Here is a 230,686-nt window from a genome sequence, read left to right as displayed (position 1 = left end):
TTGACAAAACACCCGTTGCACTTGTGTCATGCAGCTCGGCATTGTCTAACCACACTATGTTGTCTTTGTGTAAGTTGAGGGGGCGCTCGCCGTTGTCGAAATGCTCACTAGATGGTTGTACTAGGTAAGGGCCAGAATCTATTTCTAAGTAAATTAAATTAGCGCTGCCGTTTGCTGCAGTGGTGTGATTTTCACCAGCAGGTTGCGTCCAAAACGAACCAGCAGGCATCCACATTTTTTCAGCGCTTGGGTCGTCATTGTGCATAGCGCCTTCAATCACAATACCGCGATAGGTAATGTTGTGAATATGCGGTGGAGACTCAAAGCCTTTATTAAAACGTACTAGCATACCGGTTGCCGTATCTTTAGTACGATCGCCCCAAAGATCTGCTGCACCTGGGCTTTTATCGCCACGAAGCGGGTTTAGGTAACCCCATTCAATATCGTCTGCTGCCACTACCTTAGATGCTGTCTGGGCTGCAAACGCTGCTGTGCCGGTCAACGTTGTAGAAAGTACCATAGCGCTTGAAAATACAAGTGCGAGTGTTGTTGCTTTAACTGTGAATTTCATTTTTTAACCCTTTAACTTAATTGCTTGCGTGTATTTTATGAGCTGACAGGCAGTGGATAAATGGACAAATAGCGAATACACTTTCGCTAAAACGTGGATAATAAATAGGGTGGGTAGGTTTATTGTCTCTGTTTTCGCTATAATAAATCGAATCTGATTAAAGTTTATGCCCTCGAACTGACACGGCGATAGTCACATTTTACCAAGCGCTAGCGAATGAAAAAGAAGATGTTATGAAGATAGAAGACCTGCAAGTATTACTCAAGGTAGCCGAACTGCATTCAATTACGGCAGCGGCCAATCAACTAGACATCAGCTCTTCTGCCGCAAGCGTCGCGCTAAAGCGCATAGAGCAACAGCTTGGCACTCAGCTATTTGTGCGAACCACCCGCAAAATTCGGTTATCCCCAGAAGGGGAACGTTTTCTGCCCTTATGTCAGCAAGCGATAGATTTGCTGCAGCAAGGTGTTATGCGTATCAGCGAAAAGCAGCAAGATATTAATGGCGAAGTGAAAATGGCCATGTCTTCTGAGATGGGCCGCAACTTAATGCGGGTTTTGTTGAACGATATTATGAATGAGCATGAAGACGTGTCGCTGAGGTTGCAGGTAAGTGACAGCCGAGTCGACTTCTATCGCGACGGGGTAGACGTTGCGCTGCGAGCCATGACGAAAAGCGCGGTGCAAGAACTTAATATGTATGGGTTCAAAATTTGTAATATTCCACACTTTATCTGCGCATCTCCCAGCTATATAGAAAAGCATGGTGAGCCTACCACTCCTGAAGAATTAGCCAATCATAATGCATTGCTTTACAAATTATACGAGCTAACCCACGACGGTTGGGATCTCTATAGAGGTGAAGACAAAGATAAAGTGAAAGTGAAAAGTAACCGCGCAGTGAATGACGGCGACATTGTGCGCCGATGGTGTGTGGACGGCGTGGGAATAGCGAAAAAATCTGTTATCGATATTGCAGAAGATTTACTTGCCGGGCGACTTCAGCGAGTCATGCCGGCTTATCACATTCCCCTAACTGAAATGTGGCTGGTATTGCCTAGCAGGCAGCTTATTACTCCAGCTATACGTCTCATTCGCGATGAACTAAAAGTGAAAATTAGTGAGCTACGAAATACGCTGATTGAAAGAGATTTAATAAGCGAAGATGAATGGCCAACATCTACATAAAACCTCAACTATAAACTGTTGTGTAAATTAAGTTGAACTTAAAGCTGTGTTTATTTACCATGCGCGCCTGATAATGAAAGTGATTATCATTTGCGATTAACAACATGGATACATAATGCACATAAACTTTACACACACGACTAAAGTTAGCGCGGCAACTGCGCTATTCTCTATTTTTTACACCACGGCTATATCAGCACAAACTACAGAATCAACGGAAAAGGGCTCGCTAGAAAACAGCGAAAATGCCGTTGTTCAAGAGCAAAAAATGGTTGATGAAAATCTAGATGTTATTACCGTGTACGGTCGCCATAATCGATTAATTCTAGAATCAGGCACTGCAACAAAATCAAACATGAGTTTGATGGAAACTCCAGCGGCAGTCGTGTTGGTAGATGGAACTTTGTTAAAAGAACAGGGTGTTGACACTCTACAAGAAAGTATTCGCAATATTAGTGGCTTAACGCAAGATGGTAATAACTACGGGGTGGGTGATAACCTTGCGATACGTGGCTTAGGGGTTAACTATACCTACGATGGAATCTATGCAGGTGCTGATTTTGGCAATAGCTACAACCCCACACGTTCAATGACTAACGTTGAGAGCATTGAAGTACTAAAGGGCCCTGCAACAGGCCTTTACGGTATGGGTGAAGCTGGCGGTATTATTAACCTTATTGAGAAGAAGCCGCAATTTGAAGAGCGGTACGAAATACAGGCAGCGGTAGGTAGCTGGGATAGTTACTCGTTAATGTTTGATGCAACAAACGCTATTAATGACTCTTTGGCCTATCGTGTGGTAGCTAATCACGAACAATCAGACGGTTATCGTGGTCTTAGCGATGAACGTAGCGAGTTATATACGTCGTTACGATATGACTACTCTCCAGACAACAAGTTTTTAATCTCCGCAGCATATATTGACGATGCTATTCAGATTGATTCTATCGGTCATCCGGTTCGCCTGCTCGATTTAACCTTATTAGACGCCGAAGCTGGAAGCATTACCGCAGCAGATCTAGTGAATGGCGATGCGGATAGTGGTGGCCTGCAGCTAACTGATGATCAAATAGCTGAACTAGCGGCCTCGCTAACCTCTACCGATGGTGTACAACCATACGACTTAGGTGATACCAGCCTAATTTCACCAATTTCAGAGCCAAACCAAGGTAAAGAGTTTCGAGTAAAACTTCGCCAAGATATTAACTTGAGCGATAGTTGGACGCTTACCCAACAATTACAATATCGCACGTATGAAACTGATTACATTCGTCAAACCAGTGCTTATAACTATGTGTATACAGATCGTACCGACATCATAAACTTAGAGCCTCGTGCGCCATTGGTCATTGATGATGTGCTGTATCCTTATGCTGCGCGCAGACAAGAATATCGTAATGTTGTAGCCGATGAAAAAGTGTGGCAGTACTTTATTGATGTGACCAATACGTGGTCGGCTGGCGGTGTAGAAGGTGAGCACTTATTTAGTGCGAACTATGAAGATCACGAAATGTCTTATGCACAGTGGTCTATCTGGGATGCCGATGATACTCGAAGCGATGCAGTGCCGTACATTTTAGATATTCGTAATCCTAACTGGCCTACAGGCTCGTTTGATGACTACAACCCTTCATTACGTAGTAAATATGAAAAGGATGTATCAAGCTGGGGCGTAAGTTTCCAAGAAGTGCTTTATTTCAATGAGTACTTTACTGGGCGTTTCGGCGGTGCTTATGGCGCCGTTAAACAAACTTACTTAAACCAATTCAGCGATGGTAATCCAGAGTACGATGCTGATGATGATGGTTTTACCTATAACTTAGGCCTTACTTACAAAGTAACACCTAATATTTCTACATTTATTAACCACTCTAAAGGCAGAACTGCATACAGTGTCTTAGGTTCATTGAGTGAAGAAAATAACCGCCCTGATTCAGAATCAATTTCATGGGATTTAGGGCTACGTTTTACCGCTTTGTCTGAACAGTTACTTGGTTCAATTGTTGTCTTTGATACCGCTAGAACTAACCTGCAGTACACCAACCCATTGTACGAAGATAACATTGACGATCCGGCATATAATATTGATGTTCCAGAGTTTTATTACGATGAACAAGAACGTACTACGGGTGTTGAAGTTGATATTAACTTCGATATTAATGAGCAATGGGCATTAAATACCAACGCAACGTACCAAGAACCTGTTACCGAACCTGGTGATTTTGCAAGCAGCACAGACGAAGAGCAAACTAAAGGTATTGCGGAAAAAACGGCGAGTGCATGGTTAACCTATAGTCATGTATTCAGTGCTTTGCCAGCGCCAGTGAAATTCAGTGTAGGTGTGTCTTATGAAGATGAACGTACTATTTCTGCATCAGCATTCGGTATCGACTACGCCTTCGTGGATTCATACACAGTGTGGGATGCTGCCATTAGCTACGTATCAAATGATTGGGACATTCAGCTTAACATCAAAAACCTTGATAATACCGACTATTATAGTAGTGCAATGTACCTTGGTGGTCTTCCAGGAGAAGAGCGAAACGCTAAGCTAACCGTAGCTTATCGTTTTTAATCCAAGGAATACTAAGTAATAACAGGTAATAACCAAGTTTGAATAAAAACGTAGCTATTACACTGCGTAGCATAGCCGCCATTATTGGCGGCTATGTGCTATCCGCACTCTCATCAATTTACTTAACCTACGGGTTGGTAAAATTAACGTATATAAGCGAAGGCGTAGCAGTGTTATCCGCTAGCATGCTGAGTTACATAGTATTTTTCGCTTTTTTCATTGCCAGCTTCACGGTTTCCAACATTGCAAAATGGTTGATTAGCTCAATCTTATTGATTGCAGTGGCAGTGCTATTTTTACCCTTGGTAGACGTATTGTGAAAACGACATTTAGAAAATCAATGATTTGGCTTCACACTTACCTTGGCATAATAACCGGGTGGTTGCTGTTCGTTATTTTCGTTACGGGAACCCTTAGCTATTTTACCCCTGAAATTAGTTATTGGATGATGCCAGAGCGACAAGTTATCGCGGGAGATTCGCAGCAACAAAACCAAGTGTATGCACAGGGACAGCGCTACCAATTAGAGAAATCGATAGACTACTTAGAAGCGCACGCAACAAATACCAATTCATGGCGAATTTACTTACCTACGCCACGTGATCATCATTGGTATGTTCAGTGGAGTGAAGGCAAAACGCGCCATTTAGTAAGTTTTAATAAAGATGCAATACCAATAGAGACAGCCACAGATACCAAAGGCGGGATATTTTTCAGAACATTCCATTACACCTTACAACTAAGAGGATACGGCGGGCGCTATATTGCTGGGGTCGCTGCCATGGCGATGCTGCTTGCGCTTTTCACCGGAATATATACCCACAGACGTTTTTTCAAAGACTTCTTCACTTTAAGAAAGGGTAAGCTAACAAAGTGGACAACTGATTTTCATGCATTAATAGGCATTGTAACGCTGCCTTTCTGCCTAATGATTTGTATTAGCGCTATTATGATTTACGCCATTATGTACATGCCATTTTCAGCAAATATGCATTTTGAGAAGGGCGAGCGAGGCGTTAACAAAGTTATTATTCCATCCTTGCCCACGCTCAGTAGTAGCGTGGAGGCGCTAAATACAGACGGAGAAAGTAAAAGCGTCGCTTATCCCGCTATCCTCACTAATTTAAAAAAGCATTGGAAAGAGCCCAACGCGATTAAGCGCATTACAGTTGAAGCGCCATTTAAGGAAAATAGCCGATTTATTGTAGAGCGTACCAAAAGCCTTTCGGTATCGAATCGTAGCGAGCGGTTGGTGTATGAAAGCTACACCGCAGCGCCATTAGAAGGCTACGCCGATGAAAGTGCACCAGCCACCTTCAGGCGAATAATGTATGGGTTACATCAAGCTAACTTTGCCACCATTGGTTTGCGGTGGTTGCTGTTTGGTTTAGGTGCACTGGGTAGCGCGCTAATTGCAACAGGGCTAATAATTTGGGTTAACAAGCGTAGAACTGCCTATTTAACTGCTAACTCTCTTCGAGATGACTCTTCCTTATCTTTACGTATTATGGAAAAGGGTAATATTGCTGCAATAATGGGGATTGCTATTGCCACATCAGTTTTCTTTTTGGCGAATAGACTATTACCTGCAGACATGATTAACCGTGCAAGTATGGAAGTGAATGCTTTTTTCATTGCATGGATATGTAGTGTAGGGCATGCCATTATTCGGCCAAGTCACAATGCTTGGTATGAGCAAACATGTGTTGCCGCCTTAAGTTATATAGCGTTAGCCGTAGTCTCGGTTAGTATACCTGTTGAACGTGCCCTCGATGCCGTTGCTACTTGGGATATCACTTATCTAAGCTTTATTGTTGTATTCGCATTATGTGGTGTGGGCTTTATGGCACTAGCTCGCGGGTTAAAGGTTCGCTTAGTACGCACGTCAAACGGATATGTTCCACACACCAAGTCTGCAGACGTACCGAACATAAAAGCGAGAAAACGATAATGGTGACAGTATTTATATTAGTAATATTGGGCATTGCGTTACTTGCGCTAGCAAGCGATAAACATTTCAAGCAAGTGGCAAGCATATTCAATCGCAAGCGAAGGGCATTTGTTCACACTGCAACACGTGTAAGTGGATGGCTATTAACGGGCGGTTCGTTAATAGCGGCAGTTTATGCGCCACTGCCTTTATCGATATCATTGGTTTGGTGGTTTACCTTAATAAGCTGCGCTATTTTTTTAGTGGCACTTATCATTAATAAGAGTAATTAATGCCAGCAATGCATTGCATCAGCGACTCAAAATAGCCCGTTAATATTTCTTCTCTAAAAATGTTGTCACACTTTTGCCACTCGGCGTGACTATACATAAAAGAGGAGTTAAACCATGAAAACCTTAAATGTAACCACGCTAATTTGTGCTGCCTTGTTGGCAGTTAATTCACTTAAAATAAATGCAGAAGATGAGCAAGCGGTAGCCATTCAACCTGTTACTGTTTACGAACAAACTACGCCCTCAGCATCTGGTATCGCCAATAACATCGTTATTACCGACCACGCAACTAAAGCTAAAGAACTAAACGTGTTATTTATACCAGGTTTAATGTCTAACGCTTCAGTTTGGTCAGATTTATCCCAAGGGCTTGGTAATTATTATAAAGATGGATATCGAAGCCACTTTGCTCAAGTAGCAGGGTTTGCAAACAACAAAGTCTATCCAAATAACCGATTATCCAAAATTACTGCTGCGCTAGTATCTTATATTGAAGATAACAACCTGAATAATGTAATAGTTATTGGCCATAGTATGGGCGGTCACATAGCTTATCAATTGGCCCTTGCGCTGCCAGATAGAGTAAGTAAGGTGGTATCAGTAGATGGCTTACCGTTTATTACGCCTATTTTTACCCGAAGCAATCAGGTAACTGCAGCGCAGGCACAGCCTTATGCGAACAAGTTGAAATCGCAATACGCCAATATGGATAGTGCCGAATTAACTGCCTACACTCGCAAAGGCGTTAACATTCAGGCAACCAGTGAATTAAATCAAACGAAAGTGCTGTCTATGGCATCAGGTTCGCACCCCGAAACAGTGGGGCAAATAATGGCTGACCTAATGACATCAGATTTGCGCTCGGCTATAACTACTAGTAATACGCCTATACTGTTTCTTGGCGCTAGTGGAGGCTTCAATAGCGACGATAATAAAGAGATGGTAGAGCGCTTATACGCAGAACAATTTGCTGAAGCAAGCCAAGCAAGTGTAATAATGAATACCCAATCTCGTCATTTTATTATGTTCGACAATTTGCCTTGGTTATTGCAACAGACAACACAGTTTTTAGGAAAGGAGTAAGCGCATGGACGTGTATTCTTCAGATGTCATTGCCGCACAAAGTGGTGATCTTAAAGCTTTCGAACGCTTAATAAATGCCAGCAAAAATACGGTCACTGCAATTGCTCTAGGCATTGTAAAAGATATAGATGCTAGCGAAGACGTAGCGCAAAAAGTATTTATTAATTGTTGGCAAAACCTAGCTACCTTAACCAACCCTAAAAGTTTTATGCCTTGGGTACGCCAAGTGGCCCGTTACATGGCCATTAATTACCTGCGAGACAACAAAGTTTCACAATCGATAAAAGGTGATGAGGGCGAAAGTATTCTGGAAAGTTTCTGCAAAAGTGGCGATACGCTGGAAGCTAGCGTGTCAGATGAGCAAACGAAGAAAATAGTTGCAGCCCTTATTGATGAACTGCCATCAGATAGCAGAGAAGTGGTGTTGTTATATTATCGAGAGCAATGCTCTACAAAACATGTGGCGCAATTACTCGACATTTCTGATGCTGCAGTAAGACAAAAGCTTTCCCGGGCACGCGCCATGCTTAAAACCTTAACACTGGATAAATTCAGCCGCGTTATTATTGCTACAACGCCAGCGGTTACATTTACTTCAATGACATTATCATTGCTAGCTGGCCCTAAACCCGCCGCAGCGGCGGTAACTGCAGGGGCTACAGGAAGTGCATCTAAAGGCGGCGTACTTAACAGTATTTGGAGTAAAGTGGTGTGGGTATTAAGTGGCGCTATGTTAGGTGCGCTTGTTGCCATGGTGGCGGTAATTGCTTCACATAAATTGGCTGAACGCCACATGAGGCATGAGTCTAACAAGAAAAAGCTTAAGCGAGTGCGTAATTACACCCTAGTGTGGATTTTTGTTTGGGGTGTTTTATTCGCAGCCTCTTATGAATTTTCTACTGGGTTTATAGCACCGCTATTAACCTACTGCGGGTTTGGTGCAGGTATCGCTATTTTAACAAAGCGCGCTCATCAAATTATTTACTCGCCATCACAGAAACTAAGTACGGCACCTTCTGATATAGAGTGTGAATTGCATGAAAAGCGCGAACAGCATGGTAAGTTCAACCAGAATAAGAGTACAGACGTTCAAGATGAAAACTCAGTGAATGTTACTAACGTTCTCGGGCTTTACGGTGGTCTTATTCTTGGTTTTATAGGTTTAATCGCAGGGCTAATTAATAGTGGGCGATTAGTACTAGGTTAGTCAGCTTCTCGCACTTCTAAGGCTTCTATGTTGATAATAGTAGAGCGGTTTAACGTTATTTTAAATCGCTGAACTTGCTGCTGCTTTTGTTTGTTGGTATGCATTAGTACCACGTTTATTTGATAGCGACGCTCAACAGCTTGTTTGGTAATTTTGTTATTTTCTAGCGAATACAGCCTACCTTCGCCTTTTTTAAGAAAACGAACAAAGGGAGTTAGATTAAAGTAGATACGCTGTTGTATTTCATCGTAACCCGGCAAGAAGCTTTTCGCATTCACGCGAATGTCGCTACGAAAATGAAGCAACTGGGCTGCTTGCTTGTTTTGCTGTCTTCGGGTTTGATACAACCTATCAACCTGCTTGGGCAAATCTCTATTGCGAATGTATTCAAGCCAAATGGTTTGAGTGGCAATTCTGCTTTTGTTTACACTGTGGCTATAAATAATCTTCCACTTCGGTAGGCCTTTTTGAATACGCCGCCAAATTACCCGAGTAATGTCTTCTTTAAATATTTCCCTAAGCCCGTAAATAACACCAAGAATTCCCACGAAGGCCACAGTCACTTCGGTAAAATTAGTGCGAGCGTTTAGTACCAACACCATCACCGCAGCCATAATTACCGCGGTTACCGTACCCTTAACTAACCGGTTTAAATAGGTATTTAGGCTTTTCGTTTTCTTTTGAAATACCACGCCGTATTCAATTAAACGCTGTAGTAGTCGCATTTTGTTAGTAATGCGGTTTGGATCGTCTAACGTAATCTGCGAGTTATATTGGTTATCTGCGCGGTACTGATTTTCGCGTTTACAAAAGTCGAGAAGAAATTTGCGTTCACTGGAATAGTCACTACTTTTCGGGGCAGAAGAGAGCAACTTTAAAAACGACTGCTCTACCTGCCAACTTAAATAATTATCAGCATTCTCAAAATATGCCCGTAACTTTTCATCAGAAGGGGTGTAGCGCCTAAGCTTTTTCAATAGGTCTGAGGTTTGCTCTGCTAGCACAATGGCTTGCGGGTAAAACGATTTGCTATCTTTAATCTTTAGCGTTTGTTTTACATCGGTGTCGAGTGCAGTACGGATTTGATACGAGTACAAGTTTAAATTTAGTCGGTAGTCACTTTGCTCGCCTTTTTTCTGACTAATAAAGCGGCTACGCACCAAGGGAACATGCAACTGATCTGAATAATAGGCACTGTGGTTTTGAATACTGTGGTGAAAGTACTGTTCTTCGGTAAGTGTCTTCGAACTAATACCCATTTCATCAGGCAGTGAAAAAAACAGGTCGAGACGCTGATGATCGCTAGGTAACAGCTGATAATCGACTCTTAAAGACAGGTTTTCATCTTGCGTGAGTTTAATCTTGTGCACTTAGGTAATTATCGCCTTATTCATCACAGTGTTACCGCTTCTTACGAAAGTATGCACTAGTTTGGTTTTGTTACGAACAATACTACGGATTATATCGCTTTTATAGGGCGCTATTATACTTTGAAGTCATTCGAGGGAAACAATTCTGTCTATCTAATTAAGCAATAAACGCTGATTTCCACAAGTTTATTTGGTTGTTTTATAATCTACTCATAGGTTAGTGCTTAGTGGAAGAAATTGTTCGTGTTCTATCTAATCAGCAATTCTAAAAAGCGAATGTTCTAACTGATTGCTACACCCACCCTTCGAAACTGTACATAAATAAAACTAAATCAAAAGAATTAGGCTAATAAAAAAGCAATATGTACGCATTTTAACCCCCCTGTTTAGGTTAAAACAAAGCCTCTTAGATTTAGCTCAAATGATTTTTAAAAAAAATCAGCCTTTGTCAACGTTGAATTATTAGTGTTATTACCTTAGTATTTATTTTTATTGAACGATCAATTAATAAAAAATACACATTTCTCAGATAGAGTTGAATATCTTCTCTAGTCTTCAATACTGAATGGAACCGTTTCTTGAATTGAAATTTCGACAATTAAAGTTTCGATGATTAAAGATTCGATTGGCAGTTATATAAGGTTTTCTAGTATTTGTAGACTGCGGTGAAAACGCTATCTGTGAACGTTTTGAGCATAAATAATGGATTCAAGACCTTAATCAAACGGTATGTGTGTTATTCGAGCGATCAGGCATTGCGTAAAGTAGTAAGCATGCCTGACGAAGTAAATTTGAACAATGTTAGCGAGTTCTAATCTGCTGACAGTTATCAAAATAGGTTTTAATGTGACAACACCGGTTTATCAAAATTTTATTCATGGCCAATTCATTGCCAATAAAAGCGGCGAAACATTTGCGGTTAAAAACCCCGCTACCGACGATGTCATTTATCACGTAGAAGTGGCTGATGAGACGGTGCAAAAAGCGGCAATAGCTAGCGCAAAAGAAGGTTTTGCTACGTGGTCTGCTATGACACCGGTAGAACGCAGTCGTGTTTTATCAAAAGCGGTAGCACTACTACGCGAACGTAACGATGAACTGGCTAAAATTGAAGTGCTAGATACCGGTAAGCCTTGGCAAGAAGCCGAGTGTGTTGATGTTGTAACCGGTGCTGATGTTATTGAGTACTTTGCTGGCCTGGCTCCTACGCAAGTAGGCCAACAGCAGATGGTAGGCGAAGACTTCTACTACACACGCAAAGAGCCACTTGGTATTTGTGCAGGTATTGGCGCATGGAACTATCCATTACAAATTGCGTGTTGGAAATCTGGCCCTGCATTGGCCGCAGGCAACGCATTAATATTTAAACCTTCAGAAGAAACACCGTTAGGTGCCATTAAACTGGCTGAAATCTTCTTTGAAGCGGGCGTACCAGCGGGCGTGTTTAATGTTGTACAAGGTGCAGCAGAAGTAGGCCAATGGTTGACCCAAAACCCTGATATTGAAAAAGTGTCTTTTACTGGCGAAGTCGGCACAGGCAAAAAGGTAGTGGCTAGCGCAGCAGGTTCGTTGAAAGATGTAACTATGGAACTTGGCGGTAAATCACCATTGTTGGTGTTTGACGATGCCGACGTATCGCAAGCGGTTAGCGCTGCTATGCTGGGTAACTTTTATACCCAAGGTGAAGTTTGCACAAACTGCACACGAGTGTACGTACATAAATCTGTATACCAAGCGTTTATAGACGAACTTAAAACCCGTACTGAAGAAAACATAATTGCAGGCGACCCGCTCGACCCTAACGTAAATTTAGGCGCACTTATTTCTCAAAATCACCAAGACCTAGTGATGAGCTACATAAACAAAGGTGTAGAAGAGGGGGCGACTGTACTAACAGGCGGTACAACACTAAGCCCAGAATCTGCGCCAAACGGCTACTTTGTAGCACCTACCGTGTTTACCGATTGCACCGACGACATGACTATTGTTAAGGAAGAAATCTTTGGCCCAGTCATGAGTGTATTGGTGTTTGAAGATGAAGCCGATGTTATTCAGCGTGCAAACAATACCCATTTAGGCTTGGCTGCAGGCGTATTTACCAAAGATATTAAACGGGCACACCGTGTTATCCATAAGCTGCAAGCGGGTATTTGTTGGATAAACAGCTATGGTAATTCACCGGCTGAAATGCCTGTGGGTGGCTATAAGCAATCGGGCATTGGCCGTGAAAATGGTATTGAAACGCTAGATCACTACACACAAACCAAATCAGTATATGTGGGCATGACCGACATCGAGAGTCCGTTTTAATGAGTAAGCAAGCATATGATTACATCATAGTAGGTGCTGGCTCTGCAGGGTGTGTGTTAGCTAACCGACTATCAGAAGACGCAAATAATAACGTGCTCTTGCTAGAAACCGGCGGCAGCGATAAAAGCATTTTCATTAAAATGCCCACGGCATTGTCTATTCCCATGAATAGCGACAAATATGCATGGCAGTTTCACACCGAAGAAGAGCCGTTTCTAGATAACCGTAAAATGCATTGCCCACGAGGTAAGGTATTGGGTGGTTCCTCATCTATAAACGGTATGGTGTATGTTCGCGGCCATGCAAAAGATTTCGATGAGTGGGAAGAACACGGCGCACAAGGCTGGAACTACCAAGCTTGTTTACCTTATTTTCAAAAAGCCGAGTCTTTTTATTTAGGTAAAGATGACTACCGTGGTGGAAAGGGCCCATTAGGGGTTAATAATGGTAACGAAATGGCCAACCCTTTATACACCGCCTTTATTGAAGCGGGTCAAGAAGCGGGTTATGCCGCAACAGCCGACTATAACGCTGCTCAGCAAGAAGGTTTCGGCCCCATGCACATGACCGTAAAAGACGGTGTGCGTAGTTCAGCTAGTCGCGAATATTTAGACCCGGTTAAATCCCGTAAAAACCTTACATTAGTTACTGGTGCACTGGCTGAAAAAGTGTTGCTTGAAGGCAAAAAAGCAGTAGGTGTGCAGTACAGCGTAAACGGCAAACGCATTACAGCAACAGCCAATAAAGAAGTGGTGCTAAGCGCTGGTTCTATTGGCTCGCCGCATTTATTACAGCTTTCTGGTATTGGCGACAGCGACACCCTTAAAGCGGCAGGCGTTGACGTTAAGCACCATTTGCCAGGGGTAGGGCAGAACCTTCAAGATCACTTGGAATTCTACTTCCAGTACAAGTGCAAACAGCCCATTACGCTGAATGGCAAATTAGGGCTGATTTCAAAAGGCCTTATTGGTGCGCGCTGGATGTTTACTCGCAAAGGATTAGGCGCCACCAACCATTTTGAATCTTGTGCGTTTATTCGCTCGAAGCCAGGTGTTGAATGGCCTGATATTCAATATCACTTCTTACCAGCAGCTATGCGTTACGACGGGCGCAGTGCCTTTGATGGCCATGGTTTTCAGGTGCATGTTGGTCACAACAAGCCTAAAAGCCGCGGTGCCGTTACCATAAAAACGGCTAACCCTACCGACGCACCCAAAATTCAGTTCAATTACTTGCAGCATCAAGATGACATTGAAGGCTTTCGTGCCTGCGTGCGCTTAACCCGTGAAATCATTGAACAAAGCGCGTTTGATGATTACCGAGAAGATGAAATTCAACCGGGTAAGCATATTCAAACCGATGAAGAAATTGACGCCTTTGTGCGTCAAGCGGTTGAAAGCGCTTATCACCCGTCTTGCTCGTGCAAGATGGGTGAAGATGCCATGGCAGTAGTGAACTCCAGTACGCAAGTGCATGGTATTGAGAGCTTACGTGTGGTGGATTCTTCAATTTTCCCAACAGTGCCTAACGGTAACTTAAACGCGCCGACCATTATGGTGGCCGAAAAAGCGGCTGATTTAATACTGGGCAAGCCTGCGCTAGCACATTCATCGGTAAGCGTTGCTACATCTGCTAATTGGGAAACAGTTCAGCGCAATTCAACCATTTAACCTGAACGGCTTACACGTACCCAAGAGGCATTTTTGGGTACGCATGAAAAGTATAACAACAGGAAGAAAGATGAAGTTTTATCGATTTTTTTGGGGAGCTAGTAATGACCTTATGGCTTAATGCTGGGATCATTTTCACCCTATTGGCCATTGTGGTTATTCTCGCTAAATGGGGAAATGTGAAATGTATCGGTGTAACACCGGTGAGACTTTTCACCTTCATTGCTATCCTGTTTACCTCAGGCCTAGACGTTGGCCTAATCATGTTTCCGCTTACCGAGTTCGGTGGCTATGAGAATTTAACAGCGAACCCTGAATACGCCTTTACTAACCCTATTGCGATTGAGTTTGGTTATTGGGGCTTCCTAATATGGGGCTTTTACTTTCTTACCTGTTTTTATTTTTGCGTGGTAGAGCCTAAGGTTAAGTTTTTCGAAATACCTTTGGTTAAATTCATAAACAACGTGGTCATTATTGGCACTTGTGCATTTACCGCATTTCTACTGCTATCGAATTTACCGTGGTACTTACCGGCTATAGGCGATGGTGAGTCCATCATACCTACTTTCTATTTCATCGTGTTTGCGGCTATCTGCTTTGCTGTTTACTCCAGTACCGACATTAAGTATGTGCGGTTACTGAGCATTTCTACCACATGGTTGTTTATCGCGTTAATTGGCTTTATGTGGGCAGGGGCGTTCTTGGGAAGTGACAGCCAAATTGCTGCATTTACACATAATTTAGAGCTGATAGGCAGTTACTTTGGAAACATTGAACACTTTGTATTGCCGCTAAACGACTATCACGAGTTTTACTTATTTTGGTGGTTCGCGTGGAGCATCATGATTGGGCAGTTTACCTCGCGTTTTGTGGGTGGATTACGCACCTATCAAGTGCTAGGCGCCATGCTGATATTTCCTTCAATACCTATTGCTGTGTGGTTCAGTGTTATTTATCAATATCACGAGGCGGGTATACCTACCACAGGTTTGAAAAATTTTGCGATGGCTTTCGTGGGGATCGTGTTCGTTATTAATTCCCTAGATTCGCTTATTCGCTTGTATACAGACAATCTCAATTTAACGGTAAAGCGCTTCGGTAAATTGAAATACATTGCCATGAATGTCGCCATGCTTTCCTTGCTGACACTGCTTTTCAAATTAGAGTTTTTACAAATTCAGTGGGTAGGTGCATTAGTCATCGGCCTGTTTTTCAGCTGCGCATTCTTCATGCTGTACCGAAAACCGAAAACGGTAAGAAATATCGATAGTTCTCCTAAAGATAACGAAATCGATTTTACAAAAATAGATTCAGGGCCGTAAGAGCCTCAAATAAAAACATCACTATCAATTTAATAACAGAAAATAAAACACAACACACAACGGGAGTTTTATGAACACTTATGTGCCAAAAAAACGAAGTTTTATAACTTTGTCTGTACTTGCAGCGATGTCATTAACGTCAATGCATGCACTTGCTCAAGAAGCTGATGCGCAAGCCGCTGAAGAAGACAAAGATGTTGAATCAATATTAGTGACTGGGCGTAACGTTTCATACGCCAACAGTGCAACGTCAACTGAAATGAAAAAGCAACAGACCCCGATGACTAGTGCATTGGCGCTTATCGACAATTTGCCAGGTGTATTGGTAACTGAAGGCGACCCATTTGGTTCTGATGAATGGTCTACTACGATTTCAATTCGTGGTTTTCAGGTTAACCTAGACTCTCAGCAAATCGGGATGACCGTTGATGGCATCGCCAACGGTAACTCGAATTACGGTGGTGGTACTAAAGCCAGCCGTTATATTGATACCGAAAACTTACGTGGTACTGTGGTTTCTCAAGGTACCGCTGATATCAGTTCTCGTTCGAATGAAGCGCTAGGCGGTACGATGGATTTCACAACCATCATGCCTGCACTAGACGAGCAACTAACAGTAAGCACTACGTTTGCAGAATACAACGGTAGTAAAGTTTATGTTCGTTACGATACCGGTGAGATTGCCCCAGATACGTTTGCATGGCTTTCATTATCTACACAGCAAAATGATGATTACATGGATGGGTCGATTACCAATACCCGTGACCATTTAGAAGGTAAAATCATTAGCACAGTAGGTGAAGTAGATCTCACCGGTTATGTGAGTTACGACGATGCACAAGAATACACTTATCAGCGTGTTTATGGATTAGCACAGTATGCTCAAAACCCTGATTGGGATGGATTAACGGAAAGTTGGTCTGGCATTCCATATCAAGATCAGGTTTATCGTGGAGGATGGGTTACCGAGCGCGAGAACTTCTTCACCTACCTAAAAGCCGATTTCTCAGTGGGAAGTATCGATTTTAGTACTAACGTTTATTATCACGAAAACGAAGGTACCGGTAAGTGGAACCCATACTATATTGCTGATGTAACCGACGATGGCGCAGGTAATGCAAACTCTGAATTAGACTCATCTTCTACCGCTTATGGCGGTGCTTCACAAGGTTTAATTTACTTTGTAAATAGTGCTGGCGAAGCCTTATCACCGGTTGATGGCTGTGTAAGCTCAATCAGTTCACCTTATGGTGGTGGCGGTGCTGAAGTTGATCCAAATTGCTACGAGCAAGGCGCTCTTGCAGTAAGCTCTAATCGGCACACACATTACAACAAGAAGCGTTACGGCATAAACGGTGATTTTGTTTGGCATACAACTATTGCCGATATGGACAACGTAGTTCGTGGTGGTTTTTGGTACGAAGATTATCAGCGTGACGAATACCGCGACTGGCACAAAACCATTGATGCTTCAACTAGCGCTCGTTATGAGAACACCCCTTATTGGGTTCAGTACGACCGAGAGTTTCCGGTTGAAACACTGATGTACTATGTTGAAAACGAACTTGATGCAGGGTTCGCTAAAATTCGTTTAGGGGCAAAACAGTTTAATGTTGATGTGTCTAAAGAAGACCAATTTACCCCTGAAAATAACTTAGACATATCGTCTGACTCTGATGTACTTATTTCAGCTGGTTTCGTTGCACCTTTACCGGTTGACGGTTTAGAGCTTTTCGGTGGATATGCAGAGAACTTTGCAGCCGTTAAAGATGCTGTATTAGAACGTGACGATACTGATATCAGTACGGTAGAGCCAGAAACCGCAGACAATATCGATTTCGGTTTACGTTATTCAACGCCAGGGTTTAATGCAAGCTTAACGTATTACACGATTGAATTTGAAAACCGCATCACCTTTGTAAGTAACGAAGACGTGAATGGTATCGATTTCTTAGAATCTGCTGCAGGCGGCTACATCAATGACGGTGGTATTGAATCTGATGGTATTGAAGCATCAATTGATTACAGCATTACCGATTCACTAGGCATATATGTTTCTTATACTAAAAATGACTCAACTTACACTGATGAAGGCGTAAGCGGTAATACCGTAATAGGTTCACCAGAAGACATGGCTGTGGTTAGTTTTGATTACACCAAAGGTGATTTCTACGCTGGCTTTAGCACAAAATATGTAGGTGAGCGTTTCTTAGACCAAGCTAATACGCAAGAAACTGACTCTTACATTGTTAGTGACCTGTATTTAGGTAAAACGGCTTACGACATCGGCGGCAGCATTGACAGCGTAGAGCTAAGCTTTACGGTAAACAATGTGTTCGATGAAGATTACCTTGGTTCTATTGCGGCAAACGCTGGATGGATTGGTGCTCCCCGCATCGCTTCTTTCAACGTGCGCGTTGCGATGTAATTAGCCATAGAAAAAGCGTTAGCAATAGCGCTTTGTAATACAAAATAATAAGGCCGCAGCCAGGCTTACTGGCAGCGGCTTTATTTTGAAATGCTATCGCCTTTTTGCGCAGCTATACGTTATTTTTATGCGTTATTTCTATCTTTTTTTACGCTATTCACTCAAGCGACTTGTATTACCACATAAGGTGTTTCTATGAAGTTTTCGACGCTTAGCCCTGCATTATTGGGTATTTCATTACTGGTATCGGGTAGTCTTTTATCACATGCAAGTCATGCCTCGGTTAGTATCACAAAAGGTAAAACGGCCATTCCACACGGAAATGCCACCGCTGATAAAGATTTAACCATTCAAAACGATAAATTAGCATTTGCAATTGCAGTAGACTCCGCACCGCCGTGGGGCGTAGCAAGAGGGTGTATTGTTGATATTGCTAATGTGAAAGAGGATGGCACCCTAAGTAACGACCGTGTGGCTTTTGCCGATTTCATACCAAATAACTGGTCGAGCTGGCCCAACACCTACACCAAAATTGATATTCTTAAAGACACCGCCAAAGAAGCTGCGGTTAATATTAAAAGAGACTTCGGCGAAACTGAAGTAAGTACCACTTACCGCCTTTTTGAGGGCTCAGACCTTATTCGTGTTGAAACCACCATGACCAATAAGGGCGATAGCGATTTAGCATTGCTTTCAGGCTATACGTTATGGCCAGATTCAGGGTATAAATTTGCCGTACCAAGTGAGAAAAGCAAAACCACTGATGCCATGGAAGAAAGCCATGCCAGCGGTGACACTCATGCAACTGAAACTCAAGTAACTGAAACTCAAGCAAATAAAGTTTGGCTGGCAGACCGCTTTGTAGGTTACGGCGAAGATTGGGCAATTGCATTACATGCTCCGTACATGACTGAAGTAAAAAACCAATCGCGAGATCTCTACACCAACACTGTTTTAGAACCCGCGCAAAGTGTTAGTTTTACAGGTGACTACCAAGTACTTCCTCGCGGTAATTTAGCACCAGTAGTTAACGCTGAAATTAAACGCAAAAACCTTGATAAAGGCACGCTTCTAGGAAGGGTAACCACGCCAGATGGTAATGCCGTTGAAAAAGCTACCATAGTGGTGCTGAAAGATGATGTTCCTTACATGTGGGCTTTAGGCAATGAAAGTGAAACTAGCGAATACAGCTTCAATTTGCCTGTAGGCAACTATGAAATATATGCCACAGGAAAACGCCATTCAGACAGTAAAACTCACCAAGTAACGATTCAAAAAGACGTTGTCCAAACCCTCTCGTTTGATGAACTTAATGCGCCAGGAGAAGTTAGTTTCAATGTTTCAGATATCAAAACTAAAGGCGCAATAGACGCCAAGATTATTATCGAGAAAGGTAACCAGCCCCTTATTGAATACTTGGGCTCGCGTACCTTCTTTACAGAGCTTAATGAACAAGGACTAGCGACCTTCGCCTTAGCACCAGGTGATTACTTATTTAGCGTTTCTTATGGCGCAGGTTTTAATGCAAAGATGGATTTAAAGTCAGTTACCGTAAAAGCGAATACCACAACCAATATTGCCAGTGCTATTGACGTTGAGACGTATCCAACACAACACGGTTGGTATGCAGGCGATTTGCACCATCATGCAAACGTACTTGAAGGTTCTACATCACCTAATTATTTAGTGCGCTCACAATTAGCGGCTGGTTTGAACGTATTGTTTGTAAGCGACCACGATTCCACAAAAAACAATGACTACATTCAAACGTTGGCAGATAAGCGTGGCGTGCCCTTTATACCTTCCATAGAAGTGTCGCCTTCTTGGGGCCACTTTAATGCCTTTCCGATAGATAGCGGTGCACAGCTCAGGGTAGACCCAGGTGTAGATGATATTCATGCCATTATTGCAGATATTCGACGCATGGGAGCAACTGTTATTGCATCCAACCACCCCTACATTCCTTACGGCTATTTGAGTAGCCTAGAGAAGGGAACAGCGCCAGGTGGCTTTAATCCTAATATCGATTTATTTGAATTAAACGCGGCAGTTAATAATGAGCCGACCATCAACAAAGCGCATCAATTTTGGAACGAAGGTTTACCGTATTATTTCACCGCAGGGTCGGACACCCATGATGTGTGGAATCAAGAAAGTGGCTTGAACAGGTTGTTCGTTTACACGGGCGGCAAACCCAATGCAAAAGCCTTCGCGCAAGCAGCAAAAGATGGCCATTCTTATGTATCTTACGGCCCAGTCATTTACCCTAAGAACGTAATGTTTGGCGATACAATGAAGCTTGCCAAGGCACAAACGCAAACCATTAGTTTCGATTTGGTGGCGGTAAATGGCCTAAAGTCTGTACGATTAATTGGTAGTGATAGCACAGCCACAACTACCGCAACCAATAAGCAAAGAGCCGTGAACAGCGTAGTGCTTGAAAATAAAACGCTTACTGGGGATCACGAATCCGTTAGCTTTGAAGTTCCACAAGCCTCTGGCTGGGTAGCGTTAGTGGTAGAAGATAACGAAGACCGCAAAGCCTATACCAATCCTATTTGGCTTGAGTTGGTTGATGAGAGCCAATTTTAATTGATAGTGAAAATGGGGTAGGAAATTGGGTCAGAGTACATTATAGAAAAATGTACTCTGACCCCTTTATTTGTTAACTAGTAGCAAGGCTGGGATTGCGATTACGCAGTTGTAAATAACTAAGCGCCCACATAATAAAGCCACCAAAGAACAACATAGCTGATACGTAGCCAGTTTCATTGAAACTAGCGCCTGATGCCAACAAAGCGCCGCCTAACATCGGGCCAATGGCATTTGCCGTATTAAATGCGCATTGCACTAAAGCGCCTATCATTGCATGCCCCGTGGGTGAAACATCTAACAACATCGACTGAATAACGGCGGCTAAGCCAACACTTGCGCCAAGTAGAAACACAGTAAGGTAAAGCCACCAAATATTACTTGCAGCAAATACATACATGAGAGATACGCCAACGCTGCACAACAGCGCAATACCAGTGGTGCGAATAGGTGACTTATCAGCAAGTTTACTAATAAACCAATTACCGATAGTGGTACCAATACCGAACATCATCATGGCAACCGAAATGGTTACCTCAGGTGAGTTGGTTACGTTTAATATGGTATCGGCAAGGTAGGTATAAATACAAAACACACCCCCAAAGCCAACAAATATGATGCCTGAAATTGACCATACGAGTTTGTTCTTAAGTACGCCAAACTCTTCTCGTAAGTTCGATGGGGTAGTGATTGGACTGCTTGGTACCAAGAAATAGATGAGTACAATAGTAACAAGTGCAAGTACCGCCACTAGCGCCATACACACTCGCCAACTCATGTTTTGCCCAATTAGCGTTGCCATGGGCACACCCACAATAGTGGCGATGGTTAATCCAGCAAACACCATCGACATGTAACTGGCACGCTTACCAGCAGGGGCCATACTCGCGGCAATCAATAACGCGGTTCCAAAGTAAGCGCCGTGGGGCAAACCAGACAACACGCGATAAAATACCAACTCAGGCAAGCTGGAAGCGATAGCACTTAAGCCATTAGCTATACACATCATTGCTGCAAAGATGATTAGCGAAGTGCGCCTGTTGGTCTTGTTGGTAAGTAACATAAATGACGGTGCGCCAATGACTACACCTATTGCATAACCGCTTATTACATTGCCGGCCATAGATGGCGTAACATCGAAACTTTCAGCGATTAAAGGCAACATCGACATAGATGAAAACTCTGTGAGCCCTAACACAAACGTGCCAAGCGCCATCACTAAAATAGGCCAAACTACGGCGCTTCGGTTTGAAGGTGATGCAGACATAAATACCTTATAGATTTGATGGCGACCAATTATGTGAAGTATGCAGGCCCATCAATAACAAATACGTTTTGAAAAATTGTGCAATATAAATAGGCAGCGAATCTACGCTAACCTTCTGTATGGCAACTTGATAAAAATTTGGTGTAGAGGAATATTTTGAATCAAAGTGGGCCTAATTAACAAAACGAAAACAGGCAGCAACATTGAGTTTTTTATTATGCGGCAATTATACGCGACTAATGCATCATATTTCTATTGCTAGCACCACAGATAGCCTAGTTTTAAAGCTCAAATGACAGGTTTACTTTTTTGTTTACCCATAAAATGCAAAAAGCCCCTAAAAAGGGGCTTGATACGAATTGGTGGAGCTGGCGGGATTTGAACCCGCGTCCAGAAAATGTCTACCTTTGGTACTACATGCTTAGTTTGTCTTTTCTTTAACTACTTTAGACCCCGACAAACAGGGTTCTTGGTAGCTGTCCCGATACTATTTCGCGGTTCAACCTCAGGAGAGTTTCCCTCGCTAGTTTGCTTGGATGACCTTCCGAATCCACGCTAGCAAACAAAGCTGTGGTGGAAGGGCCTATACCGGTTATTAAGCGGCTAGTGCGTAGTTTTCGTCGTTTGCGACTATTTGTATGCGGCTTTTTTAAGAGGCCAGCCGCACCTCTGCATGCACCTCCGGCTTCCAAGATCCTGTCGAATCCTAATCAGCCCCGAGTGTGAAAACGCAGTATAACATAACTTGCTTGCGGTTAAATGATTTCTTTATATTTTGCTTTCAAAAGATGCATTTATCGTCAATAAGCATTAAAGTGTACCGGCTTAAAATTACAATTGATGTGCCAATGCCTTCTGACTCAATAATTTATACTCCTTATACCTTACCTTGCGGGGTAGTGGTACGTAATCGCCTTGTAAAAGCAGCGATGGAAGAGAACATGTCGAGTGCTGGCAGTCTACCTGGCAGTGCGCTGTACACCCTTTATCGATATTGGGCGCATGGTAACTTGGGCATGGTCATTACGGGTAACGTGATGGTCGATCGTGAATCGATGACGGGCCCGGGCGGCGTTGTGCTAGACAAAGATTCCCCCTTAGAACCTTTCGAGCGCTGGGCTAAAATTATCAAATCAAATGGCGCGCTGGCGGTGATGCAAATTAATCACCCTGGTCGTCAGGTATTTAAAGCTATGCAGGGCAAAGCAATTGCGCCTTCTGCGATACCACTTGATATGGGGAAACACTCAAAATTGTTTGCCGTACCCAAAGAAATGACCTGCCAAGACATTCACGATGTGTGCAAACGCTTTGTTGAAACCGCAGTGCAAGCTCAAAAAGCTGGGTTTGATGGCGTTGAAATTCATGCGGCGCACGGGTATTTACTCACGCAGTTTTTATCGCCGCTAACTAATCAGCGACAAGACGAGTGGGGCGGTTCTATTATTAACCGTGCCCGTTTGCTAATTAATATTGTTAGCCAAATTCGTGCGGTATGCCCAAGTGGCTTTATTGTTATGGTTAAACTGAATTCTGCTGATTTTCAGCGCAACGGATTCAGTTTTGATGATGCCTGTGAAGTAGTACGCCGTTTAGAAGCGTTAGGTGTTGATGTAGTGGAATTGTCTGGTGGCAGTTACGAAGCACCTGCTATGCAAGGGCAAACCCGAGACGATACTACCCTTGCACGTGAAGCCTACTTCTTGGAATTTGCGCACACCCTTGAAACTAAAACTGATATTCCGTTAATGACAACGGGCGGAATTAAGCGAGCTGAAGTGGCTGAAAAAGTGATTCAGCAAGGTTGTTCATTGGTGGGGTTAGCCAGTGCGTTGGCTATTACACCTGATTTAGCCAAGAAGTGGCAGCAAGAATGGCGTTATTCCGGTGTTATTCCGCATTGTACGTGGAAAGATAAATCGTTAGCTAGCTTGGCAAACATGGCTATGGTACGCCGTCAGCTTAGGCGTTTAGGTAATAACTTAACCACCTTACGTTCGCCTTCGCCATTGTGGAGTTTGGTTCTTGATATGATGCACCGCAAATCGATGACCAAGCGTGACGTTAATGCTAAAAACGGCAGTGTACAACTTACAAGTCAGTCAAGTAACAGCGTTAGCACTAGTAGTACAGATAGCGTAAATGACGTTGGCGTGCAGCAGCCCAAAAGCCAGTCCAGAAGATAAGGGCTAGCTAAAAGTAAAACACAGCGTTAAACGCTGTGTTTCATCATTCTTTCTTTCTGACGTTGCCAGTCTTGATCTTTTAGCGAGTCTCGTTTGTCTCGCTCATGCTTACCTTTGGCAAGATTGATTTCTAACTTAACCCAGCATTTCTTCCAATACATGGCAGTGGCCACAATAGAGTAACCTTGTCGGTCTCTTGCGCCCATAAGTCGGTCTAGTTCGCGCTTTTTCAATAATAATTTACGCGCACGTTCGGGTTCACACACAACGTGAGTAGAGGCTTGGTTTAACGGGCTAATGCGACAACCTACCAAATAAGCTTCGGCATTCTGAATAATCACGTAGCAATCGGAAATGTTAACCTTACCGGAGCGAATACTTTTAATTTCCCAGCCTTGAAGCTGAATACCTGCTTCAAATTTGTCCTCTAAGAAATAGTCATGACGCGCTTTTTTGTTTTGCGCGATAGTACCTGTGGTGTTTTTGTTGGCTTTATTCTTTTTCATGCTCGCTATTATACTGATTGCTGTATGAATGTCTGTATACCCATCACAATATTTATTAGTTCATTTACTAATATTTAGTGTTCACTCTAGCGCTCACCCAATAACGCGAGGGTATTGTATCCTTACATAACGATGTGGGGGCGAAACGGAAAAAGCGAAGATGAGAGAAGGGTTTTTTCTGTGGTATTTTTTCTATGATATAATGCGCCTTTCGATATTTATATAGTGAAGTACATGGCGAGTATACAACGCAGTGCATTGGTAGCACACAGCGCCCAGGCTATGTTCGACTTGGTAAACGATGTTGCGGCCTATCCGCAGTTTCTACCAGGTTGTCGAGACAGCAAGGTTCTAGAAGCATCTGGCGAAAATATGAAAGCCTCATTGCTAGTGGCAAAAGCAGGTATTAAACAATGGTTCACTACCCATAACGAACTTGAACCAGGTAAGCGTATTGACATGCAGCTAGTCGATGGGCCGTTTCGCTATTTAACCGGCGGATGGACATTTTCTGCGTTATCAGACGAAGCGTGTAAAATAGAGCTAAATCTTGAGTTTGAATTTACCAATAAGTTAGTAGAAATGGCATTTGGTAAAATCTTCAACAATTTGGCAGCCAATATGGTTGTTGCGTTTACTGAGCGTGCTAGGAGTGTTTACGCGTGAGTGAAGGCTTAATGCAGATTGAAGTGGCTTATGCACTTCCTACTAAGCAATCTTTGGTAGATGTGGCGATAAAAGAAGGCGCAACCGTAGAAGAAGTAATTCAAGCGTCGAATCTACTTAATGAATACCCAGATATCGATTTATCTAGCACGAAGGTGGGCATATGGAGCAGGGTAGTTAAGTTACGCGATACTGTAAAAGATGGCGACAGGATAGAGATTTATCGCCCGCTTATTGCCGACCCGAAAGAAATAAGAAAACGCCGTGCCGAGAAAGCCAAAGAAGAAGGCCGCGCTGATAAAGTCACTGGTGGCCGGGTAAACCCTTTGAAGGCTGCTGATAAACAAGCTGACAAGCAATCTGATTAGAGCCCTGATTTGTGCGCTAATTTTAAACGCTAATTTACACTATGACCTAATGTTAGATTAAAACCCATCAAATAAACGCTTCGCACTTTCGCAAAAAGCTTTTATAAGTACAAAAAACAGCCAGCATAAGCTGGCTGTTTTGTTTTTTCTAGTTTCGTTTTGTCGTAAGCACTGCGTAAGCCAGTTAACTCAAACAGTATTCACTTCGCTCTAGTTAGGTTTTTCCGAAATACTACCAAGCTCAAGAAACGGCGATGCATCAATATCTTCTGCATCCATCATGCTCGCAATTCGCTGAACGGTAGCAACCATCTGGCTTTGCTCCCATTCTTTTAGCTGCGAAAAGCGCTCCACGAAGTGTTCTTGTAGTGGGCGAGGGGCATTAACCACTGCCACTTTTCCCTTTTCTGTAAGGAACACGCCTACTTTACGCTTATCTTGCGTACTACGGATACGGGTTGCTAAATCTCTGCCTTCAAGGCGATCAAGTATGTTGGTAATGGTAGCAGGGCTTAGGTTTATGTTTTCAGCGATTTCTCGCACCATAATACTAGGCTTTTCCTGAATATTTTGCATTACCAACAATTGTGGGCCTGTAAGCCCAACATGCTTGCTCAACTGTTTGCTGCGCAAATCTACAGCGCGGATCACGCGCCGTAGTGCAACCAACAATTCTTCTTCTTTTCGCATTTTATTCCTAATAAATCTGCAACCCTAACCCGGCTAATTAAGCAAATGGATAAAGTGTTGATGCTTTTGAAACTGATCAATCACGTCATTAATCACTGAGATTTTCGACCATCCCATAATGTCGTAGTTCTGACCACCTTCACTTAAATGAACTTCTGCGCGATAGTACGTGGGCTTCTCGCCTTCGTCTACCTCTTGTAGCTCACTTGGGCCAAATTCTGGCTGATGAGTCGCCGTGGGGTACACTGCGTATACAAAATCAGGGTCGCTACCCATGGTTACCGTTAGCATAAGTGCTTCTTCGGTTTCATCAATCAAAATCTCAAATTGCTGAGTTTCAAACTCTTTACCTACTTCCGACATGGCAGGCTTAACAATTTTTTGCATGTAGCGTTTAACGGCATTTTCATCTGGGAAGGTTACGATGTTCTCTAATCGGTCTTTCCAGTTCTTATCACCATCATTATGCTGCGGTGTACCGGCCAGCACTTGTAGGCTTTCACGCTTATACGCTTCTACCCGTAGTGCTTTCAACAGCCCTGCAATCGCTATAAGCAATACTATTGCGAAGGGTAGCGCCGAAGCAATGGTCATGGTTTGAAGTGCCCCCAAACCACCAGCATAAAGCAGAACTGCACTTACCACACCAACACCAACGGCCCAGTAAATTCGCTGCCACAATGGCGTGTCGTTTCTACCGTGCGAACACAGCATGTCTACTACCATAGCGCCGGAATCGCACGATGTTACGAAGAACACTATCACCATTATGACGGCAATAAAGCTTAATATCGACGAGAATGGGAACTGCTCTAAGAACACGAATAGGGCGACTGCACTATCCTCGTTGACCATGGTGGCTAATATATCCTTACCATGCACTAATACTTGGTCGATGGCACCATTACCAAATACAGTCATCCAGAAAAGCGTAAACGCAGATGGGATAAGTAATACACCCATGATGAACTCACGAATGCTACGGCCATAAGAGATGCGGGCAATGAACAAGCCTACAAACGGTGCCCATGCTAGCCACCAGCCCCAATAGAAGATGGTCCAGCCACCAATCCAATCGGTTTTGTCATAAGCGAATAAGTTGAAGGTATTTCTAACTAAGTCAGATAGGTAAGCTCCCGTATTTTGCATGTAGGCTTGAAGCAAAAATACTGTTGGCCCTAATACTAAAACAATAAGAAGCAGTAAAATGGCTAAAACCATATTGGTTTCAGACAGGATACGAATACCTTTATCTAACCCCGTCGCAACCGAAATAACCGCTAAGCCAATTACGCCAGCCATTATTAAGATTTGTACGGTGGTATTTGAAGGTAAGCCGAATAAGTAATTGAAGCCGGCATTAACTTGTGATGCACCTAACCCTAGTGATGTTGAAACACCAAATACGGTAGAAGTAACGGCAAAAATATCGACAACATGGCCTGGCCAACCGTAAATTTTGTCGCCAATTAAGGGGTAAAGTGCTGAACGCAGTGTTAACGGCAGGTTCTGTCGATACGCAAAATAGGCCAATATTAATGCCACCACAGCATAAATTGCCCAAGCATGAACCCCCCAGTGGAAAAAGGTGGTTTTCATGGCTTCGCGCACAGCATCAATACTTTCAGCTTGCGCCGTCGGTGGTGCTAAAAAGTGCATTAGAGGCTCGGCAACGCCAAAAAACATAAGTCCAATACCCATACCGGCAGCAAACAGCATAGATAACCAAGTAGTGAACTTAAATTCTGGTACGGCGTGGTCGGGGCCTAGCTTAATTTCGCCATAGCGGGACATGCCTAGATAAACCACAAATAACAGTACGATTGCCACCGTAAGTACATAGAACCAACTGCCATTTGTCACAATGACGGCTTGAATGGTTTTGAAAAGTGAATCCGCGGTTTCAGGCAAGGCTGCTGCAAAAATGAGCAGGCAGGCTATAATTATGGAAGACGTGTAAAACACGGGCTTATTTAAAGGTGATGTGTTCTCAGTTTCGCTCACGCTAGTACTAGTCCTTTCTCTTTTCTGTCGAATTAGAGTTGTTACGGTGAAATATACCGCAAGGAACAACTTTTATAAACTTTGATTATAATTATTAGAACTGATTCTTTAATTGAATGGTGTGTTTATAATTCCACGTTATAAATAGAGGGAAAACTAAAGTATAAGTGACTAAATAATCGTTAGAGTAGAAATTAATCTTCGTTTATGGGTTAATAGATATGATATTTTTGATAAGTGTTTTAAGTAAACACAGTTCAAAGAATAAAAAATCACCTAATAGGGAAAACACACATTATGCGTAAAACTCAGCTTAGCTGTGCAATTGTTGCTGCATTGGCATCTACACCGTTGCTCGCTCAAGAATCTGAAGCGCCAGCGAAACTTGAAACTATAGAAGTTACAGCCACTAAACGCGCCGAATCTATCCAAGACGTACCTGTCGCCGTTACCGCACTTAATGGTAAAGCACTCGAAAATTTAGGCATTGATAACTTTCAAGACTACGTTGAATTCCTACCAAACGTAGTGTTTCAGGGTACAGGCCCGGGCCAAAACGAAATATATATTCGTGGCGCGGCAACTACCCAATCAAACATCATGTTGTCTTCAGTTCAAGCATTACAACCTTCTGTTGCTTTCTATGTAGATGAACAGCCTGTATCAATGGCCGGTCGTAACCTAGACGTGTACGCTACTGACGTTGCCCGTGTTGAAGTATTACCTGGGCCACAAGGTACTTTGTTCGGTGCTAGCTCACAGGCAGGCACAATTCGTTTGATCACGAATAAACCCGACCTAAACAGTTTTGGTGCTGGTTTTGATACCAACATTGGTTTCACCAAGGGCGGTGAAATGAGTAACTCGGTAACGGCTTACTTCAATATGCCGCTTACCGACAAGCTTGGTTTCCGTGTTGCCGCTTATAACGATAAGCAAGGCGGCTGGATTGATAACGTGATGAACGTTCCAGGTGAAGGTGGTTACATTGGTAGTGCGGTAGTTATCGACCGTATCTCTGGTGGCCCACTTGCTGACCCTGTTGCTATGGATCAAAACCGCGTAACTAGCCCTGGCGTTAACTCAAACGAAGAAGCGTCTGTTGTATCGCCGCAAAACGATGCGTTAGTAGAAGATGACTTCAACGATGCAATCTACACGGGTGCACGTTTCGGTCTACTGTATGAATTCAACGATGACTGGGATTTGTTGGTTCAGCACACCCAGCAAACATTAGATACTGAAGGTGTATTTGCTTACGACCCAACTCTTGAAGGCGAAAGCTCAGCGCTTCGTTTCGCTCAAGAAGAAAACAAAGACGAGTTTGGCTTAACAACGTGGACATTAGAAGGTCGTTTAGAAAAACTAGACCTTGTGTACACAGGTGGTTATTTAGATCGTGAAATTGATACACTAGCAGATTACACGGGTTACACGAATGGTGGTGCTTTCGCAGCTTACTATGTGTGTAATCACTATGAATCAGGTGTTGAAGCTGAAGATCAGCGTTGTTTAGATCCAACCAAATACTTTAAAGAAGACACCACCACAACCCGTTCAACTCACGAGCTGCGTTTTGTGACTACCATGGATACACCGTGGCGTGTAACCGCTGGTTTGTTCTATGACGATCAAGAAGTGGCAACAGTAGGGCAGTTTAAAATTGCCAATACTGACGGCGAGCTAACCCAATACGGTTTTAACAACCTACAAAGAACATTAGTAGGTACCGACGGTATTAATAGCGACGGCGGTCCATTCCCATCAGAAATTAGCTTTGTTAACGATATTACTCATACCGTTGAACAAGTTGCTGTGTTCGGTCAGTTTGAGTACGACATTACCGATTCACTAACGGCAAGTGTTGGCGCACGTTGGTATCAAATTGATGATAAGTACACAGGCTCTACTACAACCGTAGACGTAACTCGTCGAGTACAAGCATTTGGTTCACTAGACCCAGATGAGCTAGCTGCCGTTGGCCTAGACCCTGATGCAGTAAGTGCTGCTATCGCCAGTGGTCAGCTAGAAACTGACTTATTGGGAAGCGATGGTGTACTAACCGTTGACGATACCATCTTCAAATTCTCACTTGATTGGAAAGTGAACGACGACGTTCTATTGTTTGCTAACTACTCTGAAGGCTTCCGTCCGCCGGTAACTAACCGTGTTGGTGGTGGTTTAGCGAAAAACCAAAGTGGCGCGTTTGAAGGTTTCCGTATTCCGGTATACTCAACAACAGATACCCTTGATAACTACGAGTTAGGCGTTAAAGGTGACTTCTTAGACGGCATTTTACGTGTAAACGCTACGGCGTATTACTCTGAAATTACTGACTTACAAACGTCACGTTTCGACCCAACTAACATCTCTTTCTTAGTATTTACCGACAATGTAGGTGATGCAGAGATTCAAGGTTTAGATGCTGACATTACTTGGTTAGCTACAGACGACCTAGTAATTAACGCTGCGTTTAGCTTACTAAGTACTGAATTGACTAGCGTGAACTCAGAACTTGAAGGCATTGCAGCGGGTGTAGGCTCTGAACTACCTTACTCTGCAGGCTTCTCTGGTAACATTAACGCACGTTACTTTTTCGAATTAGAAGGCGACAAGCGTGGTTACGTGAATGGCTCTATAAGCTACACCGGCGATCGTTACGCTGGTATGGTAATGGATGCCTACGTAATGGAAGATGCAACGCAGCTTATTTACGGCACAGGTTCTGGCCTTAAAATTGAGAAGCATGCTGACGTTTACGAAGGCGTAACTTATACCGACTCTAACGGTGACGTATTTGAAGGCGGCCGTTATGTACAAGAGTCATACATGCTGGCTAATTTAGCCGTTGGTGTAACTAACGATGTATGGAAAGCCGAGCTTTATGTCGATAACGTGTTTGATGAAAGCGCGATATTAAATATTGATACTCAGCAGTTTACACCTAAGGTAGTAACGAATCGCCCACGTACAATTGGCGTGCGCTTTTCTTACGATTACTACTAAACACAAGTTGTGTAATCTGACTTTGGTGTAATTTGAACTTCATGTAATATGTTACACCTACCTAAAACGGCATGCCTTAGGGGATGCCGTTTTTTTATGTTTTTAGGCATGCTGTATTTATGAATTCACAAGAACAACAAACCCTTACTGCACTAAAACAAAGTTTAATGCAGTCTAATCATCAGCATGTTATTGCGCAAAGTAAGCAGTTTCTGAATGCTAAACCCAGCGAAGACGCTACCCGCGAAGCCATGTATGTAATGGCAGTGGCGTACCGACTTGCCGGAGAGATTAAAAGCGCAATAAGTACACTGTTGCATCTTGTCGAGATATTTCCTGATTACGGCAGAGGCTTTCAAGAGTTGGGCTATTGTTATGCACGCAATGCCGGCCATAACGATGCTGCCAATGCTTTTTACCAAGCTACACGGTTTAATCCCGCACTTGTTGCCGCATGGCAGCAGTTAGAGGCCGTATACAAGCGAGACAATCAACCTCAAGCTTTGGCACTCGCACAACAACACATTAGTTTCCTGCAAAGTCTGCCCAAACCATTACTTGGCGCACATGACTTAATGCACGAAGGCCAGTTGCGTAAAGCAGAACAGGTATGCCGTCAGTTTTTAGCCAAAAACAAGCATCACCCTGAAGCCATGATGCTATTGGCAGAATTAGGTGTGCAGTTAAAGGTATATCATGATGCCGAGTTTCTATTAGAAAGCTGTGTTGCGCTTTACCCCGACAATGATAAAGCCCAAGCGGCTTACCAAGGGTTACTGGCAAAACTGGGCAAATTCCCGCAGGCGGCAAAAGTGGCGCGAGCGCGCTTAGCACAACAACCAGAAAGCTTTTCCATAAAAGTAAGCTTGGCCCATGCGCTAGTGGGTGTTGGTGAATTGGACGAAGCCATTGGTATTTATCAAAGTTTACTTGCCGATAAGCAAGATCGCCCCGCACTGTGGGTTGCGCTAGGCCATGCATTAAAGGCCAAAGGCGATGTGAAAGAGGCAATTGCTTCTTACGAAAAAGCCGCCGTGTTCGCCCCTGATTTTGGCGACGCGTACTGGAGCTTAGCTAATACGAAAACCTATCGTTTTGATGATAACGCTTTGGCGGCAATGCAGAAGCAAGAAGCGTTAGATACTACAAAGCTAGACGATAGAATTCACCTTTGTTTTGCGTTAGGCAAAGGCTTTGAAGATGCCAAGCAGCCTCACAAAGCATTTGAGTATTATAACAAGGGCAACACCTTGAAAAAGCGTACTCATCGCTTTGATATTGCTCGCACCGAAGCGGCGCTTGAAGCGCAAGCATCGGCTTGTGATGCAGAATTAATGAGTGAGTTCAGCGGCTGTGATGCGCCAGATCCTATTTTTATTGTTGGATTGCCACGCGCGGGTTCAACCTTGCTAGAGCAAATTTTGGCTTCCCATTCCATGGTGGATGGCACTATGGAACTACACGATATTTTAGGCATTGCGTCTAGCTTAAGTAATCAGAAGAAAGCGTACCCGTACAATCTTGCCGATTTATCTGATGAAGCGTGCATTGCCCTTGGCGAGAAATACATGGCGCAAACCCAAGCTTACCGTCAATCTGCGCCTTTCTTTATTGATAAAATGCCCAATAACTTTGTGCATATTGGGTTTATAAAGCGTATTTTGCCAAACGCAAAGATTATCGATGCTAGGCGAGACCCCATGGATTGCTGCTTTAGTGGCTTTAAACAGTTATTTGGGGAAGGTCAGGAGTTTAGCTACTCCTTAGATGATATTGGCCGTTATTATTGCGCTTATGAAAAGCTAATGGACCACTGGCATTCTGTATTGCCCGATCACATTCTAACCGTGCAGCACGAAGATGTGCTTGATGATTTAGAAGGGCAAGTACATCGCATTCTTGATTTTTGCGGACTGCCATTTGAACCTGCTTGTTTGTCGTTCTATGAAACCAAACGGGTAATTAAAACTCCCAGTTCGGAACAAGTACGCCAGCCTATATATAAAACCGGTATGCAGCAGTGGAAGCCTTTTGAAGGCTACTTAGATGAACTTAAGCTAGCATTAACTAAACGAAGCGACATGTCTTAGGAACGTTTATGTCTTTAAAAAATAGCTTCACATTGATGGCTCAATACAATCAGTGGATGAATGAGTCTGTTTATTCAGCGGCATCGCAATTGAGTCCAGCCGAATTGAGTGAAGATGTGGGGGCTTTTTTTGGATCTATCTTAGGCACGCTTAACCACATATTGGTTGCCGATATTATCTGGCTTCAACGATTTGCACAGCATCCTGATAGGTTCAGCGAGCTAAGCGTCGTGATGGCAATGCCGCTTCCTAAAAAGCTAGATGAAACCCTTTTTGACGATATAGCGTTACTACGCGATCAAAGAGTGAAAGTAGATGAGGCTATTTTGGCCTTCGCTAATGCCTTATCAAGTGAAGTGCTTACCACTGACTTGCCATTTCAAAATACTGCGGGCATGCCACATACGAAAAATTTCGGTCAACTTATACAACACCTATTTAACCATCAAACACATCACCGCGGGCAAATTACTACGTTACTTTCTCAACGTGGTGTAGATGTGGGGGCTACCGATTTGCTGGAGCTAATACCTGCGTTATAGTTTCTGCTATCAATTTCGCACTAACATCGACTGCATTAAGTGACCCCCAATTCAACAGTATTAAATGGAATTAGTAGTATATGAAAATTTTGTCTCTCGCCATCTTATCTTTAGCGTGTTGCTCTTGTGCCACTGTGAAAACAATTTCTCCTGACAACAACCATGTTCAAATTGAACATCAAGGCAAGAAAAGCTACTGCGAAGAAATTCCTCGTGTATACAGTGGGTTCTCATACAATGTATGTTTGTTAAACGGTGAACCAAGCCGCCGGGAAAATATCGGTTCTACGGTTGGGAAAGTCCCTTTCTTTGTTATTGATGCGGCGTTTTCTATTGTGGCAGACACGATTGTTATTCCTTACACGGCGGTCCAGCAAATTGATAAAGGCAATATTGAGGTCAACTAAGCTGGAAGTTTCATTATATTTTTAATACTTCTACCGTTAACGTAAAGATATGCATGTCTGTGTAAAGGTGATTGTAAAATTACAATTGCTTTCGCTATGTTAGAGGTCACAAGAGTTTAAAGGGAATTTTGTTATGAATATCAACGCTACATGGATAGGGCAAATCATTTTCGTATTAGCTTTGCTGATGGCTGCACTGGGCTATTACTTAGGCAAGCGAAAAACCCAATCACCTATTCTTACCTCTGTGGTGGCGTTCTTTACGGCGCTCATACCACCTATAGCACTTGTTTTCCTAATTGCTTTAGTGCTCAAAAATGATGTGAAAACGTCAGAAACATAATTTTGAGTTAACTAGATAGAAACCCACAACATATCCCGTTACACCTTAGCCTTTGTTAGTATGGCTTTTATTGTCTAATCTGGTATTGAGTTTATAGGTGTGGGGTGACTGATTCTAATTCACCCTGAGCATCTATAAGCAGCTTAATAACCCTTACATACACTAAGGAAAGACAATGGAAGAAGTTATCGTAGGAGAAGTAGCCAAAGGCCTTTTTAGGGTAATCGGCTACCTCGTTATGGAATTCTTTTTTTGGACTATTTGCTATTGGATAGGTTGGCCTATTTGCAGGGCAGTGACCTTTGGTGCATATCCAAAACAAAATAATGTCAGTGAAGAGGGAAGTTTTGGTGGCAGTAGTAGTAATCAGCACAGCGGGGCCTGGTGTGCGTTGGTCGGTCTAGCCGTGGTTGTTTCAGTTTTCTTCTTTGTTATAACTCACTTTTAATAGCCAGCGTTTACGATAGTTAGCGTTAATTACATCTTTATTAGTAAATAACCTGCGACATTGAACAGGTTACATGCAATGCTCTAGGCATTAGAACAATTACCTATCAGAGCTATTATGAATTTAGATAAGTCGACAAAACGCATCGCCAAAAGAGTTAAGAAAGGGTTTCAAGGTTACCCGCAAATTACGTTAACCTATTACGGCGAAACGCCAGAGTGTGCCAATGAAGTCGTAATGGGTTTTATTGCCGACGAAGGTGTAGCACCTCAAGAGCAAAAATTCGCAAGCACAACCGATGCAAGAACCGATGAAACTATTCAAACTACACTATTGAAGGTTATTGAACGGGCAGACGCCAAAACGGTTACCGAAACAGAAGGTGTGCTTACCCCGAAATAGGCCCGAAATAAGCTTGAACCACTAGCGCTTTAGTGTCGTGTTTTAAATTTCAGAGTGAAGAAAAACAATAGCAAGTAGCAGGTAAACGAAAACCAATAGGGTAGGGCCGCGTCGATTGAATAGAGGTAAGAGCCTAATAATGGCCCTACTGCAAAACCTAGTGGCGGACAGGCGCCAGCAATGCCTGCTACTGCGCCTTGTTCATCGGAAGCGACGGCAATCGATACCCCTGCCATGAATCCCGGCCCCGCTATTCCTAATCCCAAACCCAATACACACATTGCAAACATGAACTGTGTTTTAGTTTCACCCATCGCCAATATTGCAAACGCCAACATCATAATAGGCATTGAAAGCCTAAGTAATGTAAAAGGGCGTAGCTTTAAGCGGGGAATAACGAGCATTTGGACGAACAATGCGGATGCCGCTGAAATCATTAAACTAAAACCGACAACTTTCGCGGTATCGGTACTGTTAAGTGAAAAGATATCTTGAAAACGAAAAGCAATGGTTTGCTGAACAATGGCAAAGCCCATGAAAAGTAATACGCCCGCGAGTATGAGTGGGAATATTCGAGGGTCGGTGTATTTCAGTTTTTGGGATGTAGAGGTGTGAGTAGTATTTGGCAATACTGGTAAGGAAAAAATAGCTAAAACAGCAACTGCTACAGTAACGCCCACCGAGAAATACAGTGGCATTAACAAGCTGATACTGGCTAGTAGGCCACCTATGGCTGGCCCCAAGATAGAGCCAATATTGGTAGCTGCACCTAGGGCACCCATACCCTTTACTCGCTCTTCTACCGTAGTAACATCTGCCATATAGGCGCTGGCAGAGGGTGACACCGCTGCCATCACGGTGGCATTTGCTACACGGGTAATGATGAGCAGTATTAGTGCTGCAAGAGGGACAAGAAGCCCTAGCAGAGCTGCCTGAAACACACCAGCAAACACTAAGGTGCCAGAGGAGTAGCCAAATAGCCCAATCAGTAACACTTTTCGTCTTCCCCAACGATCGCTAGCACGCCCCCATAAGGGGCTAACTAAAAATAATGTTAGGGAAGAGCAAGAAATAATAGCCCCAATCTGTACTTCTATTAAGCCAATTTCTCGGCCTAATGGTGCCAGTATGGCAAACAGCACGGTTTGGGCAAATCCTATGGCCGCAGCCGCTAAAAGCAGTGTATTTTTAGCTAACTTATTAGACGGCGTTGGCTGTGTCATAGGTATACTTATTTTGAACGCATGGTGTACGTAATAATCCGGTAAAAATTACTACGACAATGACGCTAGCGCTTTACCAGAGAACTGTTCCAGTTCATCAAGTTGGTTGTTCTTAATTTTGTTTGCCCAGTTAGGATCTTGTAACAACGCACGTCCTACAGCAACTAAATCAAACTCACCTTTGTCTAATCGCTCAATCAAATCATCGATAGCGCGGGTGTTTGAACCTTGACCTGTAAACGCACCAAAGAAATCTTCATTAAGGCCAACAGATCCCACTGTAATGGTAGGCTTTCCGGTAAGTTTTTTCGTCCAACCGGCTAGGTTTAAATCACTACCTTCAAACTCATTTTCCCAGTAACGGCGCTGTGAACAGTGGAAAATATCGACGCCTGCATCGCTAAGAGGCGCTAGGAATTCTTCAAGCAGTTGAGGTGTTTCTGCTAAACGTGCAGTGTAATCTTGTTGTTTCCACTGTGAATAACGAAACACAATGGGGAAATCAGGCGATGTTGCAGCGCGGATTGCTTTAATAATTTCAACTGCAAAACGGCTACGGTTCGCCATGCTACCGCCCCATTCATCGGTACGTTCGTTAGTGCCGCTCCAGAAAAATTGGTCAATAAGATAACCGTGGGCGCCATGAATCTCTATACCATCAAACCCGATGCGTTTTGCATCTGATGCCGCTGTCGCGAAAGCACTGATCACCGATTCAATATGTTGTTGTGTCATCGGCTCTGCGCCTTGCTTGCCTGGTTTAAACAAACCCGAAGGACCAGCACTTGGTAGTTCAGGGAACGGTGCTTTTTCAGCAACACGTGCCATACCCACATGCCATAGCTGAGGCATAATTTTACCACCAACACTATGCACGGCTTTTACGGTTTCTTCCCAGCCAGCTAGCGCTTTGTCTCCATGAAATACAGGAATACGATGGCTCATATTAGCTACCGGGTCGTTTACCGTAGTACCTTCCGTAATGATTAAACCAGTACCCCCTTCAGCCCGGCGGCGATAATAATCGGCAACATCTGATGTTGGCACGCCCTCAGGAGAAAACTCACGGGTCATTGGTGCCATTACAATTCTATTGTCTACAGATAACCCTTTATTGTTAAAAGGGGTAAATAGTGATTGGGTCTTGGTGGTCATGGGTAATTTTATTCCATATTAATGCGTGTGAATGGCATTTAAAGTTCGAATGGCTAGAAACGCACATCAACACACGCAGCAAAAATTTCAGCGAAATTAAAAATTTAAGGCCTTCATTCTTAATTAGCCCTATCCCACTTAATGGGTATGTTTCGCAAATTTACAAATGAGGCATTTGTAAAAAGGACATAGTATTACCGTGAGGTATAGAGTCAATTTACCAATTTGAATGGTCATACCAGTGGTTTCAGACATGCATTGTTTTAAATAGATGAAAAAAATATCACCCCGTCTTGAACGGTGATTCGTTAAGTAAGAAAACGGGAGATAATAATGAACACATTTTCACAAGCAAACCCATTTATATCCACTAGTTTTAAGCCAATTGGCTACATAGTGTTGAGCATACTTATTACCTTTGCTCTATTTGCCATAATGGCGAAGCTAATAGAAAACAATCAGGTTGGGGTTAAGGTAACCGAGTATCAAACTGTAGGGCCAGTAGTTCTTAGTATTGATGATCCTAAGGTTATTGTACGTACGCCAATCAAGCCGATGGAAAAGCCTGTAGCTCAACCCCCTATGGAAATACCAAAAGCGGACCCTACGCCCAATGATTCAAATCCAACATTTTCGTTTAAACCACAGTTCACTACCACTAAAGTGAATATAAACCCTAACTTTCAGAGTGGGAAAGGGGATATGCAGGCTTCTCCACAATTTCGCGTAGATCCTGCGTTCCCTCCTGAGGCAATGAGAGACGGTATAGAAGGGTGGGTGAAGTTAGGTTTTACCGTAGCATCAAATGGGACTGTGCAAGACATTCATATTATTGAAGCTGAGCCTAAACGGGTATTTGATCGCGCCGCACGCCGGGCATTATCTAAATGGAAATATAAGCCAAAAATGGAAAATGGTGTGCCAGTCGCTCAACATGATATGTTTGTATTATTAGAGTTTCGTTTTGATGAATCCTAGCAGTAGCCCGGCAAGACTGTCAGCAAAGATTGTCAGCAAAGATTGTCAGCCTGATCGCCGGTAAAGGCCGTTACGAAAAGATTGTCAGCCTGCTCGTCAGCAAAGATTGTCAACAATGACTGCCCGTATTTTGGGGCGCTGTTGATAGATTCTGCTTTTATATAGCAGCGACATATGGATAGAGCGTGTTTTTAGGTAACAACATGTTGTCGTTACGGTTGCCTTGTAGGCAATAGCGCTTAGAAAACGTCGTATTTTCAATAGGGGGGCATGCGTATGAGTTATGCAGGGGCAGGGCTGCTTATATCGGTAAAGGATTGGTTTAGTTCGCCTTCTAGCGCCGAAAGTTTGATGGATAGATATGTGCGCACAGGAGAACAAAAAGCGCTATCTGCTTTATATGATCAGCACAGCAATGCGCTTTATTATTATTTACTGGTCATGAGCAATGCAGACATGGCGGCAGATATCACCCAAAAAACGTGGGTTAAAGTTATTGAAAAAAAGCATTTATATCGACATGAAGGTAAGTTTTTGGGCTGGCTATTTACTCTTGGTCGTAACACCTTGTTAGATGAATTCAGAAAACAATATCGTCAAGACAGCCACAGCAATCAAATTGATAGTTTGGTTGCAGATGAAAGCGCGCTAGACGGTACACCCGATTTTCACCAGTTATTAAGGCAGCTTCCGTTTGAGCAAAAAGAAGCGTTTTCGCTACAGCAAGAAGGGTTCAGTATTCATGAGATAGGGACAATATGTGATGTACCCCATGAAACAGTAAAAACTCGCCTTCGTTATGCTAGAGAAAAGCTTAAAAAAGCGTTGGAGACACAATCATGAATGACGAAAATGAGCAATTTCGCCACGCGTATCAGCAAAGTAAAAGTCAGTATAAGGTGCCAAGCCGCATTAAACGTAGTGTGTTGAATAACGCGAGTGGTCATTCATATTCGCACTTTTGGCAAAAACTAGGCGTATGGCATAAAGAGTGGTTTGCTTTTACCGCCGCCGCATTTGTGTTGGTTTTATTAATAGGCATATACGATTTTAAAAGCCAAGTTAACGAGGGTTTTGACGTAGCAGACAATGGGCTTGTAGGCAACGAAGCTCTAAATAACAAAGCTAAAGGCATCAGCTTAAACACTACAAAGTTCGGACCAATAGAAGTAACGCTTGAAGTTCATGGCTTTAAGGATGAAATTGCCAACGTACAGGTTGCCGATTACAGCAAAAAATATACTGCTTACAGCCGAGCCTACGAGCAACAATTAGCGACGTTTAAAGCGGTAAGCACTCGGGTAGCTACACTCACAAATGTAGATAATCAGTGGACGTTAGTTGACTGTACCTCAAAACGCATCACGCTTTCTGACAGTCTTGTAGCAAGTATGCGAGAACACCAGAGAATTGCGACTGGTATTGAAATTGGCGATCAAGTTGCACTAGCGTTTAATCAAAACGGTTTTATATTGAATATAACGCGTTCAACGATCCCTAAAATGTGCTGATAACACAGCAAACCTAAGCGGTTATTGTTTGATGAATAACCGCCTACGATGCTTGTTTTTACTTTATTTTAGTTAAATTTAATGGGTAACCGCTTAGCAAAAATTTTATTAGAAACACTAAAAATAGTGTTTCTAATCGCAACTATTTACCTAAATCGTGAGCTCTAAATGCATTTGGCAGTAAGTCACCTATTGTGGTTTCATGGGTTTCACCCGATTTAGTAACCATCACCACAGGGGTATCGTCTGGGGCAAATTCTGCAATTTTCTGGCGACAACCACCGCAGGGGAAACAAAACTCATCATTTTGACTTGCCACTACAATAGAATGAATACGTTTATGCCCATGACTAACCATATTTCCAATGGCGCTGGCTTCGGCGCATTGGCTAAGAGGATAAGCGGCACTTTCAACGTTGCAGCCAGCAAAAATATCACCAGAGTCGGTAAGGACAGCTGCACCTACTTTAAAATTTGAATAGGGTGAGTGAGAGTGTTGTTGAACTTGTTGTGCTTGTTCTATCAGTTTTTTTATCTTTTTATTATCCATAACTACCTACATTCTCCCGACTTATAACTTTACTTTTTACACTAAATGCGAGAAGGTTGGCGGCATATAAAGCCGCTTACACATCTGTAACGCGGGATGTTTTTTCCTACTTAAGAATGCTTTTTTACCATGCGTCGAAACGTTAGTCTCATCTTTTTTTTCATAGTTGTCGGTATTTTAGGCGGTTGTGCTCAAACTCCAGAAGTTTCTAGCCAACCACAAATGGGTAATTTGCTGCTTGCAGAGCCTGCGCCGGTTAATCCTCGCTCTGAAATGGCTATTGCCCGTTACAACCAAATTTTAGGTAGCAGTGCCTTGTCTGATGAAGACAAAGCAGAGCTACACCTGCAACGTGGAATGCTGTACGACAGTGTTGGACTAGGCGGGTTAGCGCAATTTGATTACAGTCAGGCGATTAATCTTAAGCCCGATTTTGCAGAAGCCTATAACTCTATGGGTATCCATTACATTCAGCAAAACGACTTTATTCAAGCTTACGACTCATTCGATTCTACCCTAGAGATTAATCCCGAATACGACTTTGCCTTTTTAAACCGTGGTATTGCTTTGTATTATGGCGGTCGCTCTGAACTGGCCATCGAAGATTTAGGCATGTTCTTACAAAAAGACAATTCTGACCCTTTCCGAGCGCTGTGGGCCTATTTTGCTCACTACGATTTGTCGCCAGAAGAAGGGCAAGCGTACTTAGCTGCTATTCGCCCAGAATTGAACAACGAACATTGGGCAACCACGCTTACCGATTTATTTTTAGGTGTGGTAGATGAAAATGCGGTACTGAATTCATTACTTGATGGTGTTAAAAGTCAAAAAGCATTAACCGACAGATTGTGCGAAGCGTATTTCTATTTAGGCAAGTACCACAGTCAAGATGGAAATAACGGCATTGCGTCTAATTATTTCAAGTTAGCCCTTAGCACTAACGTTTTTGACTATGTAGAACATCGTTATGCTCGTATGGAGCTTAACCGACTTCGTCAAAGCTCTACAGACGCTGAAGAGTAACAGCGCCTAAACAATGCGTGGATTAACACTAGCGATAATAGCGCTGCTGCTAATAGCGGGCGACAGCGGCCGTTATGCGCAGCAATTGGTACGCAATGCAACTAGTGCTATACACGCTTACGATGACTCTCTTTCTACTCAGTCGCAGGCATCCGAGCCAGCAACGCCTGAAATCGCTGACTCTGAGCCAGCTACGTCTAATAGAACTGAGCCAGCCACTTCTGAACAAGCTACTTCTGACCAAGCAACTTCTGCTCAAGGCACCTCTGTGCCAGAGTCCACTGATACTTCTGACAACGCCCCAACCTCATCAAACGTTTCCAAACCCATCAAAGACAGCGTGTATGCGATGCTGTGGCTTGCGGCTCAAAATGAACAAGGTCAAAGCGACAATTTAGCGAATGAACAAGCACAATCGCTGCTAGTTGAACTTGCAAGTGAAAACCATGCCAATTATTGGCTAGAACAACTTGCTTCAATCAATAACGCTGACGCCGCTTGGGCCTTATATCAATTACTGGGCGAAGAGGCCGCTTCCGACCGATTAATTCGCCTAGCCGCCCTTGGGAATGTTGCCGAGGCTCAGTTAGCTTTTGCGATGGCAACTGAAAATCCTGACAAACGCGAAAAGTGGTTAATTAGAGCAGCCGAGCAGGGTTATATGCCAGCGCAAGCCGCATTAGCTGATTGGTATTTGCTTCACGCTCAACCAGGTTTGGCCAAACCATGGCTTGAAAAAACTGCCATGCAAGATATGCAAAGTGCATTTAAATACGGCAGATTGCTGTGGGATGAAAACAATCGCGAAGATGCGAAAAGCTATATTCTGCGTGCAGCGAAAGAAGGCCACAAATTAGCGCAACAACTATCGTCGGTGATAAATCGCTATACCCCCACCACGTCATCCCGCGTGGCTAACTACAATTGGCAATCAAAGCCTGTGTGCTATCAGCGCATTCAGCTTGTGGCCACCTCCTTAGCCACTATTGCCCGTGCCGATAGATTGTACAAAGATTACCTGAACGATGAGCGACTCAGCGAACTTCCGCTTTGTATTGCGCCGCCTATCTGGCTAGAAAATAACGTACTTGATTGCCATGCTAATTTTAATGGCCAAGGTAACCTTGCTTGTAATGTGAAGCCCCTCGCCCCACTGGTAGAAACACGGAATATTACTCATGCTATTGTGGTGTCAGAGCAAGGTAAAGCCAATGTTCAAAACGGTGTTATGTACCTAGATATTAGTGATTCGTATACCGTGATGGTGCATGAGTTGGCGCATTTTGCCGGTTTTATTGATGAATATGCATTGTCGAGAAACGCTGCAAGGCGTTACTGTTCTAATGAAGGCATAAGTACCTTTGCTCCACCGAACTTAACCATGGATGGCGCTATTGCTTATCATCCTCAAAATACGGTAAATCGTTGGGAGACAAAGGCGAAAAATGAATTTTTACCGCTGCGGGTTGGTTTTGCTAAAACCTGTGGCGAGATTAATGTCACTAGTTACAAGCCTAGTCGAGTGATCACCTTTATGGAACATCACGATAGCGGTGTTATCCCAGACTTGTATTTATCTTTATGGCAAGACCAATTAGCCAATCCTAACGCGCAGCGCCCCATTTCGATGAACTTGTTTCAAGCTTTTCATCAAAACGGTGAAACGAACCAAGCGGGGCAATGGCTTGCGGCTTACGAAAACCACAAAGCCAGTATTGATTTAAACGCCACGGCAACATCCGCTGAGGATGCAGCTGATACTAATACGGATACTGATTCAGAGGCCGAACCTGCTAGCACTGTTGAGACAGATTCCGATGACTAAAGCGTTAAGTTCTATTGCTTTATATCAAGTCACGAGGCCAATTAAAGCTTAGCTAAGGCTTGGCTTCGCAATTCACTTACCCACATAGAGGTAGCACCACAAATAGCTACCGGCATCACGATGAAGTTCACTACCGGAATAAGCGAAAAGATATTTACCATAACGCCGAACGACATACATTTACCTTTATGTTGTGAAAGGTGGTTTTGCATGCGCTTAAAGTTAATCTTATGGTTGTCGTATGGGTAATCGCAGTATTGTATTGCCATCATCCAAGCGGAAAACAGGAACCACAAAATTTGCCCAAATACAGGTACAAATATAAACAATAGTAGAAAACCAATGGCTCTAGGAATGTACCAAAACAGTTTTGTGAACTCTCGGCCTAAGGTACGAGGAATGTCTTTAACTAGGTCGAGTAATCCATCGTCACCCATGTCTTGCCCTGTTAAATGGCGCTCTACTTTTTCTGATAGTACACCGTTAAAGGGGGCGGCAATCCAATTGGCCAAAGTACCAAAAATTAGGGCGAAGATCAGCAATACACTTATTACTGCTAATGGCCATAAAAAGAAACTGATCGCAGTTTTAATCCAACCCAGCCATTCAGGCACCATATCAATCACATAGTTAATGCCATATTCAATTTGGCCGAATAAAAAGTAAAAAGCGGTGGAAAAAAGTAGAATGTTGATAGCTAAAGGTACAAACACAAAGCGTTTAAGGCCTTTAGTTTTAATTAATGAAAACCCTTCAAAAAAATAATGTATACCACTTCGCGAACTCATCATTACTCCATTATTCGGTTTTACTGAGACTTTTTGACATGAACAGTATACGTAACACCATAACGCAAGCGAAATGGTAATTGTTACAAGCTGTTAGATTTGATAAAGTTCATCACATAATAACAATCATAAAAATGTGCTTTCTATGCACTTAGCCAATACGCTAAATATTTCTTTTATAACGCTTAACCCCAATGCGCGGGGCATCTTTTGTTATGCACCTATAGTGCGTAAGGTGTAATTGTGCGTTTAAAAAAGATTAAATTAGCGGGCTTTAAGTCCTTTGTCGACCCCACCACTATTCCTTTTCCCAGTGAGATGACAGCGGTTGTCGGACCCAATGGGTGCGGTAAATCCAACGTAATTGATGCCGTGCGCTGGGTGTTAGGAGAGAGTTCGGCTAAGAACTTGCGTGGCGATGCCATGACAGACGTTATCTTCAATGGTTCTACCGCACGTAAACCCGTAGGTCAATGCAGTGTTGAATTGGTGTTTGATAACAGTGCAGGGCGTATTGGCGGTGAATACGCTACCTATAGTGAGCTATCGGTAAGACGATTAGTTACCCGAGATGCCCAATCTACTTATTTTCTTAACGGCACTAAGTGTCGACGCCGTGATGTTACCGATCTATTTCTAGGTACCGGATTAGGGCCGCGCTCATACGCTATTATCGAACAGGGTATGATTTCACGGCTCATTGAATCTAAGCCTCACGAATTGCGGGTGTTCATTGAAGAAGCGGCCGGCATTTCTAAATACAAAGAGCGCAGACGAGAAACTGAAAACCGTATTCGTCACACTCAAGACAATTTAGACCGCTTAAATGATGTGCGTGATGAACTTGGTCAGCAACTTGAGAAGCTACAGCGTCAAGCGGCGGCGGCTACTCGTTATAAAGCATTGCGTGAAAAAGTTCGTGAGCTTAAAGGTGAACTCGCGGGCCTTCGTTTCCTAAAAAATAACGAACAAATTGAACGCCTACAGCTTGGGTTGAAAGGTCATCAGCAAGCGCTTGATGCGTTAGTGGCGCAGCAGCAGGGCGACGAAGCGGGCATGCTCACCTATAAAGAGCAATTGGCGCAACATAAACAAGCCGCCGATGATGTACAGCAGCAGCTATTTACCACCAGTAATGCCATTACTCGCATTGAACAAAACGAATTGCATAGCCAGCAGCGCAAACAGCAAATTGAAGCTGAGCTTGTTACCCTTAACGAGCAAACAAACCTATTGAAAGTGGGCTTAGAGGAAGCGACTCAAGCGTTGACTACATCTAAATCGGGCTTAGATTCCTTATTGCCAGAGCAAGAAATAAATGATGAAGCGTTGGCGCAAGCCAAAGAGATGTTTGATAACGCAGAACAAGACTTACGTGATTTCAGTGCTCAAAGCCGCGAGCACGAACAGATTTATCACCGCTTGAAGCAAGAAGTGCAAACTTGTCATAGTCAAATTCAGTCCACAATGAATATGCAACTTCGTACTACGCAGCGCATCAATGAACTTAACGATGAGTTGAATCAGCTAGATACAGAAGACACCAGTGAGCATATCCTATTATTAACGGCGCAAATTGACGAAGCCGAAGTGCAGGTTAATGAAGCGCTAGCGCAAAGCAACAATACCGCGGCAAAGGTAGTAAGTTGCCAGCAGGTGCTTGCACAAGCAGAGGCGAACCACCGAAAGTTAGAGGGCGAACGTCAATCTCTACAGTCTACCATTGCCGCATTATCTGCATTACAAGATGATGCTGCTACCAGTAACACCGATGTGCATAGCGATTTACAGTTATTGTGGCAGCAGCTAAACGTACCCGAACATTTAAACGACTGTGTAGAAACCGTGTTGCGGTATTGGCATCAACCTTATGTTGCGGGTTCGCTTAATATAAAAGAACTGGTCAGTCACATTACGATGTTGCCAATGGGCGGGCGAGTATTTTCTCAATCAGCGCTTACCGACATAAAACAACCTCATACTTTGGCAGCAGCCTTACCTAATAGTCGTGTGCCCAATGCGTTTAATCAGATTTTATTATGTGAAACTAATACAGACGCGTTAGCCAAGGTTGGCTCCCTTGGTGAGGGCCAAACCGCACTTTCTTATGAAGGGCTATGGTGCGGGATTGACTGGGTGGTGCGAGGCGGTGAAGTTGAAAACAGTGTACTTCATAGAGCATCTAGGCTTGCTGAACTGCAGGAAAGCTTAAACCGAATTGAAGGCGGCATAGGGCTAGCCGAAGCAAAAGTAGAGGAAGCTAAAGCGCTAGTTAGCCAGGTTACTGAAGAAAGTGAAAATCAAAAGCTTACCTATGAGAATGTAAAAAATACTTTGGTACAGCATACTAATGCTATGTCTGTTTTGATGATGCAAAACGAACAATTGACAGCGCGTAGTACAAAATTACAAGACGAGCTAGGCAAGCAAAATGGCCTATTGAGCAAAGAAGACGCGCAGCTTGTTACACTCTCTGGGCAGCTTGAAATTCATGAAGCTCAGCTCTCGGAGTACGAAGAGCGGGTTAACGATGCACAAAACAACCGAGAGCAGTTCGACAATAAAGTGGCTCAACTTCGCAGCAAGGTCGAATCGTTAACCCATCAAGCACATGAGATGGCGTTAAAAGTTCAGCAATTGGAAAGTCATCAAAATTTATATGCTCAACAGGTAACGCGTAACCAGCAGCAGTTGACAGATTATCAATTAAGGCGAGATACGCTGAATAAAGAGTTAACAGACTTGTCAGCGCCACAGGCCGTTCAAAAAGTGCAGTTGCAAGAACTGCTTACGCAAAAAAATGAGTTAGAGAGTAAGCGTTCTGAGTATCAATCTAAGCAGGATGATATAGAGCAATTACTGCGTGAGTCAGAAAAAGGTCAGCAAGCGCTGGCTAAAGATATTCAAGAACGCACGGGTAATATCGAAAAGCTGAATATTGATATTGAAGGGTTTAAAGTGCGTGCTTCCGCTATTTTGGAGCAACTCGAAGACAGTAAACAGTCACTTAAATCTATTCTTGAAACTATGCCGGACGGCGCTGATGAAACCAAATGGCAGCAAGATCTCGAAAACACGCAAGCAAGTTTATCCCGATTAGGTGCAGTGAACTTGGCGGCGGTAGAAGAATACGAAACTCAATCGGAACGAAAGTTACACTTAGACACTCAATATAACGATTTAACCGATGCGTTAGAAACATTACAAAGCGCAATACGTAAAATAGATAAAGAAACCCGTACCCGTTTTTCTACTACGTTTGAGCAAGTGAACCAAGATTTGAAAACCCTGTTTCCGAAAGTCTTTGGTGGGGGCTCTGCGTATTTAGCCTTAACTGACGATGACTTACTGGAAACTGGGGTGACTATCATGGCACGACCACCTGGTAAGAAAAATAGTACAATTCACCTTTTAAGCGGTGGAGAAAAAGCGTTAACCGCTTTATCATTGGTATTTGCGATATTCAGGCTTAATCCAGCGCCTTTTTGTTTGCTGGATGAAGTAGATGCACCGTTAGATGATGCGAATGTTGGGCGTTTTTGTAACTTGGTTTCAGAAATGTCGCAAACGGTGCAGTTTATTTATATCACCCACAATAAGATTGCAATGGAAATGGCAAGTCATTTAACCGGTGTTACCATGGCCGAACCTGGTGTATCTAGAATGGTAGCGGTTGATGTTGACGAAGCGATGGCTTTTGCAGAAGCATAACAAAGGGCGACGAAGCTAAAATGGAAGATGAATTACGTCTAGCACTATTGTTTGCAGGTACCTGCTTTATAATTGCAGTGCTTGCACACGGTATTTGGAAAATTCGCAAAAACACTAAGCCGAGCAGTAAGCCTCGACTTGAACCTAGGCAGTGGGCAGATACCGGCGACGATGCATCCCACGACAGTGAATCGGGAACACGATCACATTCTGAAGGGTTTGACGAATTAGGTATTGGCCAAGTGCGAGTGGTTAGCTCAGGTAGTGACGAGCGAAATCAATCAAATAGCGTTAGTGTTAGCGACGAACAACATGCTGTTGATGAGTATAATAACGACAGTAGTAGCCATCATAGTCAAGCGTCGACAGGCTCTTCCAAAGCGAAAAGTTTTTATGGTAGCGATGATAGCGCTGGCAGCAGACGGCCTGAGCAGACATCTCATGATGGCAGCAAGGTTTCTGGTAGTGTTTCATCGCCAGACGAAGCAGATGATGATTTTGCAACAGTGTCTGACGACAATGATAACGCTAGCAACTCAAACGCAGCCACAGAAGATAAGTCATCAGAAAAAAGCGCACCTAAAGAGAAGGTAGCCGACAAACCTAAGCTCTATGGTTCAGTGGTTTCTAATCCAAAACCACATTTACAAGGCGCTGCTGCCGCGTCTAGCGAAGATGAAAGTTTCAGTGCTAACGCTTTCCCAGAACCTCCAGGCTTTCTATTGCGAGAAAGCGACGATGAGCCCTCAGTCCAAAGTAATGCAGCCAGCACCGACAGCAGAGAAAATAGCGCACCTCAAGGTAGTAATAACAGCCAATCTGCTTCAAGCGAGCATAAATCGCCTGAAGTAGATGATTTCAGTTTAGATTCTCCGGACACACAACCTTCGGTAAGTGAAACTTCTGAAGGAAACGTGGGCACGGAAGGTGCGAAAGGTGCGGAAATCCTTAGTGCAAGTGGATTAGGCGAACAAGCAAAACGCTTTATGAAAGGCAAACGCAGCAAACCTATTTCTCGCAAGCGCCAAGAGCCAAAACTTGGCGACGATCAAATGCGCATTGATTTTGACGACAATGTAGCGAGTGCTGCGAATACGGCTAACAACACAGAGGAAAGAGCTAACAGCCAAGCAGGCGGCGCTAGTGCGTCTGAAAGCCAGTCACAAAACGCCGATGCTACGCAGCAAGTTGACCAAGAAGTTCTAGTGCTAAACGTAAAAGCACCAGAGGACGGCCCTATAGCTGGAGCGGCCTTGTTACCCATGTTACTTACTTTGGGTTTCAAATTTGGTGACCAGGACATTTTTCATCGCCATGTAAATTCAAACGGCAAAGGTCCGGTGTTATTCAGCCTAGCCAACATGTTTAAGCCTGGTATTTTTGACATTGATAACCTTGAGACGTTTAACACTCAAGGCGTATCATTGTTCATGATTTTGCCCATTGAAGGCGATCCGCATCAAGTTTTCAACATGATGCACAATGCTGCTAGAAAGTTGGCTGACGAATTTGGTGGTCAAGTGCTTGATGGGCGTCGCAGTGTGTTAACCAAGCAAGGGCTACAGCAGTACATGGAGAAAATACGAGAGTTTGAACGCAAACGTATGATCACTCGTCAGTAACAAACCTTTTCTATAATTTGCAAATAGGGCCTGACTTTTTAGCGGCCCTTTTTTATTTGGTCATGCTACCATTAGGGCAGTGGTTTTTCGTTGTTTAGCTTCACCCATTTACATTATGTAAAGGCGCAGCCTCTGTGTAAGTAACTCAACACAAAACAAGTCAATGCAAAACAAAAACAGTGCAACGAACCAAACATAACAGCCATTTTCTTTAAAATTACATGCAAGTATCATCATGTCAGACACGTTAGAACAAGCAAAAGCCCGCGCCGAATCACTTCGAGGGCAAATAAACGAATACAACTATCAATATTATGTGCTCGATGCCCCAACCGTGCCCGATGCGCAATACGATAGAGATATGCAAGAGCTCATTAGTATTGAGAAGCAATATCCTGAATTGCAGAGTGTGAGTTCGCCAAGTCAAAAAGTAGGGGGCTCTGCACTTTCTGCCTTCGAACAAGTTACTCATGAAGTGCCAATGTTATCTTTAGATAACGCGTTTGATGATGTGTCGTTACTGGCGTTTGAAAAACGTATTTATGACCGCCTGAAAGATAATAAAGAACTGGCCTTCAGCTGTGAGCCAAAACTAGATGGCTTAGCGGTAAGTATTTTGTATGAAAACGGCGAAATGGTGCGCGCTGCCACGAGGGGGGATGGCCAAGTAGGCGAGAACATCACCACCAATGTACGTACTATTGCCAACGTACCGCTTAAATTACGCGGCGAAGACTACCCATCTCGACTGGAAGTTCGCGGCGAAGTTTTCATGCCTAAAAAAGGCTTTGAAGCGCTTAATGATTTTCAGCGCGCTAATGACGGCAAAGTTTTTGCCAACCCGCGTAACGCAGCGGCGGGAAGCCTTAGGCAGCTTGATTCAAAAGTGACCGCGAAACGCCCGTTAATGTTTTACGCTTATTCTCTTGGCGTAGTTACCCCTGATGATTTTGAATTACCAAGCCGCCATAGTGCGCGTTTGGCACAATTAGGTGATTGGGGCATTCCTTTATGCCCAGATATCGATACGGCTGATGGCGGCAAAGGCTGCTTAGACTACTACCAGCGCATACTAACCCTTCGTGACGACTTACCTTACGATATTGATGGCGTAGTGTTTAAAGTAGACGATATTAGTGTTCAACAAACATTAGGCTTTGTTGCGCGAGCACCACGCTGGGCGATTGCACAGAAGTTTCCTGCTCAAGAAGAAATCACTAAGCTTTTAGATGTAGAATTTCAAGTTGGGCGCACTGGCGCAATGGGTGTCACCATGGACAAAATTGTTTCAAATAGATTTGTTCAAATACTCAAGTTACATTATTTAATTAATGTCTTCACAAAAGATCTCAACGATACCCTTACATCGTTTTTCCAAACGGATATTTATCAGCCATCATTAGGGTATAACAATACCACCTTAGTTGTTCGTTTAAATGGAGGGCTTTGATATGCTGAATATTGACTTTACCAAAGAACAATTGGAAATATTGAATGACATAGGTGAAGAATTTAAGCCAGAAAAATTAGTATCGTTGTTCTCTCGGTCAGACTTAAATACTGAAGAGTTAGTATTTATTCTAAAAGCATCCAACGCCCTTTATCGGGCGGGTAGTCCGATTCTGTCAGATAAGCAATATGATATATACATTTCATTATTGCGAGATCAAAATCATCTTCATCCATACCTTAACACTGTTGAGCCAGAGCCTTTAATTGAGTCTAAAACAGTCGAACTTCCAGAAAGAATGTTGTCAACGGAAAAAGCATATTCACTTCAAGATATCGAGAAGTGGGTAAAGAGAATACAAAAAGCAGCTCAAGAGACGAATGTACCTGAAGAAGAGATTGATATTAGGGTGACACCTAAACTCGATGGTTATGCAGCCTTTGATGACGGTGATACTCTATATACCAGAGGGGATGGTTATAGAGGACAAGATGTAACAAGAGCATTTAAACGCGGATTGAAGGTAGCCAACTCCGGAGAGCGTGGTTTGGGGCCCGGTGAAATAGTCATTAAAAAAAGTTATTTCACTGAGGTACTCAGTAGTTATTTTGAAAATTCTAGAAATATCCAAGCCGCTATTATAGCTGAAAAGAAGGTTGATAACAGAATCCAGAAGGCTATAAAAGATGGCGCATGTGTATTTTATCCCTTCGCTCTTCTTAAAAATAATACAGTCAAAATTTCGGTGTTGATGGATGAGTTTGAATCAATCGTTGAGGGTATTTGGAGTTCGGTAGACTTTGATGTGGATGGTGTAATTTTAGAGACTACAAATGAGACTATTAAAAAGTATATGGGCGCGACAAGACGTAACCATAGGTGGCAAATAGCATTTAAAGTAAATGAAGAATCTGCAAATGTCGAAGTAGTTAGGGTTATACCACAAACATCAAGAACTGGAAGGATAGCACCTGTAGCCGAACTTGTGCCAACGAAATTAAGTGGAGTCACTATAAGCAGAGTGACAGTTCACCATTACAACATGGTCAAAACAAATGGCGTTGGAGCTGGCGCTATAATTAGGTTGGTGAGAAGTGGTTTAGTAATTCCCAAAATTGAAGAGGTCTTAACGAAGGTTGCACCTGATATTCCTGATTCATGCCCCAGTTGCGGATCTCATTTGTTGTGGGAATCAGATAATTTAATTTGTCCTAATAAAATAGACTGCCCCGCGCAAACTGAAAACACCTTAGTTCATTTTTTCAAAACTCTTGGTAATAATGATGGGTTTGGGTCTAAGACGATTGAAAAGCTGACCAGCTTTGGAGTTAAATATATCCATGAAATATATGGCTTAGAAGTTGACGATTTCTTAAGGATTGGCTTTGGTGAGAAGACGGCGATAAATTTATTTAATCAACTCCAAGCGAGCAGAAGTATTGAGATTGAAGACTGGCGATTCCTATCTGCGTTTGGGGTTAGCCGGTTAGGTTCAGGGAATTGCGAAAAACTTCTAGAACATCATTCATTAGTTAGTTTATTTGAACTCACAGTTTCTGACATGATCCAAATTGATGGATTCGCTGAAATTAGCGCTGAGGCTATTAAAGAGGGTTTAGAAAATATAAGGGAAGAATTTTTTAAGGTTTATGATTTAGGCTTTGCATTAAGACCAACAGCTATAGAAAATACTGAAAAATTGTCATCACCGATATCTGGAGCAATAATCGTTTTTACAGGCACTATGATTGAAGGTTCCCGATCAGATATGGAAAAGAAGGCTAAAGTCCTAGGCGCAAAAGTTGGAAAATCGGTAACTTCAAAGACAACTTATCTTGTGACAGGCGATAAAGTTGGCGAAACTAAAATTAACGCAGCAAAAGACAAAGGAGTAAAAGTTTTGTCAGAGCAGCAGTATCTTGACTTTATTAGGTAAAGCTCCTTTATTGATTTGGCGAAATGGGTAACACGGTTGTAAGAATACACGATAATTAAAATAGGTTTTCCCGTTAGTCAGACCAATAAATAATCTAACGACAAATCGGGCTCATGTAATGCAGCATGTTCAAAATAATTTTCATTTATTTTATTAATATTTGAACATGCTCTAATTAACATGTTCATAAGTCTTAATTTAATTCATATTGCGACCTCAATAAATAGCCCGATAAATTAGCAATTTTCCAAACATGATTACCCGTCGTCATCATCTTATTTTTAAGTATCGCTAAACTCGATAATAAAAACCGTCTTACTTTCATCTGATTCGACGTACATATCGGCTCCATTGATTTTCATCACAGATTTAGCAATAGTCAATCCAAGGCCTGTACCTTGCCCATCTCTTTGTCGAGATGGGTCAACTCGATAGAAACGATTGAACAATTTGGGAATATGCTGAGGCTCAATTTTCTCCCCGTTATTTAACACCATTATTTTCTGCTTTTTTCCTTTGGACTCCGTTTTGATCTCTACCGTACTATTACTAGGAGCGTGTCTAATCGCATTTGAAATCAGATTTCCTATTGCCTGTCGGAACATGGTTTTATCGCATTGAATAGTAAGGGCGGATGCGGTGACTTGGATGTTTATATGCTTTTCGTCAGCGAGTAAATTAAAGTAATCGAGTAGGCTTGATATTTCCTGTTGAATATCTAAAGGTTCAATTGATGGCTTGATAAGACCGTGCTCGGTTTTAGCTAATAGCAGCATATCACTTACCATTTTCGTCATACGCTCATATTCTTCTAAATTCGAATAAAGTATTTCAGCATATTCGTCATTTGACCGAGCTTGTCCCAACATCACTTGGGTTTGGGTAGTTAAGCTAGTTATTGGGGTTCGTAATTCATGCGCGATATCGGCTGAGAAGTGGGATAGTTTTTCAAATCCATCCTCAAGCCGCTCAATCATGGTATTGAAAGAACTTACTAGAGTGATTAATTCTTCCGGTACCACATCTGGGTTTAGTCGTATATCAAGATTATCGGCGGTGATGGTTTCAATTTTTCGCGTAAGCTTTCTTAATGGTGATAGGCTTCTGTAAATCGCAAAACGCGCAGCTAAGACTGTAATAATGCCCGAACAAATAATGATGCCAATAATCGATTTCAAAAGGCTGTTCATAAATGTCATATGAAATTCCATGTTTGAAGCAACGATGATGGTATAGCTAGTATCATGCGTATTAAAACCTAATTTAATGGCTCTATGCATATGGTTTTCATCGCTAAATAACAGCATGTCTGCGGGATTAATTGATGTGTATGTTTTGGCTGTTTTAGGAAAGAAAGAAAAGTCGGCTCCTTCGCTTGAAAATATTGTATCTCCTTCGGCATCCTCAACATAATAGTACACACCATGATGTCCTGAAACCGCCTGAAATAAAAGCTTACTGGGTTGTACTGACTGATTATGTGACTTTTCGAGCTTTAACTTAATGGCATGAAACACCTCATCAAGCTCATCGGCATCTTGTTCTTGAAAATGATCTTCGATGGAGGTGACTACGAGTGTGCCCATAACGCCCAAACACACAAAGATAGCTATTCCCACAAATACCATTGTTCGAAAGGAAATTGAATACGGCTTTTGCCTTTTAATTTTGCTCTTCATCAGTTGTTAACTTGTATCCCATACCACGAACCGTTTGAATCAATTTAGGGGAAAATGCATCATCAATTTTAGCTCTTAAGCGGCGTATCGCTACATCGATGACGTTTGTATCGCTGTCGAAATTAATATCCCATACTTGAGACGCAATCAAGGAGCGAGGAAGCACCTCTCCTTGTCTTCTGACCATGAGTTCTAAAAGCGAAAACTCTTTTGTTGTCAAGTTAATGGATTGGCCAGCGCGTTTTACAACACGAGACGGGATGTCCATTTGTAAGTCTGCGACTTGTAGCAGGTTGGCAGCTACTGTATTTCCTCTTCGAAAAAGGGTTCTGACTCTAGCCAACAATTCTGCAAAAGCAAAAGGCTTGACTAGATAATCGTCAGCGCCCAGCTCTAGACCCTTTACTCTGTCATTTACACTATCTCTCGCTGTCAAAAACAATACCGGCGTTTGATTGCCAGATTGACGTAATGACTCTAAAATCCGCCAACCATTAATATCTGGGAGCATGACGTCTAATATTATTAGATTAAACTCGCCTGTCATCGCTTTATGATGACCGTCTAAACCATTGCGCACGAGTTCAATGACAAATCCAGACTCTGTTAGTCCTTGCTTTATATAGTCACCGATTTTCTTTTCATCCTCGACTACCAAAATTTTCATAGTTCACTCACGTCATGTTTAATGCGATTTCGGTACTTAGTGTTGCTAAATGTTTAACAAGTGGGTGTTCGAGATTGGATGTTGCAACTCGGGCCAACAAAACGTACCTCACTCACAAGCAATATATTCCAATGCATAAAAATAACCAACGATTGCTCTGACTAGATTACTACATTGTAATGAGCAGGTAATCGCACTGCCATGTTGCTTAACTATACTCTTCAACTGGAACTATATTTAGAATACCTTATCAAAGGTATTTCAAGAATAGTAAAGTCGTATTAGATTATTCATTAAGGGTCGGTGTGGTCAGTAAATGCATTAAAACTGTTTTGCTTATAATATTTTTAAGCACTCAAGTTGCAGATTCGTTTGCGATGTCCAGCCCTGGCTGCGACATGCAAAACGATATGCATGAGCAACACCTTATGGATAACGACCATAATTCATCACAAAATAGCCATGAGACGAGTCAGATGGACGCGGATTGCTGTGGCGACGGGTGTGCTTGTCCACTAGGCATTGTGTCCATCGCGATGCTCGTGAATTTTGACATTTTAACTCCAATCGACTTCAAATCCCTTAAGCCCAACACTTTTATCACGGATGCAGATGATGCTGTCCTTGGTCGCTTGCAACGTCCCCCAAAACGCTCTTTAGCCTAACTCCAAAAATTTGGCGAAGCTCGTCAAAATTCCAATATCGAACGCCGCCCAATGAAGGCTGTGGCCGACATTTAAATTGTTAGAAAGAGAAATCAAATGAAGCCAATAAAATTGCTTTTTACTAAATTAGTGCTGCTTATTTCAGTGACTATCGTCGTTGCATGCACAAATGAATCAGTTACTACTGAACAAAACAAGACCAATTCCCAAGATATTGAGCCAAGTTTAAAGTTGGACGTTTTTAAACGCGAGTCGTGTGGATGTTGTCAGGGATGGATTGATCATGCTGAATCTCAAGGCATCCAAACCGATGTAGATGATATTGTTTTTCTCACTACTAAAAAACAAGATCTCGGAATCGAGCCAATGTACCGCTCCTGCCATACATCGGTGTCAACTGAAGGGTATGTTTTCGAAGGTCATATACCCGTCAAATTTATTGTTAAATACTTAGATAATGTTCCGCAAGGCACAATCGGCCTCTCGGTGCCGGGTATGCCTGTTGGCAGTCCAGGAATGGAGAACGGCGATCAATTCAGACCATATCAAGTGTTATTGCTCAAAGATGACGGTACAGCAGAGGTTTTTGCAGAGGTGAATTCGTATGAGGAGCAATTCTGATGAGTGCTTTTAAAGGCCTTGCATGCCTAATTTTGCTTGTTACAACAAGTAGTCAAATATCAGCAGAACAAAAGACCCCCCTTACTTTGCAGCAGGCTGTTGCCCAAGCTATTCAAAAGGACCCGTGGTTGGAAGGTAGCCAATATCGGGAAAACGCAACTATTTCTTCAAGTATCGCCGCAGATACTTTGCCTGATCCAGTTGTGTCATTAGGGTTGGCAAACGTCCCTACTGATGGTTTCGCATTCGACCAAGAGCCTATGACTCAAGTTAAAGCTGGCATTTCACAGATGTTTCCTCGTGGAGAAAGCTTGAGTATTAGACGCAAGCAACTCGAAGAATTGGCAACGCAGCATCCATTTATGCGATTGGACAGAATAGCCAAAACACAAGTTGCCGTTTCTATGAAGTGGTTAGACGTTTATCTAGCGCAGCAAAGCATTTCGCTAATTGAGAAAGACAGATCTTTGTTTGAACAACTCAGTGAAATTGCAGAAGCGAATTACTCCTCTGCCGTCGGTAAAGTCAGGCAACAAGATATTATCCGAGCGCAGTTGGAACTAGCGCGACTTGAAGACAGACTCACAAAGCTATCTTCTCAAAAAGAAAGAGCCTCGGCCGAACTTTTAGAATGGTTGACCGGCGGCGATTCAGGCGCGTTCAATAACTCGGTAAATGTTGCCTCTCTTGAACTACCAAAAACGTTGCCAGAAATTGAAGGAATAGAGAACGCCTACTACAAGATATTAAAAGCTAATAATCAACAAATGTTGGCAAATATACTCATCTCGCATCCTCTAATAAGAGCTGTTGAAAGCCGAATAAAGTCTAGTCAGACTGGCATTAAACTAGCGAAACAACAATACAAGCCGCAATGGGGAGTAAATGCCAGTTATGCATATCGAGCAGATGACCAAATGGACAGAAGCCGAGCAGATTTTCTTTCAATCGGCGTTAGCTTTGACCTCCCTTTGTTTACAGAAAATAAACAAGATAAAGAAGTAAGCGCCGCCGTTAACGAATCAGAAGCAATTAAAACTGAAAAACGATTAGTGCTTAGAGGCATGCTTGCTCAAATGCAATCCATTTTTGCAGCAAGAGAACGGCTGTTGGAGAGACAGACCTTATATCGCACGAATATTCTCCAGCAATCAAGCGAACAAGCCGAAGCCTCGTTAACAGCTTATACCAATGATGACGGTGATTTTGCTGAAGTTGTGAGAGCTAGGATTGCTGATCTAAATGCTCGTATTGACGCATTAGAAATCGAAGTCGAACTACTTAAAACAAACATTCAACTAAATTACTTTTTTTCTGAGCAGAGTCTTAAAGCTGTATCTGAATTTGGAGCAAACCAATGAAAACTGTTAACGCAATCGCTATAGGCGTGATAGCAGGCGCTGTAATGACAGCTCTTACCTACTCAATATTACCAAGCTCAAATGACTCACATGATAGTGCGGCGGATGCTGGAGAAAAGCAGCCTTTGTATTGGGTTGCGCCAATGGATCCAAACTATAGAAGAGATGAGCCTGGGAAGTCCCCTATGGGCATGGATTTAGTACCTGTTTACGAAGATGAACAAGGCGCTGGCGATAGCCCAGGTACGGTGAAGATTTCGCCAACTGTAGTGAACAATCTAGGTGTGCGTACTGCTAAAGTGGAAAAGCGGTCTTTGCACGTACCTATAAAAACAGTAGGTTATATCCAATATAATGAGGACACACTCGTTCATATTCACCCAAGGGTAGAGGGTTGGATAGATGAGCTATACGTAAAAGCAGCGGGCGAATATGTCAAAAAGGGCGAGCCACTATACGCGCTTTATTCTCCCGAACTTGTAAATGCTCAAGAAGAATATCTTATTGCCTTAAAACGCTCAAATAAGGAGCTGATAGAGGCTTCAAAAACAAGGTTAAAAGCGCTGCAAATGCCAGAATCTGAGATTCAATCGCTTATCTCAACTGGTAAAGTTCAGCAAACAATAACCTTCTATGCACCCCAAACTGGCTTTGTTGATAACTTGAATGTGCGTCAAGGGTTTTACGTAAAGCCAGGACTGACAATTTTATCAATTGGTGCCTTGGATAAAGTTTGGGTCGATGCTGAGGTGTTTGAGCGACAGTCTGCTCAAATTCAAGAGGGTTTGCCTGTGACTATGACTTTAGAATATCTCCCAGGTAAAAAGTGGACAGGAGAGGTTGATTATATCTATCCAACCCTAGATGAAACGACTAGGACGCTTAAAGTCAGACTGAGATTTACCAATGATGATTATGCACTAAAACCTAACATGTTCGCTCAGGTAACGATCCATTCCGATTTAACAGGTGAGAATTTACTCGTGCCCTCTGAGGCGGTAATTAGAACTGGTAGCCAAGATAGAGTGGTTTTAGCACTTGGAGACGGTAAGTTTAAGTCGGTGTCAGTAGAAGTAGGACAGGTAGTTGATGAATATACAGAGATCTTATCAGGCTTGAGACTCAACGACAAAATCGTTACGTCAGCACAATTCTTACTCGATTCAGAAAGCAGCATTAGTTCTGATTTCAAAAGGATGGAGGAGCCTGAAGCGACTGCGCAGTCGGTATATACCGAGGCGACCGTAAACAGTGTGATGACAGATCATAGAATGATAAATGTTGATCATGGCGCTATTGAAGAGTGGGAATGGCCGAGCATGACAATGGATTTCACCGTTGCCGAAAGCGTCGACATTAATGAGTTGAAAGCCGGCATGTCACTTCATATGGAAATCACTAAAACTGACTCTGGAAGTTTCGAAGTAACCACCGTTCATATCATGGATTCGATGAATGACATGGATAGCTCTGAGGAGAGCACTGATTCAGGTCATGACGCAATGCACAGTATGGAAGAGCCTATTATGTCGGTTTGGACAGAGGCAACCATAAATAACGTGATGATGGAGAGCAGAAAAATCAACGTTGATCACGGTCCTATTGATGAGTGGGAATGGCCGAGTATGACAATGGATTTCGATGTTGCCGATAGCGTTGCTATTGAAGAATTGAAAGCCGGTATGTCACTGCACATGGAAATTGTCAAAACCGACTCTGGAAGTTTTGAAGTGGCAACTGTCCACATCATGGGCTCGATGACAGACATGAACGATACCCAAGACATGGATCATTCTAATCATTCAGACCATCAAGGAGCTCATCAATGATAGCTGCCATAATTAGATGGTCGGTCAATAACCGATTTTTTGTTCTACTGGCTACGCTTATTCTCGTGGGTGGTGGGTTGTTTGCCATTAAAAACACGCCGGTTGATGCATTACCCGATTTGTCGGACGTACAGGTAATTATAAAAACTAGTTATCCAGGACAAGCGCCTCAAGTGGTAGAAGATCAAGTTACCTATCCTTTGACTACCGCAATGCTGTCAGTGCCCGGGGCACAAACAGTGAGAGGATATTCGTTTTTTGGCGATTCTTATGTCTACATCATCTTTGATGACGACACCGACTTGTACTGGGCGCGTAGTCGAGTGCTTGAATATTTATCGCAAGTTGCTCCTAATCTACCCGAAAACGCAAGACCACAATTGGGGCCAGATGCTACCGGCGTGGGTTGGGTTTATCTCTATGCACTTGTTGATAAAACGGGACAAAACGATATCAGCCAACTACGAAGCTTACAGGATTGGTTCCTTAAGTATGAGCTTCAAACGGTGCCAGGCGTTTCTGAAGTTTCAGCTATTGGAGGCATGGTAAAGCAATATCAAGTGCAGGTCGATCCGGAGAAGTTGCGAGCATATGGCATTCCGCTTTCTCACATTCAAACGGCGATTAAGCGCGGCAATCAGGAAGTAGGCGCATCGGTCATCGAAATGGCTGAAGCTGAATACATGGTCCGTGCCACAGGTTACATAGAGAGTAAAAGGGATATTGAGCTCATTCCTTTGGGTGTAAACGAAAATGGAACGCCGCTTTTGGTAAAAGACATTGCTGATGTTCGTCTTGGTCCACAGATGCGAAGGGGGGTAGCTGAGTTAAACGGTGAAGGGGAAACCGTTGGCGGTGTCGTTGTTATGCGCTTTGGTGAAAATGCGCAAAAAACGATTGACGGCGTCAAAGCAAAACTTGAAGACCTTAAAAAAGGCTTACCCGATGGGGTCGAAATTGTCACGGTTTACGATCGCTCTGCACTAATAGAAAGAGCGGTAGACAACCTTGCATCGAAATTAGTGGAAGAGTTTATCGTCGTTGCACTGGTGTGTATTGCATTCTTGTTTCATGTACGTTCGTCACTTGTTGCGATCATTAGTATTCCAGTAGGGATTATCACAGCAATTATCGTGATGTACATGCAAGGTATTAATGCCAACATCATGTCATTGGGTGGAATTGCTATTGCTATTGGTGCGATGAGCGACGGGGCGATTGTGATGATTGAGAATATGCATAAACACATGGAGCGCACCCCCTTAACCAAAGAGAATAGATGGCAAATAGTTGTGGATTCAGCATCTGAGGTGGGCCCTGCATTGTTTTTCAGTCTTCTAATTATAACAGTCAGTTTTGTGCCTGTGTTTACGCTTGAGGCACAAGAGGGGCGCATGTTTTCACCGCTTGCTTTTACCAAAACCTATGCAATGGCAGCCTCAGCAGCTCTTGCAATTACGCTTGTGCCCGTTCTTATGGGATATTTTGTGCGCGGTAAAATACTTGCTGAAAGCAAAAATCCAGTCAATCGTTTCTTAACTTTTTTGTACATGCCGACGCTTAGAACTGTTCTGCGTTTCCCTAAGGTAACGATGTTAGCTGCGGCTTTAGTACTAGCGATAGGTTTGTGGCCTGTGAACAAGATTGGCAGCGAGTTTATCCCACCTTTGGATGAGGGGGATTTGATGTACATGCCAACAACCTATGCGGGTATATCGATTGGCAAAGCCCGAGAGTTGTTGCAACAAACCAATAAGCTGATCAAAACGGTCCCAGAAGTCGAAACCGTGTTTGGGAAAGTAGGTCGCGCTGATACCGCAACCGATCCGGCTCCTTTAACGATGATAGAAACCTTCATTCAATTAAAACCTAAAGAGGAGTGGCGAGAAGGCTTAACAACTGATGATTTAATAAAGGAGTTTGACTCAGTGGTCAAATTGCCGGGCCTAACGAATGCTTGGGTAATGCCAATTAAGACTAGAATTGACATGTTGGCAACAGGTATAAAGACGCCCGTTGGTATTAAAATTGGTGGCCCTGATCTCAAGGAAATTCAGAAAATCGGACAGCAAATTGAAACCATACTTTCCGATGTTAACGGCACTGCCTCTGTTTATTCTGAGCGTGTCGCAGGAGGACGTTATGTCAAAGTAGATATTCAGCGCGAAAAGGCAGCACGATATGGTCTAAACATCGCTGACGTCCAACAAGTTGTCTCAAGTGCTATCGGCGGGATGAATGTGACTCAGAGTGTTGAAGGTTTAGAGCGTTACCCTGTAAATGTTCGTTATCCTCAGTCTTATCGTTCATCGCCTGAGTCCTTATCTTTATTACCTATCGTTACACCACAGGGTAAACGAATTGCTTTGGCCGATGTGGCGGATGCGTATATTGAAGATGGTCCTCCAGGTATTAAAAGTGAAAATGCACGGCTTAATGGCTGGGTGTATGTGGATATCGATGGTGTAGATATTGGTTCCTATGTGGTTTCAGCCCAAAAAGCAGTGAGCGAGCAATTAGTCTTACCGGCAGGTTATTCGGTGAACTGGTCTGGACAATATGAGTATATGTTGCGGGCTAAAGAGAAATTAACCTATGTGGTTCCTTTGACCATAGCTATCATCGTTATTCTACTGTATCTCAATTTTCGCAACTTCATCGAAGTAGCGATCATTATGGGGACTTTACCACTGTCTATGGTGGGAAGTATCTGGCTGATGTACATAGAGGGTTTTAACTTTTCAGTTGCCGTCGGCGTCGGCTTCATTGCACTTGCAGGTGTTGCCGTAGAAATTGGCGTAATTATGCTTGTTTACTTAAATCAGGAGTATCAAGCCTTAATCGAAAAATGTAAATCTGAGGGCGTCAAACCCACCATAAACATGTTAACTGAAGCGGTTATTCATGGCTCTGGATTACGTGTCCGACCGGTTATGATGACCACAGCGACCATAATATTTGGCTTATTACCCGTACTTTACGGCTCAGGCACTGGGTCTGAAGTCATGAGTCGTATTGCTGCTCCGATGGTTGGTGGCATGGTTAGCGCTTTACTACTGACCTTGTTGGTTTTACCCGCAATTTATTTTCTGTGGAAGAGAAGGCAAATTCAACACTTGCTGGATACTTTCTGATGCTAGCTTCAAGCAAGGAACGACATTTCATAAGAGGACTATTGACATGTAGTAGCGTGGCGAACTTTTTCGCCCGCGACTATGCGTCCGTGACATTCGGCCTATCACCAACGATTCACTTTTTACGACAACAAACAAGAACAACTACATTATTTAAACAAACTATCTATTAAGGAAATAATATGAAATCAATAATCATCGCACTTTTCGTTTTAAGTCTGAGCTTAAGCATACAAGCATATGCTCATACATCGTTGGCCTCATCAATGCCGAAAGACAATGCTATGTTGATGGAAAGTCCAGACAACCTGGATCTCAATTTTGCAGATGATGTGCGTCTTGTTGACTTAAAGGTTAAAAGTAAAAAAGGTGAGCTTGTGGATGTTGGCTTTGAACCTTCGATGGACGCAAACAAAAACTATAGTTTCAGCTTACCTTTGCTTGCTGTGGATACTTACGTAGTCTCATGGACCATTATGGGAGATGACGGTCATAAAATGAAGGGACAGCTTTCATTTATGGTGCATGTGAGCAAAAAAATGAAAGGAATGAAGCACAAAGACATGAAAAATACTTCGATGGATCATTCAGGTATGACTCATTAGTTATTAAGAGTTAAATAGGTAAATCGATATGTTGCCAGAATGGTGGACCGCATTTTTAGTGTTAGGCAAATTCCTAGTCTATTTAGGTATGATGGGTGTTATGGGCTCTAGCGCTACTTTGTTACTTTTAAAAGGCAGCAAGCAGCGCGTAGCATTCAAGGCTCATAAAAGCTGGCAACTGGTTACCTTAAACTATTCTTTTCGCCTTTCAGTTGTTGGCTTTTTTGCTAGTGTCGCTGGTTTTTTTCTTCAGACTGGCTATATGGCGGAGAAAGGATTAGCGGGTATGTTTTCTCCTTTCATGGTGGAGATGATGTGGCACTCACAGGTAGGAACTATTGCCGCAATTCGTAGCGCTATCTTTGTTTTGTTCGCGTTGCTTACGTGGTTTCTATTACAAAAACTCAAACGTGACCAGAGTTTAGTGTCATTCAAGCTACTGCTAACAAGCACCGCAATGTTTTCATTGCCGCTAGCGTTTACTTTTTCCCTGACCGGACATGCTAGTCAGTTTGTCACGTTGGGCGAAATTCAAATTTTTATCCATTCCCTCATTGGTTTGACATGGGTAGGCTCGTTATACCCACTGATTACTGCTTGTAGATTACTCAATCACTCCGAATTAGCTTTCGTCATGAAACGTTACGGTAACATTGCCATAGTGTTGGTGTTTATCTTAGTCACAGTTGGTGTAGTAATGTTGATACAGCTACTGTCTTCCCCATCGACCCTTATATTCACTGAATATGGACTTGCCTTTTTATCCAAACTTTTTGCAGTTGCTCTAATGCTCACGTTAGCAGCTGGGCATAAGCTTTTTTGGGTACCTAGGCTACCTAAGGATCAAAATGTGCGCTTTAAATTACTCAAATCAATCAAATTTGAGTTCATTATTGGGCTTTTCATTTTGTCTCTTACAGCGCTGTTAACTACTGCGCTGAGCCCGAACCTTTAACATAAATAATCGGCGTTTTCGCCAAAATAAGAAAAGGAAAATGTTTATGAAAATGACTGCTTTAAGACCCTTGACTGTTTTTGCATTTCTATTGTCATTTAGTGCAGTAGTTAGTGCTCATGGAGATGAGAAACACAACGAAGAATCACAGTACTTTAGCGGAACAGATTCTGATGCAGCGACGTTAGTGCTTAAATTTCATAAAGCTTTAGAAACAGGGAATGGCGACTTAGCTGCAAGCCTTTTGGCAGATGATGTTTTAATTTTTGAAGGAAAGGGTGTGGAGCGAAGCGCCCAAGAGTATGCAAGTCATCATATGCTCTCTGATATGAAGTATTTGTCACAAATGCAAATTGAGCTTATAGAGCATCATGTAAAAGAAAACGGCACATATGCAATATCTTTGTCGAGAAGCTTGGTGAAAGGGCAATACAAAGGAAAAGAAGTAAACCATATTGGGAACGAAACCATAGGTTTAGAAAAGTTGAATGATGATTGGAAAATCACGCATATTCATTGGTCTAATTAAAAACACCGCGCTGTCGACTTCTTGTTATTAATGGGGCGGCAGCGTTTATCTTATTGCCAAATTTTTTTCCACCTTTCGCATTTTCATGCTAGTCCGCTTAACCCTCCTGCAAGTTAATTACTACACAAAGTTTGATTACCAAAAGGTAATTAAATTGTAATGCTTCTGCCGTGAAACAACGTTTATTTTGAATTACAGTTACATTTCAAAATTTGATGCAATAAGCAGATTTTGTTTGCATCGAAAGACAGAAATCATTAACTCAACAACAAGGAAATTGAATATGAAAAACCTACTTATAATCGCTTTTTCCTCACTTTTGATGTTTTCCCCATTAAGTATCACCAGTGCGCATCAACACAGCGATAAATCGCATATGCCGATGAATATGATGGATGATGCATCGATAGAAAAGATGAATGAACACATTACAAAAATGAACAGTGCCTTAGAGAAAATAAAACAAGAAAACGACCCAGCGAAACGAGAACAAATGCTCAATGAGCATGCTAAAAGCATGCAAGACATGATGGGCATGATGCATCACTCTAAAGGTGATTCAAGCATGATGCATGGCAAGGAAATGTCTGCTGAAATGAAAATGTCCATGATGGAAAAGCGCCTTCAGATGATGGAAAAAATGATGGAGCAAATGATGGCGCATACCGTAGAAAAATCCAAAAAGGTGCATGAACACAAATAGATATCAAGCAACTAATATGCATGCTGGTTTGCGCCGCTTAATAGCAAGGTAGTTGCGTTTTGAGCTAAGGATAAACGTATTAAGGGAATTTGAAATGAATAAAACACTTAAATTAGCGACACTGATATTAATCGCAACTGCGCTTCTAAGCGGTTGTGCCAACAGTTTATACCATGATTATGTAATGAGCGGCCAAGTTGTTAGTGTTAAAGGTGACAACACTCTTCTTATTTGCGTTGCAAACACAGAAAGCCTCGAAACAGGCGATGTATTTAACGTTTACAGAACGGTAATGGATAAGCTTGTTATAAATGAGGGTGAAACTGGCTATTCTCGTGAGTTTGTGGGAAAAGTGAGGCTCGGAGAAAAGCAGGATGAACACTTTGCAACCGCTAGTGTGGTCACAGGAGAAATATACCAACATGATATGGTGGAGTTCGATAAATAATTAAACATTGCTCAAACCAATAAAGGGTAGCAATTGCTGCCCTATTTTTTCATTCGCTCTCCTGATTAATCAAGACGTACCAGCTAACTTAAATATCGCTCGAACGAGCGTTTCTTTATAATCAAAAAGTAGCTGTTCAGCGAACTGTATAAAAGGATTCTAAAATGCCATGGATTAGCGGCGCATTGTTTTTAATATGTTTACTACTAATACTAAGTTTTCGCGAGTACATTAAAAAGCGACATCGACACGACAGCATCTTAGTCGAGGTAAAAGACTTACACTATCAACCCGCAAGGGTTAAATTGAAAGCTCGTAAAGCTAATCAAATTGTTTTTCTGAGAACGGATTCAAATTTATGCTCTGAATACCTACTTTTTCCGGAGCTAGGATTATCGATAAGACTCAAACTTAATAAACAAGTATCGGTGAACTTTTCTGCTTATCCGCCAGGCGAGTATGAGTTTTATAGCGCGATGAATGTGTATTCTGGAAAGCTTACAATAGTGTAGCTCGGTGTAGGCTGACAAACACCGAAAGTGTCATGCTTTACAAAAGAGTATCATACTACTTTTTGATTATTGATATACTCCGACCGGCGGCTCTTCTCTTATCTGAAACAGCAGTTTGGAGCCTGCCTTTGGAAAGCCTGATCCTTGTCTATTGATGCCAGTCAAAGATGACTGATAGACTACAAAGTGCGTAAAACAGACGTTTCAATGACTTACTCCTATATTCAAAAAAACGTTCCTATGATCGTTTTATCTTCTTAAAAAATTAATTAATGATTAAAAATATATCTTTGGCAACACGGCAGTTAATATATTAAAACCAACAAATTATATAAATGACCCATGGGTTCGATATTAAGTTGTTAAGCTCACAAGGAAAAAAGCGTGCTGATATCCAGATATCTTGATGAACCATGCCCCAAGTGCGGTGTTACAGGAAAGTATGGGAACGTCAATGTCAGTAGAAACATCCTAAATAGAGGGTGTAATAGTTGTGGAGAACGGACAATGTTCCCTCTCCCAGATATTCGAAAAAAGATAATTTATCTTGATCAGTTTTTTCTGTCTCATGCTTTTAGGGATCAAGAGCGATCATTTATAGATGCGGCCAATCGCATAAAAGACATGGCTGCTAGGCAATTAGTTGTATGTCCATATTCATCCGTTCATACAGACGAAACGCACTTGTGGAGACACGAGCAACAAGAAAACCTCTATAAATTCATAAAGCAAACTGCACGCGGCTATAAATTTAGAGAAGCCTACGAGATCAAGCTGGAACAAATGCATCGATTATTTGACGCATTTAGGTCCAATTCAGAAATTATTCAACCTATCGAAGAGCGCGATGCATTTCGCGATGAAATCCATGGATGGGATGATTATATTTGGATCGATTTACGTCCCTACTTGGGAGACTTAGAGGCTATGCGACAAGGAAAGGCTGCTGCAATCGAAGGTCTGGTAAATCTGTTCCCGGACTGGGCAAAACTGACAACTTCCTTCGAAGAAGATGTAAGTATGGAGGCCAGAGGATACGGGATATCTTTGCTTAATCAGTATTTGCAGATGGTTGCCAATGTTGGAACTGGAAACCTGATGAGTTATATGGATGCCCCAATGGACACGATGTACGTAGAATCGCTACTTCATTGTGATAGAACAACCATGAAAATTGATGAGCGATTAAGAAGAATAAGCGCATTTTTTTCATCGCATTATTTTACAAGCATTCCAAATATAAAGGTTTCGTGTGGAATCTTTGCGGTTTTACGAAAGATGGTCAAGAACGGAGCATACACTAACCCCATCAATGCACGCCGGAAACTGGCTGGACTATTCTATGATTCTGAGTGCATTTCTGTTTTCGGTCCTTACAGCGATGCAATTTTTATAGACAGGGCCATGAAGCAATGGTGCGAGAACCCTGAATCAATGCTTTTAGAACCTTATGATACAAAGATATTTTCTGTAGGAAACTGGGATGAGTTTCACAGGTATCTAGATTCTGTGGAAGACAACTATACAGATGATGTGCGTGAAGCAATTAATTTGGTATATCCGGGAATTTATGCTTAATAAGTCAATCAATAGCTTGTACGACGCAGGACAGCCATACCGGATGTCGATTATTAAGGCGTTTAATGTCCATTGTTTGCCTATCGAGGACTCAGGTTTGTTTGAGCTTAATATGTTATCAATGGAATGACGTTCAGCATTCTTTTCTCGGTCAGTTAAAAAATTAAACGTATTGTTATAAGTAGTCATCATAAAATGGCATTTTATAAAAATGAACGTAAGGTGAATCTGAATCGCTACTTTCAACAACTACACCATAGTGGGCTAAAACGCTATCGTAAAGCCTCATAACTCGTTCGAAAGGTTCAAACGAAGGCCAATTAGGATAGTCTTCATCAAGTGCGTTAAGAGAGTTAACCAACTCGAAAAAATAAGGTGTGAACCAGCTTTTATCCAATGCTGCTCTTACATTTGGTACCACCTCGTCGCCGCTATTGGTGATAGTTGTAAATCCTTTGTAGGCTAAAATTGCCAAAGCGGTCCCAGCTAAAAATCCACTAGCAGAGGAATTTTCACTTACATCAGCGCTAGCGGGTTGAAAAGCAAACCCTGCTGCCCAGAGTGCTACAAGGGCGAAAATTAATATGCCACCAATTTTCAAAACGGCTGTAACCTTGGATACACTTCCAATTACCTTGTTACCCGCAACATTTACAACAAATGCAAAAATGATGAGTCCGATAGCTAGTATCGGGACTAATATGCTATTTTCTTGCACATCAAATAACTGAAGGGTGTATGTGCCAAACGTTCGGGCCACCAGACTTTCATTGATAATCATTGAAAGTGCCATTAATAATGCGGCACCTCCGGTCACGGCACTTGGTCCATAGGCCTTTTTTAATATCATTGCGATCCCGCCCGCAGATGGATATTTGTTTGAAACCTTGATGTAACTGTAGGCACTAAATCCACTAATGATGGCGGCTATGATGAATGCAAGCGGGAAAAGCGAACCTGCATATTCCGCGACTTGACCGGTGAGCGCAAATATTCCTGCTCCAATCATTACACCAGTGCCCATCGCTATTGTACCGGTTAAACTTAAGCTTCCTTTTTCATAATCTTCGTTGTGAGAACTCATTGTAAATATTCCTTAAAATGCGGTTTAAGAAAGACTATTTTGTGGAGACACAAATCTATTTTGTTTTTAAAGCTTTAAATATGTCTCCACCGTCTTTAAATCATTGCGGTTGAGAGCATCCATAACCCTGCGGCAATCATAAAGAGATTTTCTGTGAGTGATACAAAGCCAAGCGGTACGTTACTATCACCGCCCACGCATGCACATTTGAGTTCACGCTTATCAATATACACCGCTTTGAATACTGAAACCGCGCCTACTGTCCCGATAAATAGAGAGACAGGGCCAACGAGATAACCAGACAGGCCTGCGAGCATTCCGATTCCAGCGAACGCTTCGGCAAAGGGGTAAATGTAGCCGTAGCGTATATTCCTCATAGCGAGTAAGTCATAGGTGATGAAGGAGTTCGTAAAACTATAGAGATCTTTAAGCTTTTGAATCGCTAATAAGCTCATGCTAAATGCAACAAATAATTCTATAACTTGAATGAAAAAATTGCTTTGAACAAAGGCATATGCGATTGCTAGTGCCATTAACAATGCAACTGAAAATATTGCAATGACAGGTGTATAGGTGGTGCCCGTTTGTCCTGCTTCCCCTAAATCAAAATATTCACGTAGATCGTCATACCCTCCGATTCTTTCTCCATTGATAAACGTTTGAGGGGTTGTTTCTACTTCGTGTTCGTTTTTGAACTTATCGGTTTCTTCACGACTTGCTAGCTTGTGGTCCTCTACTTGATACCCTTCTCGTTCCAGTAGGTCTTTAGATCGCAAGCCATAGGGACAAATGTGTTCATCTGTATGCATTCGATATAATTTTGCTCTTAATTCCATGGTCTTCTCCTAACTATAAGTAATTTGTAATTTTCCAATGGCGTGTCTATTTTTGACTGAAATCCGGTACTTGACGACTTTCAACTTCAGCTTCAGTTTTTACTTCACCATTCTTCTCTATGTCCTCTAGTAACCATTTCATTTCCTTGATTTCTCGCTCTTGCGCCGCAATGATTTCGTTTGCTAGCTTGAGGACTCGCTTATCTGAGATATTGGCTCGCTCGCTAGTTAAAATCGCAATAGAGTGATGCGGTATCATTGCTTTCATCCATGCTTCATCAGCGATGGTTGATTGAGAGCGGACTAAGTACAGTGAGATCACAAAGATGAGTCCGCTACCTAGCAAAATTGTCCAATTCTTGGCTTTGTTCTCATACATGTTAAGCATAAATAGCAACATAATGATTGCCATTATTGAGCCCATATAGATAGCCATGTAAAACCGCGTTTCGCTAAAAAAAATGTGGTCAAATGCATATGTATTGAAATACATCATTAACAGCATGGCCGCAGTTGATGTAAAGATCATTGCTAAAAATTTTGTATATTTAGTCATCACGTTATCCTGTCTGTCCTTCTAGGACTGATTCATTGTTTTAAATATTAGAGAGGCCGAACAGCTAACAAGCAAAAAGCCCGTCATTGCCTCCAAACCTGATAAGAAATTTAAATGCCCAATTGGCTCTAGTTGAGCTAATCCTAAGGTGGTTAAGTTAATGAGTGAGAAGTAATAAATTTCAATAAAATAAAGAGAACTTGATCCCTGCAAATCGCCTAGACCGATCTCTATAGATAACAGAAACCCTACGGCGAACCAAAAGGCAGCTATCAACTGGCTAAAGGTTATGCCATAAACTACTGCAATGAGCTTTAAGTATGCAGAAAGGTCTGAGCTAACAACGTAATTTTTTAACGCTCTGAGGCTTAAAAAATGACTCGTCGTAGCGAGGCCTATTGCCACTAAAGCTATCATCAACTGAATAATTACTTCCATTGATTGCTCCTTTTAAAAGCGCTTAAAACCAGAATCGAGCACCCACCACGAAACCAGTTTCACTTACCGACTCACCCTTGTTTCGAGCAATATCAGCGCTATTACCGAGACTCCGACTCCAATAAATGCCTGCGTATGGTGCAAACTCTCTTGCAAACTCATAGCGATATCGCAAACCTAAACGTATCGAATTGAGGCCAGAGGGGCGGTCAAACCTTTCAGATTCTGAAAGCGAACCAGCAAGGGCAAGTCTCGGTTGTAAGAATGACGTTTGGGTTACTCTTATTTCATATTCGGCTTCTACTGAGAAACTGACATCACCATCCTCATTAATCACAATGGAGTTATCCATTTCGAATTGATAAGGAGCAACCCCATACAAGCTAATGACGGCATAGTTCTCCATACTCGTATCGCTACTTAGCAGTCCTCTTGTGCCAATACCGGCTTGAAATTCCCAAAATGGCGCAATTAATTTACTAGCAAGGAGCTCAGCTCGCTCTAAATCTGTTGGTTCGCCATCATCTTGCTTGTTTTCGCCTTCACTTTTGAAGTAAAGGCGATAGGTATCACCGCCGTACCATCCGATCATGTCCCACACTCCGATGTTTTCTTCATCGTTTGTACGTGTATATTCAAAACGGTCAAATAAAATCATGCCCGTGTTGTACTGTTCGACTGGTTTTGGCCAATCTGATGGAATCTCTTGCGCATTAGACGATGCGCAAAGACCAATTAGTAAAGTACTGAAAATTTTAGACGTGTTTTTCATATAATTTCCCCTACGAGACCGATACGATTCTGAACATGCCCGCATCCATGTGATAGAGCAGGTGACAATGGAATGCCCAATTTCCGGGGGCATCTGCGCTTATCAAGAGCGACACTTTTTCGCTGGGTTTTAAACTTATCGTATGTTTTCGGGGGGGCGGATAATTCCCGTTTTCTAACTCCATCCACATACCGTGTAAGTGGATTGGATGGTTCATCATAGAATCGTTCACTAAAATCAAACGAATTCGTTCGCCATACCTAAAATGAATAGGGCCATCGACTTCGTTAAATTTGAGTCCATCAAACGACCACATATAACGTTCCATATTGCCAGTAAGATGTAATTCAATAGTTTGGGTCGGCTCTCTGGTGTCGGGCCATTCCTCAGCGCCGGTCAAGTCGCTATATAATAGTACCCGATGTTTTGCGTCCTCTAAGCCAATGCCTGGCTCATCAAGTCGACTGGTAGGGTTTGTTGCAAGCATACTTGCACCGGGTCCATGACCCTCCTCATCATGCTCAATATTAATATTATCTACCGGGAGTGCTCGCATATGCATCGATGAATGGTCATTCATTGTGTCCATTGATGACTCAGAAGACTCTTCTTTATTCATTGGCTTATTAGATTGCTTGTTCATGCCTTCCATCCCGGCCATATCTGAATTCATCCCCATGGCCGCCATGCCACGCTCTGGCATTTCACGCAATGTCGGCACAGGCGCTTCTTTCCCAAGTTCAGTACTAAGCGTTCCACGAACAAAGCCACTTCTGTCCATGCTTTCTGCAAAAAGAGTGTATGTAGTCGTGCCGATTGGCCTTACAATTACATCATAGGTTTCAGCAACCGCGATTCGAAGTTCATCGACTTTAACGGGTTTTATTGGTTGTCCATCAGCAGCCACTACCGTCATTTCGAGGCCCGGAATACGAAAATCAAAATACGTCATGGCGGAGCCATTTATGAGCCTTAATCGAATGCTTTCATTGGGCTTATAGAGCGCGGTCCAGTTGGTTTGAGCATCTCTGCCATTTATTAAATATGTATATGTGGAGCCTGTTACATCGAGAATATCTCTGGGATTCATCCGCATATTGGCCCACATAGCTCTTTCTTTTACTGTATTAAAAAAACCTTGCTTTTTAATATCGTTAACAGTGTCGCTTATGGTGCGTTGTTGATAGTTGTAGTAACCCTCTGCCACTTTCAAATGCCTGAACACATCGTGTGGATCTTCAAAGGTCCAATCGCTTAACTGAATGACATGCTCCCTGTCTGCACCTATGTCACCGTCGGAAGGGTCAATGATGACCGGGCCTAAGTGCCCCAGTTGCTCTTGCAGTCCCGAGTGGCTGTGATACCAATAGGTGCCGTTTTGTTTTATATCAAATTCATAGGTAAACGTAGAGTTCGGGTCGATACCAGGAAATGAAACGCCAGGTACTCCATCCATGTTAAATGGGAGAATAAAACCATGCCAATGAATAGACGTGCTGTCTGGTAATTCGTTGGTAACATGAATCTTAACTTGCTGACCTTCTCTTAACCGGAGCAATGGGCCAGGTGATATGTCGTTGATGGTAATAGGGCTTGCAACATCGCCGGCAATTTTCTTTTGCTGGCGAGAAATAGTCATGTTGATGTTTTTCCCACTTACTACTGCATCCCCGTAGTTTACCTCTGCAATACTGTTGTCATTTTTGCTATTGCTATAACCCTCTGCGAAAGCCCAAGGTGCTCTCATCTGACCTAGCAGGGCAAAGCCACCAGTGGCATAAGCCGCGTTTCTCAAAAAAATGCGCCTATGTTGCTTCATTCGATTATTCATAAGAACCTCACTTCTTTAGCGATATGTGCGATACGCTGCACTGTTTACATGTTTGTAAGGTAGTAACCTGACAAACTGCTTAAGAATTGAAGTTGATTTTAGGCGGCCTCAGGAGGCTAAACCCCGAGTAGAAATGATAAAAATTGAAGAAATAAAAGTTTGAAAAAGATGGTGCATTGATTGATTTCAAAACAGGTGCAACCATTGATGAAAGGTTAGAGCTCGAGCCTAATTTACACTCACAAACACCGTCACAACACTTACCGTCGCACTCTGTATGATCTTGATGTTCCGAGTGTTCCGAGTGTTGCGAATGTTCCAAATGTTGCGTATTGTCAGAATGATGCTGAGTCGTTGCGGACTCAATGAAGTTGGCAGTTGCGTCATTTTTGTTTGAAGGCTCACATGCAACACTAGACAATGATAAAACAAGCAAAGCGAGGCACGCAGCGCATTTTACAAATGCACCAAGTAATCCTTTATCTGTTTTATTTGCGTTCATAATGTTGCTCAAACCCCGTCAATATCGGGTAAAAAGTTCACATATGTAGGTAAATAATGCAATCAACCTTACAGAAATAAAAAATCGCTCTTCTACAACAAATCAAGTCAAAACGCCCTAAGTCTTGGGAAGTAGAGCACAACTTAATGTCCTTATAGTCACTCTCTCCTAGTCTTATTTGAGAGTAGTGCAAAAAGCAGTCCGACTATGACTAGTCTTGCCTAGATGAAAGTTTTAGCCTCATTCCCAATTGAAATAAGCGAATAAGTGGTGACGTATTCATGGCTTAATTTTTAATTCAAAGTGACCCAACGTGAAATACCATATAAACGAGCGGATCTGACAAATTTGTAATGCAACTGTAATCTAGCCGTTATGATTTTAAGCGGTATTTAATTTAAATTTCTGTCTGGAGCCTTTTTAATCTGTGCGGGATATCGAGAGTTAGTATGAAAATAGAAAGTGTAAGAGATATTTTAGAGTGGACCATCGATTTCCATAAACGACTAGCAAGCTGCCTCACGCATTGCGAACCAAATAATTCTGAGCGCTCAAAAATGGCAATGCAATACTTGATTGCTCATGAGGAGCATTTAGCAGCGCTTATTAAATCATTTTCAGTAAAAGCGGAATCTGGAGAGTTGGAAACGCTCTTTATAGAATATTTGGAAAAGAATCCAATAGTTTTACACGATCATTGCGACGGCGCATTTGAACAAAAGGCAGACTCAGAGATTGCAGCAATCGTAATTGAACAACATCAAGAAGTGATAGCACTTTATTCTTATCTAAGAGAGCAGGCTGTAATCCCTCATCATAAAGAACTTTTGGACAACTTACTGGCACTGGAAAATCAAGAAATTGTGCGGATGGCTCAAGGGTTAAATAGATTTCAGGATATGTGACTCTATAACCCAATCGGCAAAATTGGCGTTTCATTGGAACTACTATTTATTTATTGTGAGGCAACAATCACAGAGTGTCTTTTTAAAACATTTGACTTAAAAGTTTGCAACGCTAAGAAATTTAGATTTAAACGAATTTCGAACGTGTGTAGTGACATTAACGAATAAAAAAGACTAACATGCGTTTTTTGTGTGAGCTGGACAGTCGTAATAAGTTAAAAAGCCAACCTCGTTTTGAAAAATACACCATGGTTATCTTTATCCTTTATCGCTCTGGAAAACAAAGCCCGTCTCGAATTACCAATTATTTCATCCTCAAATTCTCCACCAAAGGTGTAACTAAAATACACAGCGGACAACTTGGTTAAGGTGTACTTGTATCTAAACTGAAAAGCGGCTTCAGAAAAGGTGAAATTGTCGGGACGTTCTTGTTCTAACCTATCACCATCAACATCGATAGTGTTGCTGCTAAGGCCAATCGCCGTGCCGGCAACCAACTCGACCCTTACTCTAAATTCATGCGCTTCAGATAATCGATAATTTAATTTTAGGTCAATTGCTGTTTCCGTAAAGTCAAACTCATCAACGTTATTTCTTCCGCCCCAATTTAACCAACTATCAGATTGATACTGGCTAATTTCAAGTTCGGCAAACAGGCCATTGAATAGTTCTGTATTTAAGCCAGCCGTGGCTTCGTAAAACCGGCCAGACCAGTTCTCTGTGCCAAAGATAGCTTCTGTTTCTATCTGTCCAAACGGGTACTCAGGCGATTCATATACAATTTCTATAGACCAACTATCATCAAGATTCGTTGAGTTAAAGTCACGCGTTAAGTTGTCATCTTTACCCGCGCTTAACCACTCAATACCTACTTCAAAAGCTGCGCTGTCAGTACTTGTGAATTCTGTTCCTATTCCTATTTGTAGCGGTAATTTCTCATTATCAAAGTTTGTTTTGGCCTCAATTTCAAATTTAACGGTAAGCTCTTCGATGAACTCAGAATCAAAATCTGGGAATAGCATGGCATATTCATATTCTAATTGTTTTCGGTCAACTCTTTGTACAAAGCCAGCGTCATTAAGTTCGAGGTCTTTTCCGTATGTAAATAATGTGAATTCATGCAAATGGATATCGTTCTTTTGGTAATTCCCATTTAACCAAAACCCAAGGTCATTCGTACTATCAACTGCATCAATTGAAGAAAAGACAGCGGCACCGCTAAGCTCAAAGTTTTCAGATAACAATTGATAATAATCAATGCCAAGCACGCTTGATTTACGTTTTAAACTGGGTGTATTGACAAAGTTCGCGCTTATACCTATTGCGCCGTCGGTAGTATTGATTTTGGCACGCGTGGCAAAGAAGTCTCTTCCCAGTATATCTTTTTGGTCGCTTTCGCTTGCAATTAATAGTGAATAGGAAGCGTTGCCGCTAGCAAAGTTGTACCTTCCCGCTCCTATAATATCTCTAGCGTCCACATCTTCATAAAATGAGCTGCCGCCAATTCTTGGAGTGTGGAGCAATCTAAGGGTTTCTGGTCCATTGACATCAAATATACCCTGGTTGCGCGTAAAAAACGGGCGCTGCTCGCTAAAAAAATCTTCAATTGCAGAGAAGTTAACAATAAGGTCGTTTGACTCTACTTGACCAAAGTCAGGGTTAAAAGTGATGTCTATGTGTTCGTTTTGGCTGCGTTGCCAAAATATTTCACCGCCGATGTTGTGTTGAGTGTTATCGTCTGCGATCGAATGATTGAGAGAATAGTAGGGGAAAAATTCAAGTGTGGATGTTTGACTTGTTTCAATATCAATTTTTGTAAAGTTATCAAAAAAGCCCGTATAGTCTATGTAACTTGGCTGGCTAGATAAAATACGCAGGCCGTTATTCCCGTGTTTACTTACCAACAATTGAATACTTTGCTCAACATTTCTGCTTTGAAAGGCTAAATTAGTCCAAGGAATGCTGCCTGTCGCTATCCACTGCGTAGGGCTAACCTCAACTGAATAGTCCCATTGTCCATTCCAGTCTAAACTCAGTTCGCTATTTTCATCATAGATGCCGTCAAAGTAAGCACTTTGATGATTAATACCAAATACATAGGCACTGCGTTCATTATTACCTGACACAATATACAAACGCACGTGTTCGTTATCGAACTCATTATCGTTTTCTTGCGCTCGATACACATAACTTTCTGGCTTTAGCACCTTGAGTTGAAAGTGAATGGCGCTTTTGTCGATTGTGTAGGTAAGTTCAAGCTCATTATTGACTTGTTGAAGCGTTCTTGGTTTAACTACATGGAAGATATTGGTCTGATTTTGATATGAATAATTATCTTGTGCTTTTGCGTATCCGGCCGTCCAGAAAAATGTCATTACCAACAGTAGAGATACTGTCGGTAGCTTCATAAATAACGGCAATAAGTACGAAATGTTCAATACAAAAGCAACATGCATCGCTATTCTTTAGCCAATAATTGTTATAGATAACGGAAGAATACCACTCTTATCTTAAGGTTGACTGAATTATTGCTGAAGAAAAACTTATGCATATGAACGCTATCAAACCCGCTTATGCGCACCGAACTGCCTATAAAAAGCAAATGCCAATCCATGTAAACGCTGCTAAAACGAGGCTGATTGAAACGGCGGCGGAGCCTAAATCTTTTGCTAAACCAGACAGCGGGTTTAGCTCTACGCCAATCCTATCCACAACCACCTCGATTGCGGTATTAATTATTTCTACTAACATGACGAAAAGTACAGTCGCTATTAAAATCAATTGCTCTGTGGGCGACGCGTCAATTACAAGGGTAGTGGGTATAGCAATAAGTAATGCAAGGGCTTCTTGCCTAAATGCAGACTCATTTTTTATTAGCCATTTAATGGCTCTGCCTGAGTTCTTTACGGCCAGATAAAGCCGTAGTAGACCTTTTGGCTTTGCGCTCGCATTGAACGTTGAGTTTGTTGGTGTTTCATTCTGCATACGTGTCTCTATTTTCAGGGTTATGAATCTGTCGGCAAAGGCTTAAGATATCTTGTTTACGGTTATAAGTGTTTGAATCAACAGACTGCATACCAAGCAGGATATCAAAGAAGTTATCATGTGATATTGCTTGAGCGGAAATGGTATCAAGGCACTGTTGACTAACGATTTCATTTTGTTTGTTTTGCCAAAACAGCATCGGCACATGCGTTTGCTCTTTCGGTGCAAACGCATAGGGCAAACCATGTAAATACATGCCACTTTCACCCAATGATTCACCATGATCAGAAACATAAAGCATAGCGGTATTCACTTGATTACTATCAGACAAGGTTTGCAGTCGTTGCGTAATTTTGGCTAATACAAAGTCAGTATATAAAATCGTATTGTCATAAGTGTTTATTAATTCTTCGTTAGTACAATGCTGTATATCGCTGCGTTGACAATCAGGCGTAAAGGCTCGGTGTTCAGGTGGATAGCGCCGGAAATAGGTAGGGCCATGCGAGCCCATCATGTGCAAGACAATGAGCGTATTTTTATCTGACGGTACCAAAAGTTGTTCATCTAGATATTCAAGTAAAATTTCATCTATACAATATTCTCCATCACACAAAGGACTTGACATATTTTCATCAATCTCGATTGACTCGACTCTTGCGCATACGCCTTTGCAACCTCCGTTGTTGTTATCAATCCAAGTTACGTTAGTACCTGATAATTGGATGATATCCAGCACATTTTGCTGCGAGCTCGCAACTTGCTTATCAAAGTTTTGTTTATTCAAACGAGAGAACATACACGGCACTGAAACCGCAGTTGCGGTGCCGCATGAATAAACATTGGAGAATGAAACAACACCCGTGCCTTGCGTGTATTTATTGGTGGTTTTATCGTAGCCATTTAGCGAGAAGTTTTTGGCTCTTGCTGTCTCTCCGAGCACGACGACAGTGATACTTCTTTTTGCTTGTTTGTTAACTAAAACTGGCTCTGCGTCGAGTATCTGAAACTCCCGAGGCGAATTATTTAGGGCACGTTTGACGTACTTATAAGAAGATTCATACAATTTAAAGGGAGTTAAGTACGATGTTAATTCTCGATTGTTTCTGCCAACAGCCGCGTAGTTTACGTAAAACAAACCCACTAATATAGATAGCAATAGTGTGGCAATGACGACCATTTTCAACCACCCAAAAGCACTTCTAACAATTGAATGCTCTGCTATTTTAGCGTAGTAAATCAAGCTAGAGGGCAGGAGTCCAAATAATACAAAAAACAGCACTGCATACATATTGAAATAAGACATTGCCTCCGCATGGTCAGTGTCTATTGTATTTTGGATCATGCCATAATCAAAAATGATACCGTAATGATAAGTGCCATAAAACAAAAGCGATGAGAGACATACAGACGCGATCAACATCGGTTTAAGTAACCGTTTAAAGGCAAAAAGACTATGAAAGAGAACGGTCAATAGAAATAGAACCACTGGTACTGACAATAAAAACCAAACATTGTAGTTACCACTTTCAGTTACTGCCTTCCACACCTTAGTGTGAAATGGCAGGTTAAGCACTAGTGCTATGTACGCTGATGTAAAAAGTATCAGTTGATTTGTGCTAAATGAACGGTTTCGGATAGTGTTGAGATATTTCATTATATTGACAGCTTAAAACGAATGTTTGGTGGTAATGCGAAACTCAATACCATTTACATTGGTATCAGTTGAGAGCGGTTTGACTAAATCAAGGTGAATAACTTGAGCATCGCTTGAGTGAGTTGAGTAAAAGCGCGCGCCAATACCTACTGATGCCAAAATCGACGTGTTAACGTTGGCCACGGGACTATTACCAAATGCCTTCCCTGCATCGATAAAAGCAGCGCCTCCCAGTTCAAACAGTTTGTAAATATTGATGTGAGGGTAGTAACGCGCCTCCAATGTAAATTGCGTTGTTCTTTCTCCATGCTGATAATTTAATGGATAACCGCGCACACCCGAGTCATCGCCCAAAGCGACGGGTGAGTCTAAAAAGGGGTTTTTACTTATCGTATTGGCATTTTTAAAGTAGCCTCCCCAATTATCAGTAAACTTGTGAAAGTATTCGGTTGAAAAAGATAATTGCGTTCTGTCTTTGCTGTCCGAATTTGAAACGCGCTCGCCTTCAAAATGACCTTCAAAAAACAAAAAACCGTTGTCTGATGTTTGCATACCCTTTGAGAAAGACATTTGCCATATAGCAGTGGGGGATTGCATGGTATTTGCAAAGTCTCTGCCGATTAATCCAGATACATGCCACCCTAAGTTAAAATCTTCAATTTGGTTAATGAGATTGAAGTTAGTTAGCTTTCTGTAGTTTTTTTGTAGGTAGTCGATGCTAATGAAAGGGTATTGATAGTCTCTGTCTTCAGGCAAAAAACCAGATGACACGATTGTAGGCAAAGGGATATTCGAGAATTCATGTTTCTCTCTTATATAACCAATACCGTATCGTAAGGTTTCGCTGCTTGAATCGCTAAACAACCATTGCCATTGCGCAGTAGAATAAGACTTATCATGCTTATACTGTGCTACCGTCAACCCGTTTTGAAATTGAGTATCAATTTGATTAAAGTTATCAAAACCCAGTTTATAAGCTTGGTGGGTATCAAAACTAACAAAGTCTTTCTTTAAGAAAAATGCTTGAGAGCTACCATCATCATTACTGCTAAGTTTAATACTCGCAGTCATATTTTCGTTCAGGAAAAGCGGAAACTGTGTGTCGAATTTGTAGCCAGTGCGTTGGTTATTACTAAAATATTCAAGTTCAGCGTCAATGCCTAAGCCTAGCAAGTTGCGGTCTTTTATCCCTATCGCGTATTTGTTTATCCCTCCCTTTCTTCCAAAGTCCACCGTTGGCATGAGCGACCAATTATCCCATGTTTCAACGTCTATTTTTTCGTCTTCACTTAGGGTTACCTTTGCTTCGCGGATGTATTTTTGCTTGCGTAGATGACGCTCTAGTTCGTCAATGTCGGGCTGAGTGATGTTGCACTTTTTAATAAAGAATGCACTTTCATTGGCTAACGTTATATCTTTCGTTTTTATATGAAAAAAATTCGCCCAATAATGCAGAAATATGGTTTCAGGGTCGTTTAAATCAAAAATGTCATTAGTCTTAAAACGTAAGTTGGGCGTTTGATTACATTCATTATCATTTGCATCGTTGCCAGCTATTGCAATTGGGGAAGCGCCTATACATGACGCTGATAAAACAATGGGGAAGATTTTAGGATTCATGCACATACCTTATTAAGTGCATGTATGGTAGTAAATGAAACTTAAGACCAGCTTATTGTGTACTGATTGTTCACTTAATATTGGCTATAGATTTGCCAAAAGACGGGCGTTGTTTGGCACTATTCAATACCTTGTTTGTAATAACGCCGATATTCAAAAATTAAGGCCAACGCTAACACGACGAAAAAGAAAATTGATGCCCCAATAGTCCCGATGTCAATGCCGCCTTGCTGATGTGTTTTAGTTAAAAAGTCACCAAATGTTGCGCCAAATGGTCGCGTAAGTACAAATGCAATCCAAAATATCAGTAAGCCTGATACTCGAGTGAAATAATGCATAAGCACACACATGATAAGTAAACTGGCAATTAGTGTTGCACTGACTGCAAATCCGAGTTGTAAGTCGTCGGCAACATAGTCACCTAGCGCGGTTCCTAATGTATTAGCAACCAAAAATGCGAGCCAATAATATAATTCCACAGAAGGCTTGGTGATCACTTCGACCGATAAGGATTTTTCCTTCCAATACCAAAACACTAATATTAGTAGCAGCAAACCTATTAACAGTAATGAGCCAAATAGATACCCGAATCCTAGTGTGCGATCAATAAAATCAGATATGGCAGTACCTGCGATAGCGCTTGATGTGAACGTCAGCCAATATAGACCAGGTGTATATCGTGCTTGTTTCAATTTACATATTAATGCTACCGCAAAAATTGAAAGAAAAAGAATGATGGTCAAGTCGTAGCCGATATTCAGCGTCATCGAGAAAAGATCTGCACCGGTTTCACCTAACGTTGTCGCCGCTATTTTGATGATCCAATACAACGCAATAATTTGAGGAACTGTATTATATAGCTTTGACTGCATTTCTTGCTCTCCAACCTAGGTAGGCTAATTTGAATCGAAGGCTTGAGTCGCCTTTATTTTATCTGTAAGTATAAAAACATTGTCTTAAGAAATGCTGGAGAGAGACTTAATGAGTGCTGAATGTGGTAACTTTTGTATTAATAAAGCATATTTGAGTTAAGCGTTATATAAATCAAAAAGCCATCTCGTGAAAATCCACAAGAAAAAAAGCCATATAATGATAAAAATTGATGCGGCTAAATAATTGACGGGTCTATCCGCAGCCTGACTGGCTTTTAGTCGAGCAGACTCCATTACTTTCGGCGGGGTAAAACGGATAACAAGCGCCAGTCCAAGAGGAATAATAACTAAGTCATCAAGATATCCGATGACTGGAATAAAGTCCGGTATTAGGTCAATAGGACTAAATGCATACGCCGTCACTGAAATGGCCAATAATCGCACTAATATGGGCATATCTGGATCACGTGCAGCAAAATATACCGTCAGAGTATGAAGCTTTAACTTTCGTATCTGTTCTTTCAGTGAATTGATATTCATACACGTTTTACCGTCAAGCCTTACATTTTCAAAAACTTACAACCTGCAGTATTGCAGTAATGTTTAGTTAGACTAGCGCTCCCTAGACAAATGCTGCTGCTTAAAATTTATCTAAAATTAGTGGACGCTATTTCGGTAGTGACAGGTGAAAATAGATAATACCATCTGCAACTTCCGTTCTTATTTCTCCGCCAAGTGCTTTGGTAAAAGATTTGACAATTGACAGTCCTAAGCCAAAATTTTCGGTACTGGTTCGCGAACTATCTTTTTGCCAAAGGGGGTCAAACATGAGATTAAGATCCTCATTGCATAAAGAGGAGATACAAACGTTGCTAATTGATAGTTGAACAGTATTATCAGCTAAAGCTGATATATTAACCTTGATGGGTGAGTTTTTAGGGCTATATGTCACGGCGTTTTTTAATAAATTGGATACGATAGTTTCAAATGCAAACAGATTGCTAGTAATTAACATATCGGCTTGGCTTTTCAACTCAATCCGCGGCAGTCTTTCGCTGAGGCGCATGGTGACTTGTGAAAGGTCGAACACATCATTCTTTTCGAAAGTCTCGTTAGTGTAGCGATGAAAAAGCATTATATTTGATACTACATTTTCAAGTCGTTTGCTAATAGCTAACACATCAGATGTGAACGTCTTACTCAGTGTTGGGTCGTTTGGAAATTTGAGCGTTACCTCAGCTAAACTAATTAGCTCTGCAACTGGCGTTTTAAGCTCGTGAGCCATATCCGATGTCATTCTCTGCTCTTTGAGATAAAGCTTTCGGTTATCAGAAATAAATTGATTAATGCTTTCTTGTATTGGCAAAAGCTCGACCACCTTGTTCTTAAGTTTTACTTCCGCTGTTTTGTCGGCCAGACTGATATGCACCAAGCTCTCCGAAAATTCTTCCAAGGGCATTAATCCAGAGGAAACTGCTCGTTTAACCACAAAACGAACAATGAAAATAACCGCGATGGCAGCGACTATAAAGCTTATATCAATTAACCACGTTAAAAAGTTGAGTTTCTCAAGTGATAAGGCATAAGCCAGTAACATGGGCTTTTGTTTGTTTCCTGTGCGCTCAGTAAGCTTTTGAAAATCAGCTCTGTCATCAGAATCAACTTGAGGGAAAAAGCTATAATAGAGAATTTGTCCACTGCGCCCATCTGGGAGGGTAATTTCCTTGATTAGTTTCGTACCGACTTTAAGCTTTTGATGTTCGAAGGTTGTTGTTGAAAACAAATCCATGGTGTCAGAACGTTCAAATACCTCTCCATCGCGCCACAGTTGATAGTATTCGGGGTCGGCTTTTCCTTTTCCCTCAAATTCAGGCATAAATTCACCCGCAAAATCAAATTCTACTCCATCGGCATCTTCGTCAACTAACGTCGTCAGTAGACTCGCCTTATTGTACATCGCTCTTTCAAACTCACCATGCACCCAAGTATCTATCGCAACATCTGTTATCAATAATATGACAATCATCACAGCCGTGATAGTGAATGACAGGAAGCGAACGAGTTTCTTATAAATTGATGTTGTCATTGAGTTATCATATAACCAAAACCACGCTTCGTTTGGATTGGTAGTTCTACGCCTGCCAATTTCGCTTTTTTTCTAGCCGACGACAAATGCGCTTCAATAGAGTTCTTTGAAACGGCATCATATTGCCCAGCTAAGTGTTCACTCAACTTTTCAGGCGTGACGATTATGTTTTGGTTAGTAAATAAGCATTCTACTATTTTGTATTCATTGGGTGTTAGGTCGATAAATTTGTTACCGAATCGCAATGTTTTAAGCTGCATATCTAATATTAGTCCGGCCAGTTCTACGTTATCAATATCTTTACGCAATGTACCTCTGCGCAATAATGACAATAAGCGTGCATGCAATTCGTCAAAGGAAAAGGGCTTGGTAAGATAATCATCCGCGCCTGTCAGCAAGCCTTTCACTTTATCTTCAGGTTGGCTTTTAGCCGACAATAGCAGCACTCGAGTATCTTTGTGACTGCTTCTTAGGGTTTTTAACACTGTAAGCCCGTCTATGCTTGGCAGCATAATGTCTAGTACAATAACATCATAATCGCCTGTAAGCGCCATGCTGAGGCCTTCTGAACCATCCCCAGTATCGTCCACCGTGAATCCAAGGTTTTGCAAACCAATAGAAATACTTCTTCTCAGGGATGACGAGTCTTCAACAAGTAAAATTTTCATAATTGCCTGATGCCGTTAGCTTTTCATTAGTATGAATGAATTAACTTAAGAATTACTTAAGATATACTGAATATTTTCCAAGTTGGACGTTCTGACCCTGATCATAAGTTTACATCATAATGGCTCAGGCAATACGACGTAAAAGGGCAGTCCCTCAAACTATTTTGTTTACATTAATTTACTTTTCTTCTATTCCGTAGATTACATATTTATCCACTTTTACGCTAGATGCGACTAACGTGGCTTGCTTGTCGCCATCTTTTGCTTGCTCTATTTTCACCGGTAAAAACTGCCTGTTCACATCAAACCATATTGACGTTTCTCTCGAATTTGTTTTTCGAGTACGCACCATCAGTAAAACCTCTACATTACCTATTGGTAGTAGGAGTGTTTCCTGGCCTTTGAATGAAAATGGGAATTGTTCTGTGTTTTTACCGTCCTGAACTGTTAGCTCAACATCGTCTCGAAGGCCCAAGCAAACTAACTCTCTCAAATGATCATAGACAGTCAATGGGTCGAAAACCGATACTGAAAGTTCATCGTCAACGGTGTTTGTTTGCAAAATTGAAAAGCTCGTCGTCTTTGCCTTCTTGAACGGTTTTTTCTTTACCTGTGTATATTGCTCTGGAACTAAGCCTTTGGATTGATAGTTGGTTAGGATACTTTCTTCAGTTTGTGAAAACTTGAGAAAAGCAATTGAAGCATCAACGCGTGAATATAATTTTGTCACACCATCAATAGAACTCAATACTCGCTTTGCATCTCCTACTATTCTTTCCCCATCTTTCACCACATATTCAACATTGTAATGACGTATTCTGCAAGCCGATAAGGTTTGCATGTTAAGAATAGACTTAGGCGCAGGGGGAGTTTGCTTCGATTGACCGTAATTTGCTAAAGCTCTGTTATTCAAAATTAACAACAAAACGAAACACGAAAGTACCAGTTTGCGATGGGCTAAGGTTTTCTTCATATAAGGTACTCAATTATTAAAATGAACTAATACAGCATGGCTTTTTCAATCGCCTGTGATTTGCACAAATAGCCTATATCAAACTCCGGTGAATAGGTCTTTGAACGTGTATGAAAATATCCCAATAAGGTATGAGAAACAAAATCATGGCTAAGTTTCCCGTTAAGCATCGATAAACAGTCGCTTGGTAAGTTATTGTCAACAATGAGTAGTGGCACAAGCAATTGCTCTGATGGTGCCACTGCTTTAGGTGAACCATGAAAATAAAGCCCCTTTTCACCAAGCGATTCACCATATTTAGCAGTGAACATTAGTGAGGTATTGGTGATGGGAAAGCTAACGTGAAATTGTTCAATTCGAGAAATGGCTTGTGCCAGTACAAATTTCATATAATCAACGGCGTTTCGGTAACTATTGATTAACTCACCGTTATTACAATTAGCCACAAGCAGGGTTTTGCATTCAGGGACGCGGGTCGAAAATTCATTTGGGTAAAACCGTGAATATAAGGGGGAGCCGATATTTTGGGTTTGAATAATAACTAAATTAGGTGCTTTGGGGTTAATTGCGTTATGCAAAACATCAACGAGTAAGGTATTGATCAAGTCATGATCGTAACACTGTTTATTTTTGCATTTTAAGCGACGTTCAGAAACGTTTGCTCTTTTACAGAGGTCGCCACAGGATTCATGATGTGAAAGCCAAAAGATATTTACCCCAGACAGCGCCAAAATATCTAATACATTTTGTTGATGACTGGCTTGTTTATCGCTAAATTCAGCCAGCGACAGAAATGAGAACATACATTGCATGGATGATTCGGCATAGGTGTCGCATGCAGACAACGGACTCTCTTGTCCAGCATGTTGCTCAAACGAAAGTAAATTATCTTTTGTAAACGCGTCAGCGCGAATAGATTGACCAACAATTAGTACGACGGTCGTGTGTACATTTTTATCAATGAGGTATGGGGCGTTATCGAGGATCGCAAAGCTATGCACAGGCTCAAAGTATTGATGCTGGACATACTTAATTGAGCTGTCAACGAAATGCATGGGGATTACGTCGACCAGTGCGCTTCGCATAGAATGATAATATGGCCTGATTTTATCTTGCGTTAATTGATGTATTGAGAACAATGATAAACTTACTAAACCAATAGCAGCTAAGGTTTTTATGATATGACGTTTAATCGTGTCGTATTTAATATTTATTATCGATAAAACGACTGACGGTAACAAAAATAGAAAAATAAAGTGTAAAGCAAAATTCAACGTTAAAAAGCGGCCAGTGCCCGCTAGCCATTGACTCATTTCAAAGGCCCAAGGATTGTATTGTTTTCCAGTACTATTGATATAAAGCAAAATAGTGGAAATAAAAAACGTCAATATAATAAAGGGTTTGAAGACGGGTCTAATGTTTGCACACAATATGAGTAATAAATTTAACAGCAGCAAGTATATTGCTACTCCTATTATTAATATTATAACCCCGACACTTTTATCACCCACACCATCCCAAACCTTATTTAAAAACGGTAGGTTGTAGGCAAACAATAGCCAAAGGGCAAGTAAGCCATTTAGCTTGTATATAGAAAATGTTTGCTCTTTAGTCGTAAAAAGTTCGCCAAGACGCATTTTTTTTAGCATGAATAAATTAATCGAATGTGTAGAGGGGCGATTATAGATCTTGAAACTGAAGTTTTAATGAAGAAAGTCTTAAGTATCGCCATGGTATATCTGAAGTTCAATTGAATAAAATTAAAGTTAAACCTAATTTTTTTTTCAGCGTTTCTTCAGTTTAGTATTAGAAAATGTGCAATATCGAAACACCACATGAACCTTGTTATTTATGATGAATTATAAAAATGCAATCAATTTGCGAAGTAAAACACTCTCTGTGTTGGTGCCGGTATACAATGAAAGCTGCGTGATTGAGGAATTCATGTCGCGCTTGCAACAGACTTTTAAAGCGCTTCAGTGCAAGACTGAAGTGGTATTCGTTGATGATGGCAGCACTGATAACACTATTGATAAAATTAATGCTGGTCCAGCAATTGCGGACAAAAAGAAGGTAGTAAAACTGAGTCGTAATTTTGGTAAAGAGGCGGCGTTGTGCGCCGGACTTAAATCGGTAACAGGCGATGCGGTGATTATATTGGACGCTGATTTGCAAGATCCACCAGAACTCATTCCTGGCATGTTAGCAACATGGCAGCAGGGCATTGAGGTGGTCAACATGTGCAGAGCTAAACGTGACGGTGAGTCATGGTTTAAAAAATTAAGTGCAAAGTGTTTTTATCGCCTGTTAAATTGGTTGTCTGACACGCCGATTCCTGAAAATGTAGGTGACTTTAGATTGATTAGTCGAAATGTTATTGATGTTATCAACTCAATGCCTGAAAAAAACATTTATATGAAAGGAATATTATCTTGGCCTGGCTTCACTACTAAAACCTTATTTTTTGACCGTGACGCACGGGTAAGTGGCGAATCTAAATGGCCGTTTATCAAGTTAGTTAAACTTGCAATTGACGGTATTACCGCTTTTAGCACCAAACCTTTGCAAATTGCTACCTGGATGGGCGCTATAATTGCCAGTAGCGCTTTTATTTATAGTCTTTATATTGTTGTAAAAACGGTATTTCTGGGCAACAGCGTAGCCGGATTCCCGACGCTAATGGTGACAATTTTAGCATTGGGAGGCTTTCAGTTGTTAACGGTTGGTATTATGGGTGCCTATATCGGTCGAATTTATACCGAAGTTAAAAATCGCCCTCGATATGTGGTGCAAGAAGAGATTTCACAAATCAAGAGTAATGCTGCTGTAGAAGTCATTAGTTCGTCTAAAGTTGCGGTCATCAATGCTAAATAAAATTCATCCCATTTGGTTTTTGATTGCGGGCATTCTGTTATTTCGCTTAGTGTCACTTTCCTTATACCCCCTTATCGACACAACGGAGGCGCGCTACGGTGAAATGGCACGCATCATGTGGGAAACACAAAATTGGATCACGCCACAATTTGATTACAATGTTCCATTTTGGGGAAAGCCTCCCTTGCACACCTGGGCGAGTGCCGCATTTGGCGGTATTTTAGGCATCTCCGAATTTTCATTACGCTTACCTCATTTCTTGATAGGGATGATTACTTTATTCGTTATGGGTGTTTTTGCGAAACGCTTTTCTTTATCCTCATCCCTCGTTATTCTGGTGCTTGCATCAACGCTAGGATTTTTCGTTGCCAGTGGAATGATCATGACCGATGCATTTTTGCTATTAGGCATGACAATGGCAATGGCGGGCTTTGCAATCGCTTGGCGAGATGATTCGAACAGTTATGCCTATTTTGGCTTCGTTGGTATAGGAATTGGTTTACTCGCAAAAGGTCCTATCATCATCGTGCTTATAGGTCTAGCGGTGGCACCGTGGTTAGTATTAAATTATGGCTTGATTACGGGTATCAAAACCTTTTATCGAAAAATTCCACTGTTCAAAGGTTGCCTGCTTACCTTAGCTATTTCGCTTCCATGGTATCTACTCGCTGAAACTAAGACCCCTGGTTTTCTTAATTACTTCATTGTTGGCGAACACTTTCTGCGTTTTGTTCAAAGCGGCTGGGAAGGGGATCTATACGGTACTGCTCATAGTGAACCACGGGGTATAATTTGGATTTATTGGATTGCAGTGGCATTTCCTTGGTCGATTTACTTTGCAGTTTTGCTTGTGATTAAAAAATACAGAACAGCTTTAGGGCAGCATGGATTTAATTTCTATCTTCCCAGTTATTTAATGTGTTGGCTTATTAGTCCGATGTTGTTATTCACTATGTCGGGTAATATTCTTCCTATCTATGTATTGCCTGGCATTCCTGCATTATCACTTCTCATTGCCATTATGATTAAACGTATACGGTTTAGTGTAGTGATCACTAGTTTTCTCACGCCAATATTGATGGTGTTTTTTATGGTAGTGCAACTTCCTAACCTTGCAAATGAAAAAAGCGACAAAGCGTTACTAGCATATATTGAAAGTGAATTTGATTTGTACTACTTAGGCACAAGAAGTTTTTCAGGCCGGTTTTATTCTTCAGGCAAGGCTATCACAGTCTCGTCAATTGACGAGTTGCAAGAAGCAGAATTGCCTTTTTATTTGGTACTAGAAGAAGACATGCGTTCTCCATTAATAGGTTCTCGTGACTGCGAGGTAATTTCGCACAATACACGAAGGAGACTGTTTTTATGCAAATAAAAATGAAGATGAAATTCCTGTTAGTTGGCGGTTGTGCATTTTTAGTGGATGCGTCTGTGTATTTGCTACTAACAAATTTTTTGTTCTTATCTCCATTAAGTGCCAGAGTAATAGCTTTCACGGTCGCGGTGTTCATTACATGCACAGGGAATCGGTTTCTGACCTTCGCACAGCGGCACCATGCTGCGTTTTATAAACAGTTCGGATTAGCTTTAATAGCCGGCTTGATATCGTTAATGCCTAATCTAATCGTGTTTTTAAGTTTACTCTTTGTTTTACCCACTACCTTTGGTTTTGAGTTATTCGCTTTTATGAGCGGCACAATAGCAGGGATTATCTCAAATTTCATTTTGAGTGATAGGTTTGTGTTTTCAGAGTCAGGGTAACTATAGTTGAGATACATCGTTGCGCCCAAAAGCACTAACCATTGCCATTAGTTTTACTGGAAACGCTCTGCAGAGGGTTTTATCCATTATGTGAAGCAAGCGAAAAAAAACTCTGTCAATAAATACTAACAACTCATAAAGTGAAACTTCTATTTCTCGTTCTCAAGCCTAAACCATTGATTATCATAAGCTAAGCTCCCGAATAGCGCATGAGCTAGCGCTATGTCACCAAGGTTTTGATTTTCAACACCAAATTCCAATAGCTTGCTTTTTCGATTAAAAGTATAGTATTTGGGATCTTTGTTTGGTTGTAAAATAGCAACTTCTTCATTTGTCATGTAAGCAAAGTTTTTATCAAACTGCATCATCGCGCGTTCAGGCACATTACTCTGTGTTAGGTCATGGCCTAGCATTGGGTAATAGTCGTCAATACCCATCAAGGATAATAGGGTAGGTGCAAGATCTATTTGACTAACAAGCCTCTCATCTTGTCTAGGTACGATATCTTTTCCTAAAATAACACCTGGAATATGGAATGACTTAATAGGCACCAATTCTGGGCCGTAAACACGCGCATCATGATCGGCTACCACTAAGAAAATTGTATCTTCCCAATAGTCGGATTGTTTGGCTTTTTTAATAAAGTTTCCTAAAGCGTAGTCAGCATAGCGGATGGCTCTATCTCTATCGTCTTCTGAGTCAATCACGGGTACAAAATCTTCCGGGATATCAAACGGGTCATGGTTGCTAGAAGTGAACACCAAACTGAAAAAAGGTTTACCGGTTTTGTGCATAGCTGATAACTCAGTGTGCGCTTGATTAAAGAGGCTTTGATCGCACGCCCCCCAAGACCCGACATAAACAGGGTCTTTTATTTGATCGCCATCGACAATATCTTTGAAGCCATTACCAAGGAAAAAGCTTTTCATATTATCGAAATGACTTTCGCCACCATAAATAAATTGAGTTTCATAGTTGTGCCTAGACAAGAGACTAGCTATGGTGAAAAAATTATGTTGCGACTTATCTAATTTGACAACAGAGCGAGCAGGCGTTGGAGTAAATCCGGTAACAACAGCTTCAATTCCTCTCACGGAACGAGTACCTGTTGCATATAATCGGTCGAATGACCAACCAGAAGCCATAATTTCATCTAGGTTTGGCGTAATGCCGCTGCCGCCTAAGCTTCCAACAAATCGTGCACCCAAGCTTTCTTGTAGCACAATGACTAAATTCTTCGGTTTTCCCTTAAAGGTAGGTGATTGCTTTCTTAGGGTCGGAATTTGGTCTGAAATGAAGCTATCTGCAGTTGCTCCGGTCGATTCACGCACTAATTGTATTACTCTCTCATCACTTAGTTTCCCATATACTTTAGAAGCATGAATTTCACCACCTAATTGCTTCCAAGCAAAAGCAACACTGTAGATTGAATTTAGTGTCAGTGAATTGATTAGTGGATCGGTTGTGAAGTAAACGACCGAGGGGTTAATAGGGCGGTGACCAAGTGTGCCGCGAGCGCCAACAAACAAGACTAGGACGATTAATACAAAAGAGGCAAGCAAAGTCAGTCGAGGCTTCTCATTTCTTTTTTGTTGTTGTGATACGACAAGTAAACACTGTTCGTTATTGACAATGCGCGTTATTAGCTTCCATATAAACAATGAACTAATGACAAGCAAAACTGTGGTAATTAACACCGGCAATAAATGACCTTCCATTAACATGCCAAATACTTCTTTTGGATAAACTAAATATTCAATGAATAGGCGATTAGGGCGAAGGTCGTATTCGTTGATGAATGTGGGCGTTGCTAGTTCAAAAAACAATACTGAAACAGCACAAACGAAAAACCAAAGCCGTAAGACTGACAGCCAAATTTTGGCGAACTTGGAGTAGAGCATTAGAGAATGCAATAAAGCGGGTATGAACAGCAAATATGACAGCGTACTGATATCGATGCGCAAACCGTTGAGCAACACTAATACAGACGTTGATAAATTCTCGACTCTTTCATATTGCCAAACTAGAATACCGGCACGGAACAATGAGAGCATTGTGAGTGTAAAAATAAATAAAAGTAAAAATGGTCTAAGTACTTTATATAGGGTGGTGGCTTTTGGCATACATGTTCTATATGTTCAGTAAAATGGTTACTGATAATACAAAAGTGAACTTAAGAGAAACTGAAGAAAGCTATAAGATCGACTGAACTGTTTAATGATGATTTTTAACAAATCATCCGTAAACGATATAAGTATCAGTGACATTTGGGACACAGAATGTGCGTTATGAGTGAGCCTTTTTTATTACAATGTTTGTCGCAGTTGCAATAAGTGCCTCAACCATGATTTTTATTGACCACCACATTAACAACATTTGCGATGCAAGTTGCGAATTCAACCAATGTCTCAATAGTTCAACTAAACGCTCAGATGCGAATACAAAGTCCATGAACCGATAACTATTAGGATAATACCTCCAAACGCTTCAGCTCTTTTCCCAACTAAGGCGCCCAAGCCTCTTCCTAATAAGGCCCCAATAGTCACCATTAGAGAGGTTGCAAGACCTATCAATACGGAGGCTACAACAATATTTACATCCAAAAATGCAAACGTGACGCCCACTGTCATTGCGTCAATACTGGTACCCAACGCAGTTAACATTGTGGCAGCTAGTGCGCGATTTCTACCTAAAGAGCGAGAAGAAATCTCTGTTTCTTCAGCTTGGAAACTGACATATAACATATGCAGGCCCAGTGAAAACAACAGGATAAAAGCTATCCAATGGTCTACTTCCTGAACGTAAGAAGAGCCTGCCGAACCAATTGCCCAACCGATGATAGGAGTTATACCTTCAATGACACCAAATATTAGCCCCATTTTTAGTGCATTTAGAATACGTGGGTTTTTAAGTTGTGCTCCTTTGCTAATTGAAACGGCGAACGCATCACTAGACATAGCAAACGCGATCAAAATTAATGCAAAAATACTCATAAATAATGTTTCCTAAAACAGAGTATTAAATTCGTAATACTTAAGAAAAAGACAACAAGTGAATATCAAACCGTTTTAAGATAAACGCCAGCACGTAAAGACATAAAATTGACACTATTGAGCCAGCAAAAAGCGCCATCAAAAAACCTACTCGGTCTATCAAGAGAGGAAAAATCAAAAACAAAGGAAGCGAAGGTAGCACATACCAAAATGTGTATCGCATGTGACTAGCAATCTTTGCATTGGGTTGATTTTCTAAATAGAGCCAAATTATTGCCAAGATCGTGACAGTTGGCAGTGCGACAAGCAATGCGCCGAACTTATCATTGCGCTTAGCGACTTCAGACACCGTTACAATTATTCCCGCTGTAACGAGGTACTTTGTAATTAACCAACCCATATATTGACCTTTTAGATTAAAACCGATTGCCTATCGGTTTTTGTTCCGGCAGTATATACGCTGCATGAAAAATAGGAAAGCCACTTTATGTTCCTCGGTGAATTAGAAAAACAGGTGTTGCAATATTTGTGGACATCGCCTGGTGTTGACGTTAAACGCGTGCATGCTGAACTATCTAAACAACGTGATAGTTCTCTAAATACGGTACAAAGCGCGCTGGAGCGCCTTTTTAAAAAGGGACTATTGAGGCGCGAAAAGCAAGGGCACGCCTACTTGTATTTTGCACAGATTGAAAGAGGTGATTTAATTGCTAAGTTGATTGATAGTGTCGCCAGTGATTTTGTCAGCAAAGGTGAAAGCAGCATGGTCGCGGCTTTTTCATCCGTATCCAGTGAAATGGACGAAGCACAATTGGACCAATTAGAGAAATTAATCGAGCTTCAACGAAAGCAATTAAAAAAAGGAACAACCAGTGCTGATAAGTGATGCTGCGGTCATCATGAACCTTATTACGATTGCATTGCTTGGATTTTTGGTGAGTGCACTTTTGTTGTCTGTAGTGTGGCAAATAGTAGGCAAATCTGTTGATGCTTACTCCGTTCAATCACAAAAAATGTTAATTTTGATATGGGTGTCAGGCCCATGGATTTTGGGTTTAATGACGATGCTTTTTTTTAGTCCACTTTTAGAGAACACAGCTATTTATAGGTGGGTTGATAGCGTAGCTCATTGGCATCACTTGTACGTTTTTCAGTTAGACAGTTGGCATGGAGTCACCATTATTCTGTTTTCGTTGTTCAGCCTGGCACTAATAGTGATTAGAGGAGCAGGGCTATATAGACAAGGTAATGCGCTGTTAACGTTGAACCATTTTTCAAACAATGTGCATGGCTCAAAGAGCTATCCAGGCGTCCAAATCATTGATAGCAATATCCCTACTGCGTTTACATCAGGCTTCTTAAGCCCCCTTTGCTATGTATCAAAAGGGCTGATAGACAATCTTACCGATAACGAATTTAATATTGTTGTTAAGCATGAACTTGCCCACGCCCGCAATAAAGATCCCTTGTCAAAACTCTTGATTGCTTTTCTTTCAGCCTATTACCCAAGAAAATTGGCACAACGTTTTAATGCAAAGTATGCACTAATGACCGAATTTATTGCAGACCAATCAACTGCAACGGTGCACGAAGCCGAGGATGTAGCCGCAACATTGGTAAAGGTTGCTCGGTTACAAAAAGCTTTTCCACAACGTCAATCAAACACTTCTCTTAGTTATTTCGGATCACATGATATAACTCACCGAGTACAGCAGCTATTAACACCCACAAAAAAATCGATGCCTGTCATAGTGCCTATTGCATTTATGTCGGTAATGCTATGTTTAACCATCTTCGCTGTGGATGCAACTCACCACCTAGTCGAATCTATCTTTACTCATCCATAAGGACTCCCCATGCAACGCTCGCTCACTTTTTTCACGACATTAAAACCGATTGTAGGTCGGTTTTTAAGTCTGGATGTTAGGCCGTTTGGACTATGTATTATTGCTGGACTAACCATGTTCCCACTTTTCGTTAATGTACAAGAGGTACAAGCAAAAGAAGCGTTGAATTTGTCTCAAGCGATCAGCTTTGCTTTAGCAGAGCACCCTGAAATGAGTGTGTTTGGACATCAGCGCAAGGCGCTTGATGCAAAAGTAAAACAGGCAGCTGTGTTACCAAGGCCTACAATCGACTTTACAATTGAGGATGCAATGGGTACAGGTACTCACAGTAATTTTGGTGCAGCACAAAGTACCTTGAGTATTGCATGGGTGCTTGAACAACGTGCAATTGAGAAACGTGTAGATGCGGCAACGAATGCCGTTACGCAAATCGATTTTGACATTGAGATAAAGGCACTTGATATCTCTGCATATACGGCAAAGCTGTTTATTGAATCCTTGATATTAGAGCAGCGCTTACAACTTGCGGAACTGGCAGAACAACAGGCTGATAGTGCGTTATCTGCGATAAGACGTAGGGTTGAAGCAGGAAAAAGCTTATCGATTGAACAATTGCAATCAAAAGCAGAGTTAGTGCGTCGAAGTCTGGAGGTAGAAGACTTGGAGCATGAGCTTGAGGCGAGTCGTTATCAGTTGGTGGCGCAGTGGGGCGGTGAGGTTAGTGATTATGTGCCTCAAGGTGAATTGCTTAATATCCCTGTCGTCAAAGATTTACCCTCGCAATTAGCAAAACTACAAGCTCATCCTGCACTTTTAGCGTTTGCTAACAAGCAACGTATTGCCCAATCACAGATTGAGCTAGCACGCATTGAAGCGCGCCCCAAGTGGCAAGTGTCAGCAGGCATAAGACGCTACGAAGCTACCGATGATTTCGGATTAGTCGCAGGTATCTCTATTCCGTTTGGCAATGACTCACGAAGCTTAGGCGAAGTACAAGTTATTCAAGCTCAGCAAGCCGAATATCAAAGCCAAGCTGATGTTTTAACCAGAAAGCTCAACACGCAGCTGTTTGTGTTGCTGCAAAACATGAAACACAGCAAGCATGTTATTGATACGCTCACCGAGCAAGTGATCCCCTTGCTCGAAAAAGCAACTGAGGAGGCCAGTAAGGCATACGATATTGGTCGCATCGGTTATTTAGAGTGGACGTCAATACGACAAGAGTTACTCAGTACACAAGCACAGTTACTGGATGCCTATCAGGCGATACATCTTCAACATATCGAAATTCAGCGCCTTACCGGCACAAGCCTTTCTAATTAAGTGAGAAACGAATGAATAACCGACTCTTTATTTTTTTATTTTTATGTCAGCTTGGAGCAGCAAGTGCAGTAGTGCCTAGCAGCGCTCTAGCTGAGTCTACTGAAACAACTGTAGAGGTCGAGCCCGAGAAAGGCCCACATCGCGGAAGAATGCTGCGAGATGGCGACTTTGCCATTGAACTTTCCATCTTTGAAACAGGCGTTCCACCAGAGTTTAGGGTTTGGGTGGCTAATGAAAAAAACCCCGTTCCTCCTGAGCAAGTGGAATTAAACATCAAATTAATTCGCTTAGGAGAGCAAATAGACGACATTAACTTTAAAGCGGAAGGTGATTATTTGCGTGGAGATACCGTTATTTACGAACCTCATTCTTTTGTGGTTTCTGTGGCCGCTCGTTATCGGGGAAATACCTATACGTGGGAATATGACAATTTTGAAGGCCGCACGTTGATTGAAGAAAAAGTAGCAGAAGCAATGGAGATTGATACAGAATTTGTCGGTGCAGCAACACTACATAAAACCATCAAAGTGTATGGCAAGCTTGTATTACCCGCTAATGCGAAGCGTCAAATCCAAGCGCGTTTTGAAGGGGAAATCAAACAAGTGCATGTTGCTCTTGGAGATGTTGTCAAAAAGGGACAATTGTTAATTACCATCGAAAGTAACGAGAGCTTACAATCTAATCAAATTAAAGCGCCAATCGCAGGGGTAATAACCGAGCAAAAAGCGAATACCGGTGAGCAGTCGGGTCAGCGAGTGCTGCTTGAAATCACTCAGTCTAATAAATTGCTTGCAGAGCTTGCTGTATTCCCGATGGATGTAGCCTCCATAAGACAATCGCCGCCCGTTACAGTTATGGTTAATGGTCACAATGCGACAATTGACACTGCTATCAGTGGAAATCGTCTAGGAATGAGGGATGATCAAGCTCGCCTATTTCTTGCAGATGTAGAAAACTCTAGCGGGCAACTAACAGAAGGTATGTTCGTTTCCGCGCTAATAGAAATCGAAACTTTTGAGGTTCCCTTAGCCGTTAAGCGAGTTGGCCTTCAGGCTTTCAGAGACTTTACGGTAGTTTACGCCAAAGTGGGGGAGCAATACGAAGTCAGAATGTTGGAGCTAGGTCGTGAGGCTGGTGAATGGGTTGAGGTACTTAGCGGCATTGATGCCGGCACTGAATACGTCACCAACAATAGTTACATCATCAAAGCCGATATTGAAAAATCCGGCGCATCACACAACCACTAGGAGCGCCATATGTTAGATTTTATACTACGCTTTTCCATTAAGCGCAGCATGCTTGTTATGGTGCTGGTACTGGCAGTGTCAGCGCTTGGCTTATGGAATTTCACCAAGTTACCGATTGATGCTGTTCCAGACATTACCAACGTGCAGGTAATGATCAATACTGATGCGCCAGGTTATACGCCGCTGGAAGTTGAGCAGCGTATTTCATATCCGTTGGAAACCGCACTAGCAGGCTTGCCAAATTTAGAGGGCACTCGGTCAGTTTCTCGATACGGATTATCACAAGTAGTGGCCGTATTCAGTGACAGCACGGATGTGTACTTTGCGCGTCAACTGGTAAATGAAAGACTCTCTGGTGCCAAATCAGAGCTACCCGTTGGCCTTGAGCCACAATTGGGTCCTATTGCCACCGGACTTGGCGAAATATTTATGTTTACTGTTGATGCTAAGCCTGGTGCGACAGATAAAGATGGAAACTTGATAACGCCCATGGAGCTGCGCTCAGTACACGATTGGGTTATTCGCCCTCAGTTAATGCGTGTGCCGGGGGTGGTTGAGGTCAACCCGATTGGTGGTTTTGAGCGCGAGTTGGTTGTCGCCTTCGAACCTGAAAAACTGCTGACATACGGCGTTACGCAAGCTGATTTAGTCAACGCTATTGAAAACAATAATATAAACCAAGGCGCCGGCTTTATCGAAAAGAGCGGTGCACAATGGTTGATTCGGATCCCAGGACAAATTGAAAACCTTGAAGCGCTTGCTAATACCGTAGTGAAAACTACAGACGGTGCGAGTGTGCGCATCAGTGATGTTGCAAGCGTGGTTGAAGGTCATGGACTTCGCACAGGTGCTGCAACGCAAGATGGCCGCGAAGTAGTGATGAGCACGGTGTTTATGTTGATTGGCGAGAACAGCCGAACAGTCGCATTTGCGGTTGGTGAGAAGCTCAAAGAAATCAATATGTCACTCCCAGAAGGTATCGTAGCCACGGCTGTTTACGATCGGACAAAGCTTGTTGACCAAACGCTTAACACCGTTAAGACCAACTTAGTCGAAGGTGCTTTGCTTGTCATCGTCATTTTGTTTTTACTGCTAGGAAACTTTAGAGCTGCGCTTTTAACGGCCTTGGTGATCCCCTTTGCTATGTTAATGACCATCACCGGCATGGTACAAACTAAGGTTAGTGCAAATTTAATGAGTTTAGGCGCACTCGATTTTGGTCTGCTTGTGGATGGCGCAATCATTATTGTTGAGAACTGCTTGCGTAGGTTAAGTCAAGCCAGTCGAAGTGGTCAACAATTAGCTTTAAAGCACCGATTGGAAATTGTCTTTACTGCAACGAAAGAAGTAATACGCCCTGCATTATTTGGCGTTTTTATTATCACCGCTGTATATCTACCTATTTTCGCGCTTGAAGGTGTGGAAGGGAAGATGTTTCACCCAATGGCACTGACTGTCGTTATCGCGTTGTTATGTGCCATGGTGTTATCCATTACATTTGTACCTGCTGCAACTGCTTTGTTGTTTAAAAAACCGGTCAAAGAAAGACGTAATTTCATCATGATGGGAGCTACTTTTCTTTACCGGCCTTCTCTTCAGTGGGTTATGGAGGCGAGATGGTTTGTTGTGCTTTTTGCCGTCGCGCTAGTGAGCATAATGGGTTACCAAGCCACCAAACTAGGCAGTGAATTTGTGCCCAATTTGGATGAAGGGGATATTGCAATGCACGCACTTCGCATTCCCGGTACATCTTTAAGCCAAGCAGTTGCCCTGCAAGAAAGTTTAGAAGCGCGCATTATGGAAATGCCTGAAGTTGAAAGAGTGTTCGCAAAAATAGGTACCGCCGATGTTGCTACAGACGCCGTTCCGCCCAGTGTTGCCGATAATTTCATTATTATGAAACCACGCGAGCAGTGGCCAAATCCAAAGAAAACAAAAGCGCAAACTGTTGAAGATCTGGCAGCATTGGTGGAACCCATTCCAGGTAATCGCTATGAATTCTTACAACCCATACAAATGCGCTTTAATGAGTTGTTGTCGGGGGTGAGAGCAGAATTAGCAATCAAAGTGTTCGGTGATGATTTTGAGATATTGGATTCGGTAGGCAATGATATCCAAAGTGCTATTGGCAGCGTAGAAGGTATTGCCGATATTCAGATGGAGCAAACTACAGGATTGCCTATGCTTACTATTGTTCCAAAGATGGAAAAATTGGCACAATACGGTATTTCAAAAGCGTTGATTCAAGAACAGTTAGCAACGTCATTGGGCGGACGAGTAGCGGGTAAATTTTACGAAGGCGATGCTAGAGCAGATATTGTGGTCCGTTTGCAAGAGACTATGCGCAGCGACGTTGATGCCCTGTATCGCTTACCTATACACTTACCCGATGGGCATTACGTACCTTTACAAGAATTAGCAAATATTGAAATGGTGTTAGGTGCAAATCAGGTTAACAGGGAGAATGGTAAACGTCGTGTTGTAGTAACAGCAAACGTTCGCGGTAGAGACCTAGGCAGTTTTGTTGCAGATATAAAAACGCAAATTCAGAGTAATGTAGACATTCCAGCAGGCTATTGGCTTGAGTATGGTGGCACGTATCAAAAATTGCAATCGGCCTCGCAGCGTCTATCTATAGTGGTTCCGGTTACATTAGTATTGATCCTTGGCTTACTAATATTGGCGCTGGGCTCATTTAAAGATGCCATGATCATATTCACAGGCGTACCTCTTGCACTGACCGGCGGTATAGCGGCGTTAATGCTTAGAGATATTCCATTCTCAATATCAGCCGCAGTCGGTTTTATTGCACTGTCAGGCATAGCTATCCTGAATGGCTTGGTCATGGTTTCGTTTATTCGCGATCTGAGAAAACAAAATATGTCCCTAGAGCAGGCGATATTTGACGGCGCAATCACGCGTTTACGACCAGTTATTACGACTGCGCTCGTTGCGTCATTAGGATTTGTGCCCATGGCGCTAAACACCGGAATGGGCTCAGAAGTTCAGCGTCCATTAGCCTCGGTCGTTATCGGAGGCATCATATCCTCAACGCTATTGACATTATTTGTCATACCCGCCCTTTATCGAATATTACATAGAGACAACATACCAACCGAGGAAAAGGCGCCAGCTCATGCGAACTAGTATCAGACATATCTTCGCGCTGTTTTTAGGGCTGCTGTTGTTGAGTATGTCACTAGGCGCTTTAGCGCATGGCGTTGATGACGATACCCGTTTGTTCTTGGAACAAAATACCGGAATGCAATTTTTCCCGTTTATTTATATCGGTGCCAAACACATGTTCACGGGTTATGACCACATATTATTTCTAGTCGGCGTCATATTTTTCCTTTACCGAAGCCGCGATGTACTGCTGTATGTCAGTATGTTTACGATAGGCCACAGCATTACCTTACTTTGGGGAGTCCTGGGTGATATACAAGTTAATCCCTATTTAATCGATGCCATTATTGGATTCTCGGTGGTGTACAAAGGCTTCGATAATTTGGGTGGGTTTAAACGTTTATTTGGCAAGCAGCCGAGCACTAAATTGGCGGTGCTTATATTTGGCTTGTTCCATGGCTTTGGTTTAGCAACAAAATTGCAAGAATTTGAACTGCCTTCTGAGGGTCTAGTTGCCAATATGATTGCCTTTAATATTGGTGTCGAATTAGGACAATTCATGGCATTGGCTTTCATTGTTATAGCAATTAACTTCTGGCGAAAGCTCCCTTCATTCGAGCGTTTTTCAACGGTTACAAATACGATGTTAATGAGCGCTGGATTGATGCTGATGGGGCTTCAATTAACCGGTTATTATTTATACTAATTTGAACGAGAGATTGAAATGACACAACATGTAGTAAGTACAAAAACATTAGTAAAGTCGACTATTTTCGCCACCATCATCGCAGCTGTGGTATTTGTGTGTTTTATTCTGCCAGCAGAATACAACATCGATCCGACACATATAGGTCATAGACTAGGTTTAACCGCTCTAGCGCATCATGACGATGAATCGTCAGGAACAGGATCAAGCTTTGTCGCTGACGAACAGGGGCAGAAAGTAATTGAAGTAACGGTTCCTGCGGGTAAAGGCATTGAATATAAATTTAAGATGTTGCAACACCACAAGATGACATACGAGTGGCTAACTGATGGTGAACCACTTTATTTTGATTTGCACGGTGAGCCTGAAAACGACGCAACAGGATATTTTGAGAGCTACGCAATAGCGACTTTATCTGAGATGAAAGGTAGTTTCACAGCACCCTTTACTGGCTCACATGGCTGGTATTGGAAGAATAAAACTGACAAGCCTGTAGCAATCCAAATGATTGTTAAAGGGCAATTCACTGTTATCGGACTTAAATAGAAATCAACGAGAGGCCTACAGAATGAAAGTGATTGTAAACATAATATTAATAATGACATTGATTGGGCACTGCGCTGCATTTGCACATGAAGGACACAATGATATTACTGAAGAAACCGCGCTTAACATAGTTAATAAATCAGTCAAACAGCATACATTTAAGGACTTTGGTTATGAAGTAGGAAAGCTTGATGCTAGTTGGAAATCAGTTACAAGACATAATTTAAAGACGGTTAAAAAAGTAGATAAAAGCTTTATTATTAGTGCAACGAATATCATTAGCGATACCGTCATTTATTTTCATATCGAAAAAAATGGCAATATCAGAGCGGTTACAAATGACGTAATTAATCCGTGACTACACAACTTTAGATATGTGTACATTCAAACTTGATGAAATCGCAATGCTTTTTCAATTCAGCTAGATTTAAAGGAGCAGATATGCAAAAGAGTATCTCAACAAATCCATTTAGTGATTTAGAAAAGCCTAAAATAAGTATGCTATTTATTATTTTAATGCTCTCTATCGTACTCGCTTCTTGCAGTAGTTCTACTAGAATGACGACCATAAAAGATATGTCAAACCAACAATGGTCTGTTGATTGGGTATCAATAAATAAACAAAATGGGTTATGGCGAGTTTGGGGGGAAATGCGCTCAAAATACCACAACGTAGACGCTAACGGACAATTACTTATCTCGATTGTGACTGAAGACGGAAATGTATTAGAACAAAAAACTACAGTCTATAAGAAGCGAAAGGGCACAAATAGATTTCATCGCAGCCGCCATCCTGATGTTGCCTATTTTAATTGTTTTTTTCAGTCGATACCCAAGAACACGATAGGTGTCATCGAACCTGAGAAAGACTTACGATTTTACCAAGATGAAATTTAAACAGATAAAATAGTGACCAAGTAGCAAATATTTTTCGCACCGAACATCTCCATCCCCGCTAATATTATCAAATGATATTTTTAGGTGTTGTACGGGTTTCAGCAATGCTTTCTAGTTGATGTAAAACGCCGCATTCTTTGACTTTTTTATTATCAGCACATGTCGAGCGAACGGAAACGAGAGATCTACGCAGTGCGTTTAACTCCGTTATCCGTTGTTCGATATCGTCAATGTGTTTGTCAATCGTAGCATTGACGGTTTCACAACTATTGTCCGGTTTCGCTCGTGTTTCAAGAACTAAGCTAATCTCTTCAATCGTCATATCTAGCGAACGGCATTGCTTAATAAACAGCAACTGCTTTAGTGCTTCGTCCGAATAACTTCGATAATTCGATTGCGTGCGCTGTGGTGCTGCTAACAACGCCTTTCGTTCATAAAAGCGAATAGTTTGAATACTTAAGCCCGTTTTATCTGCTAACTGTCCTATTTTCATTTTACTTTACCTAATGCGCTTGACTCTATACCAAGTATAGAGTTTACACTTGTGTCATAAGTCAGTAAAGCGAGTGTTTTTATGAGCGGCTGTGGGTGCGACATTGAAATCAAAGACCAAGAACAAAAAAGGGTGTTGTATTGGTTATTAGGCATTAATGCCGTTATGTTCGTTGTTGAAATGAGTGTAGGGTTATTGGCTGACTCAACAGCGCTTATTGCTGATTCATTGGATATGCTTGCGGATGCGGTGGTGTATGGCATTGGTATTTATGCAGTGGGTAAAACCATCATTCACAAAGCAAATGCCGCAAAAATTAGCGGATATTTTCAATTGATTCTAGGCCTTATTATTTTATTAGATATTGCTCGTCGTTCGATATTAGGCAGTGACCCCGAGTCATTGTTAATGATGGGGATGGGTTTTGTTGCCTTAATCGCTAACGTTATATGTTTAGCAATCATTAGAAAACAGAAGAGTGGCGAAGTACATATGCGAGCGAGTTGGATTTTCTCGGCGAATGACGTTATTGCCAACGTGGGCGTAATTGTAGCGGGAGTGACGGTTTATCTATTTGACACTCGCTGGCCTGATTTAGTGATTGGCTTTATTGTTTCAATTATCGTCTTGCGGGGTGCAATCTTAATCTTAAAAGATGCCAAGCAAGAACTTCGTAGTAACAGCGCATCTAATGGAGAAGTTTTATGAATTTTACGCAAGCAGCAAAGCCTTACGTAACCCAGAAATTGAATGAAGCACATAAATTATTTACTGACAAAGATGATGAGGCTGGATTTACAGCATTGGAAGATGCACATGTGATTGGGCAACATTCAACTTATCACCATACCCGAGTACACTATGAAATGCTCAAGTTTGGATTAAAACGTAAGGACTTTATAGAAGTCTTCGGGCAGCTCTTCAGGCTGATTGGTGCTGTTACCAAAACGGCTATTGGCTTGTTGCCGGAGGGCAATACGGGCGGGGCAAGTGTAAGCCCGTTCAAACCCATGCCGCTTTCACCTGCAAATAAAGTAATCTTGGATAAGATCAAACATGCACAGTCATAATCATTCACATAGCCATACGCACTCAGATGGAAATTCAGACGATGCATCAAGGCGCATTGGCTGGGCGTTCTTTTTAAATGTGGTGTTCACCATCATCGAGTTTATCGGTGGTTGGCTAACCAACAGCACCGCTATCATGGCAGACGCGGTGCATGACCTCGGCGATAGTTTGTCAATTGGCACAGCTTGGGGATTGAACAAACTTAGCGATAAATCAGCTAATAAAACCTTCTCATATGGATATAAGCGCTTTTCTTTATTGGGCGCGTTGATTAACGGTTTAGTGCTCACGGTAGGTTCTATTTGGATATTGTTTGAAGCAATCCCACGTTTGGCTGTGCCTGAAATGCCACAAGTAGAGGGGATGTTAGCCTTATCTATTTTTGGTATGGCAGTAAACGGTTTCGCCGCTTATAAACTAAGCGAAGGAACGTCATTAAATGAGCGCGTGCTTAATTGGCATTTGCTAGAAGATGTTCTCGGTTGGGTTGCCGTATTTATTGTATCCATCGTCTTAATGTTTAAGCCTTGGGCGATTTTAGATCCCATCCTGTCCATTGGCTTTACTTTGTTCATCCTCTTCAATGTGTTTCGTAACCTAAAAGAAACCCTGATGCTATTTTTACAGGCAACGCCAGATGAAGAGCAAATGTCAAAAATCCGAAACGACTTGCTTGCAAACGATAAGATAAGCGACCTCCATCATTTTCATATTTGGTCTTTAGACGGAGAGCGCAATGTGATGACTGTCCACCTTGTGTTGGAAGGAGAAGTCAGTGTTGAGCACATACAGTCATTGAAAGAGGGCATACAAAGCTCATTAGCAAAGTATCATTTTGAACATACCACAGTAGAGCTGGAATTTGCTGACGAACAATGTCGTGACGAAGTGAAATAGGCTTGGTAGACTGGCACTTATGAAAAATTTAAAACGAATAAGTTACATCATGATCTCGCTGATACTCTTTCAGTCGTTTTCTGCTGTGGCCAATTCGTTAGATTTTCATGCAATAGACACACAACATTTGCAACATGAACATCAGCATTCAGAGCACAATCAAGCTTCAAATGATATGCCAACTAAAGTGCTTGGTGAGTCAGCAAAAGCAGATCACCATAACCCTGCCGATTGCCATCATTGTGGCCACTGCCACGGTACGCATGCGCAGTGGTTAGGCCAGCACGACATCAACAATCTACAATCTGTGGTGTCTACCCACAACTTTAATTATTTGGATGCGATTATCGACGCACCCATCAACCGATTACTACGCCCACCCAAAACACTATCCTAATATCGCTTTCGATAGTGTCTCGCTGAGAAAAAGCGCGTCACTGAATATTGATAAATTATTAGGATATTCTAATGAAAATGTTTCATATTTTTGTGCATGCACGCGCCATTGCGTTTGCTTGCATGCTGGGCTTAACATTGAGTCCAATTGCCGCACAAGCGGTGCAAACTAGTCGCTATTTAGATGAAGGTGTTCAAGCGCCCGTACGAGAAACGCTGAGCCTTGAAGATACAATCAGACTTACACTTGCCAATAATCCAAGTTTGTATGAGTTTGAATTTAGACAGCGAGTGATTGACGGTGAATCAAAAACTGCCGCGCTTAAACCCGCACTGAATGCTGGGATTGAACTAGAAAACTTTATGGGAACCGGCGAGGTGTCGGGCATTAAGGAGCTCGAAGTCAGTTTGACCTTGTCATCTGTACTACAGCTCAACGACAAGCCTAGCGCAAGATTGGACGTACTCTCTGAGCGTAAAATACAACAAGAGGTGGAAAAGAAAATACGCACATTGGATGTCCTTGGCGAGCTGAATCGTCGGTACATCGATGCACTTGTATTGCAAGCCACCTTAGACGTGCAAAACGATGCAGAGACACTTGCACTCTATACCTATAACGCAGTTTCTAAGCGCGTTGATGCAGGCGCGTCACCATTGCTAGAGCAAAAACGCGCCCAAGCAGCGCTAGCCCAAGCAAAACTCGATGTTAAATTAGCTCAAGAAGGTCTTCAATTTGCACTGCGCAGTCTTGCCACCATGTGGGGCGAACAAACGCCCACTTTTAAGCGTGTGGAAGGTAAGCTTTTTGCGTTTCAAGACATTGGGTCATTCGAGATGCTTTCTGCCGCTATCCAAAGCAGTCCGCATATAGACTTGTTTGCAAAACAAAGCCGTGTTCAAGCAGCACAGCTCAGATTAGTGCAAGCCAATAATCGAGCTGACATTGAGTGGTCGGCGGGTATTCGACGAATACAAGGTATTGATGAAACTGCTTTAATAGCCGGGATCAGCGTGCCATTGTTTCAACAAAAACGAAACTTAGGTGAATACGAGGCGCAAAAAGCTCGCCTTGATGCAATAGAGGTGCAAAAACAGAGTAATGTGCGCAGTCTTTTACATTCAGTTAATCAAGCCTTAGGTGAGCACACCCGCGCATTATTAGAGGTTGACGCTATCCAACAAACTGTCATACCGCCTCTTACAGAAGCCTTGGAGTTAGTCGAAAGCGCCTATTTAGATGGCCGGTTTAGCTATTTGGAGTGGGTATCTACTCGACAAGAGTTCTTAAATACGCGCCTGACATTAATTGAGGCGGCGTCTCAAGTGCACCTAAGCAAAACAGAAATTGAAACGCTTACCGGTCTCGCACTTAAGGCTTCACAAAGCAGCACTGCAAAAACGGATACTGCAAAGAGCAACGCTTCCAAAAAGCTAGCGCACGACATCACTATGCAGCAGCCATCAAACATTTCGATAAGAAGTAACTATCATGAATAAATTTACTCTATTAAAAACATTCACAATATTAAAAGTACTCGTTTTAAGCATCACGCTAATGATGATACATGGGGCGGTGAGCGCGGGAGACAAACACGCAGACGGTGATTCTCATGAGGATGATAAACACGCTGGTGAAGTCGTTGCGATGAGCGACGAGACTGCTTTGCAAAATGGCATTACTACCACAAATGTTATTGCTGGCGACATTGCACTCTCGACCACACTTTATGGCCGAATAAGTGCAGATCCTGCTTCTTTGAGTCATATCAGAGCGCGTTTTGACGGTGTGATCAAAGATGTCAAAGTCAACATTGGCGACACCGTTAAAAAAGGAGATATTTTAGCGGTCGTAGAATCAAATGAGAGTTTAAAAAGCTACTCAATTACATCTCCATTTGATGGCAACGTAATAGCTCGGCATGCCAACAATGGTGAGTTATCAAACGGACAAGTACTTTTTTCCTTAGCCAACTACAAGGATGTGTGGGCACAATTAACCGTGTTCTCGCAGCACCTCGGCAAAATTAAGGTCGGACAAGCTGTTGAATTAAGGCATGCAAACTTTGAGCAGCTATCTGAAATTGCTTACCTGACACCATCTGCTGATAGTAGTCCGCATTCGCTTGCTAATGTCACTGTTGACAATAGCAGTGGCTATTGGCCATTAGGCACCTTGGTAAAAGCGCAGGTAACGACAACCACCAAGGCCGTGAGTCATATGGTGCCTGTGACTGCCGTGCAAGAGTATGAAGAAAAGCAAGTGGTATTTGTTAACCATGATAATGAATATAAACCACGACCCGTGCAGCTCGGTGTAACTGATGGTCGCTATATTGAAGTCATAAGCGGCATTGAAATAGGTGAGCGTGTGGTGGCTACAAATAGTTACCTGATCAAAGCAGATCTAGAAAAATCGGAGGCCGGTCATGATCATTAATGCCTCAATACAACCTGAATATACATGTTTGCTACTGCAAGGCTCTAAGGGAGGCTTAACATGCTAGCCTCCATTATTCGCACTGCAATCGACAGGCGCGGTATATTTTTGATGCTGAGTTTTTTAGTCATTGGTTTTGGCTTATTTAGTTATCAAAAGCTGCCTATTGACGCCGTACCCGATATCACCAATATCCAAGTTCAAATCAATACACAAGCAACTGGTTATTCGCCGCTTGAAACTGAGCAGCGCATCACCTTTTTGGTAGAAAACGCTTTAGCGGGTTTGCCAAACTTGGATTATACCCGTTCACTATCTCGTTATGGCTTGTCTCAAGTGACCGCCGTATTTGAAGAAGGCACCGACCTGTACTTTGCCAGAAACCTCATTAATGAGCGGATAGGCATTATTAAAAGTCAGCTACCTGAGGGTATCGAGCCAGAAATGGGGCCGATTGCCACGGGTCTGGGTGAAATCTACATGTACACGCTCAGCGCTGAGCCGGGCACATTGACGGCTGACGGCAGAGACTTTGATGCGATGGCACTACGAGAACTGCATGACTGGGTGGTAAAACCTCAACTCGCTTTAGTAAAAGGTATCACCGAAGTAAACGCTATTGGCGGCTTTACCAAGCAATATCATGTGAATCCTGATCCTCAACGTATGCTTAATTATGGTGTGAGCACTGACGATCTGGTGAGGGCATTGGAGCGAAATAATGCCAATCAAGGTGCCGGATATATCGAACGTAACGGTCAACAAATACTGGTGCGCTCTCAAGCGCAGCTGGCCACAATTGAAGATATTGGTAATGTCGTGGTGACACTCACTAACCAATCTCCAGTGACCGTTAACGATATTGCCGAAGTGGCTATTGGTAAAGAGCTTCGAACGGGGGCTGCGACACGAGAGGGTAAGGAAACCGTCTTAGGCACTGCCATGATGCTCATTGGTGAAAATAGTCGTGCTGTGGCCTTGGCAGTGGCTGACAAAGTGGATGAAATCCAAGCTAGCTTGCCCGAAGGTGTGATAATAGAAACCGTTTACGATAGGACCGCACTGGTAGATAAAGCCATCAATACCGTGCGTAAAAACCTCGTTGAGGGCGCATTACTGGTGATTGTGGTGTTGTTTCTTCTGCTTGGGAATATAAGAGCAGCTATTATTACCGCCGCTGTGATACCGCTCGCTATGCTCGCCACAATAACAGGGATGGTGCAAACAGGAGTAAGCGCAAACTTAATGAGCTTAGGAGCGTTAGACTTCGGGTTAATTGTAGATGGTGCGGTTATCATCGTTGAAAACTGTATCAGGCGCTTAAGTGAAGCGCAGCGGCGAACCGGCTCAGTGCTGCTCATCAAGGAAAGACTTGAAGTTGTATATGAAGCAACCAACGAAGTAATACGACCTAGTCTTTTTGGCGTGATGATTATTACCATTGTATATATCCCTATTTTTAGTTTAACAGGGGTAGAAGGGAAGATGTTTCACCCGATGGCGGCCACCGTTATCTTGGCATTACTTGCTGCGATGGTGTTCTCAATCACTATTGTGCCAGCAGCCGTTGCGATGTTTATGTCGGGTAAAGTCAGTGAAAAAGAGAGCCCAATTATAGTTGGGGCGAAATCGGTGTATCGTCCGGTTCTTTTATGGTCGCTTAAACTACGTTGGTTGGTAATAGGCTCAGCGACATTATTGGTTGTTGTAAGCGTTTGGCTAAGCATGCGACTTGGCTCTGAATTTATTCCTCAACTTGATGAGGGGGATATTGCCTTGCACGCTATGCGAGTGCCCGGCACTGGCATAGAGCAAGCCGTGGATATGCAAAAAAGGCTGGAAGACGTCATTATGCAGTACCCACAAGTGAGCACTGTCTTTGCTAAAACCGGCACGGCAGAAGTTGCCACAGATGCGATGCCGCCAAATGTTACCGATACGTTTGTGATGTTGAAACCTATCGACCAATGGCCAGATCCTACTTTATCTAAAGCCGAATTTGTCGAGCAAATGGAGCGTGAGCTTCAAAACGTGCCCGGCAATAATTACGAGTTTACTCAACCTATCCAAATGCGGTTTAACGAATTAATTAGTGGCGTTAGAGCCGACTTAGGTATAAAAATTTATGGGGATGATTTAAATAAACTGCGCGATTCAGCCGGTGATATATTAGCGGTACTGCAAGATATACCCGGCGCTGCGGATGCACGCGTTGAGCAAGTTGATGAAATTCCTATCTTTACTGTGAACCCCAAGCCTTATGCTTTAGCGCGTTATAATTTGGATGTCACTGATTTGCAAACTTGGTTAAGCGCATCGATTGGCGGCAAAGAAGCTGGCTTGATATTCGAGGGCGACAGGCGATTCGAGATAGTCGTGCGCTACTCAGAGGATATTCGCAATAATCTTGATACGCTAGGCACCATACCCATTATGACAGGGGATGGTGATTATGTGCCTATAGCAGAGGTTGCAACGCTTGAATATGCCAGTATACCCAGTCAAATCAGCCGAGAAAACGCCAAGCGCCGTATTGTGGTAACGGCGAATGTAAGAGAGCGCGACCTAGGCTCGTTTGTTACTGAAGCAAAAATGCAAATAGCAGAAAATGTCGTATTGCCAAGTGGTTATTGGGTTGATTATGGCGGTACGTTCGAGCAGTTAGAAAGTGCGAGTCAGCGATTGAGCCTTGTTGTCCCAGCGACGCTTTTCTTAATTCTTGCATTGCTAGTCATTGCCTTTGGCTCGGTGAAAGATGCATTGATAATTTTCACCGGTGTGCCTTTAGCATTAACAGGTGGCGTTTTTGCGCTATGGGTGAGAGACATGCCCTTGTCTATATCAGCAGGCGTTGGTTTTATTGCACTGTCTGGCATTGCTGTGCTTAACGGTTTGGTTATGTTGTCGTTTATCCGTCAAAGGCTGGAAGAGACAGGTGAGTTAATTAACTCTATTGTTGATGGTGCTTTAACGCGTTTGCGGCCGGTACTGATGACGGCATTGGTTGCTAGCCTTGGTTTTGTGCCAATGGCGCTTAATGTGGGAACGGGAGCAGAAGTGCAGCGACCTTTGGCAACAGTGGTCATTGGCGGAATAATTTCTTCTACTTTGCTGACATTGATAGTCTTGCCTGTTTTATATCGACTTGTGCACGGCAGAAAACTTAAATAAAGGAGAAGTGAACGGCAGATTTCTTTAAAAAAGACATCTGCCATGCTAACTCTGTGATATCAGGCTCTTTATAGACGACTTTAGGGTGTGACTGAGCATGACGACCAAGGGGTTGTGTTGTTTTTACCGTTCGACTTTGTCGAATTGCCATCATCAGTTATTGTTGATGCTCGTGATGAATTTATGCAAACTCGGTATAAATTATGACTTGATGCTATTTTTCGTTTAGTAAGTGAGTCAAACTATTTAGGGCTTTATATGTACACAATAAGTAAACTCGCAAAGGAAGCAAATGTGGGTGTAGAGACTATTCGATTCTATGAAAAGAAGGCCTTGTTGCAGCAACCGATAAAACCATCTCAAGGTGTACTATCAATATCTTCTCTTTGACGATAGTTTAATGATCAAATCTAAGCCAATTGCCGGATCTACTTCTATTGCTCTGCAATACTCTACGTACTCTAAGATCGTTAAATTGCGCTGTGCATTTTCAATCTTGCTCACTGTTTGAAATGGTTCGTCAATTCTTTCAGCAACATCTCTCAAAGTTAACCCTTTCTGTTTACGGGAATTTTTAAGCCAACTTGTAAGGGCTAAATAATCGGGATGTGCAAGAGATTTAATCATCACTGCATTATGACAGTGAAACCTTATGTCCCGAAATTAGGGAATATCGTTCATGCTAAGAGATTAGTTGCCAACTTGCCATTGTAATTTGGACTGCTACGCCTTTTATGGACATCTTTAGGCTATTATTGTGCTTGAGAAACGAAAGTAGCAAAGCTAACATCGCTGACTAAATAGTCCTTGAGTGTCGCTGCCAACTTATTATTAATGATAAATTCTTCTCTGCCACTAATCAGCTGCCCATGCTCCCTGAAATAAGACAAAATAGCGGATTCTTCTTTAACAGGAGACTCGACATATTTACACAAAAACGTGGTATCGATATTTACTTTTTTTGCTCTGAGATGTTCACTGTGGCGTTTTTTTATTTCACGCTCAGTCTGGCCTATTTTAACCCGATACAAATTGTTTTCCTCTGACAGCATAGCTACGTAAATGAAGCCAGGCTTGTCAGTATTCACTAAATGTTCGTGCAACCACCATTTTTTTCCATCATTCATATCTCTCACAATTGCATTGCGTAATGCATGCTTATCGGTAACCTGATTGTTTACTATGTATTTGACCATCTGTTTATAAAGAGGAGTGGTAAGGTGGGGTAAGTCGGCAATATCCCATCCAAGCTCTAAAAAATTGGTTCGGTACTGCACCGACCCTAGCATTTCGTAAAAGAGTTGGTCGATTATGCTCCTTTTAATTTTTAACTGCGATAAAGCCCCCTTTATACCGCTTTCAGCAATCACTGATTGTATTTCAGCACATCGTAATAATTTAACTGGATGTTTGTTTGCGAGAGCCTTGGAGCACGAGCGAGAGAAGTATACGCCTCTTTCGTTACATTTTGATTTTAAATCAAAACCTCGTTCGCGAACCAATAATTTAAAATCACTAGAATAAACATTATTTTTGTTAGCATACTTTGCAAGGATACCAATGGTGACAAATCCAAAGAATTGGTCACTTAAAATAAAATGATTAAATACATGTTCACATATAGCGAGGTCTTTTTCATAAGAGCTGACGGTCATATTAATTCCCAAATATCTTCGGCTCAATTATTTTGTCCCGATTATATTGAATAATATACAGTTACCTTATTTAAACCAAATAAATATTTGCCGGTGTTTAATTAACTTTGTGACTGTTATCTATTGGTAGCCGAATTATAAGAAGGTGTACGGGTTTATTCTGCCACTACAGGGAACGATTGTAGTGGTCTTAGTGGAAAGATTATTGAGCGTGAAGTGCGGTAACTTGTACTAGTGTGATTACCAAGGGATTGTGTCGGTCTAATTACCGAGCGACTTTGTCGCATTTAAGGTAACAGTTCGTATTATCCACTTCAATAAATGTGTAAATATTTCCTTTAAAGCATGAGTTAATTAGACGTTTTGTATATTATTGAATTAATGAGAATATTAAAGGTAGCCAATGTATACAATAAGTAAACTCGCGAAAGAGGCAAATGTTGGTGTAGAGACCATTCGTTTCTATGAACGCAAAGGCTTACTTGAACAACCCATTAAACCAATGCAGGGATACAGGCAATATACAGAACAAGCACTTTCAAGAGTATTGTTCATAAAGCGTGCACAGTATTTAGGTTTTACGTTGGCGGAAATATCATCATTATTAATATTAAGTGCTAGTAATTGTGAAGATGTTCAGCAACTCGCTGAGCAAAAGCTTGTAGTAATTGAAGATAAGTTAAGAGATTTGCTTAACCTTAAAGAAAGCCTTGTCTCACTCGTTTCAGACTGTAAAAATAATCCAAGTGATAAAGATTGCCCGATCATTCAGTCACTCCAACCGTAAAATGACACATCACTTGACTCCGTACCCATATACGGAGTTTATACTTTACTTAAAAGAACAGTTTAATAGACGTAAATATGGCAAAAAGTAGTCAACTATCAATCTTAGGCGGGCTTGCCGCAGCAATCGGTGCCAGTGCCTGCTGTGCTGGGCCACTTGTTTTGCTTTTATTGGGTATAAGTGGGTCATGGATTAGCCATTTAACACTCTTAGACCCTTATCGTCCTATTTTTATATTCGTGGTTGTGGTTTTATTTGGCTTTGCTGGGTGGAAGATACATCAGCCTGCTGAAGACTGTGCGGATGGCGAGGCATGTGCAGTTCCAAAAGTAAGAACGCGACGAAAAGCAGTATTTTGGTTTACCACACTGTTGGCGTTTGTTTTTGTAACCAGCAACTACTGGATCATATGGGTCGTGTAGGTGCTATCACTTAACTCTAATTGGAGAGAAAAATGAAGAAGTTATTGATTACAACATTATTGTTGATAAGCAGCACGGCGGCGTTTGCCAAAGACGTAACTGTTACGTTAGAAGTTCCGACCATGGATTGTGTAACGTGCCCGATAACAGTAGAAAAAGCACTTGAGCGCGTCAAAGGCGTTAAACAAGTGGAAGTGACATTTGAAAATAAACTTGCTGTTGTAACATTTGACGATGAGGTGACAAATCCTGATGCATTAACGAAGGCTACTAAGAATGCTGGTTATCCTTCATTAGTAAAGTCGTAAGGCCTTCGCTAGTTGAACGATAATGAAATCCTCTGAGGAACACAAAACTATGGCGAAAATAGAACTCTCATCGACGATTACTTGCCCACATTGCAATTATAGCCAGCAAGAAGAAATGCCAACCACTGCATGCCAATTTTTTTATGAATGCACTAAATGCAAATCACTGCTGAAGCCTCTGAGCGGCGACTGCTGCGTTTATTGCTCATATGGAACAGTGAAGTGCCCTCCAATTCAAGAGGGCAACAGTTGTTGTAATTAAAAATCAGTCAGTTGAACAACTGGCTATTTTTCATGCATGATTCATGCAAAGCTTGTGACCTCTCAACTCTCAGTGCAGTTGTATTCATATCATTTCTAAGCCACGTACTGCGCACGCCATTCGGGCTAACTTCAATTCCTAATGCTTTAGTTAGCTTCATCGCAACCCTCTGCTGACCTAGGTGGGGATGTTCAAGAGAGAACTCGATTACCGCTTTCTCGATTTCCATATCTACACAGTTTTTATGCCGTATGTTAGGCGTTTCTTGCCGTTTTAAGGCATCAGGCCCGCCTTGCTTGACTAATTTCAGATGACGGTAGATAGTGTCGCGAGACACCCCACTTTGACGCGAAGCCTTAGAGACATTACCTAGTCTTTCAACCAAGGCAAGGATGTCTAGCTTCTTTTGAATTTCTAAGTCTTCAACCGCTAATTTACTCGGCTCATTGACTTCTGATACTGCGAGTTTGCGCCCCGCGAAGTGCGCAGTAAACCCTTTCTTGCTGGTGTTTCTAATTTCTATTTTCTGATTTGCAATGGTCTTTAATTACGCAGATATCATCAAGGTTAGTGTGTTTGGATAATGGTGTGAATTCTGATGTTTGATGCTTCGATTTTACTTCGATATGTGACCGCCAAAACTGCGGGATAAATACATGTTTGAGGTAGGCGTTTGCAGCGGCAATATCAGTAATGTTACCCAGCCTTAATTCAGGCACTAAACGGTCTTGGAAGGTATCGAAGGCTCGCTCAATACGACCTTTACCTTGTGGTGAATTGGCAAAGATAATTTCAATACCCAACTCTTCACAAGCTCTTTGCATTTGTGAGAAGTTACACCGCTTAGGGCCACCGAAGATACCTGCTCTGTCTACATAGAGTGTTTTGAAAACGCCTTTCGTTTCAATGCAGTCTCGCATGACTTTTAAGCAACCAACGGTGGTTTCAGAGGGGAAGAATTCAGCATGCACTTCACTGGTAGCATCATCAATCATGGCGATTAGGCAGTGCTTCCTATTCCCAAACCAGCGATGTGGACTACCGTCCATTTGCATCATTAGGCCAGCAGCCTCCATACGCTCTCTACGCTTACGCACGATGCCTCGTCTACGTTTGGGCACGCTTAACATGGTGAATATCATGTGCCCAGCCACGCAGCGTCTCTCGCTTCACTACAATGTGTTCATCGGCCTCTAACTTTTCCGCAAGATGTAGTAAATTCAAATCAAAATACTTTTCTTTGATTAAGGCCTGCACTGCTTTTCTAATTGAAACGGGCGTTTTATTAGGTGGTGATTTTCCACTATTGCCATGCACAACAAACTGAATACCAACTTGCTGATACCGTGTTACATATCGTTCAATCGAACGGCGAGACTTGCTTAGTAGCTTAGCAGCGTTGGCTATTGTTATTCTACCTTCAACAACTTTAGCAATAATATCAACGGTGAGTTGAGCCTTAGAATCCATCACAATCATCCTCAACATGCCCTTAAGTATTCAAAAAAAGAACACTAACAGACATGTAAAAAAGAGACCGACAGTTTCCCTTGGTAATTAACGATTGCGACAGAATCGCTTGGTAATTAAGATACGACAAAGTCGCTTGGTGTTAACACGGTAACTTGTACTAGCTCAGACTTGATCTGGCAACCACACTAAGACAACTTATAAATCGAATTTTGCAATCTCGTCAATGTTAGTCAATAACGATTGAATCGCCTCAGTCTCATCGATTTTTTTCGCTTTCAAGGACTTACTGATATTTATCATTCTAATCATTCTAATTCTGACCTGAGACGACATTGCAAGTAAAACACTATCTAGCTGAGTTGATTGATGATTCAGTTCAGACGCCAAATGGACATATCTTGCCATAGTTGCATTTGAAGCATGCATTGTGACTTTTCGGCATGCTGTAGCAGCAACACTCAAAATATTATTAAAGCTTCCTGATGCTGCTAGTTTCTTAATCGCCTTAGCTACATTCATTGTAATAAATCTGTGTCGGAAAGAGTGATTTGTGACATGGCGCAACTCTTCCTTATACTTACTGGCATTAATTACTTTTTTTGCATAGTTTTTTAGATATGATTTTGCCAATGGTTTGCCACTTCGTGCATCAACAAAAATGGCGTCATGGTTTTGGTTGGGAAATGTGTTTTCGACTAACTTTAGGTAATACATTATGATCTGTAGGTCATCACCTGTGACTTCTACTTCTCTTTTTTTACCTTTATATTTACCCTTTAGAATCGGAATATCTCTTAATACACACTTCTTGGAATTCAGGAGCGACTTAGAAGCGTTTTCAACTGAAGATTTTGTTATCTGGTGAACTTCACTTATTCTTGCCCCAGTAATCTCAAGTAGTGTGGAGAAGGCTTGCCATCTGTATATTAAAAATTCATTAAGCTCTGGGTGATACGTGCTTTCATTAATGGCGTCCAACCATAAAACAAATTCATGATCGTGAATATACTCTACGTCCACGGCAATGCTAATCAACCCCGCAAATGATACATGATCTACATAAGTTATTTCTCTATTACCTGCTTTAAACTTCTTTTCAGAGTAATGAACACTGTATGCTCTCACCGTGTCTTTTTCTTCAGTTGCTAGTTTCCAGTGGGGATTTTCATCAGATAAAAATATAACGTAACCCAAAGCGACTCTGGCGTGCGTTAATACTGTTTCATCGGCAATCTTTCGATCTTTTAATACGCCTATGAATTGATATAAAGCCGAATCATTGATGTCGGATAGAGAAATTTTTTTATCTTCAAGGAAAGAACAAAATATATTTAGGCTATAAGCTTTCTTTGTAACCGTCGGTGCTAACGGCCTAATATTAAATATTTGAGCGCCTCCGCCCAATTTGGTTAGGTAAGCATTGGCGTGCCAATCTATGCCACCGCCTTTCTTCATTATTAAAGACAGTGAGCAATCATGTTTTTCATTTCTGCGCTGACTGGTTATAAGGAAATCAAGGCAGGGTGATTTAGCCGTCATGACATATGACATTATTTTATCAAAGCCAATCTGTTATTTCCTAAAATACGAGCCTGATCCAAAATCAGTTTTCTATAAGCTTTGTCTATTTGTTCGTCCTCTCTACAATTATCTAAAAGTTGCATGTATGCCCTGTAAACTTCTGCAAGTGCAGATTTTAAGTCTTCATTTTCTCTTTTCAACTCATTAATATCATGGGTTGTTAACCGAGTCTTTTTTATCGCAACGTTTTTATTTTTGTTTGCTTCTGATTTTTTAAGCCTTACATTAAGGTCTTCAATAGCAACTGATAATTCGCGTAAAGCTAATGCGTTGTGTTCTGTCATTGAAGAGTTGTAAGAATACCTTATTACGCCTAATGAGTCGTCGTGCCACTTATTTACCATTGTCTTAGTGATGGTGGATTTACTGGTCGTTAAGCTATCGGGAATCTCATCATAATGCTTTATGCTATTGAGGATTTCACTTTTACGAATCATTGATTCAGTGATCATTTTTTTTTTCAAAATTACAGATTGAGAAGTTTGCCCTTTTTGAAATCTCGCCACGTCAATATGCCTCTTTTTTCTGAAAATAAAAAAACACAGCATTTCCTTCAATTCGATGAAATCGAACTGTCTCACCAGTATTTTTTTTATGCTCATCGATCAAATCTCTTACTAAAGGTTCAATTACCAGAGATGTTTTTGCTTTTTTACGAGCTGTATTTACAATATTTGTTACGCTTGAATCACCCAGTATCGCCTTACCAAGAGAAGAACCAATCCTTGCAATTGTAACTTCTGCTTCGTCAATCCACTCGGAACTTGGAGATACTTCTGCGTAGTGAAAAGTTTGCTCTAGGTCAGCGTGCCCCAAAAACCAGGACAATTCTTCTAACCCCGTATTGTCAGTCATGTTGAAATACAGTACAGCAAACGTTCGTCGGTATTGGTGACTTCTTGGATACCATCGTTTTCCATTAATTACGGGAGAGAAACTCCAGTCTGCAAACAAGTCTAGGCAACCATTTATATAATCATTGCTGAGAGGGGTAACACGCGATTGAGCAAATTCTGATGTATAGGCTTTAAAAGACGTGTGTGACAAAAAACCACCAAATAAGAACTGTTCGTTTTCATCTACAATAAAGCCTCTTCTCTCTTCTAGAACATTATTTAAAAGTGCAAACTCTAAGCCATAATCGAATATCAAGTCTGGTATTGGGCGGTGAACATCTTCAAGTTCAATACGTTCAGAAGTTTTTGGAATTCTTAAGACTAAATCGAAAAGTCCATCAATAGGCGATTGAACAAAGCAGTTCCGTTTTAAACTTCTCATAGACGTAACTCTACTAGCAACAAAACCTGCTACTAGTATGTAAATTGAGGCTAAATATAACCTTATCGCAACGGCCATGGACATTTCTCGTCTAAATTGGCTGAAGCACACCAAATTGTCGTCACACCACGACGTAATATTCAGTTCTTTTAATACGTCTGGCAAAGGTGTTTCTTTAAACACTTCCTCTTGTAATGATGAGCTTGAGCGGTAAACGTCGCTGTTATCTACTTTTTTAAGCTCATTTTTCGCAAGAACGGATAAATGCTGGCGGATAGCATAACCATACTTCCTAGCAAATTTAAGGCTTGTTGAAATAGAATGCAGGTAATTAGAAGTAGGCATTATGGGGGTTTTTATTGATTGTCTCATGCTATCAAACAGAGTTTCACCATTGCTAAATAATGCTGCGGGCGAGTGAGCAAATTTATACTTTTGAGATGCCCTTGCTGTGTAGACCGCCTCAAGCAAAGATACTATATTTGATATTGTCTTTTCTGAAGGTTGTAAATCTGTGTCTATATCGAAATCCATTGTATTCGCAGGTTGAAATTCACGAACCTTATTGGGTTGGTTCCATTTCTTTGTCACTGAGTGGTCTTCTTGATAAGAACTCTTATCGTTTTTAGGTGGGTTACTCTTATAGTGTTTTTTCAAAGAGTGCTGCAATGACATTAGTGATCTTGTTGTTAAATTAAGCTCATTTTTTATCTTAATCCAGTCGATTCGTGAAGATGAACCATAGTTCAAATCTATGATTTTAAGGGCGGCAGCAAATACATGAGGCTGTGTATTATAATCCATAATAAAATCTTTAAGCTCGTTTAATTTTATTTGATCTAGTCCCCGTACAAGCAATCTTGATTTTTTTTGCCGAACCTCATTAGCATGTTTAATTAAGTCTGTAATGGCGACCAGAATGGCTTTAGCTCTTAATGGTCGTGTTATTTTTCCTCGTGCGTCCAAGTATAATAAGCTATGCATAATGTCTTTCAATAAAGGTTCATTATTTGCGTCAGTCAAATACTCCACGTCAGAAATCTTTCTTTTAAAATTTATCTTTAGTGCTTTGTTTTTGTTCTTACGATAGTAGTCAATATCTATAGCCACTTTTGAAGCTAACCATTCTTGGTCGTAAATATTGTCATTTAATAGCCATCTGGGCATTTCGTATTCAAACTTTCCTGCGGAATCAATCAATTTGGAAAAGTCAACAAAATCATCGTCTATTAAATTTGAACTTTCACTCATGTTTTATTTAACCTCGCTTTTTTGCACTGCAAGTTGAGCAGTTCGGAGCATTTGTTTCATTATGACAGTGCTTTCAGATATTGCTGAAACAGCATTGACACATTGCTCCTTAAGTATCGGATCACTACCAGTTTTAATATAGATAAGAGCTGTTATTATATTGTCGATAGAAACACAAAAATACACCTCTTTATTCTGGGTATTTTCATCATTCGGGTTTTTAAGTTTGTCGTAAAAATTACCACCCATATCTTCATTGTTAAAAGCAACTTCAAGCTGAGACTTTAATTCCTCCTCACTCATATTAAGCGCGTCTGAGGGCGAATCTTCCAAACCAATCGCCATGTATAGCAATATATTTTGAAACGCTCTAATTTTATTTCTATAGATTAGCTCTGATAGATAAGGGGGAATGTATCTATTTAAGGTTGTTTCGACTTTATTACCTAAGTAATTTGCGGTTCTCAATGCATCCCCTCTTGATTGAAGAAATATTAACACCCCTTTGGAACCTCTTATTTTTTTTAATGTTGAGTGTTGTAAGGCATTATTTTCACTAGGTAGGCTCGCTTTCATTTTGTTGAAGTTATGTTGAAATGCAGTGTCTGAAACATGTTGCACCCCATTTGCTGTCCGAATTATCCAAAGCTTTCTAATTTCGCTCGAATTTCTGGCTCTACTTGTCATTTCTAAAGCCATTTTCAGACAAGTAGCAGCATCTATATCTGATTTTTGTATCTGTGAGAGTAAGACGGGGCCTCCTTTAGCTTTCCTTGTTTTTGATTGTTTTGCGCGTTTTTTTAAAGCGCGAAGTCGGACAGACCCTTCATCAGTAATTTGAACAAACTCTCTACCAACCCCGTCAGATGATATCGAGATATCGTAGAGAGAAAATGGATTGATGCCAATTTCTTCCACGATTATCGTTTGCATAGCTGAAGCTACTTCTATGGTCAGTCCCAAATATCTGTTTACAGAATTACTTACTTTGTAAGGGCTATTTGGGTCATTGGTCCCACCTGCGATATAAAACTCATAGTTGCTGTCATAATACGCAACGCGCTTAGATGTTAAAAAGTCAGATATGTTGTTTTCTGGCCAAATCGCGCTTAATTTAGCTTGAAACTTGGGAGCAAGCTCAGCTTCGATATCAATGTGTTTATCTGTATGTTGTACAATGAAATTTTTATATTGAGTAACAACTTCGGATCCTAATAAATAATCTTGATAACCTTTCCAAACAATATCTTTTGCTACATCCGTCAAGCAGGCAAGGTTCGTATGGATTTCTTTTTTCAACAGTTCGAGAAATCGTGGCGTATCTTTATTAGAAGATATACTTTTTAAATCGTATAAATCTAAGCTAGATACTAAGGGATTGTTTGCATGCAATGTTTGATCACGCCATGACCCCTTATAGTTGTCAGGCAGGTCTATTTGGCTGTCTAGTAGTCCTTGTTCCATTAGTGTTCTTATTGCTTTACTAATAATATGGAAATGCAAATAAGCTGTATTTCTTTGATACCGGTCAAGCAGGTTCGCCCGGAATTTAATTAATTCACTTTGTAAAACCAGTGGATGATTATACCAATCAGGCTTATCTGTAGTTATACCGTTAAGAAAATCTGTTAATTGAGCTATTATCCTCTGCTTCGTTTTCTTCTTGTATGCCATCGCGTGATTTATCAAAGCGCCAGAGATTTCAGGGCTACATGTTTTATTCAGGACTTCTTTAAATACTCCAATTTTAGGATTTACATGCTTGAATCCTAATTGAATTTTTCTAGGGATTGCTTGCTTTTTAAGTTCTTCATAAGTCATTTTGGGGATAGCAACACTGAGAAAAGAGAGATGTTCTGTAGAATAAGGTACCCAAGTTATATCGCCACGCTCTATCAATTTAATAATATGTGTTTTTAGTGATATAAAGTTTGAATATGCAGTAGGTTTAGCAAGTCGCTGGCTTAAATCTATAGCTACAAGTTTCAAACAATAAGTTAAGTCCTTTCTACCACTAGATAGCAATACAGGGCAGAGGATATTGCTATATGCAACAAGATTTTTTGATATTTTCATGACTTGGGAGTAGCTTATTTCTTTGAACAGTTCAACCGTGCCACCGTGTATAGACTCTCCATAATGGATTTTGATAAAGGCATATTTTTCATCTAAGCTCATTGTCGTATCCATTTGCATTTCCTACCTGTATGTTTTCAAATAGGTGAAGCTATTTTATTTTTGATATAAAGTCTAATATAACCGGATGTTCTCTAATTGAAATTAGGTTGCTCTGGTGACACTTACGATTAACCCCTGTAGCTCGATTAGAGCCGGTATTTGTAGGTGGTGTAACTGTATCGAATGCCACGTTACATAACCAAGATGAAATTGACCGCTTAGGGGTGAAAGTAGGCGATTACGTTATTATTCGACGGGCGGGGGATGTTATTCCGCAAGTGGTATCGGTCGTAGATGCTAAAAGAGATGACAGCGTTAGGGATATTACTTTTCCCACAACCTGCCCAGTGTGCGACTCTAATGTAGGAAAACTAGAAGACGAAGCCGTTGCACGCTGTACTGGTGGATTGATATGTGCAGCACAGCGCAAGCAAGCGTTAAAGCACTTTGCCTCACGAAAAGCATTTGATATTGATGGGTTAGGCGACAAGTTGGTCGATCAACTGGTTGATGCTGACTTAGTGCATAGCCCTGCAGATTTCTTTAATCTTAAATTGGGCGATGTGGTTGGGCTTGAGCGCATGGCTGAAAAGTCTGCTGCCAAATTGTTGCTCTCACTCGAGGCTTCGAAAACCACCACATTAGCGAAGTTTTTATATGCACTTGGTATTCGAGAAGTAGGAGAGGCTACCGCCGCCAATCTAGCCCTGCATTTTGAGACCCTTGATGCTATTCGAAGCGCCAGTGAAGATGAATTAATTGAAGTACAAGATGTGGGCGGCATTGTAGCAGCGCATTTGCATAACTTTTTTAACGAATCGCACAATACCGATGTTATCGATGCCTTATTAGACGCTGGTATTAATTGGCCTGCCATTGAGAAGAAGCCACAAAGTGCATTACCGCTTGATGGACAAACCTGTGTAGTAACAGGAACGTTAAGTGAAATGGGCCGCTCCGATGTTAAAGCGAAGCTGCAATTATTAGGGGCTAAAGTGGCAGGCTCGGTATCCAAAAACACTTCATTTTTGGTTGCTGGTGAAAAAGCCGGATCTAAGCTGACAAAAGCGCAAGAGCTAGACGTAGATGTATGGGATGAAGCCAAGTTGCTCGCATTCTTAGCAGAGCATGATTAGTAGGTTAGCTTTGTATATGAAATCAGTACCTAAGATTAGCCAGCATGCGCTGTATATGTGTTTTTACATATGCAGTGCATAAAATGCTTGTATAGCGCGCTGGCTCAACACGTTAGCTCAGTACGTTAGCTCAATATGTTAGCCCAGCACGTTAGCTCAATATGTTAGCTCAGTACATTAGCTCAGTACGGTAACTCGATATGTTAGCCCTGCAGGTTGATAAAATACTTAGGCAAAACATGAGCAGCCATTATTTATAGAATACATATCTAACAAACGTAAAAAAGGCGCTTTAAGCGCCTTTTTTGCATCATTTATTAATGCTCAGTTATTGCTGAGCTTGCAAATTTGCTTTAGCTCGAGCTTGCTTTCTGCGTTCCCACGCTTTTTTAACCTGGAATCGCCATATCCAATTTAGGGTGAAATACCCAATAACACTGGCTACCACAGAGCAAATCGCACAGCCTACCAAAAAGGCAGGGCCAACAGTAGTGATGCTTTCTACTACCCATTGCCAGCTGAATTGAAACTCGAAATGCTCAGGCTTGGTCCCAAGTACAGTAGAACCAATCTTATAAGCAGCATAAAATATCGGCGGTATAGTGAAAGGGTTAGTAACCCATACTGTTGCTACCGAAAGGGGAAGGTTCGCGCGAAAGGGAATGGCCACGCCTGCAGAAAGCCACATTTGAAATGGCACAGGCCAGAACGCGAAAAATAACCCTATGCAGAAACCGCCCGCCGCGGAACGCCTGTTTAAATGCCATAAATTAGGTTCGTGCAAAACACTGCCGAAAACGCGCAGAATTTTGTTGTTCTTTACAACCTGCGGGTCGGGCAGGAAACGTCTAATAAATTTCTTTGGCATAACACTCGTTCATTAACTATCAACATGTGGGCTAGATTCAGCCGACTATATCTATTGCTACGTAAAACAATGGTAAATCGTATCACAATTTGGTGTGGCAGTTTTTGTATTAGCGCTGTAACTGCCGTTTTATGGGCTGTTCTGCCACCCCTAAATTTCATTATGGCGCTTGCCATAAGTGGGGGAGTGCTGCTGTTTATCTCGCAATGCAGTTTTCACTTTCTAGCAATAGTCTGTACCAAGCGAATCAATTGGATAAAGTTTGCACTTATTGCAATAAGTGGCGCGTTGATTGGCGCTACATGGATGGCGAGTGTAGGGTATTGGCACCTATCTTGGCAACTACCAGAGAGCAAAATTCAACAAGATGTCACAATTAATGGCGTTGTAGTGCAAGGGGGTTGTCTAAATGGTCAAAAGTTAAGCGTAGATGCGGAATCTCGCATTTATTCTTACACGGTGCACATGAATAAAATGGATGCCGTTATACTGCCAATAACAAAGAAAGTGAAGCTTAGCCATCGAACGAATGCTCGTTTCAAGGCTCACTCTACCGACCATTCAGCCGTTTATTCCAGCGCTCAGTCCAACGAACGGCAAAATAACGAGTGTTTACACAATGGTGATAGCTTTATTGCTACGGTTAAATTAAAGCCAGCCTATGGTGTGCTTAACCCAGTGGGTTTTAATCGACAACAGTATCTCACCAGCCAACACATAGTGGCCACTGGCTATATTAAGAAACTAGATATTGAAAATACCACGCACAACCACAGCACTCGACATAATATTTCAGCGTTTTTATCTACATTGCCACTTAATCAGATGCGATGGTTTCAGGCTTTGTTAATAGGTGAGCGCAGCTTATTAACTAAAGAAGACTGGCATACCATAGGGCAAACAGGCACAGCACATGTATTTAGCATATCGGGTATGCATTTATCGGTTATAGCTATGGCGGCTTTCTATAGTTGCAACGTGATTATTCTAATACTGTTACTGATTAATTTTGCTTTGAAAAGCAAAGCTGGGTTTGTCAATTTTAGAACCTATGTTGTCTTTACTGTTGTAATAAGTGCTGCGTTTTATGTGATGCTAAGCGGCATGGCACTGCCTGTGGTGAGGGCCTTTATTTTACTCACAGTAGGCGTAGGCTTTGCGGTATTCAACAAGGTGCTGCGACCTGTGAATTTAGGCATATTCATGCTGTTCACTTGTATTTTGGTCTTCCCCTTGTCCTTATTACAAGCCAGTTTCTATTTAAGTGTTGGCGCAGTGATCAGTATTTGGCTACTTAATTGGCGATTTCATTTTCATGCGATGCCTTGGTACAACGCGCTATTTTGTATTCAGTTAGGCGTAAGTGTGGTGATGGCGCCTATTTCCTTATTGTGGTTTGGTACGGCCAGCGTGATTGGCATCATCGCGAATATGCTGGTACTTCCTATTGTTGCGCTTATTCTGCCAATTGCTCTGCTAGCTTTGTTAGTAGGCTACTTTATTCCGGTCAGCCTTAGTTTTAGTGTTTGGGTGTTACAAAAAATAGATAGGGTGTTTACTTGGGTTATGGCGTTGCTGACGGAGGCGGCGTCTTACCCTTTAAGTGCTATTCACTTTTACCCGAGTTCAGGTGCTATGTTGTGTTTGTTGGGGGCCATGTTATTCGGGTTATTACCTTATTGGCGGTACAAGTGGGTATGTATGCTATTGCTTGTACTGCCGTTGTTTGTTTCTTTTATTCCAGCCTCACCGTCAACATGGTACGTGAACGTATTCGATGCTGGGCAAGGTACGGCAATAGCTGTCACTAAAGGTAAGCACGCGGTTATTATTGATACTGGCCCTATGTATAACGGTGAAGCCCCTTTAGCAGGTAAAGTCTTACCCGCATTTCTGGCTAAAACCAACAGCACCTTGGTAGATATGGTGATCCATAGCCATGGCGATACCGATCACGCCGGCGGGCGGCAAGCGTTTAAAGCGTGGCTAGATAGCGAAGGTCTCAACCCATCTTGGATAAGTCCTGTTGATGGGTGTGAGCGAGGAAAAGTTACTCGGTGGCAAGGGCTAACGCTTTCATTTTTATGGCCAGAAAAAGGGAACGTTGAAGACAGTAATGCCATGTCATGTGTAGTGAAAATAGATGATGGGCATCGAAGTGTTTTATTCCCCGGCGATATTGAACGCACTAGTGAATATGCCATTTTACAGACTGAATATAAGCGTGGTGACGTTGATGATAATGTTAGTTCTAATACCAATATTGAACCGGGTGGTAAAAATGAGGCTAATCATTTGTCGGTTAATGCAGATGTGTTAATCGCTCCTCATCATGGCAGTAAGACCTCATCTACTAATATTTGGATACAAAAAGTGTCGCCAGAGGTAGTTATATATACTCAAGGTTATGAAAATAGGTGGAAATTTCCAAGTAAATCTGTAGTTTCACGTTATCAAGAATATGGTGTTCGCCAATTCACCACCAGTGAATTTGGTTTCATTCGACTTGAGTTCGCAAAAGGTGGCTATATAGTTAGTTCAGAGCGAAAGCATACCCAGAGGCGTTGGTATCTGCCCGCTCATGCGCCAAGGCATGTTCTAAAGCATGGTTCAAAGCCTGCGCCAAAGTCCGAGCCAAGGCACCAGCTATCTCCTAACTTTACAGATTCTGTGGGTGTAAATAAGTATAATTTCCCATCAAAGCATAGGGTTGATTAGGGAAATGGCGCAAGTGCTAGTACAATACTCGGGGTAAAAGTAATGAATAACGAACAGGTTAAATCACTTTGAAGCAACAAACCGATCCGTCGGCCTTTCAGGTTAAACGCTTTTTACGCTATCTGCGTGAATATAAACTCCCTTTTTTCGTTGCCGTAATCGGCATGGTGGGCTATTCCGCAGTAGATACCTTTGTATTTGCGCAATTGCAGCCCATGATTGACGAGTCCTTAGGGAAAAATGATCATGCATACCTACGGTTGGCTGCCTTTGCAATTGTGCCTTTATTTTTATTACGAGGCATATTTAACTTCCTTGGTACTTACACGCTAACCTGGATTGGATCGCAGGTTGTCATGCGTATGCGCCAGCAGTTATTCGACAAATATATTCATCTGCCTGTCTCTTTTCACGATACGCAAGCGGTTGGTGGGTTAATAAGTAAAGTAACCTACGACACTGAACAAGTAGCCAATGCGTCGGGTAAAGCCTTATTAACCTTAGTTAGGGAAGGGGCTTTGGTGATTGGCTTGTTAGCCGTAATGTTCTATTACTCATGGCAGCTTTCCCTTATTTTCTTACTGATAGGCCCGCTTGTAGCCATCATTGTATCGTTTGTTAGTAAGCGGTTCAGAGTGGTGAGCAAAAACATTCAGCAAGCCATGGGCAACTTAACGTCTGCAGTAGAACAGGCTGTTAAAGGCCACAAAGTGGTGATTATGTTTGGTGGACAAACCATCGAACAAAAGCGTTTCGAGAAAAAGAATAACGATAATCGTCAGCAAACTATGAAGCTTGCGGTTACCCAAATCTTAAGTGTGTCGTCTATTCAGGTTATTGCGTCTCTTGCTCTAGCGGTAGTGCTCTATATTGCCAGTACCCCTGGCATGGTAGAAAAGCTTTCAGCAGGTGTTTTCATAAACGTGGTGTTTTGTATGGTGATGTTATTAAAGCCATTGAAACAGCTCACAACGATAAATAATGAATTTCAAAAAGGCATGACAGCGTGTGTTAGCGTATTTGAAATTTTAGATAGAGAAAATGAAGCCGACTCAGGTGATGTACAAATAGAGCGGGCCGTAGGTAAAATTGAATTCGATGATGTGACCTTTACTTACCCAGGCAAACATTCACCTGCACTAACGAACGTGTCGTTTACCGCAGAGCCTGGCCATTCGGTTGCCTTGGTTGGGCGTTCGGGAAGCGGTAAATCGACGATTTCGTCTTTGCTCACCCGTTTCTATTCGCCGCAAAGTGGGCAAGTACGATTAGATGATAACCCATTAGACAGTATTGATTTGAAATCACTACGTGCGCAGTTTGCCGTGGTATCGCAAAACGTGACCCTGTTCAACGACTCTATTGCCAATAATATTGCTTATGGCGCGAAAGAAACCGTGACAAAAGCGCAAATAGAGCAAGCATGCAAAATGGCCCATGTGGATGAGTTTTTGGGTAACCTGCCTGAAGGTATCGATACTGTTATTGGTGAAAACGGCCTGATGTTATCGGGTGGTCAGCGCCAACGAATCGCCATTGCTCGCGCTGTTTTAGCCGATGCGCCTATTTTGATTTTAGATGAAGCAACCTCAGCGCTTGATACCGAATCTGAAAGATTGATTCAAGATGCGTTAGAAACGCTTCAGCAACGTTGCACCAGTATTGTTGTTGCTCATAGGTTGTCGACCATTGAAAATGCCGACACGATTATGGTGGTTGAGCAAGGCCGTATTATTGAAAGTGGTAAGCACCACGAGTTGTTAGAAAAAGGCGGGCATTATGCTCAGCTACACGCGTTACAATTTGGCGACCATTAAGTGAGCCGTGTGGTAAAAAGCTGGTACGCTGGCCATCCACTTGTTTGGCTTTTGTCGCCGCTTACCGTGCTGTTTTGGCTGATTTCTACCTGTCGAAGACTCGCGTTTAGGGCTGGTTTAAAAAAGATTTATCGTGGCAGTGCCAAGGTTATCGTCGTTGGGAATATTTCCGTTGGTGGTAACGGCAAAACACCTGTTGTGCTTGCCCTTGCACAGTATTATCGTAAAAAAGGGGTCAGTGTCGGTATTTTAAGTAGAGGGTATGGCGGTAAATCTAGCTACTACCCACGAAAAGTGACCGGCAATGATGCAGCAAACGAAGTGGGTGACGAACCCCGGTTGCTGGCAATTCGTAGCCAAGTCCCCGTAGTAATTGACCCCATACGCAGCCGAGGGGCTGATTACCTTTCTAACGAACTTCATTGCGACCTTATTATTTGTGATGATGGTCTTCAGCACTATGCTCTAGCACGAGATGTTGAAGTGGTAGTAATGGACGAGCGTTTAACTGGCAGTGGTTTGTTGTTGCCCATGGGGCCGCTTAGAGAAGGTCACTGGCGATTGGCTACTGTGGATGCCATCGTACACAATCGTGCTGATATCAAAAAGCCAGCGCTTAAAGCGGGGCAAACACCTCAGTATCTTATGCATTTAAAGGCAGGGGAGATGTGTTCAGTTACTAATCCCACCCAGCAGATTGGTATTGATAGGGTAAGCGCAAAAACAATTACTGCAATGGCAGGTATTGGCGCCCCCGAGCGATTTTTCACTCAGTTAGAAAGTATGGGTTTAACGCTTTCAACTAAAATCCCGTTTCCTGATCATCACCAATTTACGGTTGAAGATATTCCAGCAGGTACGGTATTAATGACAGAGAAAGATGCGGTGAAGGTGAGCGAATTTGCGCATAATGACTGTTGGTATTTGCCCGTTTCAGCAAGTATTGACCCGCAGTTTTTCACACAAATAGATAACAAGCTGGTTAATGCCGGCTTAATAATGACGCCTTAGGAAGCAAGGAAATACAATGGCATTCGATAACAAATTATTAGAAGTACTGGCGTGCCCAGTGTGCAAAGGCAAGTTAGTGCTAAACGAAGAAAAAGATAAGTTAATTTGTCGTTTCGACCGTTTAGCGTTCGATATTATAGACGGTATTCCTGTGCTTATTGAAAGCAAAGCAACCACCATGACACTTGATGAAGTAGACGCAACGCGATAGGTATGTGATGGCATTTACAGTAGTTATTCCCGCGCGTTACGGTTCAAGCCGTTTTCCCGGAAAGCCCCTTGCTGATATTAACGGCAAACCCATGATTCAACATGTGGTTGAACGGGCAAGTGAAGCCGGAGCTGAGCGAATTATTGTGGCCACGGATGATACGCGCATAGCCGAGGTGGCTAGCCAGTTTTCTCATGTCTGCATGACCGCCGATACCCATCAGTCGGGCACCGAACGTATTGCCGAGGTGATTGATAAAGAAAATATTGCTGCCGATAGCATAGTGGTTAATGTGCAAGGTGATGAGCCTTTCATTCCTGCGGTAAATATTAAGCAAGTAGCGAGTAATTTAGCCAATGCTCCTCAATGCGTGATGGCGACTTTGTCTACGCCGATTTTAGAAAGCAACGATGTGTTTAACCCGAATATGGTTAAAGTATTGGTAAATGCACATCAAGAGGCGATGTATTTTTCTCGCTCGGCAATCCCTTTTGAACGAGATCGTATGATGGAAGATAGCCAAAGTGCTGATCCTAAATTGTACTTTCGACATATAGGCATTTATGCGTACCGAGCTCAATATGTGCAGCAATATGTAAGTTATCAGCCTAGCGCGTTAGAACAGATTGAGTCTCTTGAGCAGCTTCGTGCGCTTTGGTATGGCGATAAAATTCACTGTACCGTGGCGAACGCCAAGCCACCTGTGGGTATTGATACGCCGGAAGACTTGGAACGTTTACTCGCCTCGCTTAATTAGGTGAAGCTGCAAAATTCTCAAATGGGTGCTGTAAAGTAGCACCGGTAATTTAAGCGAATAGCATTGCCGCTTAAATTGGTATTTTTATTGTGCGTATATGCAAAACATTTTTTCGGCTCAGTTTTTCCGTGAGTTTTTTGCATGAACTTCCCGCATGAGCTTTTCGCACAAAATCGCTACGTGCGATTCTTCAAACTCTTACGCAATGCAGATACACGTAAATAGGGAGTGTTAATATGAACGTAGTCATTACAGGCGGTAACCGTGGCATAGGCTTAGCTTTGGTTAAGCGATATAAAGCGCAAGGTGCTACCGTTTACGCCACCTGCCGTAACAGTTGCGATGAACTAAACTCATCGGGTGTAAAAGTGGTAACGGGCGTTGATGTGTCGCAGCCCGAAACATTAGCGGAAAGTCTCGCGTCACTAGCTGATATCAAAATTGACCTGCTAATTAACAATGCTGGTGTGTTAGGCAGGGAAAGCATCGATGATTGGGAGCCGCCTACCATCGATTATCAGTTTAGAGTGAACGCAATGGGTCCATTGCTTGTTACCCAAACTCTTTTACCTTCCATGGCCGCTAACAGCAAGATAGCCATGATAACCAGCAGAATGGGCTCTATGACCGATAACACCTCTGGTGGCTATTATGGTTATAGAATGTCGAAAGCGGCGCTAAATGCCGCGGGCGTGTCTTTAGCTAACGACCTAAAACCTAAAGGCATAGCCGTAGGTTTGTTTCACCCTGGGTTTGTACAAACAGAAATGGTGAACGGTAGCGGCGATATTGACGCCGATACTTCAGCTGAAAGGTTAGTGGCGCGTATTTCAGAAATGAACATCGACAATGCAGGGCGCTTCATCCATTCCAATGGCGATGAACTGCCTTGGTAACGCTGTTTTAGGCTAAAGAAGCTCTTGATTGCACAAGCTTTTGGTTATAGGAGCTCTTGGGTTGAAGGAGCTCATGGCTAAAATACTTTTGTAGCATATTGAGTGTAAATACGTCCAATAAAAAACCGGTAATGCTTTAGGCTTTACCGGTTTTTTGTTGTCTACTCTTATTTATGGTTTGGTCTTCAGGTTTTACTTTCTTTTTTGTCTCACTTTCACCATATACAATCAGCTAGTAAAGTCCAAGTGGCTCTAAAATTACTGGTCTTCGCCTTCTTCATCGTCTTGATCTTCAGATAACACAGCCCACACATCGTGCTCGTTAGCATGAATGACTTCAGCCCACACTCTTTGACCCGGTTTTACATCGTACACGCCATTAAGGTGAACTAAGCCATCAACTTCAGGAGCATCGGCGTACGTTCGCCCTACAGCACCTTCGCTGTCTACACTGTCGATTACCACTTGGTATTCGTTGCCAATGCGTGCTTGTAAGCGCTGAGCACTAATTTCACCCTGAACTTCCATGAAGCGAGCTAAGCGCTCTTGCTTAATATCTTCTGGCACTGGATCTGGCAAGTCGTTGGCGCGAGCACCTTCAACCGGCGAGTAAGCAAATGCGCCTACGCGATCTAGTTGTGCTTCACGAATAAACTCGAGTAACTCTTCAAACTCTTCTTCTGTTTCACCCGGAAAGCCTACAATAAACGTAGAGCGAATAACTAAAGAAGGGCAGGCTTCACGCCATTTTTTAACGCGCTCAAGTGTGCGATCTGCACTTCCTGGGCGTTTCATTAGGCGCAAAATACGTTTGTTGGCGTGTTGAAACGGTATGTCGAGGTAAGGCAGAATCTCACCTTCGTTCATCAATGGAATGAGTTCGTCTACGTGCGGGTAGGGGTACACGTAATGTAGGCGCACCCAAATGCCCATTTCACCTAGTTTTTCACACAATTGTTTCATGTGAGTTTTCACAGGCATGCCATCCCAGAAACCGGTTCTGTGTTTAACGTCAACCCCGTATGCACTGGTGTCTTGGGAAATTACCAGTAACTCTTTAACACCCGCAGCTTTTAGTCGCTTCGCTTCGTCTAATACACTGCCCACAGGGCGGCTAACTAGGTCGCCACGCATCGATGGAATGATGCAGAAAGTACATCTGTGGTTACAGCCTTCTGATATTTTTAAATAAGCATAGTGACGCGGGGTTAATTTAACACCGTGATCAGGGACTAAATGCTCAAACGGATTATGTTGTGGCTTAGGTAGGTGCTCGTGAACTTGCTCAACCACCGACTCATAGGCGTGAGGGCCAGTGATCGCTAATACATTTGGGTGTACTTCACGGATTTCGTCTTCTTTAATACCCAAGCAGCCAGTAACAATGACTTTTCCGTTTTCTTTAAGTGCTTCACCAATGGTATCAAGTGACTCTTCTACGGCCGCATCAATAAAGCCACACGTATTTACAATGACTAAATCGGCATCGTTATAAGTAGGAACAACATCGTAGCCTTCGGTACGCAGTTGCGTAAGAATGCGCTCGGAGTCTACCAAGTTTTTAGGGCAGCCTAAGCTAACAAAGCCAATACGTGCGCCATTGCTTGCACCTGTACTACGATTCTCCGTCAGTGTTTTTACTGGCGTTTCCAACGTAGTGGTTTTGTTTACTGCTTTACTTGGATCAAAGGTTTCTACTGTCATCTAAAATATCACCCGGTAAACGACGCTACTTGTGCCTAAAATGGCCGCGGATTATACAGTAAGTATGACGGGTTCGCAGCCCTTTGGGCTAAAACTTTTTCAACTAAACACCATGTAGCCAATAAGTGGAAAGTTGAACGAAAATTCATCATACTCATTCGCTGTTCTTAACCACGTTACTTGGCAGGGCTTCATGAGCGGTCTTAGGTATGGCAAGGCGTTGTCCATTGTACTTAGCATACTAACGCTTTGCTTAGCGTCGTGTTCATCGAACTATTATAAGCCAGAGCCACCATCGCTCAATTTACGCCTTTCTACCTCTCCTAAATATATCACCGATTTTATAGGCCATTCCACTCGAGAACTTTACTGGGATTGCGTTACGGTATTACCCCGCTCAACTGAAGGGTTGATAAACAGTTTATTGTGTACGCAAGCCTTGCTTAGCCGAGAAGATGTGAGTGCTGACGAGCGTCAATTTGCGTTAAAGCGCAATAGAGCGGCGCTGATGAGGCTACTTACTTTACGTATGTCAGGTAAAGAGGATAAGGCCCATTTTCATACCCACTTGAATTTAGATCAGCCAATCATTTTTGCGTCTAGGATGCGCGCAACTGAAGAGACGTTGCAGCCCAACATTCTGGGCGAATTCGGCGTGGCTATTGTGGTAAGAGAGGCAGCAACCACTGCTTTAGCACAAACCTACTACCCCCAAGAAGGCACCTATAGCAGTTATACCCTGATGTTCCAAGGCATTAAGTTAGACGGTAATGAGGTTCACATTACCTTAGATGCACAGCAAATTCATGGTCGAACTACAGTAAGGGTAGGGAGCAATGCTTACATGGCAAGGTATTCGCCTAGCGCCACTTATTTAGCCTTACTCAATGATGCCACGGTAGGGGGCCTTCGTTGGCAAGGGTTTGTGGGCACTAAACAAGCAAAAGCGCTTAGAGGTATTTACGTTATTGGGGAGATGTCAGACACCAAGATACCCCTTATTATGATCCATGGACTCAATTCATCCCCTTTAATTTGGCGCTATTTAACAATGGCGGTAATGAATGATGAATGGCTAAACGAATGCTATCAAGTTTGGCATGTACTTTATCCTTCAGGCCAGCCTCCACTTTATAGCGCCATGAAGATTCGAAGAGAGCTAGATGCACTATTGGCCACCATAGATAACCCCCTAATTACCCGTGAAGCGGTGTTTATAGGGCACAGTTTAGGCGGCCTGGTGACAAAATTACTGACGGTAAAATCGGGAAATGCATTCTGGGATACCACGTTTACCGTGCCACCGGAACAACTTGCGATGGTGATGACAGACGATATTGAAGATACTCTGTTTTTTGAGCCGAGATTTGAAACCAACACAGTATTTTATTTGGACACACCGCATAAAGGCTCTGCGTTGGCGGCATCTGCGTTAGGGTATATTGGTTCATCGCTGGTACAGATACCCTACGAGCTTAAAAACATGTTTGTTGATGTGCTTGAAGATTCGGGATTAGATATTGTACAGCCACAAATGCAGAGTTATTTAGCAGAGGCTAAGTTTAAGAGCCTTGATTCATTAAAACCAGGCCACCCTTTAATGAACACCCTTTACACCATGCCTGTTCAAGGCAAAGCGTATTCGATTATTGGCTCGAAAAAGCAAACGGAATGTGAAAATAGGGAAGTGTGCTTATTGCTGACAGACGGTGTAGTTACATACGAAAGTGCTGATATTCCAGAAGCGCTAGAAAGACTAATTGTTGTTTCGAAGCACAATTCGTTTAAATCACCTGATGCCGTGTCGTTTATATTAAAACATTTATAAATCTCTGAAATCGCCGGATATTTTATTTAAGCGCTTTAAGTTTTCATTATTAGCCCAATAATAACTGAGTTATTAATTATTCTTTGAAGCAAGGTTACTCGTTTTTCATGCTAAAACTGCCATTAAAATACTACGATGAATCTGGCCGAATCTTACCTCCCAAATGGCTGTATGTGATACTGGCACTGTTCAGTCTTGACTGGATTGCTTTTATATTTTCGCTGGCATCTCGGTCACAAACAGAAGCCTTACTAAAATTGTTTTATCCTCAAAGCGATAGCTTAGGATTAGCATTACTAAGTAGTGTACCTATAGTGTTAGGGCTTGTGCTTATTTCACAACGGGAAAGGCTATGGAAAAGAGGGTGGATAAAGTGGTCTAGTGCTTTGTTGCCTCTTATATTAGTAGGTGTGTTGGCTTCACTTTGTGTACAGTTTTATCACATTGTCTCTGTGCATTGGGGCTTTGAAATGATAACCGCCATCAAAGTGGTTATTTCAATCATCAGTGTCTATTGTATTAGTCGAAGCCGACATCTGCGTTGGATGCTAGAAGACTGGAAAAAGCCCCATTACGAATAGCTCCATTATGAATAGCCCCAGGGGTATTACTGGCGGTGATTACTCACAGATTGATCGAAATACGCTTTAACGCTAATTTGGCTATCATTCACTAAGCGCTCGTAACATATACCGGCAAAAGCATAAGAGTTTTCACCCACAACCAGTAATACGTATGGCGCTTTAGGGTTTGACTGGTCATAAAGCCAAGTGCCGCCTACTAAACGCTGGAAGGTTTCACCTACATACGCGCCAAAGATATTGCAGATTGTAAAAACGGCTTCATCTTCTAATGCACGGTCATGATATTTGTCGATAAAGCTAAGTAAGATATCATCAACAAGTGCCACACTTTGGGCAGAATAATCTAAAGTTAAACTGAACTCTTCTTTCGCAGCAGAAATAGCGTCATCGGCGCAGTCTTTCATTAATTGTTCGAGTTCTATGGGTGACATCCTATTATCCTTTTATCTTAACCTTGATGTGTAACGTTAATGTACTTTGCATCATCACGAACAGTGCTTACTGCCATTGTTGTCTATATAGTTTCTTCAAACGTACAGTTACTAAAACGTAAAGCTACTAAAAACGTATGGCTTCTATGTATTGTGCGGCAGTTATTAGCGTTTGTCTATTTATGACCGGTTAAGCGATTGATAATACTGGCCGATGCAAACATACCAAAGGTGGCTGTCACCGTCACAACGGCACCAAAACCGCCAGCACAATCAAGCCGAGTACCGTTTTCCATAGCCGATTTGTTATAACAAACACTGCCATCGGGCTGGGGGTAACGTAATTGTTCCGTTGAATAAATGCATTCAACGCCAAAACGCCGTTTAGGGTTCTTAGTGAAATTATAGTTACGTCTTAGTTCACTGCGTAGTTTGGCAGCCAGTGGATCTTGCGTGGTTTTCGAGAGATCGCCTCGAGTCACTTGGGTGGGGTCTATTTGCCCACCCGCACCACCCACAGTCACAATGGGAATTTTCGCCCGTTTACAGTGAGCTACCATGGCAGCTTTAGCTCGAATGCTGTCAGTGGCATCAATGACAGCATGCATATCGTTAGTAAGCAGTTCTGCAGTATTTTCTGGCGTGACAAAATCTTCAATACACACAAGTTCGCAGTTAGGGTTGATGCCTTTAATGCGATTAGCAATCGCCTCTACTTTTGGCTCGCCTATGGTATCGGTCATAGCGTGAATTTGGCGGTTAGTATTGGTTACGCATACATCATCTAAATCAATGAGCGTGATTTTACCTACGCCTGAGCGCGCAAGAGCCTCTGCACTCCAGCTTCCAACACCACCAATGCCTACAACGCACACATGGCTACTGGCAAGTTTTTCTGCAGCTTCTAACCCGTAAAGGCGCACGATGCCGCCAAATCTTTGATCTTCCAATATAGTCACACTATTTATTCCAGAACTTGCTAAGCCAAATACTGCTGAGCCAATACAAAATATTAAAACCCCTTACTTATGGGGCGCATGATCGCAAAAAAGCGTAATATTGCAAGAGACTTTCTATAAACAATAAGTAACGTATGTCTAATCGATACGATATTGCCATTGTTGGGGCAGGAATTATTGGGGCCGCCGTACTCCATGAATATCAGAAGCGAAATCCACAGCACAAGGTTCACCTAGTTGAAAAGGAGCCGGTTTCAGCGTCTCATCAAACGGGTAGAAATTCAGGTGTTATCCACGCAGGGGTGTATTATCCGCCGGGCTCTTTAAAGTCACAGTATTGTAGGCAAGGGTTGGAAGATACCTTTGCTTGGTGTAAAGACAACCACCTACCTTACGAGCAATGCGGTAAGTTAATTGTGGCTACTAGCTACGATGAAGTTAGCAGGCTAGATACGTTATATGCTAATTGTGAAACCAATGATTTAAACCCGCAGCGTGTTTCTCATTCTATGCTTCAAAACATGGAGCCCAATATAACGGGGAAAGAAGCGATTTTGGTTAATGCGACAGGCATTACTGACTATACCGCAATTACCCAAAGTCTATTGGCAAGCGCAACGAAAAGCGCAAATGTTTCAGTGCAATACAGCGCTCAAGTTCACGCTATTGATGAATACGACGAATGCGTATCCTTGGTAACTGATATCAATGGCATTAAACGGCGGATTGAAGCAGATAGGGTAATTTGCTGCGCAGGTGTCTATGCTGACGACTTAATTATGAAACAGGGCATAACCCCAAATTTCAAAATTGTACCTTTTAAAGGGGAATATTACCGTTTATCGCCTAAATTCGATAATGTCAGTAAAAAGCTAATTTACCCAGTACCCAACCCAGAGATGCCATTTTTAGGTGTGCACCTAACGAAAATGATAGGCGGTTATACCACCGTGGGGCCAAATGCGGTTCTAGCGCCAGGCCGCGAAGCCTATGATGCATTGCCATCTTACAGCGAAATGTTTAGAACGCTTTCATATCAAGGATTGTGGCGACTGCTATGGCAGTTTAAATCAAGTGTGCTTTGCGAAGTAAAAAGCAGCGTAAGTCAGGCTTATTACGCTAGTTTGGTTCAAAAATACTGCCCTAGTATTACGCCAGAAGATTTTCACTACTACAGACCAGGTATCAGAGCACAAGCGGTATCTAAAACCGGTAAAATGATGGGTGATTTTGAATTCCTATCAACTGACCGAGTGCTACATGTGGGTAATGCACCTTCTCCTGCGGCAACGAGCGCCATGCCTATTGCCCGAGCCATCATCGATGAAATGGATGCTTCCTAGGCTTGCTATATATTCGTTCTAAATACTAGGAAGTTAAATCCAAAAATACAGGCGTTACGTTCAAAGCTATACATGATTGAACAACTATTTATCGATGTATAACTGCTTGGAGGTAAAATGGGATTGCTTGTAGATGGAATATGGCAAGATAAGTGGTACGACACCAGTAAGAACGGCGGTAAATTTGAACGCCAAGCATCTAAATTCAGAGGCGCGATAGGCGGCGAAGCAGGTGCGAAGCACCCTCCTGAGTCGGGTAGATACCATCTTTATGTAGCCTATGCATGTCCGTGGGCCCATCGCGCGTTAATATTACGGCAGTTAAAAGGGCTAACTGAACACATTGAGGTTTCAGTGGTTAACCCTGATATGCTCAATGAAGGTTGGAGCTTTGAATCGTATCCCGATAGTACCGGCGATAAGTTGTATCACTTTGATTACCTGCACCAGATTTATACAAAAGCAAAACACGATGTTACCACTCGAGTTACTGTTCCCGTGTTGTGGGACAAAAAAACCGAATCCATTGTGAACAATGAATCTGCAGATATTATTCGCATATTTAATAGCGACTTTAATTCGCTTACAGGGGACGAACAAGATTTCTATCCCGCTGCACTGCGCGAAGAAATAGACGACGTTAATAATATGGTATATCACGCCATTAATAATGGTGTGTATAAGGCTGGCTTTGCCACTACGCAAAGTGCTTATGAAGAAGCAGTAGGGACTTTATTTGATGCGTTAGATACCTTAGAAGCTCGACTATCGAAACAGCGGTATTTGGTAGGAAAGCAAATCACAGAGGCAGACTGGCGACTATTTACCACCTTGATTCGTTTTGATGCGGTGTACCATGGCCACTTCAAATGTAATGTTCGTCAAATAGCAGATTATCCTAATTTGTATGGCTACATGAGAGAGTTGTACCAATATTCTGGTGTGGCTAGTACAGTAAATTTTGACCATATTAAACGTCATTATTACTACAGCCATACTATGATAAACCCTACACAGGTAATTCCTGTAGGCCCTAAACAAGACTTAATGGCACCTCACAATAGAGACGTTTTTTAAGAAAAAGATGCTAATGGCCGGACAGCACAGATGAAATTGCACAAGTAATACAGCATAAGTGGGATTACACAGGAGAAAGGTGAATAAAATTAGCTCAACAACTGAACAGATTAAACGAGCTATGAGTGATTTTCACCCATATGCTCTGGAAACGTGAAAAGCGTATTGCGCTTACTACTTAGGTTTAATACCATCATTAATAGAATGATATTCGTGGCTTCGCTTGCAATAGTAGTGATAGACAATAGCTTTAATAGGGAATAGAGACTCCAATACATGACTAAACCAATTACGTGCTTTAAAGCATATGACATACGCGGTGAGCTTAATAGCCAACTTGATGAAGAAACGGCTTATCGCATTGGTTACGCCTTTGCTGAAGAGTTGAAAGCGAAAACGGTAGTAGTGGGTAGCGATGTACGTTTAACTTCTACCCCCTTAAAGCTTGCCTTAAGTGCAGGTTTGATAGATGCCGGCGCGAACGTGACAGACCTTGGTATGGCAGGAACAGAAGAAATCTATTTTGCGACTAAGCACTTAGGTGTCGATGGTGGTATAGAAGTTACTGCAAGCCACAACCCGATAAACTATAACGGTATGAAGTTGGTAAAAGCCGGTTCAGTGCCAATTAGTGGCGATACAGGTTTAAACGCTATTAAAGAGCGCGCTGAGCAATTAAGTGCAGATGCGGTAAATCAGCGTCTTGCATTTTATACACAAAATGAGAGTGTTGATGCTGATGCATTCTACAATGGTCATGCCCATATTAACGTTGCCACGCTCACCGATACGGGAAGTTATGTAGCCGATACGTGCATGCCGTCTTATGTAGACCATATGTTGTCGTACGTTAACCTAGACTCATTCACCCCGCTTAAAATCGTGGTAAATGCAGGTAATGGTGCCGCCGGGCCAGCGTTAGACGCTATTGAAGCTGAATTAGCTAACAGACAAATTCCTATCACTTTCATTAAAGTGCATCATGAAGCAGATGGTACTTTCCCTCATGGTATCCCTAATCCGTTATTGCCTGAAAACAGAGCCGATACCGCTGATGCCGTAATTAAACACGGCGCTGACTTTGGTGTGGCGTGGGACGGTGATTTTGACCGTTGTTTCTTGTTTGATGCTGACGGTAACTTTATTGAAGGTTATTACATTGTAGGCTTGCTCGCAGCGGCCTTTATTGAAAAGAATCAAGACAGTAAAATTATTTATGACCCACGGGTATTTTGGAATACCGAAGATATCGTAGCAAATGCAGGCGGTACGCCAATTAAGTCAAAAACTGGCCATGCGTTTATTAAAGAACGTATGCGCAAAGAAGATGCGGTATATGGTGGCGAGATGAGTGCTCACCATTACTTCAGAGATTTTGCGTACTGTGATTCTGGCATGATCCCTTGGTTGTTAATTGCTGAATTAGTGTGTGTGAAAAAACAATCGCTAGCCAGTATGGTAAAAGCGCGAATTGAAGCGTTTCCATCGTCGGGGGAGATTAACAGCAAACTTAAGGATGCTGACGCAGCCCTAGAGCGTGCAACGTCAAAATACAAGCCATTAGCCACAGTTATCGATACTACCGATGGCCTAGGTTTGGAATTTGATACATGGCGCTTCAACTTGCGTAAATCTAATACCGAGCCGGTTATTCGCTTAAATGTAGAAAGCCGAGGCGATATTGCCTTGATGGAAGAAAAAACGGCTGAATTGCTTTCGGTTATTCGAGACGAATAGTAAGAAAGTAAAAAATTAAGACTAAATAAACGTAAAACGCGCGACCATTTTACTCTGGTAAATAATATGGCGGCGCGTTTTTTATTTTATTGCCCAAAAATACGGGCATATATTAACTAAACTAAGACTATCCCAGCACCTACCTTAGACAATTAAGTTATAAGGTAAATCATCCACGCATGACTAATTACCACTACCGACGTTAATGCAATACGTAAACTGATATAACTTACGATTTGGCCTTTAGGCAAACTAAGGGTGAATTTATCGTACACCAATATTGCTACATAACTTAGCGACAATGTACCTAAGGTTTTTGGGTCGTGGCTAAATACCAAGCAGAGCCAACCAATAATGCTGGGCAACATGGCGATGTACATTTGTTTGCCATAACGCTGATTACTGATTGAATCCCACCAATGAATGCCACCAAAAAAAGACAGCAAAACCGCAGAGTACTGTATGAAGTAACTGGCACTCTGGGTGAGTGAAAGAAGGTTAAATGAATAAGCTATCGGCATGGCTAAAAAAGGAATAAGCCCAGCGATGCCAAGTAATACAACAGAGTAGGGCATAACATAATCCTTCTACGATCAATGAAATAAATCTAGTCTTCAGAAAAAAACTTTATAAAACAGCACAAAAAAATAGCGCCGTGAGGCGCTATTTTATGAACAAATAATTACCTGTTCACGCTTATTTTAATGGCGTGTACTTACGCTGGTTGTGACCAGTGTAAAGCTGACGAGGACGACCAATTTTTTGTTTCGGATCGCTCATCATTTCATGCCAGTGTGAAATCCAACCTACTGTACGAGACAGGGCGAAGATACATGTGAACATGTTGGTAGGAATACCAATGGCTTTAAGTACAATACCTGAGTAGAAATCTACGTTAGGGAACAATTTCTTCTCTGCGAAGTACGGGTCGCTCAATGCAATTTTTTCAAGCTCCATCGCTACTTCAAGTAGTGGATCTTTAACATTAAGTTCGCTTAATACTTCGTGACAGCTTTCGCGCATCACTGTTGCACGTGGATCGTGGTTTTTATATACACGGTGTCCAAAACCCATAAGACGGAACGGGTCAGCCTTATCTTTAGCGCGTGCAATAAATTCAGGAATACGGTCAACTGTACCAATTTCTTCAAGCATATTAAGACATGCTTCGTTAGCGCCACCATGGGCAGGGCCCCATAGTGAAGCAACACCCGCCGCAATACATGCGTAAGGGTTAGCACCAGATGAACCGGCTAAACGTACTGTAGAAGTAGATGCGTTTTGCTCATGATCAGCATGAAGCGTAAAAATACGGTCCATTGCACGTTCAACAGCAGGGCTAATCTCAAATTCTTCAGCAGGTACCGAGAACATCATGTTCAAGAAGTTTGCTGCGTAGCTTAAGTCGTTACGTGGATAAACGAACGGTTGACCGATGTTATATTTGTAACACATGGCAACCAAAGTAGGCATCTTCGCAATTAAGCGATGCGCACTACGTTTACGTTCTTCATCGTTAGAAACGTCTAAATCGCTGTGGTAGAAAGATGACATACCACCAACAGTACCGCACAACATTGCCATAGGGTGGGCATCGTTACGGAAGCCATGGAAGAACATGTTAATTTGCTCATGTACCATGGTGTGGCGTGTAATCGTTGATTTGAATTCTTCATATTCTTCTTTAGACGGCGCTTCACCGTGTAGAAGCATATGACAAACTTCAAGGTATTCTGCATCGCGGGCTAATTCTTCAATTGGGAAACCACGGTGTAAAAGCACACCAGCAGCGCCGTCAATATAAGTAATAGCTGACTCGCAAGATCCTGTCGCCATAAAACCAGGGTCGTAGGTAAAGTAACCGTGTTGTCCAAGTGAACGAACGTCGATCACGTCTTGTCCTTCGGTGCCAGACAAGATAGGAAGCTCGATTTCCTTACCGCCGGCTTTAAGAATGGCTTTCTGATCTGCCATAAAATGCTCTCCTCAGAATGGTTCTGTTTGCAGCGAAAACGGGCGAAAATGCTCGTTCCGTTGGGGAAAAGTGGCGTATTTGTACTTTATTATGTACCAATAAGTCAATTTAATTGCATTTATGCACAATAAATATTCCGAATTACTGAGATTTATAATACTCAGTCGGAATCGTTATTATTAACATTATGGTAATTGCACTAAACCCGATTCAGGGTAATTATCAATGTCTTTTTGCAAAAGGTAAACCACCCTTTACCAAATATATTAACACCTTAGCTGAAAAAATAACCTTTTGTCGATTGGTAATTGACCAGTTTGATTAAAAGACCTTAATTTTACTAGTGAAAATAGTGTTATTATAATTCAGTACTGATACACTTTAGCGCCTTGTTTCTTAAGCATTCCATGCTTGTTGTTAGTATTTGTGATTACTTTTCTTCGTGTTTATTAGGAAGATTTGGAAAAAAAGACCAAAGTCTTACTGCAGCACAAAAAATTGTAATTATATACTGTGCTGGATATACTCAGCGGTGCATTAAAACAGAATAATTATTCCGTTAATTGCATTAAAGAATAATTCACAAATTGTTAACAACTCATTGGATGAGGTAATTAACAGGTAATAAACGAATTAACTCGCACAGGACATAATAACGGTGAGTAATTCATTATCCCTACGGATTAAACAGGCATACATTGTGAAAAAGCAAAGACCAGTAAATTTAGAACTCAATACTATTAAATTTCCGCCTGCCGCTATTTCGTCAATTCTCCACCGTGTTACCGGTGTCGCAATGTTCTTCGCGTTACTCTTTATTATTTGGGCATGGGCAGTTTCTGTATCATCGCCTGAAGGGTTTGCGAACGTACAGTCGATGATGGACGGTATCATTGGAAAAGTGATTGCAATAGGCACTTTATCAGCGCTGACTTACCACATTCTAGGCGGCCTAAGACATGTTGTTATGGATTTAGGTCATTGGGAAGAGTTGGAGTCAGGAAACCTCAGCGCCAAAATAGCTATCGCTCTTTGGATTGTGCTGACAGTAGTATTGGGAGTTGTACTATGCTAAGCAACCAAGCAAGCTTAAAGCGTAACGGCGTTCAAGATTACGTTTCACTACGTACTACCGCTGCAATCATTTTTGCCTACACGGTATTCATGGCGTGGTTTTTTATATCCACTGATAATATTACTTTCATTGAGTGGCGCGGATTATTTTCTGGCCTAGCAATGAAAGTGTTCACATTGGCAGCACTTATCGCCATCATGATCCACGTACGTATTGGCCTTTGGCAAGTACTTACCGATTATGTAAAGGCGTCTGGTTTGCGTGCAATCATTCAGTATGTTCTAAACATCATTGCTTTTGGTTACGTCGCTGTTGGTCTGTTTGTTTTGTGGGGAGTGTAAGATGAGTTTACCCGTTCACGAGTTTGACGCAGTAGTTATTGGTGCTGGTGGCGCTGGTATGCGTGCCGCACTACAGATCACAGAATCTGGCAAATCATGCGCACTACTGTCTAAAGTATTTCCTACCCGTTCTCATACGGTATCAGCGCAAGGTGGTATCACTGTTGCGCTAGGTAATTCCCATGAAGATAACTGGGAATGGCACATGTACGACACCGTAAAAGGGTCGGACTATATTGGTGACCAAGACGCTATTGAATATATGTGTAAAACCGGCCCAGAAGCCATCATTGAGATGGAAAATATGGGCTTGCCTTTCTCACGTTTTGAGAATGGTAAGGTTTACCAGCGTCCTTTCGGTGGCCAATCAAGAAATTTTGGTGGCGAGCAAGCCGCTCGTACCGCAGCTGCCGCTGACCGTACTGGTCATGCCTTGCTGCATTTGCTGTATCAGCAAAACGTTAAAAATAAAACTAAGGTGTTTTCTGAGTGGTATGCACTTGACCTAGTTAAAAACCAAGACGGTGACGTTGTTGGTTGTACTGCTATCGACATCGAGACTGGTGAAGTGGTTTACTTCAAGTCTAAAGCAGTAGTATTGGCAACGGGTGGCGCAGGGCGTATCTTCGCATCTACTACCAATGCACACATTAACACTGGTGACGGTGTTGGTATGGCAATCCGTGCTGGTGTTGCACTACAAGATATGGAAATGTGGCAGTTCCACCCTACGGGTATTGCCGGTGCTGGTACGCTAGTAACGGAAGGTTGTCGTGGTGAAGGTGGTTACCTGCTTAATAAAGACGGTGAGCGTTTCATGGAACGTTATGCGCCTAACGCCAAAGACCTTGCTGGTCGTGACGTTGTAGCACGTTCAATGATGACAGAAATTCGCGAAGGCCGCGGATTTGATGGCCCTTGGGGACCTCACTGTAAACTTAAACTCGATCACCTTGGTAAAGACGTACTTGAGTCACGCTTGCCAGGTATTCTTGAGCTTTCTCGTACGTTTGCTCACGTTGATCCAGTTAAAGAACCGATTCCTGTAATACCAACATGTCACTATATGATGGGTGGTATTCCCACTACTGTTGATGGTCAATGTCTAACTGTTGATGCTGAAGGCAACGATAAAGTGGTAAATGGTTTATTCGCTTGTGGTGAAATTGCATGTGTATCTGTACACGGCGCTAACCGTTTAGGCGGTAACTCACTACTTGACCTTGTAGTATTTGGTCGTGCGACTGGACTACACTTAGGTAAGACCCTTTCTGACGTATCGCCATTCCGCGAAGCTTCAGAGTCTGACCTTGAAGCGGCAATGTCTCGCTTTAACCGCTGGGAAAACTCAGAGAAAGGTAAGGGCGAAGACCCGGTTCAAATCAAAAAAGATATGCAAGAATGCATGCAGCTTAACTTCTCAGTATTCCGTGAAGGTGAAGCCATGGCAGACGGCCTTAAGCAACTTGGTGAAATTCGTGAACGTCTTCAGAATGCCCGCCTTGATGATAAGAGTGCCGACTTTAATACTCAACGTATTGAATGTCTTGAGCTTGATAACCTTATGGAAACCGCGTACAGCACAGCAGTAGCAGCGAATTTCAGAACGGAAAGCCGTGGCGCACATAGCCGCTTCGATTTCCCAGACCGTGACGATGAGAACTGGTTATGCCACAGCGTCTACGATCCGAACACTGAAAAAATGCTTAAACGTGATGTCAATATGGCGCCTAAGCTTCGGGAAGCTTTCCCGCCTAAAGTGCGTTCATATTAAGAGAGGCAACGATCATGCAATTACAATTTTCGATATATCGTTACAACCCTGATGTTGATAACAAGCCACGCATGCAAGATTACACTCTAGAAGTAGAGGAAGGTCGTGACATGATGGTGTTGGATGCACTAATTGCTCTTAAAGAGCAAGACCCAACGTTATCGTTCCGCCGCTCGTGCCGTGAAGGTGTGTGTGGTTCAGACGGTGTAAATATGAATGGTAAGAATGGTCTTGCCTGTATTACGCCTTTGTCTGCATTAGGTAAAGGTAAAGTTGTTGTTCGTCCACTTCCAGGTTTGCCAGTAGTACGTGACCTAGTTGTTGATATGACACAGTTTTACACCCAGTATGAAAAGATTAAGCCATTCTTAATCAACGATGATAAACAGCCTCCTGCAAGAGAACACCTTCAGTCTCCTGAAGAACGTGCTAAGCTTGATGGACTGTATGAATGTATTCTATGTGCATGTTGTTCTACGTCGTGCCCATCGTTCTGGTGGAACCCGGATAAATTTATCGGGCCTGCTGGGTTGCTTCACGCTTATCGTTTCCTTATCGATAGCCGTGATACTGCAACCGATGAACGCTTGAACGACCTAGATGATGCATTTAGCGTATTCCGCTGTCACGGTATCATGAACTGTGTAAGTGTATGTCCGAAAGGATTAAACCCGACAAAGGCAATTGGACATATTAAGTCTATGCTTTTACAACGGGCTGTTTAGTACTATATTCTGTTTACTCCTGAGTGACAGAAAGCAATGCTCTAAATAGCCATCCGGATGTGATGGCTATTTTTTTTTGTATTCATCGGTATAACGCTTGGTTATGTCACGAATAACCTTATAATACAAACCGATGGTTAATAGAATTTACAAAACGTAGCAAGGCAAATTAAATGCAAGAAAGCGTGATGAAAGCGTGGTGGGATTCCTCGCATATGGCAGGTGCCAACGCTGCCTATGTTGAAGAATTGTACGAATCGTATTTGGAAGACCCGCAGAGCGTTTCCGATACTTGGCGTCAAATCTTTGATAGCCTACCCAAGGTCGAAGGCGTTGAACTTGAAACCAACCATACTAGTGTTAAAGATCAGTTTAGGAAACTAGCTGCTTTAGGCCCGGCAGCCCGTATGTCGAGCGCACCAGTTGAAGGCACTCCGGTCTCGGATGACAGGCAAGTCAAAGTGTTACAGCTTATCAATGCCTTTCGTTTCCGAGGACACCAGCATGCCAACCTTGATCCGCTAGGATTATGGAAACAAGAGCGTGTTCGTGATTTAGAACTTTCTCACCATAACCTTTCTGATAAAGATTTCGACAGTGTGTTCAACGTAGGTTCTTTTGCCATTGGCAAAGACGCTATGTCGTTAGGTGAATTATTCAAATCACTTAACCGAACATATTGTGGTTCTATCGGTGCTGAGTATATGCACATTACCGATACGGATCAAAAACGCTGGTTACAGCAAAAAATTGAGTCAGTACAAGCCAAGCCTGAGTTTTCTAAAGATGAAAAACTTACCCTACTTAAAGGGCTAACGGCTGCTGACGGCATGGAGAAATACCTTGGGTCTAAATTCCCAGGTGCCAAGCGCTTCTCACTGGAAGGTGGGGATGCACTCGTTCCAATGCTTAAAAACCTAATCACTAACGCAGGTGCTGCCGGCACTAAAGAAGTGGTTATTGGTATGGCTCACCGCGGTCGATTGAACGTACTCGTCAACGTACTGGGTAAAAACCCATCAGTATTGTTCGACGAATTTGCTGGTAAGCATGATGATTCATTAGGTGCTGGTGATGTTAAATACCACGCTGGTTTCTCATCAGATTTCGCTACCCCAGGCGGCAACGTTCACCTAGCGCTGGCGTTTAACCCATCTCACCTTGAGATTGTTAACCCAGTAGTGATGGGTTCGGTTCGTGCACGTCTTGAACGTCGTAACGACGATACTAATACCGTACTTCCTATCACTATTCACGGTGACTCAGCGATTGCTGGGCAGGGCGTAGTGCAAGAAACTTTCAATATGTCACAAACTCGCGGTTTCGCCGTGGGCGGTACTGTGCGTATTGTAGTGAATAACCAAGTTGGTTTCACAACGTCTAAAACAGAAGATACCCGTTCTACGCAATACTGTACTGATATTGCTAAGATGGTTCAGGCGCCTATTTTCCACGTTAACTCTGACGATCCAGAAGCTGTTGCTTTTGTGACTCAACTTGCCCTTGAATACCGTAACAAATTCAAGCGTGACGTAGTTATCGATTTAGTCTGTTATCGCCGTCACGGTCATAACGAAGCTGATGAGCCAAACGCAACTCAGCCACTTATGTACCAAAAAGTGAAAAAGCATCCTGTACCTCGCGCTATTTATGCCGATCAGCTCATTGCTGAAGGCGTTATTGAACAGCGTGACGCCGACCGCTATCTAGAAGAATACCGTGCAGCACTAGATCATGGTGCCTGTGTGGTGGAAGAGTGGCGTCCGATGACGGAGCACAGTGTAGATTGGTCTCCGTACCTAGGTCATGACTGGGATACTCCCTATGACGGCGCTATCAGTGTTGAAAAACTTCAGGAACTTGGCAACGCGTTAACGAGTTTCCCTGAAGGGCACAAACTTCAATCTCGTGTAAACAAGCTATATCAAGACCGCAAGGCCATGGTAAGTGGTGAAAAGAAACTTGATTGGGGAATGGCAGAAAACCTAGCTTACGCATCATTAGTTGATGCGGGTGAAGATATTCGTATGACAGGTCAGGACTCTGGTCGTGGTACTTTCTTCCATCGTCATGCGGTATTGCATAATCAAGCTGATGGCTCGACGTACATGCCACTGCAAAATATTCGTGAAGGCCAAGGCGAAATCGAAATTTACGATTCTGTGCTTTCAGAAGAAGCAGTAATGGCGTTTGAGTATGGTTACGCGACTGCAGAACCTGAGTGTTTAACTATTTGGGAAGCCCAGTTTGGTGACTTCGCAAACGGTGCACAGGTTGTATTCGATCAGTTCTTGAGTTCAGGTGAAGCAAAGTGGGGCCGTTTATGTGGTCTAACTATGCTGCTTCCACATGGTTACGAAGGACAAGGTCCAGAGCATAGCTCGGCCCGTCTTGAACGTTTCTTGCAAATGTGTGCTGATCACAACTGGCAAGTATGTGTACCTTCAACACCAGCGCAAGTATTTAACATGCTTCGTCGCCAGGTGGTTCGCCCAATGCGTAAACCGCTTATTGTTATGTCGCCTAAATCATTGTTGCGTCATCCGCTTGCCACTTCTTCACTTGAAGAGTTAGCGGAAGGCAAATTCCACAATGTGATTAGCGAAATTGACGATATCAATCCGAAAGAGGTTAAGCGTGTGGTTATGTGTTCAGGCAAGGTTTACTACGATTTGCTTGACCAGCGCCGTAAAAATGAACAAACAGACGTTGCAATCGTAAGATTGGAGCAACTTTATCCGTTCCCTCAAGAAGAATGCGCTAAAGTTGTGGCACAATACAGCCACGTTACAGATTGGGTTTGGTGTCAGGAAGAACCGCAAAACCAAGGAGCTTGGTATTGCAGTCAACACCACTTCTGGCAAGCAATTCCAGATGGCGCCAAATTAACATATGCAGGTCGTGAAGCATCTTCCTCTCCTGCAGTAGGTTATGTTTCCGTTCACAATCAGCAGCAAAAAGCGCTGGTTGAAGACGCACTCACTATTAAATAAGGAACAATGATGACAATTGAGATAAAAGTTCCGGTCCTACCAGAGTCAGTTGCCGATGCCACCATTGCAACTTGGCATGTAAAGGCCGGAGACGCGGTAAAGCGTGACCAGAACCTGGTTGACATTGAAACTGATAAAGTTGTGCTGGAAGTTGTAGCACCAGCCGACGGAACTATCGGTGAGCTTCTTAATGAAGAGGGTGCAACGGTACTAGGCGAACAAGTTATTGCTAAATTAGAAGAGGGTGGCGCTGCGCCAGCTAAATCTGAAGCGAAAGCTGAATCTAAAAAAGAATCAGCACCTGCATCTAGCGGTAAAACGTCAGAAGTTAAAGTCCCTGTATTACCTGAGTCGGTAGCTGATGCAACCATCGCCACATGGCATGTTGCAGTAGGCGAAGCGGTTAGCCGCGACCAAAACTTGGTTGATATCGAAACTGATAAAGTTGTCCTAGAAGTCGTCGCGCCAGCTGATGGCTCACTATCTGAAATTGTTGCCGAAGAAGGCGCAACAGTGACAGCTGAAGAAGTGATTGCTAAATTTGTTGAAGGCGCGTCATCAGGTGCAGCTGCATCTGAGTCGTCTGAAGCATCATCTGATGACTCAGATGAAAGCAGTGATGCACTTAGTCCTTCAGTTCGCCGTTTATTGGCGGAAAAAGGCGTAGACGCAGCAAAAGTTAAAGGTACGGGCAAAAATGGCCGTATCACTAAAGAAGACGTAGAGAAGCACCTTAAAGGTGGAAGTGCGCCAGCAGCATCTACGCCGTCAGCGTCAACCGACACGGCTGAACTGCCTACAGGTACGCGCACTGAAAAACGTGTTCCTATGACACGTCTTCGTAAAACGATTGCAACACGTTTACTTGAAGCGAAAAACTCTACTGCTATGCTAACGACGTTCAACGAAGTTAACATGAAACCAATTATGGAACTTCGTAAGCAGTACCAAGAGAGCTTTGAGAAACGTCACGGTATTCGCTTAGGTTTCATGTCTTTCTACGTGAAAGCAGTAACTGAAGCCCTTAAACGTTTCCCAGATGTGAACGCATCAATTGACGGTGATGACATTGTTTATCACAACTACTTCGATATCTCTATCGCAGTATCAACGCCTCGCGGTCTAGTAACGCCTATCTTAAAAGATACGGATACACTAGGTATGGCCGGTGTTGAGAAAGGAATTAAAGAATTGGCAATTAAAGGCCGTGATGGCAAATTGTCGATGGCAGACCTTCAAGGCGGTAACTTTACCATCACCAACGGTGGTGTGTTCGGTTCATTGATGTCTACGCCTATCATTAACCCGCCACAGAGCGCTATTTTGGGTATGCATAAAATCCAAGATCGCCCAATGGCAGTTAACGGTAAAGTAGAAATTCTGCCAATGATGTACCTAGCCCTGTCTTATGACCATCGTATTGTTGATGGTAAAGAGTCAGTAGGTTTCTTGGTAACAATCAAAGAGATGCTAGAAGATCCAACACGCCTTTTATTAGACGTGTAAGACTTTCATCTCTTAGTATTGTGTGCAGTAGCGTGGCTTATTTATTTAGGTTTCGTTTCTGCCACAACGCTGATATTCGCCCTATAATATCAGTCTAATTAATCAAGTCGCGCGAGCGGCTTTTGTCTTACTAAAAATCGGATAGAAACACCATGAATTTGCATGAATACCAAGGTAAGCAGCTATTCAAAGAATACGGTCTACCTGTTTCTGAAGGATACGCAGCAGACACTCCTGAAAGTGCTGTAGAGGCCGCTAACCGCATTGGCGGTAGTGAGTGGGTAGTAAAATGTCAGGTCCACGCAGGTGGTCGCGGTAAAGCAGGTGGCGTTAAGTTAGTAAAAGATACTGACGCAATCAAAGCTTTCGCAGAAAACTGGCTTGGCAAAAATTTGGTGACTTTCCAGACTGACGAAAATGGTCAGCCTGTGAGCAAAATCCTAGTTGAAACTTGCACAGATATCGCTAACGAATTGTACCTTGGTGCAGTAGTTGACCGCACAACCCGTCGTGTTGTGTTTATGGCTTCTACTGAAGGTGGCGTTGAGATTGAAACTGTTGCAGAAGAAACACCAGAGAAAATTCTTAAAGCTGAAATTGACCCAATTGTTGGTGCTCAGCCTTACCAAGCACGCGAAATGGCGTTTAAACTTGGTCTTTCTGGCGTTCAAATCAAACAATTCACTAAGATTTTCCTTGGCCTAGCTAAGATGTTTGAAGATCTTGATGTTGCATTGATTGAAATTAACCCGCTTGTAATTAAAGAAGATGGTGACCTTCACTGTCTTGACGCTAAGCTAGCTATCGATGGCAACGCGTTATATCGCCAGCCTAAAGTTAAAGCTATGCAAGATCCTACTCAAGAAGATGCACGTGAAGCGCATGCTGCTGAGTTTGAACTTAACTATGTTGCGCTAGACGGTAACGTAGGTTGCATGGTTAACGGTGCAGGCCTAGCAATGGGTACGATGGATATCGTAAACCTACACGGTGGCAAACCAGCTAACTTCCTCGATGTTGGTGGCGGCGCGACTAAAGAGCGTGTTGCAGAAGCATTCAAAATCATCCTTTCAGACGACAACGTTTCAGCTGTTTTAGTAAACATCTTTGGCGGTATCGTTCGTTGTGACATGATTGCTGAAGGTATCATTGGCGCGGTTAAAGAAGTTGGCGTTAGTGTTCCTGTTGTTGTACGTCTTGAAGGTACAAACGCAGAGCTTGGCCGTGAAGTTCTAGCGAACTCTGGTCTTGATATCATCGCTGCTGAATCGCTAACTGATGCAGCTCAGAAAGTTGTTGCTGCAGCGGAGGGCAAATAATGTCTGTATTAATTAATAAAGATACCAAAGTAATCTGTCAAGGTTTCACTGGTGGTCAAGGTACTTTCCACTCTGAGCAAGCGATTGCTTACGGTACGCAAATGGTTGGTGGTGTAACACCAGGCAAAGGCGGCACTGAGCACCTAGGTCTTCCAGTATTCAATACAGTACGTGAAGCGGTAGAAGCAACAGGCGCAACGGCAACTGTTATCTATGTACCAGCTGCATTCTGTAAAGATTCAATCGTTGAAGCTGCTGATGCTGGCATCGAGCTTATCGTTTGTATCACTGAAGGTATTCCAACGCTTGATATGCTTTACGTTAAAGAATACGTAAACGCAAAAGGCGTTCGCATGATTGGACCAAACTGCCCAGGTGTTATTACCCCTGGAGAGTGTAAGATTGGTATCATGCCTGGTCATATCCACAAGCCTGGTAAAGTAGGTATTGTTTCTCGCTCTGGTACACTTACGTACGAAGCGGTTAAGCAAACTACTGACGAAGGTTTCGGCCAGTCTAGCTGTGTTGGTATCGGTGGTGATCCAATTCCTGGTTCAAACTTCATCGACATCCTACAGTTGTTCCAAGATGATCCTCAAACAGAAGCTATCGTTATGATTGGTGAAATTGGTGGTACAGCAGAAGAAGAAGCTGCTGAATTCATCAAAGCTAACGTAACTAAGCCTGTTGTTTCTTACATTGCGGGTGTAACTGCACCTGAAGGTAAGCGTATGGGTCACGCTGGTGCAATCATTGCTGGCGGTAAAGGTACAGCTGATGAGAAATTCAAAGCACTAGAAGATGCGGGTGTTAAAACCGTGCGCTCTCTTGCTGACATCGGTAAGGCACTTCGCGAAACTACTGGTTGGTAGTAAGCAAAGCGCACGAAAGTGTTAAGTTAAAGCCCGCTTTTTAGCGGGCTTTTTTATGCCTATTTACTGCTGGCTATACAAAATTCTTTACTAGTAACATCCCTAATTTGACAATTGTCATCAATATTTATCTTCATGCATAAACCCTCAAATTACGGCATCGATACCGTAACAAAATTACAACATAAACTTAATTTAGCTGACATTTTGCGTAATTTTGTTGTTAATTTTCAATAATTTCATGACAACTAATGTTAACGGGGTGTTGAATATTTTCTATGAATACGTATGCAAGCAATTGTGCAAAGTCCATGTGCTCTATAGGATTGTCAGCGACTGGATACATTGTCATTCGATTGTCATAAAAATAACAAAAAGACAACAAACATAACTGAATGGGACACCTGTTTTATGAAACAATTTAAACCAAATCTCATCAAGGTTGCGCTGATCACTGGTGGCGTAGCTTTTGGTTGTTCGCCTACATTTGCACAAGAAACAAATTCAGAAGCTGCTGATGAAGCTAACGTTGAGGTTATTCAAGTTAGCGGTATTCGTGGTAGCTTACAACGCGCTCAAGCAATCAAAATGGATAGTACATCTATTGTCGAAGCGCTATCTGCCGAAGATATCGGTAAATTACCGGACACAAGTATTGCAGAATCTATTTCACGTTTGCCTGGCCTAGCTGGTGAGCGCAGAAACGGTCGTACTAGTGGTATTTCAGTACGTGGTTTCAATGAAAACTACGTAGGTACATCACTTAACGGTCGTGAATTATTAGGTATGGGCGACAACCGTGGCGTTGAATTCGACCTTTATCCTACAGAAATTATCTCTAGTATTGTTGTATATAAAACCGCTGAAGCTGGAATGACCACCCAAAATATTGGTGGTTCAATTGACCTTCAAACTATTAGTCCATTAACGGCTAAAAGTACATTTGCCATAAATGGTTCTTATGAAAAGAACGCTGAAGATTCTCCAAACCCAGACTTCGACAACAATGGCCACCGTATTTCCGTAAACTACGTTGATCAATTTGCCGACGATACCATTGGTTTGGCATTAACTGTTGCTAGCATGGAGTCACCTCGCCAGGAACAACATTTCCGTGGCTGGGGTTATGCTGGTGCCAATGCTGATAATGCCGTTGACGGTGTTGACGTGGCAGAAGGAACCACCATTCTAGGCGGGCATGACTCATTTGCACGCTCAGCTATGTTAGAGCGTGACTCTATTGCAGCGGTAATTGAATGGGCGCCTTCTGATAAATTAAATGTACAAGTAGATGCATTGTATATCGACTTTGTTGAAGATGACGTTCGTCGTGGTCTTGAAGAAGGTGGCGCTGAATGGGGTACGGGCGAATATACTATTACTGGCGTTGAAGATGGTTTAGTGACATCTGGTTACTACGATGGTTTCTATTCAGTAATTCGTAACGATGCTCGTACTCAAGAAGCTGATTTAACAACGGTTGGCGTTAACGCTGAATACATTTTAAATGACAACTGGACGCTAGAGTTCGATTACTCTACAGGTAAAGTTGAAAAAGATATTATCGATGTAGAAAGCTATTCAGGTGTAGGCCGTGCGGGAACTGATGATCGTCCAATTACTGCACGCAGCTGGGAAATGACGTCTACCGGCGCGGTATATTCCGACCACCCAAGTATTGCCCCTGTTGACCTTACTGATGAAAGCTTAATTCGCCTTGCTGGTCCACAAGCGTGGGGCGCGCCAATTATTGGTGCGGATGCACAAGACGGTTTCGTTAACCAACCAAACTATGAAGAAGACTTAGACACTTATCGCTTTGACGCCAAAGGCTATGTTGAGTGGGGCGTAGTGACGGGCATGTCTGCGGGTGTTATCTACTCAGACCGCAGTAAAACTAAGGAAAACAACGGTGCTTACCTTACCGCACCTAGCTATCCTGACGATGCGGCAATCCCAGATGTATTAGGCGTAGTACCTTTAGATTTCATCGGTATAGACGGAATTCTTGCGTATGATTCACTTGGTTTATACCAAAGTGGTTATTACACAGAGACAGACGCTAAGCTTGTTCAAAACGATCGTTTAGGCGATAGCTACACCGTTGATGAAGAGTTACTGACTTTCTACACTAAATTTGATTTAGAAATGGAAGTAGGTGATATCTATATTCGCGGTAACGTGGGTGTACAAGTGGTTAATGCTGACCAGCAATCTACGGGGTTCTCAACCACGTCTGATGCTGATGGCATGACAGTAGCGGTACCGGTTTCTGGCGGCGCTGATTACACTGATGTACTTCCAACACTTAATCTTTCAGCAGAAGTGGCTGAAGGTCAGTTTGTACGTTTCGCAGTGGGTAAAGTAATTTCAAGACCGCGTATGGACGATATGCGTCCGAATACACAGGCGTCTTTTGCGTTTAATGACAATCAAATTACCAGTACCGATCCTGAAAATGGTCCTTGGAGTGGTAGCTCAGGTAACCCTGAACTTAAGCCTCTTGAAGCCAATCAGTTAGATATTGCTTATGAAAACTACTTCTCGGATACGGGTTATGTAGCGGCTTCATTTTTCTATAAAGACATCAAGAACTGGCATCGCGATACGAGTGTATTAACTGATTTCTCCGATGTGTACATTCCTGATTTACACCAAGGTTCAGAAGGACAAACCCCTGCTACTTTCCTAGGTTCAGTAGGCAGTGTACTAGATGGTTTTGAAGGTTATGTGCGTGGTTATGAACTACAAGGTTCTTTACCGGGTGAATTGATTCATGAGTCACTTGAAGGCTTTGGCTTGTTCGCAAGTGCTACCTTCATGGAAGGCGAAGTTGATGCGGCACCAACGCAAACTGAAACCCGAATCCCTGGTTTGTCTGAAGAGTCGTACAGCATGACGTTCTTTTACGAAAGTGATGGTTTTGAGTTCCGTGTTGCGGCAACCAAACGTGATGAATACCTAACGGAAGAACGTGGTACAAGCTTGGCATTGGTAGATGCTACTAAGCAAGGCGGTACCTTGATTGATGCTCAAATCGGTTACGACTTTAGCGAGTCTGGTATTGAGTCTCTTGAAGGCCTACGTGTGACTTTACAAGCGCAAAACTTAACGGATGAAGATGATATTCAAGCGTCACAGGCGGATTCTCGTCAAATCACGCAATATCAGTCTTACGGCACTAACTACTTGTTAGGTTTTAACTATACGTTCTAATTGTTGGGCGAAAGCCAGCAGTAGGATAAATACAAGCCACCTTGTTGTTTCAACGTTTGAAGTTAGATTTCATCGATGAAGCATAAGGTGGTTTTTTATTGTAAAAAGACAGATAAACCATCTACAGTGTGGTGAAGACCAATATCTACATTACAGGTATGAGCCCAAAACGAAGTCGAAATTAGCCTGAATTGAACTTGAAGCAAGGTCGAACGGAAGCTGTTTCGAAGCAAAGTCAAAATATGACTAGCACACATAGAAAGCGTTGAATAATAAAGAGGCCCATATGAAAGAGGCTACTAAGCAAGAAATGAAACACACGCCGGTAAAGCAAGTCGTGGTTGCTGGAGGTGGCACCGCAGGGTGGCTAACTGCAGCGTTACTAAAAAAAGTCATCGGCGACGCAGTTACGATTACCCTCGTCGAATCTGAAGCTATCGGCACCGTAGGCGTAGGCGAAGCCACCATTCCGCCTATCCGATTAGTTAACCAAGTGCTAGGTATTGACGAGGCAACTTTTCTTCGTGATACCAAAGCTACCATTAAGCTAGCAATTCGATTTGAAAACTGGAAGCAACAAGGGCAACAGTACTACCACACGTTCGGCGCGCCAGGTAAAAGCATGGCCTTTTGTCACTTTCATCACTTTTGGCTAAAAGCGCGTCAGCAGGGTTTGAAAAACGATTTATGGGAGTATGACCTTAACTACTTAGCGGCTGAGGCAGGTAAATTTGCACGTATTAACGCAAAAGATCCCGTTTTAGAGCTTCCTTTTGCTTACCACTTTGACGCTTCACTTTATGCACAATATCTCCGTAAACTCAGTGAAGGAATGGGGGTTACAAGGGTTGAAGGTAAAATCAGCCATGTATCAAGGCACAAACACAGTGGAAATGTGAAAGCATTGCATCTCGAAAATGGCCACGCTATTGATGGCGACTTATTTATAGACTGCACTGGTTTTCGAGGGTTGTTGATTAACGAAACCCTGGGTGCGGGTTATGATGATTGGTCTCATTTACTCCCCTGCGATTCGGCTATCGCAGTACCTTCTGAACGCCACGAAAATACTGCACCTTACACCCGTTCTATCGCCCATGATGCGGGCTGGCAGTGGCGTATTCCATTGCAACATCGTAATGGCAATGGTCACGTTTATAGTTCACGTTATATTAGTGATAGCCAAGCCCACGACACGCTAATGGCTAACTTAGATACCAAACCACTGGGCGATCCTAAACTCATTAAATTTACTACCGGTCGTCGTAGACAGCAGTGGTATAAAAATGTGGTTGCGGTAGGGCTTTCTTCTGGATTTTTAGAGCCTTTGGAATCTACCAGTATTCATCTGATTCAATCAGCCATCGTAAGGTTAATAAAACTTTTCCCACACCAAGGTATCTCAGATAGTGCTGTTGAAGAGTACAACGCACAATCAAAAGTAGAATTTGAGCAAATACGAGATTTTCTGGTACTACATTATTGTTTAAATGAACGCGAAGACAGTGATTTTTGGCGAGATATGCGGCACTTAACGTTACCAGATTCGTTGACTCACAAAATGGCACTGTTTAAACAAAATGGCAATTTAGTGCGCGAGCAGAATGACTTGTTTTTAGAGAGTTCATGGCTACAAGTCATGTATGGGCAGGGGTTAGTGCCTGAAGATTATCATGGGTTAGCGAATAGTTTTTCTGATGAGAAAACGCAAGCCATGCTGTCGTCGTTGTATAACATTAAGCGTGAACCAATTGCATCGTTACCAACGCATGATGCGTACATTCAATCTATGATTGATACTGCAAATAAAACGTCTGTGAGCTTTTAATTAGTTTGGATTTCTATTGCGGGTGTGTTGCGGGCCTCTGTGCTACTTATTTCATCGTATTTAGCATCGCTTCAATATACTCTGCATTCGGTTCGCCTCAGTGAGCGTTGATGTGCAGCACGGCTAAGAAATTAACATTCCTTAACACCTAACTATTCTATAGACCCCTTCAGTTTTTATTGGGGGGCTATTCTCCGTTTAAATTCAACGCTTTATATACTCTATTAAGTTAGGCTCTTCTAATATTTAACGCAGTGTAAATTTAATGTAAATGAATACGTATGCATAGTGTTGCTCTCTTTTTATACAACCCGATACTATTTATGGCAGAACCATAAGTGACGAGTTTGGGTGTGGTATTCCCGAACCGTTGATAAAAAACAAGGAACGGGGCACCAATGAGAACATTCAAACTTAAGCCTATCATGGTGGCGTTAGTCAGTAGTGGGTTGGCATTTTCTCTGCCAATTTACGCACAGCAAACGTCAAAAGACACTATTGATGAAGTCAGTAATGAAACCTCAATTGATCAATCGCGCGGTCAACCAGCTGCGGATGACATAACTGAGGAAACGCTCGAACGCATAGAGGTGAGGGGGTTTAGTACTAGCCTCATACAATCACTCAACCAAAAACGTTTTTCTGACACGGTGTCAGAACAAATTTCTGCTGATGATTTGGGCGGTTTGCCTGATGTATCTATGGCAGATGCTCTTACACGATTGCCAGGTATATCTGCAGTGCGTACTGGAGGCCAAGCGGCTGAAATAAACATTCGTGGTTTAGCGGGTGACTTTGTGTTTTCTACACTCAATGGTCGTGAGCAAGTGTCTACTAGTGGAAGCCGAGCCATTGAGTTCGACCAGTATCCTTCAGAATTGATCACCGAAGCAAGTGTATATAAATCGCCTAAAGCATCGCTGATTGAAGGGGGCATTGCGGGAACGGTAGAGCTTAAAACAGCCAGCCCATTAGCCATGGAGGAGCAGCATAAGTTTAGTGCCAACATGCGGGGTATGTATAACGACCGAGCCAGTGAGATATCTGATGCGAGTGAATACGGTCATCGATTGAGCTTTTCCTATCAAGGGAAGTTCATGGACGATACCGTAGGGTTATCTCTTGGTTATGCACGTTTATTCCAACCCAGTGTATCTACCCAGTTTGTGGGATTAGCGTATAACGGGGCTGTTGATGTAGATGGGATTGATGGTGACATCGACAGAGCAGGCACAGACTGCCCAGAGTGTGAGCTCATTTCGGAAGGCTTTGAAATGCAACACAAGGGGGGAAAGCAAACTCGTGACGGGTACGTTGCAGCCATAGAATGGGCACCACTGGAAAATTTCACCTTAAAAGCCGATGCATTTATTTCTAAGTTCGATTCAGAAGAATTTGCCCGTGGGTATCGAGTGAAATTAGGTGGTATTACGGCAGGCATCACGAATCCTGTTATTGTGAACAATAGTGTGATTGGTGGCACTTTTTCTCGAACAGACAGTAGCTTTACTCGGGTTGAGCTAGTTAACGACGACAACCAAGATTTCGATAGCGTTGAAAACTTTGGTATTAACGCAGATTGGGAAATTAGTGCTGACTTGTCAGTACAATTTGATGTGTCACGTTCCACCGCGAAAAGTGATTTCCGTAATGGCTTGCTATGGTCGTTAGTCAGTGAAGATGCCAACGCCGTTAGCCCAGTGTTTGATGAGAACGTTCAAATTTCGTATTTGCTGAATGGCAATAATCTTCCTGATTTAGCCTTTAATCAAGCAGATGCGTTTTCCGATATCGATAGGGTGATGGTGAGTAAATACGGCATTTACCCCTTTGTGAACAAAGATGAGCTTGATGCATACAAGGTCGATTTCCAATACTTTATCGACATGCCCATCGTGACAGGCTTGGAGTTCGGTTATCGCTATTCCGATAGAGAGTACAGCAACGATCGCTCGGTATTTGAATACGGCAACGACAGTGCATTTTCTGCAAGTGAGCCACCGCTGCGTTTAACTAACGACATGGTGGAACAAGTTGATTGGGCTGGCGATTTCAGCTATTTCCCAAGCTATTTGTCGGTAGATTTAAACAGTGCGTTAAATGCATGGTTTCCAAGCGGCTACCCTCAACCCGTTCAAACTTGGGGGCCAGGTGCTGCTGGCGTGATTAATGGCCCAGGTACGGGGCCGTCTACCTCTTGGACTATGCAAGAAAGTGGACAGGTCTTTGAAACCGTAAACTCAGCTTATCTAATGGCGGGACTCAGTACTGAGATTGCGGGTATGCCAGTTACCGGTAATGTGGGTGTTCGTTACGTAAAAACAAAGCAAAGTTCTACCACATACCAACGAGCCACATCGTTAATTACCGATCCAGAAACCGGTGTTACGGTAGAGATAAGTGATCCTACCGCTGGTGCACAAAACATTACCGATGATGCTGGCCTTATTAATAACTTTTATCGCTTCACAACACTCACCCACGAATACGACGATTTGCTGCCGTCTATTAATCTAAATTTTGCGCTTACAGATAATACTCAATTAAGAGTCGCTGCAGCAAAAGTGATGGGGCGTGCGCCTATCAATAGGTTTGCGGCAAATGCTTCTACCACTGTTGAAACGGTGACTGCTGTGCAAGATAGAGACTCGGGGGAGGTGACGTTGTCGCAACCTACCGCCAAGGTAAACGGGAACGCAACAAATAGCCCTTACCTAGAGCCTTTCTATGCCACCCAATATGATATTTCATGGGAATACTATTTTGAGGATACCGAAGGGGCATTGATACTGGCAGCGTTCTACAAAGACATAGAGTCTTTCATTGAAGAAATTAACATAGAACCTTATGACTTCAATGGCAACGGTATTGTGGTTCCCGAGTCGGTTCAGGTCCCTGTCTATCTTGAACCTGAATTTGTAGGGCAAGAGGCTGAGTTGTCTCGGGATGCCGATGGTAACCCTATTTTTGTTACGGTTCCTACAGAAAATGGTAGCTATAGCACGGCGGTGAATAACGCTGAAGGTGGTTATATTCGCGGTGTTGAAATTGCCTACACTGAAATTTATAGCATGTTGCCAAGCTTCTGGTCTGGTTTAGGGGTAACCGCTAGTTATTCATACACGGAAAGTGAAATTCAACGTACGTTGAGTAGTTCGGTGTATTCGGATAGCTTGCCTGGCTTATCTGAAAATGTGGCCACGGTAACGCTATTTTGGGAATACGAAGGGTTTGAAACTCGCTTATCTGGGCGTTATCGAGATTTCTTTGTCTCTGAACAAGTGGCGGTTAACGATCAAACCGTTAATTTTGATTCTGAATTGGTTGTTGATTACCAAGCATCCTATGAAATTAACGATAATTGGAGCGTTTTGTTTCAAGTAAACAACGTTACCGACGAACCTACCAAAAGTTATTTCACCTCTTCTGAACAAACCGGCACCATTCAGTTTTTCGGTACGCAGTATTACTTGGGGATGACATACCAATTATGAGTATTTTACCCCTCTCCCAAAAGCTGAATCCTAAGTCAATTAATGCCAATACTGCGTATATGAAAAAGAAAAATTTGGAGTTATCCATGCTAACAAAACCGTTGTCAACGCCATTATCGACGCTAAAGGTGTGGCGCATTGCAGCGCTTATCTTAACTGCGCTCTTTATAGTAGGTTGTGGAGGCTCAGGTGTTGAGTCTGGCTCAAACAATTTACTGACTTGTAATGTACCAAACGTACCTAATGCAGACGGCACCGCGTGCGTCGCACCACCGCCTATTCAATGTGATGCACCTACGGTACCAAATAAAACTAATGATACGTGTGTGGTTGGCGCCGATCCTAGCTTGCCACTGCCGGTGTTTTTCCCTGCAGATAATCAAGCGGTTTTATACTACAACCGCGCGGCAGTTGATGCTGATAACTCCACAAACGACCCCGTGTACGAAGGCTGGCGTTTGCATACCTGGAATAACGATGAATGTGACGCTTATGCCGATTCAGATACTGATTGGGCCAACGGACGTCAACATACGGGTATCGATCCTAATTATGGTGCGTATTGGGTTTTAGATTTAAAAAGTGATTTTGATGATTGCCATAATTTTATCATTCACTTAGGCACTGACGATGCAGGTAAAGAGCTAGGCGGTTCTGACTTCCAAGCTTCGCTAGTTCAAGATGATGATACTTACGTGCGAATGAACTTTACCTTATCGGGAGAGCCTACTTTATTTGAATACCCAATTATGTCACTTGGGCCACAGCCAGTGGATATAGAGGGGTTTGGCGCACATTGGTTAGATGCGAATACGATATTGTGGGATGTGGCTGATACCGTATCTACGGTGAAGCTTCACTATTCACCGAATGCTGACTTAGAGAGTTCACTGGAAAGTGGTATTAACGGCACGTCAGTAGCGTTAATGCCTGCCACGTTAGACGAGAGCCAAACTGCTAAAGCAGAAAACCTAGCGGGTCTTCAGGCGTGGGAAGGAGACTGGAGCCTAGAGGATGCTAAAACGGTTTTGACCACCCAAACCGTAGTGGGTGGGTATGACAGTGATGGCGTTTTAGTAGCAGCAACAGGTTTACAAAACGCAAAGGTAATTGATGCTATTTATACCGCGGGTAATGAAGATGCAAATGAAGCACGTTTAGGGGCCGTTTATTCTGACACGGGTATTGCGGTGTCGGTATGGGCACCCACGGCTCAAAATGTAGATTTGCTGACCTACAACGATAATAAAACCCTCGCTAATCGCTATAGCATGACATGCGACACCGTTACAGGCATTTGGCAATTTGAAGGAGACATATCGTTAGATAGACAGCTTTACCGCTATGAAGTGACGGTTTTTCATCCGCAAACAGGGGCAGTAGAAGTACTTGAAGTTACTGACCCTTACTCGGTAAGCCTTAGCACCAATGGCCGTTTCTCTCGATTTGTAAACTTAGCCGATGATGATTTAAAACCAGAAGGATGGGATACTCAGAACATTCCCACGTTAGAAAACCCTGAAGATGCCGTTATTTACGAAGGTCATGTTCGTGATTTCAGTATTCGTGATATGTCTACAAGCGAAGCAAATCGTGGCAAATATTTAGCGTTTACTGAGCAAAACACGGCGCCTGTTTTACACCTACAAAAATTGGTAGAGGCAGGATTAAACTACTTCCATGTGCTGCCGGCAAACGATATTGCCACCATTGATGAAGACCCCACTAAAACCGTTGGTTTATTCGACACAGTTGCTGACTTATGTCGCCTTAATACCGAAGCTGCAGTTTGTGAGGAAGAGAACAGTGCCACACTACTCATTGATGTGTACAACAGTTACGACCCACTAGCTGAAGCGGCGAAAGCACAGCAACTTACAAGCGATATGCGTGCTATTGATGGTTTCAACTGGGGCTACGATCCACATCATTTTAACGCACCGGAAGGCAGCTATGCGTCAAGTGCAGAAGGTGTAGAGCGTATTGTTGAAATGCGTGCAATGATTCAAGCCTTGCATGAAATGGGACTTCGCGTTGCTTTAGATGTGGTATACAACCATACCAATGCTTCTGGCGTGTTTGCGAAATCTGTACTGGATAAGGTAGTTCCTGGCTATTTCCATCGTTATGATACAGACACCGGAGTTATTGTTCGCGAAACCTGCTGCGATGATACAGAGCCGCGCAACGTAATGATGGAAAAATTGATGCAAGATTCACTACTTATGTGGACCGAGCATTACAAATACGACGCTTTTCGTTTCGACATTATGAGCCAAGCCTCTAAAGAGACGATGTTGCAATTGCGCAACAGCGTTCAAGCTTTGGATGAAGATAATTACTTCTACGGTGAAGGCTGGACGCGCATTGATAGAGGTTATGAGCAAGCGAACCAGCTAAATATGGCCGGTACGCAAATAGGCACGTACAACGATAGAATTCGTGAAGCTATTCGCCAAGGGAATATCTTTTCACCTGACTCTGACGCGCTACTAAGTGATCAGGACAAGGTTAAAATGAGCATGGTAGGTACACTACAAGACTACGTGCTTGAAACGTCTGCTGGCGTAGCGAGCAATACCAGCAATTTAGGTGGCTACGCACTCGATCCCGCCGACATTATTAATTATGTGTCTAAACATGATAATGAAACCTTATGGGATCAACTGAACTACACCTTGCCGATGGATATTTCGTTGAATGAGCGCGTCCGTGCACAGAATGTTGCTATCGGTATCCCGCTGGTGTCTCAAGGTATTCCATTCTTACAAATGGGCGGCGATTTACTACGCTCTAAGTCTATGGACAGAAACACCTATGATGCAGGTGATTGGTTCAACTTCGTTGATTTTACCTATGCAACGAATAACTGGAACGTGGGTTTACCGTTAGCACAAGACAATGAAGTTCGCTGGGAAGAAATGGGTGAATTTATTTATAGCCCAGAACGAGCAGCATCTATGACCGATATCATGTTTGCGTCGGATGTATTTAACGAGTTGCTTGCCATTCGTATGGAAAGCCCGCTATTTCGTTTAACTACCGCAGAGGACATTATTGACCGTATTGGCTTTCACAATATCGGTACAAACCAGCAAAAAGGCTTAATAGCCATGAGTATTGATGATGGTGTTACGGATGATACTAAAACCCCACGTACCGATCTCGATATGCAAAATGATGCCATCGTCGTACTTGTGAATACGGGGTACGACACGCAATCTATAAGTATCAATACCGCAACCGGGTTTTCATTGCATGCACGGCAAATGAACTCAAGTGATGAAGCGGTAAGAGGGGCTACGTTTAACGAATCTGAAGACGGGAATGGTATATTCACGGTTCCAGCACTGACCATTGCCGTATTTGTGAAGCCGCAATCAGGCGCACAAGATTACGGTTTGTCGGCTTATGCGACTTCTGGTGCGCCGGATGTTGTGCCTTATGGCGAAACTACGCCTTACCTTCGCGGTGATATGAACGGTTGGACCACTGATAATCCTTTCACTTATAAGGGTGATGGCGTATATGAAGTTGCCGTTGCTCTAGAAGGCGGTACTACTTACGGCTTTAAGTTTGCCTCAGAGGATTGGGAAACGGTTAATTTTGGTGCCACAGTAGGTGACGAGGCGGCTGTTGTAGAGGCTCAATCTAAAATCTTGGCTAGAACGAATAACAATTTAACGTTCACACCTGACATTAGCGCTACCTATCTGTTTACTACTAATGCTTCGGATCCAGAGTCTCCGGTATTAACGGTGCAGAACGAAGAGCCTTACGTTGGACTACCTGTATTTATTCGAGGTGCAGTGAACGATTGGGGCACTGATGATGAGCTGGTCTATCAAGGGGGGCGTATCTATATGGTAACAATGGATATAGACCCAGGTAGTTATGAATTCAAAGTCGCTTCTGAGGATTGGGATACGGTTAACTTTGGCGCTTTAAGTGCTGATGATGCAGATAAAAATGTGAACGTCGGCCAAACAACTGCTTTGGCGAGAACAAATGACAACCTGCTTCTCACCATTGAAGAAGCTGACCGTTATGTGTTTGTTTTTGATGTAAATGACGAAAGCAATCCTACCATAGGTGTGTATAAAGAAGCCTACTTCGGTGACACAGAAGTGTATGTGCGCGGTGGTATGAACGGCTGGGGAACTACCGACCTGTTCACCTATCAAGGCGAGGGTGTTTACACGGTAGATATTGAGCTTAGCGTGGGCAGCGCAGAGTTTAAAGTGGCATCAGAAGATTGGAATACGGTCAACTTAGGTAACCCAAATGATGCTGTATCTAACCTAGTAACGCTAGATCAGCCAAAAGTGTTGTCATTTAGCAACAACAACCTAGTCATTGAGGTGGTAGAGTCGGGCTTGTATGAATTTGTAGTGTCAGGACCAAATGGACAGTCTCCTAAGCTTACAATTGATAGTAAATAATTCTATAAGTTTTACTTAAAAACTAAAGTCGTGGTTTTCCACGGCTTTTTTCTTTCTTTAAACAGTTTTTTCCATTAAACCAATCAATTTTTCCCGCAATTCTTTTTTCAAAATTTCGGCAGAATAAAAAACTCGAACTATTGGAACGCACCTTGCTATATTCAACATAAGTAGTAACGAATAGCGGGGCTCAACGTAGCTCTGCTTATATGGTCTCGTTTATATAGAGCCTTCGTTAGTTAAAGTCATGGTTAGTGATGGTTATGATTGACTGACATTGTTTTCTTTATGCTTTCAGTCTAGAGACACTCCAGTAGAAGGAATTGTTAAGATAGCGATATATAAATTAGCTATTTATACGGAGACTTTAACAATGAAATCAGCGTTAGTAGTAGAAGGTGGCGCAATGCGCGGGGTATTTGCAGCTGGCGTATTGGATAAGTTCATGGAACAGAATCACTATCCGTTCGATTTCGCGATAGGGGTATCGGCTGGTGCAACCAACCTTTCAACCTATGTAGCTAGAATGCCAGGGCTTAGTAAAACCATCATTATGCAATATGCGACAAAACGGGAGTTTTTTAGCCCGATGCGTTTTATTAAAGGTGGGCACATGACCGATGTACATTGGTTATGGCATCACTCTAAAAAGTCATTAGGCATACCAGCTCCCGGAGAAAAAGCAGCAATGCCTTTGTATGTCGGCATTACTAATGTTGAATCGGGCGACTGTGAGTATATAAAAGCAACAGCAGAAAATGTTGATGCATTAATGGTGGCATCCTGCGCTATACCCACTGCGTTCCGAGAACAACCAGTTATTGAACAAAAACAGTATGTTGATGGTGGAGTGGCAGACGCTATTCCAGTTATAAAAGCCTATGAAATGGGCGCACGGGATATAACCGTAGTGCTTTCTCAACCAAAAGGTTTTTCTAAACCCGCGGTTAAAACAGCATGGTTACTCGAAAAGATGTATGGTGGACAACCAGCACTACTTGAAAAAATATTAAAAAGATCAGAAATTTATAACGAAACATTGAATTTTCTTGCAAAATCGCCGTCTGACTGCAAGATTACGGTCATCGCACCCGATGAAGCGTTTTGTGTAAAGCGTTTAACAATGGATAAAAAGAAGTTGTTGCGTGGTTATGGGCAAGGACGACGAATGGCGAGACGTACAATGTCTGCGTCGCTAGTACAATTTAACAATAATAAAAGTGTTGCGTAAAAAAATTAAACGAAAGTATAACGATTTAGTGCAAGACAAAGCGTAATAATAAATTAGAATGGCATGACATCGCAGTAGCCAAAGTGGTGATATTTAAAGAATATTACCTATAAAAAAAATAAAAGAGGTTGTGTGGATCCCATCTCGCTTTCAAAGCAAACAGTAAGTATCGGGTTAGTAAACCCGAAAAACCCCGTGAACGTTGCGTCTATATTACGTGCAGCAGGTTGTTATGGGGTGTCTAGTGTTTTTTACACGGGCTACCGATACAGAATCGCAAAGAATTTTAATGCTGATACGAAGGCTTTCCATAAAAAGATCCCTACTATTGGTGTTGATGACTTAAAAGAAGTTGTGCCTGAAAATGCAAGTGTAGTAGCCATAGAGCTAGTAGAAGGCGCATTACCTTTACCCGAATTCAAACATCCCGAAAATGCAATGTACATTTTTGGACCAGAAGATGGCAGCTTAGATAAGAACGTTCTTGAGTGGTGTGACCATGTTGTTTACATACCCACTTACTCATGCATGAATCTGGCCGCCACCGCTAACGTTGTACTTTACGATCGTTTAGCAAAATCAGAGTATATCTCAGGTAATAGCCTCATACGTGAGAGCCGGGATAATAATAATCAATCAAAACTATAAATCGGTTTGAATTGTTGTATTCAAAAGTGAAATTGTGTGTGTTCATAATGTAAGCTTTTGTCATTCTTTTCAAACTGGGCCTGCTAAATCTATAGAGGACCATAAAATTGAAAAAACGTGTCGCTACTTCGCTAAATAAATTAAAAATAATGCATAGCCATATTTCTTCTAATTTGAAGAAATTGAGAAACAAAAGAAAGAAAAAACAGATAGATGAATTGTCGAGTTTTTTCTTTAGTCGTTACTCACTCGTGGTGGCACAAAATACCGAAGACAGAGAGACGTGTTTCAGCACAAGGCATAATGTCTATTGTGAAGAAATGAATTTTGAAAAAGAGCGGTCTACGGGGTTAGAAATAGATCGTTACGATGATTACTCGGTAAATTGCTACATCAAACATTTACCTACAGGTGATTGTGCAGGGACTATTCGCATTATTATGCCAGCGATTAGAAACCAAGCATTACCGCTAGAAGAAAAGTGTATTCACGCTATTGAAGACAAAGCGTTAGTGCCTGCGCAACTTGGTCGAACTTCCATTTGTGAAATCTCTCGTTTGGCTATTCCTAAGTCTTTTAGAGTTAGACAACTAAAATCGAAAGCCCCATTCAAGCCATCCGGTAACCAGAAAGTGAGTAAGGCAGAAAGTGTCTTACTTGAACACATCCCATACCTATCTTTGGCGCTTTATTTTATTGCTCTGAGTATTTGCGTTGAGCAAGAAATGGAATATGCCTATGTGCTGATGGAGCCCAAATTAGCTCGTCGATTGAAAATGTTTGGTTTTAACTTTGAGCGTTTAGGTGATCCAATTGATTACAACGGTCTTCGAGCTGTCTATCGGATTAAGCCAAAGTCTATTGAAAGTGAATTAACGCCAGCTTTACGTAGTTTCTTACTGCGTATTAAAGATGATATCTCAGGTAGTTTGACGGAAGATATGTTCGGTGCTGCCGCGAAATCAGCTGATGAATTTACCACGAGTAAAGCTGCTTAGTTAATTTACCATCTCCGATTTTATGGCCGCTAAAATCTACTTAGCACAGTCATATAATCTAGAACATCAAGCGTTAAATGTTCGAGGGAAAAGGAATTTGACAGTCTATACGTATTAAAATGGTATTGAATACGTATGGAATTGTTTTAACATTCCCTTAACGCGTATGCTATTGGCATTCCAATATTAAGGTTTGCTCGTAGTGTTAGATATGAAAAGAATACATCGCCAAAATTTTTTGAAAGTCACGTTTTCATGTAAGGCGAAAAACACAGCAAAAAAAATGACGGTAACGGCATTATCACTAGGCCTCTTATCCTGTATCGCTTACCCAAAGACAGAAACCGAACTCATGAAAAGTGAGCGTATCAAAAATGAAAGGCTAACCACCGTTCATTCCCCTATTTCAAACCAATCCCCTTACACTGGCAAACCTGTGGTTTACCAAGTGTTTACTCGATTGTTCGGTAATACTAATACAACTAATAAACCTTGGGGCACACTTGCAGAAAATGGAGTGGGGAAGTTCAATGATTTCACACCACAGGCACTTGAAAGTATAAAAGCCTTAGGTACCACTCATATTTGGTACACCGGTGTACCGCACCATGCTCTTGCTACCAGTTACCTTAATTTTGGAATTAGTGACGATGATCCTGATGTAATTAAGGGACGTGCTGGTTCACCTTATGCAGTTAAAGATTATTACAACGTTAACCCTGATTTAGCAGTCAATCCTGCGAATCGATTACATGAATTTGAAGCGCTTATTCAGCGCACTCATCAGCACGGTATGAAAGTGGTTATCGATATAGTGCCTAATCATGTTGCACGCCGTTATCAATCTTTGTCGCCACGCCATGATAACTTCGGTGCTAACGACGATACATCGCAAGCGTATTCTCGAGAAAATAATTTCTATTACATACCCAATACCCCGTTTGAATTACCAGAAGGCGTTGCAGATACCGTTTTAGGCGGCAAAGCTACTGAAAAAAATCAGCATCCTTTGGCTGACAGGAGGTTTGATGAATTTCCAGCTAAATGGACGGGCAATGGCAGTCGAGCACCACAGCCTGATATTAATGATTGGTACGAAACGGTTAAAATAAATTACGGTGTCAGGCCTGACGGAACCTATGACTTTCCTGTGTTACCAGAAGCGTATCGTGATAAGTCAGCGGCAGTGCATGCCGCTTTTTGGGCTGACAAATCATTGCCAGATTCTTGGTACAAATTTAGAGACATTGCCATTTACTGGCTAGATAAAGGCGTTGATGGTTTTCGGTTCGACATGGCTGAAATGGTGCCCGTAGAATTCTGGTCATTTTTAAACAGTGCCATTAAGCAACAAAACGCGGATGCGTTTTTACTAGCGGAAGTTTACCAACCCGATAAATACAGAGACTACATTCAGCTAGGTAAGATGGATTACCTTTACGATAAAGTGGGCTTTTACGACACCTTAAAGTCGATTATTCGAGGTGAGGGAAAGGTCAGTGCATTAGTCAGCGCTAATAAAGAGGTTGCAGACATATCATCGCACATGCTTAATTTTTTAGAAAATCATGATGAGCAACGAATTCCAAGTGCTGATTTTGCGGGAAGTGCTGAACAAGGCAAACCAGCGCTAACGGTAAGTGCACTTATTAACAAAGCTCCATTCTTACTTTATTTCGGGCAAGATGTAGGGGAGGATGGCAGTGAAGATACGGGGTTTGGCGACCCTACTCGAACTACTATATTTGATTATGCTGGCGTACCGGCCCATCAACGCTGGATGAATCAGGGGCAATTTGATGGTGGTCAGTCAACGGCTGAAGAAAAATCTTTACGCCGGTTTTATGAACAAGTGATGAAAATCGCTTCTAGCAATGCTGCCATCCTAGGTGACTTTATTAGTTTGCACGCTGCGAATTTAGCGCAAACTGCGCTTAAAAGTATCACTCATAATAAAATTCAGAGTTCGCGCCCACACGGTTATACCGAGCAACAGTTTGCCTTTATCCGACATGCTGAAAACGATGCAATTTTAGTTATCGCGAATTTTTCAGCTCATGCAACAGGGGAGTTTACCCTTACCGTTCCCACTGCGGATATGATGGAAATAAATGCGTTAGGCGGTAGTTTTAACAGCGCGGTACTTAATAGCCTTTCGATTAACAATGCTAATAACACCACTCTTAGTAATAACCCCATTGCTGTAAAGGCGCTGCTATCTCATGAAGATTCCACCATGACAGCTACTGAAAATGGGCTTGAAATTACTATCAGCCTAGAAGGTCTAGAAAGTAAGGTATTCGACTTGGTTCCTGACTAATTCTAATTTTGAATCCAATCCCGAATTCCGAATCCAATGCCCGATGCAATTGAAAGGGGCTTCGATTAGGCGCTTTTTTATTGCCGTTAGTGCAAAAAAATACACTGAGAATGCGCGTGAATCGCCATTCTCTAGCGCCTGCTAGCGTTTTAGTACCACTGCAAATGGTGAATACGTATGCATAAGATTGGCGTAATTAGCTTGTAAGGTTAGTATGCCATCGTGGTTTAACGTCTTATTAACATGGGAGGGTGTGTGCTGCACCTCCGATTTAACATTTGTCGTTTCTGGCCAACGGTTAAAGTAAGTCACCGGCTATAGTGGTGATTTTGAACAAAAATGATAAAGCATCAACGGTTAACATGAATAAATACAAAGTGGTCATTGATGGCAGAAAGAACATGACTCGTCTTAAGGACGATAAGATATTCGCCGCAAACGAAACAGTAACGTTAGCGCCAATGTCGGCCAGTGTTTTCATCGTAAATTAATAGAACAACAATAAAGTAGAGTGGTCTCATGCAAGTACAACAACCTCGTTTATCATTCTGGCAAATTTGGAATGTCAGCTTTGGGTTCTTAGGCGTTCAATTTGGCTTTGCACTGCAAAATGCCAATGTGAGCCGAATCCTTTCCGACCTAGGGGCAGACCTTCATTCATTATCACTTTTCTGGCTAGTAGCGCCTATTATGGGGTTGATTGTACAACCTATTGTTGGCTCAGCGTCTGACAGAACCTGGAACCGTTTAGGGCGAAGACGACCTTTCATTCTTGCCGGTGCTGTAGCTGCAGTACTAGGTATGATTTTATTACCTAATGCGCCTTTATTTGTGGCCTTTCTAGCGCCAATGCTAATGGGGGCGCTGATGGTCGCGCTAATGGATGCATCGTTTAATGTGTGCTTCCAGCCTTTCCGCTCTTTGGTGTCTGATATGGTGCCACCATCCCAGCGCAACATTGGCTATTCTATCCAGTCGCTACTCATAAATATTGGTGCCGTTATAGGGTCAATATTGCCATTCGTATTAACTAACGTGGTTGGTCTTGAAAATACTGCACAGATGGGCGAAGTCGCGCCTTCTGTTATTTGGGCTTTCTACATTGGTGCTACGGTATTGCTTGGTACGGTAATTTGGACTGTGTTTCGCACCAAAGAGTACTCACCAGAAGAGTACAATAGATACAAAGGCCTAAGCGTTGAAAATAACGTTGAGCCAGAAAATACGCCCAAAGCACCCTTTACCATGCGTATGAAAGCATTCTTTTCTTTGGTTGTTCACATGCCTAAAACCATGAAACAACTTGCCGTTGTACAATTCTTCTCATGGTTTGCCCTGTTTATTATGTGGGTATATACCACACCAGCAATTACCCAGCATATCTGGGGCGTTGATAAAATCTGGTGGGATCCTGCGCACATTGCCTCAGTTGCACAAGTACCAGACGCTATTGTAGCCGCTAAAGGCGCAGCTGGTGACTGGGTGGGGATATTGTTTGCTGCTTATTCAGTGTTCGCCGCCGTCTTCTCAGTTTTCCTTGCCCGACTTGCCGATAAGTTTGGTAGAAAAACCATTTATGCCGGGGCGTTAATTTTGGGCGGCGTAAGCTATGTTAGCTTCCTTTTCTTCCAAGACCTCACCATGGTGAATGTGAACTTACTCATTACTGAAGTTACTGTTCCCCTTGGGGCAGTGAAGCTGCTTATCCCAATGATTGGGGTAGGGATTGCATGGGCTGCTATTTTAGCCATGCCTTATGCCATGTTGGCAGGGGCGTTACCCGCCAACAAAACGGGCGTTTATATGGGCATATTTAACTTTACGGTAGCTGCACCACAAATAGTGTCTGGTTTAACTGCAGGTTGGATTTTAAGTAGTGTGTTCGACAACGAAGCTAAATACATTATCGTTGTCGCCGGAGCGTCCATGTTATTGGGCGCTATCGCTGTATTTTTTGTAAAAGAACATGACGTAGTAGAAGCTGAAGTCGCTGATAAGGAACTAGCATAATGATTCATAAAGTAAAAAACCTTACCGTTGCCATTACACTTGCATTGGGTGTAGGCACAATAACAGGTTGTGCTAATACGTCTACGGATTCGCCACAGCCCAAGGCAGAAGTTAATTCTGCTTTGTCAGCATCAGCAGCTTCTACTAATAAAGATAATACACAAGTGACTATTTTAGGTACCACCACACCGTTTGCAAGCGAAGCAATTTATTTTGTAATGACCGACCGGTTCGTTGATGGCGACCCAACTAATAATCATGAAGCACAAGGCGGGGAGTTTCCAACTTGGCAGCTACCGATGGAAGGTCCTGACGGTGAAAAAGCCTATGTCGGCTATATGGGCGGCGACCTCAAAGGGGTGCTAAACAATGGCGACTATATTCGTGATATGGGTTTTACGGCGGTGTGGATGACACCAGTCCTAGAAAACCCAAACCAATCATTTAGCGGAGATGAGCAAATCACCTATGGTGGCGCATTCAAAGACGGCGGAAAAACGGGCTACCACGGTTATTGGGCAACTAATTTTTATAAAGCTGATGAGCATTTGATAAGTCATGATTTAAGTGTGAAGCAATACACCACACAAATGCGTGAAAACTTTGGTTTGAAATCGGTATTTGATATTGTGGCAAACCACGGTACGCCAAGCTTTACTATGCCCTCTGACCAACCTGGATACGGTGAAATTTATAATGCAGAAGGCGAATTAGTTGCTGATCACCAGAATCTAGCTCCTGAAGACTTAGACCCAAAAAATAATCCACTGCATGAATTTTTTCATGATTACCCAGATTTGGTAAAACTATCTAACCTTGATGATCAAAACCCCAAGGTAAGAGATTATCTTATCAATAGTTACCTTTACTGGATTTCACAAGGCGCGGATGCATTTCGTATCGACACCATCAGGCATGTACCTCATGACTTTTGGCGAGAAATGTCAGACCGGGTTAGGGCAGAGCATCCCGACTTCTTTATGTTCGGTGAAAGCTTCCAATATGATGCGAACTTTATTGCGCAGCATACCCTTCCAAAGAATGGCGCGGTGAGTGTGCTTGACTTTCCGATGCAAGAAGCCATGGTAAAGGTGTTTGAAAAGCCACTTGAAAGTGACTTCGCTACCTTAGCCGACACCTTGTATTTAACTCATGGGCCTTACAATAACCCTTATGATTTAACTACTTTTTATGACAACCATGACATGGCGCGTATTAACGCTACCGACAATGGTTTTATTAATGCCCATAACTGGTTGTTTACGGTTCGTGGTATTCCTGTGGTGTATCAAGGGTCAGAAATTGGCTTTATGCGTGGTACGTCTGAACACCAAGGTAACCGCAATTACTTTGGCCAAGACAATATAGACAACGCCAAATCACATGCTATTGCACAAGCACTAACTAAAATAGCGCACGTGCGTAAAAACACACCAGCACTTCAGCGAGGTTTGCAGTTTAACCTTGAAATGGCAGGACATAGCGCCGCATTTTACCGAGTGTTGCAAAATGATAGTGCACAGCAAACGGCATTAGTATTGCTGAATAAGGACGAGAAGCCTGCTGATTTTAGTGTTGATGAATACATGCAAGCTGGCACATGGACTGAACAATTGTCTGGTGAAACACGTGAGTTGGTTGCCGGTGACGCGTTAACAACAACAGTGCCGGCAAATGGCGTTCAAGTATGGGTAAGGGAAGGGGCGCTAGATTCAGATGCTCTAGAAGCGGCACTTATCAAGCAGATGTCGGCGCAGTAATATTTATTCCACAATATAAAGGCCCTTATTATTCTTTTTAATAGTAATAATAAGGGCTTTTTTTTAATATTTACAAATTGTGTCTTAGCGGGGTATTCAAGTATTTTTAGATAGACTCGCTAGTGAGTCTGGTCTATTAGTCTTGCTGTTTAGCCTTAGAAAGCTAAGTTTTTGCCCCACACGAATGCCTAATAATAACTTCCGCTGGCATAAGAAAATCTTCTACCTTTTCATTGGAAATCGCTTTGATTAACGTACTGACCAATAACTCACCGGCTAGCTTTGTATTTTGCTGAACGGTAGTTAACGCAGGGGTGGTGAAGGCTGAAACGGCAATATTATCGTAACCTACCACTGCAATATCATCTGGCACTTTAAAGTCTGTTTGTCTAAGCGCACGTAACACGCCCATGGCAATGAGATCAGATGCACAAACAATAGCGTCTGGTAACTCAGTTCCGTTAGTGTTGGCATCGTTCAACATACCTTGAATGGCATCATAACCGGCTTCTTCAGTAGAAACAGCATCGCTTTGTAACGAGCTTTCATATAAATTATGACTTGTTAGCGCTTCTGTATAACCTTGAAAACGCGCCATAAACTCAGGGGCTTTGTTGCCGGAATCACCAATGAATGCAAAGCGAGTTCTGCCAAGGGCTATCAAGTGCTCGGTAATGCTGTAGCCGCCTTGAAAATTATCACAGCCAACACTAACACCAGGGTGAGCGGCATCTGGTGCGCCCCAGCGAACAAAGTGGGTGCCTTGTGACTCAAGTTGTGCCACTTTACTGCGGTAGTCGGTGTAATCACCGTAACCTAATAAAATAATGCCATCGGCTTTATTCGAGTCTTCATATTCTGCATGCCAATCATCTTCCAAGTTTTGGAATGACACCAGTAAGTCATAACCCGCAGCTGCACACGCGCGAGTAATGCTACCTAGCATGGCTAAAAAGAAAGGGTTAATCATTGAATCATCTGAGGTAGGATCTTCAAACAACAAAAGCGCTATGGTGCTGCTTTTTTGCTTGCGTAGATTGCTGGCATTCTTGTCAACTTTGTAGTTAAGTTCGCGAGCAATACGCTGAACCCGATCACGAGTTTCTTGATTTACCAAGGGGCTATTATTAAGTGCTCTTGATACTGTTGATTGAGAAACGCCTGCCAAATGTGCAATATCAAAAGAGGTTGCTTTTTCTTTCATGGGCACCATGTTTGTCTGCTACGACCGAGTTGTCGACAAGAAGAAAGATACCATACTTTTTTCTAACCACGCTTTTTTTACTAGTCACGCGCCGTTTTTTAATACAAGAATCAGTAAAAAACCGTTTCATCGGGTTAAAACTAATCACTTGTAAGGCTAGGTGTAATAAAACGTGGTTGTCGGTTTTAGGTCAGTGTTATACTAATTCATAATATTTATTAATCTTAAACGTTACGATTATTTTGGAACGTTAATTTAAACGCTAAGGGGAACACGCGAATGGCCGAGACTGAGCACCGTCCGACCAACTTTATCCGTCAGATCATCGACAAAGACCTTGCCAATGGTGTGCACGAGAGTATTAAAACTCGGTTCCCGCCGGAGCCAAATGGCTTTTTGCATATTGGTCATGCAAAGTCTATTTGCCTAAATTTTGGTGTTGCACAAGATTACGCAGGTTCGTGTAATCTGCGTTTTGACGACACAAACCCGGCAAAAGAAGACATTACTTTTGTTAACTCTATTAAAGAAGACGTTAAGTGGTTGGGTTTTAAGTGGGATGGCGAAGAGCGTTACTCTTCAAATTACTTCGATCAGCTTCATGGCTTCGCTAACGAATTAATCAGCAAAGGCTTAGCCTATGTTGATTTTTCTACTCAAGACGTGATGCGTGAACTTCGTGGCACATTAACTGCGCCTGGTAAGAACAGCCCATATCGCGATACCGACATTGAAACTAATCAGCGTGAATTCGCTAAAATGACGGCAGGCGAATATAAAGAAGGTGAGTGTAGCCTTCGCGCCAAAATTGATATGGCGTCACCGTTCATGTGTATGCGCGACCCGGTCATTTACCGTGTTAAACATGCTCATCACCATCAAACCGGTGATAAGTGGTGTGTATACCCTATGTATGACTTCACGCACTGTATTTCGGATGCAATTGAAGGTATTACGCACTCGTTATGTACCTTGGAGTTCCAAGACAATCGCCGTTTGTACGATTGGGTAATTGAAAATATTACGATTGAGAGCACGCCGCGTCAGTATGAATTTTCACGTCTTAACCTTGAATATACGGTATTGAGCAAACGCCGCTTGATTCAATTGGTTGAAGAAAGCCACGTTAGTGGGTGGGACGACCCGCGCATGCCTACTGTTGCTGGTTTACGTCGCCGTGGTTATACCGCAGGCTCTGTACGTGAATTTTGTAAACGTATTGGTGTGACCAAAATGGACAACATGGTTGAAATGTCCATGTTAGAAGCTTGTATTCGCGAAGATTTAAACGTGAACGCACCTCGTGCGATGGCGGTACTAGATCCGATTAAACTGGTTATTGAAAACTACCCAGAAAACGACAGCGAAACCTTAGTGGCACCGAATCATCCAAGTGATGAGTCTATGGGGACTCGCGAAATTAATTTTGGTCGCGAAATTTGGATTGAAGCAGAAGATTTTCGCGAATCAGCAAACAAAAAGTTCAAGCGTTTAGTGTTAGATAAAGAAGTGCGACTTCGTAATGCCTATGTGGTGAAAGCGAATCGTGTAGAGAAAGACGCAGAAGGTAACGTAACCACCGTTTACTGTACTTATGATGCTGACACTTTAGGTAAAGATCCTGCCGATGGCCGCAAGGTTAAAGGTGTTATTCACTGGGTTGACGCTGGAACAGCGCAGCAAGCTGAATTCAGATTGTACGACCGTTTGTTTAACGTGCCGAACCCAGCCGCTGAAGAGAACTTTACTGATGTGATAAACCCTGACTCACTGACTACCTTAACAGGTTGGGCAGAAGCTGGTTTAGCACAACGAGCGCCAGAAGCTGGTGGATGGCAATTTGAGCGTACCGGCTATTTCTGCTTAGATGCAGATAGCACTGATGATAAGCCAGTGTTTAACCGCACGGTGGGTTTACGTGATACTTGGGCCAAAATAGGCGACTAAGCGATTTCAATCGCTGACTGGTTCTTTAAGCCAAATACGAAGTTTTATTATGATAAAAGCCGCGTTTAACGCGGCTTTTTCTTTGGTATACGACTAATGCCGATTTTTCAGGCTTATCGTTATAGCCGGTATTTAATTACTAGTATGTAAAGCCTAGGCTAGCGCTTAGGTTGGCAATCAAGAGATTGACCATTCACATCAATACTGTCGTTACCCATTAGGTAAAGATACATAGGCATAATATCGGCAGGAGTTTTCAAGGTATCAGGGTTTTCAGCCGGAAAAGCCTGAGCCCGCATATTAGTGCGTGTACCGCCTGGGTTTATACAGTTGAAGCGTAGCGACTTATTTTGATACTCGTCAGCCAGCGTTTGCATAACGCCTTCTGTTGCAAATTTAGATACCGCGTAGGTGCCCCAAAAGGCACGCCCTTTACGGCCAACGCTAGAAGTTGTGAAAATAACCGATGCATTGTCTGCTTTTTCAAGGGCAGGTATTAATGCTTGAGTCAAAAACACCGTACCGTTTACGTTTGTCTGCATTACATCAAGCCATTCTTGCTGCTCAATATCTTTAAAAGAACTCAAATGTCCAAGCACAGAAGCATTGTGCAATACGCCATCTAATTTACCGAACTGGTCTATAATGGTTTGTGTCATTTGCTGGTAGTGTGACGGCGTTGCACCTTTTATATCTAGCGGTACTATCGCCGGTTCTGGTGCAGGTTCAGCATTCCCAGCACTCCCAACATTTTCAGCATTTACGATGTCGTCATAAACGGCTTCTAACTTAGATACGGTTCTGCCTAACAAAATACAGGTTGCGCCGTGTTTTGCATATGTTCGAGCAGCTTGCGCTCCAATGCCGTCGCCAGCACCTGTGATAAGAATGACTTTACCCTTTAATAAATCGGCAGGGGCTTGATAATCGTTCATCGGTATCCTTAGTTAATTTGCATGTATCTGTATATGTAGTGGTATACATTGTAAGTTCGTATTGTATAGGTGCAGATGATACTCAGACTAGGCAATAATTAAAACTTTAGATGTATAAAAACCACAAAAGTAAAAAAAAATAACATTTAGCGTTAACAAAACTTTGCAAAGTTGCAACAAAGTTAATAAGATTGAGGGAGATACAACTGGTCTAACATGTTTAAAACTCGGTGAGTTTGCAGTAAGAACAAGGCTTTAAAGGTGCCATCTTACAAGCAAGGCGGGTTTTATAATCACAGAATAACAACAATGCTTGTAGGGAGTACGAATGAGAAAACTCATATTAAGTTCCAGTGTGGCCCTTGCGCTGGGTCTAACAGGCTGTGGCGGCTCCGATACCCTGTCCGATATTCAGGCCGAGACAGAAGTCCAAACACCATTTTCACGTATCGTTTTCGATCCATCTAATGGCGATTTAAACATACCAAACGATCTTCTAATGCTACCAGGGGATGATGGCTTCTTCGATTATACCCTTAATATTCCGGTAGATGATCCTACTAACTTTGCCGACCCGCAAAACGCGTTAAACGTGTTAGATGGTTGGTCTACGCAGCACCCATTCGCTATTTCAGTAGAAACACCTGCAGGTGTATCGCTAGATGCATCAACATTGGCAGCGGGCGTGTTAATGTTTGAAGCGACCTTAGGGTTGGATTTGAACGACCCAGACTGCGCGCAAATCACTACACCTTCAGCAGGATGTAAACTAGGTGACCAATTGGTTTACGGCGAAGACTATGTGCTTTCTCTTGCTGATGAATCAACTATTACATTTGTGCCTTTAAAGCCGCTTGCGCCTTCTCAGGGTTATATGCTGGTGATGACTACCGAACTTAAAGATTCGTCTGGTAAGTCTGTGCAGGGTTCAACATCGTGGGATTCAACACGACAAGATATCAATACATTACCTTTATCAACTGATGATCAGTTAGCGCTTCAAGGTATTGTGAATTCACTAGTGAACCCAGTGATTGGTGCAGGATATGAGCGTGAAGATATTACTTATGTATCTGCTTTTACCACTCAATCAATAGAAAACTCACTCGATACCATCAAAAAAGTAATGGTAGGTGAATTTGCTGCTCGCGCCGCTGCGGGCGACGAAACGGCTGGAGAAGCGCTACCAGTGATTGTAGTAGGGGACGTTGATACAGCACCTACGGCGATGGAAGCACTTAACTTGGTGACAGAAGACGTAGTAGCTGGTGCGGTGTCCGTGGGCGTTGAAAGCTTACCCGCTGAGGCAGCTGCGTTAATTCCAGTTATTGAAGCCACAGACTTTAGCGCATTAGAAACGTGTGCTGGACTAGCCGGTACTGTATCAGGTCAGTTATCTACCCAATGGGGAGCGGTCAATGACTTCGCCGTGGCTGTATCTACTGGCATTCTTGCTGAAGCTGGGCCTTTCTGTGCAGCGCAACGCTATGAAGGTACTGTTTCACTGCCTTATTTCTTAGGCGTGCCAAGTGCTGAAAATCCAACTGCGCCAGTGACCGATTTTTGGCACGCGGCGTGTGACAGCGGTATCGTGCTTGCAACGACTTCCGATGAAGTGCTTGCTAGTGCAACCCCTGGTCCAAATTATGAAACCTGCTCAAGCTTAGGCTTATCAGACTTACGTGTTGACGGCGAAATGCTAGATACTGCACGTAATATCACCAAATTTAACCCGTATCCCCAAACAACTGGCGGTAACTCGGGCGAAGAAACATTAGATGTACAGGTGACTATTCCAGATCCAGCTATTGCTGCTGCGCTTGGTTTCTCTGTGAGTATGCCTGATGCGGGCTGGCCAGTGGTAATATTAGCCCACGGCATTACTAGTCAAAAAGAAGACATGTTAGCTATTACGGGTACGTTGTCATTGGCAGGTATTGCATCAGTGGCTATCGACCAACCTTTGCATGGTAGCCGTGGTTATGATTTAGATGGCGATGGTACCGACGATATTAATGCAACAACCGTAAGTGCAACGCACTACATGAACTTGGCAAGCTTACCTACAGCTCGTGATAACTTACGTCAAAGCGTGTCAGATTTATTGGGCTTACGTTTAGGTTTGAACGCAGTAGTTGATGCAACTGCTAGCCAAAACGTGTCTTTCGATATGTCTCGCGTATCTGTTATGGGCGTATCATTAGGTGCGATGACCGGCGGTAACTTTGCTGCACTCGCTAACACCAGCATGGGTGAAACCTTGGGTGCGTTAGACGGTATGTACGCCGTTCAGCAAGCGTCGTTAGAGTCTCCTGGAGGCGGTACGGCTCAGTTCTTACTTGAGTCACCTACCTTTGGTCCGATTATTAAAGGCTTGTTATTATCGGAGTCGTCTGATGACTTTGTAGCCTTGTTAACGCAGCTTTATGGTACGACCGATGTGACAGAGGCCCAATTAGCTTCTGCGGTAAGTACATTCACGGATGCATTAAGCGACGAACAAGCTGCGGAAGTTAACGCTGTATTTGCCGAGTTCGCATTTGCTGCACAAACCGTAATGGATGCGGGTGACCCAACTAACTACGCTACTACACTTGGTGAAACCACGCCGGTTCATATGATGACAGTGGTAGGTGATGGTGGTGAAGAAAATTTATCTGACCAAGTTATTCCAGTCAGTACTTCTCTACCATTATCTGGTCAGTTGGCGCTTGCGAGTACTATTGGTTTAGAACAGGTGACAACGACTCAGTCTGGAACTGACCTAAGTGGATTGGTACAGTTTAACAGTGGTGCCCATGCATCGAGCCTAAGCCCAACCGCTAGCGCGGCCGTAACTGCCGAAATGCAAAGAGAAGTCGCTGGATATATCTCTTCTGACGCGACAGTATTGCCGATTACAGATGAGACTGTTGTTTCAAATTAATAGTGTTTAACTAATTGATTTATAAAGGTGAAAAGGCCGACTTATGTCGGTCTTTTTTTATTTGTATTTGAGTAAAAATATTGAAATGTAGTTTGAATGTTTCTTATTGTTAATGTAATGTTAATTGGTCGGATCTGTTTAAGTTAGAAGGACACCGGATCTCGACTTTATGTATTACAACAATAGGGGACAATTTGTGAACATACCAAAAAACCGTATATTGCCTTACCGTACGTTCCTTGCAGCCTCTATAGCTGCCACGCTCATGGGTTGTGGAGGAAATCAAAATGACTTTGATGACGTCCAAACTTCTACCACTCCAAACCCAGCTCCCGTTGTACCAACGCCATCATCCGTACCCGCTTTTGATACCGATGGCGTATTAACCGCCGATATCACTTGGACTACCTATGGGGTTCCCCATGTAAAAGCCGATAATTTAGAAAGTATGGCTTATGGTGTTGGTTATGCGTTTGCGAAAGATAATTTATGCGTGTTGGCCGATCAAATTATTAAATATAACTCCGAGCGATCTAAATACTTTGGCCCAGATGAACAAGCGGGCAGTGGTGATTCTGAGCACCTTATTAATGATTTTGGCTTTCTAACATTAGGCATTCGCGAACTAGCTGAACAGAATCTTGCGGGATTGTCGGCAAACTCTAGAGCCATGTTTCAAGGTTACACTGCAGGTTACAACCGATACCTCGCAGACACGCCAGTTGCCGAACAAGATCAGTCTTGCGCGGGACAGCCGTGGGTTACGGATATCGACAGTACCGATTTATTAACCTATTCGTTGGGTGTTGCCTTGTTACCCGGGGCCGCTAACTTTTTAGGACCCATGTTTTTAGCGGCGCCTGAGGGTGAAAGCTATTTACCTACACCAGCCGCTAGTGCAAGTATCACTTCACATGTTGATACCAACTCTATACTAGCTAGCGGTACCCCTACTACAAACGCCGCTCCTTTTAAGATTAACCCCACTATCGAATTACCTGAAAAGAACCCACAAGATATGGGCTCGAATGGGTGGGGGCTTGGAAGTGATAAAACCACTAATGGAATGGGAATGGTGTTAGGCAATCCGCATTTTCCGCATACAGGCAATTTGCGTTTCTGGCAGTTTCATACCCAAATACCAGGCTATTTAAACGTGTTGGGTGGCTCACTAACGGGGTTACCTGGTGCAGTTAACATTGGTTTTAATGAAGATGTGGCTTGGACACACACTTTTTCAACTGCTGAGCACTTCGTGGTTTACCAGTTAACGTTGGATGAAGATGATAACACTGGGCTTACCCACAGGGTTGATGGCAGCAAACGTACCATCTATGAAAAGCCAATGCAGATTGAAGTGGCAGTAGCGCCAGGTCAAACGATCATGCTTGATAAAACCGCCTATTACACAAATTATGGGCCTATGATTGAAGTACCAGGTAGCTTTGATTGGACAGACACAAATGCGTACGCCATTAAAGATGCTAATTTGCCGAATTTCGATGTGGTTGATCACTGGCTAGCCATGAACATGGCAACGTCTATGGACGAATTTAAGCAAGCCTTCATGGATTACGATGGGGTGATTTTTAATAACACTATGGCGGCGTCGGCCGATGGCCAAGTGTTTTATATTGATGATTCTACGGTACCTAATTTAACTGAAACAGCGATATCAGAATTAACCTCTAATCCTGTATTGGTTCAAACTAAGCAAGCAGCAGGGTTCACCGTATTGCCAGGTTTTGTTTCAGCGTTTGATTTTGATGGACCTGTGCCTTATAACGAAGCACCGAAGTATGAGGGAACAGACTCAGTTCAAAACTCTAATGACAGCTTTTGGTTAACAAACTTAGCATCACCTATAACGGGAGTGTCACCTCTCTACGGTGACGTAGATTATCAACAAACGCTACGCTCTCGATTAGGCCAGCAGTTCATTGAGTCTGAAGCGGGGAGTGATAGTACGTTTACGCCTCAAGAAGTAGAATCACTGCTGCTAAACAATCGGAGTATGCTGGCTGACATGGTGTTGCCAAGCTTGCTACAGGCATGTACCGCACAAGGTAGCGACCCTATTACTGTCAATGGTGAAGATGTTGATATCACTGAAGGGTGTGCTGCGCTAGCGTCATGGGATGGCACCATGAACAAAGACAGTGTAGGGGCTCACGTGTTTAGGGAATTTGCCTTCCAGTTTAATTCCGATCCGCAATGGGAAACACCGTTCTCCCTTGATAACCCTGTTACTACCCCAAGCGGTTTACTACAAAATGATACTACGCTTGCTCAGTTTGCTGCGGCAGTGCAGGTTATTAATCAAGCCGGTGTCGACTTAGATGCCACCTTAGGGGAAGTACAATTTGTAGAGCGAAGCTTGCCAGATGGTACAGCGTCAGGTGAGAAACTACCTTGGGCTGGGGCGCATAATATAGAAGGTGGGTTTAACGTATTTAATATTGTGCCTGATAACAACGGTACTTTGCTACCAAGGCATACTTACGAACCACTAAATAGTAATACCATTATGAGTGCAGAGGCCGAGGGTTATCATATTAATTATGGTAGTAGTTGGATGATGGTTATAAACTTTACAGAGGAAGGGCCGAAGGGCAGAGGCTTGTTGTCGTACTCACAATCTCGGTCTTATGGCACTGATCATTTCCTCGATCAAACCGAACTTTACTCTACTCAGCCCACGTTACGTGAACTCTATTTCACCGACGAGGAAATATCTGCAAACACAATCAGTACATTAAGCCTATCGTCAGAGGAAAATTAGACTGCTATTATAGGCGGCAATATATAATGTCGCCTTAATGTAAGTGTTATTTAGACAATAAGGTCGTTTGAGAGGGTCATTTACGGCCCTTTTATTTTGTACTAGGAGATAGGTTTGGAGTTTTTGTACGAATACGGTTTATTTGTGGCTAAGGCCGTCACCTTGGTTATCGCGTTTATTATCGTGGTATCGACCATTGTTGGCGTTGCCAGTAAGCAAAAGCAGGGTAAGGGCCAGTTAGAAATAACGTCGCTTTCAGAACAACTAAAAGATATTACCCATTATGCTAAGCAAGTTTTACTTGATAAAACAGCATTAAAACAGCTAGCGAAAAAACAAAAGAAAGAAGATAAAGCAAAAAGCAAAGATAAAAAAACAAGCAGCGAAGAAGAAAAGTCACGTTTGTTTGTTATCGATTTCAAAGGCTCTATGGATGCCAATGAAGTTGAACATTTACGTGAAGAGATTACCGCTATTTTATGTGTAGCCTCTAAGCAAGATGAAGTGCTGGTTCGTTTAGAAAGTGGTGGTGGTGTAGTGCATGGTTACGGACTAGCAGCATCGCAATTACAGCGCATTAAAGAAAAAGGCCTAACGTTAACTATCGCGGTAGACAAAGTTGCGGCAAGTGGCGGTTACATGATGGCTTGTGTCGCAGATAAATTGTTAGCATCACAATTTGCTTATATCGGTTCTATTGGTGTGTTAGCGCAACTGCCTAACTTCAATAAATTATTGAAGAAGAATGATGTGGAATTTGAGCAACACACGGCGGGTGAATACAAACGTACGCTTACCGTGTTTGGTGAAAACAATGATGAAGGACGTGCAAAGTTTAAAGAAGAGATTGAAGAAATTCATACTCTATTTAAAGACTTCGTTCATAGCCAACGCCCAGAAATGAACATAGAGAAAGTTGCAACAGGTGAATATTGGCCTGGTGTTAAAGCGAAAGAGTTAGGCTTGGTGGATGAGCTTTCAACTTCTGATGATTACATTTTATCTCACTTTCCAGAGCGTGAAATATTTAAGGTGAAGTACTCGTTAAAGAAAAATGTAGCTGAAAAACTAGGGTTATCTGTCGCTTCTGTTGCTGAGCGCGTGCTTATGCAGTCATGGAATAAAGCAAGACACTGGTTTTAATTATAATTAATATAAATTAATAGGTTACGTGTTTTCTTTCGGTTATGCGTAACTTTTCACCCCCGTTTTTATCCGTAAAGTACGATTAAAAATGGGCGTAATTGTACGTAAGGTTAATAAAAATAAAAAATGGCGAAGCAAACTAAAGCTGATATTTTGGATGCCGCAGAACTGCTCTTTTCAGAGCAAGGGTTCACACAAACTTCAATGCGTGAAATTACCACTCGAGCAGAGGTGAACTTAGCGTCAGTCAATTATCACTTTGGTAGTAAGAAGAATCTTATACAAGCGGTTCTTAAACGGTATTTCGATATCTTAATGCCTGAAGTTAATATCTGTCTTGCCAAGAATAAGGTTTCTTCTGGTAGCCAAGGTGTTGCTACCTTGTTGTATGCACTCATTCCTCCCATGCTTAAACTCAATGCGCTCAGACCATCTGGCACCGCCATTTTTGTTCAGTTATTGGGCCGGGGATATAACGAAACTCAAGGTCATTTACGTCGTTTTATTATGAACGACTATGGCGAGACAATTAGGGCCTTGGTTGACGCTATTCAACAATGCTTGCCCGACCTCCCTCAAGAAGAGCTGTTTTGGCGTTTACACTTTGCTATGGGAAGCTTTGTATTTTCCATGGCATCAAGCCGTGCGTTAACCGAAATTGCTGAATCCGATTTTCACAAACACGTAAATATTGAAGAGGTGATCAGCCATCTAGTGCCATTTGTGGCACAAGGCGTTGCTGGTAGTCTTGAGTAAATCAAAAAAAAATGGGGTCAGAGTACTTTTAAGCTGATATGTATCTTTGATAATGTACTCTGCCCCTGTTATTACAAAAAAAAATTAAAATTGGAATTATTCAGAATGGATTCATTGGAAATAGAAAAGAAAACTGAACTAGACTCAGTCCAACAGAATAAAATTAAAAATGAGACCCTTACAACGGAACTTCATTTTGACTTACTTAAGCAGTATGCGTGGTTATCTTCTGCTGCTATTGGTGCAATCGTTGTTCTTGTTCAATTGAAGGCCGTAGAAGCGAGTAGAGATCTTTATATCTCTCTCGGTTTTTTTGTGGCTTCAATTATCATGTCAATTATGGGGCAAGATCATATAATTGATTCATTGCTTAAAGGTAAGCGTATATACGATGCTTCAAAGGTTTTAAAGTTAATTAGATGGATATCCATGATGTGCTTTGGTATCGGCGTAGGTTATCTCTCAGCAAACGTATTTGTACTTTAATATCTACTCTCTTCATTTGCTGTATACGCTAATTCTATTTACACTTTAGCACGCGTACCTTTTAGTCATTACGGCTCTGCCTATGATGGCTACTTGTAAACGTTAATTTCTCCTTTAGGTGCTTTTTGCTTAAGTTAATCATTTCATCACTCTTCATATTTTCCGTGAATGCTACTTCTGCCGAAACGGATAGCCATAGTGAGCTGTCGCATTATTTAAATGAAGTTAGGGTTAAGAGTAATATTCCTGCAATGGCTGTAGCTGTTATTACGGCAGGTGAAGTCAGTTATAGCAAAGGTTTCGGTTATCTTAATGAAAAATTAACTACGCCAGTAACGGATAAAACTCTATTCAGAGCAGCATCAATTTCTAAACTCTTCACCGCGCAAGCCATAATGAAATTAGTAGAGCTGAAAAAGCTAAGCCTCAATGATGATGTAGGCTTATATATACCACAGCTTGAAAAGTCTCAAATTACTATAAAGCAATTACTCACCCATTCTTCGGGTTTAAGCGACGTTATTAGGCCTGCGAGCCTTGAACAAGCTAGAACGCTGACGCGTTATTTTGAATTGGTTAATGGCGCTGTCCCTGAAAAGCTCAGAAGGAATAGCTTTGAGTACAGCGACACTAATTTCAATTTGCTGGGAGAGGTTATTTATTCGGTCAGCGGTCAGCGCTATGAAACTTTTATCTATGACAATATATTGAAACCAGCAAGGGTAGAGCGAAGCAATTTTTATGACGGTAAGAATGAGCATTTGGCTGAAGCGCCCCCAACCCACAAGGGGAAATTAATAGATAAGCTTCAGCAGCGACCCTATGACTTAGCCTTCAACCCCAGTGAAGGCCTGGTTGCTAATGTGGTCGACTTAAGCCGATGGCTGACGCTAACCCTCAATAATGATCCCGCTATTTTAGAAAAGCAATCTTACGAAGCGATGTTAGTACCACAAGTAAAAACGACGTGGAGTGAAATATACATGGGGCTTGGTTGGCAGGTTTATGAGAATGAATATGGGAAAGTCGCCAGGCATCCAGGTAGCGTTCGTGGGTACAAATCGCTCGTGCTTACGTACTCAAACAATAAAAACGCAATCATTATACTGAGTAATTCAAGTGGTACACCGCGCTGGGAAATTGCAAAGTCCATTACGGATATTTTAAAAACCAGCGGGGAGTGGTAGCTGGGATACGGCGTTTACTAGAGTTAGTTTTCAACGTGGGCGAATGAGCTTAATGCCATGAAACATATTTTGGTTTTACCTTAATATGCTACTCAACAAGTACAGACGAGAGCATGGCATGGCTAAAAAGAAATGACGGCAGTAGTGGTTTAAAATCAGTATAATGCTCAACAATTCTATAGGTTCAGCGAGATTGTTGAACTCATTGTATAAAAGTTAACCGGAGTACTTGTGTCTGTAAATAACCTTGAACTTAAACGCTACCTTGATGGCACATTAAGAACACATGAGATTAGTGACTATTGCCCTAATGGTCTGCAAGTTGAAGGGAAAGCAGAGATTCAACGGGTAGTAACAGGGGTAACGGCTTCACAAGCGCTAATAGATGCAGCTATAGCAGAAAATGCCGATGCCATAGTGGTGCATCATGGCTATTTTTGGAAAGGCGAATCGCAAGCGATTAGCGGCATGAAGAAAAAGCGTATTAAGGCATTGCTCGACCACGACATAAACCTATTTTCATACCACTTGCCATTAGATGTTCACCCTGAGCTAGGAAACAACCGTCAGCTTGCCGCTCTATTAAATATTCATGAAGTTAGTGCCCTTAGCGGCGTAAAACCTACGGGTGTAGTGATGCAAGGGGAATTCGAAACCCCAATGTCTCAGCATGACCTTCAGCAGCTTTTAACTGAAACCTTAGGGCGTACTGTGTTAGCAGAGGGTGATGATACTAAAACTATTAAAACCCTAGCGTGGTGTACAGGCGGCGGTCAGGGGTTTATTGAGCAAGCTGTCACCGCTGGCGTAGATGCGTTTATTACTGGCGAAGTCTCTGAACAAACTATTCATACGGCGCGAGAAATGGGTATTAGCTTTTTTGCAGCGGGCCATCATGCTACTGAACGTTATGGCGTAAAGGCATTGGGTGAGCATATTCAGTCTGAGTTTAACCTAGACGTGACTTTTATCGATATTCCAAACCCAGCATGACGAAAAAATCAGATCATATTTTTGACGGTATTGCGGCAAAATTTGCTGATAATATTTATGGCACGACAAAAGGGAAACTTAGGCAAATTATGCTGTGTGAGGCTTTAGCGCCTTTTGTTGAAATATCTGAAAATACGCGGCCTAAAAAAATACTAGAAGTAGGGGGCGGTACGGGGGTGATGGCCGCTCACTTGGCATCGCTAGGGCATAGTGTACTGTTAACCGATGGATCGGAAGACGTACTGGAACATGCCAAAGAGAACTTAAAAACATTCTTTAACGTGGATATTCAACATCAATATTTGCAAGATATTCAAAACATAGAAGACTATGATTTCATAGTGTGCCATGCGGTATTGGAATGGTTGAATACGCCCTATGAAGCTATCCAATTTATTTATGATAATATGCGTGAGGGGGCAGTACTAAGCCTGAGTTTTTTTAACCGTGATGCAAACTTAATGACCAACGCAATTTACGGTAACTTTGATTACATTGCGCAAGGAATGAAGGTCAGGAATCAAGTTCGCCTTAACCCTAAAAATCCATTACCCGCTAAACAAGCAAGTGACTTCTGTGAGTCGATTGGTTTCACGGTCAAAGCGAAAACGGGCATACGATGTTTTCATGATTACCTAAAGAACCCAGAACATCAAACTACGCAATTTGAAGGTTTGTTAGCACTTGAACGAACTTATAACCAAACCGAGCCGTTTATGTGGTTAGGTAAGTATTTTCACCTTGTATTGGAAAAGTAGCAAATATTGCTACTTTTCTACTATTCTCTTTAACCTAAGCCTTTAAATCGTATTCGTTAATCCACAACCGTTAATCCATGCCCATCAAGTCTCGCCCATAAAGCCATGCCCGTTCAATGGTCCCCGTTAATTTATATGCTTAACCATATTGTTGTTGACGTTCAAGCTAGTGTCCCCAGCAAAGAAGCGTAAATTATCTAAGGTGATGGCGGCAATTTCTCTTAAAGCCTCTTGAGTAAAAAAGCCTTGGTGCCCGGTGACTAATACATTTGGAAAGGTAAGCAAACGCTGAAATATATCGTCTTGAATAATATCTTGTGAATGATCGCTGAAGAATAGTTCAGATTCGCGCTCATACACATCTAAACCCACGTAACCTAGATGCCCCCGTTTCAGCCCATCTATTACCGCTTTATCATCAATAAGCCCTCCCCGAGAGGTGTTAATTAACATGGCGCCTTTTGGCATCAAAGCCAAAGATGAAGCGTTAATTAGATGATAACTTTGTTCTGAAAGCGGACAATGCAACGTCACAATTTGGCTATCTGTGAACAGTGTTTCAAGTGAGACATAAGAAGCCCTGTCTTGAGTAGCTTGCTCGTTAGGGTAAGGATCGTAGCATAATACGTTGCAGCCAAACCCTTTTAAAATACGAATGACCGCTTGACCAATACGCCCTGTACCAATAACCCCCACCGTTTTATTGTGTAGGGTAAAGCCTAATAAACCACTAAGTTCGAAGTTACCTTCTTTTACCCGATTATAGGCTTTATGCGTTTTGCGATTTAAAGTAAGAATTAACGCTAGGGTGTGTTCAGCAACGGTTTCAGGGCTATAAGCGGGTACTCTAGATACGCTGATATTCAGTTCTTGGGCGGTTGCGATATCGACATTATTGAAACCGGCGCAGCGAAGAGCAATATGCTTAACGCCAGCTTCATGCAATATCGCCAACGTTTTTGCATTCAATTCATCGTTTACAAACACACAAACCGCATCGTAGCCTTGGCATAATAGGGCGGTTTCAGCAGTTAACTGATGTGGGAAGTATGAAAAGGAAATAGGATCTTGAGTATTCGCCGTATCTAACCCGTTCTCAGCTGCATCTTTAAATACTGCTTCTTCATAGGGTTTGGCGCTAAAAAAAGCGACTTTCATTCCTCTACACTCCTTATCAGTTCTATTTCAGTTAAATGATAGTAAGTCGAAAATAGCTCAGTCTATAAGTAACGCTTCAATATCTTTGCCTATCTCACTTGGTTTAGTGGTAGGCGCATAGCGCTTTATTACCTTACCGTTCGTATCTACAAGAAACTTAGTGAAGTTCCACTTTATACGTTTGGAACCCAATAAACCGGGAGCTTCAGATTTCAACTCAACATAAAGTGGGTGAGTCTGATTGCCATTAACTTCAGTTTTTTTGAATAAGGGAAATGATACCCCAAAATTCATACTACAAAATTGAGCTATATCATCATCTGACCCAGGTTCTTGATGACCAAATTGGTCGCAAGGAAACGCTAATATTTCTAATCCCTTTGGGCTAAAGGTTTTATAGAGCTTTTCTAACCCGTCATATTGGTTAGTGAAGCCACATTTGCTGGCCGTGTTCACTACCAGCAATACTTTTCCTTTAAATTCTGACATGGCAATAGTCTCGCCATTATTTTTAGTAACTTGATGATTATAAATACTCATAGCGCTTCTCTTTTTCGTTATTGGCTTGTTTTAGTTATTGAAAAGTTTGTTACACTTCGCCTCAGTATAATCCGTTCGCAAGAGAGTTACACTATGTCAAATACGACAGCTTCTACATCGACACCAACAGATAAGTCAGCGGTAAAAGTGAGTTTTCTAGGCCTAGGCGTGATGGGTTATCCCATGGCGGGGCATTTATCTAAAACAGGTTTTAATGTCACTGTTTATAATCGCACTAAAGCGAAGTCTGAAAAGTGGGTAAAAGAGTATAGCGGCACGCTAGCCGACACCCCGGCAGAGGCCGCAAAGGGCGCTGATATAGTATTAATGTGTGTAGGCAACGATAATGATGTAAAAGATGTGGCTTGCCAAGCGCTAGGCACAATGGCACCAGGCACGTTACTTATTGATCACACCACGGCATCGGCAGAAATAGCTCGCGAACTGTTTTCATTATGCCAGCAACAGTCTATAGCGTTTCTAGACGCGCCAGTCTCTGGCGGTCAATCAGGGGCTGAAAATGGGTTACTTACCGTAATGGTTGGAGGTGAACAAAATGCCTTCGAGCGGGCCGAGACCGTATTTTCTACCTACGCTAAACACAGCCAGTTGCTAGGGGAAAGTGGCAGCGGGCAATTGGCTAAAATGATGAATCAGATATGTATCGCAGGTATTGTGCAAGGTTTAGCTGAAGCCCTGCATTTTGGCCAAAAAGCAGGATTAGACTGTAACGCGGTTATTGATGTTATAAGCAAAGGTGCGGCGCAATCGTGGCAAATGGAAAACCGCGCGACGACTATGCTTGAAAATCATTACGATTATGGATTCGCGGTAGATTGGATGCGCAAAGATTTATCGATTGCCCTTGATGAAGCACGAAGAAATGGATCTACACTAGCGCTGACGGCATTGGTCGATCAGTATTACGGTGATGTACAAAAAATGGGTGGGCAACGGTGGGATACATCAAGCTTACTGATGCGCTTAAAGTAACGTTGAACTCATTTCTAACTAGTTCTGCATTTGTTCGTTCTTCGCAGGTGCCATGAGCTTTTCAGCATTCGCTTGTGCGGTAATGTTTAGTTGCGTTAATCGGTGATGATTATTTTCAGACAGTGGCATGTCTGCAATCACTCTGAGTAACTTACGAATACCGTATTTTCGATAAACCGCGGTATCAGATTCAATCATACATTGCAGCAAGTTAAGTCCGAACGCCGCGGTCTCTGGGGAAAGGTTTAACGCATCATAAAAGTGCTTCATGGCAGGCAAATATTGTTTGTTCATAAACAGTTTGGTGCCAGTTTCGTTAAGTATTACCGCTTGCTCATGGTTCAATCCAAGGCGCTCACCACCTTTGAAGATTAAATCATCGTTAGCAACCTGTTCTGAGATCGCCTGTAATTCAGAATTCTTTTGCTTTGCCAGTGCAAGCAGTTGGCTAGCTTTACCTTCCTCGCCTAGACCATGATGTACCTTAGCGGCTATCACCAACATTGACGGTTCGGTACGCTGGTAGTTATCCATATAGTCACTTTCAAGCAAATGAGCAGCTTTTTCATTCTCGCCTTCTAGTATGGCCGAGAATGCCAGTAGATAGTCTCTTTTTTGAAGCACTTGCCTATCACTTTGACTACGACCGGCCAAGCCAACTAACTTACGTGCTTGGCTTAGACTTTCTTCGCGATTTGTCGTCGGCGCTTCTTCAGCGAGCAGTAAATAGAACTCGGCAAGCTCAAAAGTGAAATCGTTAAATCTGTCTTTCGCACTTCTGTGCATCGCACGTTTCTTTTGTAACAAGTCTATAGCTTCAACCACTTTGTCTTGTTTCTGATAGGCAATGGATTTCAACCTAGCAGCAGGTAGGCTTAACTCACTGAATTTGATCTGACTTAAGTAGGTTTCTACTTGCTCATAAGATTTTTGTTCAAAGGACAATGATGCTAGCCATTCAAATGCGCTATCTTTCGCTAAACTTGATGTCACCATGCCACTTAATTCATCATGGCAGTCAGGCCAAAGACCCGCAGCGTACTGGCACTTAATTTTACCCCATTGCGCCCAAAGCACTTTGTCTGAGCGGGTGAGTACATCATCATACACCCGCATTGCATGCAAAATATCTTCGTTTTCAAATAACAGCTTAGCGTAAAGCTTACCAACGTCAGAAGCCAAACGAGGAGGGACCCCATCACGTATGTTTCTGCGCACTAAGGTAATTGCAGACGACAGTTGTTTATTATCCATCTCTCTTAAAACGGGGTCTATATACTGTCGATAGCTAAGATAATGTTTAATTTGGCGAGATAACGACGCCATAGTGTAGGGCTTGATAAGCAGTGCATCAGGTTGCAGGTCCATAATTCTGCCAATCGTCTGAGGCGAACGATCTGATGTTAAGAATATTACCCCAGTGCTAGGGCGAATATAGTCAGCTTCTTTAAGATTTAACAGCCACTCCACCCCGGTCCTACCTTGGCCTAGGTGATAATCCATTATAATCAATTCGAAGTGCTGCTTACGCAGTGCAGACTTTAACTCTACTCCCGATCCAAAACTGCTAACGTTTAACTTTGCGATAGGTAGCAAATGACCGCGCAAGGTCGTGCGCGCAGTCGCGTTATCTTCAACAATAGCAATCCGATAATCCAAGAAGAGTCATTACATTTGTGTTTTTATAAACATAGCTTATCAGTGCTGGTTGTAAAGTGCATTAGCCGTTAGGTTAAGATTATAACTATTTGTCTTTATGCAGTATTTCTAAGTTAGCGTAAACGTTCACCGCATCGGTTGTGTCATTTGGGCTTGTCACAGTAATTTTACATTTAATTTATTTATTTTTGATGTTTACGTTTACGTGAACGTAAGTTGTTAGGTAGTATAAAAAGCCTATTAGTACAGTTGATGTTTTTTACCTCCTTTACCCAGAAGGGCTTGCACTATGAATTTCGACCTTTCAGAAGACCAACTCGCCTTTGAAGATGCAGCTCGCCAATTCGCGATGCAGGAGTTTGCTCCTCATGCAGCACAGTGGGATAAAGACCACTATTTCCCTATTGAAGCCATTAAGAAAGCAGGGGAGCTAGGCTTTTGCGGTTTATATACGCCTGAATCTGAAGGGGGGCTTGGGTTATCTCGGTTAGATGCCTCAATAATTTTTGAGCAGCTGTCGATGGGGTGTACTACCACCACAGCCATGTTAACCATTCACAACATGGCTACCTGGATGATTGCTACCTGGGGTCAAGAATCTGTTAAGCAGCAGTGGTGTGAGCAGCTCGTTTCGGGTCACAAGCTTGCTTCATACTGTTTAACTGAGCCTGGGGCCGGTTCTGATGCTGCTTCACTTACCACTAAAGCTGCGCCTAACGAAAAGGGGTATGTGCTTAATGGTGCAAAGGTCTTTATTTCCGGGGCGGGCAGTACTGATGTATTGGTAGTGATGGCGCGTACAGGCAAGGAAGGCCCTAAGGGGGTAAGTGCCTTTGCGATACCTGCTGATACCAAAGGCATCATCTATGGCAAGGCAGAAGAAAAAATGGGTTGGAATGCCCAGCCCACCCGAATGATTACGTTTGATAACGTACAGCTTGAAGCGTCTTGGCGTTTAGGTGATGAAGGGCAAGGTTTTAAAATGGCCATGCAAGGCTTGGATGGTGGGCGTATTAATATTGCCACCTGTTCAATTGGTACGGCGCAACAAGCGCTAAACGTGGCAAGACAATACCTTACCGAGCGAGAGCAATTTGGTAAGCCTATTGCCACGTTTCAAGCATTGCAATTTAAATTAGCTGATATGGCCACCGAACTGGTTGCTGCTAGGCAAATGGTAAGAATGGCGGCAGTCAAACTCGATGGTAAACATGCCGATAGCACCACGTATTGCGCGATGGCAAAACGATTTGCCACTGACGTGGGCTTTAAAGTCTGTAATGAAGCGTTGCAGCTACATGGTGGTTACGGCTATATCAAAGAGTACCCGTTAGAACGCCACGTCAGAGATGTGCGGGTACACCAGATTTTGGAAGGTACCAACGAGATTATGCGAGTTATCATCGCTAGGCGTTTGCTTAGTGACGAAAATAGCGTTTTGTAGTGAAGGCGCTGTAATAAACACGCTCCAGTATTCAGTTATAACTCATGTTTACAAAATCACAGCAAATGAAGGTCTGCAATAAGGGATAGTAAATGGAAAACAAAGATTCAGTAGTCATTGTTGAAGAAGTATCAACAGCTTCAGGGCATAAAGTTGGCGTGCTTACGCTAAACAAACCGAAAGCGTTAAATGCATTAGATTTAAACATGGCAAGTTTGCTATTAGATGCACTACAAGCTTGGGATAATAGAGATGATCTCGTTTGCGTTGTATTGAAAGCTGCGGGTGAAAAAGCCTTTTGCGCGGGTGGTGATATAGTTTCTATGTACAATGCCATGCTTGAATCAGACGGCGAAATACCTGATTTTCTTGCGACTTTTTTCCGTACGGAATACACCCTAGATTACACCATTCACCATTACCCTAAGCCAATTATTGTTTGGGGTTCCGGCATTGTTATGGGCGGCGGAATGGGGCTGATATGTGGTGCTAGTCATCGAGTGGTTACCGAAACTTCTCGCCTAGCTATGCCGGAAATAACCATTGGGTTATACCCAGATGTGGGTGGCAGCTATTTTCTTCCCCGCTTACCAGGAAAAACCGGACTTTACCTTGGGTTAACCGGTGCACAGATGAATGGGGAAGATGCATGTTATGTAGAGCTTGCCGATGTGTTATTGGCCTCAGATCAGCAACCTGCTATGTTTGAAGCGTTACAAGCTCACCCATGGAAGACTGAAGAAGACAGCGACCTTGCCACTCAAGTAACCCAAATTCTAACCGGTCTTAATGCACCTGAAAGTAATCTTCCTAAGAATGTAGAGTCTCATCGAGGGCTTATTGATAAATGGTGTGCACCAAGCAATGTCGCCGATGTGGTAAATAATGTTTTAACGACTGATGTTAGTGAAGATAAATGGCTATCCCGGGCACAATCGACCTTGGCCAAGGGCTCTCCAATAACAGCGCATTTGGTTTTTAAACAGTGTGAACGTGGGGCACAGTTATCTTTAGCTGATTGTTTTCGTATGGAAGCTATTATGTCGTGCCGTTGCGGCCAATACGGGGAGTTTCAAGAAGGCGTGCGAGCATTGTTGATTGAAAAAGACTTATCGCCGAATTGGAAGTTCAAAAAAGTGGAAGATGTACCCAAAGAGGTGGTGGCGTCGTTTTTTGATTCGCCTTGGTCTGAAAATGATCACCCACTTGCTGAGTTGTAAGGCTTGATGCTGAACGCAGAAATTTTTTCTCAAAGAAACTTTTGAGCCGAGATATTTTTTATTAAAAAATTTATGCTAGAGAAACTTTGCGATGCAATGAGCAAGGTAACTGAAGCATGAGTTAGGTTGCCAGTTTGTCCGTTTGAGCGTTTAGGCGTTAGCGCATGTGTGCGAGAACGCTTAAATGGCTGTTATGCATTTCTGTGTGAAAACTTTGAATGCGATGAAACCCTACAATCAAGTCCTAGGTGAGAAGCAGTCACGACACTCGCGGTGAAGTTTGCTAAAATCGCCACCAGTGTTAGACAGTTTTTACAGTGGACTCTTTTTTATGTGGCAATGCCCACTTTGCCGAAGCCCAATTGATATTAGTGCTTCGGTCATTCAATGCAGCAATAACCATAGTTTTGACAAAGCGAAAGCCGGTTACGTCAATCTTCTCCCCGTACAATTTAAAAACTCTAAATCGCCCGGTGATGATAAAAATATGGTTCGTGCCCGTAGAGAGTTTCACGACTTAAATGGTTACGGCCCGCTTAAACAGCGCATGGTTGAAATCGTTTCACAGTATTTTTCCGATTCTGTTGATAGAGCCAATGCCGTTAACGCCAACGCTGACCAAGAACTAACCATTTATGATGCAGGGTGCGGTGAAGGAAGTTACCTAAATGCGTTAGTTGCAGGTTTAGAATCCGAAGGTTTTTCCATTAAAGGCAGTGGAAGTGATATTGCTAAAATTGCCGTGGAACTAGCCGCTAAAGCTTATAAAAAACAGCAGTTCGTTGTAGCAAGTAGTTTTGATTTACCCATAGCACCCGAAACGCAAAACGCGATTATTCAGGTTTTTGCCCCCGGCAGCAGTGAAGAATACGCTCGTGTATTAAAAGCGGGTGGAATTTTGCTTACCGTAGATCCTGCACCAGACCATTTATTCGAGCTAAAGTCGTTGGTATACGACAACCCTGCAAAACATGAAGTACAAAAAGAGGCGCGTGATGGCTTCACTCAATCTTTGGATGAAACGGTTAATTACCCCTTGCATTTTGATAATGATGAACAAAAAATAGCATTGATTAAAATGACTCCCTATTATTGGCGTTTACCCCCAGACCGTTTAGCTGACATAGTTACATCACTCACTCAAGTGACGGTAGATTTTCGCGTTCAGGTATGGCAAAAATCAACCGATGCCAGTTGATTTGACCATGAAGAGAAAGCACACAATGGATTCAGCACCGGTTAAAGCTTTATTTTTAGATCGCGACGGTATTATTAATGTCGACCATGGTTACGTAGGCCAGTATGAAAACTTTGAATATGTAGATGGCATATTCTCGCTAATGAAGCGCTTTGAAAGCGCAGGTTACAAAATCATTATTGTTACCAATCAGTCAGGCATTGCTCGGGGGCTATATTCAGAGAACGACTTTCATGCATTGATGAGCAGAGTACAGCAAGACTTCCAGCGTGAAGGTATCAGCTTTGTACCCGTGTATTTCTGCCCTCATCATCCAGAGCATGGTATTGGTGAATATAAAAAGCAGTGTACGTGTCGCAAACCTAGCTCAGGTATGTTGAAACAGGCCGCACAGGAGCATGCTATTATGTTGCCCTCTAGCATCATGATTGGTGACAGTTGGCGAGATATCGAAGCAGGGCAAGATGTGAAGCTAGCCCATTGTTATTTTGTGTCTAGCAAAACACCGCCAGCAAATGCACAACTAGAAAATGTTACACAGGTTTCGTCATTAAACGAAATCAGCGTGGCACGCTACTAACACCGAACAATCTAATGTAGGCAAATATGAGTAGTGTTATTCAGGTAATGAGGCCACCAATGCCTTTTATTTACTCTTCGCCCATTTGTCCATGATTTCCTTAAATGAAAAAAAAGCGCCGATTGGCGCTTTTTTACGTTTTAGTTCTAAATAGATTATGTTCTAGTTTTGACTAGAAAACCGCGACAAATGCTTGATAGCTTGGCTCAATAAATCTACATTCAGCGGCGCGTTACTGCGTTTACCCGTGGTAACATCAGTAATTTCATAACTTCCGTTACTCAATACATCAGTACGTTTACCATTGTGGAACACGACTATTCGTTCGCCTGAAGTACTTACTAACCATTTACGGCTAGGGCTAAGTAAGTTCTGACCGGTAGAATAGAAGGTAGTAGGTGCTGCACACCCCAGAGCATTCATAATAGTTGGTGCAAGGTCTTCCGTACTGGCAATATCTGCACTTAGCGACATATTGCTGTACAACACGCCTTGTGCATTCTCGTTGCCATAACCTGTGGCAATCATAACGTTATTGTTTTTCAGCATTTCTGGCGTGACATAATCTGTTATTGCAGATGCCGGAAGAAACGCTAAGTGCAAGCCGTTATGGTTATTCGACAAAGGTTGCTGATAGCCTGAAAACATATCAGCGGGCAAGCTCTCGTCAAAATGAATAGACACAGGCATACCAAGACCAACCGGCAGAGCTAGCAACACAGGGCGCTTGTTGCTAAGCGAGTCTTGATAAATCTCTGGCACACCAAACAAGGTAGTTGTAATTAACCCATCTAAACTGCTAGCCGTAGAATGATAGTTTTCTAACGCGTTTAACCCTAGGTCATTAATACCAGAAATGTCACCTTCATCTGTTTGCACAATAACGGTCATGTTCTTGCCAGAATCAATAGAGCAATACACCGGCTCAGCAGGGTAATTAATATTGTGGATGTCAGAGTTAAACTGAAGCTGTTTACGTTCTTCATATGCAGCTAAGTCTAGTAAGCCATAGCGTGACATCGTCGTTTTAGCCGTAGCAGGGTAAGATAACGGAAACATGTTATCTTGCTTAATGATGGGCTGATAAAGCTCAGCATCGGCCCATACATGCACTGCATGGCTACTAACAAAGCACACAACGAAGAAGCTAGCTACAGGAACGCCAATCTTGTGTTTAGAAAAGCGCTCGACCCGTTTCCAAATTGCATTAGCAAGCACAAGTTGAAAGCCTAGCCATACTAGAAACAGCATGAATAAATAAGCCCACTGTTGCCAGTAGAATTCACTTATTTGAGTTTGTGCTTCTGTTCTCAGTAAATCGGCTGAATGAAAGCTGATATGAAAACCCGTGCGATTAAATAACAACGCATCGAAGGCGAGGAGCGCCAACCCTACGGCCGCTATAATAGATGCACTGGCTTTAATTGCTCTTGGATTGGTTGCTAAATAGCACAAGGGCAAAATAAATATCACAAAACCGAAAAAGGTCATAAAGCCAATATGGCCTAACCAATTCGTTAATAGATATAGTGTACCTACGCCCGTGCCTGGCATAGGTGAAGAAAACACAAAAATTGATGCAATAACAATGGCAATTATTATATTCGCAAAGGCGAACCAATGGCCCCAATTTACTAATTTCGTCACTCGCTGGCGGCGAGGAGATTCGGCTAAAATCATAAATGAAGCCTATTTAACCTTGAACACTCTTCTTGAGCACATTGGCAAATTGATCTGCCATGGCTTCGCGTTTGTCAGGACTTACCTGAGTCTGTAAAATATGGGTAATCACATTACCTAGTACCATTAATGATAAATCTCTTCCCGCATCGTTTTCTTCGAGGGTTAGAATGACTTTATTCATTAAGTTTTCAAATTCAGCATTGGTATAACGGCTATTCTGGGGCACTGCTACGCCTCTTTTTTATGATTTCTTTGATAAAAAGAATGGTTTTACTCGTAAAATGATTATAATCGTTGTTTGAGTGATAACAATCATTCATTCTAAAATCCCGCAATTCCGTAGGTATTTCTTACATTTTTTAAGCAACAGGACACCCTTAACTCTATGAGTGCACTGATTCATCACTTTGTTGTACATCGTTTAGTCGTTAATAAAGATGACAAGATTGAAGCAATTCCTCGTGAAAACTGTTTAGCAGTTACACCTGAAATAGAGCTTTTAGCCCATCAGATTAACCACAGTTTTAATGCTAAACCCGGAAAAGGGGTTGGTCATTTTGTTTCGCACAGCGATGAAGAAAATACGGATAACGTAACAGAATTTTCCGAAGGCTTGAAAGACTATTTGGCGCAGAAAAAAGCGGGTGGTGACAATTTAGAACAAGAATTTCATAGCTTTTCATTATCGGCGACCAAACGATTGGTGAAAACATTAATCGATACCGGCACGGTAGAAACGGGATTTCTTATTTTCTGCCAGTATGAATTTTTGGCTACTCAATATTTGATGATTGCGTTGCTAAATACTCGCTCTCACGTTGAAGTAACTAATTCACTGGATTTGTCTGCCCGTGAACATTTAGATTTAGCCCGCATGCAACTTGCCGTTCGTATTGACCTAACCCAATGGGATATACAACCAGAACAGCAGCGTTACGTTAGCTTTATAAAAGGCCGAATGGGCCGTAAGGTATCCGACTTTTTTATGCAGTTTGTAGGATGCGAAGAGTTAGTTGACGTGAAGCAGCAAAATAAGCAGCTTATCTCCTCTGTAGACGCCTATTTGGCCAGTGAATCTTTAGATCCACAAGAGCAGCATCAACACCGCGAGGAAGTGAAAACCTATTTTAAAGAAAAGATTGATGCGGGTGAAAGTTTATCGGTAGACGAGTTAGCCAACAGGTTGCCTTCAAACGAAGAAACTAGCAGCAACTTTTCTTCATTTACTCAGTCTATGGAAGTACCGCTTGAAAAAGAGATTCAGCCAGATCCCGCAGCACTAAAACAGCTAGCTAAATTTACAGGGCAGGGCGGCGGTGTTTCGGTAAGTTTTGAACGCAAATTGATGGGCGATCGTATTTTTTACGACCCAGCCACCGATACCTTAACGATTCGCGGTATTCCACCGAATTTAAAAGATCAGCTTAATCGCCAATCTTCTATGGACTAATCACTGCGTTTAACACGTAAAAAACGTATACTAACAACAGAAAACGAACACGATACAAGGGTGTCATGCAACTATTTGTAAACGATTTGACAGTAATGGACTTTTCTTACCTTTGCCCCAAGCGCGGCATGGTAGGTGAAAGCTGGATTGTCGATGTAATCCTAACCGGTGAACTTAACGAAGAAAGTATGGTTCAGGATTTTGGTATTGTTAAAAAAGACCTAAAACGACTGATTGACGAGTATGTCGATCATAAATTGCTTGTGCCTGCGGAATATGCGGGTGCGACGGTTATCCATGATGATGCAAATGAACAGGTTGAAGTGCGCTTCACCTGTGAAGATGGTAGAGAAATTATGCTTCGCTGCCCAGCAGAAGCTTACGCTTTTTTGTATTCAGACGTAGTTACCATGGAATCGGTTAGCGTTTACTTAAAAGAGGTGCTCGCCACTCACTTACCAGAAAACGTTGATAACATCACATTAAAGCTGCGTGCCGAGGTTATAGAATCTCCGTTTTACCATTATACCCACGGGTTGAAAAAGCATGATGGAAACTGTCAGCGAATTGCTCATGGCCACCGTTCGCGTATCGATATTTACCTAGATGGTAAGATTAGCGAGCAAGAACAAGCCTATTGGGCCAACCGTTGGGCCGATATCTACATCGCTACTACGGAAGATGAAATTGCTTATGAAGATCGCAAAATTACTGGTTCAGTAGCCACACCTAGCGACTACTACTCGTTTGCATACGAATCGTCACAGGGCTATTTCGAGTTACTTATTCCGAAAGCCGATTGCGAAGTGATAACCACAGATTCAACGGTAGAATGTTTAGCGCAATACCTGTTAATTGAGCAAAAGAAACGTACACCAGACAACCACTGCCAAGTAGTGGCTTATGAAGGTGTGGGTAAAGGTGCCATGGTCTCTGAGTAGCGGCAGTTTCCAGTAAGAATGGTGTCAGCGTAATTGCACCTTAGAAGATGTGGCTAAAAGTGCAAGAAAAGGAGTGGTAATGAATTTTCGGGTTGAGCGTTTAAAGTTTATCCGGGCTAGTGTAGTTCAAGCTCGTGTAATAAATTTCCTTAAAAAAACAGTTGGGCTTGCAAGCATCTCTGTTTTGCTTTTAAGCGCGGGCAGCACAGCAGCTTTTGCCCAGCAGGAGCCAATTACGTTAAATGGCACCTTAACCCAAGGGAGCTTGATAAGAGGTCAGGTTGCGCCAGGTGCTAAAGTTACCCTTGATGGTGAAGCATTACAGCTAAATAACGAAGGCAAATTCGTGTTTGGTTTTGCGCGGGATGCAAGCCTTTCTCACAAGCTCGAAGTTGAGTTTGCCGATGGTACCACTTCAGTACGAGATATTACCCTCACTAAACGTGAATACGACATTCAACGTATAGACGGGCTTGATTCTAAAATGGTGACGCCGCCAACAGCGGTGCTTGAAAGAATTAGGCAGGACAACGTTAATGTGTCAGTTGCACGAAGTAAAGTAACCGACGCTGATGCACTATTTACGCGTTTTGAATGGCCAGCTAAAGGCCCTATAACTGGTGTCTATGGTAGCCAGCGCGTGCTAAATGGCGTACCAAAGTGGCCACACTTTGGCGTTGATGTAGGCGGGCCAACCGGTGCGCCTGTTACCGCACCTGTAGAAGGAACGGTGACGTTGGCGGAAGACTTGTATTACTCAGGTAATACGCTAATTCTAGACCATGGCATGGGTGTATTTTCAACTTTCCTTCACTTAGATTCTATTACAGTGAAAGTTGGCGATACGGTAGCGCAAGGCGATCAGATAGGCACTATTGGCGCTACGGGTAGAGCAACGGGCCCGCATTTAGATTGGCGGATCAACCTAGGCAAAATGCGCCTTGATCCACAGACGGTAGTGTCGGGAACCCCTGAGTAGAGCGGGAACGTCGCAATAGAGCGCTAGCGCGAGTATAAGCCAAGCGTACGTGACTAGGTTGGGTACGAATGACTATTCGAGTAATTTAGAACCGCGGCGCTTATTAATACATCGAACCAGTTATCACATCGAAACAGCATTATCGCTAAACAAAAAGGGCTACCTTATTAAGGTAGCCCTTCTTCGTATAGCTTTTATGATTAGCTTTTAGTGATTAGTTTCTAGTGGCTGGCATTTAGTTATTTGCTAAGGCCTAACCATGCTGCAAGTTTACTTTCATCAACAACAGAGAAGTAACATACGTCTTCACGGGCGTTTCTTACATCAAGATCGCCGGTTAACAACCGTCCATCTCGAATCAATGAAATACTGACTTGCCCTGTATTCGTTGAATCTAAAATACGCTGCAATTTAACCTGGTTAACCACATAGCCATTTACGGCAATAATAGTATCGTTAACCATTAAACCTGCATCAGAGGCTGCTAAGCCTTCAAATACTTGCGTTACGGTAAGTCCTAATGGGGCAGGCTTACAATTGGCACCTAGTTGGCGCTTAACGCCTTCGCCACTTGTTTTGCCACCTTTATCTTCAGCAGATACCTTACTGCGAGTTAGCAGTTCAACCCCAATGTTCGATAGCCAATTTTCCAATGGCACATCTTTTGTACCGTAAACCACATCGGCTAGGTAGTCAGAAATATCAATATTGAAGTCTTGTTCACATATCGCGGCAATAACGTCATCAGGCGTACCTTTCTCATCGCGACCATATTGTTCCCATAAATGGCGCATTAGCGAGTCTAACGTTACGTCGTTGTTCGATTTTTCGCGCAGCAGTAAATCTAAGCCAAACGCAATAATGCCGCCTTTGGTGTAGTAACTTACAATTGAATTAGTGGCACTGGCATCTTGCTTGTAAAATTTTGTCCACGCGTCGAAACTACTTTCTGCTACTGACTGCTTAAACCTACCAGCATTTTGCAATAAGCGGGTTAAATTCTGCGATACGATATCTAAATATTTTTGAGGGGTAATAGTGCCCGCACGGGCTAACGTAACGTCATCATAAAAGCTGGTAAAGCCTTCATAAATCCACAGTTGGTTGGTATAGGTTTCTTTCTGTAAATCAGGTTTAACCATAACCTCGGGTTTAATGCGTTTAACATGCCAAGTATGGAAAAGCTCGTGGCTGCACAGGCTCAAGAAGGTAATGTAACCATCAGTTTTAGTCTCGCTTTCGCCCACCATAGGTAAGTCGAAGCGAGGAAAAAGCAGCGCGGTTGAATCACGGTGTTCTAAACCGCCGAATCCAGTGTCAGCCAATAATGTCATGAACAAATAGCGCTGCATGGGTTGTGGATCGCCAAATAACTGCATGTGGTGCCTGCAGATAGGTGTTAAATCGTTGGCGATACGCTCAAGGTCTAAATTATTCCTACCAGAGAATAACAATTCAAAGGTAACCCCATCCACGTCGAAACTATGCAAGTTACAAACGCCAATATAGATAGGATGATCAATAAATTCTGCATAATCCTTAACTTCGTATTCCCAGCTGTCATGCACATCATTCGTTAAAGGCATACTGGTATAAGCGCGCCAGTTGGTAATAGCGGGTTTTATAATTTGTAGTTTGCAGGGGCGCTCTTCAAAGCCTTCAACACTTAAAAACGCACTTGTACCATTAATAAACGCATACTCGTCGTTAATAAATGCTGAGCGCACAGACAAGTCATTGGCATACACGCGATATGTGATGGTTAAAGCTTGCCCTTGAGTGTTAGCCTGCCATGTTTGTTTATCAGTCTTAATACAGTTGATGCTGTCGCCAGTATCGGTATTTGTGGCAGATAACGACACAATATTCTTAGCAAAGTCTCGCACCATATAACTGCCAGGGATCCAAGATGGCAATGTAAGGTTCAGAGTTTGCGTTTTATGAGAAGGCACAGTGAGGGTTACATCAAACAGATGTTGTTGCCAAGAAAAAATAGACAATTGGTAGTGAAGCGTAGGGCTATTCATGATGTCCTTTATATAAAAAAATGCGTATCTAAAATTTATGGCGACATCATGCCTGATAGAGAAGGTTTTGTCAGCTGACAGAAAATTGGTTACATTTAGATTACGTACAATAAGAACGTTCTTAAATACATGTCAGAGAATGCCGCTAGTAGTCAACTTAACAGAGAAAACGTCGATAGTTTGTGCGCATTACCACCAGGCTCAGTGGTAGATTTACAAATTACTACGCCTACCGCGCCCAGACGTGTAAAAACTGCCTATGTGGGTATGGAGCTGGCGACGTGTATGATTTTTCAAATCCCAACATCGGCCAAGTGGATGGTAATAAGAGATCTACTCACAATCGGTAATGACATTGTGGTGCGTTTTGTTTTAGAAGGTGGAGCAGGGCAGGTCATCGCGTTTCGCGTTAAGGTGCTAAAATTACTGGCTAAGCCATCAGGGCTATTAATTACAAGCTTTCCCCGCAGTATAGAGTCTATCGGGCTTAGAGCGAATAAACGCGCTCAACCAGGTATTGCCGTTAAAGTCTCTTCAGAAGCCTTTCCCGAAGCTGAGCAAGTGACCGGGATCATTGTTGATATCTCGAACAATGGCTGTCGTATCGCGCTACCGCTAAAGCCGGAATGGCCGATTATGATTGATGAAACTAAGATTGCGCTGGTGTACTCAACTGATGGTAATGACTCTACGTTGAACGCTATTGTTAAAAATCACCAGCTTGAATCTGAATTTGTTTACTATGGATTAAAATTTGATAGCGATGAAGAGGCTGTCAATACACTGTTGTCAGGCCATACACTCATTACTTAAAACGATATCGAGTACTAATTTTCGCTGTCTTTTATTTTATAAAGCGTTAAATCAAGAGCTCGAGTTAAGACACTAAATCAAAAACTAAATGAAAAATTAAATAATAATTAGAGCAATAACTATAACAATAAGTGGAATTTGCTATGAGAACGATTGAAAAGTTATTAATGCAGTACAACGAAAGTCACCAAAATAAAATGAATGTACTTATTCACGCTATCGCCGTGCCTAGCATTTATTTCGTTACTTTAGGGCTTATTTGGGCCATACCTGTGCCTGAATTTATTGCCGCTTTCAACGTTACTTGGGCGCATATTATCGCCATTCCTATATTATTCTATTATTTTAAATTGTCAGGACCTATCGGTGCTGCCATGACATTATTGACCATAGTGTGTTTCGGCGGCATAAATCTTATAGCCTATTATGATGTGAGTGTTTGGTTATTCTGTTTGTCACTTTTCATTGTAATGTGGGTCCTTCAATTTGTTGGACATAAAATTGAAGGCAAAAAGCCGTCTTTTTTTGAAGATCTACAATTCTTGTTAGTTGGCCCTGCATGGTGGTGGATGCATTGGCTTAAGAGATTGAATATTAGTTATTAGTCGCGGTAGCTAAACCGAGCAATGCGTGCGACAAGTCGCATATGAAGTACGACCAAGACGCTCCGCAAGCGTGATACCTTGCGTATAATCTATCAATCAACTCAACCACCGGTAATTATGTGAGCCGCTTTCAGCGCGTTATTGAAAGTAACGAAAGATTATTTTGGACTTTGCACAGTGCAGGCTGGGCAGGTTTCGCTATTATTTATTACATTGGCTCATTCCTTCACGACGTAAGGCCAATTTGGGTATTTATCATATTACTCAATGCTTACGCTGGTTGGTTGCTAACCATTCCACTTCGATACGTTTATCGTTGGGCAAGACAACAATCGCCCTTGAAAATGATTATGACGGTCATAGCATCGTGCTATTTGATAGCACTTTTATGGGCAGTGGTTAAGAACATAAATTATTGGGAAATTTACAAGCATGGTTATCGGCCAGATGCTTGGTACATGTATTTCACCAATACGATTAATTCACTCATTATGGTGGGATGTTGGAGCGGCGTTTACTTCGGCATAAAAAACTTCCAGATGTTACAAAAAGAAAAGCAAAATGCGCTTAAAGCCAGCACTATGGCGCATCAGGCTCATATTAAGATGCTGCGTTATCAGCTTAATCCTCACTTTTTGTTTAACACATTGAATGCTATTTCTACCTTGGTGTTGTTGAAAGAAAACGATACTGCAGAGGCCATGGTTTCTCGGCTAAGCGACTTTTTACGCTATTCTCTAGATAATGACCCCATCAAACGGGTGCCATTAGGCCAAGAAACAAAGGCCTTACGGTTATATCTAGAAATTGAGAAAGTAAGATTTGATGACAGGCTAGAAGTGGTTTGGAATATTGATGAAGAGTGCGAAAATGCACTGGTTCCTAGCATGATCTTACAGCCAATTATTGAAAACGCCGTAAAGCACGCCATTTCTAAAATGGAGAACGGCGGTCAAATTTCGATCACCGCTCGCACGTTTGGAAACGATTTACTAATGGACGTGGCTGACAATGGCCCCGGTGCCAATATTATTGATGGTCAGTTAAGCCGTGAAAATGGCGTAGGGCTGGCGAATATCAAAGAGAGATTGCACTCACTCTATCAGCGCAATTTCGCATTTTCTATTGAAGACAACCAGCCGTCGGGTGTACGAGTTCGAATTCGTATTCCTTATGAAGTGAAGGATGTATGCGCATGACAAAGCAAGTAATAAAAACCTTAGTAGTAGACGATGAACCGCTGGCACGCCGCGGACTTCGCGCTAGGTTAGAGCGTCATGAGGACATTCAAGTTTTGGCAGAGTGCCAAAATGGGCTTGAAGCGGTAAGCAGTATTTCACAACTCCGTCCTGATTTAGTATTTCTTGATATTCAAATGCCAGGACTAAATGGTTTTCAAGTAATACATAAGCTACGTGAGCTTAATCAACCTATTCCGATGGTGGTATTTGTTACCGCCTATGACAGCTACGCGATTAAAGCCTTCGACGTACACGCGCTAGACTACTTATTAAAGCCTGCTGATGATGAGCGCTTAAAAGACGCACTTGTGAAAGTGCGAGAGTACTTCTCTACACAACATCAAGATGAACAGTCTAAACGCTTGGTGAATTTAGTGGCGGAGCTTACGGGTGATGATTGCGAAGAAATTCTACGTAAGCTTGCTAATGGTGAGCCAGTAGAAACCAATCCTTACCCAGATGTACTTGCGATTAAAGATGGTTCTGAAGTGACTCGCGTGAATGTTCAAGACATTCAGTGGATAGATGCAGCGGGCGATTATATGTGTGTACATGCGTTAGACGGCATGCACATTATGCGCAAAACGATGAAAGAGCTAGAGCAAGAACTTAACCCGCAGTGGTTTGTAAGAGTGCATCGTTCTGCTATTGCTAACATCCGTTTCGTGAAAAAGTTGGTGAGTCATATTAGTGGTGAATATCACTTAATTTTGCAAAATGACACTGAATTGAAAGTAAGCCGTAGCCATAGAGACAAAGTAAAAGCTGCGATGAAGATGTAATACATCTGCCGAAAAAAGCACAAAAGTACATTGATAGAAGTAATTTATAAAGAATGCCCGAGAAATCGGGCATTTTGTTTTTAAAGTAAAAATATAAGCTAAATTATTGATAATAAGCCACTAAATCTAGTTATGCGTAACCCTTCTTGAGGTTTTCGGGTTATCAGTAACGTGGTTATCAATAACGCTCATTCATGATGGTATACATGGTTTGCAAGCTACACGGGTTTAAAGGTTTATCATCCTCCCACGTGTGGCTAAGCGCAATTTCACTTGGTGTGCCGTTTAGTTCGCCCACCATAATGCCGTTACTTTTGCTACCTACCAAACTTACCGCATACGTGCCTAGCTTAGTGGCAAGTAGCCTATCTTGGCTTACCGGAGACCCACCACGTTGTACATGCCCAAGAGTAACTGGGCGAACTTCAGATTGCGTTTTTGACACTAACTGTTCGGCAAAGTCGTTTAATCCCCCAGGCCATACATTTTCAGCCACCACGATAATGAAACTAATAGCACCCTTCAGCTGCCTTCGTTTCTCTATTTGCTGCGTTATTTTCTGTAGCTCTGTTTCACACTCATTAAACGTTTCAGGCAAAATCACGTAATCGGCCGCCGATGCAAGAGCTGAATTTAAGGCTAGAAAACCTGCATGTCTGCCCATCACTTCTACAATGAAAATTCGCTCAAACGCGTCTGCCGTGTCTCTTACTTTATCAATTGATGACACCACGGTATCGATAGCAGTGTAATACCCTATGGTGGCGTCTGTACCTGCTACATCGTTGTCAATTGTGCCAGGAATGCCAATAATTTGACCTTGCCAAAAGTCAGCTAAATGATGTGCCCCTCTAAATGAGCCATCACCTCCAATCACGATAAGCGTATCAATATTCAATTCGCTAAGATTCGCGGCTGCTGTTTGTGCACCTTCCTCTGTTTTAAAGGGTTCACAACGTGCACTGTGTAATACGGTGCCCCCTTGTTGAATAAGGTTGTGGGTAGCATTTAATGCGAGTATTTCATATTCTTGTTCAAGTAAGCCGTTATAACCGTGCTGATAGCCAAACAGCGTGAAGCCCTCTCTTTCACAGGCAATAACAATAGCTCGAATACAAGCATTCATTCCAGGCGCATCACCCCCGGAAGTTAGTACTGCAACGCGTTTAGACATATGAATATCCTTCTCTTAACAAAGTCTTGAACTTTAGATATACCGTATCATGGCTGAAGGAAAACCACATAGGGAACTGATTGTTGTTTGATGTTCCTCAATTTACTCCGCAATTAACTCCCCAACTAACAAGTACTTCCATATTACTCGCTAATACATCCATCACATTAGCATGCTACCTATAGTCGTTTACCTATAGCCTGTTACCAATAGCTTGTTGGCTCCCTTTACATATTGTGTCGTAGTCGTCTCGATAGTATCTAAAATCTTCGCATTCAGTTTCGTAGCGCTTTTTAGCAGAAATAGCTTGCTGGGGATAACGATTGTCATTCATCACTTTTGATAAGCTTTTGCATACATGCAATTGTCGATTTACTTCAACAATATCTTCACAGGGTGAAGTTTGACTACAACCGCTTAAAGCAACGACACACAGCAGAGTAGGCAGTATGGTAGGGTAAAAACAAGAAGGAACACTGAGCTTTTTAGAACGGGTTATTATCATTATTTGGATCCCATAAAAGTGTCTAAATCTTCGCGAAGCGAGGTGTATTTATCCTGATGCTGTATTTTCAACGGCATATCATCAATAAGTTTATAAAGACGGCGACATTCCCGAAACAATTCAGGATCTGCCTTTTGATTTTTGCTCAATATTTGCAGTAAACATTGCAGTAGGTTAAGTGCAACACCGGTATTTACCGGCGAAAAGCCTTGCGCAAGAGCAAACGATTCCTTCGCTTTTTCATACTGTCCTTGTTGGTAGAGTTGTATTCCTTCCCGGTTAAATTGTTGGTAGTTAGTAAAGTTTTGCTTTGCTTTTGTCGATTCTGAACGTAATAAGAATTCGCTATTTGAATCTAATTCAAGTTTCTGTGCTTTTACAATTTCTTGAAGTTGCAAAGCATCTTCAAATTCACCTAGGTCATACATCACTTTAATACTATCGGGAATGTACACCACTGGTGTAGCGTCATATTTCTGCTCGATAGCAGCTTGGGAGTGGGCTAGATTCTTTTTAGCATCCAACATTTTCCCATCAATTGCGTTAACTCGCGCATTAACGATGCTACCAAATATACTCACATCAAATTCATCGTCTATCCGTTGAATATTTTCATCGAACATCCCTCGTTGAAGGGCAAGTAGGGCCTCTTGTTGATAGCGGTTTCGTGTTCGCTTGTCATCGGTGTACTCGGCAACATCAAGTAAGCTTCTGATAACACCACACCAATGAAGACTATTTTGATTTACCGTTCTTTTAGATAAGTCCCAAATAGCCATGCTAGATGTGGAAGCTAAAATGAAGTCGTTATGATTTCGGCCAATAGAACAGGCACTAAAATGTCTAGGTAGGGAGTAGGGAGACAGCTTTATCGCTTCTTTTATAGCCGCAATGGCAGTTTCACCCTGCTGCTTTGCGTCAAAAGCCTTAGCAAGCACATCATGTGCCTCTGCATTAAAACGATTACGTTTGATAGTGTCTTCGGCGATATCAATGGCTTTGTCGAATTTTTTTAAGGATAGATAGGTTTTGGCGAGCGCAACTCTTGCCCACAAAACTGGCTTTCCGTCTATATAGGGCTTCAAAACATCTAGCGCTTTATCGAACTGTTCAAGGCGTAAGTAGAGTTCAACCAATAACTGTTCACACGTGCCTTTATAGGGGGATGGTGTGCTGATTAAGTCTTCACATAAATCAATGGCGCGATTTATATTTTCGTTGGCAACTTCTTGTAAAACCTCTCCAAGAAATTGGCGTTTTTGCCACGCTCTTGTAATACGAGTTTTAAGTTGTACCTGAGAGAAAGGCTTAATAAGGTAATCGTCGGGGCGGCGTTCAATTGAGCCTAACACCACAGGGCGGGCGCTATCGGCGCTAATTAACAAAAACACCGTGGTGGGTTTAATTAAACGTTTGATCCTAAGCTCTTCAATAAGCTCGAAACCATTTTTTCTGTCTACGCCCAAATGCAGATCACACACGACAATGTCGAACTTTTGTTTCTTACACAGCGACAAGGCTTTTTCTGCCGATGATTTAGTAACAACGTCACTGGCGCCCATGGATTGCAATAAGCCACGCAACAATAAGAGAAAAGGGCGTTGATCTTCAACAATAAGCACCTGCTTATCTGAAAAGTTCATTTTTCATCCGAACATGACCATCACGCATTAAGGAGTAAAGAGTTACTATACATCATTGTTGAAAATAACGTTTTGAGCAAGAATAAGCTTAAGAAAAACATTATCTTGCCGACACTATAGGTATGAGTTTTAAATCTTAGTATTTACGTGTCTGATAACGATATAAACACAAGTAAGTCTATCGACCCCAGCATGTCCTGGGAGTGGAACGGGACGCTGTCAAAGGCGGCAGGTAATGCGACGCTTTTTGCTTTGTACTTATCCATGCAGCAAAGTGCGCTGGCCGATACTATATCGATAGACAGTCCGAATGAGGTACAAGATAGTAGCGATATTACTAAACGGCTAGAAGCGCTCAATTTTTATCGTAAAGTACCGCTATCTGCAGGTGAATCAGATTGGTTACAAATGCAGAAATTGTCACAGGTAATGGCCAGCCAGTTAGCACACCAAGCGTCGCAGGTGCAGTTTGACGAGGTGCGTCTTTACAAGGAAATGCATCCAATGCCTCTTGCGCAAACTAACGATCCTAAGAAAATCAGCCAAGATATTATCACCAACTGCTCGCTGGCAACCCAAAAACGTATTGCCGCTACTTACGCATCAACCCTTCCAGAAGACAATACCATGCTTGGCGATATCATCGAGCAGTCTGAATCCTTTCTTGCCGCCTAACTGGAAATTATAAAACTGGTTTGGTATAGTGCGCGCCGCATTTTGCACTGGTTTTACGTTCCAACTAGCAAAGGTTAAATTACTATGTCTAAATATATCGTTTGCGCGATGTACAAATTTGTTGCGCTTGAAAACTTCGAGGCCATGCGCCAACCTCTATTAACTGCCATGGAATCTAATGGCATTAAAGGCACGCTATTACTTGCCAGCGAAGGCATTAACGGCACAGTTTCAGGCACTCGAGAAGGTATTGATGGGTTACTTCAATATCTCAATGCCGACGAGAGAATTAATCCTATCTCTTGCAAAGAATCACTTCACGAAGAACAACCGTTTTACCGCACCAAAGTTAAGCTTAAAAAAGAAATTGTCACCATGGGTGTTGAAGGTATCGACCCGCGTAAAACCGTAGGTACGTACGTTAAGCCGGCTGACTGGAATGCACTTATTAGCGATCCTGATGTGACCGTGATAGATACCCGCAATGGCTATGAAATAGAAATTGGTACGTTCAAACACGCTATCGACCCTAAAACAGAAACATTTCGTGAATTTCCAGAGTACGTGGCTAAAACATTAAGCCCTGAGAAAAACAAAAAAGTGGCCATGTTTTGCACCGGCGGTATTCGCTGTGAAAAATCCACGGCTTATTTAAAAGAGCAGGGGTTTGATGAGGTATATCATTTGGAAGGCGGTATTCTTCAATATTTAGAAGATGTACCAAAAGAAGAGTCATTGTGGGAAGGCGACTGCTTTGTATTTGATAATCGTGTAGCTGTGAACCACGATCTTGAAAAAAGTGATTATCATCAATGCTATGCATGCCGTTTACCCATTACCGATGAAGACATGCAAAGTGAAAAGTATGAGTCTGGCGTAAGCTGCCCGCATTGTTTTGGTACCCATACAGAAGATCAACTTTCACGTTTTCGTGAGCGCGAAAAACAGGTAAATCTTGCCAAGATGAGACAGCAAGAACACGTGGGTACAGAAGCACGACTTACCATGGAACAAAAGCGCGAAGAGAAAGCCCGTTTACAACGTGAGCGTGCTTTAAAAGCAAGAGAAAATCAGGCATAGACACTACTCAATAAGGGCGTTAAACTCACCCTCTATGTAGTTGCTAAAAAAGGGAAAGCGTGTGACCGCTCAACTTTCAGACGAAAAAATTGAAGAAATAAAGAAAGATTTCACCTTCTTCGACCAAGATGGTAATGGTCAAATTGATTTAACGGAGTTTATCGAGTTATTAACCGTTATATCTCCTAAAACTAAAGCCAGCCATGTACAAGAAGGTTTTAAGTTAATAGACAGCAATAACGATGGCTACATCGACTTCGAGGAGTTCCTTGAGTGGTGGCAAGAGTGTTGGTGGGAATATTAATTCTAACTGAATGTTAAAAAAGCGAGCTTTTAGCTCGCTTTTTTTATAGTAAAATTAACGGTTATAGATTTGATAACAAGGCCAGTGTGGGCTTATTCACGTTATCGTTTAGTAGGAAAGGGTAAGGATTTTTAGCATGAGCTCTGAGGTAACAAAGCGTCTTAATAAATATATCAGTGATACTGGACTGTGTTCACGACGTGAAGCTGATAAATTAATTGAGCAAAACCGGGTTACCATTAACGATAAGCTGCCTGAACTGGGCACCAAAGTTGCGCACGGCGATTTGGTTAAGGTTGATGGTAAGCTAGTTAAAGCGGTGGCTGAAGATAAATCAGACCGCATTTACTTGGTGTACAACAAGCCCATTGGCATTACCTGTACCACCGAGCGCCATGTGAAGGGCAATATCATCGATGCTATTAAGCACAAACAAAGAATTTTCCCAGTAGGGAGACTCGATAAGCCATCAGAAGGATTGATTATCCTGACCAGTGACGGCGATATTGTGAATAAGATTCTTCGTGCTGAAAATGCCCACGACAAAGAGTATGAAGTTACCGTTAACCAGCCTATTAGTGAGCGTTTTGTTCAAAAAATGGCAAGAGGCGTTCCTATTTTAGGCACGGTGACTAAACCGTGTAAAGTAAATGCACGTGGTAAGTTTCAGTTTTCAATTATTCTTACACAAGGCCTAAACCGCCAAATCCGACGTATGTGCGAATTCCTTGGCTACGAAGTTACCAAGTTGAAACGTACCCGTATCATGCACCTAGAGCTAGGTAATTTAAAACCAGGGCAATGGCGAAATCTAACTGAAAAAGAGCTTAATCAACTAAATAGCGCGGTGCAGAAGTCGTCTAAAACCGCTGAATAGGCAAAAACAGGCAGGCAGTTAAAAGTAAGCTAAAAAGGGCAGCATACTTGGCGAATGTAGTTTCACTGGTGAAAATAAACGCATTCGCTGGGCGCTTAATATGACGTATTCATGACTGTCAGCTCAAGTCTGAGCTAGTACAGTTAAGGGTGTGAACACCAAGCGATTTTGTCGTACTTTAATTACCACGCGATTCTGTCGTAGTCGCTAATTACCAAGGGAAATTGACGGTTATCTTTAACCGTGTTCTTTAAATGTTTTGTTGGTGCATTTGAGGAACGCTAAGGATGATTGTGTTGAATTCCAAAGCTCAATTGACAGTTGATGTCATTGCAAAAGTGGCTGAACGTAAAATTACGATAGCCAATGCCACTAAGCTCCTCAATTAATCCAGACGTACTGTTGAACGTTATTTACAGCTTTACCGAAGCCAAGGGTTACAGTTTATCGTTCACGGAAACACAGGCAGCGAGCCAGTTAATAAAACGCCTGACAGCCTTAAGCAGCAAGTTCAGTCGCTAATCCGCGAGAAATATTATGACCTGAACTTGTTGCACCTCGCCGAGATGCTTGAGACTCACGAAAACATTGTTGTTAAACGCGAAACCCTGCGTGGTTGGGCACATGATATTCACCATGTTAAACGAGCTAAACGCAGGCGCAGTAATGTTCGCAAACGTAGAGAGCGCATGGAAGCGCCGGGCTTAATGATGCAAATGGATGGCAGTCCGCATCGTTGGTTCGGTAATAAAAAACATTGCCTCATCGCTATGATTGATGATGCAACCAGTGAAGTTTACGCTGAGTTCTTCCCTTCAGAAACCACGGTTGGGTGCTTGAAAGTCATGCGAGATTGCATCGAAACGAAAGGTGTGTTTAAAACTCTTTATGTCGATAGAGCAGGTATCTTCGGAGGCCCTAAGCGCTGCAACTTCTCTCAGATGCAACGGGCGTGTGAAGAGTTAGGTATCGAAATTATCTTCGCTAATTCACCACAAGGCAAAGGCCGAGTTGAACGCGCCTTCGATACCTTGCAAGACAGGTTGATACCGGAGTTACGACTTAACAATATTAGTGATATGACGGGTGCGAATAGTTACCTCCAACACGTCTTCATCCCTCAGTTTTGGCGTAAGAGACTGATTGTAAAATCAAGAACATCGGGAACCGAATATACACCTTTACCACTCTACACCAATCTTGATGATATCTGCATTACCAAGGTCTACAGAAAAATACGCAACGACCATACGTTTAGCCACGGCGGAAAACTCTACTTTATCGATTCTCCGCTTAAGCATTCAATCGCAAACCAGAAAATTGAAATTCGTACAGCTAAAAACAAGCAATTCGAAGCTTACTTCGCCGGACGAAAGCTACAGGTAACAGAAGTCACTGAGCCTGAAAAACTGTCCTCGGAAGACAATGAGATCCAGAAGAAACTTGAGGTATTAGCGTTGGCTGACAGGCTTGGAAATGTAGCAGAAGCATCCCGACTCAGTGGCGTCTCTCGCGATACGATTTATCGCCACCGAAAACTGCTTAAACAAGGTGGAATCCAGTCGCTAAAACGGCAAGAAGCGCCAGATCTTCATCACAAAAATCGTACTGACAGAGCCATTGAGGAAGTCGTTATCAATGTGTCTTTATCTAATCCGCATATGGGCCAACAAAAGGTATCAATGAGAATGAAGGCTGAGTTCGGTATTGATATAAGCGCCAATGGTGTTCGAAACATTTGGCTTCGCAATCAACTTAATACGACTCAGTTAAGGATTGAGAAATCCCAATGTGCATTAATTGTTTGAGTTTTTAGAAGTAATCAAACAAACTGAACACAAATAAAACTTCTTAAACATTGAGATAAAGGGAATTTCCAGATGAGAGTTTTTTTCAAATTTTTTTCGTTCGGTCTAATACTTTTACTGCTGGTTGGGTTTGTATATCAATCATATAAAAGTTACGTCGATTCATCCTCCTTTGAGAAGTCTGGTGAAATGCTTGACGTTGGAGGCTATAGCCTTTACGTCGAGGATAGTGGAAGTGGAAAGGTAAACGTAATCTTCGACTCTGGAATGGGTGATGAGTTGTCTGTTTGGAACAAGGTAGCAAACAAAGTCTCAAAGTTTTCGAGAGTCATCACATACGACAGGGCTGGCCTAGGTTGGAGTGAGGAAAGTCCGAAAAAAAGAGACAGTAAAGCCATTATCGAGGAACTTCATTCAATATTAGAGCAAAAGAATTTAACAGGGCCAATTGTTCTAGTTGGTCATTCGTTTGGTGGAGTAAATATGCAGCTTTATGCCCTTACTTACCCCGAAGATATAGCGGCATTGGTTTTGGTAGACTCTGCCCATGAAGACCAAATAAATAGAATGCCGAGAACGGGCTTATTTCAAAAGTACGTGTTCAAATTTGGCATGTTGGCAGCCCCTTTCGGACTGCCTAGATTATATCTATCCAACACTTCTCCAGAAGAGAGAGCCAAAAAAAGTACAACCAAGCATCAATATACCAGCTTAGACGAAGCCAGTTATTTCCCTCAGAGTCTAAATCAATTAGACACACTAAATCCGAACTATGGTGGTTTGCCATTAGTGGTTATCGCTTGAAATCAACCGTCCTCTGAAATTCAGAATAAAAATACAAAACATTATATATGGGCGGGTCTACAAGAAAGTCTTGCTTCTCGTTCTACTGATAGCACATTAATATTTACGGGAGAGCGCCAGCATTCTATCCACAAAGTACAGCCCGAAATCGTTATTGAAGCAATTCAAACGTTAGTAAACGGCTTCTAAGTAACATAAAATATACCCTGTTCAGTACCACAGGGTATGTACTGCAACCTTACTGACGAAAAAGTGATATTATGACAAAGTCGCTTGGTACTTATACCGTCAGTTTCTCTTGGTAATCACACTCGTACATACCTAGGTACTTTATTCTTTAATAATTGAATAAGTTCTGGCTGCATACATTCATAGTTATCAGGTATATCTAAGCACGCTAACTTTTTGCCTTTCAGTAAGTCTTTATACTTTTTAGACACTTTATTTTTATGCGCTTTTTCCATCACAAAAATAACGTCTGCCCATTCAACCAAGTCTCCAGACAAAGGGGTTTCAGCATCTGCATTTGTGCCACACCCAATAGCGTTAATACCTTCATATTCTGAAAAAACGGATTCTCCCGTTGGGCTACGTAAACGGTTTTCTGAGCAAACAAATAATAAATTCATAGTGAGTAGTACATCGTCCTTTCGCGGCTATTTAATGCCGCTATTACTTACACTGACCATAATATTCAAAATCTATTGATGTATAAGCTTCATTCAATTCATCATACCTAAACAGCGCTGCTTCGCAGCTGTTGTCATAGGAACGCAGCTTTCCAAATGTTTTAATTTCGTAGTTTTGATCAGCTTCAGGACTAAACGAAGCATATATAATACAGTTTTGCATTCCAGCAACAGACATGATCATAAAGCTATATTTTCTACCTGCTGAAAGTTTAACGCCATCAGGGTTCAATTCAGAAATTAAAGGATTACCCTTATCTAAGACTATTAACCTAGCACCACTCTCAGCACCGAATGATTTACCGCACGTTTCGGTTTCAGTATGAGTATGCACAAATGTTGAATAGCCAAGTAACGGAGCATCAAAGTCGTTAGTTACTTTTAATGTAGCGGAGGGTGTTGTCGATTTAGGCTCGACATAGTCAGGCATACCGGCACAGCCGGTAATAATTAACGGTATTAGTAAGGCAATTTTCTTCAAACCATTTCCTTTTGTGTATAAAAAATTCTTATTGCAGTTGTTCAACTTGGCTTAACGTTTACTAAAAATGCCTCTATTTCCGCTCTGGAAGTTAAACATACGCCTTAAAGCGTTTGTTCTAAATAGCACGCTGTCGACCAACCATCTGATAGGTATGTTGTAAGGTCGAAAAATGCATCCGCTTTGTCATCGCGCCTAAAGGCGATGCCCTCGTGCTTATATCAGCCTGGCAACTAGTGCGATTTGGTGGATCAGGAACATTTTCATGGCTTATTAAGTGCACATTATTTTTTGTACCGGTACTTTACAACGCGCTAAGTGACCGATTAAATCATTTCCTTCTTTAAAATTAGCGCAATTACCAATACTAAGGCTGTTAACTTTACCGTTAGGCTCAACTACAACATCCATATAAGATGCGGTTAAATTACTATTTTTTATTTCACTCCACGTAAAGTGATAACTGGTATTGTGCGTTTTAAGGAACGTTCGATCTGGTTTTTTGTATTTGCTGGTTATCGTGGTGAGCGTTAAATCTTGTCTTTGAACACTGACACTTGCAGAACGAGGGGCCCAAGAAAATGGCCACTGTCTGGTAACTTCGGTTGTTATTTCACATTCACCAATTCGGTCTGTCTGCGATAGCCTAGATATTATATTTCCATATTCATTGTGTCTTAGACTAATTGAGACTGCTAGGGCCAGCCATAACAGAAAAAGAAATAATGGAATCAATTTACGATTAGCGATGATTTCACTCCTTGTATAATTTACTTAAAAATATGGGGTACGAACACGCAGGCTGGAATTCCGAGAAAGGGGAGGGTGTACTGTATTTTTCAATACAGCTGTTGTTTTGCCAAGGGGGTCCACAGCCACGCGCTGGAGTTGTTTTAGTGCATGTGTTGGGTGATGTTCTGATAATGAGCATCGCAACGAGGTAAGAAATTTTCATCCAAAAATTTAATCACTTCTGGGTGGTAATCATTTTGAGGTTGAAAGTGATTACCATCGGGCACCATAATATGTTTGAAAGGATGGGTAAAGCCTTTGTTTTTCAACCGATTGACTACTTCCTCTGACATTTCTTGTGAAGGCCATATGTGATCTTTTTCACCAGAAACTAACAAGATAGGTCCATTAACATCCTCTACCTTTATTCTAGCACCCTCGACCGAATCAATATCCATTAATGCTATTTCATGAGCACGTCGTAAATCGCCCATTAAAACTGATGGTAAAATCTCCAGCGTTAGTGGTACGTGAGGGAGTTCTTGGTCATTAAACATAAATGAAGAGGTTTTGCCATCAGCAAAAAAAGAAGGCCCGGCAAATACAACATGACTTCCAGCTAATGAAACAGCACCATTAATTTTTGTGTACTTCGATGCCAAGGTAAGTGCTAATTCAGCCCCTTTAGAACCACCCATAACAGCGACACAATTTAAATTTAATCTTGGATTATTTAACGTTAGAACTATTTCGTTGTAAATCGCATCTAAAGAAATTCTATCTAGCTCTTGAGGTATACCTTCCATGCCAAAATATCCAACTGCCAACAACGCATACCCTTGATCAATATATTGCTGTCTTTCTTTAATGTTATGAGGCTTTGTCATGCTGTTTCCGCCTTCACTACCGCCAAAGTATACAAGTAAAGGCTGTTCCTTACCGTCTCCTAAAAATAGCTTGGAGTCTACTTTCCCATAGTTCAAAGGGGGAGTACTGGAGTCGAATGTCATTGGAATAATGAATACAAATCCAACTAATATAATTAATATAATGAGCACTATAAAACTAAGATATTTAACTATTTTTAATACCGTTTTGCTTCCTTTCATTTATATTCCCTGATGTTATTTTTTTAACGGTTAATACAATATTCTTTAAGCCCATCTACCTATGAGCTACCGGGAGAACGTTACGTCAGTACACGCTTAAAACCGCCTGACATAGGCTTACCATGAACTATTTTCGGACAAGCAAGGCTGAATTTCGTGAAAGTCACTATCAGCCTCAGGGTCCCATGGCCAAATTCCAGATGTGGTTGGAAAGATTAACTGAACAGCTTCAAATTTGTCATTGTAGTACCAGCAACAAGACAGTAAGTATTCCTGTTTACTTAATGAAGATACTTCTTTGAACGTTACATCGAAACCCGATAAAAAATCTGGATAAAAGCTTCCTAGTTCAAAAATTTCACCATCACGAACTCTTCTCATATAGTTGTTAACAACGGATGAAGCCAACTTATTCGGTAAGCCCACTATTATTACTTCAGGGGCGCAAAAACTTGCTAAGATACCTGTCGAATACGTGAAGCTTGGACTTTCACCTCTGTTGTCAAAGACAGAGGTAACATGACATCCATGTTTTTTAATATTTGCTACGATTTTCTTTTCTGCGTCGTTCATTGTCTTTCCAATCCGTGTCGCGGGCGAACTTAAAATTTTTGTTTTACGTTACTTTTGGCCCTAATAATTGCGGCCTGATGTAATGGATTGATTGGCAGTTGTTTAAAAGGGCTAACGTTAGCGCCACCTGTATTACCAGCAGGAACTAACCCAATACCGGTTTTAGTTGCGGCACCCAATATACGAATAATTTGGCCGATTCCTTCCTTAATATCTCTCTGGCGAATAGCCCAGAGAAACATAAGAATATGTACCTTAACATGCCACCAAGTAGACTCCTGACCTAAGACATGCGCATTTTCTAAATGATGAAAAGATTCTGACGGGTTATCAGCCAATTCCAGTTTCTTAGCTAATACTATTTCAGCTTCAACATCTGCAGCGATATTTTTAGAGAACTTACTATTCATATTACCATCCTATCCTTGACGTATAACTTCTGAATAAAGGGACGCGCACGCGCAGGGCATAATCGCGAAGCAGTCCAGTGTGTTAGCGCACTAGTGACTAACGGAAGAGACTTTTTGGTTAAATGCATTTTTCTTATGGAGCTTGGCTTAAGGTTTATTGCTAGCTGACACACTAACCAATTTCCATCGACCACTGCGTTTAGACCAGACCTGTGTGCCACCACCTGAAGCAGTGTAGGTATTCCCATTTTTGAGTAATACTGTTTGTGTATACTCGTTGACCAAAATTGCAGTGTTAGCATCAATGACTGATACCTTGACGTTTGGGAACTCTATAAGTTTGACTTTTTGTATTGAGTTAAAGCCAACATTTATAACTGGAGTCAATTCATCGAAGGAATTCCAGTTTGTTCCGTCACTATTTAAACCAATAAATTTTTCTACATCAAAATATTGAAAATAGGTTTTAGTATCGAGCTTTTTTGAAGCTTCGACAAGGTTTCGGAATGAATCTAATACTTCCTTCTCTAAGGCGGCGTGGTTTAGATTTGCATGCGCCAAACATGATAGTGATAGAGAGAAAATTACTACGACAAATTTAATTTTAAACAATTAATAATTCCTTTTACTTTGGCACATAACTTTTCAGCTCGCAGAGCGAGTGGCTTCAGTGTTTGATATGTTTACTAGAAAATTTAAAAAAGGCCAACTAAACACAACTGAGTTTTTGAGGTTTACGTAAACAGCCAAAATAGTACTAGGAGTAATAAAGGGAAGAATATAATGCCTTTTATTACCCCTCGGTTCCTTCGCTGTCTCCAAAAGAAGCTTTGTTCGGCTTTTTCTTTAACCGATAACCAGTGATTGCAATGAGGGCATTGATTACCAAGATACATTATAAGATCGCACTTAGGGCACTTTGCAGACGGTTCTAACGATCCTTTACCCCAAATTGTTGGTTTATCAAAGCTCATAGCTCACCGGAAGGAGTACCAATAGCGTTTTTTTAGTTACCATACCAACACAACTTATAGATACCAAATATTAAACAGTAGAAGCCTGTCACTGAATATATAATCTGAAACACGGTAAATGAATAGGGATGTTCGTCCAAGTTAATTTCAATAGCACTAAAGGTTTTTGACGCTTGAATAGAGGAATACATTAGCCAGAAAGAAAGTGATGAAATAATAAACGAGAGTGTCGTGGTAAGTTTGCCATCAAAGGCTTTAGTGAAAAAAAAGAATAGCAAAGCAAGGAAAAATCCTAGGCCAGTAATAATAACAGCTCTAGCAAGGTTTGGAGATGATTTCGCTTTTGTAACTTGCATGATTCTCGTTTGGTTAACTAACTTTAAGTTAAGGGGCGCAGATGCGGGGCTTTAATTGCGTAGGGGCTGCGAGTATGCGTCCCAGCGAACGAAGTGAGTGACTTAGTTTTATTGCTGGCTGAACATATTGGTTTGTTACGTAGTATTTTTAGACATAGCACGAAAATGATGACCAATGAATGTTGCTACTAAAATCGATATTGCAGAAATAAGTAAATCAATAACCCATGTTGGAGAAATATATACAGTTTGCATGAGCATAGAAACGATAAAAGTTCCCACAACTGAACTTATGATAACTACTAGCGAATAGCAAGGGCAAACACGCGAGGGGCTACCTGGAGGAAGCCGCTAGCAAATCTGCGAGCTGATGAATAAGAACATCATGAGGCGTAGGCTGGAGGTGAGTTGGCACAAGGCAACGAAACTACGTGATCTAACGGCCACCGTATATGATGCAGCAGAAGTCAGCAGAAGGCATAGTAGCCAAACGCCCATCGTATTGGTTGGGACACGGTGAAGGCCTGAACATGAAGATCAATAAAGAGCTTGTGCAACTCATTTACTCCGTACCTGACTTGGTCTAGGTGCGTTGGCGCAAAAGCAAAAGCCATTATTGAAATGCACAGGAGCTAATCGGCTGTAGGTTAGAGACCTTCGGCTATCCGATTAGCTACCTGCTAATTCAACTACTTCAATAGAAACAGTTCCTAATAGTACTAAACCCCACAAAAAAGAAAAAAAGCCTATCGTACCAAGAATAACAATAAGTGCCCTAAGCGTTGATAAAGTCGTATTCCCAGTTATTTGATCGTCACTTAGGGGGAGTCTGCCATCCCAATTTTTATTGATATAAAAACCTTGAATGAGCATTGTGTAATAGCAGACTGAAAATGTAACAATTGTAAATAGCAACAATCCCCATGAGAGTTTCAAATCCTGTAAAATTGAAGTAGTTACTTGGGGAGAATCTTGTTTTAAAAAAAGGCTCATTGAAATAGTCAACGCACCACCGGTAAATAGCAAAACTGTTTTCGTGAATAGGTCAATTCTTTGTCTAAAATCTATACGAAATCCACTCTTTCGTTCTAGGTACTTATGGTGATCTTCTGGAGATATTTTTCGACGCTCCTCGCCATGTATATTATTTGCTTCCATTATTTAATATTCCCTGTAAGTAGTTAACTTCCCGCATAACGGGCAAATATATGTAGGCTAAAATACTAAGCGAAGCGCAGGGAGCCTACATATATTTGTCCCACGCGAGCGAAGCGAGTGTTTATGCGCTTGTTAGGCACATCTTATAACTACATCAGGTTCCATTCGCTTTTTTTCCTTGTGGGATGGAATAAAGTGCAACGTAAACGGAAAAGCCACCAAAAAATAAGACATAAACCCGTACATTAGTAGCTTATTATTGGGCTCCTCAAAGTGCTTTGTAATAGTAACATTTGCTAAAAGTTGCCCCGGAGAAACAATTCTAGGATGTAAAAAACTACTTAAAAGCGCTAAAGCGATAAGAATTGAGGGAAAGAGCAACGTGGAGTAAACAACATTTTCATGCGAGCTCAACTCTCTTGCTACACACCATACTACCGGAATACCTTTATTCTCAATGACAAGTCCAATAAAACAAATGGGGGTAAAGACAAGGCTTACTATTGTATAAAAATCTATAAAGAAAGAAGTAAAACCACGCCACCACGGCGCTTCAATTTCCGTTGAGACTGGTTTCATTTTCAGAGAATAGACAATGGCGAAGATGATAAAGGGATATGAAAGTAAGGCTAGCTTACTCATTTGGAGGGTTAAGAAACCATTTTCTATTACGAAAGAAGTATCTCCTAAATACATATCTAGAGTGATCCCAATCAATACAATAAAGCGCAAAATTGATGAGTCTCCTTGAAAGTGCCTAACAATTTACTAGACCACAAACCGGTCGGTCTATACACACCATTATGGGGTTTTTAATTTTATCATTATTATCAGGTTACCCTCTAACTTCTCTAAATAAAACAATAAATCACAATGGTGTTTTTTACTCATGAGTTAAAAGTACCAAAACGGAGTGTCAGGTGGAATAGGTGTATTTTACGCATAGTTTGATTCACAGCTTCTGACGGTAACTTACTTTTTACCGTCAGATAGCAGGGTAGGTCAGCGCTCTTTATTCTTCGTAAATTTCAACAACAAGTTCTATTTCAACTGATTGATCTCTAGGTAGTGACGCCATGCCAACGGCGGCGCGTGCATGCCTACCTCTATCTCCAAATACTTCTACCATAAGGTCTGAAAACCCGTTAATAACCGCTGGCTGTTCTACAAAATCAGGACTTGAATTTACCATTCCGAGTACTTTTACAATTCTTTTAACGCGCTTTAAATCGCCTAACATTGTTTTAAGTACAGCGAGTTGGTTAATCGCGGTTAATCTTGCACCGGCGTATGCTTCATCAATAGTCACATCCTTACCCACTTTTCCTCTTAATTCTTTTCCATCCGGCGATTTAGGCCCTTTTCCGGCTAGAAAGATTAAATTGCCCGCTTGCACACCGTTTACGTAATTAGCGACAGGTTGAGGAGGGCTAGGTAATACAATATTAAGTGCTTTTAAACGTGCTTCAGGATCATAATCAGCCTCGGGGGCGTCTTTTATATTGGTGGGGTTGCATCCAATAAGCAGGGTAAACGAAATTGCGATAATAGATAAATACTTGTACATTTTTACGTCCTCGCTTTGAGCTTTATACATTCGATTTTTTGCTGCTGAAAACCATTCAGATAACGAAAAGGGTAGACTTTCATCGTGAACTTATTTAGGGGTAAAACGCTTTAGGTTCCAGTTCGTCCTATTGTTCACTTAAAATGCTTGATCCCCAAGGCCGCATACAATGCTTTTACATCGTAGTAGTACCCACCTTTAAACGTCAGTTCTACATTTCTAATGTCACTGAGATTCTCGAGTGGATCCCCATCAATTAAAATAACATCAGCATTTTTTCCCACTTCAATACTGCCTAGTTTGTCTGCTTGTTTCGTAATTTCAGCTGCCCGTATAGTTGCCATTTTTAAAACATCTTCATTTGAAATACCTGCAACGCCATAAAGCTCAAGTTCTCGGTGTAGTAAAAAGCCGGGAAGCCCGTCAGTCCCTGCACCTAGTGCTACGCCTTTTTTATGCAAGTCATAAACTACATCTAGCATTTTCTGAAAGCTTTTTTCATAGAGCGGGGCTGTTTCTGCGGTTGTTGGGAATCCACCAGTAAAATAAGCCCTTTGACTAACAATAGGCAAACGGTGCACAATTTTTTCGTATGTTGGACTTGGTAGCCCTTTCTTTGAAGTGAGGATATTTTCGAAAAGCGCTACGGTAGGGTCAATTAACACATCTTTTTCAATTAAAAGATCAACAAAGTCGATATATTTTTTATCATTCAAGTCTAACTTGTAACCATGTCTTGCTGGCATGGTGTGTCGAAGTGGCGTTCTAGTATCAATGCTTGTCGAAAGAAAATTCAAAAACACCATGTTGATGTGCTGAACTTCGTTGTAGCCTAGTTCAATGGCTTTTTGTGTCGACATAAATGCGGGAATATGACCACTTACCCGCATGCCATAGCCCTTCGCTCTATTTATCAGTGGTTCAACCCAATCTGTTTTTATCGCACTATAAAGCTTAATTTGGTCGTAACCTAAAGCATGATAGTCGTCAATTTCAGCCAATGCTTGTTCAAGGGTACTCACTGAATTGCGCTTGTTAGCTAGAGGGCCTGGGCCATCAATAATGCCAGCATAAATAACAATTCTGGGGCCAATGATTTGGTTTTCGTCAAACTGACGACCAAGGCTTTTGAGTTGCTTGTTGTTTGCCAAATCTCTAACCGAGGTGACTCCACCAGCAATATGTAAAAGGCCTCTCGCTTTGCTGTTATGAGTATGCATATCAAAAAGACCAGGCAGTAGGGTTTTTCCCGTTCCATCAATGATGGTTATATCGTCTAGCGAAGACCGTTGAGTGTCGGTAATCTGGCTAATTTTATCGCCAACAATAAATACATCTTGATGACTTGCAAGCTTGCCACTCGGAAGGAATACCGAGACGTTTTCTATTTTGATTTCATCGATTTTGTTCGATAAATTTTTGGCTAACGAAGAAAGATAGTGTTCTTCTTCACTGTCTTGCAGCGCCTTGATTTCTAGGCGTGAAGCTACAAAATCTTCTCTTATGATGTGTCGGTTACCGGCAATTCTGGCAATCATGCTGTCGCCTTGCATCCACAGATACAAAGGGGTCATATCAATGCCTTTAATGACAAGCAACGTCAGTCTTTCACCATTTTCCAATGTAACAGGCTTTTTCTCTATCAAAGAAAATTCACCGCCATCAAATACCTGCACTGGTTTGCCATTATTTTTTAAAAATAGATTGCCTAATACTTCATACACCGCGGGGCTACCATCAAACCTAAAGTAAAACTGTGGGTCTGTATAATCGGTTGTTCCAGTGCCCAGTGTATTAAAATAAGTGGCTTTACCATCTTTAATTTCAAAGTAGTCTTCAAAAGGTAATTTTAAGTAGTTGACTCCGTTTACTCTTTGCCTAGTGATGTAATAATCATTGTCATAGGTAATGACCTCTTGAATCTTTGGGCCTCGGCCTCTGTCAGTATAGTGATAGGTGTAACTATAAGTATTATCAGCTACTGCTGTTTTAATATAACTGCCAGCAATGCTTTCACGAAAAACTACTTGGTAAGTTACTATTTTGGTGTTGTTATTTTCTTCGCCGATATCGGTTTGAGTGTTAGTTTTCGAACAGCCTAAAAGGGCGGTGAACAGCAATAAAACTGCTCCTAACTGAGTTACTATTTTGGTCATAATTTTTATCAACTCACGTAGTTTTAAAATGGCAGGAAAGTGTTAAAGCGTATCTTGGTAATAACGAATCCAGTTTTGGCCTAGTAACTTTTCTATATTACTAGCCGTAAACTTACGCTTTTCTAGTACGTGAATAACGTTTCTAAATCTATCGGTTGAGTCTAGTTCAGGTATGTGAGCGGGCCATCTCACTTGATAAGAAGGTTTAAAACGAGTGAGTCTTGGGGTATACCAATTCTCCTTAGTTGCGCCATTGGCCATCATACCTTGGATGGGAAAATCAGAAGC

General features: G+C 42.2%; 190 protein-coding genes, 1 other RNA gene and 6 pseudogenes (2 of these 197 cut by a window edge). 126 read left to right on the top strand and 71 right to left on the bottom strand.

Annotated features, from left to right (window positions below; genetic code table 11):
• A protein-coding gene (locus tag Q4561_RS03440) for a DUF4437 domain-containing protein (RefSeq protein WP_303457599.1) crosses the window boundary here: on the bottom strand, positions 1 to 571 show its 5' portion. Its footprint begins 275 nt before the window's first position; 571 of the gene's 846 nt are visible here — the first part of the coding sequence; its start codon is at positions 569 to 571; its stop codon lies off the left edge, out of view.
• Between the two features lie 233 nt (positions 572 to 804).
• On the opposite strand from Q4561_RS03440, the gene Q4561_RS03435 reads away from it, so the two are divergent.
• From Q4561_RS03435 to Q4561_RS03405, 7 genes are all read left to right on the top strand, one after another.
• Positions 805 to 1,758 (top strand): LysR family transcriptional regulator, encoded by a 954-nt coding sequence (locus Q4561_RS03435; RefSeq protein WP_303457598.1) that lies wholly within the window; start codon positions 805 to 807, stop codon positions 1,756 to 1,758.
• Positions 1,759 to 1,873: 115 nt separating this feature from the next.
• Positions 1,874 to 4,333: a TonB-dependent siderophore receptor gene (locus Q4561_RS03430; RefSeq protein WP_303457596.1), complete on the top strand. Its 2,460-nt coding sequence runs from the start codon at positions 1,874 to 1,876 to the stop codon at positions 4,331 to 4,333.
• 38 nt (positions 4,334 to 4,371) lie between these two features.
• Positions 4,372 to 4,653 carry a hypothetical protein gene (locus Q4561_RS03425; protein ID WP_303457595.1) on the top strand — a complete coding sequence of 94 codons (282 nt, stop codon included), beginning with the start codon at positions 4,372 to 4,374 and terminating at the stop codon, positions 4,651 to 4,653.
• Positions 4,650 to 6,284, top strand: coding sequence for a PepSY domain-containing protein (locus Q4561_RS03420; protein ID WP_303457594.1), 1,635 nt, complete (start codon positions 4,650 to 4,652; stop codon positions 6,282 to 6,284). Before Q4561_RS03425 ends, Q4561_RS03420 begins: the two co-directional genes overlap by 4 nt.
• Positions 6,284 to 6,556 (top strand): DUF3325 domain-containing protein, encoded by a 273-nt coding sequence (locus Q4561_RS03415; RefSeq protein ID WP_303457593.1) that lies wholly within the window; start codon positions 6,284 to 6,286, stop codon positions 6,554 to 6,556. The genes Q4561_RS03420 and Q4561_RS03415 overlap by 1 nt, the downstream gene beginning before the upstream one ends.
• 114 nt (positions 6,557 to 6,670) lie before the next feature.
• Complete coding sequence (locus Q4561_RS03410; RefSeq protein WP_303457592.1) at positions 6,671 to 7,639, top strand: alpha/beta hydrolase; 969 nt, start codon at positions 6,671 to 6,673, stop codon at positions 7,637 to 7,639.
• 4 nt (positions 7,640 to 7,643) lie between these two features.
• Positions 7,644 to 8,846 (top strand): RNA polymerase sigma factor, encoded by a 1,203-nt coding sequence (locus tag Q4561_RS03405; RefSeq protein ID WP_303457591.1) that lies wholly within the window; start codon positions 7,644 to 7,646, stop codon positions 8,844 to 8,846.
• Here the strand turns inward: Q4561_RS03405 and Q4561_RS03400 are convergent.
• The gene (locus Q4561_RS03400; protein WP_303457590.1) at positions 8,843 to 10,216 is read right to left on the bottom strand and encodes a hypothetical protein; all 1,374 of its coding nucleotides are present in this window, start codon (positions 10,214 to 10,216) and stop codon (positions 8,843 to 8,845) included. The genes Q4561_RS03405 and Q4561_RS03400 overlap by 4 nt on opposite strands.
• Positions 10,217 to 11,062: 846 nt before the next feature.
• Here Q4561_RS03400 and betB point away from each other — a divergent pair.
• From betB to Q4561_RS03375, 5 genes are all read left to right on the top strand, one after another.
• Complete coding sequence (betB, locus tag Q4561_RS03395; RefSeq protein WP_303457589.1) at positions 11,063 to 12,526, top strand: betaine-aldehyde dehydrogenase; 1,464 nt, start codon at positions 11,063 to 11,065, stop codon at positions 12,524 to 12,526.
• Positions 12,526 to 14,196, top strand: coding sequence for a choline dehydrogenase (betA, locus tag Q4561_RS03390; protein WP_303457588.1), 1,671 nt, complete (start codon positions 12,526 to 12,528; stop codon positions 14,194 to 14,196). The genes betB and betA overlap by 1 nt, the downstream gene beginning before the upstream one ends.
• A gap of 104 nt (positions 14,197 to 14,300) precedes the next feature.
• Positions 14,301 to 15,518 carry a BCCT family transporter gene (locus Q4561_RS03385; protein ID WP_303457587.1) on the top strand — a complete coding sequence of 406 codons (1,218 nt, stop codon included), beginning with the start codon at positions 14,301 to 14,303 and terminating at the stop codon, positions 15,516 to 15,518.
• A gap of 70 nt (positions 15,519 to 15,588) precedes the next feature.
• Positions 15,589 to 17,946 (top strand): TonB-dependent receptor, encoded by a 2,358-nt coding sequence (locus Q4561_RS03380; protein WP_303457586.1) that lies wholly within the window; start codon positions 15,589 to 15,591, stop codon positions 17,944 to 17,946.
• Positions 17,947 to 18,141: 195 nt separating this feature from the next.
• Positions 18,142 to 20,538 (top strand): CehA/McbA family metallohydrolase, encoded by a 2,397-nt coding sequence (locus Q4561_RS03375; protein WP_303457585.1) that lies wholly within the window; start codon positions 18,142 to 18,144, stop codon positions 20,536 to 20,538.
• A gap of 73 nt (positions 20,539 to 20,611) precedes the next feature.
• Here Q4561_RS03375 and Q4561_RS03370 read toward each other — a convergent pair whose 3' ends face one another.
• Both Q4561_RS03370 and ssrA read right to left on the bottom strand, forming a co-directional pair.
• The gene (locus Q4561_RS03370) at positions 20,612 to 21,805 is read right to left on the bottom strand and encodes an MFS transporter (protein WP_303457584.1); all 1,194 of its coding nucleotides are present in this window, start codon (positions 21,803 to 21,805) and stop codon (positions 20,612 to 20,614) included.
• 360 nt (positions 21,806 to 22,165) lie between these two features.
• Positions 22,166 to 22,523, bottom strand: a transfer-messenger RNA (tmRNA) gene (gene ssrA, locus Q4561_RS03365).
• 130 nt (positions 22,524 to 22,653) lie between these two features.
• Between ssrA and Q4561_RS03360 the strand changes: the two genes are divergently transcribed.
• Positions 22,654 to 23,991 carry an NADH:flavin oxidoreductase/NADH oxidase family protein gene (locus tag Q4561_RS03360; RefSeq protein WP_303457583.1) on the top strand — a complete coding sequence of 446 codons (1,338 nt, stop codon included), beginning with the start codon at positions 22,654 to 22,656 and terminating at the stop codon, positions 23,989 to 23,991.
• A 26-nt stretch (positions 23,992 to 24,017) separates the two neighbouring features.
• Here the strand turns inward: Q4561_RS03360 and smpB are convergent, their stop codons facing one another.
• Positions 24,018 to 24,497 carry an SsrA-binding protein SmpB gene (smpB, locus tag Q4561_RS03355; RefSeq protein WP_013783878.1) on the bottom strand — a complete coding sequence of 160 codons (480 nt, stop codon included), beginning with the start codon at positions 24,495 to 24,497 and terminating at the stop codon, positions 24,018 to 24,020.
• 234 nt (positions 24,498 to 24,731) lie between these two features.
• On the opposite strand from smpB, the gene Q4561_RS03350 reads away from it, so the two are divergent.
• Positions 24,732 to 25,163 (top strand): type II toxin-antitoxin system RatA family toxin, encoded by a 432-nt coding sequence (locus Q4561_RS03350; RefSeq protein ID WP_013783879.1) that lies wholly within the window; start codon positions 24,732 to 24,734, stop codon positions 25,161 to 25,163.
• Complete coding sequence (locus tag Q4561_RS03345) at positions 25,160 to 25,531, top strand: RnfH family protein (protein WP_303457582.1); 372 nt, start codon at positions 25,160 to 25,162, stop codon at positions 25,529 to 25,531. The genes Q4561_RS03350 and Q4561_RS03345 overlap by 4 nt, the downstream gene beginning before the upstream one ends.
• A 210-nt stretch (positions 25,532 to 25,741) precedes the next feature.
• Here Q4561_RS03345 and Q4561_RS03340 read toward each other — a convergent pair whose 3' ends face one another.
• A complete protein-coding gene (locus Q4561_RS03340) occupies positions 25,742 to 26,221 on the bottom strand; it encodes a MarR family winged helix-turn-helix transcriptional regulator (RefSeq protein WP_303457580.1) in 480 nt (159 codons plus the stop codon).
• A gap of 33 nt (positions 26,222 to 26,254) precedes the next feature.
• Entirely contained in the window at positions 26,255 to 28,225 is a 1,971-nt protein-coding gene (locus Q4561_RS03335; RefSeq protein ID WP_303457579.1) for a choline BCCT transporter BetT, read from the bottom strand.
• A 297-nt stretch (positions 28,226 to 28,522) separates the two neighbouring features.
• On the opposite strand from Q4561_RS03335, the gene Q4561_RS03330 reads away from it, so the two are divergent.
• The 7 genes from Q4561_RS03330 (at position 28,523) to Q4561_RS03300 (ending at position 35,463) form a co-directional block, all read left to right on the top strand.
• Positions 28,523 to 31,231, top strand: a complete 2,709-nt coding sequence (locus Q4561_RS03330) for a TonB-dependent receptor (protein WP_303457577.1) — start codon at positions 28,523 to 28,525, stop codon at positions 31,229 to 31,231.
• A 119-nt stretch (positions 31,232 to 31,350) separates the two neighbouring features.
• Positions 31,351 to 33,321 (top strand): tetratricopeptide repeat-containing sulfotransferase family protein, encoded by a 1,971-nt coding sequence (locus Q4561_RS03325; protein WP_303457575.1) that lies wholly within the window; start codon positions 31,351 to 31,353, stop codon positions 33,319 to 33,321.
• Positions 33,322 to 33,329: 8 nt separating this feature from the next.
• Positions 33,330 to 33,863 (top strand): DinB family protein, encoded by a 534-nt coding sequence (locus tag Q4561_RS03320; protein WP_303457573.1) that lies wholly within the window; start codon positions 33,330 to 33,332, stop codon positions 33,861 to 33,863.
• An 80-nt stretch (positions 33,864 to 33,943) separates the two neighbouring features.
• Positions 33,944 to 34,270, top strand: a complete 327-nt coding sequence (locus Q4561_RS03315; RefSeq protein WP_303457571.1) for a YceK/YidQ family lipoprotein — start codon at positions 33,944 to 33,946, stop codon at positions 34,268 to 34,270.
• Between the two features lie 133 nt (positions 34,271 to 34,403).
• Complete coding sequence (locus tag Q4561_RS03310) at positions 34,404 to 34,613, top strand: hypothetical protein (RefSeq protein WP_303457570.1); 210 nt, start codon at positions 34,404 to 34,406, stop codon at positions 34,611 to 34,613.
• A 175-nt stretch (positions 34,614 to 34,788) separates the two neighbouring features.
• Positions 34,789 to 35,061, top strand: coding sequence for a hypothetical protein (locus tag Q4561_RS03305; RefSeq protein ID WP_303457569.1), 273 nt, complete (start codon positions 34,789 to 34,791; stop codon positions 35,059 to 35,061).
• Between the two features lie 117 nt (positions 35,062 to 35,178).
• The gene (locus tag Q4561_RS03300) at positions 35,179 to 35,463 is read left to right on the top strand and encodes a hypothetical protein (protein WP_303457568.1); all 285 of its coding nucleotides are present in this window, start codon (positions 35,179 to 35,181) and stop codon (positions 35,461 to 35,463) included.
• 29 nt (positions 35,464 to 35,492) lie between these two features.
• Here the strand turns inward: Q4561_RS03300 and Q4561_RS03295 are convergent, their stop codons facing one another.
• A complete protein-coding gene (locus tag Q4561_RS03295) occupies positions 35,493 to 36,686 on the bottom strand; it encodes an MFS transporter (protein WP_303457566.1) in 1,194 nt (397 codons plus the stop codon).
• A gap of 51 nt (positions 36,687 to 36,737) precedes the next feature.
• Positions 36,738 to 37,841 carry an NADH:flavin oxidoreductase gene (locus Q4561_RS03290; RefSeq protein WP_303457564.1) on the bottom strand — a complete coding sequence of 368 codons (1,104 nt, stop codon included), beginning with the start codon at positions 37,839 to 37,841 and terminating at the stop codon, positions 36,738 to 36,740.
• A 333-nt stretch (positions 37,842 to 38,174) separates the two neighbouring features.
• Here Q4561_RS03290 and Q4561_RS03285 point away from each other — a divergent pair, with 333 nt between their 5' ends.
• The 3 genes from Q4561_RS03285 to Q4561_RS03275 all read left to right on the top strand — a co-directional run bounded on the left by Q4561_RS03285 (position 38,175) and on the right by Q4561_RS03275 (position 40,330).
• Positions 38,175 to 38,819, top strand: a complete 645-nt coding sequence (locus Q4561_RS03285; RefSeq protein WP_303457563.1) for an energy transducer TonB — start codon at positions 38,175 to 38,177, stop codon at positions 38,817 to 38,819.
• A 276-nt stretch (positions 38,820 to 39,095) separates the two neighbouring features.
• On the top strand, positions 39,096 to 39,662 hold the full coding sequence (locus Q4561_RS03280; protein ID WP_303457562.1) for a sigma-70 family RNA polymerase sigma factor: 567 nt from the start codon (positions 39,096 to 39,098) through the stop codon (positions 39,660 to 39,662).
• Entirely contained in the window at positions 39,659 to 40,330 is a 672-nt protein-coding gene (locus Q4561_RS03275) for a hypothetical protein (protein WP_303457561.1), read from the top strand. Before Q4561_RS03280 ends, Q4561_RS03275 begins: the two co-directional genes overlap by 4 nt.
• A gap of 142 nt (positions 40,331 to 40,472) precedes the next feature.
• Here the strand turns inward: Q4561_RS03275 and cdd are convergent, their stop codons facing one another.
• Entirely contained in the window at positions 40,473 to 40,880 is a 408-nt protein-coding gene (gene cdd / locus Q4561_RS03270) for a cytidine deaminase (protein ID WP_303457560.1), read from the bottom strand.
• A gap of 129 nt (positions 40,881 to 41,009) precedes the next feature.
• Here cdd and nlpI point away from each other — a divergent pair, with 129 nt between their 5' ends.
• Positions 41,010 to 41,903 carry a lipoprotein NlpI gene (nlpI, locus tag Q4561_RS03265; protein WP_303457558.1) on the top strand — a complete coding sequence of 298 codons (894 nt, stop codon included), beginning with the start codon at positions 41,010 to 41,012 and terminating at the stop codon, positions 41,901 to 41,903.
• A 13-nt stretch (positions 41,904 to 41,916) separates the two neighbouring features.
• Positions 41,917 to 43,728 (top strand): tetratricopeptide repeat protein, encoded by a 1,812-nt coding sequence (locus tag Q4561_RS03260; protein WP_303457557.1) that lies wholly within the window; start codon positions 41,917 to 41,919, stop codon positions 43,726 to 43,728.
• Positions 43,729 to 43,769: 41 nt separating this feature from the next.
• On the opposite strand, the gene cysZ is transcribed toward Q4561_RS03260, so the two are convergent.
• Entirely contained in the window at positions 43,770 to 44,516 is a 747-nt protein-coding gene (gene cysZ, locus Q4561_RS03255; protein WP_303457555.1) for a sulfate transporter CysZ, read from the bottom strand.
• Positions 44,517 to 44,759: 243 nt separating this feature from the next.
• Here cysZ and smc point away from each other — a divergent pair, with 243 nt between their 5' ends.
• The 4 genes and pseudogenes from smc (at position 44,760) to Q4561_RS03235 (ending at position 53,235) form a co-directional block, all read left to right on the top strand.
• Positions 44,760 to 48,227 (top strand): chromosome segregation protein SMC, encoded by a 3,468-nt coding sequence (gene smc, locus Q4561_RS03250; RefSeq protein ID WP_303457554.1) that lies wholly within the window; start codon positions 44,760 to 44,762, stop codon positions 48,225 to 48,227.
• 20 nt (positions 48,228 to 48,247) lie between these two features.
• Positions 48,248 to 49,849: a cell division protein ZipA gene (zipA, locus tag Q4561_RS03245; protein WP_303457553.1), complete on the top strand. Its 1,602-nt coding sequence runs from the start codon at positions 48,248 to 48,250 to the stop codon at positions 49,847 to 49,849.
• A gap of 235 nt (positions 49,850 to 50,084) precedes the next feature.
• Positions 50,085 to 51,113, top strand: a pseudogene (gene ligA / locus Q4561_RS03240) (NAD-dependent DNA ligase LigA); the annotation flags it as partial.
• Between the two features lie 187 nt (positions 51,114 to 51,300).
• Positions 51,301 to 53,235, top strand: coding sequence for a BRCT domain-containing protein (locus tag Q4561_RS03235; protein ID WP_303457551.1), 1,935 nt, complete (start codon positions 51,301 to 51,303; stop codon positions 53,233 to 53,235).
• A 281-nt stretch (positions 53,236 to 53,516) separates the two neighbouring features.
• Here the strand turns inward: Q4561_RS03235 and Q4561_RS03230 are convergent, their stop codons facing one another.
• Complete coding sequence (locus Q4561_RS03230) at positions 53,517 to 54,914, bottom strand: heavy metal sensor histidine kinase (RefSeq protein WP_032094236.1); 1,398 nt, start codon at positions 54,912 to 54,914, stop codon at positions 53,517 to 53,519.
• Positions 54,898 to 55,581 carry a heavy metal response regulator transcription factor gene (locus tag Q4561_RS03225; RefSeq protein ID WP_013783912.1) on the bottom strand — a complete coding sequence of 228 codons (684 nt, stop codon included), beginning with the start codon at positions 55,579 to 55,581 and terminating at the stop codon, positions 54,898 to 54,900. Before Q4561_RS03225 ends, Q4561_RS03230 begins: the two co-directional genes overlap by 17 nt.
• A 761-nt stretch (positions 55,582 to 56,342) precedes the next feature.
• On the opposite strand from Q4561_RS03225, the gene Q4561_RS03220 reads away from it, so the two are divergent.
• The 11 genes from Q4561_RS03220 (at position 56,343) to Q4561_RS03175 (ending at position 68,521) form a co-directional block, all read left to right on the top strand.
• Positions 56,343 to 56,867, top strand: coding sequence for a DUF411 domain-containing protein (locus tag Q4561_RS03220; protein ID WP_303457548.1), 525 nt, complete (start codon positions 56,343 to 56,345; stop codon positions 56,865 to 56,867).
• A complete protein-coding gene (locus Q4561_RS03215) occupies positions 56,867 to 58,228 on the top strand; it encodes a TolC family protein (RefSeq protein WP_303457547.1) in 1,362 nt (453 codons plus the stop codon). The genes Q4561_RS03220 and Q4561_RS03215 overlap by 1 nt, the downstream gene beginning before the upstream one ends.
• Positions 58,225 to 60,057, top strand: a complete 1,833-nt coding sequence (locus Q4561_RS03210) for an efflux RND transporter periplasmic adaptor subunit (RefSeq protein ID WP_303457546.1) — start codon at positions 58,225 to 58,227, stop codon at positions 60,055 to 60,057. Before Q4561_RS03215 ends, Q4561_RS03210 begins: the two co-directional genes overlap by 4 nt.
• Positions 60,054 to 63,191: an efflux RND transporter permease subunit gene (locus Q4561_RS03205; protein WP_303457545.1), complete on the top strand. Its 3,138-nt coding sequence runs from the start codon at positions 60,054 to 60,056 to the stop codon at positions 63,189 to 63,191. The genes Q4561_RS03210 and Q4561_RS03205 overlap by 4 nt, the downstream gene beginning before the upstream one ends.
• 182 nt (positions 63,192 to 63,373) lie before the next feature.
• Positions 63,374 to 63,796, top strand: coding sequence for a copper resistance CopC family protein (locus Q4561_RS03200; protein ID WP_032094231.1), 423 nt, complete (start codon positions 63,374 to 63,376; stop codon positions 63,794 to 63,796).
• A 28-nt stretch (positions 63,797 to 63,824) separates the two neighbouring features.
• Positions 63,825 to 64,751 (top strand): copper resistance D family protein, encoded by a 927-nt coding sequence (locus Q4561_RS03195; RefSeq protein ID WP_303457543.1) that lies wholly within the window; start codon positions 63,825 to 63,827, stop codon positions 64,749 to 64,751.
• Between the two features lie 46 nt (positions 64,752 to 64,797).
• A complete protein-coding gene (locus Q4561_RS03190; RefSeq protein ID WP_032094229.1) occupies positions 64,798 to 65,280 on the top strand; it encodes a nuclear transport factor 2 family protein in 483 nt (160 codons plus the stop codon).
• Positions 65,281 to 65,563: 283 nt separating this feature from the next.
• Positions 65,564 to 65,983 carry a hypothetical protein gene (locus tag Q4561_RS03185; protein ID WP_303457541.1) on the top strand — a complete coding sequence of 140 codons (420 nt, stop codon included), beginning with the start codon at positions 65,564 to 65,566 and terminating at the stop codon, positions 65,981 to 65,983.
• Positions 65,984 to 66,077: 94 nt separating this feature from the next.
• Positions 66,078 to 66,431 carry a hypothetical protein gene (locus Q4561_RS03180; protein WP_303457539.1) on the top strand — a complete coding sequence of 118 codons (354 nt, stop codon included), beginning with the start codon at positions 66,078 to 66,080 and terminating at the stop codon, positions 66,429 to 66,431.
• A gap of 164 nt (positions 66,432 to 66,595) precedes the next feature.
• The gene (locus tag Q4561_RS19805) at positions 66,596 to 66,943 is read left to right on the top strand and encodes a cupredoxin domain-containing protein (protein WP_052009990.1); all 348 of its coding nucleotides are present in this window, start codon (positions 66,596 to 66,598) and stop codon (positions 66,941 to 66,943) included.
• 507 nt (positions 66,944 to 67,450) lie between these two features.
• Positions 67,451 to 68,521: a hypothetical protein gene (locus tag Q4561_RS03175; protein ID WP_032094226.1), complete on the top strand. Its 1,071-nt coding sequence runs from the start codon at positions 67,451 to 67,453 to the stop codon at positions 68,519 to 68,521.
• A 409-nt stretch (positions 68,522 to 68,930) separates the two neighbouring features.
• Here the strand turns inward: Q4561_RS03175 and Q4561_RS03170 are convergent.
• The 6 genes and pseudogenes from Q4561_RS03170 to Q4561_RS03145 form a co-directional block, all read right to left on the bottom strand.
• A pseudogene (locus Q4561_RS03170) lies at positions 68,931 to 69,605 on the bottom strand (APC family permease); the annotation flags it as partial.
• Positions 69,606 to 69,700: 95 nt separating this feature from the next.
• Complete coding sequence (locus tag Q4561_RS03165) at positions 69,701 to 70,441, bottom strand: MauE/DoxX family redox-associated membrane protein (protein ID WP_032094219.1); 741 nt, start codon at positions 70,439 to 70,441, stop codon at positions 69,701 to 69,703.
• A gap of 46 nt (positions 70,442 to 70,487) precedes the next feature.
• Positions 70,488 to 70,997, bottom strand: coding sequence for a DUF305 domain-containing protein (locus Q4561_RS03160; RefSeq protein WP_032094218.1), 510 nt, complete (start codon positions 70,995 to 70,997; stop codon positions 70,488 to 70,490).
• A gap of 21 nt (positions 70,998 to 71,018) precedes the next feature.
• A complete protein-coding gene (locus tag Q4561_RS03155; RefSeq protein ID WP_032094217.1) occupies positions 71,019 to 71,435 on the bottom strand; it encodes a hypothetical protein in 417 nt (138 codons plus the stop codon).
• A gap of 22 nt (positions 71,436 to 71,457) precedes the next feature.
• The gene (locus tag Q4561_RS03150; RefSeq protein ID WP_303457533.1) at positions 71,458 to 72,207 is read right to left on the bottom strand and encodes a copper resistance protein B; all 750 of its coding nucleotides are present in this window, start codon (positions 72,205 to 72,207) and stop codon (positions 71,458 to 71,460) included.
• Positions 72,208 to 72,217: 10 nt separating this feature from the next.
• Entirely contained in the window at positions 72,218 to 74,038 is a 1,821-nt protein-coding gene (locus Q4561_RS03145; RefSeq protein WP_032094215.1) for a copper resistance system multicopper oxidase, read from the bottom strand.
• A gap of 951 nt (positions 74,039 to 74,989) precedes the next feature.
• Here Q4561_RS03145 and Q4561_RS03140 point away from each other — a divergent pair.
• The gene (locus Q4561_RS03140; protein WP_303457531.1) at positions 74,990 to 75,445 is read left to right on the top strand and encodes a hypothetical protein; all 456 of its coding nucleotides are present in this window, start codon (positions 74,990 to 74,992) and stop codon (positions 75,443 to 75,445) included.
• 215 nt (positions 75,446 to 75,660) lie between these two features.
• Here the strand turns inward: Q4561_RS03140 and Q4561_RS03135 are convergent, their stop codons facing one another.
• The 10 genes from Q4561_RS03135 to Q4561_RS03090 all read right to left on the bottom strand — a co-directional run bounded on the left by Q4561_RS03135 (position 75,661) and on the right by Q4561_RS03090 (position 87,952).
• Entirely contained in the window at positions 75,661 to 77,901 is a 2,241-nt protein-coding gene (locus tag Q4561_RS03135; protein WP_303457529.1) for a DUF5916 domain-containing protein, read from the bottom strand.
• A gap of 133 nt (positions 77,902 to 78,034) precedes the next feature.
• Positions 78,035 to 78,430, bottom strand: coding sequence for a diacylglycerol kinase (locus tag Q4561_RS03130; RefSeq protein WP_303457527.1), 396 nt, complete (start codon positions 78,428 to 78,430; stop codon positions 78,035 to 78,037).
• Positions 78,420 to 80,084 (bottom strand): phosphoethanolamine transferase, encoded by a 1,665-nt coding sequence (locus tag Q4561_RS03125; RefSeq protein WP_303457526.1) that lies wholly within the window; start codon positions 80,082 to 80,084, stop codon positions 78,420 to 78,422. Before Q4561_RS03125 ends, Q4561_RS03130 begins: the two co-directional genes overlap by 11 nt.
• Positions 80,085 to 80,096: 12 nt before the next feature.
• Positions 80,097 to 81,704 carry a hypothetical protein gene (locus tag Q4561_RS03120; RefSeq protein ID WP_303457525.1) on the bottom strand — a complete coding sequence of 536 codons (1,608 nt, stop codon included), beginning with the start codon at positions 81,702 to 81,704 and terminating at the stop codon, positions 80,097 to 80,099.
• A gap of 119 nt (positions 81,705 to 81,823) precedes the next feature.
• Positions 81,824 to 82,576: a hypothetical protein gene (locus tag Q4561_RS03115; protein WP_303457524.1), complete on the bottom strand. Its 753-nt coding sequence runs from the start codon at positions 82,574 to 82,576 to the stop codon at positions 81,824 to 81,826.
• A gap of 156 nt (positions 82,577 to 82,732) precedes the next feature.
• The gene (locus Q4561_RS03110; protein ID WP_303457523.1) at positions 82,733 to 83,116 is read right to left on the bottom strand and encodes a YkvA family protein; all 384 of its coding nucleotides are present in this window, start codon (positions 83,114 to 83,116) and stop codon (positions 82,733 to 82,735) included.
• 127 nt (positions 83,117 to 83,243) lie between these two features.
• Complete coding sequence (locus Q4561_RS03105) at positions 83,244 to 84,662, bottom strand: HAMP domain-containing sensor histidine kinase (protein ID WP_303457522.1); 1,419 nt, start codon at positions 84,660 to 84,662, stop codon at positions 83,244 to 83,246.
• Complete coding sequence (locus Q4561_RS03100) at positions 84,659 to 85,330, bottom strand: response regulator transcription factor (protein ID WP_303457521.1); 672 nt, start codon at positions 85,328 to 85,330, stop codon at positions 84,659 to 84,661. Before Q4561_RS03100 ends, Q4561_RS03105 begins: the two co-directional genes overlap by 4 nt.
• A gap of 178 nt (positions 85,331 to 85,508) precedes the next feature.
• Positions 85,509 to 86,303, bottom strand: coding sequence for a DUF3108 domain-containing protein (locus Q4561_RS03095; RefSeq protein WP_303457520.1), 795 nt, complete (start codon positions 86,301 to 86,303; stop codon positions 85,509 to 85,511).
• Positions 86,304 to 86,329: 26 nt separating this feature from the next.
• Positions 86,330 to 87,952, bottom strand: coding sequence for a phosphoethanolamine transferase (locus tag Q4561_RS03090; protein WP_303457519.1), 1,623 nt, complete (start codon positions 87,950 to 87,952; stop codon positions 86,330 to 86,332).
• Between the two features lie 202 nt (positions 87,953 to 88,154).
• On the opposite strand from Q4561_RS03090, the gene Q4561_RS03085 reads away from it, so the two are divergent.
• From Q4561_RS03085 to Q4561_RS19800, 3 genes are read left to right on the top strand one after another with little or no spacing between them, the layout of a single operon-like run.
• Positions 88,155 to 89,177 (top strand): glycosyltransferase family 2 protein, encoded by a 1,023-nt coding sequence (locus tag Q4561_RS03085; protein WP_303457518.1) that lies wholly within the window; start codon positions 88,155 to 88,157, stop codon positions 89,175 to 89,177.
• Positions 89,167 to 90,552, top strand: coding sequence for a glycosyltransferase family 39 protein (locus Q4561_RS03080; protein ID WP_303457517.1), 1,386 nt, complete (start codon positions 89,167 to 89,169; stop codon positions 90,550 to 90,552). Before Q4561_RS03085 ends, Q4561_RS03080 begins: the two co-directional genes overlap by 11 nt.
• The gene (locus Q4561_RS19800) at positions 90,543 to 90,938 is read left to right on the top strand and encodes a GtrA family protein (RefSeq protein ID WP_368411516.1); all 396 of its coding nucleotides are present in this window, start codon (positions 90,543 to 90,545) and stop codon (positions 90,936 to 90,938) included. The genes Q4561_RS03080 and Q4561_RS19800 overlap by 10 nt, the downstream gene beginning before the upstream one ends.
• 149 nt (positions 90,939 to 91,087) lie before the next feature.
• On the opposite strand, the gene Q4561_RS03075 is transcribed toward Q4561_RS19800, so the two are convergent.
• From Q4561_RS03075 to Q4561_RS03065, 3 genes are all read right to left on the bottom strand, one after another.
• Positions 91,088 to 93,061 (bottom strand): LTA synthase family protein, encoded by a 1,974-nt coding sequence (locus tag Q4561_RS03075; RefSeq protein ID WP_303457516.1) that lies wholly within the window; start codon positions 93,059 to 93,061, stop codon positions 91,088 to 91,090.
• A gap of 297 nt (positions 93,062 to 93,358) precedes the next feature.
• A complete protein-coding gene (locus tag Q4561_RS03070) occupies positions 93,359 to 93,931 on the bottom strand; it encodes a manganese efflux pump MntP family protein (protein WP_303457515.1) in 573 nt (190 codons plus the stop codon).
• Between the two features lie 40 nt (positions 93,932 to 93,971).
• Positions 93,972 to 94,331 (bottom strand): DUF3147 family protein, encoded by a 360-nt coding sequence (locus tag Q4561_RS03065; RefSeq protein WP_303457514.1) that lies wholly within the window; start codon positions 94,329 to 94,331, stop codon positions 93,972 to 93,974.
• Positions 94,332 to 94,418: 87 nt separating this feature from the next.
• Here Q4561_RS03065 and Q4561_RS03060 point away from each other — a divergent pair, with 87 nt between their 5' ends.
• From Q4561_RS03060 to Q4561_RS03020, 9 genes are all read left to right on the top strand, one after another.
• On the top strand, positions 94,419 to 94,817 hold the full coding sequence (locus tag Q4561_RS03060) for a BlaI/MecI/CopY family transcriptional regulator (RefSeq protein WP_303457512.1): 399 nt from the start codon (positions 94,419 to 94,421) through the stop codon (positions 94,815 to 94,817).
• Positions 94,804 to 95,778 carry a M56 family metallopeptidase gene (locus Q4561_RS03055; protein ID WP_303457511.1) on the top strand — a complete coding sequence of 325 codons (975 nt, stop codon included), beginning with the start codon at positions 94,804 to 94,806 and terminating at the stop codon, positions 95,776 to 95,778. The genes Q4561_RS03060 and Q4561_RS03055 overlap by 14 nt, the downstream gene beginning before the upstream one ends.
• A 9-nt stretch (positions 95,779 to 95,787) precedes the next feature.
• Positions 95,788 to 97,101, top strand: a complete 1,314-nt coding sequence (locus tag Q4561_RS03050; RefSeq protein WP_303457509.1) for a TolC family protein — start codon at positions 95,788 to 95,790, stop codon at positions 97,099 to 97,101.
• A gap of 11 nt (positions 97,102 to 97,112) precedes the next feature.
• A complete protein-coding gene (locus Q4561_RS03045) occupies positions 97,113 to 98,348 on the top strand; it encodes an HlyD family efflux transporter periplasmic adaptor subunit (RefSeq protein WP_303457508.1) in 1,236 nt (411 codons plus the stop codon).
• 9 nt (positions 98,349 to 98,357) lie between these two features.
• A complete protein-coding gene (locus tag Q4561_RS03040; protein WP_303457506.1) occupies positions 98,358 to 101,495 on the top strand; it encodes an efflux RND transporter permease subunit in 3,138 nt (1,045 codons plus the stop codon).
• Positions 101,485 to 102,180, top strand: a complete 696-nt coding sequence (locus tag Q4561_RS03035; RefSeq protein WP_303457505.1) for a HupE/UreJ family protein — start codon at positions 101,485 to 101,487, stop codon at positions 102,178 to 102,180. The genes Q4561_RS03040 and Q4561_RS03035 overlap by 11 nt, the downstream gene beginning before the upstream one ends.
• 18 nt (positions 102,181 to 102,198) lie before the next feature.
• On the top strand, positions 102,199 to 102,726 hold the full coding sequence (locus tag Q4561_RS03030; RefSeq protein WP_303457504.1) for a hypothetical protein: 528 nt from the start codon (positions 102,199 to 102,201) through the stop codon (positions 102,724 to 102,726).
• 22 nt (positions 102,727 to 102,748) lie between these two features.
• Positions 102,749 to 103,084: a DUF6488 family protein gene (locus tag Q4561_RS03025; RefSeq protein WP_303457503.1), complete on the top strand. Its 336-nt coding sequence runs from the start codon at positions 102,749 to 102,751 to the stop codon at positions 103,082 to 103,084.
• 83 nt (positions 103,085 to 103,167) lie between these two features.
• Positions 103,168 to 103,623 (top strand): hypothetical protein, encoded by a 456-nt coding sequence (locus Q4561_RS03020; protein ID WP_303457501.1) that lies wholly within the window; start codon positions 103,168 to 103,170, stop codon positions 103,621 to 103,623.
• A gap of 67 nt (positions 103,624 to 103,690) precedes the next feature.
• On the opposite strand, the gene cadR is transcribed toward Q4561_RS03020, so the two are convergent.
• Positions 103,691 to 104,116: a Cd(II)/Pb(II)-responsive transcriptional regulator gene (cadR, locus tag Q4561_RS03015; protein WP_303457498.1), complete on the bottom strand. Its 426-nt coding sequence runs from the start codon at positions 104,114 to 104,116 to the stop codon at positions 103,691 to 103,693.
• Positions 104,117 to 104,197: 81 nt separating this feature from the next.
• On the opposite strand from cadR, the gene Q4561_RS03010 reads away from it, so the two are divergent.
• The 8 genes and pseudogenes from Q4561_RS03010 to Q4561_RS02975 form a co-directional block, all read left to right on the top strand.
• Positions 104,198 to 104,824, top strand: a complete 627-nt coding sequence (locus tag Q4561_RS03010) for a cation transporter (protein WP_303457497.1) — start codon at positions 104,198 to 104,200, stop codon at positions 104,822 to 104,824.
• A complete protein-coding gene (locus tag Q4561_RS03005; protein ID WP_303457495.1) occupies positions 104,821 to 105,186 on the top strand; it encodes a DUF3703 domain-containing protein in 366 nt (121 codons plus the stop codon). Before Q4561_RS03010 ends, Q4561_RS03005 begins: the two co-directional genes overlap by 4 nt.
• On the top strand, positions 105,173 to 106,084 hold the full coding sequence (locus Q4561_RS03000) for a cation diffusion facilitator family transporter (RefSeq protein WP_032094210.1): 912 nt from the start codon (positions 105,173 to 105,175) through the stop codon (positions 106,082 to 106,084). Before Q4561_RS03005 ends, Q4561_RS03000 begins: the two co-directional genes overlap by 14 nt.
• Before the next feature lie 19 nt (positions 106,085 to 106,103).
• Positions 106,104 to 106,481, top strand: coding sequence for a hypothetical protein (locus Q4561_RS02995; protein ID WP_032094209.1), 378 nt, complete (start codon positions 106,104 to 106,106; stop codon positions 106,479 to 106,481).
• A gap of 71 nt (positions 106,482 to 106,552) precedes the next feature.
• Positions 106,553 to 107,980 (top strand): TolC family protein, encoded by a 1,428-nt coding sequence (locus tag Q4561_RS02990; protein ID WP_032094208.1) that lies wholly within the window; start codon positions 106,553 to 106,555, stop codon positions 107,978 to 107,980.
• The gene (locus Q4561_RS02985) at positions 107,973 to 108,920 is read left to right on the top strand and encodes an efflux RND transporter periplasmic adaptor subunit (RefSeq protein WP_303457492.1); all 948 of its coding nucleotides are present in this window, start codon (positions 107,973 to 107,975) and stop codon (positions 108,918 to 108,920) included. The genes Q4561_RS02990 and Q4561_RS02985 overlap by 8 nt, the downstream gene beginning before the upstream one ends.
• Before the next feature lie 60 nt (positions 108,921 to 108,980).
• Positions 108,981 to 112,091 carry an efflux RND transporter permease subunit gene (locus tag Q4561_RS02980; RefSeq protein WP_303457491.1) on the top strand — a complete coding sequence of 1,037 codons (3,111 nt, stop codon included), beginning with the start codon at positions 108,981 to 108,983 and terminating at the stop codon, positions 112,089 to 112,091.
• Positions 112,092 to 112,349: 258 nt separating this feature from the next.
• A pseudogene (locus tag Q4561_RS02975) lies at positions 112,350 to 112,457 on the top strand (MerR family DNA-binding transcriptional regulator); the annotation flags it as partial.
• A 6-nt stretch (positions 112,458 to 112,463) separates the two neighbouring features.
• On the opposite strand, the gene Q4561_RS02970 reads toward Q4561_RS02975, so the two are convergent.
• Both Q4561_RS02970 and Q4561_RS02965 read right to left on the bottom strand, forming a co-directional pair.
• Entirely contained in the window at positions 112,464 to 112,718 is a 255-nt protein-coding gene (locus Q4561_RS02970) for a helix-turn-helix transcriptional regulator (RefSeq protein ID WP_032094205.1), read from the bottom strand.
• Positions 112,719 to 112,843: 125 nt separating this feature from the next.
• Positions 112,844 to 113,746, bottom strand: a complete 903-nt coding sequence (locus Q4561_RS02965; RefSeq protein ID WP_032094204.1) for a GIY-YIG nuclease family protein — start codon at positions 113,744 to 113,746, stop codon at positions 112,844 to 112,846.
• A gap of 403 nt (positions 113,747 to 114,149) precedes the next feature.
• Here Q4561_RS02965 and Q4561_RS02960 point away from each other — a divergent pair, with 403 nt between their 5' ends.
• From Q4561_RS02960 to Q4561_RS02945, 4 genes are all read left to right on the top strand, one after another.
• Positions 114,150 to 114,533, top strand: coding sequence for a MerR family transcriptional regulator (locus tag Q4561_RS02960; RefSeq protein WP_303457490.1), 384 nt, complete (start codon positions 114,150 to 114,152; stop codon positions 114,531 to 114,533).
• Between the two features lie 77 nt (positions 114,534 to 114,610).
• A complete protein-coding gene (locus tag Q4561_RS02955; protein ID WP_303457488.1) occupies positions 114,611 to 114,955 on the top strand; it encodes a mercuric transporter MerT family protein in 345 nt (114 codons plus the stop codon).
• 32 nt (positions 114,956 to 114,987) lie between these two features.
• Positions 114,988 to 115,263 (top strand): mercury resistance system periplasmic binding protein MerP, encoded by a 276-nt coding sequence (gene merP, locus Q4561_RS02950; RefSeq protein WP_303457486.1) that lies wholly within the window; start codon positions 114,988 to 114,990, stop codon positions 115,261 to 115,263.
• 49 nt (positions 115,264 to 115,312) lie between these two features.
• Positions 115,313 to 115,525 (top strand): GDCCVxC domain-containing (seleno)protein, encoded by a 213-nt coding sequence (locus Q4561_RS02945; RefSeq protein ID WP_108569075.1) that lies wholly within the window; start codon positions 115,313 to 115,315, stop codon positions 115,523 to 115,525.
• Between the two features lie 7 nt (positions 115,526 to 115,532).
• On the opposite strand, the pseudogene Q4561_RS02940 reads toward Q4561_RS02945, so the two are convergent.
• The 5 genes and pseudogenes from Q4561_RS02940 to Q4561_RS02920 all read right to left on the bottom strand — a co-directional run bounded on the left by Q4561_RS02940 (position 115,533) and on the right by Q4561_RS02920 (position 123,298).
• A pseudogene (locus tag Q4561_RS02940) lies at positions 115,533 to 117,004 on the bottom strand (ISNCY family transposase).
• A 189-nt stretch (positions 117,005 to 117,193) separates the two neighbouring features.
• Positions 117,194 to 118,537 (bottom strand): site-specific integrase, encoded by a 1,344-nt coding sequence (locus Q4561_RS02935; protein WP_232043425.1) that lies wholly within the window; start codon positions 118,535 to 118,537, stop codon positions 117,194 to 117,196.
• Positions 118,538 to 118,548: 11 nt separating this feature from the next.
• Positions 118,549 to 119,085 (bottom strand): hypothetical protein, encoded by a 537-nt coding sequence (locus tag Q4561_RS02930; RefSeq protein ID WP_032094202.1) that lies wholly within the window; start codon positions 119,083 to 119,085, stop codon positions 118,549 to 118,551.
• A gap of 1 nt (position 119,086) precedes the next feature.
• Positions 119,087 to 121,108 carry a hypothetical protein gene (locus Q4561_RS02925; protein WP_303457481.1) on the bottom strand — a complete coding sequence of 674 codons (2,022 nt, stop codon included), beginning with the start codon at positions 121,106 to 121,108 and terminating at the stop codon, positions 119,087 to 119,089.
• Between the two features lie 3 nt (positions 121,109 to 121,111).
• Entirely contained in the window at positions 121,112 to 123,298 is a 2,187-nt protein-coding gene (locus Q4561_RS02920; RefSeq protein WP_303457479.1) for a hypothetical protein, read from the bottom strand.
• Positions 123,299 to 123,414: 116 nt separating this feature from the next.
• Here Q4561_RS02920 and ligA (Q4561_RS02915) point away from each other — a divergent pair.
• Positions 123,415 to 124,422: pseudogene (gene ligA, locus Q4561_RS02915) on the top strand (NAD-dependent DNA ligase LigA); the annotation flags it as partial.
• 328 nt (positions 124,423 to 124,750) lie between these two features.
• Here ligA (Q4561_RS02915) and Q4561_RS02910 read toward each other — a convergent pair.
• Entirely contained in the window at positions 124,751 to 125,290 is a 540-nt protein-coding gene (locus tag Q4561_RS02910; protein ID WP_303457477.1) for a DUF2062 domain-containing protein, read from the bottom strand.
• Between the two features lie 24 nt (positions 125,291 to 125,314).
• Between Q4561_RS02910 and Q4561_RS02905 the strand changes: the two genes are divergently transcribed.
• From Q4561_RS02905 to Q4561_RS02880, 6 genes are all read left to right on the top strand, one after another.
• Positions 125,315 to 128,008, top strand: coding sequence for a DNA internalization-related competence protein ComEC/Rec2 (locus Q4561_RS02905; RefSeq protein ID WP_368411515.1), 2,694 nt, complete (start codon positions 125,315 to 125,317; stop codon positions 128,006 to 128,008).
• Between the two features lie 62 nt (positions 128,009 to 128,070).
• A complete protein-coding gene (gene msbA, locus Q4561_RS02900; protein WP_303457664.1) occupies positions 128,071 to 129,825 on the top strand; it encodes a lipid A export permease/ATP-binding protein MsbA in 1,755 nt (584 codons plus the stop codon).
• A complete protein-coding gene (gene lpxK, locus Q4561_RS02895; protein WP_303457476.1) occupies positions 129,826 to 130,836 on the top strand; it encodes a tetraacyldisaccharide 4'-kinase in 1,011 nt (336 codons plus the stop codon).
• 16 nt (positions 130,837 to 130,852) lie between these two features.
• Entirely contained in the window at positions 130,853 to 131,047 is a 195-nt protein-coding gene (locus tag Q4561_RS02890) for a Trm112 family protein (protein WP_303457474.1), read from the top strand.
• A 7-nt stretch (positions 131,048 to 131,054) separates the two neighbouring features.
• Complete coding sequence (kdsB, locus tag Q4561_RS02885) at positions 131,055 to 131,804, top strand: 3-deoxy-manno-octulosonate cytidylyltransferase (protein ID WP_303457472.1); 750 nt, start codon at positions 131,055 to 131,057, stop codon at positions 131,802 to 131,804.
• Positions 131,805 to 132,040: 236 nt separating this feature from the next.
• Positions 132,041 to 132,700, top strand: coding sequence for an SDR family oxidoreductase (locus tag Q4561_RS02880; protein WP_303457470.1), 660 nt, complete (start codon positions 132,041 to 132,043; stop codon positions 132,698 to 132,700).
• A 258-nt stretch (positions 132,701 to 132,958) separates the two neighbouring features.
• On the opposite strand, the gene rimO is transcribed toward Q4561_RS02880, so the two are convergent.
• Entirely contained in the window at positions 132,959 to 134,404 is a 1,446-nt protein-coding gene (gene rimO, locus Q4561_RS02875) for a 30S ribosomal protein S12 methylthiotransferase RimO (RefSeq protein WP_303457468.1), read from the bottom strand.
• Between the two features lie 193 nt (positions 134,405 to 134,597).
• Here rimO and Q4561_RS02870 point away from each other — a divergent pair, with 193 nt between their 5' ends.
• Positions 134,598 to 136,232: a triacylglycerol lipase gene (locus Q4561_RS02870; RefSeq protein ID WP_303457466.1), complete on the top strand. Its 1,635-nt coding sequence runs from the start codon at positions 134,598 to 134,600 to the stop codon at positions 136,230 to 136,232.
• 107 nt (positions 136,233 to 136,339) lie between these two features.
• Positions 136,340 to 136,813 (top strand): DUF2919 family protein, encoded by a 474-nt coding sequence (locus Q4561_RS02865; RefSeq protein WP_303457465.1) that lies wholly within the window; start codon positions 136,340 to 136,342, stop codon positions 136,811 to 136,813.
• Between the two features lie 26 nt (positions 136,814 to 136,839).
• On the opposite strand, the gene Q4561_RS02860 is transcribed toward Q4561_RS02865, so the two are convergent.
• Entirely contained in the window at positions 136,840 to 137,247 is a 408-nt protein-coding gene (locus tag Q4561_RS02860; RefSeq protein WP_303457463.1) for a hypothetical protein, read from the bottom strand.
• 176 nt (positions 137,248 to 137,423) lie between these two features.
• Positions 137,424 to 138,200 carry a tRNA cyclic N6-threonylcarbamoyladenosine(37) synthase TcdA gene (gene tcdA, locus Q4561_RS02855; RefSeq protein ID WP_303457662.1) on the bottom strand — a complete coding sequence of 259 codons (777 nt, stop codon included), beginning with the start codon at positions 138,198 to 138,200 and terminating at the stop codon, positions 137,424 to 137,426.
• Positions 138,201 to 138,340: 140 nt separating this feature from the next.
• Between tcdA and lhgO the strand changes: the two genes are divergently transcribed.
• Entirely contained in the window at positions 138,341 to 139,549 is a 1,209-nt protein-coding gene (gene lhgO, locus Q4561_RS02850; RefSeq protein ID WP_303457462.1) for an L-2-hydroxyglutarate oxidase, read from the top strand.
• Positions 139,550 to 139,666: 117 nt separating this feature from the next.
• The gene (locus Q4561_RS02845; protein ID WP_303457461.1) at positions 139,667 to 140,626 is read left to right on the top strand and encodes a glutathione S-transferase family protein; all 960 of its coding nucleotides are present in this window, start codon (positions 139,667 to 139,669) and stop codon (positions 140,624 to 140,626) included.
• 119 nt (positions 140,627 to 140,745) lie between these two features.
• Here the strand turns inward: Q4561_RS02845 and Q4561_RS02840 are convergent, their stop codons facing one another.
• On the bottom strand, positions 140,746 to 140,904 hold the full coding sequence (locus Q4561_RS02840; protein WP_303457460.1) for a hypothetical protein: 159 nt from the start codon (positions 140,902 to 140,904) through the stop codon (positions 140,746 to 140,748).
• Between Q4561_RS02840 and Q4561_RS02835 the strand changes: the two genes are divergently transcribed.
• Positions 140,903 to 142,363: a phosphomannomutase CpsG gene (locus tag Q4561_RS02835; RefSeq protein ID WP_303457459.1), complete on the top strand. Its 1,461-nt coding sequence runs from the start codon at positions 140,903 to 140,905 to the stop codon at positions 142,361 to 142,363. The genes Q4561_RS02840 and Q4561_RS02835 overlap by 2 nt on opposite strands.
• Before the next feature lie 152 nt (positions 142,364 to 142,515).
• Here Q4561_RS02835 and Q4561_RS02830 read toward each other — a convergent pair whose 3' ends face one another.
• Together Q4561_RS02830 and Q4561_RS02825 are read right to left on the bottom strand one after the other, a co-directional pair.
• Positions 142,516 to 142,938: a DUF3429 domain-containing protein gene (locus Q4561_RS02830; RefSeq protein WP_303457458.1), complete on the bottom strand. Its 423-nt coding sequence runs from the start codon at positions 142,936 to 142,938 to the stop codon at positions 142,516 to 142,518.
• 121 nt (positions 142,939 to 143,059) lie between these two features.
• Positions 143,060 to 144,337, bottom strand: coding sequence for a citrate synthase (locus Q4561_RS02825; protein ID WP_303457457.1), 1,278 nt, complete (start codon positions 144,335 to 144,337; stop codon positions 143,060 to 143,062).
• A 701-nt stretch (positions 144,338 to 145,038) separates the two neighbouring features.
• Here Q4561_RS02825 and sdhC point away from each other — a divergent pair.
• The 8 genes from sdhC (at position 145,039) to sucD (ending at position 154,943) form a co-directional block, all read left to right on the top strand.
• Positions 145,039 to 145,413, top strand: a complete 375-nt coding sequence (gene sdhC, locus Q4561_RS02820; RefSeq protein ID WP_303457456.1) for a succinate dehydrogenase, cytochrome b556 subunit — start codon at positions 145,039 to 145,041, stop codon at positions 145,411 to 145,413.
• A complete protein-coding gene (sdhD, locus tag Q4561_RS02815) occupies positions 145,407 to 145,754 on the top strand; it encodes a succinate dehydrogenase, hydrophobic membrane anchor protein (protein WP_303457455.1) in 348 nt (115 codons plus the stop codon). Before sdhC ends, sdhD begins: the two co-directional genes overlap by 7 nt.
• Position 145,755: 1 nt before the next feature.
• Positions 145,756 to 147,528: a succinate dehydrogenase flavoprotein subunit gene (sdhA, locus tag Q4561_RS02810; RefSeq protein ID WP_303457453.1), complete on the top strand. Its 1,773-nt coding sequence runs from the start codon at positions 145,756 to 145,758 to the stop codon at positions 147,526 to 147,528.
• Positions 147,529 to 147,542: 14 nt separating this feature from the next.
• Positions 147,543 to 148,253, top strand: a complete 711-nt coding sequence (locus Q4561_RS02805; protein ID WP_057791623.1) for a succinate dehydrogenase iron-sulfur subunit — start codon at positions 147,543 to 147,545, stop codon at positions 148,251 to 148,253.
• Positions 148,254 to 148,426: 173 nt separating this feature from the next.
• Entirely contained in the window at positions 148,427 to 151,246 is a 2,820-nt protein-coding gene (gene sucA / locus Q4561_RS02800; RefSeq protein WP_303457451.1) for a 2-oxoglutarate dehydrogenase E1 component, read from the top strand.
• 9 nt (positions 151,247 to 151,255) lie between these two features.
• Positions 151,256 to 152,752, top strand: a complete 1,497-nt coding sequence (gene odhB / locus Q4561_RS02795; protein WP_303457449.1) for a 2-oxoglutarate dehydrogenase complex dihydrolipoyllysine-residue succinyltransferase — start codon at positions 151,256 to 151,258, stop codon at positions 152,750 to 152,752.
• Positions 152,753 to 152,904: 152 nt separating this feature from the next.
• Positions 152,905 to 154,071, top strand: a complete 1,167-nt coding sequence (sucC, locus tag Q4561_RS02790; RefSeq protein ID WP_159530111.1) for an ADP-forming succinate--CoA ligase subunit beta — start codon at positions 152,905 to 152,907, stop codon at positions 154,069 to 154,071.
• Complete coding sequence (sucD, locus tag Q4561_RS02785) at positions 154,071 to 154,943, top strand: succinate--CoA ligase subunit alpha (protein ID WP_032094181.1); 873 nt, start codon at positions 154,071 to 154,073, stop codon at positions 154,941 to 154,943. Before sucC ends, sucD begins: the two co-directional genes overlap by 1 nt.
• 223 nt (positions 154,944 to 155,166) lie before the next feature.
• Here the strand turns inward: sucD and Q4561_RS02780 are convergent, their stop codons facing one another.
• A complete protein-coding gene (locus Q4561_RS02780) occupies positions 155,167 to 155,295 on the bottom strand; it encodes a hypothetical protein (protein ID WP_303457443.1) in 129 nt (42 codons plus the stop codon).
• A 59-nt stretch (positions 155,296 to 155,354) separates the two neighbouring features.
• Between Q4561_RS02780 and Q4561_RS02775 the strand changes: the two genes are divergently transcribed.
• The 11 genes from Q4561_RS02775 (at position 155,355) to Q4561_RS02725 (ending at position 176,890) form a co-directional block, all read left to right on the top strand.
• Positions 155,355 to 158,159, top strand: a complete 2,805-nt coding sequence (locus tag Q4561_RS02775) for a TonB-dependent receptor (RefSeq protein ID WP_303457442.1) — start codon at positions 155,355 to 155,357, stop codon at positions 158,157 to 158,159.
• A 310-nt stretch (positions 158,160 to 158,469) separates the two neighbouring features.
• Positions 158,470 to 159,987: a tryptophan halogenase family protein gene (locus tag Q4561_RS02770; protein WP_303457661.1), complete on the top strand. Its 1,518-nt coding sequence runs from the start codon at positions 158,470 to 158,472 to the stop codon at positions 159,985 to 159,987.
• Between the two features lie 398 nt (positions 159,988 to 160,385).
• Positions 160,386 to 163,481 carry a TonB-dependent receptor gene (locus Q4561_RS02765; protein WP_303457441.1) on the top strand — a complete coding sequence of 1,032 codons (3,096 nt, stop codon included), beginning with the start codon at positions 160,386 to 160,388 and terminating at the stop codon, positions 163,479 to 163,481.
• 86 nt (positions 163,482 to 163,567) lie between these two features.
• Entirely contained in the window at positions 163,568 to 167,923 is a 4,356-nt protein-coding gene (locus Q4561_RS02760) for an alpha-1,6-glucosidase domain-containing protein (RefSeq protein ID WP_303457440.1), read from the top strand.
• 373 nt (positions 167,924 to 168,296) lie between these two features.
• Positions 168,297 to 169,154 (top strand): patatin family protein, encoded by an 858-nt coding sequence (locus Q4561_RS02755; protein WP_303457438.1) that lies wholly within the window; start codon positions 168,297 to 168,299, stop codon positions 169,152 to 169,154.
• 141 nt (positions 169,155 to 169,295) lie between these two features.
• Complete coding sequence (locus Q4561_RS02750; RefSeq protein WP_303457659.1) at positions 169,296 to 169,802, top strand: RNA methyltransferase; 507 nt, start codon at positions 169,296 to 169,298, stop codon at positions 169,800 to 169,802.
• A 107-nt stretch (positions 169,803 to 169,909) separates the two neighbouring features.
• Positions 169,910 to 170,800: a PEP-CTERM/exosortase system-associated acyltransferase gene (locus Q4561_RS02745; protein ID WP_303457437.1), complete on the top strand. Its 891-nt coding sequence runs from the start codon at positions 169,910 to 169,912 to the stop codon at positions 170,798 to 170,800.
• 283 nt (positions 170,801 to 171,083) lie between these two features.
• A complete protein-coding gene (locus tag Q4561_RS02740) occupies positions 171,084 to 173,120 on the top strand; it encodes an alpha-amylase family protein (protein ID WP_303457435.1) in 2,037 nt (678 codons plus the stop codon).
• Between the two features lie 320 nt (positions 173,121 to 173,440).
• Positions 173,441 to 173,611 carry a cyclomaltodextrinase C-terminal domain-containing protein gene (locus Q4561_RS02735; protein WP_368411514.1) on the top strand — a complete coding sequence of 57 codons (171 nt, stop codon included), beginning with the start codon at positions 173,441 to 173,443 and terminating at the stop codon, positions 173,609 to 173,611.
• 28 nt (positions 173,612 to 173,639) lie between these two features.
• Positions 173,640 to 175,130 carry an MFS transporter gene (locus tag Q4561_RS02730; protein WP_303457432.1) on the top strand — a complete coding sequence of 497 codons (1,491 nt, stop codon included), beginning with the start codon at positions 173,640 to 173,642 and terminating at the stop codon, positions 175,128 to 175,130.
• Positions 175,130 to 176,890 (top strand): alpha-amylase family glycosyl hydrolase, encoded by a 1,761-nt coding sequence (locus Q4561_RS02725; protein WP_303457431.1) that lies wholly within the window; start codon positions 175,130 to 175,132, stop codon positions 176,888 to 176,890. The genes Q4561_RS02730 and Q4561_RS02725 overlap by 1 nt, the downstream gene beginning before the upstream one ends.
• Before the next feature lie 163 nt (positions 176,891 to 177,053).
• Here the strand turns inward: Q4561_RS02725 and Q4561_RS02720 are convergent, their stop codons facing one another.
• Positions 177,054 to 178,094 carry a LacI family DNA-binding transcriptional regulator gene (locus Q4561_RS02720; protein WP_303457430.1) on the bottom strand — a complete coding sequence of 347 codons (1,041 nt, stop codon included), beginning with the start codon at positions 178,092 to 178,094 and terminating at the stop codon, positions 177,054 to 177,056.
• A gap of 279 nt (positions 178,095 to 178,373) precedes the next feature.
• On the opposite strand from Q4561_RS02720, the gene glnS reads away from it, so the two are divergent.
• Entirely contained in the window at positions 178,374 to 180,041 is a 1,668-nt protein-coding gene (gene glnS / locus Q4561_RS02715; protein WP_303457429.1) for a glutamine--tRNA ligase, read from the top strand.
• 158 nt (positions 180,042 to 180,199) lie between these two features.
• On the opposite strand, the gene Q4561_RS02710 is transcribed toward glnS, so the two are convergent.
• On the bottom strand, positions 180,200 to 180,976 hold the full coding sequence (locus tag Q4561_RS02710; protein ID WP_303457428.1) for a YciK family oxidoreductase: 777 nt from the start codon (positions 180,974 to 180,976) through the stop codon (positions 180,200 to 180,202).
• A gap of 328 nt (positions 180,977 to 181,304) precedes the next feature.
• On the opposite strand from Q4561_RS02710, the gene Q4561_RS02705 reads away from it, so the two are divergent.
• From Q4561_RS02705 to Q4561_RS02670, 8 genes are all read left to right on the top strand, one after another.
• Positions 181,305 to 183,902, top strand: coding sequence for a VolA/Pla-1 family phospholipase (locus tag Q4561_RS02705; protein WP_303457427.1), 2,598 nt, complete (start codon positions 181,305 to 181,307; stop codon positions 183,900 to 183,902).
• Positions 183,903 to 184,167: 265 nt separating this feature from the next.
• Entirely contained in the window at positions 184,168 to 186,684 is a 2,517-nt protein-coding gene (locus tag Q4561_RS02700; RefSeq protein ID WP_303457658.1) for an acylase, read from the top strand.
• A gap of 114 nt (positions 186,685 to 186,798) precedes the next feature.
• Positions 186,799 to 187,827 (top strand): protease SohB, encoded by a 1,029-nt coding sequence (gene sohB / locus Q4561_RS02695; RefSeq protein WP_303457426.1) that lies wholly within the window; start codon positions 186,799 to 186,801, stop codon positions 187,825 to 187,827.
• Positions 187,828 to 187,956: 129 nt separating this feature from the next.
• The gene (locus Q4561_RS02690; protein ID WP_303457425.1) at positions 187,957 to 188,586 is read left to right on the top strand and encodes a TetR/AcrR family transcriptional regulator; all 630 of its coding nucleotides are present in this window, start codon (positions 187,957 to 187,959) and stop codon (positions 188,584 to 188,586) included.
• 105 nt (positions 188,587 to 188,691) lie between these two features.
• The gene (locus tag Q4561_RS02685) at positions 188,692 to 189,072 is read left to right on the top strand and encodes a hypothetical protein (RefSeq protein WP_303457424.1); all 381 of its coding nucleotides are present in this window, start codon (positions 188,692 to 188,694) and stop codon (positions 189,070 to 189,072) included.
• A 125-nt stretch (positions 189,073 to 189,197) separates the two neighbouring features.
• Positions 189,198 to 190,259, top strand: coding sequence for a serine hydrolase (locus Q4561_RS02680; RefSeq protein ID WP_303457423.1), 1,062 nt, complete (start codon positions 189,198 to 189,200; stop codon positions 190,257 to 190,259).
• 231 nt (positions 190,260 to 190,490) lie between these two features.
• Positions 190,491 to 191,252, top strand: a complete 762-nt coding sequence (locus Q4561_RS02675) for a Nif3-like dinuclear metal center hexameric protein (protein ID WP_303457422.1) — start codon at positions 190,491 to 190,493, stop codon at positions 191,250 to 191,252.
• Positions 191,249 to 192,010: a methyltransferase domain-containing protein gene (locus Q4561_RS02670; RefSeq protein WP_303457421.1), complete on the top strand. Its 762-nt coding sequence runs from the start codon at positions 191,249 to 191,251 to the stop codon at positions 192,008 to 192,010. Before Q4561_RS02675 ends, Q4561_RS02670 begins: the two co-directional genes overlap by 4 nt.
• 126 nt (positions 192,011 to 192,136) lie before the next feature.
• On the opposite strand, the gene Q4561_RS02665 is transcribed toward Q4561_RS02670, so the two are convergent.
• Together Q4561_RS02665 and Q4561_RS02660 are read right to left on the bottom strand one after the other, a co-directional pair.
• Positions 192,137 to 193,168, bottom strand: a complete 1,032-nt coding sequence (locus Q4561_RS02665; RefSeq protein WP_303457420.1) for a 2-hydroxyacid dehydrogenase — start codon at positions 193,166 to 193,168, stop codon at positions 192,137 to 192,139.
• 57 nt (positions 193,169 to 193,225) lie between these two features.
• A complete protein-coding gene (locus Q4561_RS02660; protein ID WP_303457419.1) occupies positions 193,226 to 193,708 on the bottom strand; it encodes a glutathione peroxidase in 483 nt (160 codons plus the stop codon).
• Positions 193,709 to 193,801: 93 nt separating this feature from the next.
• Between Q4561_RS02660 and Q4561_RS02655 the strand changes: the two genes are divergently transcribed.
• Positions 193,802 to 194,701 (top strand): NAD(P)-dependent oxidoreductase, encoded by a 900-nt coding sequence (locus Q4561_RS02655; protein WP_303457418.1) that lies wholly within the window; start codon positions 193,802 to 193,804, stop codon positions 194,699 to 194,701.
• An 18-nt stretch (positions 194,702 to 194,719) separates the two neighbouring features.
• On the opposite strand, the gene Q4561_RS02650 is transcribed toward Q4561_RS02655, so the two are convergent.
• Positions 194,720 to 196,360: a response regulator gene (locus Q4561_RS02650; protein ID WP_303457417.1), complete on the bottom strand. Its 1,641-nt coding sequence runs from the start codon at positions 196,358 to 196,360 to the stop codon at positions 194,720 to 194,722.
• Between the two features lie 289 nt (positions 196,361 to 196,649).
• Here Q4561_RS02650 and Q4561_RS02645 point away from each other — a divergent pair, with 289 nt between their 5' ends.
• The 4 genes from Q4561_RS02645 (at position 196,650) to Q4561_RS02630 (ending at position 200,802) form a co-directional block, all read left to right on the top strand.
• Positions 196,650 to 197,804 carry an acyl-CoA dehydrogenase family protein gene (locus Q4561_RS02645; RefSeq protein ID WP_303457416.1) on the top strand — a complete coding sequence of 385 codons (1,155 nt, stop codon included), beginning with the start codon at positions 196,650 to 196,652 and terminating at the stop codon, positions 197,802 to 197,804.
• Between the two features lie 92 nt (positions 197,805 to 197,896).
• Positions 197,897 to 199,024 carry an enoyl-CoA hydratase/isomerase family protein gene (locus Q4561_RS02640; RefSeq protein WP_303457415.1) on the top strand — a complete coding sequence of 376 codons (1,128 nt, stop codon included), beginning with the start codon at positions 197,897 to 197,899 and terminating at the stop codon, positions 199,022 to 199,024.
• Between the two features lie 331 nt (positions 199,025 to 199,355).
• A complete protein-coding gene (locus Q4561_RS02635) occupies positions 199,356 to 200,222 on the top strand; it encodes a putative RNA methyltransferase (protein ID WP_303457414.1) in 867 nt (288 codons plus the stop codon).
• A 25-nt stretch (positions 200,223 to 200,247) separates the two neighbouring features.
• Positions 200,248 to 200,802 (top strand): HAD family hydrolase, encoded by a 555-nt coding sequence (locus tag Q4561_RS02630; protein WP_303457413.1) that lies wholly within the window; start codon positions 200,248 to 200,250, stop codon positions 200,800 to 200,802.
• A 162-nt stretch (positions 200,803 to 200,964) separates the two neighbouring features.
• Here Q4561_RS02630 and Q4561_RS02625 read toward each other — a convergent pair whose 3' ends face one another.
• Together Q4561_RS02625 and Q4561_RS02620 are read right to left on the bottom strand one after the other, a co-directional pair.
• The gene (locus tag Q4561_RS02625; RefSeq protein WP_303457412.1) at positions 200,965 to 202,482 is read right to left on the bottom strand and encodes a DUF3413 domain-containing protein; all 1,518 of its coding nucleotides are present in this window, start codon (positions 202,480 to 202,482) and stop codon (positions 200,965 to 200,967) included.
• 13 nt (positions 202,483 to 202,495) lie between these two features.
• A complete protein-coding gene (locus Q4561_RS02620) occupies positions 202,496 to 202,711 on the bottom strand; it encodes a DUF1414 domain-containing protein (protein ID WP_303457411.1) in 216 nt (71 codons plus the stop codon).
• 159 nt (positions 202,712 to 202,870) lie between these two features.
• Between Q4561_RS02620 and yejK the strand changes: the two genes are divergently transcribed.
• From yejK to Q4561_RS02605, 3 genes are all read left to right on the top strand, one after another.
• Positions 202,871 to 203,935 carry a nucleoid-associated protein YejK gene (gene yejK, locus Q4561_RS02615; RefSeq protein ID WP_303457410.1) on the top strand — a complete coding sequence of 355 codons (1,065 nt, stop codon included), beginning with the start codon at positions 202,871 to 202,873 and terminating at the stop codon, positions 203,933 to 203,935.
• A gap of 65 nt (positions 203,936 to 204,000) precedes the next feature.
• Positions 204,001 to 204,876, top strand: a complete 876-nt coding sequence (locus Q4561_RS02610; protein WP_303457409.1) for a 6-carboxytetrahydropterin synthase — start codon at positions 204,001 to 204,003, stop codon at positions 204,874 to 204,876.
• A 79-nt stretch (positions 204,877 to 204,955) separates the two neighbouring features.
• On the top strand, positions 204,956 to 205,855 hold the full coding sequence (locus Q4561_RS02605) for a M23 family metallopeptidase (protein WP_303457408.1): 900 nt from the start codon (positions 204,956 to 204,958) through the stop codon (positions 205,853 to 205,855).
• Positions 205,856 to 206,094: 239 nt separating this feature from the next.
• On the opposite strand, the gene Q4561_RS02600 is transcribed toward Q4561_RS02605, so the two are convergent.
• Positions 206,095 to 207,882: a M61 family metallopeptidase gene (locus Q4561_RS02600; protein ID WP_303457407.1), complete on the bottom strand. Its 1,788-nt coding sequence runs from the start codon at positions 207,880 to 207,882 to the stop codon at positions 206,095 to 206,097.
• Between the two features lie 129 nt (positions 207,883 to 208,011).
• Between Q4561_RS02600 and Q4561_RS02595 the strand changes: the two genes are divergently transcribed.
• The 4 genes from Q4561_RS02595 to Q4561_RS02580 all read left to right on the top strand — a co-directional run bounded on the left by Q4561_RS02595 (position 208,012) and on the right by Q4561_RS02580 (position 211,323).
• On the top strand, positions 208,012 to 208,695 hold the full coding sequence (locus Q4561_RS02595; RefSeq protein ID WP_303457406.1) for a PilZ domain-containing protein: 684 nt from the start codon (positions 208,012 to 208,014) through the stop codon (positions 208,693 to 208,695).
• A gap of 143 nt (positions 208,696 to 208,838) precedes the next feature.
• Positions 208,839 to 209,300: a DUF962 domain-containing protein gene (locus Q4561_RS02590; protein WP_303457405.1), complete on the top strand. Its 462-nt coding sequence runs from the start codon at positions 208,839 to 208,841 to the stop codon at positions 209,298 to 209,300.
• A gap of 119 nt (positions 209,301 to 209,419) precedes the next feature.
• Positions 209,420 to 210,499 carry a sensor histidine kinase gene (locus Q4561_RS02585; RefSeq protein ID WP_303457404.1) on the top strand — a complete coding sequence of 360 codons (1,080 nt, stop codon included), beginning with the start codon at positions 209,420 to 209,422 and terminating at the stop codon, positions 210,497 to 210,499.
• The gene (locus Q4561_RS02580) at positions 210,496 to 211,323 is read left to right on the top strand and encodes a LytTR family DNA-binding domain-containing protein (RefSeq protein WP_303457403.1); all 828 of its coding nucleotides are present in this window, start codon (positions 210,496 to 210,498) and stop codon (positions 211,321 to 211,323) included. The genes Q4561_RS02585 and Q4561_RS02580 overlap by 4 nt, the downstream gene beginning before the upstream one ends.
• Before the next feature lie 178 nt (positions 211,324 to 211,501).
• Here Q4561_RS02580 and Q4561_RS02575 read toward each other — a convergent pair whose 3' ends face one another.
• The 3 genes from Q4561_RS02575 to Q4561_RS02565 all read right to left on the bottom strand — a co-directional run bounded on the left by Q4561_RS02575 (position 211,502) and on the right by Q4561_RS02565 (position 214,645).
• Positions 211,502 to 212,497, bottom strand: a complete 996-nt coding sequence (locus Q4561_RS02575; RefSeq protein ID WP_303457401.1) for an ATP-dependent 6-phosphofructokinase — start codon at positions 212,495 to 212,497, stop codon at positions 211,502 to 211,504.
• A 193-nt stretch (positions 212,498 to 212,690) separates the two neighbouring features.
• A complete protein-coding gene (locus Q4561_RS02570) occupies positions 212,691 to 213,002 on the bottom strand; it encodes a hypothetical protein (protein ID WP_303457399.1) in 312 nt (103 codons plus the stop codon).
• Entirely contained in the window at positions 213,002 to 214,645 is a 1,644-nt protein-coding gene (locus Q4561_RS02565; RefSeq protein ID WP_303457398.1) for a tetratricopeptide repeat-containing response regulator, read from the bottom strand. The genes Q4561_RS02570 and Q4561_RS02565 overlap by 1 nt, the downstream gene beginning before the upstream one ends.
• Positions 214,646 to 214,792: 147 nt before the next feature.
• Between Q4561_RS02565 and Q4561_RS02560 the strand changes: the two genes are divergently transcribed.
• The 6 genes and pseudogenes from Q4561_RS02560 to Q4561_RS02535 all read left to right on the top strand — a co-directional run bounded on the left by Q4561_RS02560 (position 214,793) and on the right by Q4561_RS02535 (position 220,193).
• The gene (locus tag Q4561_RS02560) at positions 214,793 to 215,320 is read left to right on the top strand and encodes a VC2046/SO_2500 family protein (RefSeq protein ID WP_303457396.1); all 528 of its coding nucleotides are present in this window, start codon (positions 214,793 to 214,795) and stop codon (positions 215,318 to 215,320) included.
• 84 nt (positions 215,321 to 215,404) lie between these two features.
• Positions 215,405 to 216,400, top strand: coding sequence for a rhodanese-related sulfurtransferase (locus Q4561_RS02555; RefSeq protein ID WP_303457395.1), 996 nt, complete (start codon positions 215,405 to 215,407; stop codon positions 216,398 to 216,400).
• A 61-nt stretch (positions 216,401 to 216,461) separates the two neighbouring features.
• Complete coding sequence (locus Q4561_RS02550) at positions 216,462 to 216,704, top strand: EF-hand domain-containing protein (RefSeq protein ID WP_013784036.1); 243 nt, start codon at positions 216,462 to 216,464, stop codon at positions 216,702 to 216,704.
• Positions 216,705 to 216,840: 136 nt separating this feature from the next.
• Positions 216,841 to 217,581, top strand: a complete 741-nt coding sequence (gene rluF, locus Q4561_RS02545; protein ID WP_303457394.1) for a 23S rRNA pseudouridine(2604) synthase RluF — start codon at positions 216,841 to 216,843, stop codon at positions 217,579 to 217,581.
• 287 nt (positions 217,582 to 217,868) lie between these two features.
• Positions 217,869 to 219,389, top strand: a pseudogene (locus tag Q4561_RS02540) (ISNCY family transposase).
• A 189-nt stretch (positions 219,390 to 219,578) separates the two neighbouring features.
• The gene (locus Q4561_RS02535; RefSeq protein ID WP_303457393.1) at positions 219,579 to 220,193 is read left to right on the top strand and encodes an alpha/beta fold hydrolase; all 615 of its coding nucleotides are present in this window, start codon (positions 219,579 to 219,581) and stop codon (positions 220,191 to 220,193) included.
• A gap of 305 nt (positions 220,194 to 220,498) precedes the next feature.
• On the opposite strand, the gene Q4561_RS02530 is transcribed toward Q4561_RS02535, so the two are convergent.
• The 7 genes from Q4561_RS02530 to Q4561_RS02500 all read right to left on the bottom strand — a co-directional run bounded on the left by Q4561_RS02530 (position 220,499) and on the right by Q4561_RS02500 (position 225,517).
• A complete protein-coding gene (locus tag Q4561_RS02530) occupies positions 220,499 to 220,822 on the bottom strand; it encodes a low molecular weight protein tyrosine phosphatase family protein (RefSeq protein ID WP_303457391.1) in 324 nt (107 codons plus the stop codon).
• A 43-nt stretch (positions 220,823 to 220,865) separates the two neighbouring features.
• Positions 220,866 to 221,363, bottom strand: a complete 498-nt coding sequence (locus Q4561_RS02525) for a hypothetical protein (protein WP_303457389.1) — start codon at positions 221,361 to 221,363, stop codon at positions 220,866 to 220,868.
• Between the two features lie 893 nt (positions 221,364 to 222,256).
• On the bottom strand, positions 222,257 to 223,204 hold the full coding sequence (locus Q4561_RS02520) for an acyl-CoA thioester hydrolase/BAAT C-terminal domain-containing protein (protein ID WP_303457387.1): 948 nt from the start codon (positions 223,202 to 223,204) through the stop codon (positions 222,257 to 222,259).
• A 117-nt stretch (positions 223,205 to 223,321) separates the two neighbouring features.
• Positions 223,322 to 223,777 carry a DUF4262 domain-containing protein gene (locus Q4561_RS02515; RefSeq protein ID WP_303457385.1) on the bottom strand — a complete coding sequence of 152 codons (456 nt, stop codon included), beginning with the start codon at positions 223,775 to 223,777 and terminating at the stop codon, positions 223,322 to 223,324.
• A 29-nt stretch (positions 223,778 to 223,806) separates the two neighbouring features.
• The gene (locus Q4561_RS02510; protein WP_303457384.1) at positions 223,807 to 224,187 is read right to left on the bottom strand and encodes a DUF3703 domain-containing protein; all 381 of its coding nucleotides are present in this window, start codon (positions 224,185 to 224,187) and stop codon (positions 223,807 to 223,809) included.
• A 147-nt stretch (positions 224,188 to 224,334) separates the two neighbouring features.
• A complete protein-coding gene (locus Q4561_RS02505; protein ID WP_303457383.1) occupies positions 224,335 to 224,799 on the bottom strand; it encodes a nuclear transport factor 2 family protein in 465 nt (154 codons plus the stop codon).
• A 394-nt stretch (positions 224,800 to 225,193) separates the two neighbouring features.
• Positions 225,194 to 225,517 (bottom strand): hypothetical protein, encoded by a 324-nt coding sequence (locus Q4561_RS02500; protein ID WP_303457382.1) that lies wholly within the window; start codon positions 225,515 to 225,517, stop codon positions 225,194 to 225,196.
• A gap of 452 nt (positions 225,518 to 225,969) precedes the next feature.
• Here Q4561_RS02500 and Q4561_RS02495 point away from each other — a divergent pair, with 452 nt between their 5' ends.
• Entirely contained in the window at positions 225,970 to 226,104 is a 135-nt protein-coding gene (locus Q4561_RS02495; protein WP_303457380.1) for a hypothetical protein, read from the top strand.
• An 82-nt stretch (positions 226,105 to 226,186) separates the two neighbouring features.
• On the opposite strand, the gene Q4561_RS02490 is transcribed toward Q4561_RS02495, so the two are convergent.
• The 5 genes from Q4561_RS02490 to Q4561_RS02470 form a co-directional block, all read right to left on the bottom strand.
• Positions 226,187 to 226,675 (bottom strand): hypothetical protein, encoded by a 489-nt coding sequence (locus Q4561_RS02490; RefSeq protein ID WP_303457377.1) that lies wholly within the window; start codon positions 226,673 to 226,675, stop codon positions 226,187 to 226,189.
• 132 nt (positions 226,676 to 226,807) lie between these two features.
• Positions 226,808 to 227,407, bottom strand: coding sequence for a hypothetical protein (locus Q4561_RS02485; RefSeq protein WP_303457376.1), 600 nt, complete (start codon positions 227,405 to 227,407; stop codon positions 226,808 to 226,810).
• Positions 227,408 to 227,687: 280 nt separating this feature from the next.
• Positions 227,688 to 228,242, bottom strand: coding sequence for a RidA family protein (locus Q4561_RS02480; protein ID WP_303457375.1), 555 nt, complete (start codon positions 228,240 to 228,242; stop codon positions 227,688 to 227,690).
• Positions 228,243 to 228,376: 134 nt separating this feature from the next.
• The gene (locus tag Q4561_RS02475; protein ID WP_303457373.1) at positions 228,377 to 230,398 is read right to left on the bottom strand and encodes an amidohydrolase family protein; all 2,022 of its coding nucleotides are present in this window, start codon (positions 230,396 to 230,398) and stop codon (positions 228,377 to 228,379) included.
• Between the two features lie 42 nt (positions 230,399 to 230,440).
• Positions 230,441 to 230,686 carry the 3' portion of a dipeptidase gene (locus Q4561_RS02470; RefSeq protein WP_303457371.1) on the bottom strand. The gene runs 885 nt beyond the window's last position, so the window shows 246 of its 1,131 coding nt (coding positions 886–1,131); the start codon falls outside the window, past its right edge; it ends in the stop codon at positions 230,441 to 230,443.

The sequence above is a fragment of the Alteromonas sp. 1_MG-2023 genome (assembly GCF_030547075.1).
GTDB lineage: Bacteria > Pseudomonadota > Gammaproteobacteria > Enterobacterales > Alteromonadaceae > Alteromonas.
This window is presented reverse-complemented; position numbering and strand designations above follow the sequence as displayed.

Coding starts and splice junctions, on each gene's coding strand:
- betA (WP_303457588.1), top strand. CDS start 12,526: ATGAGTAAGCAAGCATATGATTACATCATAGTAGGTGCTGGCTCTGCA.
- Q4561_RS02845 (WP_303457461.1), top strand. CDS start 139,667: ATGGGATTGCTTGTAGATGGAATATGGCAAGATAAGTGGTACGACACC.
- Q4561_RS03290 (WP_303457564.1), bottom strand. CDS start 37,841: ATGACCACCAAGACCCAATCACTATTTACCCCTTTTAACAATAAAGGG.
- Q4561_RS03120 (WP_303457525.1), bottom strand. CDS start 81,704: ATGAATCCTAAAATCTTCCCCATTGTTTTATCAGCGTCATGTATAGGC.
- Q4561_RS02700 (WP_303457658.1), top strand. CDS start 184,168: ATGGGTTGTGGAGGAAATCAAAATGACTTTGATGACGTCCAAACTTCT.
- Q4561_RS03065 (WP_303457514.1), bottom strand. CDS start 94,331: ATGGGTTGGTTAATTACAAAGTACCTCGTTACAGCGGGAATAATTGTA.
- Q4561_RS02515 (WP_303457385.1), bottom strand. CDS start 223,777: ATGAACGACGCAGAAAAGAAAATCGTAGCAAATATTAAAAAACATGGA.
- sdhD (WP_303457455.1), top strand. CDS start 145,407: ATGCTAAGCAACCAAGCAAGCTTAAAGCGTAACGGCGTTCAAGATTAC.
- Q4561_RS03435 (WP_303457598.1), top strand. CDS start 805: ATGAAGATAGAAGACCTGCAAGTATTACTCAAGGTAGCCGAACTGCAT.
- Q4561_RS03375 (WP_303457585.1), top strand. CDS start 18,142: ATGAAGTTTTCGACGCTTAGCCCTGCATTATTGGGTATTTCATTACTG.
- cadR (WP_303457498.1), bottom strand. CDS start 104,116: ATGAAAATAGGACAGTTAGCAGATAAAACGGGCTTAAGTATTCAAACT.
- sucC (WP_159530111.1), top strand. CDS start 152,905: ATGAATTTGCATGAATACCAAGGTAAGCAGCTATTCAAAGAATACGGT.
- Q4561_RS03385 (WP_303457587.1), top strand. CDS start 14,301: ATGACCTTATGGCTTAATGCTGGGATCATTTTCACCCTATTGGCCATT.
- Q4561_RS03430 (WP_303457596.1), top strand. CDS start 1,874: ATGCACATAAACTTTACACACACGACTAAAGTTAGCGCGGCAACTGCG.
- Q4561_RS03200 (WP_032094231.1), top strand. CDS start 63,374: ATGAAATCAATAATCATCGCACTTTTCGTTTTAAGTCTGAGCTTAAGC.
- Q4561_RS03205 (WP_303457545.1), top strand. CDS start 60,054: ATGATAGCTGCCATAATTAGATGGTCGGTCAATAACCGATTTTTTGTT.
- Q4561_RS03115 (WP_303457524.1), bottom strand. CDS start 82,576: ATGCAGTCAAAGCTATATAATACAGTTCCTCAAATTATTGCGTTGTAT.
- Q4561_RS02985 (WP_303457492.1), top strand. CDS start 107,973: ATGAATAAATTTACTCTATTAAAAACATTCACAATATTAAAAGTACTC.
- lhgO (WP_303457462.1), top strand. CDS start 138,341: ATGTCTAATCGATACGATATTGCCATTGTTGGGGCAGGAATTATTGGG.
- Q4561_RS03010 (WP_303457497.1), top strand. CDS start 104,198: ATGAGCGGCTGTGGGTGCGACATTGAAATCAAAGACCAAGAACAAAAA.
- sucA (WP_303457451.1), top strand. CDS start 148,427: ATGCAAGAAAGCGTGATGAAAGCGTGGTGGGATTCCTCGCATATGGCA.
- Q4561_RS02685 (WP_303457424.1), top strand. CDS start 188,692: ATGGATTCATTGGAAATAGAAAAGAAAACTGAACTAGACTCAGTCCAA.
- Q4561_RS02835 (WP_303457459.1), top strand. CDS start 140,903: ATGACTAAACCAATTACGTGCTTTAAAGCATATGACATACGCGGTGAG.
- sucD (WP_032094181.1), top strand. CDS start 154,071: ATGTCTGTATTAATTAATAAAGATACCAAAGTAATCTGTCAAGGTTTC.
- Q4561_RS03075 (WP_303457516.1), bottom strand. CDS start 93,061: ATGCCAAAAGCCACCACCCTATATAAAGTACTTAGACCATTTTTACTT.
- Q4561_RS03095 (WP_303457520.1), bottom strand. CDS start 86,303: ATGAAGAAAACCTTAGCCCATCGCAAACTGGTACTTTCGTGTTTCGTT.
- Q4561_RS03210 (WP_303457546.1), top strand. CDS start 58,225: ATGAAAACTGTTAACGCAATCGCTATAGGCGTGATAGCAGGCGCTGTA.
- Q4561_RS03165 (WP_032094219.1), bottom strand. CDS start 70,441: ATGGAATTAAGAGCAAAATTATATCGAATGCATACAGATGAACACATT.
- Q4561_RS03135 (WP_303457529.1), bottom strand. CDS start 77,901: ATGCATGTTGCTTTTGTATTGAACATTTCGTACTTATTGCCGTTATTT.
- Q4561_RS02660 (WP_303457419.1), bottom strand. CDS start 193,708: ATGAGTATTTATAATCATCAAGTTACTAAAAATAATGGCGAGACTATT.
- Q4561_RS03045 (WP_303457508.1), top strand. CDS start 97,113: ATGAATAACCGACTCTTTATTTTTTTATTTTTATGTCAGCTTGGAGCA.
- Q4561_RS02890 (WP_303457474.1), top strand. CDS start 130,853: ATGGCATTCGATAACAAATTATTAGAAGTACTGGCGTGCCCAGTGTGC.
- Q4561_RS03320 (WP_303457573.1), top strand. CDS start 33,330: ATGTCTTTAAAAAATAGCTTCACATTGATGGCTCAATACAATCAGTGG.
- rluF (WP_303457394.1), top strand. CDS start 216,841: ATGAGCTCTGAGGTAACAAAGCGTCTTAATAAATATATCAGTGATACT.
- Q4561_RS02480 (WP_303457375.1), bottom strand. CDS start 228,242: ATGTACAAGTATTTATCTATTATCGCAATTTCGTTTACCCTGCTTATT.
- Q4561_RS02755 (WP_303457438.1), top strand. CDS start 168,297: ATGAAATCAGCGTTAGTAGTAGAAGGTGGCGCAATGCGCGGGGTATTT.
- Q4561_RS03415 (WP_303457593.1), top strand. CDS start 6,284: ATGGTGACAGTATTTATATTAGTAATATTGGGCATTGCGTTACTTGCG.
- Q4561_RS03185 (WP_303457541.1), top strand. CDS start 65,564: ATGAAAAACCTACTTATAATCGCTTTTTCCTCACTTTTGATGTTTTCC.
- Q4561_RS03215 (WP_303457547.1), top strand. CDS start 56,867: ATGAGTGCTTTTAAAGGCCTTGCATGCCTAATTTTGCTTGTTACAACA.
- Q4561_RS03060 (WP_303457512.1), top strand. CDS start 94,419: ATGTTCCTCGGTGAATTAGAAAAACAGGTGTTGCAATATTTGTGGACA.
- Q4561_RS02610 (WP_303457409.1), top strand. CDS start 204,001: ATGCAACTATTTGTAAACGATTTGACAGTAATGGACTTTTCTTACCTT.
- Q4561_RS03040 (WP_303457506.1), top strand. CDS start 98,358: ATGTTAGATTTTATACTACGCTTTTCCATTAAGCGCAGCATGCTTGTT.
- Q4561_RS02475 (WP_303457373.1), bottom strand. CDS start 230,398: ATGACCAAAATAGTAACTCAGTTAGGAGCAGTTTTATTGCTGTTCACC.
- Q4561_RS02995 (WP_032094209.1), top strand. CDS start 106,104: ATGAAAAATTTAAAACGAATAAGTTACATCATGATCTCGCTGATACTC.
- Q4561_RS03125 (WP_303457526.1), bottom strand. CDS start 80,084: ATGAAATATCTCAACACTATCCGAAACCGTTCATTTAGCACAAATCAA.
- Q4561_RS02690 (WP_303457425.1), top strand. CDS start 187,957: ATGGCGAAGCAAACTAAAGCTGATATTTTGGATGCCGCAGAACTGCTC.
- Q4561_RS02865 (WP_303457465.1), top strand. CDS start 136,340: ATGCTAAAACTGCCATTAAAATACTACGATGAATCTGGCCGAATCTTA.
- Q4561_RS03405 (WP_303457591.1), top strand. CDS start 7,644: ATGGACGTGTATTCTTCAGATGTCATTGCCGCACAAAGTGGTGATCTT.
- Q4561_RS03275 (WP_303457561.1), top strand. CDS start 39,659: ATGAATGACGAAAATGAGCAATTTCGCCACGCGTATCAGCAAAGTAAA.
- Q4561_RS02965 (WP_032094204.1), bottom strand. CDS start 113,746: ATGACCGTCAGCTCTTATGAAAAAGACCTCGCTATATGTGAACATGTA.
- Q4561_RS02500 (WP_303457382.1), bottom strand. CDS start 225,517: ATGCAAGTTACAAAAGCGAAATCATCTCCAAACCTTGCTAGAGCTGTT.
- Q4561_RS02780 (WP_303457443.1), bottom strand. CDS start 155,295: ATGACAATGTATCCAGTCGCTGACAATCCTATAGAGCACATGGACTTT.
- Q4561_RS19805 (WP_052009990.1), top strand. CDS start 66,596: ATGCCATGGATTAGCGGCGCATTGTTTTTAATATGTTTACTACTAATA.
- Q4561_RS03295 (WP_303457566.1), bottom strand. CDS start 36,686: ATGACACAGCCAACGCCGTCTAATAAGTTAGCTAAAAATACACTGCTT.
- smpB (WP_013783878.1), bottom strand. CDS start 24,497: ATGAAAAAGAATAAAGCCAACAAAAACACCACAGGTACTATCGCGCAA.
- Q4561_RS03235 (WP_303457551.1), top strand. CDS start 51,301: ATGCTGAATATTGACTTTACCAAAGAACAATTGGAAATATTGAATGAC.
- Q4561_RS03030 (WP_303457504.1), top strand. CDS start 102,199: ATGACACAACATGTAGTAAGTACAAAAACATTAGTAAAGTCGACTATT.
- Q4561_RS02565 (WP_303457398.1), bottom strand. CDS start 214,645: ATGAACTTTTCAGATAAGCAGGTGCTTATTGTTGAAGATCAACGCCCT.
- Q4561_RS03000 (WP_032094210.1), top strand. CDS start 105,173: ATGCACAGTCATAATCATTCACATAGCCATACGCACTCAGATGGAAAT.
- Q4561_RS02645 (WP_303457416.1), top strand. CDS start 196,650: ATGAATTTCGACCTTTCAGAAGACCAACTCGCCTTTGAAGATGCAGCT.
- Q4561_RS02945 (WP_108569075.1), top strand. CDS start 115,313: ATGGCGAAAATAGAACTCTCATCGACGATTACTTGCCCACATTGCAAT.
- Q4561_RS03315 (WP_303457571.1), top strand. CDS start 33,944: ATGAAAATTTTGTCTCTCGCCATCTTATCTTTAGCGTGTTGCTCTTGT.
- zipA (WP_303457553.1), top strand. CDS start 48,248: ATGGAAGATGAATTACGTCTAGCACTATTGTTTGCAGGTACCTGCTTT.
- Q4561_RS03035 (WP_303457505.1), top strand. CDS start 101,485: ATGCGAACTAGTATCAGACATATCTTCGCGCTGTTTTTAGGGCTGCTG.
- Q4561_RS03280 (WP_303457562.1), top strand. CDS start 39,096: ATGAGTTATGCAGGGGCAGGGCTGCTTATATCGGTAAAGGATTGGTTT.
- Q4561_RS03310 (WP_303457570.1), top strand. CDS start 34,404: ATGAATATCAACGCTACATGGATAGGGCAAATCATTTTCGTATTAGCT.
- Q4561_RS02595 (WP_303457406.1), top strand. CDS start 208,012: ATGTCAGAGAATGCCGCTAGTAGTCAACTTAACAGAGAAAACGTCGAT.
- Q4561_RS02575 (WP_303457401.1), bottom strand. CDS start 212,497: ATGTCTAAACGCGTTGCAGTACTAACTTCCGGGGGTGATGCGCCTGGA.
- Q4561_RS03025 (WP_303457503.1), top strand. CDS start 102,749: ATGAAAGTGATTGTAAACATAATATTAATAATGACATTGATTGGGCAC.
- cdd (WP_303457560.1), bottom strand. CDS start 40,880: ATGGATAATAAAAAGATAAAAAAACTGATAGAACAAGCACAACAAGTT.
- Q4561_RS03105 (WP_303457522.1), bottom strand. CDS start 84,662: ATGACAACATCAATTTATAAGAAACTCGTTCGCTTCCTGTCATTCACT.
- Q4561_RS03140 (WP_303457531.1), top strand. CDS start 74,990: ATGAAAATAGAAAGTGTAAGAGATATTTTAGAGTGGACCATCGATTTC.
- Q4561_RS03160 (WP_032094218.1), bottom strand. CDS start 70,997: ATGACTAAATATACAAAATTTTTAGCAATGATCTTTACATCAACTGCG.
- Q4561_RS03150 (WP_303457533.1), bottom strand. CDS start 72,207: ATGAAAAACACGTCTAAAATTTTCAGTACTTTACTAATTGGTCTTTGC.
- Q4561_RS03110 (WP_303457523.1), bottom strand. CDS start 83,116: ATGAATATCAATTCACTGAAAGAACAGATACGAAAGTTAAAGCTTCAT.
- glnS (WP_303457429.1), top strand. CDS start 178,374: ATGGCCGAGACTGAGCACCGTCCGACCAACTTTATCCGTCAGATCATC.
- Q4561_RS02495 (WP_303457380.1), top strand. CDS start 225,970: ATGATGCAGCAGAAGTCAGCAGAAGGCATAGTAGCCAAACGCCCATCG.
- Q4561_RS03005 (WP_303457495.1), top strand. CDS start 104,821: ATGAATTTTACGCAAGCAGCAAAGCCTTACGTAACCCAGAAATTGAAT.
- Q4561_RS02710 (WP_303457428.1), bottom strand. CDS start 180,976: ATGAACGATTATCAAGCCCCTGCCGATTTATTAAAGGGTAAAGTCATT.
- yejK (WP_303457410.1), top strand. CDS start 202,871: ATGAGTGCACTGATTCATCACTTTGTTGTACATCGTTTAGTCGTTAAT.
- Q4561_RS02860 (WP_303457463.1), bottom strand. CDS start 137,247: ATGTCACCCATAGAACTCGAACAATTAATGAAAGACTGCGCCGATGAC.
- Q4561_RS02720 (WP_303457430.1), bottom strand. CDS start 178,094: ATGAAAGAAAAAGCAACCTCTTTTGATATTGCACATTTGGCAGGCGTT.
- Q4561_RS03340 (WP_303457580.1), bottom strand. CDS start 26,221: ATGCGAAAAGAAGAAGAATTGTTGGTTGCACTACGGCGCGTGATCCGC.
- Q4561_RS02765 (WP_303457441.1), top strand. CDS start 160,386: ATGAGAACATTCAAACTTAAGCCTATCATGGTGGCGTTAGTCAGTAGT.
- Q4561_RS03080 (WP_303457517.1), top strand. CDS start 89,167: ATGCTAAATAAAATTCATCCCATTTGGTTTTTGATTGCGGGCATTCTG.
- Q4561_RS03220 (WP_303457548.1), top strand. CDS start 56,343: ATGAAGCCAATAAAATTGCTTTTTACTAAATTAGTGCTGCTTATTTCA.
- Q4561_RS02530 (WP_303457391.1), bottom strand. CDS start 220,822: ATGAATTTATTATTTGTTTGCTCAGAAAACCGTTTACGTAGCCCAACG.
- Q4561_RS02570 (WP_303457399.1), bottom strand. CDS start 213,002: ATGATAATAACCCGTTCTAAAAAGCTCAGTGTTCCTTCTTGTTTTTAC.
- Q4561_RS03190 (WP_032094229.1), top strand. CDS start 64,798: ATGAAAATGACTGCTTTAAGACCCTTGACTGTTTTTGCATTTCTATTG.
- Q4561_RS02640 (WP_303457415.1), top strand. CDS start 197,897: ATGGAAAACAAAGATTCAGTAGTCATTGTTGAAGAAGTATCAACAGCT.
- Q4561_RS19800 (WP_368411516.1), top strand. CDS start 90,543: ATGCAAATAAAAATGAAGATGAAATTCCTGTTAGTTGGCGGTTGTGCA.
- Q4561_RS03330 (WP_303457577.1), top strand. CDS start 28,523: ATGCGTAAAACTCAGCTTAGCTGTGCAATTGTTGCTGCATTGGCATCT.
- Q4561_RS03090 (WP_303457519.1), bottom strand. CDS start 87,952: ATGCTAAAAAAAATGCGTCTTGGCGAACTTTTTACGACTAAAGAGCAA.
- Q4561_RS02510 (WP_303457384.1), bottom strand. CDS start 224,187: ATGAATAGTAAGTTCTCTAAAAATATCGCTGCAGATGTTGAAGCTGAA.
- Q4561_RS02535 (WP_303457393.1), top strand. CDS start 219,579: ATGCTTGACGTTGGAGGCTATAGCCTTTACGTCGAGGATAGTGGAAGT.
- odhB (WP_303457449.1), top strand. CDS start 151,256: ATGACAATTGAGATAAAAGTTCCGGTCCTACCAGAGTCAGTTGCCGAT.
- Q4561_RS02925 (WP_303457481.1), bottom strand. CDS start 121,108: ATGAGTGAAAGTTCAAATTTAATAGACGATGATTTTGTTGACTTTTCC.
- Q4561_RS02655 (WP_303457418.1), top strand. CDS start 193,802: ATGTCAAATACGACAGCTTCTACATCGACACCAACAGATAAGTCAGCG.
- Q4561_RS03410 (WP_303457592.1), top strand. CDS start 6,671: ATGAAAACCTTAAATGTAACCACGCTAATTTGTGCTGCCTTGTTGGCA.
- Q4561_RS03300 (WP_303457568.1), top strand. CDS start 35,179: ATGAATTTAGATAAGTCGACAAAACGCATCGCCAAAAGAGTTAAGAAA.
- rimO (WP_303457468.1), bottom strand. CDS start 134,404: ATGACAGTAGAAACCTTTGATCCAAGTAAAGCAGTAAACAAAACCACT.
- merP (WP_303457486.1), top strand. CDS start 114,988: ATGAAGAAGTTATTGATTACAACATTATTGTTGATAAGCAGCACGGCG.
- nlpI (WP_303457558.1), top strand. CDS start 41,010: ATGCGTCGAAACGTTAGTCTCATCTTTTTTTTCATAGTTGTCGGTATT.
- Q4561_RS02880 (WP_303457470.1), top strand. CDS start 132,041: ATGAACGTAGTCATTACAGGCGGTAACCGTGGCATAGGCTTAGCTTTG.
- Q4561_RS03350 (WP_013783879.1), top strand. CDS start 24,732: ATGGCGAGTATACAACGCAGTGCATTGGTAGCACACAGCGCCCAGGCT.
- Q4561_RS03360 (WP_303457583.1), top strand. CDS start 22,654: ATGCCTTCTGACTCAATAATTTATACTCCTTATACCTTACCTTGCGGG.
- Q4561_RS03325 (WP_303457575.1), top strand. CDS start 31,351: ATGAATTCACAAGAACAACAAACCCTTACTGCACTAAAACAAAGTTTA.
- Q4561_RS02580 (WP_303457403.1), top strand. CDS start 210,496: ATGACAAAGCAAGTAATAAAAACCTTAGTAGTAGACGATGAACCGCTG.
- Q4561_RS02990 (WP_032094208.1), top strand. CDS start 106,553: ATGAAAATGTTTCATATTTTTGTGCATGCACGCGCCATTGCGTTTGCT.
- Q4561_RS02635 (WP_303457414.1), top strand. CDS start 199,356: ATGTGGCAATGCCCACTTTGCCGAAGCCCAATTGATATTAGTGCTTCG.
- sdhA (WP_303457453.1), top strand. CDS start 145,756: ATGAGTTTACCCGTTCACGAGTTTGACGCAGTAGTTATTGGTGCTGGT.
- Q4561_RS02840 (WP_303457460.1), bottom strand. CDS start 140,904: ATGTATTGGAGTCTCTATTCCCTATTAAAGCTATTGTCTATCACTACT.
- Q4561_RS02770 (WP_303457661.1), top strand. CDS start 158,470: ATGAAACACACGCCGGTAAAGCAAGTCGTGGTTGCTGGAGGTGGCACC.
- Q4561_RS02590 (WP_303457405.1), top strand. CDS start 208,839: ATGAGAACGATTGAAAAGTTATTAATGCAGTACAACGAAAGTCACCAA.
- Q4561_RS02980 (WP_303457491.1), top strand. CDS start 108,981: ATGCTAGCCTCCATTATTCGCACTGCAATCGACAGGCGCGGTATATTT.
- Q4561_RS02670 (WP_303457421.1), top strand. CDS start 191,249: ATGACGAAAAAATCAGATCATATTTTTGACGGTATTGCGGCAAAATTT.
- Q4561_RS02920 (WP_303457479.1), bottom strand. CDS start 123,298: ATGGATACGACAATGAGCTTAGATGAAAAATATGCCTTTATCAAAATC.
- Q4561_RS03020 (WP_303457501.1), top strand. CDS start 103,168: ATGCAAAAGAGTATCTCAACAAATCCATTTAGTGATTTAGAAAAGCCT.
- Q4561_RS02705 (WP_303457427.1), top strand. CDS start 181,305: ATGAGAAAACTCATATTAAGTTCCAGTGTGGCCCTTGCGCTGGGTCTA.
- Q4561_RS02490 (WP_303457377.1), bottom strand. CDS start 226,675: ATGGAAGCAAATAATATACATGGCGAGGAGCGTCGAAAAATATCTCCA.
- Q4561_RS03050 (WP_303457509.1), top strand. CDS start 95,788: ATGCAACGCTCGCTCACTTTTTTCACGACATTAAAACCGATTGTAGGT.
- Q4561_RS02600 (WP_303457407.1), bottom strand. CDS start 207,882: ATGAATAGCCCTACGCTTCACTACCAATTGTCTATTTTTTCTTGGCAA.
- Q4561_RS02960 (WP_303457490.1), top strand. CDS start 114,150: ATGTATACAATAAGTAAACTCGCGAAAGAGGCAAATGTTGGTGTAGAG.
- Q4561_RS02760 (WP_303457440.1), top strand. CDS start 163,568: ATGCTAACAAAACCGTTGTCAACGCCATTATCGACGCTAAAGGTGTGG.
- Q4561_RS02775 (WP_303457442.1), top strand. CDS start 155,355: ATGAAACAATTTAAACCAAATCTCATCAAGGTTGCGCTGATCACTGGT.
- Q4561_RS02955 (WP_303457488.1), top strand. CDS start 114,611: ATGGCAAAAAGTAGTCAACTATCAATCTTAGGCGGGCTTGCCGCAGCA.
- Q4561_RS02630 (WP_303457413.1), top strand. CDS start 200,248: ATGGATTCAGCACCGGTTAAAGCTTTATTTTTAGATCGCGACGGTATT.
- Q4561_RS03130 (WP_303457527.1), bottom strand. CDS start 78,430: ATGCAGAATGAAACACCAACAAACTCAACGTTCAATGCGAGCGCAAAG.
- Q4561_RS03260 (WP_303457557.1), top strand. CDS start 41,917: ATGCGTGGATTAACACTAGCGATAATAGCGCTGCTGCTAATAGCGGGC.
- Q4561_RS02725 (WP_303457431.1), top strand. CDS start 175,130: ATGATTCATAAAGTAAAAAACCTTACCGTTGCCATTACACTTGCATTG.
- Q4561_RS02935 (WP_232043425.1), bottom strand. CDS start 118,537: ATGACGGCTAAATCACCCTGCCTTGATTTCCTTATAACCAGTCAGCGC.
- Q4561_RS03175 (WP_032094226.1), top strand. CDS start 67,451: ATGTTCCCTCTCCCAGATATTCGAAAAAAGATAATTTATCTTGATCAG.
- Q4561_RS03380 (WP_303457586.1), top strand. CDS start 15,589: ATGAACACTTATGTGCCAAAAAAACGAAGTTTTATAACTTTGTCTGTA.
- Q4561_RS03070 (WP_303457515.1), bottom strand. CDS start 93,931: ATGAGTATTTTTGCATTAATTTTGATCGCGTTTGCTATGTCTAGTGAT.
- Q4561_RS03370 (WP_303457584.1), bottom strand. CDS start 21,805: ATGTCTGCATCACCTTCAAACCGAAGCGCCGTAGTTTGGCCTATTTTA.
- Q4561_RS02730 (WP_303457432.1), top strand. CDS start 173,640: ATGCAAGTACAACAACCTCGTTTATCATTCTGGCAAATTTGGAATGTC.
- Q4561_RS02555 (WP_303457395.1), top strand. CDS start 215,405: ATGTCTAAATATATCGTTTGCGCGATGTACAAATTTGTTGCGCTTGAA.
- Q4561_RS03230 (WP_032094236.1), bottom strand. CDS start 54,914: ATGAAGAGCAAAATTAAAAGGCAAAAGCCGTATTCAATTTCCTTTCGA.
- Q4561_RS02665 (WP_303457420.1), bottom strand. CDS start 193,168: ATGAAAGTCGCTTTTTTTAGCGCCAAACCCTATGAAGAAGCAGTATTT.
- Q4561_RS02910 (WP_303457477.1), bottom strand. CDS start 125,290: ATGCCAAAGAAATTTATTAGACGTTTCCTGCCCGACCCGCAGGTTGTA.
- kdsB (WP_303457472.1), top strand. CDS start 131,055: ATGGCATTTACAGTAGTTATTCCCGCGCGTTACGGTTCAAGCCGTTTT.
- Q4561_RS02805 (WP_057791623.1), top strand. CDS start 147,543: ATGCAATTACAATTTTCGATATATCGTTACAACCCTGATGTTGATAAC.
- Q4561_RS02905 (WP_368411515.1), top strand. CDS start 125,315: ATGTGGGCTAGATTCAGCCGACTATATCTATTGCTACGTAAAACAATG.
- Q4561_RS03085 (WP_303457518.1), top strand. CDS start 88,155: ATGATGAATTATAAAAATGCAATCAATTTGCGAAGTAAAACACTCTCT.
- Q4561_RS02830 (WP_303457458.1), bottom strand. CDS start 142,938: ATGCCCTACTCTGTTGTATTACTTGGCATCGCTGGGCTTATTCCTTTT.
- Q4561_RS03155 (WP_032094217.1), bottom strand. CDS start 71,435: ATGGAAGTAATTATTCAGTTGATGATAGCTTTAGTGGCAATAGGCCTC.
- Q4561_RS02605 (WP_303457408.1), top strand. CDS start 204,956: ATGAATTTTCGGGTTGAGCGTTTAAAGTTTATCCGGGCTAGTGTAGTT.
- Q4561_RS02520 (WP_303457387.1), bottom strand. CDS start 223,204: ATGAAAGGAAGCAAAACGGTATTAAAAATAGTTAAATATCTTAGTTTT.
- Q4561_RS02625 (WP_303457412.1), bottom strand. CDS start 202,482: ATGATTTTAGCCGAATCTCCTCGCCGCCAGCGAGTGACGAAATTAGTA.
- Q4561_RS02825 (WP_303457457.1), bottom strand. CDS start 144,337: ATGGCAGATCAGAAAGCCATTCTTAAAGCCGGCGGTAAGGAAATCGAG.
- Q4561_RS03285 (WP_303457563.1), top strand. CDS start 38,175: ATGAACACATTTTCACAAGCAAACCCATTTATATCCACTAGTTTTAAG.
- Q4561_RS03305 (WP_303457569.1), top strand. CDS start 34,789: ATGGAAGAAGTTATCGTAGGAGAAGTAGCCAAAGGCCTTTTTAGGGTA.
- Q4561_RS03180 (WP_303457539.1), top strand. CDS start 66,078: ATGAATAAAACACTTAAATTAGCGACACTGATATTAATCGCAACTGCG.
- Q4561_RS02740 (WP_303457435.1), top strand. CDS start 171,084: ATGACGGTAACGGCATTATCACTAGGCCTCTTATCCTGTATCGCTTAC.
- Q4561_RS03195 (WP_303457543.1), top strand. CDS start 63,825: ATGTTGCCAGAATGGTGGACCGCATTTTTAGTGTTAGGCAAATTCCTA.
- Q4561_RS03100 (WP_303457521.1), bottom strand. CDS start 85,330: ATGAAAATTTTACTTGTTGAAGACTCGTCATCCCTGAGAAGAAGTATT.
- Q4561_RS03145 (WP_032094215.1), bottom strand. CDS start 74,038: ATGAATAATCGAATGAAGCAACATAGGCGCATTTTTTTGAGAAACGCG.
- Q4561_RS02970 (WP_032094205.1), bottom strand. CDS start 112,718: ATGATTAAATCTCTTGCACATCCCGATTATTTAGCCCTTACAAGTTGG.
- Q4561_RS02870 (WP_303457466.1), top strand. CDS start 134,598: ATGAGCGGTCTTAGGTATGGCAAGGCGTTGTCCATTGTACTTAGCATA.
- cysZ (WP_303457555.1), bottom strand. CDS start 44,516: ATGAGTTCGCGAAGTGGTATACATTATTTTTTTGAAGGGTTTTCATTA.
- Q4561_RS03225 (WP_013783912.1), bottom strand. CDS start 55,581: ATGAAAATTTTGGTAGTCGAGGATGAAAAGAAAATCGGTGACTATATA.